The sequence below is a fragment of the Variovorax sp. 01T432 genome, from assembly GCF_056398605.1.
Genome location: NZ_JBFTPS010000005.1, coordinates 1 through 222,822 on the forward strand (window position 1 = coordinate 1; position 222,822 = coordinate 222,822).

The following is a 222,822-nucleotide window of genomic DNA, read 5'->3' on the forward strand; positions in this document are numbered from 1 at the left end:
AACCCCTTCGGGGTCCGGCGCTGCTCGTCTTGAGCGGAGCCTTCGATTATGACACGGTTTTTAAACCCCATCAACTTCGAACCGCTAACTTTTTTGACCTCGCCTGCCACTTCCTCAAGAAGCAACGCCGGGGCCGTTTTCAGCGGAGCTTTCGATTATGCCTGGTTTTTTTAACGCCAGTCAATGATCGCCGACTTTTTCTCGGCCGCAGCCCTACTGGCGCGCCGTACGCGTGTTGACGGGCAGTCCCTGTGGCCAGCTTGCTCTGAATGGGTTGATGTCGAGGCCGCCCCTGCGCGTGTAGCGCGCGTACACAGCAAGCTTGGTGGGTCGGCAGCGGCGCCAGATGTCGATGAATATGCGCTCAACACAGGGCTCATGGAACTCATTGTGGTTGCGAAAGCTCACGATGTAAGCAAGGAGCCCGGCCTGATCGATCGGTGGCCCGCTGTAGCGGATTTGAACGCTCCCCCAGTCAGGTTGCCCGGTCACAAGGCAATTGCTCTTCAGCAGGCGACTCGTCAGCGTCTCTGTGACGGGAACCTGAGCCGCATCGCTGGCGAGAAGCTCGGGAGCCGGCTGGTACTGGGTGCATTCGATATCGAGACGATCCAGATCGAGGCCATCGAGTTCATGGACGAGTTCTCGATCGAACACGTCCGGCCCCAACAGCCTCACCCCCACGCTGCCGGCGCCTTCGCCGCCGCGCCACACGGCCTCGCTCAGATCGGCTCGCAGGCGCTCCCGCACGGCGTCGGCGTCGACGAACACCGTGCTGTTGAAGCTGTTGAGGTAGAGCTTGAAAGACTTGCTCTCAATGATGTTGGGCGTCTCGCAAGGCACGGTGAAATGCGCGATCGCAAGTTGCGGCTTGCCTCTAGCATTGAGCCAGCTGAGTTCGAAGGCCGTCCAGAGATCAGCGCCGAAGAACGGCAGCGCGCGGGCCGCGATGCCCATTGCCTCGCGCTGGGTCGCCCGCGGAATCGGGAACAGCAATCCGGCGTCATAGTGATCCACATAGGCGGCACTACGGCCCAATTGAGACTGCTCTGGCGTGTTATCTAGGCTCATGCACTTCTTTTCTCTGCTGCCTGCAGAAACGGAACAATGTCCTGCAAGAGGATTTCGACGACCCGCGGCGGCAGGTCATGACCCATGCCCGCTACCGCAACGAAACGCGCATCGGGAATGCGGCGCGCGGTATCTTCGCCACAGGCGACAGGCACCAAGGGATCGGCGTCGCCGTGCAGCACGAGCGCAGGAGCGGCGATTCGCGAGAGCAGGGCTTCCCGACCGGCATCGGCGCCGATAGCCAGCATCTGCCGCACAACGCCGGCCGGGCGATAGGCTCGCCGCAGTCCGCGCGCAATTCGATCGGTCAGCGCCCTTTCGTCCTGAGGGTATGCCGGGCTGGAGATCATTCGGACCAGCCCCAGACTGTGCGCGATCAGCGCCGCCTCGGTCCGCCCGGCGGGGCGTCGCATGAGCGCGGCGGCCACGTCGGCACGCGGGCCCGGAAGATTGCGGGCGCCGCTCGAACTCATGATGCTGACCAGACTGCTCATCCGCGCCGGGGCGCTTGCAGCCAGCCGCTGGGCGATCATTCCCCCCATCGACGCGCCGATGACATGCGCACGCCGGATCTTCAGCGCATCAAGCACACCAAGCGCATCATTGGCCATGTCTTGCAGGGTATAGACCGACCGAACGGGCAAGCCGATGCGCTGCCGCATGCCCTGCCAGATCAAGTTGCCAGTGCCGGCTTCATCGAAACCCTGGCTCAAGCCGACATCGCGATTGTCGTGCCGCACCACCCGGAATCCGGCATCGATCAACGACTGCACGAAGTCGGCGGGCCACGCGATCAATTGCATGCCGAGGCCCATGATGAGAAGAACAACGGGAAGGCCTTCGCCGCCGCTGTCTTCGACTTCGATCTGGATGCCGTTGGCCGTGAGTTTCATTGCGTCGCCGCCAGTGAGTTGTCAGATGAATTCGCGCTCGCGCAACCACTTGGTGGCGACCCACTTCTCGCCCACAATGACCGGCGCGCCGCCGTGCAGCGTTCGCGTCGCCGGGTCGGGTCGGTCGTAGCTGAAGAAGACGCCGGTGCCGCGCTTGGGCGCAACTTCGAGCCCGACGTCTGGAAAGGTAGTACCACCGCCCTGCGCCGGCTCCTGCAGGTACATCACGAGCGTCGCCACGCGCTGCCCGCCGCGCCGCAGGATCGTCGGGGTCCCAGGTTCGCCGGGATCGAAGTAGTCATAGTGCGGCCGATACTGGGCGCCAGGCGAATAGCGCAGGATCTGCAAGCCCTCGCCGAACTCGAGCGGCCATCGCAGCAGCGACGCGATGCGTTGCTCCAGCCGGGCGACAACCGGGTTCTCGCCGCGCTCGAAGAACATGCCATCACTGGTTCGATCGACATTGAGCGCCTCGCCGCCAGTCTGCGTCTCGACCGTGAGTGAGCGCGCAAGCCGCAGCCGCGCCGCGGCGATCAAGGCTTCGCATTCCTCGTCCGACACCAGATCACCGAACACTATGACGCGCGGATGCTGCATCGTCTGGAGCACCTGGACGCGGCGATCCCCGGCGTCGATATAGAGCGGAGAGGCAGACAGGTCCGGCCCGGGCATCCTGGTGCGCGGAGGAATGACGGCTGCCGCGCCCGCCGCCTGCGCCTCGACCTCGGCCAACACCGCGTCCGCAACCTCGCCGTTCCAGCCCGCGTCGCGCATCGAGGCGCGCAGGGCCTGCGCTGAATGACCAGCGGCAAGCTGGGCCACGACCCATTCCCGCAACTCCGGGCTGAGCGACTGGCCGTGGCTCATGCTGCCGCCCGCCGAAAAACGAGGCGCTCGGCCCTGGATGCACTTGCATCGAAGCCGTAACCCTCCAGGTCGAACTTCTCCAGCGCCTTGGGCGTCGCCGCCCTGTGCAGCACTGCCCAGCGCGCCATCAGTCCGCGCGCGCGCTTGGCGAAGAAGCTCACGATCTTGTAGCGGCCACCCTTCCATTCCTCGAACACGCACTCGACCACCCGCGCCTTCAGCACTTTCAGGTCGACGGACTTGAAGTACTCCTGGGACGCCAAGTTGATGACCACCGGCGAGCTGTCCGCAGCCAGTCGCCCGTTGAGGTGCTCCGCGATGCGCGATCCCCAGAACGCATAGAGATCCTTGCCATGGCGGTTGGCCAGCTTCGTCCCCATTTCGAGCCGATAGGGCTGAAGGCGGTCGAGCGGCCGCAGCACCCCATAGAGCCCGCTCAGGATGCAGACATGGTCCTGCGCCCAAGCCAGTTGCTCGACGTTCAGCGACTTCGCGTCCAGCCCACCATAGACGTCGCCATCGAAGGCCAGCGCTGCCTGCTTCGCGTTCTTCTCGGTTCCCTTGGAAGCCCAGATCGCATACCGCGCCACGTTGAGCGCGGACAGTTTGTCGGACAAGTGCATGAGTTCGGCGACCTCCTGCGGCGATTTTGCGCGCAGCAGCCGGATGAGTTCGGCTGCCGGGCCCCTTGGCCCTTCGAAATGCGCTTGTGTCGCGGGCAGCGCCTGCGGCGCCGGTGTATCGTAGTCGAGCGATTTGGCGGGGGACAGAAGAAAAAGCATCGCGGAATTATCTGCGGGCCTGGCAAGCCCCTGCGAGGGGATTGGAGTATGCGATCCACAGTCGAATAAAATGCCCCAACTTCCACCCCACAAGCGGCATCCTGCGGGATGCCGCTCGTCTTTGTACCGCCATGAGCGACACCTTGCCCCAACCTGGCCTCGAAAGCCTTTCCAAATCCTTCGAACCCGCTGCCATCGAGGCGCATTGGGGGCCCGAATGGGAGCGGCGCGGCTATTCGGTCGCGGGCTTCCGCGGCGCGCAGCAACCCAAGGAGGGCGCGCCCTCCTTCGCCATCCAGCTGCCACCGCCGAACGTGACCGGTACGCTGCACATGGGCCATGCGTTCAACCAGACGATCATGGACAGCCTCACCCGCTATCACCGCATGAAGGGCGACAACACGTTGTGGCTGCCGGGCACCGACCATGCCGGCATCGCGACACAGATCGTGGTCGAGCGCCAGCTGCAGGAGCAGAAAGTCAGCCGCCACGATCTGGGCCGCAAGAACTTCGTCGCCCGCGTCTGGGAGTGGAAGGAAAAATCGGGCAACACGATCACCAGCCAGATGCGCCGAATGGGCGACACCGTGGACTGGAGCCGCGAGTACTTCACCATGGATGAGAGGCTCTCGAAGGTCGTGACCCGGACTTTCGTGCAGCTCTACGAAGAAGGCCTGATCTACCGCGGCAAACGCCTGGTGAACTGGGACCCGGTGTTCAAGACGGCGGTGAGCGACCTCGAAGTCGAGAGCGAGGAGGAAGACGGCTTTCTCTGGCACATCGCCTATCTCCTGGAAGACGGATCGGGCTCGCTCACGGTGGCGACGACCCGTCCCGAAACCATGCTGGGCGACGTCGCGCTCATGGTCCACCCCGAGGACGAGCGCTACAGGCATCTCATCGGCCACCGGGTGAAGCTGCCGCTGGTCGACCGGCTGATTCCGGTGATTGCCGACGACTACGTCGACAAGGAGTTCGGCACAGGGGTGGTCAAGGTCACGCCTGCGCATGACCACAACGACTATGCCGTCGGCCAGCGCCATGGCCTCCAGATCATCGGCGTGCTGACGCTCGACGCGACGATCAACGACAACGCGCCAGAGAAATACCGCGGGCTCGACCGCTTTGTCGCGCGCAAGGCCGTGGTCGCCGATCTGGAGGCGCTCGGCCTGCTCGTCGACACAAAGAAGCACAAGCTCATGGTGCCGCGCTGCACGCGCACCGGCGCCGTGATCGAGCCCATGCTGACGGACCAGTGGTTCGTTGCGATGACCAAGCCCGATGCCGGCGGCCTGTCGATCGCGCAGAAGGCGATCGATGTCGTGCAATCGGGCGAAGTGAGCTTCGTGCCCGAGAACTGGGTCAACACCTACAACCAGTGGATGAACAACATCCAGGATTGGTGCATCAGCCGCCAGCTGTGGTGGGGCCACCAGATTCCCGCCTGGTACGACGAAGACGGAAAGGTCTACGTGGCGCGCGACGAGGCCGAGGCGCAGGCCAAGGCGCCCGGCAAGACGCTCACGCGTGACGAGGACGTGCTGGACACCTGGTATTCGTCCGCGCTCGTGCCCTTCTCGTCTCTGGGCTGGCCCGAGAAGACGCAGGATCTGGACCTCTACCTGCCTTCGAGCGTCCTGGTCACCGGCTACGACATCATCTTCTTCTGGGTCGCCCGGATGATCATGATGACCAAGCACTTCACCGGCCAGGTTCCCTTCCGGCATGTCTACATCCATGGCCTCGTGCGCGATTCTCACGGCAAGAAGATGAGCAAGTCCGAGGGCAACGTACTCGATCCCGTCGACCTGATCGACGGGATCGCGCTGCCCGAACTGCTGGACAAGCGGACGCAGGGGCTGCGCAAGCCGGAGACCGCGCCGGCCGTGCGCAAGAACACGCAGAAGGAATTTCCCGATGGCATCCCGGCCTTTGGCGCGGATGCCTTGCGCTTCACCTTTGCATCGCTCGCCTCGCTCGGACGCAGCATCAACTTCGACGCCAAACGCTGCGAGGGCTACCGCAATTTCTGCAACAAGCTGTGGAACGCCACGCGCTTCGTGTTGATGAACTGCGAAGGCCAGGATTGCGGCCTGCGGGAGCACACGAAGGAAGAATGCGCCGTCGGCGGCCCCGCCCACGGCTACCTGAAGTTCAGCCAGGCCGACCGCTGGATCACCTCCCAGCTGCAGCGCGTCGAAGCCGAAGTGGCGAAGGGTTTCGAGGAGTACCGCCTCGACAACGTCGCCAACGCGATTTACCAGTTCGCCTGGGACGAATTCTGCGACTGGTACCTCGAGATCGCGAAGGTGCAGATCCAGCAGGGCGAGGACGCGCAGAAGCGCGCCACCCGCCGCACCTTGATCCGCACGCTCGAGACCCTGTTGCGCCTCGCTCATCCGGTCGTTCCGTTCATCACGGAAGCGCTCTGGCAGAAGGTCGCGCCGGTCGCCGGCCGCGGGGGCGAGTCGGTGATGATCGCGGCCTACCCCAAGAGCCAGCCGGAAAAGATCGATGAAGCCGCCGAAGCCCATGTCGCCCGCCTCAAGTCCCTGGTCGACGCTTGTCGCACGCTGCGCGGCGAGATGAACGTCTCGCCGGCGACGCGCCTGCCGCTCTACGCTGTCGCCGACGACGCGGCGGGTAGCGCCTTCCTTCGCGATGCCGCACCGGTGCTGCAGGCGCTGGCCAAGCTCAAGGAAGTCAAGGTCTTCGACGAAGAGGCTGCGTGGGCCGCCGCGGCCGAGACGGCGCCCGTGGCGGTGGTTGGCAATGCCCGCATCTGCCTGCACATGGAAATCGACAAGACCGCAGAAAAAGTCCGCATCGGCAAGGAAATGGCGCGCATCGAGGGAGAAATCGTCAAGGTGAACGGCAAACTCGGCAACGAGGCCTTCGTCGCGAAGGCGCCGCCCGCGGTGATCGATCAGGAGCGCAAGCGGCTTGCCGACTTCAGTGCCACCCTCGACCGACTGCGCGACCAGCTTGTGCGCCTCGGCTGACAGACGGTCGATAGGCACGGCCTTTAGTATTCGAGGGCGGCGTTTCGCACACCGGCGCGCCCCGTTCATCCGATTCATCTTCAAGATCTGACGAAAAGCCCATGTCCATCTCTTCGACGCGCATTCGCAAGGCCGTGTTTCCCGTAGCTGGCTTTGGCACCCGTTTTCTGCCGGCCACGAAGGCTCAGCCCAAGGAAATGCTCCCGGTAGTGGACAAACCACTGATCCAGTACGCCGTCGAGGAGGCCTATGCCGCCGGCATCCGCGACATGATCTTCGTGACCGGCCGCAACAAGCGCGCGATCGAAGATCACTACGACACCGCCTATGAACTGGAAAGCCAGCTCGAGGCCAGCAATAAGACAGAACTCCTCGAGATCGCCCGCTCGGTGATGCCCGACGACATGACCTGCTCTTACGTGCGTCAACCGCGGATGCTGGGCTTGGGCCATGCAGTCCTGTGCGCGGAGCACCTGGTGGGCGAAGAACCCTTCGCCGTCCTGCTGGCGGACGACCTGATGGTGGGTCCGAAGGGTGGCGAACCGGTGCTGGCGCAGATGACACGCGTCTTCGCCAAACTCGGCAGTTCGCTGCTGGCCGTGCAGGAAGTTCCACTGGAACAGGTCAGGCGCTACGGCATCGTCGCGGGCGAGCCCGTCGAGGAGGGCCTGATCAAGGTAAACCGCATGGTCGAGAAGCCGAAGCCCGAAGACGCGCCCTCTCGTCTCGGCGTGGCCGGCCGCTACATCCTCACGCCTGGCGTCTTCGATGAGATCCGCAACCAGCCCAAGGGCGCCGGCGGCGAGATTCAGCTGACCGACGGTATCGCCGCGCTCCTGAAGAAGGAAAGCGTCTACGCCTATGCCTACAAGGGCATTCGATACGACTGCGGCAGCAAGGAAGGCTTCCTGCAGGCCACTGTCGAACTCGCGCTGGCGCACCCGGAAGTCGGCGCCCAGTTCCGCAGCTACCTCAAGAGCCTGGAGCTCTGAGCGGATCTACCAGCGGATCGACGAAGCGCTCGACCTCCTCATCGCTGATCGGGGTCAAAGGCAGATCGAAGGCCTCGCGCAGTCGCGCCACCAGTGACTGCGCCCACAACGCGTTCCATACCAGACCTGCATGGTGATCCGCCAGAAGTGAATTCCGCGGGTCGTCGCCCGCCGTGTTCGTTACGCGGAGCGTCGGCCCGATGGCTACCGTCTTGTAAATCGGCTTGCCGTCGGCGCTGCGCGCGCCCCACAGCGACTTGAACCACGCGTCATCGTCGAAGAAGGCCACGCGCGGATTGCCGGATGCCACTCGACGCAGCGCCGCGTTGAAGCCGTCGAGCGCAATCGCTATGTTCGCTGTATCGGACGCCGACTGGTAGCGGTCGAAATTCTCCGGATCGTCTGCCTCGTTGGCGATGCCCGCGACCAGGATGCGGGTCGACGGATGCGACGCATGGATCATTGCGATCGCCGCGCCGATCTCTCCAGCGCAGTACGCCGTGGCGGCGCGCAGTTCGGGCGCGGCAGGGTCTCGTGCCTGGATATCCAGCAGGCCTCCCCAGTCGTTGAGGCCGATGCGGATCACGACCACTCCGCGATTCCAGCGCTCGGGGTCTTCGTCCATCAGCGCAACGAGCCGGGGCGCCTGGCGAAAACGGCCACCCATGAGGTTCTTGCACGCGGCACCAGAATTCGCGAAGTTGTAGAGGTAGTCCTCTTTCCTCGGCGCCCGGCCGCCGGGCAAGCCCAGCCATTCGCGCGCCCGGGCCACGACGCCGGGCCGGCCCCATCGCACCCAGGGCCCGAGGTCCATTTCCCGTCCCCGCAGGCGCATGAGCACCTCCGTCCACTGGAATGTGCGAGAACGCAGCGCACCGCCACGCTCGGCCGAACCCGCAGGGGACCAGATGTAATCCTGGTAGGACTGGCTGTTCGAATCGCCGAGCACCGCGAGCGCGATCGCGGCGGCAGGTGGTCTTGGGTTGCCGGGGTCCGAAGACATTCCATCGCTCCACATCGTCAACGTGATGACCGCCGCCAACCCGCTCAGGGCGACAGCCACTACTGCAATGCGGAAGCTCCGCCTCATGATGCAAAACCGTATCAGCGGCGCCGAAGAACGTGAATGAAGTCGGTACCGATGGTTTGCTGCTCGACAAGGTCGTTGCCGGTCTGGCGCGCGAAAGCCTGGAAATCCCGCACCGAGCCGGCATCCGTCGACACCACCCTCAGCAATTGGCCGCTCTGCATTTCGTTGAGCGACTTCTTGGCCTTCAGGATGGGCAGCGGACAGTTGAGTCCGCGGGTGTCGAGTTCTTTGTGAATATGCATCGCGTGTCCTTGAAGCTTCTCGATTCTAGGCAGGTCCTTCGGCCCGCCGGGCGTACGTCATCTCGGCCGCGGCCACTCCATGAAACGGGGCTCGTGGCCGCGCGTGCGCAGCCAGTCGGCGAGCGCATAGCCGGTGCCCGCCGGCCAGCACCTGAGCGCCTCGAGGTCGTAGAGCCTGTAGTCGACCAGTTCGGGCGAAAGCTTCACCTCGCCGTCGGCCACCGCGTGGTAGGCAATGATCACCTGGTTCATTCGCTGGAAATCGTAGACGCCGACCAGGTTGAGGGTGCTCGCGTCGAGGTTGGTCTCTTCCTTGATCTCGCGGGCAATGCCTTCCTGCGGCGTCTCGCCGGCTTCCATGAAACCGGTGATCAGCGCGTACATGTTGTGTGTCCACGCGGCATTGCGCGCCAGCAGCACCTGGCCGCGGTATTCGATGATCGCGGCCAGCACGGGCGTCGGGTTGTTCCAGTGGGTCCATCCGCAGGATGGGCAGCGCACGCGCGACTTCAGCCCACCGTCTTCAGGCCGTTCGATATGGGCCAGCGGCGTCGCGCAGACCATGCAGAACTTGGGGTCGGTCATCGGTTCGAGCTCTCGGGGCCTCAGGCGGGGAACACGCCGGTCGACAGATAGCGGTCGCCGCGGTCGCACACCACGAAGACGATCGTCGCGTTCTCGACCGTCTTGGCGATCTCCAGCGCCACCCACAGTGCGCCGGCAGCCGAGATGCCGGCAAAGATGCCCTCCTCGCGCGCCAGCCGCCGGCACAATTCCTCGGCGTTGTCCTGGCTCACGTTGACGATCTGGTCGACATGGCGAGGGTCGTAGATCTTGGGCAGATACTCCTGCGGCCACTTGCGAATACCCGGGATGCGCGCGCCCTCTTCGGGCTGGGCGCCCACAATGCGTACCGACGCGTTCTTTTCCTTGAGGAACTGCGACACCCCGGTGATGGTGCCCGTCGTTCCCATCGCGCTCACGAAGTGCGTGATGCGGCCTCCGGTGTCGGCCCAGATCTCGGGGCCCGTGGTTTCGTAGTGGATGCGCGGGTTATCGGGGTTGGCGAACTGGTCGAGTACGCGGCCCTTGCCCTGCGCCACCATCTGGTCCGCCAGGTCGCGGGCGTACTCCATGCCGCCGCTCTTGGGCGTCAGCACGAGTTCGGCGCCGAAGGCCTTCATCGTCTGGGCCCGCTCGACCGAGAGGTCCTCCGGCATGATCAGCACCATGCGATAGCCCTTGATGGCGGCGGCCATCGCAAGCGCGATCCCGGTGTTGCCGGAGGTGGCTTCGATGAGCGTATCGCCCGGCTTGATCTCGCCGCGCTCCTCGGCGCGCTTGATCATCGAAAGGGCCGGACGGTCCTTGACGGAGCCGGCGGGGTTATTGCCTTCCAGCTTGCCAAGAATCACGTTCCCGCGCGGGGCGTTTGCAGCCGCATCGATGCGCTGCAGTGCGACCAGCGGCGTCTTGCCAATCGCGTCTTCGATCGTCGGATATTTCATGGAAGGCACTGTGCCATAATTTTGGGCTGCCTTCCCTTTGTGCCCGGGTGGTGAAATTGGTAGACGCAGGGGACTCAAAATCCCCCGCCGCAAGGCGTGCCGGTTCGATTCCGGCCCCGGGCACCATGGCGATCGAGCCATGAAAACAGAAGGTTGATCAGCAGCGACAGGATCCGCGAGGCCCGACGCGCCTCCGCTCTCCTTGCTCGCTAGTGCGGCATACCTCCTGTCACTGCGGCCATGCCCGTCGATTGGCCCGTCACCTCCGTACCGCTCGCATGCGCCGCGGCAACGGCGCCCTTGTACACCTCGTCCCGAGACAAGGACGAACTCATCATCGGTGCCCCGGTCGATTGCCCGACGGCCTCGGTGCCTTCCGGACGTGCGGCAGCGACGGCCCCCTTGTACACCTCGTCATCGGAGACCGACGAATTCATCGCGGGCGCGGCAGTCGACTGCCCGACCGCCTCCGTCCCGCTGGCATGCGCTGCGGAAACGGCGCCTTGGTAGACCCCTTCGCTGTATGAGTTCTGTGCGTTCGCGGCTACGGAGCCCAGTGCGGCAAGGGCGAAAAAACTGCCGAAGGCCAGGACTTTGAGAGAAGCTTGCATGAGAGAGACTCCTTTGTAGGGTTCCCCGCGCTGCACCATGCGGCCCGAAAGACCCGCTGTCACTCTAGATAGCCAGAATGAGCCAAAGCTGAGCGAATCCTGAGCATCCGCTGAGGGAGGCCATCCGCGAAACCCCTCCCTCGCCTTGGAAAAAGCCCGCATCGAACTGGCCTTTCAGATGAACCGCTCGATCCGGAATCGCCCTCAAACGACTGCGGGGAAGTCCAGTTCCGTGTCATTCACGCGGTTGATGAGGTTCGTGAAGGTGATCACGCTGATCGCGAGGATCGCCTCCACCACCTGTTGCTCCGTATAACCGGCGCCTCGCACGGCCTCAACCTCGGCTTGCGGCACCGTGCCGTGCGAAGTCACGAGCGTGCGGACGAAGCGCACCAGCGCATCTCGCTTTTCATTGCCAGTCGCGATGCCGCCGCGAATCTGCTTCATCGCCTCCGGCGACAGACCGGTCATCTTGCCGACCAGCGTATGTGCGGCCACGCAGTAATCGCAGCCACCGATTTCGCTGACCGCAAGCTTGATGGCCTCGACATCCGACTTCGCGAGACTGCCCGCCGCCAAGGCACCGTCGGCACCGAGGAGCGCCGCGAGCGCCGACGGGCTGTGCGTACCGACTGTGGCATAGGCATTCGGCACGCGGCCGACGGCCTTCTTGATGGCGGCGAAGAGATCTGCTGCAGGGCCGGTGGCCTTGTTGGGCTCGATCATGGAAAGACGTGACATGGTGAACTCCTGGTTGATGTTGAACAGGCCCTTCTTGCGGGCTGGTATTGACTGTATGCGTGAATTTTGAGTACGTTAATATTGAAAAATATCAAATCTATGCTTATTCGTCTCATACAAGGATCACCGTGGACTTGCTGAGCCGCCTTCTCTCGCTCCTGCCCGTGAGTGGCCGCCTCGACATCCGCTGCCACTTCGGTGCACCGTGGGAGATCGAGCAGGCAGAAGCCGGCGTGCACGAAATCGCGTATCACGTTTTGCTTCGCGGCCAGGCGACGGTCGAAGATGGCCATAGCGCCCCCGAGCAGCTTCAGGCCGGCGACATCGTGCTATTCCCGCGCCGCTCCCCGCATCGACTGCACGACAGCAGCGGACGCACGCCCCTGCCCGCGCAGAAGCGGGCCGGGGCGACGCTGGAGATTGCAGAGAACAGCGGCCAGGACGAGCCGGCGAATCTGTTATGCGGCCACTTCGTCCTTGGTGCCGCGCCCGACCGCCTTCTGCGCGACTTCCTGCCTCACCGCCTGATCGTGCACAGCCAGGTCGCGGGCGATTCCAGCGGCTCGACAAGGCTGGCCAGACTGGTCCAGCTGATGCGCGAAGAAGCGCTGGAGGAGCGCCCCGGTGCAGAAACGCTGGTGAGCCATCTGTCGGCCGCGCTCTTTGCACTGACGCTGCGCTTTGCCAGTGAAGCATCCGAGCCGCCGCGCGGGCTGCTTGCGCTGGCGCGACGGCCGCGCCTGCAACCCGCGGTCCTCGCCATGTTCGACGCGCCGGAGCGGCCCTGGAGCCTGCCGGAGCTCGCGGCCCTGTGCCACATGTCGCGCGCCACCTTCGTGCGTCATTTCGACGAGGCGTTCGGCCGCTCCGCAGCCGAGGTGCTGACCGAAGTCAGGATGACCCTGGCTGGGCGCAAGCTGCTGCAGAGCGACCTGCCCGTGGCCGACATAGGGGAGGCCGTGGGATATCGGTCCGAGGCGGCGTTTCAGCGGGCATTCAAGCGTCACCTCGACCTGACGCCCGCTCGCTGGCGCGCCGCTCATCGGCGTGCATCAACGCCAGGCGCAGTTCCCGGCTGAACTCAGCGCCACAGGTCCTCGAACCCACCCGGCGGCTCCAGCCGCTTGCCGCGAAGGATGAGGCGAAGGGGTCCGGGCATGACGCGCACGCGCTCCGGATGGACCTCGTCGCCGGGGTAGGCCGCCGCCCGCGCGCCCTCGAACTCGAAAGTGTGCGGCCGCACGACAAAGGGTGCGCGCCCCTGTGCCTCGGCAAACACTCCGGAAACGCTGGCATGTCGACCGAGATGCGCCAGGCTCATGATCTGGGGCGGAGCCAGGACGATCTCGCCGCGCCAGTACTTCTCCAACGCATCACGTGGGCGCAGCCAGACACTGTGCACGGCCTCGTGGTTGTCGTGACCGGCGAGCTGCCCGACTGGCGCCTCTGCCACGAAGAAGCGGGTGTCGAAGCGTTTTCCGTCCGACGTCAGCGACCGGGCGGGCGTGATCCAGCGCGACCATGGCCGAAGCGCATGCGTGTCCAGACGCAGCTCGAGCAGCCGCAGCACTTCATTGAACGCAATGCCCTCCGCAGCAAGCGTGAAGGCGCGACGCAGACCTTCTTGCGTCATCCCATGAGCGATCAGCAATCCGCATTCCTCGAAGACCTCGCGCACCGCGGCGACGTGGATCGCCGCCGCGGTCGTCTCGTCGATGCTGTCGTCATTCAGCAAGGCGTGCAAACGGGCGGGCTCCTGGTCGAGATGCACCGGGAAGTCGAGCCGGGAGTCGGCAGGGTCGACCTTGCCGCCCGGGAAGACGTAAGACCCCCCATGCACGTCGGACAGGCCGTGGCGCTGGATCAGGAAGACCTCCAGTCCCGCGGCGCCGTCCCGGCAGATAAGCACCGTGGCGGCCGCCCGGATCGGGGTCGGCGGCGTTCTGTCGATGCTGGCGACTTGCATTCTTCTTCCTTGCCTTGTTCAGACCTGTTCATTGATACCGCCGCGCGCCCGTGGCGCGGCTTCCGGCCGATGTGCTCGATCATCGATCGCTGCAATGATAGGGTTCACCAGCCCGATCACAGGGATGCGATGTTGACCGCACGCCCGATCTGCGGATGAGCAGAAATACGCCCTCCGCCTGGGGCCGACTCCTACAAGAGCTTCGGGCCAACGACATGTACCTTCTCCGGATATTCATGGAGATATCGATGCCAGACGACCTGAGCAAGCGCGGCCCGCAGGATCGGGCTCACATCAACGTCACCGAGGATCACGAGGTGCGCTACTGGACCGAGGCTCTCGGCATAACCGAAGAGGCCCTGCGCATTGCAGTCGCGGCCGCCGGCACTTCGGCCCAGGATGTCCGCGACCACCTCGGCCTCAAATGAACGATGCGAGCGCGATGATCGACGAGAGCGGCTTCGCCCCTTTCCGCTATCGCGGCTGGAGCTTCCTGTGCGGCGCGACCCGAGACGAAGATGGTCTGTTCTGGTCGATCACGATCTGCGAACTCGTGTCGCCCAGCGGCATGCCCTTTCTCCTGGTCAAGCCCACTCAACCGAGGCATGGCGAGGCCAGTGCCCGCGTCCAGGCTCAGGTCCAGGCGATGAAGTGGGTCGACGAGCGCACGGCGGCGCCGCATCTGCTCGTGCGGCAATCGCCACAACCCGCCGACGCTACGACGCCGAGACCCCCGAGAACGATTCCGAAGACGCGATGACGCGGTCGAGATGGCTTTGCAGGGCCCTCTCTACCAGCGCAAGTCTGGCGAAGCTCTGCAAGTCGGCGTCGGTCGGCCCCGTGCCCGTTCCATCAAGAAATTGCCGGAAGGCGTTGACGATCCGCTCTTGCGCCATCTCGCGCACCTGGGTCGACGTGCTTGCCGCAGCCCGCAGGGCCGCCACTTCGGCATTGAATGACACATCCATGAAGACTTCCCGTTTGCTGTTTCGCCCGGGAAGGATTCTTGTGACCTGCACTTCGCGCCGTGTAGGCCTCAAGCCCGATCGAAGGCCAGACTTGCTGCAGCGCGGAACCGACCATTTAGTTCTACATGCCTACACCAAGGCGCGGCGCGGCGATCCCGCATGCGGCGACGCATTTACTTTCGCCTCGTGGCGGATTTAACGGTCCTGTGGGATTGCCATGCGCCCCCACGCGCCCATCTCGGCGACGGGGGCCACACTTCGGGCTCCTCCAATGAACGGGGCAAGCAATGGAAATACCTGATCTGGATACGGTCAAGAAGGCCAGGACCGCCGTTGAACAGGTGATCGCCGGGCGCCACCTCGGGACCTCAGCAGTCCCCTATTTCGCGCCGACCGATCTGGGGGTCCTGCCTCCCTCGGTGCAGGAGGCCGAACAGAGGGTCCAGGAAGATACGGACTTCGGCAATCGCGTGCGCGCAGCCATTCACGAGAGCCTGACGGCGGCGGCGCAGGCGCTGAAAGTGAGCGAGGAACTCATGCGGGACTTCGTGTCCCTCGAACCCCATCAACGCCAGCGTGAACTCATGCGCTGCTCGGCAAACGCACGGGCCGCCAGCGAGGCGGCGGGACACGCAGCAGCCGTGCTCGCGGGAGATGAGGCACCGAAATCCGACTCGATGATGGAGATCAAGCGCCTGGGGTCCGCGATCTTCCAACGCTTCGGAAACCTGCCGAAGTCCTGACGACGCGCGGCGGCGAAGCGCTCAGGCGGGCACCCGCGTCTGCGGCGTCCACCACGCCCCGGTCCAATCGGCTTCGGGTATGACGGCCGGCAGCGATTCGGCGATGTCGAGCACGGTGTCGCGGTATTCGACCTCGAACCACTGCTGGAACATGTCCCATGTGCGATCCTGGGGCCAGTCCTCGGGGTTCTCGCAGTGGCGTTCGAGCATCTGCGAGAAGAAGCGCGGCCAGTGTTCGGGCACGACGCGCACGGTCTCGTGCGTGTTCATGGGATACGGGATGAGGAACGCGATGCTGCTGTGTTCCCGGGCGTACTTCAGGCTCGCATCCTTCTCACCGGGTCGCGTGCGCAGCCAGTCCACGAATGGTTGGCGGGGCAGCACCGCAATGATGCTCCGGCGCAAGGGCTTGAACTTGCCTTGCGCCTCCGACTGCCATGGCATCTGGTCGGCGGACAGTGCGTGGATGGGCGTGTTGGATTGTCCCAGGTCGGACTCCATCCATTCCGGCTTCTGCTCTGGCGCTGGCGATGGCGCAAGGAAGAACGGGGACAGGACTCGGCGCAATGATTCAGGGAGCATGAAGGATGGATCTGCGAAGTGGTTGGGCGGGCAATTCTGGATCGGAAGCGCCGAATTGAATCTGGAGAATTCTTGATGACCGAGGCGGTGTCCGTGGCCTTCAGCCAGGGCCGCCTGTCAGCCGGAGCCGACGGCCGCGCGCCGCCTGAATCCGGACAGGATGTCCGCACGCGGGATGACGACGGCGAGGGCTGCGCGCCGCTCGCGCGCACGTCTGCAATCGCCTAAAACTTCCAACATAGGAGGCACGCCATGGACAAGACCATTCCGGATTCGGCGGGCAACGGTTGGGGTTACGAGTGCTTCGGGCCGGGCGGCTCGGTCATCCTGACCTCCAACCAGGCCGAAGCACTTTTCTGGCATTCGCTCGGCTATGTGGTCCTCCACATTTCACACTGGGCACTTTAGGGAGTCATCGCCATGCTCATCTTGATGAAGACCGTGCCTTCCGCGCAGGACCCTCATATCGTGATGGCATGCATCCGTGCATGCATCTGGGCCGGCATCGAAGGCTGGCCGTTCTGTGTACTGAAGAACTAAGGCCATCGCGCAGTACGCCATCAGTGATATTGCGCTTCGTGGGGAGCCGGGTAGATTCGGCCTCCCATGTCGCCGCCAATCCCTCATGACGTGAAGCGCAGCTCGGAACAATGGCGGCGCCTCGATGAGGAGATCATCGGAGCCTCCCCCGCGCACGCGGCGATGGTGGCGCAACTCAAGCGCATCGCGGCCACCGAAGCGCCCGCGCTGATCGAGGGCGAGACCGGCTCCGGCAAGGAGCTCGCGGCCCGCGTCATCCACTACGGCGGCCTGCGCAGCGCCCGCCCCTTCGTTCCGGTCAATTGCGGCGCCCTTCCCGAAACACTCATCGAGTCCGAGCTCTTCGGCCATGAGCGCGGCGCCTTCACCGATGCCCGCCACGCGCGCACCGGCCTCGTCGCCGAGGCCGACGGCGGCACCCTCTTCCTCGACGAAGTCGACGCCCTGAGCAGCAAGGCGCAAGTGACACTGCTGCGCTTCCTTCAGGACCAGCGCTATCGTCCCCTGGGCACGGCACGCGAACTCAGCACCGACGTGCGCGTGGTGGCGGCATCGAACCGTCCGCTGGCGGCACTGGTCGAAGAAGGCGCATTCCGGGCCGACCTGATGTACCGCCTGAAGATCCTGCACCTGGTGCTTCCCCCGCTGCGCGAGCGCATCGGAGACATCCAGCTGCTCGCCGCGCACTTCATCCGGTGCTTCAGCACCAAGTACGGCCTGCCGGCGAAGACGCTTTCCGCGCAGACCCTCCAGTGGCTTTGCAGCCAGCCATGGCCGGGAAACATCCGCGAACTCGAGAACTGGGTGCACCGCGAATTCCTCATGGGCGGGGGCTACCCGGCGCAACAGCCGCAGCCCCGTGCCACGATGCCCGCCGCAGCCACCGCCGACTGCGACGACAGCGCCCTCATGCGCTTCCAGGTGGCGAAGGCCGAGGCGGTGCGCGTGTTCGAGCAGGACTATCTTCAGCGCGCCCTGCGCCAGGCCGATGGCAACGTGACACGCGCCGCGCAGATGGTCGGCAAGGAGAGGCGCGCCTTCGGCAAGCTGCTGAAGAAGCACGGCATCGAACGCGACGCGGCCCCCTGGGCCACGGATGCCCCGGTGGGTGAATAGCGACCCTCCCGCGGCTGCTTGCGCCGGGTCATCCTTGACCCATCTTCCTCCGGCATCCAACAGGGAAACCCAATGCCGGCACGGACTTGAGGCAGCCTTGCGCGCGCAAGCTCCGTTGGCACCGACCTTGCAAACAATGCAGGCGCAACGTGTTCGACGGGTCGACGCGGGCACTCCGCAGGAGTCCGTATGAAGCAAGCGGGTTCGCAGGCACAGGAGACGGTCTCGCGCCTCATCCTGGACTACCTGGGGGCGCATCCGCTCGCGGCTGACTCGGCCGAAGGCATCGGGCGCTGGTGGCTGGGCGCCTGCGGTGCCGCGGCCACGCCCGAGCAGGTCGAACGCGCGCTCGTCCACCTGGTCGAGGGCGGCCTGATGCGCCGTGTGAGCCTGGCGGACGGGACGGTGCTGTATGCGAGGGAGTCCAACGGGGTTCGTCGTTCCTGACAGGACGATGGGCCGCACCGCGAACCGCAAGAACCGCGCGCTGCGCGCAAGAAGGAGCACGGCATGCCATCGGCATTGACTTTTCCCGGCGTCTACATCGAAGAGGTATCGAGCGGCGTTCGCACGATCACCGGCGTGGCCACATCGATCACCGCCTTCGTCGGCCGTGCGCTGCGAGGGCCGGTCGACAACGATCCGCTCAAGCTCAGTCCCGTGCGCATCCACAGCTTCGCGGAGTACGGCCGCATCTTCGGCGGCCTGTGGACCGCGAGCCCGATGTCCTTCGCCGTCAGCCAGTACTTCCAGAACGGCGGCAGCGACGCGCTGATCGTGCGGGTGGTCGGCGCCAACACGGCCACCGCCTCGATCACCAACGCCGGCCTGACGCTCGCCGCGGCCAACCCCGGCTCATGGGGCGGCCTGGTGGAGGTCACCGTGACGGACGACGACGGATCCGGCGGCACTTTGCCGGCGCCTCTCTTCAACCTCACCGTGCATGACACCGACACCGATGTGCGCGAGGTGTACTTCGGCCTCTCCACCGACCCCGCGCACGCCCGCTACGTGGAGCGGGTGCTGCTGGGCAGCAGCCTCGTGCGCGCCACCGCCGTGCCCGTCCCCCCGGCCCGGCCGGCCCCGGCGGCCGCCACGCTGCTCACCGTCGCGGCCACGGCCGATGGCGATCCGGTCAGCGCCGCGCAGGTCACGGCGGCCGGCCTGGAGACCACGCGCCAGGGCATCTTCGCGCTGGAGCACGCCGACCTGTTCAACATCCTCGTCATCCCGCCCTTCGCGCCGGACGACGACGTCGACGCCGCCGACCTCGGCACCGCGCTCAGCTACTGCCGGCGCCGCCGCGCCATCCTGCTGGTCGATCCGCCCACGGCCGTGGACACCATCGCCGAGGCCGTCACGCATGCCAACGACGTCGGCCGCGACATCAACGCGGCCTTCTTCTTCCCGCGTGTGCGCGCGCCCAATCCCCTGCGCGAGAACCGCCTGGAGGAATTCGCGCCCAGCGGCGCGGTGGCCGGCGTCATGGCGCGCACCGACGCGACGCGCGGCGTGTGGAAGTCGGCCGCGGGCACCGAGGCGACGCTCACGGGCGTGAGCGCATTGACCGTCAAGCTCACGGACCTGGAGAACGGCGACCTCAACCCGATGGGCGTGAACTGCCTGCGCGACTTCCCCGTCTATGGACGCGTCGTATGGGGTTCGCGCACGCTTGCCGGCGCCGACCCGATCGCCTCGGAATGGAAATACCTCGCCGTGCGCCGCATGGCGCTGTTCCTCGAAGAGAGCCTCTACCGCGGCACGCAATGGGTGGTGTTCGAGCCCAACGACGAGCCGCTGTGGGCGCAGATCCGGCTCAACATCGGCGCCTTCATGCAGGGCCTGTTCCGCCAGGGCGCATTCCAGGGCCGTACGCCCAGGGAAGCCTACTTCGTCAAGTGCGACAGCGAGACCACCACACAGGCCGACATCAACCTCGGCATCGTCAACATCTTCGTCGGCTTCGCGCCGCTGAAGCCGGCCGAGTTCGTGGTGATCAAGCTGCAGCAGATCGCCGGCGACATCCCCACCTAACAGGACAGGAGCGACCCCATGGCCCAGTTTTCCGTCAATGCGCAGCGCTTCGACCCCTACAAGAATTTCAAGTTCAGGGTCAAGTGGGACGGTCGCTACGTCGCCGGCATCAGCAAGGTCTCGGCCCTCAAGAGGACCACCGAAGTGATCGAGTTCCGCGAGGGCGGCGACCCTTCCACCGGGCGCAAGTCCCCGGGGCGCACCAAGTACGACGCCATCACGCTGGAGCGCGGCGTCACGCACGACACCGAGTTCGAGAAGTGGGCCAACAAGGTGTGGAACTTCGGCTCCGGCCTGGGCGCCGAGGTATCGCTCAAGGACTTCCGCAAGGACCTCATCATCGAGGTCTACAACGAGGCCGGCCAGTTGGTCATCGCCTACAAGGTGTTCCGCGCCTGGGTCTCGGAATTCCAGGCCCTGCCCGATCTCGATGCCAACGCCAACGCGGTGGCGATCCAGCACCTGAAGCTGGAGAACGAGGGCTGGGAACGCGACCTCGATGTGACGGAGCCGAGCGAGCCCAGCTTCACCGAGCCGGCCTGAGCCCGGACTGGATGAAAGATGCGCGCAACGCCGCCATCGTCGGCCACCGAGCTGCTCGCGCTGTGGGACCGCGCGGCCGCGGCGGCCCCGGCATGGCGCGACGACGCCCTGCTCTCGGCGCTGCATGGCGACGAGCCACCGCGCTCGCTGGGCACGCGCAACGCGGCGCTGCTCGGCTTGCGCTCGCGCCTCTTCGGTCCGTCGCAATCGCTGCGCTGCGACTGCCCCCGTTGCGACGCGACCGCCGAGTTCACGATCGATTGCGATGCGCTCGCGCGCGAGCTGCAGCCCAAGGAGCCCACGGCCGGCATGCATCGACTGGATGCCGATGGCCATCGCGTCGAATTCCGCCTGCCCGACATCGATGACCTGCGTCGAGCCGCCGAGGCCCAAGCCTTCGTTCCCGCGCTCCTGCGCCTGTGCGTCACGCGCTGCGAGACGGACGAGGGCGAGGCTTGCGACCCGGCCGCCCTGCCGGCCAGAATCGCCGACGCCCTCTCGCGGCGCATGGAAGCACTGGAGCCCGGCGCCAGCGTGGTCTTCGAGCTCGCCTGCCCGGCATGCGGCGAGCGCTGGCCCGCCTCGATGGACGTCGGCCAGGTGCTGTGGACCGAACTGCAGGACGGCGCCGAGCGGCTCGTGCTCGATGTCGACGCCCTCGCGCGGAGCTACGGCTGGAGCGAGGACCAGGTGCTCGCGCTGAGCCCGACGCGGCGCGCGGCCTATCTGCAACTCGTAGGCGCGACATGACGAGCGCGGCAATGCCCTTCCTCCAGCGCCTTCGTCCCGGCGCGGGCGAAGCCAGCCGGGTGCGCCCCGCGCTGGCGCCGCGCTACGCCACCACGCCGCAGCAGCTCGGCACCGATGCCGCTGCCGTGGCGCCGGCGGGGCGCGCTCCGGATGCGCCCTCCGGGGAATTCTTCGAAGCGCCGCCACGAGAGAGGCAGGCGCGGGCCCACGAGGAACAACCCTCGGCACCACGGCAACCAAGCTCGGACCCGACCGACGATCGTCCCGTGGCGGCGGCGCAGGTGCAAGCCCTTGCCGATCCGCGCGTCGAGCGCGCGCCGCGCGACATCTCGCGCGACCGTGAGCCGCCCCCCATCGTGCACGGCGCTGCGGCAATGCGGACCTTCGCGGCGCGCAACACCGATGCGCCGAGGCCCGGCGCGATCCACGGCGCCAGTCCACAGCCACCGACCGCCACCTCTCACCGCACACCCTTGCGCGAGAGCGCGGTCGAGCACCGCCTGCCCGCCCCGCGGCAAGCTGCGCGGCAAGTGCAGCAGCAACCGACGGTCATCCAGGTCACCATCGACCGCCTCGACGTCCGCGCGCCCGCCGCCGGCACACCGCAGCGCCCGGCCGCCAAGCCGCGCGGCAACGCCTCCACGCTGCCCCTGGGCGACTACCTTCGCCAGCGCGACCGGCCGCGCAACGGAGGCGCGGCGTGAGTTCTCCCCTGGCCATCGGCGCCGTCAGTGCCGTCCTTCGCAACCTGCTCGACAACGGGCTCATCGAGGCCGGCGCGGTGATGGGCGCCCACGTCAAGGTGAGCGCGGTGGCACCCGACACCATCGACCTGAAGAGCGTCGAAGACCCGCCGCGCCTGAACCTCTTCCTGCACCAGGTCACGCCCAACCTCGGCTGGCGCAACAGCGCGCTCCCCTCACGCGGCGCGATCAGCGGCGTGCGCCTCACCAACGCGCCGCTCGCGATCGACCTGCACTACATCCTCACCGCCTACGGCCGCGCCGACTTCGAGGCCGAGATCCTGCTCGGCTACGCGATGCACCTGCTGCACGAGCGCCCGGTGTTCGACCGCGCGTCGGTGCGCCGCGCCCTCGACCCGAGCCCGCTCGACCTGAGCATGCTGCCGCCCGCGTTCCAGGCGCTCACCGCATCAGACCTCGCCGACCAGGTCGAGCTCATCAAAATCACGCCGGCGGCGATGGGCGGGGACGAGATGTCGAAGCTGTGGGCCGCCATCCAGAGCAACTACCGTCCCTCGGCCGCCTACCAGGTGTCGGTGGTGCTGATCGAGGGCACCCAGCCCGGCCGCACGCCGCTGCCGGTGCTCTCGCGCGGCAAGGTGGACCCGACGACCCACCGCGATCGCGGCGTCGTCGTCAACGCCGACATGCAGCCGCCGCTGCCCACGCTGTTCACGGCGAAGCCCCAGCTGGAGCAGAGCGGCGCCCGCCTGGGCGACACGGTGACCCTCAGCGGCGCGCGCCTGTCCGGCAGCGGGCACCGCGTGCGGCTCGCGCACCGGCTGCTGGCCGCGCCGATCGAGTTCACGCCGCCGCCGCCCAACCTCGCGGGCACCGAGATCGTGATCACCCTGCCCAACGACCTGCCGGCCCAGAGCACCTTCGTCGCCGGCCAATGGGCCCTGAGCCTGCGCTTCACACCCAGCGGCGAAGCCGATGCGCGGGAGACGAACGCCATCCCGCTGGTGCTCGCCCCCGCGCCGGTGATCACCGCCGACGCGCCCCTCGGCCTGCCCGCCGCCACCGCCGCGCGAGGCGGCGGCCCGCCGCCTCGCGTGACCCTGACCCTCGCCGCGCGCCCGCAGGTGCGGCCGGAGCAGGCCGCGCGGCTGCTGCTGGACACCGTCGAAGCCAGCGCGCACAAGCGCACGAATGCCACCGACCCGCTGGTCTTCGACTTTCCCGACAGCCTGCCCGCCGGCGCGCACTGGGTGCGGCTGCGCATCGACGGCACCGACAGCGTGCTGCTCGACCGCAGCGGGCCCGCGCCCGTGTTCGACGCCAGTCAACAGATCACGGTGCCGGCATGAACGCACGCATCGAGGCAACACCGGTCGAGTCATGGTCCGCGCGCAACCAGCGATGGCTGGTCTCGGCCATGGCGAGCCTGCGGACGCGCATCGACGCGACGACCGATGAAGCGCTCATCCGCGACAGCCTGGACGCCGACGCCGAGGCCGGATTCACGCCCGCGCTGCTGCGCTGCGCCCAGCGCTTCGGCCTGACGCCCTTCGAGCGCGAGTTGCTGCTGCTCACCGCCGGCATCGAGCTCGACCAGGGCCTGCGCGCGGCCGTCCAATCGCGCAACGCGGGCACGTCCTCGCGGGCGACTTTCTCGCTGGCCCTGGCCGTTCTCACGCAGCCGCACTGGGACGCGCTGTCGCCGCAATCGCCGCTGCGCTATTGGCAGCTGATCGAGCCCGAGCCCGACACGCCGCTCACGCAGGCCGAGTTGCGCATCGACGAACGCGTCCTGCACTTCATCACCGGCGTTCCCGCCACCGACGCACGCCTGCTCGGCACCGTTCGGTACGTTGCCATTCCTCCGGCCCCGGCACACGACGCCGATGCCGCGCTGGTCGAGCGCATGGCCCAGGCGCTGCGCGGCCACGAGGACGAGCGCGCGCCCATCGCGGTGCTCCACGGCGAGCCGCCCGACGCCGGCGCCCAGCGCGACCTCGCGCTGCGCACCGCCGCGCGCTGGGCCTCGTCCGCGCTGTGGATCCATGCGCGCGACCTGCCGACAGACGCCGCCGAGCAGGTCATGGTGGCACGCCGCATCGACCGCGAAGTCGCGCTGGGCGGCGCGTTGCCGGTGCTCGGGCTCGACGCGGCCGGCGGTGAGGGGCCCGCGCTCGCCCTCGCCGAGCAGTTGCAGAGTCCGCTGCTCTGGCTGGGCGCGCCCGCGGCCGGCCTCGAATCGATGCCGGTGCCGCGCCGCGTGCTGCGTTTCGACGTACCCGCACCGGACGCGGCACGCACCCGTGCCGCCTTGATCACGCGCTGGCAAGACAGCAGCGGCGACAACGATCCGGCGATCGCATCCGCGCTGGAACGCGCGGCCGCGCAGTTCCACCTCGGCCCCGGCGCGCTCGACACCCTCGTGGACAGCCTGCAATCCACGCCGCCGGCCCTGCGTGAAGACAGTGTGTGGAACACGGCGCGCGAAGCGGCGCGCGGCGGGCTGGATGCCCTGGCGCGACGCATCGTCACACCGGCGCGCTTCGACGACGTGGTCCTGCCGCCGGCGCAACTCGCCGCCCTGCGCGACATCGCGGCCCAGCTCCGCCACCGCGAGCGCGTCTTCCGCGACTGGGGCTTCGGCCACCGGCATCCGCGCGGCCAGGGGCTCACGGCGCTCTTCGCGGGGGAATCGGGCACGGGCAAGACCCTGGCGGCCGAGGCCATCGCCAACGAGGTCGCGCTCGACCTCTACCACGTCGACCTCGCCACGCTCGTGAGCAAATACATCGGCGAAACCGAGAAGAACCTGAAGCGGCTCTTCGACGCCGCCGAGACCAGCGGCGCCGTGTTGCTCTTCGACGAGGCGGACGCGCTCTTCGGCAAGCGCAGCGAGGTGAAGGACAGCCACGACCGCTACGCCAACATCGAGGTGGCGTACCTGCTGCAGCGCATCGAGGCGTACCGCGGGCTCGCCATCCTCACCACCAACATGAAGAGCGCGCTCGACCGCGCCTTCCTGCGCCGCCTGCGCTTCGTGGTGGTCTTCCCCTTCCCGGACGCGGCCGCGCGCGAACAGATCTGGCGCCGGCAGTTTCCGCCCGCCGCGCCGCTCGGCGACATCGACTTCAAGGCACTGGCGCGGATGGATCTTCCCGGCGGCCATATCCGGAGCATCGCGCTCCACGGCGCGTTCAAGGCCGCCGCCGGCGGCGGCTGCATCGACCAGGCCTCCCTCATGGGCGCCGCCCGCGCGGAACACGCGAAGCTGGACCGCATCTTCCACGCCGCGCGTGCGGGAGAAGCGGCATGAACATCCGCCGTCCAGCGCCAGCCCCGGCGCCGCGCACGCTCCAGATCCACATCCGGCATCTGGTGATCGACGCCGCCGCGGCCGGCACCGGCAGGCCGTCGTCGACCCGCTTCGCCGCCGCCGTGCAGGCCGCCCTGGGCGACCCGCACAGCCCCGCGCGCCCGACGCCGGCGCATGCGGTCGCCGCTGCGCTGCACGCGCAGCTCGCGCGCAAAGGCCATCTGCCATGAGCGACACCCGCACCCACGCACACGCGCTCGCGCCAGCGGGCACCTACCTCGCCGGCGCCCGCACGCTGCAGCGCGTCTGCAGTTGCAGCGCGCGCGGCGGCGACTGCGAGGCCTGCAAGAAGAAGGATCTCCAGCGCAAGGCGAATGGCGAAGGCGCCGCCCAGCGCCCCACCGAGTCCGCCGCGCCGGACCTCGCGTCGACGCAGCAGGGCGGCACGGCCATGGACGCCGCGCTGCGCAGCGCCCTCGAACCGCTCTACGGCAGGGACTTCGGCAACGTCCGCCTGCATGACGATGCCCGCAGCCACGCCGCGGCCGAACGCGTGGGAGCCAAGGCTTTCACCGTCGGCCAGCATGTGCACTTCGGCGCCGGCGGCTACAGCCCGCACAGCGCCGAAGGCCGGCATCTGCTGGCGCACGAACTCACGCACACTGTCCAGCAAAGCCAGGCGGCGGACCCGCCGCCCGGCGCATCGTTGACGGTATCGCCGGCCGACAGCCCCCTGGAGCACGAGGCCGACCGCACCGCCGACCGAGTCGTCGCCGGCATGCCCGCGCCGCGCATGCCCACACCCTTGGCCCCGGCCGCCAGCCTTCAGCGCGAGCCCGCCAAGGGCGACTCGAAGAAGAAGCCCGCGCCCGCCAAGCTGGGAGACCCGAAGGTGCCGGCCGATGTCGTGCTGCTGATGGACGAGAAGTCCATCTCCGAAGCGCTCACGATCGCCCCCGGGGCCATCGTGCTGAAGGTGTCCAGCGTGGACGAACTCGCCGCCGAACTCGGCCGCGTCCAGGCCCCCTTCAAGACGCTCTTCGTCATGTCGCACTCGCTGGCGAGCGGTGACCTCGGATTCGAGCGGGGCAACACGACCACCTTCGTTCGACCGGAGAAGGTGGCGGAGGCGATCAAGGGCGCCATTCCCGCGAACCTCGCGCCGGCGGCGATCGACTTTCGCGGCTGCTCGCTCGGCGCGACGCCGGGCGCGATGGATGCCATCCGCAGCGCGGTCGGCGCAAAGACCGCCATCGGCAGCAACTGCTTCATGATCAACCAGGCCAACGGGCCCATCCGGCTTCACAGGGGCAAGATGGTGCGCAAGCGCAGCGACCTGGGCAAGGACGACGCGGCGGAATTCGCGCTCGGCATGAAGATGCTGGTCGATTCGTTCAAGGGCGCGAAGAACTGCATCATCGACCCCTCCGAGGACGCCTACTTCCGCGCCGAGGGCAAGCTCGTCGCCTTGTGGGTGAACAGCGAACTCACAGAGCAGTGGCAGGACGGCCGCTCGCGCTGCTACAGCGCCGTCTCGCGGGAGTCGGTCCCGGCCGCCAAGGCGGCCGGCAAGAGCTTCGAGCCGACGGACAGCGGCGACTGCAAGGTCATTCGCGTCGAAGGCGGCCCGCCGCCCAAGTCGGCGCCGGCACCGAAGGGGGGAACCCCGCCATGACCGTCCGTGCCGAAGCCGCGCCGCTGGCCGCGCCCCTGAAGGTCGTCGCCCGCCGCCCGAAGGACCGCAAGAAGGCGGTCAAGCCTCGCGACATCGTCGTCTACTCCGGCGGGCAGAGCGGCACGCTCTATGTCATCAAGGCCGGGGCGGTCACCTACCGGACCCGGGCCGTCTCGGGCCACAGCGACCACGAATGGGAAAAGGGCGTGGGCCCCATCCCCACCGGAAGCTACGCCCTTCACCCGAAGCGGACCGGTCCGACAGTGACGAAGCCGCAGGGCGGCGTCTGCAGCGCGGGGCCGCTGGACACGGGCTACCAGGAAATCACCAGCGACGATCCGCAGAAGTGCGCCAAGCCCAACCACTACTGCACGCTGGACTGTTCGGCCGGCTTCGGCGCCGGCGCCACCTGCTACACGCCCCGGTCCTGCTGGGGCTCGCGCCGGCTGAAGATCGAAGGCTCGGCCACTGTGGCGAAGCCGGGCGGCGGCACGGTGACGCGCAACGGCTTCTACATCCATGGCGGCGACCATTCCGTCGCCATGACCAGCGGCTGCGTCAAGGTGTTCGACGACGCGGTCTTCGACAGCATCCGCGACCTGTCGGACGAGGTGCCGATGTGCGTCGGCACCGCATGCCCGGCCTGGGCCACCTCGGCCGCGGGAGCCTCCGACGTCGCGGCCCTGGTCGACGAGGTGGCCGACACCCTGTCGGACATCTTCTGAAGGCGGCACCCGACCATGAGCCTGAGCACCTCCCCCAAGCTGATCAAGGGCGGCCTCGTCGTGCTCGCGCGCGGCGGCGGCGCCGTGCAGCGCACCATCGTGCTGCAGTACAACCCCGACAGCCTCAGCCGCAGCTTCCAGGTGCAGGGCGTGGGCGGCGACGGCGGCGGCGAACGCGCGCAGCCCTTCCGGCTGAAGGGCCCGGCGATCGAGTCGATCAAGGTCGAGGTCGAGATCGACGCCACCGACCAGCTGGAGTTTCCGGACAACAACGCGAACACCGTCGCCTTCGGCATCGCGCCGCAACTGGCCGTGCTCGAGGCGCTGGTCAACCCCAGCGTCGAGGAACTGCTGTCGGTGGCCGCGCAGAGCGCGAACGGCACGCTGGAGATCCTGCCGGCCGAGGCGCCCCTGGTGCTCTTCATCTGGAGCAAGAGCCTGGTGGTGCCGGTGCGCGTGACCGACCTCTCCGTCACCGAGGAAGCCTTCGACCCCGCGCTCAACCCGCTGCGCGCCAAGGTCTCGCTCGGCCTGCGCGTGATGAGCACCGACGACTTCGGCTTCGCGCACAAGGGCGGCACGCTGTTCCTGAGCCACCTGCGCGCGCGCGAGGCGCTCGCGGCGCGGGCCGGCGGCGCCTCGCTCGCCTCGCTGGGCATCGGCAACCTGCCATGACAAGAGAGCCCGCATGACCACCGATCCCGTCCAGTTGCTGATCGAAGCCGGCGCCATTCCGGCCGACCCCTTCGGGCCGAACAGCCGCTATTCCGGCGTGCCTCTGGGCCTGCTCGCGCGCTCGGCCGACGACCCCGGCGTGCCCTATGTGCTGCGCCGCTTCATCCCGCAGCGCAGGGACATCGCCATCGCCGCCGAGCATGTGGTCACGAGCGGCGAACGGCCCGAGCTGCTCGCCGCGCAGGCGCTCGGCGACCCCGAGCTCTACTGGCGCCTGGCGGATGCGAACGCCGTGACCGACCCCTTCGAGCTCACCGACACGCCCGGCGCGCGGGTGCGCATTCCGCAGCCCGTGGGCCTGTGAACCCGCGAAGACATCCACCATGCCAGGCGCCGTCCAGCTCTCGCTCCTCATCGGCCCGGTGCCCATCCCGGCGCCGCGCGAAGTCGTGGAGGCGCTGGTGCACGTGAAGGTCGAAAGCGGCTCCGGCGAGACGCAGAGCGGCTTCGAACTGAGCTTCGAGCTGCCGATCCGTTCACCGCTGCGTACCTTGTTCCTGCTGACCGGCGGCGGCGGCGTGCCGCTGATGCGCGTGGTGCTGGTGGTCGCGATCAACGGCAGCGCCCAATCGATCATCGACGGCGTCATGACCCACGTCGAGACGCAGCCCGGAGAAGGCGGCGTCGGCAAGCTGGTCGTCAAGGGCAAGGACCTGTCGGCCCTGATGGACATCATCGAGCTGCCCGGCATCCCCTTCCCCGCCATGCCGCCCTCGGCGCGCGTGCTGCTGGTGCTGGCCAAGTACGCCGCCCTCGGCGTGATCCCGATGGTGATTCCCAGCATCCTCGACATCCCGCCGCTGCCGGTGCAGCAGATACCGCAGCAGCGCGGCAGCGACTATGCCTACGTGAAGAAGCTGGCCGGCCAGGCGGGCTATGTGTTCTACCTCGAGCCCGGCCCGGCGCCCGGCACCTCCAAGGCCTACTGGGGCCCCGAGATCCGCGTCGGCGAGCCGCAACCGGCCCTCACCACCGGCATGGACGCGCTGAGCAATGTCGAGCAGCTCTCCTTCAACTTCGACAAGGAACGCAAGACGATGCCCATCGTGTTCTTCCAGGAGCCGATCAGCAAGGCGCCGATCGGCCTGCCGATCCCCGACATCACGCCGATGAATCCGCCGCTCGGCCTGGTGCCGCCGCTGCCGCCGAAGATCGTGAAGCTCGACGACACCTCGCACCTGTCCGCGCCCGAGGCGCTGATGGCGGGGCTCGCCTATGCCAGCCAGAACAGCGACTCGGTGTTCGGCACCGGCCGGCTGGATGTCGCGAAATACGGGCGGCTGCTGAAGTCGCGGCAGCTCGTGGGCGTGCGCGGCGCGGGCCTGCCCTTCGACGGCCTCTACTACGTGAAGAGCGTCACGCACGAGATCGAGCGCGGGAGCTACAAGCAGGGCTTCTCGCTGGCGCGCAACGGCCTCGTCTCCACCTTCCCGACGGTGCCCGTATGAGTTCGCCCCTGTTCGGCAAGTACCGCGGCACGGTCGTCAACAACGTCGACCCGCTGCAGATCGGCCGCCTGCAGGCCATGGTGCCGGACCTCGCCGGCTTCATCCCCGGCACCTGGGCGATGCCCTGCGTGCCGGCCGCGGGCATCAACACCGGCTTCTTCACCGTGCCGATGATCGGCGCCGGCGTGTGGATCGAGTTCGAGCGCGGCGACCCGGACTACCCCATCTGGGTCGGCGGCTACTGGGGCTCCGCGGCCGAGGTGCCGGTGCTGGCGCACGCGGTGCCGCCGGGCGTCACCGGCTTCACGCTGCAGACGCCGCTGAAGAACGGCCTGGTGATCAGCGACGTGCCCGGCCCCACCGGCGGCATCCAGATCCAGACCACCAGCGGCGCCATGATCTCGGTGAGCGACGTGGGCATCGTCATCTCCAACGGCAAGGGCGCCGTGATCAACATGACCGGGCCGACGGTGGACGTCAACCTCGGCGCCCTCACCGTCATCTAGGAGCACGCGCATGCCCGCCCCTGTCCTCCACCTCGGCGCCACGGTGATGTGCGCGCATGCGGGCCAGGCCATGCCGATGACGCCCTTCGCGCGCGTGACGCTGGGCGGCCAGCCGGTCGTCACGCTCACCAGCCCCTACGTTGTCGCCGCCTGCGGCCTCACCAGCAGCGGCGCGCCGCCGTGCGCGACGGCACAGTGGGTGCTCGGGGCCCTGCGCGTGCTCGCCGGCGGCGCGCCGGTGCTGACGATGGCGGGCCAGTCCGTGTGCGTGCCCACCGGCACGCCGCTGATGCCGGTGATGGCCCAGACACGGGTGCTCGCGAGCTGAGCCGGAGGACGCATGCCATGAGCGAACCCGACTTCCCCTACCGCTTCGACGGCCTCGGCCGCAGCGCCACGACCGGGCGCGACGACCACATCCGCGACCTGATCGAGCAGGTGCTCTTCACCGCCCCGGGCGAGCGCGTGATGCGCCCCGACTTCGGCAGCGGCCTGCTCGCCCTGGTGTTCGAACCCAACAGCAGCACGCTGGCCGCGACCACGCAGATGCTGGTGCAGGGCGCGCTGCAGCAGAACCTGTCGCACCTGATCGCCGTGCAGTCGGTGCAGGTCGTCAATGACGATGCGGCCCTGCGGGTGGATGTGCGCTATGTCGTGCTGCTGGACCGCAGCACGCATGCCGAGAGCTTTGCGGTACCCGGGAGCGGCGCATGACCCTCTTTCATTGCTGCGAGACGCGGCGGCTGGAAGTGCTGCAGACGAGCGGATCGGCCAACGCCATCGAGTTCATCGAGGTGCTCGACCGCGCCGCGCCGCCCGGCGTGCCGCGCCAGCAGACCCTCTTCGTGCGCCTGCTGCGGCCCGGCTTCACGCTCACGCCCGACAACCTGCGCATCGATGGCGGGGAACGCATCCGCACCGTCGGCATTGTCTGGTGTGCCGGCGCCGATGCGCTGCCGCCGGTGGCCGAGCCCGGCCTGGCCGACACGGTGGACGACCTGCCGCGCACGCTCGTGGTCCGCACCGATGGCGGCGGCGACTTCTCGCGCTATGTGTTCTCGATCGTCGCGAACTCGGGCAGCAATGACCCGCCCGCCGATTTCGACCCGCTGCTGTCGCGCATCGCGTTCTCCTTCAAGGTCGAATGCCCTTCGGACTTCGACTGCGCGCAGCCGCAGCCCTGCCCCCCGGTCGCCGGCGACACGCCCGAGATCGACTATCTCGCCAAGGACTACCAGGGCTTCCGCCGCCTGATGCTCGACCGCCTGAACCTGCAGGTGCCGGGCTGGACCGAGCGTTCGGCCGCCGACATGGGCGTGGCCCTGGTCGAGCTGCTGGCCTATACCGCCGACAACCTGTCGTACCGGCAGGATGCGATCGCCAACGAGGCCTACCTGTCGACCGCCCGGCAGCGCGTGTCGGTGCGGCGCCACGCGCGGCTGGTCGACTATTTCCTCCACGAAGGCTGCAATGCGCGTGCCTTCGTGCACTTCGAGGTCGCCGGACAGGGCATCGCGCTGGCACGCCGCACGCCGCTGCTCACGCGCGTGCCGCGCGCACCCACGGTGATCGCGCCCGGCGGCGATGCACTGAGCGCCGCGCTGGCCACCGGCGCCCAGGTCTTCGAGACCGGGCACGACGCCCTGCTCGACGAGCGGCTCAACCAGCTCTCCTTCCACACCTGGGGCGATGAGGGCTGCTGCCTGCCGCGCGGCAGCGTGCGCGCCACCCTGCGCGGCCATGCCGAGGCGCTGCGCGTGGGCGACCTCCTCGTGCTGCAGGAAGTGCGCAGCCCCACCACCTTCCAGCCCGAGGATGCGGACCGCACCCACCGCTGGGCCGTGCGCCTGACCGAATGCACGCTCGCCAGCGACCCTTCCGGCCGCCTCTTCGACCCGACACCGGTCGACGCGCCCCTGGACGTGACCGAGATCGCCTGGGACGCCGCCGATGCGCTGCCCTTCCCGCTGTGCCTTTCGGTGACCGCGCGGCCCGGCCTGGAGCTGAGCGTCGCGCTCGGCAACATCGTGCTCGCCGATCACGGGATGACGGTGGCGGGCGAGGACCTGGGCGCGGTGCCTGCCTCCACGCTTCGGCTCGCCAGCGCGGCCCCGAGCGGCTCCTGCGAGAAGCCCGAGCCCATCGTCGTGCCGCCGCGCTTTCGCCCCGCCCTGTCGCAGGCGCCGCTGGCGCACGGGTTCGACATCGCCGACCTGCTCGCCGTGCCGATCAGCGCCGACGAGGCGTGGTGGCCGGCCAGTTCGCTGCTGGCCATCGACCCGCGCGAAGCCACGCCCCGCATCAGCTCGCTGGTCGGCACGATCAACCCGCCCGGCGATTCGTGGACGCCGCGCCGCGACCTTCTTTCCAGCGCGGCGGACGCCACCGATTTCGTGGTGGAAGTCGATGACGACGGGCGCGCGCGCCTGCGCTTCGGCGACGATGCGCAGGGCAAGCGCCCCGACACCGACACCCACTTCATCGCCACCTACCGCGTGGGCAACGGCACCCAGGGCAACGTCGGCGCGGAGGCCATCGCGCACATCGTGAGCGCGGCCGGCGGCGTGTTCGGCCAGGTCGCCAACCCGATGCCCGCCGCGGGCGGCATCGACCCCGAGGACGTCGAGGCGGCCCGGCGCGATGCGCCGCAGGCCTTCCGCACGCAGGAGCGCGCCGTCACGCCGGCGGACTACGCGGCGGTCGCCGAGCGCCGGCCCGAGGTGCAGCGTGCCGCCGCCACCTTCCGCTGGACCGGCAGCTGGCACACCGTGTTCCTCACACCCGACCGCTTCGGCGGCGGCGCCATCGATGCTCTGTTCACCACACGCCTGCGCCGCTTCATGGAGCGCTTCCGCATGGCCGGCTACGACCTCGACGTCAGCGCGCCGCGCTATGTGCCGCTCGATGTCGCCCTGCACATCTGCGTGAGCGCCGGCTACTTCCGCGCCGACGTGGTGCAGGGCGTGCGGGACGTGCTGTCGAGCCGGGTGCTTGCGGACGGCACGCTGGGCTTCTTCCATCCGGACAACTTCACTTTCGGCCAACCGGTGTACCTCAGCCGCGTGATCGCCGCGGCGCAGTCGGTGGAAGGCGTGGACTCAGTGCGCGCGGACAGCTTCGAGCGCATGGGCATCACGAACGCGACCTCGCTCGAGCAGGGCGTGATCGCCATCGGTGCGCTGGAGATCGCGCAACTCGCCAACAACCCCAGCTTCCCCGAGCGCGGGCGGCTGACCATCGATGCGGGAGGCGGCAAATGAGTGCACCCACGCCGGATCTCAAGCCGCACGTGCCGCCGCTGCCGCCGGACAGCGAGGCCTGCGGCTGCTGCGACGGCATCGCCGCGCAGACGCCGCAGGGCCTGGGCAACCGCCCCGGCCTCTCGAGCATCGGCTACCGCATCGGCGACTACGCGCGCTTCCGCGCGAGCCTGCACGCCGCGCTCTCGTCCTCCGCCTTCGCGCCGCTCGCCCGTCTTCGCACGCGCGAGGACGACGACTTCTCCATCGGCCTCATCGACGCCTTCGCCTGCTCGGCCGATGTGCTGTGCTTCTACCAGGAGCGCATCGCCAACGAGTCCTTCCTGCGGACCGCCACCGAGCGCGTCTCGCTGCAGGAGCTGGGCAAGCTGGTCGGCTATCGCTTGCGGCCGGGCGTGGCTGCCGAGACCTGGCTGGCGTTCGCGCTGGACACGCCGCCGGTCCCGCCGGCCCAGCTCGCGCCGGAGCCGGGCAATTTCGTCACCGGCGTGCCGGCCAGCCTCTCCCTCGATGCCGGCCTCAAGGTGCAGAGCGTACCGGGCCCCGGCGAGAAGCCGCAGACCTTCGAGACCGTCGAGCCGCTGGCGGACGCGCGTGCCGCCTGGAACGCGATGCGCTCCTGGATGAGCGAGACCCGCCTGCCCGTGCGCGACGACACCTTCACCTATCTCGCCGGCGTGCGCAACAACCTGAAGGCGGGCGACGCGCTGGTCATCGTCGGCGAGGAGTTCATCCACAACGAGAACAGCAACAACTGGGACTTCCGCGTCATCGACAGCGTGGAGCTGCAGTCCGACGCCGACCGCACGCTGGTGCGCTGGAAGCGCGGACTGGGCTCGATCTCTCCCTTCATGGACCCGGCGGCGCAGAGTCCGCAGGTGCACGTGCTGCGCAAGCGCGCCTCGGCCTTCGGCCACAACGCGCCGATGTGGAAGAGCATGTCCTCCGTCTTCCGCAGCGAATACCCGGGCGGCAAGAATTCGCCCGACGAGTGGCCCGATTTCGTGCTGTCGCGGCAGGCTTCGAGCGGCGTGGTCGACCTGGACGCGGTCTACGCCGAGGTGGGCAACGGCAGCTATGCGATCCTGGCCAAGGGCGGCTTCAACTACCAGAGCGAACCCGCGCCGCCGGACACCTACGTCGAACTCTACAAGGTGGACAACGTGGCCGAGGTTTCGCGCGCCGAGTTCGCGCTCTCGGGCAAGGTCACGCGGCTTCGGCTGGTCGGCGCGAACTACGAAGCGCAGTTTCGCAAGCACGTGCGCGAGACGGCGGTCTTCGCGCAGTCCGAGGCACTGGCGCTCGCGAACTATCCGGTGGACGCCGACGTGAGCGGCAATCTCGTTCCCGTGGCGGCGAGCGCCGACGGCTTGCTGCCGGGGCGTCGGCTGCTGATCCGCGGCCTGCTCGCCGGCGACGGCACGTCGACGGTGGTACAGGCCACGCTGGTCGCGGCGCACCCGGTCGACGCCCTGCGCTGCACGCTGGAGATCGCGCCGCCGCTGGCCGCCGCGCTGCGGCGCGCCAGCGTGGTGGTGCATGCCAACGTGGCGCTCGCCTCGCACGGCGAATCGGTCTCGCAGATCCTGGGCTCGGGCAACGCGAGCATTCCCTTCCAGCGCTTCGAGCTGAAGCAATTGCCGCTGACCTGGCGCGCCGCCGCCAACGAGCTCGGCGCCGCGCCGGAACTCGGCGTGCGCATCGGCGACATCGCATGGACCGAGCGCCCGACGCTCCATGGCGCCGGCCCCAACGAGCGCGCCTACAGCCTGGCCACCGACGAACAGGGCCGCGCCTTTGTGCAGTTCGGCGACGGCGTGCGCGGCGCGCGCCTGCCCAGCCGCTCGAACAATGTGCGCGCCGCCTACCGCAAGGGGCTGGGCGCGGAGGGCAACGTCGCGGCGGACAAGCTCACGCAGCTGATGAGCCGGCCGCTGGGCCTGAAGAGCGTGGCCAATCCGGTCCCCGCCGTCGGCGGCACCGACCCCGAAGCCGTCGATGCCGCGCGGCAGAGCATCCCACTGACCACGCGCACGCTCGGCCGGGCGGTTTCGGTGCTCGACTACGAGGACTTCGCGCGCGCGTTCAGCGGCATCGCGAAGGCGCAGGCGCAGGTGCTCCAGCTGCGCGGCGGACCGAGCGTCGCGATCACCATCGCCGGGCCCGGCGGCGCTTCGCTGAGCCCGGCGAACCCGGTGTGGATCAACCTGCTCGGCGCGCTCAAGGCGAGCGGCGACCCGCACGTCGCGGTGCGGCTGATGGCTTTCCAGGCGAGTTCCTTCCGCCTGGGCATCAAGGTCAGGCGCGACCCCGACTGGGAGATCGGGACCGTGCTCGCCGCCGTGGAGGCGGCCCTGCGCGCGCGCTACGGCTTCGACGCGCGCGCGCTGGGCCAGCCGGTGCAGCAGTCGGAAGTGATCGCCGTGGCGCAGGCCGTGCCCGGCGTGGTGGCCGTCGACATCACGCGCCTCTACGGCGGCACCCGGCCGCAGTCACAGACCGTGCCTTCCGTGCAGGTGCGCCTGCTGGCTTCGCGGATGCGGACCATGAACGGCGTGGCGCTTCCCGCCGAGCTGCTCACGCTCCACGCCGCGCCCTTCGACCAGCTGGAGGAGATGCCATGAGCCTCGGTGCGGACCGCCTCTACACGCTGCTGCCCGCGATCTATCGCATCCGCGACTTCGAGCAGGGCGAGCCGCTGCGCGCCCTGCTGGCGGCCTTCGCGCAGGAGTTCGCGGCGCTGGAAGAGAACCTGGAGCAGCTCTACGACGACCAGTTCATCGAGACCTGCGCCGACTGGGTCTCGCCTTACATCGGGGATCTCATCGGCTATCGCCCGCTGCACGGCGTGGCGCCGAAGATCGCATCGCCACGGCCGGAGGTCGCCAACACCATCGGCTACCGGCGCCGCAAGGGCACGGCGCTGATGCTGGAGCAATTGGCGAGCGACGTCACCGACTGGCCGTCGCACGCGGTCGAGTTCTTCGAGCAATTGGCGGCCACGCAATACATGAAGCACATCCGCCTTTACGCGCCGGCCACGGCGGACCTGCGCGACACGCGCGCCATGTTCGAGGTGGACGGCGCCTTCAACGGTGTCGCGCACACCGCGGAGATGCGGCGGCCGGAGGGCGGCTCCGGGCGCTACAACATTCCGAACATCGGCATCTTCCTGTGGCGGCTGCTGTCGCTGCGCCTGAGCAACATCCCGCTCACGCCCGACCCCGGGGACGCCAGCGGGCGCAAGTACCGCGTGAACCCGCTGGGGGCCGACCTGCAGCTCTTCCGCCACGCCCGGACCGAACAGGACATCAGCCATCTCGCCGAGCCGATCAACGTGCCCGAGCCGCTGTCGGTGCGGCGGGTGGCCCTGGCGGTGCGCGCCGCGCAGGCGAGCACTGTGCCGGCGCCGGACCAGACGCTCGATGACTATGGCGATGGCGAGAGCCTCCTGTTCCTGCGGCCCGGCCATCCGCCCGTGCCCGTGCCGACAGCCCAGGTGCGCGTGTGCGACCTGCGCGACATTCTCGACAGCGGCGGCAACGTGACCGGCTGGAACCATGAAGGCGCCGTGCCCGCGGGCACCATCGGGTTCGACCCCGAGCGCGGGCGCGTGCTGCTGGGCGCGGCCGGCGACGGTCCGCTGCTCGCGACCTTCCACCACGGCTCGGCGCGCGCGATCGGCGGCGGCGAGTACGAGCGCACGCCCGAAGGCGACGCGCTCGCCGACCAGCGCGCGGCCAGCGGCGGCGGCGCGCTGCAGCCGCATCTCGATGCCCTCTCGGCGGGCGGACGGCTGCTGATCGGCGACAGCCTGCGCTATGCCGAAACGCCGGTCTTCAAGATCGACAGCGTGCTCGCCGCCGGTGCGCCGGGCCTCACGGTGGTGGTCGCGGCGCGCAACCCGGCCCGGCCGCTGGTCGCGGCGGCCGGAGAGATCGAGCTCGCCATCGGCGCGCGAGGACGGCTGGTGATCGACGGCCTGGTCTTCAGCGGCGGCGCATTGCGCATGGCCAACGCGGCGGATGACGAGCCGCGCGAGCTGGTACTGCGCGACTGCACGCTGGTGCCCGGGCTCTCGCTGAACCCGGACGGCAGCGCCGCGTCGCCCGGCGCGCCGAGCCTGATCATCGAGAACCCCTTCGCGAAGCTCACGCTGGAGCGCTGCATCACCGGCCCGCTGCACATCGCCGGCGACGCGGAGGTCGTGCTGCGCGACTGCATCGTCGACGCCGGCGCCGCGAACAACGTCGCCTATGCCGCCGATGCCGCGGGGGCACCGGGGGGCGTTCTCACGATCACCGAATGCACCATGGTCGGCAAGCTCCACACCCGGCTGCTGACGCTGGCATCCAACTGCATCTTCACCGCCGGCCTCGGCAGCGCGCCGGGCGAGACCTGGCGCGCGCCCCTCATCGCGGAGCGCAGGCAGCAAGGCTGCGTGCGCTTCTGCTGCCTGCCGCCGGGCGCCATCACGCCCAGACGCTTTCATTGCGTGCCCGACGCCGACCACCCGGGCGTGCTGCCGCACTTCACCTCGCTGCGCTACGGCACGGCCGGCTACGGGCAGCTGCGCCACGTCACGGACGCCGCGATCCGCGAGGGCGCGGACGACGGCGGCGAGATGGGCGTGTTGCATGCGCTTTTCCAGCCGCAGCGCGAGACGAACCTGCGCATACGGCTCGACGAGTACCTGCGCTTCGGTCTGCGCGCGGGCTTCTTCTACGCGAGCTGAACAACCTTCCGGAGACACGCCATGGGTGCCGATCTTTCCAGAGTGCGCTTGAACCCGCTGCTCGACTACGCGGGCGTCGAACTCAAGCAGGGCGGCGTGCTGCTGGACGCCGATGCCAACGAGCTGGTGGCGATCCTCGACCGGCGGCTGCGCGCGCTCGCCAGCGACACGCTGGGCCGCGCGACGGTGTCCTCGACCACGCCGGACGCCTTCAAGATCACGGCCGTGGCCGGCGCGCTGCAGATCGGCCGGGGGCGGATGTATGTCGACGGCATGCTGGCCGAGAACCACGGCGCCGCGTCGGACCAGGATGCGCAGCGCGCCTTCGACGACCTGATGGCGGAGGCCGTGTTCACCCAGCCGATCGCCTACGCCGCGCAGCCTTGCCTGCCCGATGCGCCGGCCCTTCCGACGGCCGGCGTGCATCTGGTCTACCTCGACGTCTGGGACCGCGAACTCACGCGCCTCGAACAGCCCGCGCTGGTCGAAAGCGCGGTGGGCGTGGAGACCAGCTCGCGCCGGCAGACGGTCTGGCAGGTGCGCGTGCTCGCCGATGGCGCGGGCTCGGGCGGCTGCGCATCGCCCGATGGCGACATCCCGGGCTGGAGCACGCTCATCGCGCCCTCCACCGGCGTGCTCACGACCGGCACCTACGACGTCGCCGCCGTGGACGACCCCTGCGAGCTGCCGCCCACCGGCGGCTACCGCGGCCTGGAGAACCAGCTCTACCGCGTCGAGATCCACGACGCCGGCCTGCCCGGCGGCACCGCGAGCTTCAAGTGGTCGCGCGAGAACGCCAGCGTCGGCAGCGACGTGGCGAGCATGGTGTCGGCGACCCAGCTCGAACTGGAGACGCTCGGCCGCGACGACGTGCTGCGCATCAGCACCGGCGACTGGGTGGAGATCACGGACGACGTGCGCGAGCTCTCTCAGGCGCCGGGCGAGATGCGCCGCGTCACCGTCGACGACGCGACCCGGCGCATCAGCTTCGTGCCCGCGCTGCCGGTGGCCATGCTGCCGCCGGCATTCCCGAACAGCGATGTCCCGAAGGCGCGCCACTTGCGCGTGCGGCGCTGGGACCAGAAGGGCCTGGTCTTCCGCACCGGCGCGGGCGGCAAGCCGGTGCAGGTGCAGGACCTCGACGCGAGCGGCTCGACCGGCCTGATCGCGGTGCCCGCCGCGGGCACCACGCTGCTGCTCGAGAACGGCGCGACGGTGCAGTTCGCTTCCACCGGCGCACCGGGCTTTCGCAGTGGCGACCACTGGGAGTTCGCGGCGCGCACGGCGGACGCCTCTGTCGAGCTGCTTGATCGCGCGCCGCCGCGCGGAATTCATCACCACTACGCGCGCCTGGGCTTCTGGGACGTGGCGGCGGGAACGGTCAGCGACTGCCGCCATCCCTGGCCGCCGCAGGCGGGGGGCGGCGACTGCGCATGCACGGCCTGCGTCACGCCCGAATCCCACGCCAGCGGGCAGCTCACGATCCAGGGCGCGGTCGACCGTGTGCGCGACACCGGCGGCACGGTCTGCCTGCATGCGGGCCAGTACACGCTGGCCGAGCCGGTGCGCATCACGGGCGCGCGATCGGTGCGCGTGGCGGGCCAGGGCCCGGCGACGATCATCACCTCGCCCGGCGGCGCCTTCGTGATCGAGCGCAGCGCCGCGATCGCGCTGGAAGAAATGACGCTGGTGTCGCTCGGGCAGCTGTCGGCCGTCAGCGTGCGCAGCGTCATGGGGCTCGCGCTGCGGCAGCTGGTGATCGCGGTGCTCGGCGTCAGCGATGCGCGCGGCGCGGCGATCGCCCTCACCGGCGTGGCCGCGGGCGTGTCGATCACCGACAACCTCATCATCGCGCCCGACGGCATCCGAGCCGGCGAGCCGGCCGACGACAAGGCGCCGGGCTTCCTGGTCACGGCCATGCTGCGGATCGCGGGCAACGTGCTGTGGTGTCCGCGCACGGGCGTGACGATGACGGGCAGCGTCGCCCACCTCTACGATTCGCGCGTGGACGGCAATCAGCTGCTGGGCTGCCGCACGCAAGGCATCGGCATGCTCGGGCTGGCGCTGCCGGCCGCGACCCTGCGCATCACCGGCAACAGCCTGAGCGTGAACGGGCCGGGCATCCGCTGCGGCGTGGACGGCGCGTGGATCGAGGCCAACAAGCTGAGCGCCGCGCGCCAGGGTGACAGGCTGCCGACCGGCGCGGGCGTGAGCCTGACGGTCGGGCTGGACCCGAGCGGCAGCGACCAGTGCCAGTTGCTCGCCAACCAGATCGATGGCTTTCCGGATGCGGGCATCCTGGTGCAGGCACCGGCACTGGACCTGCTGATCGAGCAGAACATCATCGAGAGCTGCGGCAACGGCATCGTGATGATCGACAGCGCGCGCTCCGGCTCGCTCTCGATCGCCAGCAACCATCTGCGCGCGATCGGCAGCGACCAGACGGACGCCGCCATCGGGCCGGTGATGGCCGGCATCAGCGTCACGCGCACCGAGTCCGCGACCATCGCGGGCAACACGGTGCGGCAGGTCGGCGTGAATGCGAAGCAGGGCAAGCAGCTCATCGCGGGGATCTTTGCCACCGCGCTGAAGCGCTCGCGCATCGGCGGCAACGAAGTGACGGAGATCGGCCCGGTGGGCGAGTTCGGCGGCAGCGCGGCCGGCATCATGCTGCGCGCGCCCTATGCGCAGACCGCCATGTCGCACAACCATGTGGAGCGCGACGCCCAGCCGAGCGAACAATCCAGCCCCGACAACTGGCTCGCGGTGGTGATCGACGAACCGAATGCGAAGGAACGGGTCCTGTCGCGCGCGGCGGACTTCACGGCCTTGCGCCTGGACGACTCGCGCACGCTGGTGCTTTCAGGCAGCCGCGCCTGGGTGGACGCAGGCGCCACCGCGGTCGACGCCGCCGGTGCGGTGGTGGTGCGCGGCGCGAGCGCCTCGCTGATCGGCAACACGCTGATCGCGCGCGGCCGCACGCCGGCGGTCGACGTGAGCGCAAGCGGCGACCTGATGTTCTGCGACAACCGCTGCGAACTGCGCGCCAATCAAAACATCGATGCGGTGCGCCTGGCCTCACCCGTGGCGGTGGTCAGCGCCAACCGCGTGCGCGGCGGCAAGCCGTCGATGACCATCTCGCCGCAGAACGCCGCCGTGACGGCCATCGGCAACATCACGACCAGTTCGATCGCCGCGCCGCTCAAGCCGGAGATGATCCCCCTCAACCTCGTCGCCTGAGCACGCGACCCTCCCCAGCTTCGTGGAGCCTTCATCATGCGCCTCATCGTTCTCCAGCCCGCCAGCCTGCAGTCGCTGACCGCGAAGCTCAATGCGCCCCCGGGCGACAGCGCCGCCTCGATCGAGCGCCTGAAGCGGCTCAATCCGCAAGCCGATTTCACGCAGCTCCAATCGGGTGCCGTGCTTTTGCTGCCCGACGCGCCGGGCCTCGACGTGCCCGGCAGCAGCACGCTGGACGGCGGCGCCTTCGCGGACTTCGCCAGCGATCTGGAGGCCGGCTTCAAGGCTTCGGCGGCACGCGTGAAGGCCGGCGCCGATCAGCTGGCCGCTGACAAGGCCGACGTGGGCGCGGCGTTGAAGACGGCGGTGGTCAAGCGGCTGATCGACAGCGACGCCGCATTGAAGGCACAGCTCGACGACGTCAGCGCGCAATTCGCCAAGGATCAGCGCAATGCGCAGGATGCGGGCAAGCAGCTCGATGCGACGCAACAGGCCGCGGCGGCGGAGATGGCCGCGCTGGGCAAGCTGTTCGGCTGAGCGCCCGCTGCCTCAGACCGGCGCCTCGACAGCGCCCCGCCCGCGACGCTCGCGCGTCACCCAGTTGAAAAGCGGCGTCGCCATCAGGGTCGTGAGGATCGCCATCAACACCAGAATCGAGAACAGGCCCGGCATGATCACCCCCGCCTGCAGGCCGATGTTGATGATGATGAGCTCCATCAATCCTCGCGCGTTCATCAGCGCCCCGATCGCGAGCGCGTCGCGTTGCGGCTCGCCCGATGCGCGCGCCGCGGCCCAGCAGGCGATGCCCTTGCCGCAGAACGATGCGGCGAGGATCGCGACCGCGCCGAGCAGGATGCCCGGCTCCATCAGCACCGCCATGCGCGTGTTGAGCCCCGAGTAGGTGAAGAACAGCGGCAGCAGGAAGATGACGACGAAAGGCTGCAGCTGTTCGCGCAGCTTCTGCGTCAATGCGCCGCGCGGCAACGCGGCCCCCAGCAGGAAGCCGCCGAAGACGGCGTGGATGCCGATGGCGTCCATCGCGAACGCGCTCAGGCAGAAGAGCACGAGCACGACGGCCAGCACCGTGGAGCTCAGGGGCGCGTCGGGGCGCACATGCCGGGCCAGCCGCTGGAGCAGGCGCGAGCCGATGAACACCATGAAGAGCGCGTAGGTGATCCCGCCTCCGATCGCGGCATAGGCCCCGCCCCAGGAACCGCCGAAGCTGGCCAGGACGATGGCCAGGATGCACCACGCGGCGGCATCGTCGACCGCGCCCGCCGTCAGTGCGAGCGTGCCCAGCGAGGTACCGGCCAGCCCGCGCTCATGGATGATCCGCGCGAGCATCGGAAAGGCGGTGATGGCAATGGCCGCGCCAAGGAACAGCGAGGCTTCGAGCGGCCGGGCCCGCTCCGCGAAAAGCCCGGGAATCTCGTGCAGCCAGGGCACCAGCGCGAAGGCGAGCACGAAGGGCACGACGATGCCCGCCGCCGACACCGACGCGGCGCTGCGAAAGCGGCTCTTGAAATGATCGGCACGGAACTCGGTGCCGACCAGGAACATGTACATGCCCACGCCGAGCTGGCCGCCCACATAGAGCATGCCCAAGGTCTCCTTGGGGAACAGGGCGCGCTGCATGTCGGGAAACAGAAGCCCGAGGAGCGAAGGGCCGAGCATCACGCCCGCGATCATTTCCCCGACGACCTGTGGCTGGCCGAGCTTCCGGGCCAGCCGGCCCACGAACTGGCAGACGCCGATGATCACGGCGACCTGGAGAAAGAAGTAGACGGAAAGCTGGGTGGTCGGCATGCGTTGGATCCCTGTTTTCTTGTTCGAGATCCGATTCTGCCCTTCAAGCCACGGGCCGCAAACCCGTTGCCACCGTCGGGTGACGCAGCCGCAGGCGCAGCTCGCGCTTGAGCCGCGTGTTGTCCATGCGCCGCGATTCGCCCATGAAGCTGAGCAGCGACAGCGGCAGCTGCGCCTGGGCCTGCTCGCGCGCGACGCGCGGTGGCCGTGGCAGCCCATACAGGTCGGCGGCGAGGTCGATGTAGTCGCCCATCTTGATCTCGCTGTCGTCGTTCACATGAAAGACCCGCTGCGGGCCGCCGCGCCAGAGCGCGATGACGCAGGCCCGCGCGAGGTCGTCGGCATGGATATGGTTGGTGTAGACATCATCTTCCGCGCGCAGCACGGGCGTGCCCTTCACGAGCCGTTCGCGCGGCGTGCCGCCCTCGCGGTCGGGGGCGTAGATGCCCGGGATGCGCAGGATGCGCGTGGCCACGCCCGCGCGGCCGAGCCAGCGGACCGCGCGCTCGGCATCGACGCGGCGGTGCGCGCGCGGCGTGTCGGGGCGCACCGCGCGCGTCTCCTGGATGCGCGCGCCGCCGCAGTCGCCGTAGACGCCGCTGGTCGAGCCGTAGACCATCGCGGAGGGCAGCGCACGAAGCCGCAGCGCGCGCGCCAGGGCGGTGGTGCGCGCGTCGCGCCACCACTGTCCCTCTTCCACGCGCGCGGGGGGCGCCAGGTGCAGCACGCGCGTGGCCAGGCCGGAGAGGCGACGCAGGGTCGCGGGCGCGTCAAGGTCGGCCATGATCGGGGTGAGGCCGGCACGCCGCAGCAGGGGAACGCGCTCAGGCGAGGAAGTCACGGCGATCAGCTGAACCCGGCCCCGCAGGGCGCGCGCCGCCCGCAGGCCGATATCGCCGCATCCGACCAGGAGAATGCGCTCGCGGCGAAAGCGCGCGGGCCGCGCGCCGAGAGGGCTGTTGATTGAGGGCAAAATCCATTTCCCTTTTCTTGAAGCAGAGTCGAAGAATAACCATGACCAGCGCAGCCCCAGACGAGGCGGGTTTTCACATCACGGTAGAGCCGAGCGGACGCCATTTCACCGCCCATGCCGATGAAACCATCCTCGCGGCCGGTATTCGCCAAGGCATCGGCCTGCCTTACGGCTGCAAGGACGGCGCCTGCGGCTCCTGCAAATGCAAGAAGCTCTCGGGCGTCGTGACACTCGGCCTGCACCAGAGCAAGGCGCTCAGCGCCGAGGAAGAACTGGCCGGGTACGTGCTGACCTGCTGCGCGCGGCCCGAGAGCGACGTGGTGCTGGAATCGCGCCAGGTGACCGAGGCCGGCGCCTTCCCCATCCGCAAGATGCCCGCGCGGGTGCTGGCGCTCGGCAGGAAATCGCACGACGTGATCATGTTGCGACTGCAGCTGCCGGCCGGCGAGCCGCTGCAGTTCCACGCGGGGCAATACATCGAATTCATCCTGCGCGACGGCACCCGGCGCAGCTATTCGATGGCGAACGCGCCGCATACGCTGCAGGAGCCCGGCACGGGCATCGAGCTGCACATCCGGCATCTGCCCGGCGGGAAGTTCACCGACCATGTGTTCGGGACGATGAAGGAGAAGGAGATCCTTCGCATCGAGGGGCCGTACGGCAGCTTCTTCCTGCGGGAGGAATCGCACAAGCCGATGGTGCTGCTGGCCTCGGGCACCGGCTTCGCGCCGATCAAGGCGCTGCTGGAGCACATGAAGTTCAAGGGCATCGAGCGGCCCGCCACCCTGTATTGGGGCGGGCGGCGGCCGGAGGATCTCTACATGGACGACTGGGTGCGCGCGCAACTCGCGGAGATGCCCAACCTGCGCTACGTGCCGGTGGTGTCGAACGCGGTGCCGGAGGACGACTGGCGCGGGCGCAACGGCTTCGTGCATCGAGCGGTGATGGAGGACTTCGCGGATCTGTCGGGCTTCCAGGTCTACGCCTGCGGGGCGCCGGTGGTCGTGGACTCCGCGAAGAAGGACTACGTGACGCAGCGCGTGCTGCCCGAGGAGGAGTTCTTCGCCGACGCCTTCACGACGGAGGCGGACAAGGCCTTGCCTTGATCGCCGGCGGGGGATGCCGAAAGGCCCGCGACTCATCAACAACAAGGAACGAGCAAGAACATGAAGACAAGACAATTCATCCTGAGCCTCCTCGGCGCAAGCGCCCTCCTCGCGGCGGCGCAGGCGCAGGCCCAGCAGCGTCCCATCCGCCTCATCGTCCCCTACGCGGCCGGCGGCCCCATCGACACGACGGCACGCATCCTTGCCGAACGCGTCAAGGATTCGCTCGGCCCCGTCATCATCGACAACAAGCCGGGGGCCGGCGGCAACATCGGTGCCGACCTGGTGGCCAAGGCGGCGCCCGACGGACTCACGATCGGCATTGCCGCGACGGCGACGAACGCGGTCAATCCCTGGCTCTACGGCAAGATGCCCTTCAACGCCGCGACGGATTTCGCGCCCATCACGCAGATGGTTCGCGTGCCCAATGTCCTCGTGATGAACGCCGAGGTCGCGCAGCGCCTGAAGATCGACACGGTGGCCGAGCTGATCGCCTACGGCAAGGCTCACCCGGGCAAGCTCAACTACGGCAGCGGCGGCAACGGCAGCGCGGGGCACCTGGCGGGCGAGATGTTCAAGAAGGAAGCGGGCATCTTCGCCGTGCACATCCCTTACAACGGCGGCAATCCGGCGCAGCTGGCGCTGTTGTCGGGCCAGGTCGATTTCAACTTCGACAACCTCGCGACCGCCGCGCCGAACATCCGCTCGGGCAAGCTGAAGGCCATCGCCGTGACCACCGCGCAGCGCAGCCCGGCGCTGCCGGAAGTACCGACAGTGGCCGCCACGCTCAAGGGCTTTTCGATCGACACCTGGTGGGGCCTGGTGGCGCCCGCCGGAACGCCCCCCAACGTCGTGGCCAGGCTCAATCAGGCCTTCGTCGAGGCGCTCAGCGCGCCGGAGACGAAGACCCGCTTCGCCTCGCTGCTGGCCGAGCCCGTCGCCAGCACGCCGGAGCAGTTCGGCGCATTCATGAAGAGCGAACTCGCGAAATACGAGAGGGTCGTCAAGGCGACGGGAGCCCAGGTCGATTAGGAGAACGGCCGCCGGGGCCGGTTGCCTTATTCGCCCAGGTAGGCGGCTCGGACCTTCGGGTCCTTCAGCATCACCTTGGCATCGCCGCTCATGGTGATCAGGCCCGACTCCATCACATAGCCGCGATCGGCCAGCTGCAGGGCGCGGCTGGCGTTCTGCTCGACCAGCAGCACGGTGACGCCTTGGTCGTACACCTGCTTCACCACCTCAAAGATCTTGTCGACCATGATCGGCGACAGCCCCATCGACGGCTCGTCGAGCAGGAGCACCTTGGGGCGCGCCATCAGCGCGCGGCCCATCGCGAGCATCTGCTGCTCGCCGCCCGACATGGTGCCCGCGAGTTGCGTCGCACGCTCTTTCAAGCGCGGGAAGGTCGCGAACACGCGCTCGATGTCCTTCGCGATCTCGGCCTTGTCCTTGCGGATGTAGGCGCCGATCTGCAGGTTCTCCGTGATTGTCATGCGCGTGAACACGCCACGGCCCTCGGGCACCATCACCAGCCCTTCGGCGACGAGATCCCAGGCGCCGCGGCCCTTGATGCTCTTGCCGAGGAACTCGATGTTACCGCCCAGGAAGGGCTGCGTGCCGGTGATGGCCTTCATCGTGGTGGTCTTGCCGGCGCCGTTCGAGCCGATCAGGGACACCAGTTCGCCCTCATGGACTTCGAAGTCGATGCCCTTGACGGCCTGGATGCCGCCGTAGGCGACCTTGAGGCCGGTGACTTTCAAAAGAGTCTGTGCCATCTCAATGCGCTCCCGTGCCGAGGTAGGCCTCGATCACCTTTTCGTTTCTCTGCACGTCCGCGGGGGTTCCCTCGGCGATCTGCTTGCCATAGTCGAGCACGGTGACGCGGTCGCACAGGCCCATCACGAGCTTCACGTCGTGCTCGATCAGCAGGATGGTGCGGTCGTCCTTGCGGATGCGGTCGATCAGCTCGCGCAGCAGGACCTTCTCCGTCGCGTTCATGCCCGCGGCGGGCTCGTCGAGCGCGATGAGCTGCGGATCGGTCGCCAGGGCACGCGCGATTTCGAGGCGGCGCTGGTCGCCGTAGCTCAGGGTTCGGGCCTTGTAGTCGGCGAACTTGCCGATGCCGACGTAGTCCAGCAATTCATGCGCGCGCTTGGTGATCGCCGCCTCTTCCGCCTTGAAGCTGCCGGTGCGCAGGATGGCGCCGAACAAGCCCGAATGCGTGCGGATGTGGCGCCCCACCATCACGTTCTCCAGTGCCGTCATCTCCGAGAAGAGCCGGATGTTCTGGAATGTGCGCGCGATGCCGGCCTTGGCGACCTCGTGCACGGCCGTGGGCTGGTAGGCCTTGCCGGCCAGCTCGAAGGTTCCGCTGTCGGGCGTGTAGAGCCCGGTGATGACGTTGAAGAAGGTTGTCTTGCCGGCGCCGTTGGGTCCGATCAGCCCGTAGACCTGGCCGCGCATGATCTTGAGGCCGACATCGGAGAGGGCCTGCAAGCCACCGAAGCGCTTGGAGATGCCCTGGACGTTGAGGATGGTGTCAGTCATGTTCCGGTCTTCCCGCTCACGGATTGATCGACATCGGACGCGATGCGGCACCCGGCAGCTCGTCGGACGGAACCTCGATGCCCGGCGCCGCGGCGGGCATGCCGGATGCGGGCGCGACACCCTTGCGCGCGAGGGACTTGCCATGCTCCGGCGACGGCCAGAGGCCGCGCGGACGCACCAGCATGATGATGATCATCGCCAGCGCGATGAACAGCTGGCGCAGGATGGAAGCGTCGAGGCGCCCGTCCGTGAGGGACTGCAGCGGCCCGGCGACGTAGCGCAGCACCTCGGGCAGCGCGGAAAGGAGCACCGCGCCGAGGATCACCCCCGGCAGGTGCCCGATGCCGCCCAGCACCACCATGGCAACGATCATCACCGACTCGCTCAGGGCGAAGGACTCGGGCGACACGAAGCCCTGGAAGGCCGCGAACATCGAGCCCGAGACGCCGCCGAAGCTCGCGCCCATGCCGAAGGCCAGCAGCTTCATGTTGCGGGTGTTGATGCCCATGGCCTTGGCGGCGATCTCGTCTTCGCGGATGGCCATCCAGGCCCGGCCGATGCGCGAGATCTGCAGCCGGTGCGAAATGACGATGGTGCACAGCACGAGCGCCAGGAACAGGTAGTAGTACAGCGTCACCGACGAGATCGTGTAGTCGCCGATCTTGAGCGCCTTGCCGAGGTTGAGACCCCAGAAGTGAATGGGGTCGATGGCCGTGATGCCCTTGGGCCCGTTCGTGATGTTGATCGGGTAGTCCAGGTTGTTCAGGAACACGCGGATGATCTCGCCGAAGCCGAGCGTCACGATGGCGAGGTAGTCGCCGCGCAACTTCAGGGTGGGCGCCCCCAGCAGCGCGCCGAACAGGGCGGCCAGCCCCAGCGCGGCCGGGATCACGAGCAGCAGCGAGCTGTGCAGCCCGTTGGGAAACATGGCCTTGAAGGCCGGGAAAGCCTCGCTCAGGTGCGGCGAGCTCAGCAGCGCGTAAAGGTATGCGCCGATGGCGAAGAAGGCCACGTAGCCCAGGTCGAGCAGGCCGGCGTAGCCGACCACGATGTTGAGGCCCAGTGCCAGCAGCACGTAGAGCAGCGCGATGTCGGCGATGCGCACCCACGCGTTGCCCTGGCTTTGCAGCAGCAGGGGCAGCACCAGCAGCGCAACGGCCGCGAGCAGGAAGAAGGCGATGTTCTTGCTGTTCTTCATGGCGTGCTCCTCAGGCGCGGTCCGCGACGCGCTCGCCGAGCAGTCCCGAAGGACGCAGGGTGAGCATGGCGATCAGGACGATGAACGCGAAGATGTCGCTGTAGTTGCTGCCGAGCACGTCGCCCGTCATGGCGCCGATGTAGCCCGAGCCGATGGCTTCGATCAGCCCCAGCAGGATGCCGCCGACCACCGCGCCCGCGAGGTTGCCGATACCGCCGAACACGGCCGCGGTGAAGGCCTTGAGACCGGGGATGAAACCCATCGCATGCTGCGCGATGCCGTAGTTGGAGGCGTACATGACGCCGGCGACCGCCGCCAGCACGGCGCCGATGATGAAGGTGGCGGAAATGACCATGTCGGGCCGGATGCCCATCAGCGCGGCGACGCGCGGGTTCTCGGCGGTGGCGCGCATGGCGCGACCGAGCTTGGTGTAGTTGACCAGCCACATCAGGATGACGAGGCAGAAGGCCGTGACGCTGAGGATCATGACCTGTGTCGGCGAGATCACCGCGCCGCCCACGTGGATGGGCGTGGTCGACAGCAGGTTCGGGTAGGCCTTGTTGGTGGGCTTCCAGATGATCATCGCCAGGGTCTGCAGCAGGATCGACATGCCGATGGCGGTGATGAGCGGGGCCAGCTTGGGGCTGTTGCGCAGCGGCCGGTAGGCCACCTTCTCGATGATGAAGTTGAGCGTGGCCGCGACGATGCAGGCAATGATCAGCGAGATGATCAGGATGAGCCAGCCGGGTGTCCCCGGCATCGACTCCTGCATGAGGCCGATGATGCTCCAGCTGGTCAGCGCGCCGACCATGAGCACCTCTCCGTGCGCGAAATTGATGAGGTTGATGATGCCGTACACCATGGTATAGCCCAAGGCTATCAAGGCGTACATGCTGCCGAGAACCAGACCGTTGATGATCTGCTGCAGCAAGATGTCCATAACGAGAATCCCTTTTTGTATGACGCCCTTGAGAGGCATCTGGCTAACCGGGTGCACTGAATTGGCGCCCCGGCTTCACTTAGCAAAAAACCCGCCAGCATGTGTCGACGGCGGGTTTGTGGGCGGGATTGTAGTCACGCCGGAAGGGCATTCAGAGGGCCGAGACGACGGGGTTTTCCCGCTGGTGTGACGGCGCAATTCGGCGGTTGCGCAAGCCGGTACAGGGAAGACGCAATCGCGTATGGGTCCCTCGACACAGGTAACTCTTCTACTCGGTTGCCTCGTTGTTGCGCTTTCGCAATTCGCGCAGCTTCTCGGCGATGCGGATTTCGAGGCCGCGCTCGACAGGGCGATAGAAAGGCTGTGGCGCCAGTCCTTCGGGCATGTAGTTCTCGCCCGCCGCGAAGCCGCCCTCCTCGTCGTGGGCGTAGCGGTAGCCCTTGCCGTAGTCGAGCTGCTTCATGAGCTGGGTAGGCGCATTGCGCAGATGCATGGGCACCGGGCGCGTGCCGTTGGACTTGATCAGCGCCTTGACCTCGTTGTAGGCCTTGTAGACGGCGTTCGACTTGGGCGCGATGGCCAGGTAGATGACGCATTCGGCGAGGGCGAGTTCGCCCTCGGGGCTGCCCAGGCGCTCGTAGACTTCGGCGGCATCGAGCGCCAGCCGCAGCGCGCGGGGGTCGGCCAGGCCGATGTCTTCGCTGGCCATGCGCACCAGCCGGCGCGCCATGTAGCGCGGGTCGGCGCCTCCATCGAGCATGCGCACGAACCAGTAGAGCGCCGCATCGGGATCGCTGCCGCGCACGGATTTGTGCAGCGCGGAGATGGTGTCGTAGAACTGCTCGCCGCCCTTGTCGTAGCGGCGCATGCGCTCGCCCAGGACGCGCATCAGCCACGCGTCGGTGATGTTGTCCAGCTTCTCGGCGCCGGCCGCGACGGACAGGGTTTCGAGGGTGTTGAGGAGACGCCGCGCGTCGCCGTCGGCATAGGCGACGAGCCGGTCGATGGCGCCCTGTTCGACCGCGGGCACGGCCTTGATCTCCTGCGCCCGGGCCACGATCTGCTTGAGATCGTCTTCGCCCAGCGGCTGCAGCACGTACACGGCCGCCCTCGACAGCAGCGCCGAATTCACCTCGAACGACGGGTTCTCGGTGGTCGCACCGATGAAGGTGAAGAGACCCGACTCGACGTGGGGCAGGAAGGCATCCTGCTGGCTCTTGTTGAAGCGGTGCACCTCATCGACGAAGACGATGGTGCGGCGCTGTTCGAGCCCGTCACGGGCGGCGGTCGCGCGCTCGACCGCTTCGCGGATGTCCTTCACGCCCCCGAGCACCGCGCTGATGCTGAGGAATTGCGCATCGAAGGCATCGGCCATCAGGCGCGCGATGGTGGTCTTGCCGACGCCCGGCGGGCCCCAGAGGATGCATGAATGCGGCTGGCCCGACTCGAAGGCGATGCGCAGGGGCATGCCGGGGCCCAGCAGGTGCTGCTGGCCGATGACCTCGCCCAGGGTCTTGGGGCGCAGGCGTTCGGCGAGGGGTTGGTGGGAGCTTGCCATCGGAGAGCGGTAGTTTCGCCCCGCATCCTAAGTCGCGGGATCGGGACCGCGGTTTCATCGGCCGGCCATCGGCTGGCTCGGCGACTGCACAGGGCTATTGCCGGATGACATCGGCGCCGGCGGGCGGCTTGAAGACGAAGGTGCTGGAGGGAAGGGCCGGATTCACTTCGACCTTGCTGAACTTCAGCACCGAGCGCTGGCCGAAGCTGTCGAGGATCTCCAGGGCGGCGAGTGCGTCGCCCTGAAAGCCGACGAGGACGCTCTGCAACTGGCCATCCTTGCTCTTGGGACTGGCCTTGACCCACTGCAGGCCATCACGCTCAGGGACGGCTTCGAGCGTGAAGTCGGCCTGCAAGGCGCGCAGATCGGGCGCGGCGGCGATCAGCGCCGCCGGCGTGGAGCCCAGCGCCTGCGCCTGCTTGCGCTGCGTGACCTGGTTCAGATCGGCGTCGTAGAGCGAGAGGGTTTCACCATCGGCGACGATGCTCTGGACAAAGGGCTTCTTGTAGTCGAACCTGAATTTGCCGGCGCGCTGGAATTCGAAGGTGCCGGCCGAGACCTTGGGCCGGGAATCCTGGCCATCCTTCGGCGGCGCCGTCACGGTCTGGGTGAATTCGGCACGGCCCGACTTGACCGTCTTGACGAAGGTCTCCAGACTTTCCAGACCGCCGGCCCATGCGCTGCCCATCGCCACCGCCAGGCAGGCACCCATCCACAACTTCTTCATCGACATCCCGGATCCGATCACTCGGTGCGCGCAGGCACCAGAATTTCGCGTTGGCCACTGCCGCTCATGGCGCTCACCAGCCCGGCGTTCTCCATGTCCTCGACCAGTCGAGCGGCGCGGTTGTAGCCGATCTTCAAGTGGCGCTGGACCAGCGAAATGCTGGCCTTGCGGTTCTTGAGCACGACTTCGACCGCCTGGTCGTACATCGGGTCCTTCTCGCCGCCTTCGCCGCCACCCTCGCCCGACAGTTCGCCGTCGCCATCCACGGTGCCACCTTCGAGCACGCCTTCGATGTAGTCCGGCTCCCCTTGTGACTTGAGGTAGGCGACGACACGGTGCACTTCCTCGTCGCTCACGAAGGCGCCATGCACGCGCACGGGCAGGCCGGTGCCGCTGGGCATGTAGAGCATGTCGCCCATGCCGAGCAGCGCCTCCGCGCCCATCTGGTCGAGGATGGTGCGCGAGTCGATCTTGCTCGACACCTGGAACGCGATACGGGTCGGGATGTTGGCCTTGATGAGGCCGGTGATCACGTCGACGCTGGGCCGCTGCGTCGCCAGGATTAGATGGATGCCGGCGGCGCGCGCCTTCTGCGCCAGCCGGGCGATCAGCTCTTCGATCTTCTTGCCGACCACCATCATCAGGTCGGCCAGCTCGTCGATCACGACGACGATGTGCGGCTCGCGCCGCAGCGGCTCGGGGCTGTCGGGCGTGAGGCTGAACGGGTTGTAGATGAACTCCTCGCGCGCCTTCGCCTCGTCGATTTTGACGTTGTAGCCTGCCAGGTTGCGCACGCCCAGCTTGCTCATGAGCTTGTAGCGGCGCTCCATCTCGGCCACGCACCAGTTGAGACCATGGGCCGCCTGGCGCATATCGGTGACGACGGGCGCCAGCAGATGCGGGATGCCTTCGTAGACCGACATTTCGAGCATCTTCGGGTCGATCATCAGCAGGCGCACGTCGCGTGCCTCGGCCTTGTAGAGCAGGCTCAGGATCATTGCGTTGATACCGACCGATTTCCCGGAGCCCGTGGTACCTGCCACCAGCACATGCGGCATCTTCGCGAGGTCGGCCACGACGGGGTTGCCGACGATGTCCTTGCCGAGGCCCATGGTGAGCATCGACTTGCCCTCGTTGTAGATCTGCGAGCCGAGGATCTCGCTGAGCTTGATCGACTGCCGCTTGGCATTCGGCAGCTCGAGGGCCATGTAGTTCTTGCCTGGAATCGTCTCGACCACGCGGATGGACACCAGCGACAGTGAGCGCGCCAGATCCTTGGCGAGGCCGACGATCTGCGAGCCCTTGACGCCCGTGGCCGGCTCGATCTCGTAGCGCGTGATCACCGGACCGGGGGAAGCGAGCACCACCCGCACCTCGACGCCGAAGTCCTTGAGCTTCTTCTCGATCAGGCGCGAGGTCATCTCGAGCGTATCCGGCGAAACTGTTTCCTGGCGCAACTGGGCGGCATCGAGCAGATCGACCTGGGGCAGCTTGCTGTCGGGCAACTCGCGGAACAGCGGCTTCTGGCGCTCCTTGGCCACGCGATCGCTGCGGGGCACCTCGGCGAGGGCGGGCTCGATCTGAACCGGTGGCGACGGCGCGCGACGCTTGGGACGCGGGACCACGCGCAGCTCTTCGTCGGGCGACTCGGTGTCATTGCCCAATCCCACGGAAGTCAGCTCCTCGCGCTCGCGCACGGCCTGCTTGCCCATGGCGATGTCCTGGGCGATCTCGCGTTTTTCACGGCGCGATTCGAACAGCGAATAAAGGCGCGAACCGATGCGCTCGGCAATCTGGCTCCACGAGAAGCGGAACACGAGTGCCGAACCGATGACGCCGCCCGCGATGGCAATCAGCGCGGAGCCGGTGAACCCCATCCACTTCACGCTGGGCGGGCCGACGAGATAGCCGAGCACGCCGCCGCCATGGCCCGGAAGGTGTGACTCCAGCCGATAGAGCCGCGACCACTCCAGCATCGCGCTGGCGCACAGCAGCAGGATCAGGCCGAACCAGAATGCGAGCCGGCTGCGATTGAAACGGCCGCGCGGAGGCTGCTCCACCGGATGCGGATCACCGCCCCTCAGCCAGCCGGCCAGCGAAGACAGCCAGACCCGCAGGCCCGCCGCCAGGCACCACCAGACCGAATAGCCGGCCAGGTAATAGCTGGCGTCGGCCACCCAGGCGCCGATGCGGCCGCCCCAGTTCTTGACTTCGCCCCCGGTGCCCGAGGTCGACCAGGCCGAATCGGAGGGGGTGAAGCTCAGCATGGCGAGCAGCCAGAACAGCAGCACCACGAAGCCCGCGATGAGTGTGATCTCGAGCGCGAAGCGCATCGCACGCAACCGCACCGGCTGCGATTCGGCCGATGAGGACGATTGAAGGGTATTGAGCGAGTAGGTCATGAAATACACGACGGCCAGTCCGCACGAGCGGACCGGTAGCGTACAGAAACTACAACGTAAACGAACGCGGCCGCGTTGTCAGGGCCCGCGATACAAAGGCCATCAAGGCCAGCGCCCTCGGGCGCTGCCGGCCAGACGATCAGGTGAGCGATGAGAGTCGTTCCTTGACGATCATCGAACCGTCCGGCTGGGTCTGGACGAATCCGCGCTCCTCGAGGTCCTTCATGACCCGGCTCACCATTTCACGCGAGGCCCCGACCATCTTGGCCAGATCCTGGCGGGAGATCTTGTCGCGCACCTTGAGATTGCCGGCGCCGTCGTCGACGGCGAACTCGAGCAGCGAGCGCGCCACGCGTCCGTAGACGTCCATCAGCGCGAGCGATTCGATCTTGCGGTCCGCATGGCGCAGGCGCGAAACCAGGCCCCGCATGATGTTGTAGGACATCGAGGAATTCTCGGGCAGGCAGCGCGCAAAGGCCTCGCGGCCGAGCATGAGGACGTCGGTCTGGACCTCCGTGCGCACCGTCGCCGAATGCGGCTCGTCGTCGATCATGCTCATCTCGCCGACATAGTCGCCGGGGTGCAGCGTCGCGAGAATGACCTCCCTGCCGCGGCTGTCCGTGCTCATCACACGTGCCCGTCCGGTCAGGATGATGTAGAGCGCATCGGACTTCTTGCCTTGTTCCACCACGACCTCGGCACGCTTGAAGCGCTTCTTGACGATCGCGTCGGCGATGCTCGCGGACTGCGTGGGCGTCAGCGCGGCGAACAAGGGCACGCGGCGGAGCAATTCAAGATTTGACAGCATCGACATTCATCAATCCCCGAATACCGCGCGACGTCCCGACTCATGGGTTAATACAATCGCGCGCATTGAAAACACCTCACGCCCGGTCTTGAACCGAACGGTGATACTCCATACCTATCACCCTGAAAATGTACACGCTGACGCAGCACCAATCCTAGGTTTTCTACTCATGTCATCCCCACGCCACGCCAAGGTTCTCATTCTGGGCTCCGGCCCGGCCGGCTACACGGCTGCAGTCTATGCGGCTCGTGCCAACCTCGAACCCATGCTGATCACCGGTATCGCCCAAGGCGGCCAACTCATGACCACGACCGATGTCGACAACTGGCCTGCCGATGTGCACGGTGTGCAGGGCCCCGACCTGATGCAGCGCTTTCTCGAGCATGCAGAGCGCTTCAAGACGCAGATCGTCTTCGATCACATCAACAAGGTCGATCTGAGCAAGCGCCCCTTCACGCTGAGCGGCGACACCGACACTTATACCTGCGATGCGCTCGTGATCGCCACCGGCGCTTCCGCCAAGTACCTCGGGCTCGACTCGGAGCAGCACTTCATGGGCCGCGGCGTCTCGGGCTGCGCGACGTGCGACGGGTTCTTCTATCGGGATCAGGAAGTCTGCGTGATCGGCGGCGGAAACACCGCCGTCGAGGAGGCCCTGTACCTTTCCAACATCGCGAGCAAGGTCACGCTGGTGCATCGCCGCGAGAAGTTCCGGGCCGAGCCGATCCTGATCGACAAGCTCCACGAAAAGGCCAGGGAAGGCAAGATCGAACTCAAGGTGCACAGCACGCTCGACGAGGTGCTGGGCGACGATTCGGGCGTGACAGGCATCCGCCTCAAGAACACGCAGACCGGCGCCACGGAGCAACTGGACCTCAAGGGTTGTTTCATCGCGATCGGGCACCACCCGAACACGGACATTTTCAAGGGCCAGGTCGACATGAAGGACGGCTACATCACGACCCGCGCCGGCCTGCAAGGATTTGCCACCATGACCAGCGTGCCGGGCGTCTTTGCGGCAGGCGATGTGCAGGACCACGTCTACCGTCAGGCCATCACCAGCGCGGGCACGGGTTGCATGGCCGCGCTCGACGCACAGCGTTTCCTCGAACAGGAATAGGTTGCTCGCCCCCAGGCTGCGCGCACTGCGTGTCGCTCCGCCTACCCCCTGCCGGGCGGGGTGGCCGGGCGCGGCGGCCCTTTGAGGCGGGCTCGGGCCAAGGGGCTATAATCCAAGACTTTGCCGAATTCAGCGCTTGCCTTACTGGGCATGGTCGGACGGCAAGCCGGGGTACCGCCACCCGTTTCTGGCGAGGTCAAGCTGCAAACCACCTCATGCAATTCCCATTGCGCCGGGTGCCAGCTGTTCAAGAAAGAGTGTCCACATGGCACGCGTATGCGAAGTAACGGGCAAGGGCCCGATGGTCGGGAACAATGTTTCCCATGCCAACAACAAGACAAAGCGCCGGTTCCTGCCGAACCTGCAATACCGTCGTTTCTGGGTCGAGACCGAAAACCGCTGGGTGCGCCTGCGGATTTCCAACGCAGGTTTGCGTCTGATCGACAAGAACGGCATCGACGCCGTGCTCGCAGACCTGCGCGCACGCGGCCAAGCTTAAGGAGCTGAATCATGGCAACGAGCAAAGGCGGACGCGAAAAGATCAAGCTGGAATCCACTGCGGGTACCGGCCATTTCTACACGACCAGCAAGAACAAGAAGACGATGCCTGAAAAGATGTCGATCATGAAGTTCGACCCGAAGGCGCGCAAACATGTCGAGTACAAGGAAATCAAGCTGAAGTAATTCGGCTGTTCCAAACAAAAAAACCCGCTGAGATCCAGCGGGTTTTTTGTTGCCTGGGCGGTCCACCAAGAAGCAGATTACTCCAACAAAAAAGCCGGCTCGCAAGCCGGCTTTTCATTCATGCAGGATGCTTCGTCAAGCGCGCGCAGCGCGCAGGCGGGTCGAGAACTCACGCAACCCAGCAATACCGCTGGCCTCTGCACGATGACACCAGGCAGCCAGATCAGCAGCGAGTTGCTCGCGTGACTGAGAGGTGTTGAGCCACAGCTGGCGAAGCTCTTCGCGCATCGTCACCATCTTGTCGAGCACCGGATGGGCCGCACGCGCCTGCACCAAGTGCGAACGCGCCGCGGCGGGCACCTTGTCGTCATCGCGGTGCAGCCAGCGCTTGGCCGCCTTCAGAACCGAAAGGTCCGCGCCCCTGGCCTTGAGCAATGCCAACTCGCCCTTGGTGGTACGGCGCATTTCACGCGCATAGCCGGCCATCACCTCGTAGCGGTTGGCGATCACAGCCTCGAGCGTCTTCGCATCGGCCACAGGCTGGATGTCCCCCAGCTGCAGCTTCGGCGGGACCTTCTTGACCTTGGCCCAACCAATCTTCTGCATCATGCTGATGTAGATCCAGCCGATGTCGAACTCATACTTCTTGACGGAGAACTTCGCCGACGTCGGGTATGTGTGATGGTTGTTGTGCAATTCCTCGCCACCGATGATCAAGCCCCAAGGCGAGATATTGCGGCTGGCATCCGGCGCCTCGAAATTGCGGTAGCCCCAGTAGTGGCCGATGCCGTTGATGATGCCTGCCGCGGTAATCGGGATCCAGAGCATCTGGATGGCCCACACGGTGAGACCGAGCACGCCGAAAAGCGCCACGTTGATCACGAGCATCACACCCACACCTTGCCAGCTGTAGCGCGTGTAGAGGTTGCGTTCGAGCCAGTCGTCCGGCGTGCCGTGGCCGTAGCGCTCCATCGTTTCCTTGTTTTTCGACTCTGCACGATAGAGCTCGGCGCCGCGCCAGAGCACTTCGTCGATGCCGCGAACCTGCGGGCTGTGCGGGTCTTCTTCGGTTTCGCACTTGGCGTGGTGCTTGCGGTGGATCGCAACCCACTCCTTCGTCACCATGCCCGTGGCCAGCCAGAGCCAGAAGCGGAAGAAATGCGAAGGAATGGGGCCCAGGTCCATGGCCCGGTGCGTCTGCGTACGGTGCAGGAAGATCGTGACGGCAGCGATCGTGATGTGCGTGGTGACGAGCGTGTACAGCACGACTTGCCACCACGTGAGGTCCCACAAGCCGTGTCCGAGCCAGTCGAGGGCCGCGCTCAGAACGGCAGAGTCAGGAAGCAACATTGAGTTCAATACTCCATGGCCACACGAGGGTGCAGCCTTCAGGTAACCAGCGATTTTAAGGGTTCGCCCCCCGAAAGGGGCCTAAATCCTTGATAAATCTCAAGTTTCCAGCCCCTTTGGAGTCTGTTACCTACTTACGGTTCCATACGGCCGCAAAGAAGCCGTCCGTGGCGTGTCGATGGGGCCAAAGTCGCAGGTAGCGCAATCCGGATTCACCCCCAGAACACAGCGTTTCCGCCTTTGCGACCTTCAGACCTTCCAGCAGTTCGCCCGCGTCCGCGGCTTCGAAATCCGGATTGGCGGCGCTGAAAGCCTCGGCGATGGCTTCGTTTTCCTCCGGCAGCATGCTGCAGGTCGCATAGACGAGCCGCCCCCCCGATTTCAAAAGACGCGCGGCGCTTTGCAGGATCGCCGTCTGCTTGGCCGTCAGCTCCTGGATCGACTGGGGCGACTGGCGCCATTTCAGGTCCGGATTGCGCCGCAGGGTGCCCAGCCCCGAACAGGGCGCGTCCACGAGGACGCGATCGATCTTCCCCGCCAGACGCTTGACGCGATCGTCCCGCTCGTGAGCGATTGCAGCCGGATGCACATTGGAGAGCTTGCTGCGCGCGAGGCGCGGCTTGAGCGCATCGAGCCGATGCGCCGAAGTGTCGAAGGCGTAGAGCCGGCCGGTATTTCGCATCGTGGCGCCGATGGCGAGCGTCTTCCCACCCGCGCCGGCACAGAAGTCAACCACCATCTCGCCGCGCTTCGCGTCGAGCAGCAAGGCCAGTAGCTGCGAACCCTCGTCCTGCACTTCGACGGCGCCGCGAGCAAAGGCGTCGAGCTTGGTGAGCGCCGGTTTGCCCTCGATTCGCAAGCCCCATGGGGAAAACGGCGTCACCACGGACTTGATGGCGACCTGCGAGAGTTCCTTCTGCACATCGGGCCGCTTGTCGGTCAGCGCGTTGACCCGCAGGTCGAGCGGAGCCGGCTGCTGGAGGCTTTCCACGAGTGGCCAGAATTCTTCGCCCAATTGGGCCTTCAGCGGTGCCACCAGCCATTCCGGCAGGTTGTGGCGATGACGCTCGAGCAGGTCGTCCTGCCTGACGGCGTCGCAGTTGTCGAGCCAGCGCTTCTCCGTGTCATTCAAGGCGCTCTTCAGGAAGTCGCGCGGGCCATGAAAGCCCAGAATCGCCATGCGGCGCTCCTTCGGCCCGCTGCCCGAGGGCGACAGGTGGTCGAAGAGGAGCTTCTTGCGGAGCACGGTGTAGACGGTTTCTGCCAGGGTTGCGCGTTCGCGCGGCCCGAACTCGCGATGGTCGCGAAAGAAGCGGGAAACGACCTGGTCGGCAGGGTGATCAAATTTCAGGACAAGGCCGACGAGATCGGCGCAGGCATCAAGCAAGGCTTTGGGGTGCATCCCCCATTGTCTCAGTCGGAAGCACTCAGCCGACCGCGCGCGCCCAGATCGCTCCGAAGGCCTGCCGTTCGATTTGATCGAGCGTCGGCGAATGCCCCGCCCACAGCACGAGGGCGGCGCCCGGCAGGCTAAGAGTCTGCTCGATCTGACGGCACAGGTGCCAGCGCTCCTCGTCACCCAGCGCAGGCAGATCGACGAACAAGACATAGGCGCGGCGCCAAGGGAATTCGCGCAGGTTCTTGCGCACCAGCCAGGCCCGCGTGATCGCAGCGTTGCGCGCCAGGTCGGCTCGCAATTCGCCGAGTTCGAAGTCGCTCAGGTCATGCCGAGCGATCTGGCTGAAAAAGGGCGTGGTGGTGAGTTCTTCCCACGCTCGCTGTTCGGCCTCCTCCGCGACTTTCGCCCGTGCGCGCCAAAGCTTGAGCGCCAACTCGTCGTACGGGCCCGCGTCTGGATTCTCGAGCAGGGTCACGGCCGCCCTGGCCGCCCACCAGCGGCTCGCCGTGCTCGACGCGTGAAGCCGCTCCAATACCGGGAGGCGCGCGGCCCGGTCCCTGGACGGCAATACTTGTGCCAAGCCACGCAAGGCGCCCGGGTGGTCGGGCGTGAATTGAAGCGCGCATTCGTAGTGGACGCGCACGTCGGCGTCCGCATCGATGCGGCGCAGGCAATCGGCCCATTCGACCATCTCCTCGGCGTTGTTGCGATCCGTGTTCGCCGCAAGCACCGCGACGCGCTCCCGCAAGCGCACGAGGTACGCATGGTGAGACTTCCAGTCGCCCGCGTGGGTCCGGCACCATTCCTGGTCGAAATGGGCGATCCACTTGGACTTGTCGACCAGCAGTTCGAGCGCCGGTTTCTCGGACCAGGCGGGGATCCGGGCCTTCTCTTCGAGCGCCTCGAGACGGTCACGCAGCACCGGGTGAGTGTCGTCGACATCGCTGACGCAGCGCAGAGCGCCACGCAACGCCTCGCGGGCAAAGTCCGTCGCGACCGGGGCGCAGAGCTGCAGACCCATCGCTGCGAACGGCCCCACCGGTGCCGGCTCATCTGCGGCGCGCGCCCAATGCGCGGACCAGAACCTGTCGGCGTACCAGGCGCTCTTGATGGCGATCTCCGTCAGCGCCGCCGCCGCGACGCGCGTACCGAGCATGCGGCCCGCGATGCGGTCGGCCTCATATTCGTCCTGCCGAGCCAGCGCGAAGGTCTTGGCGGCGAAGCGCGGAAAGTACCAGCGGAAGAAAGCCTGCGACGCAAAGGCCATCACGCCTTCACTGCGTTGAAAGCTCGCGTCGAGTTTGAGCCAGGAAAGCCGGGTGCGATAGATCCATGCGCTGAGCTTGCCATGGTCGCCGCGCAGGTGGCCGTACTCGTGGGCCAGCACCGATAGCAGGCGACGCCGGTCCAGCGCCATCAGGAGCGGCAGACCCACGTTCAGGTAGTTGACGGCGCCGCCGAACAGACCGAAGCGCGGCAGTTGGCGGATGCTCGCATTGAAATCGCCGTCGAGATAGACCCGATGCACCGGCGGCCCGTCGATCTTCTTCCGGATGCGGTCGAGCGCCTCGAAAAGCTGGGGTGCATCCGCGCGTTCCAGCGCCACGCCATCGGGCTCGTCGATGCGCACCCATAGTGCGCGCATCGTGGCCCAGAGCAAGCCAAGAGAGAAGAGCAGGAGCCAGCCGCGCGCGATGCCGAAGCGTCCTTGCGCGATCGCGGCGAGGTCCCAGGCGATGATGCCGGTGGCGAGCACCAGGCAGGCAATCACCCAAAGATAGCCTAACGCCGCGAAGACAGCCACGCCGCGCCGATAGGCAATGCTGTCATCCGCGCTGGCGTGCTCGCTCAGCCTGACAAGATGCACAAAATCCGCTCGATCCATGCAGACCTCTCAGCCCCTTGAAAGAACCGACCGAGATGACCAACGAAGACAGGCTCCCCGCGCTGATCGAGACACCACCGGGCCGTTACCGGCACTACAAGGGCGGCGAGTACGAAGTACTGGGGACCGCGCGCCACAGCGAGACCCTGGAGCCGATGACGCTGTATCGCGCGCTCTACGGCGACCGCGGACTGTGGGTGAGACCGGCCGCCATGTTCGACGAGACGGTGGAAATCGGAGGCCTCCCACGATTGCGCTTCGTCAGGCTGGAATAGAAGACGCGCGATGTCCGCACGGTGGCGCGGCAACGCTGATGACCAGCAGCAGAAGACGAAAAGTTTTCACAACCGGCTTTCCAATGCGGAAAGCTGGATTGTGTCATTTTGTTTCCATCAACCAGTCGGCAATCGCTCGAGGGTAAACCCGATGCTCCTGGGCCAGCACGCGCGCAGACAGCGTCTCGGGTGTGTCATCGGGCATCACGGGCACGACCGCCTGGGCGAGGATCGGACCATGATCCAGCTCGACCGTTACCTCGTGCACCGTCACGCCCGCCACCCGGCAGCCCGCTTCGAGAGCGCGCTGGTGGGTGCGCAGGCCGGGAAAGGCCGGCAACAGCGAAGGATGAATATTGATGAGCCGGTGTTGGTAATGCGCGACGAAAGCCGGCGTGAGGATGCGCATGAAGCCCGCAAGCACAACCAGGGTCGGCGCATGCAGGTCGATCGCATCGGCGAGCGCCGCGTCGAAAGCCTCGCGCGTCTCGAAGTCCTTGTGCGAGACCACCGAGGTCGCAATGCCCTGCTCCCGCGCAAACGCCAATCCCTGGGCATCCGCCTTGTTGCTGATGACCGCCGCGATGCGAGCGCCGAAACGCGCCGCCCAGCGGCCATGCTCGGCGGCACGCACGATGGCCGCCATGTTGGAGCCGCCGCCGGAGATCAGGATGACGATGTTCTTCATGGGAGGCCGGATTATCTGTGCTCGTTTCCCCCGATCGGCTTTGTCACCGCGCGGACACCGCTTGCCCGCACGACCGTGCTAAAACCAGCGGCTCGGAGACACGCCGAGGCATGCCGGATAGGCGGCGATCGATCAACACAGCGAGGCACGCATGGATTTGAGCTTCACCCCTGAAGAACAGAAGTTCCGCGAAGATATTCGCGCCTGGGTCAAAGAAAACCTTCCCGCAGAGATCTCCCACAAGGTGCACAACGCACTGGAACTCACGCGCGACGACCTGCAACGATGGGCCAAGATCCTTGGCAAGAAGGGCTGGCTGGGCTACGGCTGGCCCAAGGAATTCGGCGGCCCCGGCTGGACGGCCATCGAGAAGCACCTGTTCGAGGAAGAGACCGCGCTGGCAGGCTCGCCCCGCATCATTCCCTTCGGCCCCGTCATGGTGGCCCCGGTGATCCAGGCCTTCGGCAACGCCGAACAGCAGAAGCGCTTCCTGCCCGGCATCGCGAGCGGCGAAGTCTGGTGGAGCCAGGGCTACAGCGAGCCGGGCTCCGGCTCGGACCTCGCCTCCGTGAAGACCAAGGCCGAGCGTCAGGGCGACAAGTACATCGTCAACGGCCAGAAGACCTGGACCACACTCGGCCAGTACGGCGACTGGATCTTCTGCCTGGTGCGCACCAGCAACGAGGGCAAGCCGCAGACCGGCATCAGCTTCCTGCTGATCGACATGAAATCCCCTGGCGTCACCGTGCGGCCCATCAAGCTGATGGACGGTGGCCATGAGGTCAACGAAGTCTGGTTCGACAACGTGGAGGTTCCGGCGGAGAACCTGATCGGCGAAGAGAACAAGGGCTGGACCTATGCCAAGCACCTGCTGAGCCACGAGCGCACCAACATCGCCGACGTCAATCGCGCCAAGCGCGAACTCGAGCGACTCAAGCGCCTTGCCAAGAGCGAGGGCGTCTGGGATGACCAGCGATTCCGGGACGAGATCGCCAAGCTCGAGGTCGACGTGGTCGCGCTCGAAATGCTGGTCTTGCGCGTGCTCTCGGCTGCGACCTCCGGCAAGAACTCCCTGGATATCGCCGGCCTGCTGAAGATCAAGGGAAGCGAGATCCAGCAGCGCTATTCCGAGTTGATGATGCTGGCCGGCGGCCCTTACGCCCTCCCGCTGATCCGCGAAGCCATGTCGGCCGGATGGCAAGGCAATTTCCCCGGGGGGCACCCGCAGCTGGCCCCGCTCGCATCCACGTACTTCAACATGCGCAAGACCACCATCTACGGCGGCAGCAACGAAGTGCAACGAAACATCGTCGCGCAGACCGTCCTCGGTTGAGCGCAGTTTGCAAGGATCAGAGAATGGACTTCAATTTCAGCGACGACCAGCAACAGCTTCGCGACGCGGTCGCCAAGTGGGTCGAAAAGGGCTATGGCTTCGAACGCCGCCGTGCCACCGAGGCGGCGGGCGGATTCTCCCGCGAGGCCTGGGACGAGCTGGCCGAACTGGGCCTGGGCGGCCTCTACATCCCCGAGGATGAAGGCGGCCTGGGCATGGGCCCCGTCGAAGGCATGGTCGTGATGGAAGAACTCGGCCGCGGCATCGTGCTGGAGCCGCTCGCGCAGTCCTTCATCGCGGGCGCGGTGCTCGCGGGCCACGCCGACGCGGACACCAAGGACAACTGGCTGCCCCGCATCGCGGGCGGACAGGCGATGATCGTGCTCGCCTGGCAGGAGCGCAAGGCGCGCTACCGGCTCGACGTCTGCGACGCCAGGGCCGTCAAGGCCGACGACGGTTTCAGCCTGAATGGCATCAAGAGCCTCGTGCCCGCGGGCGATGAAGCCGATGCGTTCATCGTGCCGGCCCAGTTGGACGGCAAGATCGCCCTCTTCCTCGTCGAGCGGGCCGCCAGCGGCGTCGCGGCACGCGGCTATGGAACACAGGACGGCAGCCGCGCCGCGGAGGTCGTGTTCGACAAGGCCGCAGCCACGCTCATCACGAAGGACGGACTGCCGGCTCTCGAGCATGCGATCGACATCGGCATCGCCGCCGCCTGCGCCGAGGCGGTGGGCGTGATGGACAAGACGCTCGCCATCACCGTCGAATACATGAACACGCGCAAGCAGTTCGGCGTCGCGATCGCCTCCTTCCAGGCGCTGCGCCATCGCGTCGTCGACATGAAGATGCAGCTCGAACTCGCACGTTCCATGAGCTACTACGCGAGTCTGAAGCTCAACGCGCCAGCCGCCGAACGCCGGCAGGCTCTGGCACGCGCCAAGTACCAGTTGGGCGTGTCGATGCGCTTCGTCAGCCAGCAGGCTGTGCAACTGCACGGCGGCATCGGCGTGACGGACGAATACATCGTGAGCCACTACTTCAGGAAGCTCACGCAACTCGAAATCACTTTCGGCGACACGCTGCACCACCTCGGCGAAGTGTCGGCGCGCATGCAGGACACGGCCGGGGTCTTCGCCTGACACACTGGGCCGCTATCTTTCCCGGATAGCCACTCGCGCCCGCCGGCTTCCAGCTGGCGGGCGTTTTTTTCTGGAATGGAATTTGCCATGCACACTCGTCGTCATCTGATCGCCCTGAGTCTCGCCGTCACCATGCTCGCCGCCTGCACCACCACGCCCGTTTCCACCAAGTGGCCGCCGATCGTCTTCATGCATGGCGACGGCGATTCGGCTGCGCTCTGGCAGACGACGATCTGGCGCTTCGAGTCCAACGGCTGGCCGCGCGATCGGCTCTTTGCGATCGATCAACCCTATCCGGTGGCGCGCGACGACGATGCGGTGCCGCAGCCGGGGCGCAGTTCGACCGCCGAATCGATGGCCTTCCTGAAGAGCGAAGTCGAGCGCGTCCTGAAGACCACCGGCGCCAGCGAGGTCGTCCTGATAGGCAACTCGCGCGGCGGCAACGCGATCCGCAACTACGTGCAGAACGAAGGCGGCGATCGGGTCGTGAGCCATGTGATCCTGGGCGGCAACCCGGCGCACGGGATCTGGGCCGTCAAGGGGTTGCGCGAGGGTAACGAGTTCTCCGGCCTGAGCCCTTTCATTCGGAAACTCAACGCACCGAAAAATGCCAACGGCGACGAGGTCACGCCCGGCGTGAAGTGGCTCACCCTGCGCTCAGACACCAACGACAAGTACGCGCAGCCCGACGGCTTGTGGATTGGCGCCAAGGGCACGCCTACCCACATCGGCTTCGACGGCCCGGCGTTGAAAGGTGCGACCAACGTGGCGCTTCCGAGCGTCGACCATCGCGAGACCTCGTTCTCCCCGGCCGCCTTCGAGACAAGCTGGCGCTTTCTGACCGGCGAGCCGCCGCGCACCCTGCAGCCCGAGGCTGAATCTCCGATCGTGCTGTCCGGCAGGATCACCGGCCTGGGGGTTGATCCGCTCGATGCGGCGAGCGGCCCGTCGCCCAATAACCTGCCGCTGGCTGGCGCGCGCCTGGCCGTCTTCGCGGTCGACGTGGGCACGGGCACCCGCCGCGGCGCCGCGGCCTGGGAGCAGACCATCGGGCAGGATGGCCGCTGGGGGCCTTTCACTGCCCAACCCGGCACCCACTATGAATTCTTGCTGAGCGCGCCGGGATACGCCACCACACACATCTACCGCAGTCCCTTCCCGCGTTCGAGCAGCGTGGTCCAGCTTCGACCGGAGCGCATCGCCGCCGTCGACCGCGACGCCAAGGCGCTCGTGATCCTGACGCGGCCGCGAGGCTACTTCGACGCCCGGCGCGACACGATGCGCTTCGACGGACAGGCCGCGCTACCGGGCGTGCCGCCGCAAGGCGCGGGCGTATCGAGCTCGAAGCTCAAACTGGCGAGCGACACACCCCGCGCGGTGAGCGCGGAGTTCAACGGCGAGCGGCTGATTGGCCAGACATGGCCCGCCGCGCAGGACAATGTCAGCGTGCTCGAACTCACGTACTAGGAGTCCCATGAACACCGCCGCCGAATCCCCGCTGTTGCATTCCCGCGATGCGCGGGGAGCGGTGACACTGACGATGAACCGACCGCAGGCCTTCAATGCGCTCTCGGAGCGAATGATCGAAGCGCTCGCAGGCGAGTTCGCTGCGATCGCCGCGGACGAAAGCGTGCGCTGCGTCGTGCTCGCCGGTGCCGGCAAGGCTTTCTGCGCCGGCCACGACCTGAAGGAGATGCGCGCGCAGCCCTCTCTCGCCTACTACGAGGCGTTGTTCGCCCGATGCGGCGAGATGATGCTGGCGATCCAGCGCCTGCCCGTGCCGGTCATCGCACGCGTGCACGGCATCGCAGCCGCCGCCGGCTGCCAACTGGTCGCGATCTGCGATCTGGCGGTCGCATCGAGCAACGCGCGCTTCGCCGTCAGCGGCGTCAACGTCGGGCTCTTCTGCGCCACACCCAGCGTGACCCTGTCTCGCAACCTCGGCCGCAAGGCGGCTTTCGAGATGCTGGTGACGGGGGATTTCATCGATGCCCGCGAGGCAATGGCGAAGGGACTGATCAACCGCGTGGCCGAACCCGAGGCACTGGACGCCGAAGTCGAGTCCCTGGTCGCCAGCATCGTCGCCAAGCCCAGGGCCGCATTGGCCTTGGGCAAGTCCTTGTTCTATCGACAACTCGAAACCGGCGTGGCCGCGGCGCTGGACGACGCGGCCCGCACGATGGCCTGCAACATGATGGACGAAAGCGCGCTGGAAGGCGTGCAGGCCTTCATCGAGAAGCGCCCGCCCGCCTGGCGCTAGCCGTGCAGTCGCGAGCTTTGCGGCAGATGGGCCATCAGGAACTCCATCTGGTCCGCCAGGATGCGGCGATTGCGCAGGATGAAGTCCTCCCACAGGCTGGGCACATAGGGTGCATAGAGCAGGGGCATGTTCGCCTGCTCGGGTGTGCGGCTGCTCTTGCGGTGGTTGCAGGGCTTGCAGGCCGTGACCACGTTCATCCACGTGTCGATGCCGTTCTGCGCGAACGGAATGATGTGCTCGCGCGTCAGTTCCTCGTCGTGGAAATGCCCCCCGCAGTAGGCGCAGATGTTGCGGTCGCGGGCGAAAAGCTTGCTGTTGGTGAGACCCGGGCGCTGCATGAAGGGGTTGATGCGAGGCACGCCCTTGGTGCCGATGATGCTGTTGACCGCAATCTGGGACTGCTCGCCCGTGACAGCGTTGTGCCCGCCACGAAACAACGCGACCTGTGCGCCCACTTCCCAGCGCACTTCGTCCGCCGCGTAGTGGATCACCGCCTGCTCGAGCGAAATCCACGACTGGGGCAGCCCTTGGGCCGACAGCTTCAAGACCTTCACCACACGCCTCCTCAAACAAGGGAAGAACAACGGAAAGACCAGGTATGCGACGCTTGCCGCGAAAGCTTGCGCGCAACGCACTGAGTCACAATATACCGGCTTTGTGACAAAAAGACCCCCATGTGCCCATTCGGCGGGCGCAAAGCGCTATCAAAAAGATACCAACCCATGCAGGTTTTCCGGGGATTCAGGCATCCGGGCGTGGCTGCGGCCTGCGCCTTGACCATTGGCAATTTCGACGGCGTGCACCGCGGGCACCAGGCCATGCTCGGGCTGCTCGGCACCGAGGCGCGCCTGCGAGGCTTGCCCAGCTGCGTGCTGACCTTCGAGCCCCATCCCCGCGACTACTTCGCGGCCCTCAACAAGCGCCCGGAACTCGCCCCGGCGCGCATCGGCACCCTGCGCGACAAGCTCAGCGAACTCGCAGCGAGCGGCGTTGCCCAGACGATCGTGCTGCCTTTCGACAGGCGGCTCGCATCGCAGACGCCGGAGGAATTCATCCAGCATGTGCTGATCGAAGGCCTGGGCGCGCGCTACGTGCTGGTGGGTGACGACTTCCGCTTCGGCGCCAAGCGCGCAGGCGACTACGCGATGCTGGATGCGGCCGGCGACCGGCACGGCTTCGACGTGGCCCGCATGAACAGCTACGAGGTGCACGGCCTGCGCGTGTCGAGTTCCGCCGTGCGCGAGGCGCTGGCCGAAGGCCGCATGACCGACGCCCAGGTCCTGCTCGGCCGGCCGTATGCGATCTCCGGCCACGTGGTTCATGGCCGAAAGCTCGGCCGTGCATTGGGCGCCTCCGAGCCCGGCCGCGACGACGGCTTCCGCACGCTCAACCTGCGCTTCAAGCACTGGAAGCCCGCCGCGAGCGGCATCTTCGCCGTGCAGGTGCACGGGCTCGCCGACAGGCCCTTGCATGGCGTGGCCAACCTCGGCGTACGGCCCTCGCTCGACGCCAACGACGTCAACGCCGGCCGCGTGCTGCTGGAGACCCATTGCCTCGATTGGCCCGCCAAGCTGGGTGCCGAGGGGGCCTACGGTAAAATCGTCCGCGTGGAACTGCTGCACAAACTGCACGACGAATTGCGCTACACCAGCCTCGAGGCCCTCACAGCGGGCATCGCCAAGGATGGGCGCGACGCGCGTGCGTTCTTTGCTTCCACCCACGCCGAGACGCATCGTCAGACCACGCGCGACCGAATTTAGGGCGGAGCCGCCACTTCCGCCGCGCCCGGCAGCACTTTCGCATTGCGCCGCGCGCCCCATCGATCCCTCGAGCGTTGCAATGCGGCGCAGACTTCTGGAAACCCCATGGCTGACAACAAGACCGACGGCGGCACCGACTATCGCGCCACGCTGAACCTGCCCGACACCCCTTTCCCGATGCGTGGCGACCTGCCCAAGCGCGAACCGGGCTGGGTCAAGGAATGGAACGACGAAGGCCGCTACCACCGCCTGCGCGCTGCGCGGCAAGGCGCGCCCAAGTTCATCCTGCACGACGGGCCTCCCTACGCCAACGGCCAGATCCACATGGGCCACGCGGTGAACAAGATCCTGAAGGACATGATCACCAAGGCTCGCCAGCTCGAAGGCTTCGACGCGCTCTACGTTCCAGGCTGGGACTGCCACGGCCTGCCGATCGAGAACGCGATCGAGAAGAAGTTCGGCCGCAATCTGAGCCGCGACGACATGCAGGCCAAGAGCCGCGCCTTTGCCACCGAGCAGATCGCCCAGCAGATGCAGGACTTCCAGCGCCTGGGCGTGCTGGGCGAGTGGGACCATCCCTACAAGACGATGGATTTCGCCAACGAGGCCGGCGAGCTGCGCGCCTTCAAGCGAGTGATCGAGCGCGGCTTCGTCTATCGCGGGCTCAAGCCCGTCTACTGGTGCTTCGACTGCGGATCCTCTCTGGCGGAGTTCGAGATCGAATACGCGGACAAGAAATCGCAGACCATCGACGTGGCCTTCAAGGCCCACGATCCCGCGAAGCTGGCTACTGCATTCGGGCTTCCATCGCTCGCCAAGGACGCCTTCGCCGTCATCTGGACCACCACCGCGTGGACCATCCCCGCCAACCAGGCCATCAACCTGAACCCCGAACTCGACTACGCGCTGGTCGACACCGAGCGCGGCCTGCTCGTGCTCGCCGCCTCGCTGGTCGAGATGTGCATGACCCGCTATGCCCTCGACGGCAAAGTTCTGGCCACGGTCAAGGGCGAGAAGCTGGCTGGCCTGGAGTTCGAGCACCCGCTGTACCACGCCGATGCAGGCTACCGCCGGCTGTCGCCCGTCTACCTGGCGGACTACGCCACGGCCGACGATGGCACCGGGCTCGTCCATTCCTCGCCGGCCTACGGCGTGGACGACTTCAACTCCTGCGTGGCCCATGGCGTGGCCTACGACGACATCCTGAATCCGGTGCAGGGCAATGGCTCCTACGCGCCGGACTTCCCGCTCTTCGGCGGCCAGAACATCTGGAAGGCCGTGCCGGTCATCATCCAGGCCCTGCGCGATGCGGGCCGCCTCCTGACCACCGAGGCCATCACCCACAGCTATCCGCACTGCTGGCGCCACAAGACGCCGGTGATCTACCGCGCCGCGGCCCAGTGGTTCATCCGCATGGATGAGGGCGAAGGCGTGTTCACCAAGGACAAGGCCTCCAAGACCCTGCGCCAGACCGCGCTCGAGGCCATCGAGCAGACCACCTTCTACCCGGAGAACGGCAAGGCGCGCCTGCACGACATGATCGCCAACCGGCCTGACTGGTGCATCAGCCGCCAGCGCAGCTGGGGCGTGCCGATCCCCTTCTTCCTGCACAGGGACTCGGGCGAGCTGCATCCGCGCACGATGGAAATCCTCGACCAGGCGGCCGACATCGTCCAGGCGGGAGGCATCGAGGCCTGGAGCCGCGTGACCACCGAGGAAATCCTCGGAGAAGCCGACGCGCCCCACTACACGAAGAGCACCGACATCCTCGAAGTCTGGTTCGATTCCGGCTCGACCTTCTTCCACGTGCTGCGCGGCACGCACCCCAGCGTGCACCACGAATCCGGCCCAGAGGCCGACCTCTACCTCGAAGGCCACGACCAGCATCGCGGATGGTTCCATTCCTCGCTGCTGATCGCCTGCGCGCTCGAAGGCCGAGCGCCCTACCGGGGCCTGCTCACGCACGGCTTCACCGTCGACAGCCAGGGCCGCAAGATGAGCAAGTCGCTCGGCAACGGCATCGATCCGCAGGAAGTGAACAAGAAGCTTGGCGCCGAGATCATCCGGCTCTGGGTGGCGGCCAGCGACTATTCGGGCGATATCGCGGGCGACGACAAGATCCTCGCCCGGGTGGTCGACGCCTACCGGCGCATCCGCAACACGCTGCGCTTCCTGCTCGCCAACACCAGCGACTTCGACATCGCCAAGGATGCGGTGCCGCTCGACCAGTTGCTGGAAATCGACCGTTATGCGATCAGCCGCGCGACGCAGTTCCAGGCCGAGATCCTCGCGCACTACAAGGTCTACGAGTTCCATCCCGTGGTCGCCAAGCTGCAGGTGTATTGCTCCGAAGACCTCGGCGCCTTCTACCTCGACGTCCTGAAGGACCGTCTCTACACCACGGCCCCGGGCTCGCCCGCGCGCCGCAGCGCGCAGACGGCGCTCTGGCACATCTCGCAGGCGATGCTGCGCTGGATGGCGCCCTTCCTGAGCTTCACGGCGGAAGAGGCGTGGAAATTCGTCGGCAACGGCGAATCGATCTTCACGCAGACCTACAGCGACCTCGGCACACCCGACGCGGCCCTCCTGGCAAAGTGGACGCGCATCCGAGAGATCCGCGACGCAGTCAACAAGGAGATCGAAACCGTTCGCGCGGACGGCAAGCTCGGCTCCTCGCTGCAGGCCAACGTGGCGCTGACCGCGACAGCCGACGACTACGCGCTACTGGCGACGCTCGGGGACGATCTCAAGTTCGTCCTGATCACCTCCGCGGTCGAGCTCATCGCGGGCGAAGCCCTGTCGGCCGGCGTGGTCACGAGTTCCGCGGTGAAATGCGAGCGCTGCTGGCATTGGCGCGATGACGTGGGTCACGACTCCGCCCACCCGGGCATCTGCGGCCGATGCACATCCAACCTCTACGGCCCCGGAGAAGCAAGGAGCTTTGCCTGATGAGCACCCGTTCCCTCGCTTCGCCCCGTGCCGGCATCTGGCCCTGGCTGGGGCTGTCCGCCGTGATCCTGATCCTCGACCAGTTCACCAAGACGCTGATCCTCGGCTACTACAAGCTCGGCGATGCCACTCTCATCACGAGCTTCTTCAACATCGTGCGGGCCCACAACACGGGCGCGGCCTTCTCCTTCCTGGCCGATGCGGCGGGGTGGCAGCGCTGGTTCTTCACCCTCATCGGCGTTGCCGCCGCGCTGTTCATCGTCTGGATGCTCAAGTCGCATGCGGGGCAGAAGATGTTCTCGTTCGCCATGGCCGCCATCCTCGGCGGCGCGCTCGGCAACGTGATCGACCGGCTGATGCACGGCTACGTGGTCGACTTCCTGGACTTCCATCTCGCGGGTCGTCACTTCCCGGCCTTCAACGTGGCCGACAGCGCCATCACCATTGGGGCGATCTGCCTCGTCCTCGACGAGCTCCGGCGCGTCAGACGAGGCCGCTAGGCGCAGGCCATCTAACGGGCGGCTTCCATCCGGGTGACGGTGAACCTGCCGTCGACCTTCTCCGCCATGAAGCGGACCTTGTCGCCGGGCTGCACCTTGTCGAGCATGGCCTCGTCCGCGACCTGAAACACCATCGTCATGCCCGGCATGTCGAGGTTCGTCAAAGGGCCGTGTTTCAGGGTGATCTTCCTGTTTTCCCTGTCGATCTTCCGGACCTGCCCGTCGACGAGTTCGGCTGCCGTGGGCGAACCGCCCGCGGGCGCAGCCGCGACCGCGCTTGCGCCGGTCTGTGCGTGAGCGAATCCGGCAAGCGCCAGGGCGGCGGTGCAGGCGAAGAAAAGCTTGCGAAGCTGGAGCATGTGCGTTCCTTGTCGATCTGTTCGGACGAAATGGTTCAGTTGTGCGCGGTCTTGCGGCTCGCCTTGAGCACGTTGACCGCGCCCTTCATGCCGGCGTCGTAGTGGCCCGGCTGGAGGCAGGCGAAATCCACCCGGCCCGCCTTGGTGAATTGCCAGACGATCTCGCCCTGGGCGCCGGGAGCCAGCGAGACCTGGTTCGGATCGTCGTGCTCCATCTCCGGGTTCTTCTTCATCACCTCGTAGTGCTCCTTCAGTTCCCTCTCGGTACCGAGCATCAATTCATGCTTGAGCTTGCCGGAGTTGGTGATGACGAAGCGCACGGTCTCGCCCTGCCTCACGTTGATGTTCGCGGGGGTGAAGCGCATTGCGTCGCTCATGTCGACCTTGACCGTGCGACGCGCCTTCGCGGCGACACCCGCCTTGCCGATGGCAGCCGTTTCGTCGTGGTCATGGCCGCCTGGGTGAATGCCCGATGCGGAGGCGCCGGCAGCCAACAGGGTGGTCAACACGGCGATGGTGGCGGTTCGGAGGTTTTTCATGAATGTCCTTTCAATTCAGGCGTCGTTGAAGAAATCAGTGTTCGGAATGGCCTGTCGGCTTGCGCACCTGGACCTCGATGTCTGTCGCGGGCATGTTCTGCGCCGGCATGGCCGAGGCCCCTGCATCGCGCGCGCGCGGCGGCTCGGGCGCCGGGCCTCCGAGCTCGTAGGCCACGGTGCCGGGCGGGTGCTTGAACCAGCCGGGATTCGAGTAGTCGCCAGGCTTCTGGTCCTTGCGCACCTTGACGACACTGAACATGCCGCCCATCTCGACCGAGCCGAAGGGGCCCTCGCCGGTCATCATCCGGGCCGTGTTGTCGGGCAGGGGCATCTCCATCTCGCCCATGTCCGCCATGCCGCGTTCCCCCATCACCATGTAGTCGGGGACCAGGCGCGCGATCTTCTTCACCACGTCGCCGTGATCGACGCCGATCATCGTGGGCACGTCATGGCCCATGGCGTTCATCGTGTGATGACTCTTGTGGCAATGGAAGGCCCAATCGCCCTCTTCATCGGCCACGAACTCGATCTGCCGCATCTGCCCGACCGCGACGTCCGCCGTCACTTCGGGCCAGCGCGCGCTCCTCGGCGTCGGGCCGCCGTCGGTGCCGGTGACGACGAATTCATGTCCGTGCACATGCATCGGATGGTTCGTCATCGTCAGGTTGCCCACGCGAATGCGGACCTTGTCGTGCTGCCGCACGTTGAGCGAGTCGATGCCCGGGAAGACGCGGCTGTTCCATGACCAGAGGTTGAAGTCCAGCATCGTCATGATCCGGGGCGTCGCGCTGCCGGGCTCGATGTCGTAGGCATTGAGCAGGAAGACGAAGTCGCGGTCGACCTCGTCGATCAGCGGGTGCCTGGCCTTCGGGTGCGTGACCCAGAAGCCCATCATTCCCATCGCCATCTGCGTCATCTCGTCCGCGTGCGGGTGGTACATGAAGGTGCCCGGGCGTCGCGCGACGAACTCGTAGACGAAGGTCTTGCCGGGCTGGATCCCCGGCTGGGTCAGCCCTGTCACGCCATCCATGCCGTTGGGCAGGCGCTGTCCGTGCCAGTGGATGCTGGTGTGTTCCGGCAACCTGTTGGTAACGAAGATCCGCACCCGGTCGCCCTCGACCACTTCGATGGTCGGTCCGGGCGACTGCCCGTTGTAGCCCCACAGGTGGGCCTTGAAGCCGGGCGCCATCTCGCGCACGACCGGCTCGGCGACCAGGTGGAATTCCTTCACGCCGGCGTTCATGCGCCAGGGCAGCGTCCAGCCATTGAGCGTGACCACGGGGTTGTACGGCCGCCCGGTGGCTGGCCGCAGCGGCGGCATGGTGTCGGGCCGGGTTTGCAGCACCGGCTCGGGCAAGGCGGCCATCGCCACCTTGGACACCGAGGCGGCGGCGATCGCGCCCGTGATGGCACCCGCGCCGCTCAGGAAGTTGCGTCTGTTTTTCATATGCGTATGGGGGAGTGGGTTCAATGCGCGGCCGGCGATGCGGCCGCGCCGCCCGCGGGAGCCATCGATGGCGTCAGGCCGGTCGGCTTGCCGATGACAGAGGCGGAAAGCGCCGCCTCTGCCAGCCAGAACTGCTGTTGCGCCTCGATGGCGGCGATGACGCTGGCGATCTGGTCGCGCGCGTCCGCCAGCAGTTCGAAGACGCCGATCAGCATCCCGTTGTAGCGAAGCAGGTTTTCGTCCGCCATCGCCTGGCGCAACGGGACGATCTCGTCGCGGTAGTGCCGCGCGATGTCGTAGGCCGTCCGGTAGGCCGAATAGCTTTCCCTCAACTGCGAGGATGCTGCCCGCGCCGTGGCCTCGTAGCGATTGGCCGCCGCGAGCGACTGCGCATTCAGGGCGTCGCGCCGGTTCGCCCCCCAGTCGAAGATCGGAAGCCGGATATCGAGTTCGAAGCCTCGGCGCGTTGCCCGGTCTCCGGCGGCGTTGTCGAAGACCGTGTCGCGGCGCACACCAGCGTCGACATCCAGGAAGGTCGGCAGCAGGTTCAAGCCTTGGGACTTCCCCGCCACATCGAGCTGGGCGCGCGCGAGCTGGACGTCCAGGCGCTGCTCGTTCGCCGTGGCGGAAAGCTCGCGGGCGTCGCGCGGCGCACTCGGCAGATCGGGCAAGCGCTCGGGAAGCTGGAGCCTGGCCGCCTGCGTGTCGTCGAGGCCCAGCACGCGCACCAGTTCCTCGCGCGACGCGGTGGCCGCATGCTGGGCCAACGCGAGTTGCGTCGTGGCGTTCGCGTAGAAGACCTGCTGACGGGCTCGCTGCAGCTTGCTGAAGTTGCCGACGAGCTGCATGCGCCGGGCCAGCTCCGCGCTGGCCTGTGCAGACTCGTTGACCTGGACGGCGTACTGAAGCGACTGTCGCGCCGAGACCGCACGCACCCAGGCCTGGCGCACCTGGGTGACCTGATCGACGACCGTGCCTGTGAGCTGCAGCCGGGCTTGCAAGCCCTGGCTGCGGGAAATCGCCAGGCGCTGCGGCAGCAGGATCAGGTCCACGAGCCCGAACGAAAGCAGGCGGTCGAGTTCCAATTCGTCCCTCAGGCGCATGCGCTCGAAGGTGAAGACCGGATTCGGCAGCCGGCTTGTCTGGTTGGCCGCGGACATATCGGCCCAGCCCTGGGCGACCAGGGCCTGCACGGTCGGACTGTTGGCCAGGGCGAGGCGCACCGCATCGTCCTGCGACAGGGGCTTGGCGAGCAGGTCTTCCGAGAGGGCGGCGCGAGCCTCACGCTGCTCCCAGGTTCGGCTGAGCGCGAGCTCACCCCCGGTGAAACGAGAGGCGGTGGTGTTCGTTTCCCGCAAGGTTTCGTCGATGTCGACCGAGGCGCATCCCGCCAGGACGAGCATCGCCAGCGCGCCCGCCGTCAGGCGCAGCGGGCGGCTCATGGCTTCTCCTTCCGCGGCACCGCGGCGGGTGCGTCCTTGGCGCCTTCGGAAACCTCCCTGGCATAGGCGCGCCAGCCGCCCCGCTGGCGGACAGTCTCGTTGGCCTGCTTCCAGGGAATGGCTTTTTCGTCGGCGAATGGCTTGTAGCCATCCATCGCCGAGCGAAAGGAAAGCGGCGGCGTCGACTCGGCCGAGGGGGCGGCGGACGGTGGCGCGCCTTGCGCAAGCGACGTCAATGCCGCGAGAGCGGGCAGGGCGGCCAGCCAACTGGCCGGCAAAGAAGTGAACATGGAATCCTCACGCTGTTCATGAACGAAGCGCCGTCAACGGGCCCGCAAGGGCCGTGACGACAACGAGCGATGCATGGGCGTCCGCGGGCGCACCGGCAGCAGGCGCTGCCGATGGCGGGACGCGCTCAGGCGCGAGGAGGTTTGTCGGGAACGCTGCGCGCGACGGTGGTCAACGCGTCGGAGGGGTCCGCGAGTTCGGCCTGCGGGAGGCTCTGGTTCACGGCGGCGGGCGCCGCGCTCGTCAGGGCGACGGCATGGCACGCGCTGCAGGCGCTACAAGTCCCGCACTTGTGGGTCGAATCCGCGAGATCATCCGCGGCGCCGTGATCCGAGCCCGGGCTCGCATGATCTCCCGCGCCGTGGTCCATGGCCGCCTGGTCGTGCGACATCGGAGCCGAGGAGGCCTGGGGCTGCGCTTCGAATGCGCAGAACGCCATGGCCGCCGCGGCGTAGCCCTGAAAGGGCACAGCCAGCATGACGAGCCAGAGCAGAACTGCGCGAAAGCGAACCATCCGCGAATTCTAGATGGTGGGCTTCGAGGGTTTGCACTCGGAGCCCCCATGTCATGACGACGTCATACTGCCGCGCTGAAATGTAATCGATTACATCGCCATTTCGCACAGTCCATGAGCATCCAGTCCGTCGCCAGAAAAGCCGGGGTTTCCGTGGCGACGGTCTCGCGCGCCTTCAACTTTCCCGACAAGGTGACGCCCGCGACTCGCGAACACGTGGAACGCGTCGCCCACGCGCTCGGCTACGTGCCGAATTCAAGCGCCCGCACTCTGCGGACCCAGCGCAGCCGCGTCCTGGGGGTGGTGCTGCCCACCCTGCTGAACCCCACCTTTGCCGAGTGCCTGCAGGGCGTCGCGCAAGCGGCGATTGCGGGCGGCTACGCGATCATTCCGGTCACCACCGGCTACCGGATCGATGAGGAGGAGCAGGCGGTCAACCTGCTGCTGGCCGGCAACGTGGACGGCCTGATCCTGGTCGTCTCGAACCCGGCCACCTCGACGGCGCTGCAGCGGCTGCGCGGCGCCGGCATTCCCTATGTGCTGGCCTACAACCGCCATCCCGACCACCCCTGCATCACAGTGGACAGCGAAGGCGCGGTCGCCGACGCCGTGGCGCACCTCGCGCGCCTGGGGCACAGACGCATCGCGATGGTCAGCGGCACGCTCGCCGCCTCGGACCGCGCGCAGCAGCGCTACCGCGGCTTCCTCCATGGCATGGCCGCGGCCGGCCTCGAGCCGCCGGCGCTGGTCGAAGTCCCGTTCATCGAAACGGCGGTCGACGCACTGACGCGCTTCCTCCAGGAAGCATCCTCGCGGCCGACGGCCCTGTTCTGCTCCAACGACCTCCTCGCCATCCGAAGCATCCGCGCCGCGCATCGCAGCGGCCTTCAAGTCCCGCGCGACCTGAGCGTGATCGGCTTCGACGGCATCGCGCTCGGCGAGGACCTGACGCCGGCGCTGAGCACCATCACCCAGCCGAACAGCGACATCGGCCGCCACGGCGTCGAGCTGCTCGTGCAGGCGCTGGCCGGTGGCGGCCCGTTGACGCCCGACGCCAGCATGTTGCTGCCCCACGGGATTCGCGCCGGCGAATCCTGCGCCCCCCTTCTTCGTCCTGACTTCGCCTTTACTCGCCCATCCCCTTCCACGACCAAGGAGCCCTCATGACACTGCATCTTCATCGCATCGCCCGCGCCGGCCTGCTGGCCCTGGGCCTCGCCGCCGCGACGGCGGCCATGGCCCAGACCGCCATCTGCTACAACTGCCCGACCGAATGGGCCGACTGGGGCACGCAGCTGCGCGCCATCAAGGCAAAGACCGGCGTCACGGTGCCGCCGGACAACAAGAACTCCGGCCAGGCCCTGGCGCAGATGGTGGCCGAGAAGGCCAGCCCGGTCGCCGACGTGACCTACCTCGGCGTCACCTTCGCCATCCAGGCCCAGAAGGACGGCGTGGTGGCGGCCTACAAGCCCGCCACATGGAAGGACATCCCCGACGGCCTGAAGGACCCCGCCGGCCAGTGGTTCACCATCCATTCGGGCACCCTCGGCTTCATGGTCAACGTCGACGCGCTCCACGGCAAGCCCGTTCCGAAGTCGTGGGCCGACCTGCTCAAGCCCGAGTACAAGGGCCTGATTGGTTATCTCGACCCGGCTTCGGCCTTCGTCGGCTATGTCGGCGCGGTGGCGGTCAATGAAGCGCGCGGCGGCACGCTCGACAACTTCGGACCCGCGATCGACTACTTCAAGGCGCTGCAGAAGAACGAGCCCATCGTGCCCAAGCAGACCTCGTACGCCCGCGTGCTTTCCGGCGAGATCGCAATCCTGCTCGACTACGATTTCAACGCCTACCGCGCCAGGTACAAGGACGGCGCCAACGTCGCCTTCGTGATTCCGAGCGAAGGCACGGTCGTGGTGCCCTACGTGATGAGCCTCGTCGCGAACGCGCCGCACCCCGCCGAGGGCAAGAAGGTGCTGGACTTCGTTCTCTCCGACGAAGGCCAGGCACTCTGGGCCAAGGCCTACCTGCGGCCGGTGCGTGCCGTGAACATGCCCAAGGAAGTCGAGGCGCAGTTCCTCCCCGCCACCGAATACGCGCGGGCCAAGGCGGTCGACTACGGCCGCATGGCGCAGGCCCAGCGCGCGTTCTCCGACCGCTACCTGAAGGAAGTGCGCTGAAGGCATGAAGCCCTCCGGCTTCCCGAACCAGCGCTGGCTGCTGCTGGGGTGCATGGCCCCGGCGGCCGTGTTCTTCCTGGCCTTCTGGCTGCTGCCGGTCGCGCGCCTCGTCGCGCTGCCGGCAAACCAGGGCTGGCGCACCTACTTCGCGGTGCTCACTAACAGTCGCTATCTGGAGAGCATGGCCGACACGCTCGCGCTGTCGCTGGCGGTGACGCTGGCGACGCTGCTCCTGGGCGGCGCGGTCGGCATTTATCTCGCACGCCGCGACTTCCGGGGCAAGCGCCTGCTGCTGTCGCTGCTGACGCTGCCGCTTTCCTTCCCCGGCGTGATCATCGGCTTCTTCGTGATCCTCCTGGGCGGCCGCCAGGGCCTGGTGGCCGATCTGGCGGCCGCGACGGGCATGGGACGCGTCACCTTCGCCTACGGGCTGCTCGGGCTCTTTCTCGCCTACCTCTACTTCTCCCTGCCGCGAGCGATCGCCACCTACGCGGCCGCCGCCGAGTCGATGAACCTGCAGCTGGAGGAAGCCGCCCGCTCGCTCGGCGCCTCGCGGCTGCGCGTGGCGCGCGACGTCTGGCTGCCGGAACTCGCGCCCACCACGCTCGCCTGCGGCGCCATCCTGTTCGCCACCTCGATGGGCGCCTTCGGCACCGCCTTCACGCTCGCGAGCAAGTTCGAGGTCATTCCGATCACGATCTACAACGAGTTCACCAACTACGCCAACTTCGCCCTCGCGGCGTCGCTGTCGATCGCCCTGGGGCTCGTCACCTGGGCCGTGCTCTTCGCCGCCCGGCATTTCGGCGCGGACCCCACGAAACGATAGGCCGCCAGCCATGCGCACCCCCACGACCACCCGAGCCCCCTTCCTTTTCGTCGTCACCCTGATCGTGAGCATCTTCATGCTGGCGCCGATGGTGCTCTCCGTCATGGCGGGCCTGGTCAACAACTACAGCGTCGGCCTCAGGAGCGGGCTCACGCTGCGCTGGCTCGACGAAGTCTGGGATGTGTACGGGGGCACCGTCGGCTGGTCGCTCGCGCTGGCCCTGGGCTGCGTGCTGTGCACCCTGCTGATCGGCGTGCCCTGCGCCTACGCCCTGGCGCGCAGCCGCACGCGCACTGCCCGCATCTTCGAGGAGCTGATCACCCTGCCGGTCGCGGTGCCGGGCCTGGCCACCGCGCTCGCGTTGATCCTGGCCTACGGGCAACTCACGGCCTTCCGCCAGAGCTTCGCCTTCATCCTGGTGGGGCACATCGTGTTCACCCTGCCCTTCATGGTGCGCACCGTGTCCTCGGCCTTCCAGCGCGACGAGCTGCTCGCGCTGGAGGAAGCCGCGCGCTCGCTGGGCGCGAACTTCAGGCAGCGCTTTCTCGGCGTGCTCGTGCCGGCGGTGTTCCCGGCCATCGTCGCCGGCAGCCTGATGGTCTTCACCCTGTCGGTGGGCGAGTTCAACCTCACCTGGATGCTGCACACGCCGCTGACCCGGACCCTGCCCGTGGGCCTGGCCGACAGCTACGCATCGATGCGGCTGGAGGTCGGCTCGGCCTACACGCTGGTCTTCTTCATCGTCATCCTGCCGGTCCTCTGGGGCCTGCAATACCTCGGCCACCTGATGCAGAAACGCCATGGAACTTGAACGCATTCCCGTCGACATCGTCGACTGCTCCAAGACCTACGCCGACGGCACGCGCGGCCTGCTGCCGACCTCGCTGCACGTCGAGCCCGGCGAGGTGCTCGCGCTGCTGGGTCCCTCGGGCTGCGGCAAGACCACCTTGCTGCGGCTGATCGCCGGCCTGGAATCGCCCGACGAAGGCAGCCGCATCGTCTTCGGCGACCAGGACGTGACGCGGCGCCCGGTGGAACAGCGCGGTGTGGGCATGGTGTTCCAGAGCTATGCCCTCTTCCCGCAGATGACGGTGGCGGCCAACATCGGCTACGGCCTTCGCATCCGGGGCGTGGCGCCTTCCGAGGAGCGGCGCCTCGTCGGCGAACTGGTCGACCTCACCCGGCTCGGCGGCCTGGAGACGAAGCGACCGAGCGAACTCTCCGGCGGCCAGCGCCAGCGCGTGGCCCTGGCGCGCGCGGTGGCGGTGCGCCCGCGCGTGCTGCTGCTCGACGAGCCACTGGCGGCCCTCGACGCCAAGCTCAAGGAATCGTTGCGCGACGAGCTGGCCGAGCTGCTGCGGCGGCTGCACATCACCGCCATCCACGTCACGCACGACCAGCAGGAAGCCATGGCGATTGCCGACCGCCTCGCCGTGATGAGCGCCGGGCGCATCATGCAGATCGGCCGCGGCGAAGACCTCTATCGCGCCCCGCAGCACCCCTTCGTCGCCGAATTCCTCGGCCGCGTGAACCGCCTGGCGCGCGAACCCGAGGCCATCGCCCAGGGAGTGTTGCGCCTGGGCGGCGCCACGATCGCCTGCCCTGAGGCATGGCGAGCCCACGCGACGCTCCTGATACGGCCGGAAGACCTCCAGGTCGGCGTGCCCCAGGCGGGCTGGGGGGATGCCACGGTGACACAGCGCACGTTTCTCGGCGACCGCGTACAACTCAAGCTGCAGGCGGCGGGACAACCGACGCTCGTTGCCGATGTGGGCCGTGATATTGCTTTCCAACCCGGCGACCGCGTCGGCATCCGCTTCGACCCGGACCGCCTGATGACCTCGCAGGAGCTTGCCCCATGACCACCTCTCTCGTCCAACTGACCGACCTGCACATCCGCGAGCCCGGCCGCCTCGCCTACGGGCGCATCGACACCGCGCCCTACCTGCAGCTGGCCGTCCAGTCGATCCTGCGGCTGAAGCAGCAGCCCGACGCGGTCGTCATCACCGGCGACCTGACCGACTTCGGCCGCGCCGCCGAATACGCCCACCTGGCGCAGTTGCTCGCACCCCTGCCGATGCCGATCTTCCTGATGCCCGGCAACCACGACGATCGGGACCAGCTGCGCCGCAGCTTTCCGGGCCATGGCTACCTCGGCGACGGCGGCTTCATCCAGTACTCCGCGCGGGTCGGCGGCCTGCGCCTGCTCACGCTCGACACCGTCGTGCCCGGCCAGAGCCACGGCACGCTGTGCGAAGAGCGCCTCGCCTGGCTGGAGACGCAGCTGGAGCTCTGCCGCGGCGAGCCGGTCGTGGTCGCGATGCACCACCCGCCATTCCAGACCCTGATCGGCCACATGGACGACATCGGCCTGCTGGAAGGCGCCGACGCGCTCGAGGCGCTGATCGCGCGGCACCGCAATGTCGAGCGCGTGATCTGCGGGCACCTGCACCGCGCCATCGACGTGCGCTTCGGCGGCACCATCGCGTCCACCTCGCCGGCACCCGCCCACCAGGTCTGCCTGGACCTGGCGCCCGACGCGCCTTCGGAATGGGTGCTGGAGCCGCCGGGCTTCCGCATCCACGCCTGGACCGGGCGCGGCGACCAGGGCCGGCTGGTGACGCACCTCGCCCCGAGCGGCAGCTTCGAGGGCCCCTACCCCTTTCACGACGACGGCGCGCTGATTGACTGAAGCAGGACGAAGCCCGGAATGCGCGGCGTATAGTCGTTCGCTTCCATGAAGCATCTGTTGAATCTGCTCGCAGCCATCGCGCTGCTGGTATGGGGCACCCATCTCGTTCGCACCGGCGTCCTGCGCGTCTTCGGCGCGAACCTGCGCAAGATCCTGGTGCAGAGCCTGCGCAACCGCTTCACGGCGGCCCTCTCGGGCATCGGCGTCACGGCGCTGGTGCAGTCGAGCACGGCGACATCGCTGATGACCTCCTCCTTCGTCGGCCAGGGCCTGGTCACGCTGCCGGCGGCGCTGGCCGTGATGCGCGGCGCGGACATCGGCACGGCGCTGATGTCGGTGCTGTTCTCAGCCGACCTTTCATGGCTGTCGCCGCTCTTCATCTTCGTCGGCGTGGTGCTGTTCATCACGCGCGAGGCGAGCCCGGCCGCCCGCGTCGGACGGGTGCTGATCGGCCTGGGGCTGATGCTGCTCGCGCTACAGCTCGTGGTCGAGGCCACCGGCCCGCTGTTCGCGGCCCCGGCGGTGCGCGAGCTGCTCGCTTCGATCAGCAGCGACGTGCTGCTCGAGATCACGATCGGTGCCGCCCTGGCCATCGCCGCCTACTCCAGCCTGGCCGTCGTGCTGCTGGTCGCCGCGATGGCGAATTCCAGCGTGATTCCCCTCGACGTCGCGCTCGGCCTGGTGCTCGGCGCCAACCTGGGCAGCGGCCTGCTCGCCGTGCTCACGACCGCGAAGTCGGCCATTCCCGTTCGCCGCGTCACCGTCGGCAACCTCGTCTTCAAGCTGGTCGGCGTCGCGCTCGCGGCACCCTTCGTGGGCCTGTGGGTGCGCGAAGTCCGACCCTATGTCGCGGACGGCACGCACATGGTGGTGCTCTATCACCTCGCCTTCAACGTGATCGTGAGCGTCGGGTTCATCGGGCTGACCACCACAGTCGCCCGCCTCGTCACGCGCCTGCTGCCAGTTCCCGACGAGTCGACGACCACGCTGCGGCCGAAGCACCTCGATCCCTCGGCGCTGTCCACGCCGACGCTGGCCATCTCCAACGCCGCGCGCGAGGCGCTGCACCAGGCCGACGTGGTCGAGACCATGCTCATCGGCATGCTGGATGTCATCCGCAAGAACGACCTGCGCCTGGCCCAGGAACTGCGCAAGCTCGACGACACCGTCGACGAGCTCTACTCAGCCATCAAGTACTACCTGACCAGGATCTCGCGCGAGGCCCTGGGCGAGGAAGAAAGCCGCCGCTGGACCGACATCATCAGCTTCACCATCAACATGGAGCAGATCGGCGACATCATCGAGCGCGTGATCATCGACATCGAGGACAAGAAGATCAAGCCGCAGCGCAACTTCTCGGAGGCCGGCATGGCCGAGATCGTCGAGCTTCACGAGCGCCTGGTGGCGAACCTGCGGCTGAGCATGAGCGTGTTCCTCAACGGCAACGTGCGCGATGCGCAGAAGCTGCTGGAAGAGAAAGCCCGCTTCCGCGATCTGGAGCGGGCCTATGCCACGACCCACCTCGGGCGCCTGTCGGACCAGACAACACTGAGCATCGAAACCAGTTCGCTGCACATCGACCTGATCAGCGACCTCAAGCGCATCAACTCGCACATCTGCTCGATCGCCTATCCGATCCTCGATTCGGCGGGTGCGCTGGCACCCAGCCGGCTGCGGGAGTCGAGGCTCGCGGCGCTCGAAAAGTAGACGCGCTCGCACCCGGGTGCGGGTGTCGCGGGGCTCAGGAATCAGGTCGCCGGTCCCAGCACCCGCCCGCATAGTAGGGCTTGTCGCCGCCGGGAACGAACGGCACCTCCAGCCGCAGGTCATCGTTTCGCCAGTTGTCCTGGCGGCGATAGCCCGCATCCGCGAGCTGCTTTGCCATCTCATCGGCGTGTTGTATCCGGTAGGGGCAGACAGCCACGATGATGCTGTTGAGCGTATACATCGTGCGCTCCGGATGAAGCGCCGTGGTGTTGAGCACGATGCGCCGGGGCTTGACCGGGAGCGACGCCAGGATCTCGCCGAGGTCCGTCGGCAGGTACTGAAGGCAGCCGGAGACGAGGAGCACGTCATGCCCGCTCGCCTCCCTGAAGTCCGTGCAGAAGGTCAATCGGTCCGAGCATCCGCGCTTCTCGGCGATCTCTCTGCCCGCCTTCACGATGCTCGGCACATCGCACACCTTCCAGTGCAGCTCGGGCGGATCGCGCAGCGCGCGCTTGAACGCGTAGTACTTGATACCAACGTGGCCGCCCAGGTCGAAGATCGTACGCATCCCCTCCTTGATCGATTGGCCGATCCAGAAAAGCGCCGGATAGTCCCTGGTGAGGAGCTGCGGTGCATAGAGCTCCTCGGCGCCGGGACTGTCGTAGCCGACGCGCTTGGACGGCGGCACCGCGGCCTCGGCCTCGGCAAAGCTGCCGAAGGATCCCATGAACAAGTTCTCGCTGGTGTTGGACAGGAAGCGCTGACGGTACGACGCTTCGCGCCAGGCCGCTGGCAGAAGAGTTGCGATCATGAAAACTCGCTTGCAAGAATAGGTCGAAGCGTCCGCGCCCAAGCCCCCTCCGGCGCAGGGCATCGGCTGACAGCCTTCACTGACTCGATGGCGATCTGCCGATTCTCACGTGTTTTTTTGCGCGCGGAAAGACTGGATTAGGCCGCCCCCGTCCGGGCCTTCGCTTGATCCACGTCAAACGAACCGCAGGAGGGCCCGCCGGCGCTTGGCCCTCCTCCTCCTGCTCGCGCTGGAGCCTCGGCCTCAGGCGACCTTGACACGTCCCTCGGCTTCCGCAGGGGCGTCTGCCTGCCGACGCGCGTACCTCTGGGCCAGCACGGCGCAAACCATGAGCTGCATTTGATGGAACAGCATCAGCGGCAGCACGATCGCACCGACCGCATGCGAAGCGAACAGCACCTTCGCCATCGGGATGCCGCTCGCCAGGCTCTTCTTCGATCCGCAGAACACGATCGTGATCTCGTCGGCCTTGCTGAACCCCAGGCGGCGGCTGAGCCAGGTGGTGGATGCCAGCGCCAGCGCCAGCAGCACCGCGCAGACCACCAGCAGACCCGCCAGCGCGGAGATCGGCACCTGTTTCCAGAGGCCTTCGATCACGGCGGCACTGAAGGCGGTGTAGACCACCAGGAGAATGGACCCGCGGTCGACCAGCGTCAGCACCGACGCGCGCTTCTTGATCCAGCCCCCGATCCATGGACGCAGCAGATGCCCGGCGACGAATGGCACCATCAGCTGCAGCAGGATGCGGCCGATGGCGTCGAGCGAGCCGCCCGCGCCGCCGTGCTGGACCACGAGCAGATTCACCAGCAGCGGCGTGATGAACACGCCGAGCAGCGTCGACGCGGAGGCGCTGCAGACGGCGGCGGGCATGTTCCCGCGCGCCATCGAGGTGAAGGCGATGGCCGACTGCACCGTGGCCGGCAGCACGCACAGGAACAGCACACCGGTGTAGAGATCCGGCGTCACCAGCGGCGACAGCACCGGCCTCAACACCAGCCCGAGCACCGGAAACAGGACGAAGGTGCTGGCGAACACCAGCAGATGCAGCCGCCAGTGCGTGATGCCGCCGAGGATCGCCTCGCGCGAGAGCTTGGCGCCGTGCAGGAAGAACAGCAGTCCGATCGCGACAGTCGTGAGCTGCTCGAAGAAGCGCGCCGTGCCGCCGTGCGCCGGCCACAGGCTGGCCAGCGTCACGACCGTGACGAGCGAGAGAGTGAAGTTGTCGGGGAGGTAGCGTGAGCGAGCCATGCGAAGGATTGGACGCCTTCCGCATTCAAAAGAGAAATGGATTTATCTGATAGATATATGACGCAAGTGCATTGAATGGATCATCGGCCGGCACAGCCCGCGCCGACAGGGAGCGTCGCTTGTGCGACGGCCCCGCCTCTCGGGCGGTGCTTCAATCGGTGCTTCCCGAGCGCCCCTGCGCACCATCCAGAAGACAAGGACATCGATGTTTGCCGAACCCTCCGCCAAGACCCGCGACCTGGTCGAACGCCTCAAGGCATTCTTCGAACAGCACATCTACCCCAACGAGGCGCGCTACTACCGCGAAATGGATGAGTTCCGCCGCCAGGGCAACGCGTGGCAGGTCTCGCCCCTGATCGAGGAACTCAAGCCCATCGCGCGCAAGGCCGGCCTCTGGAACATGTTCCTGCCGCACGAACACCGCGGCGTGCCCGGCATCTCCAACCTCGACTACGCGCCCCTGTGCGAAGTGATGGGCCGCGTGTCCTGGTCGGGCGAGGTGTTCAACTGCTCGGCGCCGGACACCGGCAACATGGAAACCATCGAGCGCTACGGCACCGAGGCGCAGCAGGACCAATGGCTCGCGCCGCTGCTGGCCGGCGAGATCCGCTCGGGCTTCCTGATGACCGAGCCCGCGGTCGCCTCCTCCGACGCCACCAACATCCAGTGCACCATCCGCCGCGAGGACGACGAATACGTCATCAATGGGCGCAAGTGGTTCTCCTCCGGCGCGGGTAGCCCGCGCTGCAAGATCTTCATCGTGATGGGCAAGACCGACCCCGAGGCGCCGCGCCACGCGCAGCAATCGATGGTGCTGGTGCCGCGCGATTCCGCCGGCGTCACGGTGCTGCGGCACCTGTCGGTGTTCGGCTACGACGACGCGCCGCACGGCCACATGGAAGTGCTGCTCGAGGACGTGCGCGTGCCGGTCTCCAACATCCTGCTGGGCGAAGGCCGGGGCTTCGAGATCGCGCAGGGGCGCCTCGGCCCGGGCCGCATCCACCACTGCATGCGCTCCATCGGCGCCGCCGAGCGTGCGCTCGAGATGATGTGCGACCGGTTGCGCGCCCGCGTCGCGTTCGGCCGCCCGCTGGCCGAGCAGTCCGTCTGGCACGAGCGCATCGCGGAGTCGCGCTGCCTGATCGACCAGGCCCGCCTGCTCACGCTCAACGCCGCCCACAGGATGGATACGGTGGGCAACAAGGAAGCGCGCGCCGAGATCGCGATGATCAAGGTAGTGGCCCCGAACATGTCCTGCAAGGTGGTCGACTGGGCCATCCAGGCGCATGGCGCCGCCGGCGTGAGCCAGGACTTCTGGCTGGCCGAAGCCTATGCGCACCAGCGCACCGTGCGCATCGTCGACGGCCCCGACGAAGTGCACCGCAACGCCATCGCCAAGCTCGAACTGGCCAAGCGCCCCGCCGCGGCGGCCGCGCGCTGAGGCGCCGCGGCGCCTAGAGCGTCAGAATCGTGCAGCCCGTGGTCTTGCGCGCTTCCAGGTCGCGGTGGGCCTGCTGCACGTCCGTGAGCGCATAGCGCTGGTCGATCGGGATCTTCACCGCGCCGCTCGCGACCACCGCGAACAGGTCGTCGGCCATCGCCTGCGCGTTCTCGCGCGACGAGAGATGCGAGAACAGCGTCGGACGCGTGACGTAGGTCGATCCCTTGGCGAGTAGCCCGAGGTTGAAGGCCGCGACCGGCCCCGAGCCGTTGCCGAAGACCGCCAGCAGCCCGAAGGGCCGCAGGCAGCTCAATGAGCCCTCGAAGGTGTCCTTGCCCACCGAGTCGTAGGCCACCTTGACGCCCTTGCCGCCCGTGATCTGCATGACCCGCTCGGCGAAGTTCTCGGTGCTGTAGTTGATGGCATGCGCCGCGCCATGCGCCAGCGCCAGCTGGCACTTGGCGTCGGTGCCCGCCGTGCCGATGAGCTGCAGGCCGAGCGCCTTGGCCCATTGGCAGGCGATCAGCCCCACGCCGCCCGCGGCCGCATGGAACAGGATGAAGTCGCCCGCTTGCAGGCCTTCCGCCGGCAGCGTCTTCTTTAACAGGTACTGGGCCGTCAGCCCCTTGAGCATCATCGCCGCCCCCGTCTCGAAGGAGATCGAATCGGGCAGCTTGCACACCAGCCTGGCCGGCATCACGCGCAGCTCGCAGTAGGCCCCCGGCGGCTGGCTGGCGTAGGCGGCGCGGTCGCCCGCCTTCAGGTGCGTGACGCCCTCGCCCACCGCCTCCACCACGCCCGAGGCCTCCATGCCGAGCTGCAGCGGCATCTTGAACGGGTAGAGACCGCTGCGCTGGTAGGTGTCGATGAAATTGAGCCCCACCGCCTTGTGGCGGATGCGGATCTCTCCGGGTCCCGGCTCGCCGACTTCGACCTCGACGATCTTCAGTTCCTCGGGCCCGCCGTGGCGGTCGATGCGGACGGCTTTGCTCATGCTCATGCTTGTTCTCCTGTGCTGCGATGCGGCTTCGAAAAGCCTGGGACGCCGATGCTGCCACGGAGCGCGCATCTCTGCCCGTTACAGTGCGCATCCATGCAACAGCGTCTCTCGCCCGGCACCGCCCTCCTCTTCACCACGGCTCCCTTGCTGTGGGCCGGCAACGCGGTGGTCGGCCGCGTCGTGCGCGAACTGGTCTCGCCGCTGACGCTGAATTTCATCCGCTGGCTGCTCGCCTTCGTGCTGCTGCTGCCCTTCGCCATCGCCGTGCTGCGGCGCGGCAGCCCGCTGTGGCCGCACTGGCGGCGCTTCGCCCTGCTCGGCCTGCTCGGCATCGGGTGCTACAACGCTCTGCAGTACCTGGCGCTGCAGACCTCGACGCCGCTCAACGTCACCCTGGTCGGCTCCAGCATGCCGCTGTGGATGCTCACCATCGGCACGCTGTGCTTCGGCGCCAAGGTGACGCGACGCGAGATCGCGAGCGCCGCGCTTTCGATGCTGGGCGTGCTGCTGGTGCTCAGCCGTGGCGACTGGCACCAGTTGCTCGCGCTGCGGCTGGTGGCGGGCGACCTCTACATGATGCTCGCCACCATCTCCTGGGCCTTCTACAGCTGGCTGCTCTCGCGCACCACCGAGCCCGTGGCCCTGCGCGGGAACTGGGCGGCGCTGCTGATGGCGCAGCTCGTGTTCGGGCTCGGCTGGTCGGGTGCCTTCGCGGCCGGCGAATGGGCCCTGTCCGGTGCGCACATCGACTGGAGCTGGCCGCTCGCCGCGGCGCTGGCCTTCATCGCCGTCGGGCCGGCCCTGTTCGCCTACCGGTGCTGGGGCATCGGCGTCCAGCGCGCAGGGCCGCAGATGGCGGGCTTCTTCATCAACCTCACGCCCTTGTTCGCGGCGCTGATGTCGGCCGCCTTCCTGCGCGAGCTGCCGCAGTGGTACCACGGGGCGGCCTTCGCGTTGATCGTGGGCGGCATCGTGGTGTCGTCCCGCCGATGAGCGGCCCGCAAGTCGTTCAGTAGGCGCCCGGGTAGGCGCCGCCGTCGGCCAGCACGTTCTGTCCCGTGATGTAGCCCGCGTGCATGCTGCAGAGAAAGGCGCAGATGGCACCGAACTCCGCCGGCGTGCCGAAACGGCGCGCGGGGATGCTCTTCTTGCGGTTCTCCAGCACGGTCTCGACATCCTGCCCCGTCTTCTTCGAGGCGCCGGCCATCGTGCCGCGCAGCCGGTCGGTATCGAAGGCGCCCGGCAGCAGGTTGTTGATGGTCACGCCCCGGGCGGCGATGGGCGTGCGCGCCGCGCCGGCCACGAAGCCGGTGAGCCCGCTGCGCGCGCCGTTGGACAAGCCCAGGATGTCGATCGGCGCCTTCACCGCGCTCGAAGTGATGTTGACGATGCGCCCGTAGCCGCGTGCGGCCATGCCGTCGACCGTGGCCTTGATCAGCTCGATGGGTGTGAGCATGTTGGCATCGATCGCCTTGATCCATGCCTCGCGGTCCCAGTCGCGGAAGTCGCCGGGAGGTGGCCCGCCGGCATTGGTGACCACGATGTCGAAGTCCTTGTGCACCGCGAATGCCGCGGCGCGGCCTTCCGGCGTCGTGATGTCGGCCGCCACGTGCTTGACGAAAGGCGTCGCGCCACCGGCCGTGGCCGCGGCCTTGAGCAAGGACGCGGCCGCCGCCTCGAGCACCTCCGCGCCGCGCGCGACGACGACCACGTTCACGCCCTCGCGCACCAGTGCTTCGGCGCAGCCGAAGCCCAGGCCCTTGCTCGCGCCGCACACCAGCGCCGTCCTGCCTGCAATTCCCAGATCCATGTTGATTCCTTCCGGCCTCAGCGGCCCATTCGAGTGAAGACAAAAATACCGGTGATCACGAGCGCCGAGCCGCCCGCGGTCCACGCGGTGAAAGGTTCGCCGAGGATGACCACGCCCATCAGAATTGTCGAGATGGGGCCGACCATACCCGCTTGCGCCGCCATCGCGGGACCGACGCGCTCGATCGCCATCATCACCACCAGCACCGGCACCGCCGTGCACAGCGTGGCGTTGAGCACCGACAGCCAGACGACCTCGGGCGCCACCTGCGCGAGCGTGCCCAGCGGCCGCAGCAGCAGGAACTGCGCGATGCAGAACAGGCAGGCCACGCTGGTCGCCAGCCCCACGAGCCGCAGCGACCCCAGCCGCTTGACGAACTCCCCGCTCGCGACCAGGTAGCCCGCATAGCTGACCGCACTCAGGAAGACCAGGAAGGTGCCCCAGGCGGCCGCCGCACTCTGGCCCAGCTGCACCTCGTGGCCGAACACCAGCAGCACCCCCGCGTAGCTGATGACCATGCCCACCAGCTGCCCGGGCGTGATGCGCCGCCGATAGACGATCCAGGCGAAGAGCAGCACCAGCGTCGGGTTGAGATAGAGGATCAGCCGCTCCAGGCTGGCCGTGATGTACGCCAGCCCCGCGAAGTCCAGGAAGCTGGCGAGGTAGTAGCCGGAGAACCCCAGCCCGAACACGCCGAACCAGTCGCGCCGCGTCAGTGCTGGCTTGCCGCGCCCGGCCCACCAGGCCATCAGCGCGAACAGCGGCAGCGCGAACAGCATGCGCAGCATGATGAGCGTGACCGCGTCCACGCCGTAGCGGTAGGCGAGCTTGACGATAATGGCCTTGCCGCTGAAGGCGATCGCGCCCAGCGTGGCGAGCGTGAGCCCCGTACCGATGCTCTTGTGAGCGGCCGACCCCGGCAGCGCCGGCTGCGGCGGCATCGACCTCAGAACCCGGCCGCCTGGCCGTCACGGCGCGCGTCGCTCGCCGCCACATAGCCTTCGATCGCCGGATCGCCCGCGCGCCAGATGAACTGGCCGGCGCCGAAGTCCTGGTAGGAGTCGTTGATGACGCTCATCTTGTGGCCGAGGTCGGACAAGCCCTGCAGCGTGTCCGGCTTCATCGCCGCCTCGACGTTGATGTCCAGCCCGCTGTTGAAGCGCCAGCGCGGCGCATCGCAGGCCGCCTGCGGGTTCTGGCCGTAGTCCAGCATGCGAACCAGCGTCTGCATATGGCCCTGCGGCTGCATGTTGCCGCCCATCACGCCGAAGCTCATCACCGGCGCGCCATCCTTCGTGAGGAAGGCGGGGATGATGGTGTGGAAGGGCCGCTTGCGCGGCGCCACCACGTTGGGGCTCTTGTCGTCCAGGCTGAAGCCGTGGCCGCGGTTCTGCAGGCTGATGCCGAACTCCGGCTCCACGCAGCCGGAGCCGAAGCCCATGTAGTTGCTCTGGATGAAGCTCACCATCATTCCGCTCTCGTCGGCCGCCGTGAGATAGATGGTGCCACCCTTGACCGGGTTGCCCGCCTTGAAGTCCTGCGCCTTGTTCACGTCGATGAGTCTGGCACGAGATGCCAGATATCCGGCATCGAGCATTTGCAGCGGGCTCAGCTCCATCGACGATGGGTCGGACACATAACGGTAGGTGTCGGCGAAGGCGAGCTTCATGGCCTCGATCTGCAGATGCTGCGAGGCGACCGAATCGAGCGGCATGGAGGCGATGTCGAAGTGCTCGAGGATGCCCAGCGCGATCAGCGCCGCGATGCCCTGGCCGTTGGGCGGGATCTCGTGCAGCGTGTAGCCGCGGTAGTCCTGCGCGATCGGCTCGACCCACTCGGGCTTCCAGTTGGCGAGATCGCGCACCTTGAGGCTGCCGCCGCTCTCGTTGGAGAACTTCTCGAGCGCCTCGGCGATTTCCCCGCTGTAGAAGGCGTCGCCCTTGGTCGCGGCAATGGCCTTCAGCGCGCGCGCGGCGGCGGGAAAGCGAAACAGTTCGCCGACTTCCGGCGCGCGCCCCCAGGGCAGGAAGCTTTGCGCGAAACCAGGCTGCGACTTCAGCAGCGGCGTGGCCGCGGCCCACTTCTGCTGCACCACCGGTGGCATCAGGTAGCCGCGCTCGGCGATCTCGATGGCCGGGGCCAGCAGGTCTTCGAAGGGCAGCTTGCCGAAGTGCTCCGACAGCGCGACCCAGCTTCCGACCGCACCGGGCACCGTGACCGAGTCCATGCCGCGCTGCGGCGGCGTCGCCGCGCCGGCGCCGTACTTGCGGCGGAAGTATTCCGGCGTCCAGGCCTGCGGCGCACAGCCGGAGGCGTTCAGGCCGTGCAGCTTGTTGCCGTCCCACAGGATGCAGAAGGCGTCGCTGCCCAATCCGTTGCTCACCGGCTCGACCAGGGTCATGACGGCCGCGGTGGCGATGGCCGCGTCGACCGCGTTGCCGCCCTGCTGGAGCATGCGCAGGCCGGCCTGGGCGGCCAGCGGATGCGATGTCGAGACGACGTTGCGCGCGAAAACCGGGATCCGGGTGGAGGTGTAGGGATTGGCGTAATCGAATTTCATGGAGATGGATTCTGACGGTTTGGCCGCGGGCCTGCTTTCAAGCAAAAACGGCGCCCGAAGGCGCCGTCCTGCTTTGCGGCCTCGGCCGTGGGTTCTTCCCCGTCAATCCTCGACGAAGGCTTCTTCCCGTTTCGACTTCACCGAAGGCAGCAGCACGATCACCAGCAGCAGCGCCGCCGCCGCCAGGAGACCGAGCGAGATCGGCCGCGTGACGAACACCCCCCAGTCGCCGCGCGAGAGCAGCAGCGCGCGCCGCAGGTTCTCTTCCATCATCGGCCCCAGGATCAGCCCCAGCAGCAGGGGCGCGGGCTCGCAACCGAGCTTGATGAAGGTGTAGCCCACCACACCGAAGATCGCCACCATCCAGATGTCGAACACGTTGTTGTTCGTCGAATAAACGCCGATCGCGCAGAACAGCACGATGGCGGGGAAGAGCCAGCGGTAGGGAATCGACAGCAGCTTGATCCAGATGCCGATCAGCGGCAGGTTCAGGACGATCAGCATCAGGTTGCCGATCCACATCGAGGCGATGAGGCCCCAGAAAAGCTCCGGGTTGCTGGTCATCACCTGCGGGCCCGGCTGGATGTTGTGGATGGTCATGGCGCCGACCATCAGCGCCATCACGGGGTTGGGCGGAATGCCCAGGGTGAGCAGCGGGATGAAGGAGGTCTGGGCGCCCGCGTTGTTGGCAGCCTCCGGGCCGGCGACGCCGCGGATGTTGCCCTTGCCGAAGGCGACTTCGCCGGGCGCGAGCTTGATCTTCTTCTCCAGCGTGTAGGCCGCGAAGGCCGACAGCAGCGCGCCGCCGCCGGGCAGGATGCCCAGGGCCGAGCCGAGCGCCGTGCCGCGCAGCACCGCCGGCGTCATGCGCTTGAAGTCGTCCTTGGTCGGCCACAGGCCGTGCACCTCGGCCGTGTAGATCTTGCGATCCTCCTCGGGCCGCGACAGGTTGGAGATGATCTCGCCATAGCCGAACACGCCCATCGCGATCACGATGAAGCCGACCCCGTCGGTGAGTTCGGGGATGTCGAAGCTGTAGCGCGCCACGCCCGAGTTCACGTCGGTGCCGATCAGGCCGATCAGCAGGCCCAGCACGATCATGCAGATGGCCTTGATGAGGGAGCCCGAGGCCAGCACCACGGCGCCGATCAGGCCCAGGATCATCAGCGAGAAGTATTCGGCCGGGCCGAACTTGAAGGCCAGTTCGGTCAGCGGCGGAGCGAAGGCCGCCAGGATGAGCGTGCCGACGCAGCCCGCGAAGAAGGAGCCCAGGCCGGCCGCCGCCAGCGCGGGCCCGGCCCTGCCCTGCTTGGCCATCTGGTGCCCGTCGATCACGGTCACGACCGAAGACGACTCGCCGGGCAGGTTGACCAGGATGGCGGTGGTGGAGCCGCCGTACTGCGAGCCGTAGTAGATGCCGGCCAGCATGATGAGGGCCGCCACCGGCGGCAGCGCGTAGGTGGCGGGCAGCAGCATCGCGATGGTGGCGACCGGCCCGATGCCCGGCAACACGCCGATCAGTGTGCCCAGCAGGCAGCCGACGAAGGCGTAGATGAGGTTCTGCAGCGTGAACGCCGCGGTGAACCCGATGGAAAGATTGTTGATGAGGTCCATGGATGTCTTCTGGCGGCGCTCAGCCGGTGATGAAGGTGGGCCAGACCTGGAACTGCAGCTTCAGCGCGACGACGAAGGCGATGTAGCTGCCGACGGCCAGGATGGTGGCGAGGACCAGGCTGGATTTGAGGCTGTACTTTTCGCCCGCGAGGCCGGCGACCAGCACCAGCGCATAGATGGCGGCGATGAGGCCCATGGCGGGGAGGCCCCACGACACGACGCCGCCCAGCAGCAGCCCGAAGAGCAGGTTGGCGCCGATGATGAAGCCGAGCGGCCGCCAGGCGATGCTGCCGACCGGATCGCCGTCCGGCGTCTCGATGGTCAGGGAGGAGAAGATGACGACGGTGCCCAGGACGGCCAGCAGGACGCCCAGCATGAGCGGGAAGTACCCTGGCCCCATGCGGGCACCGCTGCCGACGGTGTAGGTGGTGGCGCCCCAGGCGAAGCCGACGCCGATGAGGGCGAACATCAGGCCGGCAAAGAAGTCTTTCTGACTCTTGATTTTCACGAACAGTCTCCACGAAATGGTTCGGTGGCGATTGTGTAGTCAGCTTCCGGTCAGGTTGATGTGGGTTTCACCTATCGGCGTTTCAGGGTTATCCCTTGGGCGTGGGCATGAAGTCATGGTGTCCCATGGACGCGCGCCCGGCATGCGGTGCGGGCTCAGGGCTGTGCAAGCACCGAGGGCACCTCCAACGGATCAACCTTCGCGCAACAACGAAGCGTCCGGCGGAGGGATCAGTCCCAACGCCCCCCGCCGCGCCCCTGCTCGCACCAGTCCGTACACAGTAGCCCCCTACTCCAAGGGCGGCGTTGCGCTCAGCACTTCCTCGATCGTCGTCAGGCCTTCAGCCACCCGAAGCGCCCCCGCCAGCCGCAGCGGCCGCATGCCGTCCAACACGGCCTGGCGTCGCAACGCCCCCGTGTCGGGCTCCTTCGTCACCTCGGTCTTGAAGGCCTCGCTGATCGTCAGCAACTCGTATAAGCCCATGCGCCCCATGTAGCCCGTCATGCGGCAGTCCACGCAACCCACCGGTTTGTAGGCGCGCACGGAGCCCGTGATCTGCCAGGGCTTGACGAATTCGGCCAGCTTCTCGCGCGTCACCGACTCGTCGGGTTCCTTGCAGTGCGTGCACAGCGTGCGCACCAGCCGCTGCGCCAGCACGCCCAGCATCACGGCGTTGATCAGGTACGAGGGTACGCCCAGCTCCATCATCCGCGTCACCGCGCTCGGCGCGTCGTTGGTGTGCAGCGTGCTGAAGACCAGGTGCCCCGTGAGCGCGGCCTGCACCGCCATCTCGGCCGTCGCGAGGTCGCGGATCTCGCCCACCATGATGATGTCCGGGTCCTGCCGCATCAGCGCGCGCAGGCCCTCGGTGAAGCCGAAATCCAGCTGCGGCTGCACCTGCGTCTGGTTGAAGGACGGCTCGATCATCTCGATCGGGTCCTCGATGGTGCTCACGTTGACCTGTTCGGTCGCCACGCGCTTGAGCGTGGAGTAGAGCGTCGTCGTCTTGCCCGAGCCGGTCGGGCCGGTCACCAGGATGATCCCGTGCGGCCGCGTGACGAGCTGCTCCCAGCGCTGCGCGTCGTGCCGGGCGAAGCCGAGCGCGTCCAGGTCCTTGACCGCCGTGTCCGGATCGAAGATCCGCATCACCATCTTCTCGCCGAAGGCCGTCGGCAGCGTCGAAAGCCGCATCTCGACCTCGTCGCCGCGCATATTGCGCGTCTTGATGCGGCCGTCCAGCGGTCGGCGCTTCTCGACCACGTCCATCCGGCCGAGCAGCTTGATGCGCGACACCATCGCGTTCATCACGCCCATCGGCATCTGGTAGGCCGGATGCAGCACGCCGTCGATTCGGAAGCGGATCACGCCCTGGTCGCGGCGCGGCTCCAGGTGGATGTCGCTGGCGCGCTGGTCGAAGGCGTATTGCCACAGCCAGTCGACCACCTGCACCACGCTCTGGTCATTGGCATCGAGCTGCTTGTTGCTCTTGCCGAGCTCGACGAGTTGCTCGAAGCTGCTGCCGCCGGCACTGCCGCCGGCCTTCTGCACCGCCTTCACCGATTTGGCGAGCGCGAAGAATTCCGCCGTGTAGCGCTGGATGTCGGTCGGATTGGCGATCACGCGGCGCACCGAGCGGCGCGACTGGCGCTCGACCTCGGAGATCCAGTCGGTCAGGAAGGGCTCGGCCGTCGCCACCACCACCTCGCTGGGCGTCACCTGGACAGGCAGCACCTTGTGCCGCTCCGCATAGGCCGCGCTCATGGTGTCGGCCACCTTGCCCACGTCGACCTTGAGCGGATCGATGCGCAGGTACGCCAGCCCGGCGCGACCGGCCAGCCACTGGGTGAGCATTTCGAGGTCGAGCGGCTTGCCGTCGCTCTCGCGCGCCATCGCGACGTTGGCCAGCCGCACCAGCGGCGCCTGCCGGCTTTCGACCTGCGCGCAGCGCGCCAGCGTGCGCTTGGCCTCGACCGGGGAAATCACGCCGTCCTTGGCCAGCCATTCGATCAGATGCTTGAGGACCAGCGGGCCCTCATGCCGGGACGATGCGGGCGGGATGGGAGTGACGACGCTCATGGATCAGGTCTGCGGTTTGAACACCCGCAACCACTTGGGCGCGGGCAGGCCCCAGCGAGTCTGGATGGTTTGTGCGCGCTCGGCAAGCTCGGGGCGCTTCGGGCGGCTCGCGGTGCGCTGGGCCAGCACCACGGTATTGCCTTCGCGGGTGGCCTTGAAAGCCCAGACCGCGTCGCTGCCGAAGGCGGCCATGATCTTCTCGAGGCTGCGCGCATAGCTGGAGGAGCGGCCGAACAGGTTGACCGTCATGCAGCCGTCCTCGGTCAGCAAGGCGCGGCAGTCGGCATAGAAGTCCTCGCTGTCGAGCACGGGCGCGGCCGCCTCGTGGTCGTACAGGTCGACCTGGAGCGCATCGACCGTGCCCAGCCACTTCGGCTGGCGGATCTCCGTCGCCGCATCGGCGATCACCACTTCCAGCCGCGCGTCGTCCGCCGGCAGCTTGAACCAGCCGCGGCATGCCGCCACCACCTGCGGGTTCAACTCGACCGCCGTCGTGCGCATGCGCAGGGTCTTGCGGCAAAACTTGGTGAGGCTGGCCGCGCCCAGGCCGAGCTGCATCGCATGGCGATTCGCGACGCTGCCGGCATCGACGAAAAGCAGCCAGGCCATCATGCGCTGGACGTACTCGAGCTCGATCTCGAAGGGCGCGTCCAGCTTCATCGAGCCCTGGATCCACTCGGTGCCGAGGTGCAGATAACGCACGTCGCCCCAGTCGGAGAAATTGACTTCCGGGAGTTCAGGAGCCGCCGCCTTTCGGGTGGCCATCAGAGCAGCCCGTGCTTCAGGAAGACCGCGCGCCATGCATCGAGCTTGCGCTCGAAGGCCCACGACGCATTGGCCGCGCTGGAGGACGGCAGGCGGTAGACCGGCACCCCCAGGGTCTGGGTGTGCCGCGCGTGCTTGAAGCTTTCCGAGCCGTTGTGCGCGATCGCGGCCAGCCTCGGCAGGGCCAGCCCGGCGATGTCGTTGACCATGGGATGGCGGATGGCCGAGTCGAGGCTGCCTTCGCGCTCGCATTCGGCGTAGACGTCCCACAGGCCGAGGCCGCGGTCGAGCAGCCAGGCGGCGCGCGCGGGATAACTGTCAGTGCCCGCCGGTAGCGGGCTGTCGGGCCAAAGCGCTTGCAAGATCTTCCAGAAGTGGTTCTGCGGGTGCGCATAGTACTGCCCCTCGGCCAGCGAACGGCCGCCGGGGAAGCTGCCGAGGACCAACACCACCGTGGCCGGGGAGACGATCGGCGCCAGCCCCTTGAGCCGGGTCTGTGCGTTCGGCCTCGATGGCGGCACTTCTTTGCTGGGCATGCCCACGGAACTCCCCTTGCTGCATCACCGCGACACAAGCGCGGGCTCTTTCTGGGGAATTGTCGCAGATGCATGCCACCGGAATTTGCCATCCCTAACATCCGCCGGACCCGCAAATCTGAAGTCTTCTCTTATTCAAATTGCCGGTGCCGACTCAATCAAATGCCAACAAGAATGAGGCCCAAAGAATGCAACGGATCTTCAGGCAGATTGCTGAACGGAAGGAGCGCACCCAGGGACATGCGTTCTTTTCGCGAGCCCATGAAATCAGCGAAGACAGTGTCGTGGAGAAACTGAGGATCTGGGCGCCTCTCTTTGTTCATCTGGCAATGACGTTTCGCGACATCAATCGGATGTACTACGTCTACCCGACCCCCAGCTCGGATTTCGAGCGCGCCATCAATGCGCATGCCAAGGTCGATGGCACGCACTGGCAGCTATTGATCGACGACCTGCGCGCCATTGGCGTCGACAAGGATGTCATTGCCGCAGCCCGAGGAGATGGCGGAAAGCATTCGCAGCCAGCAGGCCCTGGCCCGAGCGCTTTTTCCCCAGGATTTCGAGCGCGTGTCCCACCTTGTCGACTACTACCCCTATCTTTCCGGTCTCGCGAGAAAGATAGGGGTGCAGCCAAGGCAATGGCGCCTCTTCCTTTCGGACATTGCGCTTTGGTACAAGGTCAATTTCTCATTCCTCTGCCCGGGCATGTTCCGCCTTCATGGTCCCGGCGCCAGGCCGGCCGCGGTGAAGCCCATCCTGCGCGCACTGCCCACCATGCACGCGTCGGTCTTGCTCATGGAAGGCGCTCTTTACGCACTGTGTCGCCTTCTGTCGCTCGTCGGATTCCGACGTTTTCGCCCATCCGCCTAACCACGAAAAGGAGTCATGAACATGGAGTTAGCCATCGCACCGCATCTGAGGTGTCCCCGCACGCGAGACCGGGCCATCGGGGATGACTATGTGCCGATGTTTCCAGGCTATGTGGCGCGGCCGCGTCCATCGATCGATCGCATCGTCATGGCTCACTTCGGCGTGCAGGCCCAAGCTGCCGGGAAAAAGGCCGACGCCTGGGCCGCATTGCGCAGGATCGTCGGCAGTTTCAGCGCGCCCGACGGCCCTGGCCACCATGAACTGGCCTTCCATGCCGACACGGCCGGCCAGGACACTTTCCTGGCGCTCGCCTACTGGGATGCACCGGATCGCTTCAGTCGGTGGGTCGCGCAGCCCGCGGTCGACGCTTGGTGGCAGTCCGAACAGCGCCTGAATGACGGCCTGGGCTACTTCCGGGAGATCGTGAGCCCGCGGATCGAGCGCTACGAATCGCTGCTGAGCGACTCGGATCGCGGCGAAGGCGCGGGCTGCGTGCTGGGCGGCATCAGCGAAGCGCCGATTCAGGAACACGGCTACTGGGGCTCGTCCCGCGATCGGCTGCCTCTGTCGCAAACCGATGAAATGGTGGCGACCGGTGCACTGGCGTTCGGAGAAGGCCCGAACCCCAAGGGGCGCATTCGCATTGCCGGTCACGAGAACATGGCCTTCATCCGATCGGGCCAGGACTGGGCCGAGACCGACGGCAAGGAGAGGGATCTCTACCTGCGCGAGATGGAGCCGCCGCTGCGCACGGGAATGGAGTTCCTGGCGCGCGAAGGCCGCGCGCTCGGCTGCTACAGCAGCCGCTACATGCGGCATCTGGACGATGCGGGGCAGCCCATCGACAGGACTTTCGGCATGGCCTACTGGCGCTCGCTCTCGGAGCTCAAGCGCTGGGCCTGGTCGCATCCCACGCACAAGGCCATCGTGGGCTCGTTCCCGCCCGTGGCCAAGCAACTGAATTTCGACCTGAAGCTGCGGCTCTACCACGAGGTCGCGGTCCTGAAGGCCGAGGAGCAGAGCTACGAGTACATCAACTGCCATCCCGCCACCGGGCTGGCAGGTGCGTTGGCGCTGCAACACGAGCGCGTGGCGCCTCGCGGCCATCCCCACGCCGAATACCTCGGAAAGGCGTCGATCCCGCTGCCCACGGCGCCTTGAGTCAGCCGGGCACCTTCGCCGTTCGACGCAAAAAAAACCCGCCGCGGCGGGTTTTTCGTCAGTAGCCGAGCGGATGCGCTCAGGGCTTCTTCGCGGCCTTTGCGGCTTCGTTCTCGGCGGTGCCGGGGATCTTCTCGCCGATCTTGCCGCCGACGTTGCGCACGGCGTCGGCCGTCTTGTGACCCGCCTTGGCCACGGCATGGCCCGACTTCTTGGCGACCTTCTTGGTGCCCTTGTAAGCCTTCTTGGCCGTGCGTTCGGTCGCGTCCACGGCCTTCTCGCCGGTGGCCTTGGCCTTTTCCATGGTCGTCGGTTCCGCGGGCGCCGGCGTGGTTTGCGCGACAGCCGACAGGCCGATCGAAGCGAGCGTCAATGCCAGCACGGCAGGAATGGCACGAAGGGACGATTTGTTCATAGTGAAGCTCCTCTTGATGATTTGGAGTGGGCGGAGTGTCGAGGGAGTGACGAATTTGCCACTCCCTTGCAACGAATGTGCAGGCTCCGAGGATGACAGCAAAAAGCCGATCGCCGGGTGCCGACCGCCAAGTCGGGTACTTGGCCTACGCAGTCCCGGGTGGATCGACTGACACGCCGAGCAGGCCGGACAGGCGCGGCAAAGCCGAAATCGCGTTGCGCGTGGTCGCCTTGGCCAGCGCTTCGATGCCGAGGCCGCGCAACTGCGCCATCACGGCCGCGATGCGGGGCAACTCGGCCGGCTCGTTGCGTCCCTGTGGCGCGCCGGCCGCGCGCTGCGCCTGCGTGCGGTAGAGCCAGTGCGGCTGGATGTCGGGCGCGTCGGTCTCCATCACGATGGCCTCCAGCGGAAGGGCTGCGGCCAGCCGGCGCAGCTGCAATGCGCGTTCGAAGGTCAGCGCGCCGCCGAAGCCCAGCTTGAGTCCGAGCTCGATGCAGGCGCGCGCCTGCTGCTCGCTGCCGTTGAACGCATGCGCGATGCCGCGCCAGACCTGCCCCGGCGCAACCTGGCGCAGGTGCTTGAGGACCTGGTCCACGGAACGGCGCACATGGATGATCACCGGCAGCTCGTGCTTGCGCGCAAGTTGCAACTGAGTGTGAAAGAAGCGTGCCTGCTTGTCGGGATCCAGCCCCTCGACGAAGAAGTCGAGCCCGATCTCGCCCACCGCGACCAGGCGGGGATCGTCGCGCCGCGCGGCGAGTTCGGCGTCGAGCGCTGCGAGATGAGCATCCAGCGCCTCGCCGATGCACAAGGGATGGATGCCCAGGGCGTAGGCATCCCCGTAGGCATGCGCCAGTTCGCGCACCGCGGCGAAGTTGGCGACCGCCACTGCCGGAATGACACACAGCGCGACCTGCCGGGCTGCCGCGCGAGCGCGGATCTCCGGCGCCTCGGACCCGAATTCCGGGGCATCGAGATGGCAATGGGTATCGACAAAGCTGACCATCGGCTGATGATGCCCGAAGAGATGCAAGACCGCGGAAAGCGTGCTACCGTGCCTCTTCAGAACGTCTAGACCCGTCGTCTTCTTGCCGGAGGTGCCACGATGCGCAGGCCCGCCTTTTACAGCCGTTCGCCCCGCGCGCCGCAGGATGCGGCCGAGTCGCCGGCGCCCGTGACAGCCCTGGCGCCCGCCCCCGCATCGAGACGATGGCAGCCCGGCCGGTGGAGTCTCGCATTCCTGCTCGCGGCGAGTGTCGGAGTCGGCGGCGCGGGCGTGGCCTTCTGGCCGCGGCACGGGCACACGCTCACGCAGAAGGACATCGATGCGGCGGTGCTGCGCACCCTGCAGACCACCACGCTTCCCTCCGCCGCCGCGAAGGCCGCGGAAATCATCCGACCCTCGGTGGTGCGTGTCGTGGGCTATGGCCACGAAAAGGCCACGCCCGAAGCCAAGACGGAGAAGCGCGGCCGCAATCTCGCCAAGGGCAAGCCGCCGGATGCAGACGAAGTGCCCGGGCAGCAGGTGGAACGCGGCGTCGGCACGGGCGTGGTGATCGTCGACAAGGGGGTCATCCTCACCAACCTGCACGTCGTCGCCGGCGCGGAAAGCATCAAGGTCACCTTCGCCGACGGGCTCGAATCGCCCGCCACCGTCACCGGCGTGCAACCCGAGAACGACCTCGCCGTGCTGCAGGCGTCGAAGCTGCCCGACGACCTGATCCCGGCCACCATGCGTTCGACCGCCGACCTTCGGCCGGGCGACCAGGTGGTGGCCGTGGGCTTCCCCTTCGGCATCGGCCCCTCGGTGTCGGCGGGCGTGGTGTCAGGCCTCGACCGCTCGTTCCGCTCGCCGGAAGGCAAGCAGGAACTGGGCAACCTCATCCAGTTCGACGCCGCTGCCAACCCCGGCAACTCGGGCGGGCCCCTGATCAACATGGACGGCGAGGTGCTGGGCATCGTCACCGCCATCCTCAATCCGACACAGGCGCGGACCTTCATTGGCATCGGTTTTGCAGTGCCGATCGAAAACGCAGCGACCGCCGTCGGCTCGCCACCGTTCTGATTCATCTTCAACGAAAGCATTCAGCATGAGCACAGAGAACGAATCGATCGCCACCGCCGAGCTGATGGAGCAGATCCTCTACCAGGTCAAGCGTGTCGTCGTCGGCCAGGACCGTTTTCTCGAACGCGTGATGGTCGCCGTGCTGGCGGGCGGCCACCTGCTCGTGGAGGGTGTGCCGGGTCTGGCCAAGACCCTGACCATCAAGACGCTCGCCGAGACCGTGCGGGGCCGTTTCAAGCGCATCCAGTTCACGCCCGACCTGGTCCCGGCCGACCTGGTCGGCACGCGCATCTACAACCAGAAGACCGGCGACTTCAGCACCTCCCTCGGCCCGGTGTTCGCCAACCTGCTCCTGGCCGATGAAATCAACCGCGCCCCGGCCAAGGTGCAGAGCGCCTTGCTGGAAGTGATGCAGGAGCGCCAGGTCACGATCGCCGGCGAGACCTACAAGGTGCCGCGCCCCTTCCTCGTGATGGCGACGCAGAACCCGATCGAGACCGAAGGCACCTATCCGCTGCCCGAGGCGCAGGTGGACCGCTTCATGATGAAGGTGCTGGTCGACTACCCGACCGACGAGGAAGAATTCGTGATCGTCGAGCGCGTGATCGGCGCCGCGGTGGAGGTCGCCCCGGTCGCCACGACCGACCAGCTCGCCGACCTGCAGGCCGAGGCCAGGCGCGTGTATGTCGACCCATCGCTGATCCAGTACGCGGTCAGGCTGGTGTCAGCCACGCGCAACCCGGAGAAGCACGGCATGAAGGACATGCGGCGCTACATCACCTTCGGCGCCAGTCCCCGCGCCAGCATCAACCTGACCGAAGGCGCGCGCGCGCTGGCCCTGCTGCGCGGGCGCAGCTACGCGCTGCCCGAAGACATGATCGCGCTGGTGCCCGACGTGCTGCGCCACCGCATCACGATGTCGTACGAAGGCCTCTCCGAAGGCCTCACGCCCGACAGCCTGGTCGAACGGATCATGCGGGCCGTGCCCGCGCCAGCCAAACCGCTCGAGCATGAAAAGCTGGTGGCCTAAGCGCGCGAAGGCGGCGAACGACGAAGCGCTCGCGGCCGCCGAGGCCGCGGCCGGCGGCGCCGAGCGCGTGCTGCGCCGGCTCGAGTGGACGGTCATACGCCGGCTCGACGGTCTTCTGCAAGGCGACTACCGCACGCTGATGCGCGGCACGGGGCTCGACCTCGCCGACCTGCGCGAATACCAGCATCACGACGATGTGCGCCACATCGACTGGAACGTCACGGCGCGCCTGCAGACGCCCTATGTTCGCGTGTTCACCGAAGACCGCGAGATGGCGGCGTGGTTCGTGCTCGACCTGAGCCGCTCGGTCGACTTCGGCTCGGGCCAGAAGGCCAAGCGCGAGATCTCGGCCGGCTTTGTCGGCGTGGTCGCGCGCCTGCTCACCGGCCACGGAAATCGCGTCGGCGCGCTGGTCTACGGCAACGACGTCGAGGCCGTGATACCGCCGCGCACCGGCAGGCGTCACGTGTTGCAACTGCTGCATGTGATGGAGCGCCGCGCGCAGAGCAAGATGTCGGGGCAGCCCACGCAGGTGGGCATGACCCGGCTGGCCGACCTGTTGAAGTCGGCCGCGATGCTGATCCAGCGCCGCTCGACCATCTTCGTCGTTTCCGACTTCCTGAGCGAGCCGGGGTGGGAACGCCCGCTCGCGCAACTGGCGCAGCGCCACGAGGTGGTGGCCGTGCGCATCTTCGATCCGCTGGAACTCCAGCTGCCTGATCTCGGCCTGGTTCCGCTGCGCGATGCCGAGACCGGGGAGCAGCTGTGGGTCGACACGCATGACGCCGGTTTCCGCAAGCGCTTTGCCCGCATTGCGGCGGAGCGCGAGGACATCCTGCGCGCGGCCCTGGCGAAGGTCGGCGTCGACGCGCTCGAACTTTCAACCGAGGATGATCTGGTGGAGGCCATCGTGCGCTTCGCCGACATGCGCAAGCGCCGTGTGCGCATCGGGTCACCCCAAGCAAAGGCGGTGGCAGCATGAACTTCCTCTGGCCTCAATTCCTCTGGCTGCTTCTGGCGCTGCCCCTGCTGGTGCTGCTGTACCTCTGGCTGATTCGCCGCAAGAAGAAGCTGGCGCTGCGCTATGCCAGCCTGTCGATCGTGCGCGACGCGATGAGTGCGGGACAGACGCTGCGCCGCCACATCCCGCCGCTGCTCTTCCTGCTGGCGATCGCCGCGATGCTGGTGGCCGCCGCCAGGCCCATGGCCGTGGTGGTGCTGCCCTCGAACCAGCAGACCATCATCCTCGCAATGGATGTCTCGGGCAGCATGCGCGCGGCCGATGTTCAGCCGAACCGTCTCGTGGCGGCGCAGGAAGCGGCCAAGACCTTCCTGAAGGAACTGCCGCGCTCCGTGAAGGTCGGCGTCGTGGCGTTCGCGGGCAGTGCGAACGTGGCACAACTCCCCACGACCAACCGCGAGGAGTTGGTCGCGGCGATCGACTCCTTCCAGCTCCAGCGCGCGACGGCCACCGGCGACGCGATCGTCGTCTCGCTCGCCACCCTCTTCCCGGACGCCGGCATCGAGATCTCGGACTTCAGCCCGCAGAGCCGGCGGCGCGGCGTGTCGATCGACCAGGCCGGAAAGGGCCCGCAAAAGGACTTCACGCCGGTGGCACCAGGCTCCTACACCTCGGCCGCGATCATCATGCTGACCGACGGCCAGCGCACCACCGGCATCGATCCGCTCGACGCGGCCAAGGCGGCGGCCGACCGCGGCGTGCGGGTCTACACGGTGGGCATCGGCACGGTCGACGGTGAGACGATCGGCTTCGAAGGCTGGTCGATGCGCGTGCGCCTCGACGAGGAAACGCTCAAGGCCATCGCCAACAAGACGCAGGCCGAGTACTTCTATGCCGGCACCGCCACCGATCTGTCCAAGGTCTACAGCTCCCTGAGTTCGCGACTCACCGTCGAGAAGAAGGAAACGGAGATCTCGGCGCTCTTCGCGCTCGGCGCGGCCGTGCTGGCGCTGCTGTCGGCGGGGCTGTCCTTGCTCTGGTTCAACAGGATCCTTTAAACACCCCCAGGCTTCGCGCGCTTCGTGTCGCAACGCCCACCCCCTTGCAGGGGGCAACACCTGCGGCCCGGCGGAGCCGGCTCCGCGGTGTTCACTGGCTCTCCCCCAAAGCCGGGTCTGCGGTGTTCATGGGCTTCCCGCATTCACATAGGAGCAAATGATGTTTGATTTGACAGGGAAGGTTGCGCTCGTCACGGGGGGCAATGGGGGCATCGGGCTCGGGATGGCGCGGGGACTGGCGCAAGCGGGTGCGCGCGTCGTCATCGCGGCGCGCAACGCGGGGAAATCGGCGGCGGCGGTCGAGGCGCTGAAGGCGCTGGGCAGCGACAGCTTCGCGCTGGCAGCCGACGTGACCCATGAAGACGCGGTACAGGCGCTCTTCGATCAGCTCGCCGAACGCTGCGGCCGCCTCGACATCCTGGTCAACAACGCCGGCACCACGGTGCGCAAGCCCGTGGACCAGCTCTCGCTCGCCGAATGGAACCAGGTGATGGACACCAACCTCACCAGCGCCTTCCTTTGCTCGCGTGCCGCCTATCCACACCTCAAGGCGGCCGGCGGCGGCAAGATCATCAACATCGGCTCGATGATGTCGATCTTCGGCGCACCCTATGCGCCAGCCTACGGCGCGAGCAAGGGCGGGATCGTCCAGCTGACTCGCGCGATGGCAACCTCTTGGGCCAAGGACGGCATCCAGGTCAATGCCGTGCTGCCAGGGTGGATCCAGACCGAACTCACCGATGGCGCGCGTGCCCAGGTGCAAGGGCTCGACGAGCGCGTGATCGCGCGCACGGCCGCGGGGCGCTGGGGCCAGCCTGCGGACATGGCGGGCATCGCGGTGTTCCTCGCGAGCGCGGCTTCGGATTTCGTCACGGGAACCGCGATTCCGGTGGATGGCGGGTATTCGATCTCCGGCTGATCCTCAGCCCATCTGCGTCAGGATGTCCCGCACCCGGTCCAGGGAAGGATCGATGTCCCCGGTCTCGATCGCCCCGTAGCCCAGCATCAACCCCTGCCGCGCGGGAGCGAAGTGATAGAAGCCCTCGAGCGGATAGAGCCCGACATCGACGCGCCGGGCGAGCCTCAAGAGCATCTCGACATCGATGCGTTGTCTGCAAACCGCGGCCATGTGGATCCCCGCCGTCGCCGGCACCAGGTCGAACCATGCCGAAAGATCGCCGGCGAAGCGCCGCATGATGCGCTCGCGCCGCTCGGCGTAGACCGCGTGGCTGCGCCGGATGTGCTTGTGCAGCTCCCCATCTCCGATGAACTTCGCCAGCGCCCACTGCGCCGGCGTGGAGGTGTGCCAGTCGCTCAGGTGCTTGGCCACGCACACCGCCTCCAGGATCGCCGCCGGCGCGATCAGGTAACCCAGGCGCAACTCCGGCGACAGCGTCTTCGAGAAAGTACCGACGAAGGCGACCGTGCCCTCCTTGTCCATGCTCTGCAGCGAGTCCGCCGGCCGGCCTTCGTAGCGGAACTCGCTGTCGTAGTCGTCCTCGATGATGATCGCGCCGAGCGCGTGGGCGCGCGCGAGCAGTGCCTCGCGCCGGCCCACGCTCATCGGCATGCCCAGCGGGAACTGGTGCGCAGGCGTCACGTAGACGAGCCGCGTGCCGTCGGGGATCTGGTCCACCCGCATTCCCTCGGCATCGACCGGTATCCCGACCACCCGCGCGCCCTGCGCGCCGAAGAGCAGCCGCGCCGGCGGATAGCCGGGCTCCTCGACGGCCACCGTGCAGCCGGGCTCCACCAGCACGCGGGCCACCAGGTCGAGCGCCTGCTGCGCCCCGTTGGTGACGATGATGTCGTCCACGCCGCAGCGCACCCCCCGCGAGAAGGCCGCATGCCGCGCGATGGCATCGCGCAGCGCGGGCAACCCCTCCACCGGGCCGTACATGCCGCGTGAGCGGGCCCCTTCGCGCAGCGCATGCAGCACGCAGCGGCGCCATTCGGCGTGCGGGAACAGGCCGCGGGCCGGCGCGCCGCCGATGTATTCGTAGCGCGAGTTGCCCGCCGGCGCGGGGTGGCGCAGCGGCGTGTCCATGCTGCGCCAGCGCTCGACCATCGCCGCGCCCGCAATGCGCGGGGTGCGGCTCGGCGCCGCGCGCGGCGCCAGGTCGTCGGCAACGAAGGTGCCGCTGCCGACGCGGCCGACCAGGAGCTTGTCGTAGGTGAGCCTGGCGTAGGCCTCGGCCACCGTCTTGCGCGACAGGCCGAGCTGCCCGGCGAGCAGGCGCGAGGGCGGCAGCTTCTCGCCGGCGGCAAGACGGCCGGCGCGGATCGCTTCCCTCAACTGCCGGTAGAGCTGCCCGGTCAGGTCCTTGTCACCGTCGATGACGACGTGCAACTCCATCGGATTGGCCTCCTGCAAATGCCTGGGATTGGCTGCCCGCGAATGACCTGCCGGTTTTTAACATCGACTCACTTTCAGCCACTCAGGAGCAACACCATGGAACAACGAATCGATTTCTACAAGGCCTCGCCCGAGGCCGTGAAGGCGCTGATCGCCCTGGAGGTCGCCATCGGCAAACTCGGCCTGGAGCCGGTGCTGGTGGATCTCGTCAAGCTGCGCGCATCGCAGATCAACGGCTGCGCATTCTGTGTCGACCTGCATGCCAGCGACCTGCGCAAGAAGGGCGAGAGCGAGCGCCGCGTCCACACTGTGTCGGTGTGGCGCGAAACGCCCTTCTTCACGCCGCGCGAACGCGCCGCCCTCGCCTGGACCGAAGCCGTCACAGACATCGCCGCGAGCCGCGCGCCCGATGCGGACTACGAGGCGCTGCGCGCGGAATTCAGCGAAGCCGAGATGGTCAATCTCACGCTCGCGATCGGCGTCATCAACAGCTGGAACCGGCTCTCGATCGGCTTCCGCAAGACGCTCACGGCCTGAGGAGAAGGCCCATGAACGCCAGGAAGCTCATCCTCGCCGCGATCGCCGTCGGCGCCACGCTGGCGCACCCGTGGGCCTTGGCCCACGAGGTCCACGGCACCGAAGAGAAGGTCACGCCGGTGCAGGTGCGCAAGCTGCCCGAGATCCCAGGCAAGCAGGTCGTCATGGCCATCGTCAGCTACGAACCGGGGCAGGCCTCGGCCGCGCATGTGCATTCCGGTTCGGTCTTCGCCTACGTGCTCGAAGGCGAAATCGTCTCGCAGCTCGAAGGCCAGCCAGCGGTCACCTACAAGGCGGGCGAATCCTGGTACGAGCCGCCGCGCACCGGGCACCTCGTGTCGCGCAACGCGAGTGCGTCGCGGCCCGCCAGATTGCTGGCCTATCTGGTGATGGACGAAGGCGGCAAGACCAAGGAACCCTTGCCCACCAAGTGAAGCAACAAAGGCGCCCCCCATCCGCGTGGTGGCCTTCAACGCCGGCCCGATCAGGGGCGGCATCGGCGCCAGTCCGGAGGAGGCCTTCTCCCACGCCAAACAGGTGAAGAACATGATCGCGCAGTTCGGCATCGCCGCCGGCACGGCCTTGGCCACGCTGTGCATGCAAGGAAGCCACGCTGATGGCCGCGCCCGACTACTTCCTGGTGCTGATGGTCTTCGCCGCTGCCTGCCTGGGGCTCGTGCTGCGCGGACGCCCGTTGCGCGAGCTCTTCAGCCCGCGAGCCGTCCGGCGGTGAGGCGCAGCACGCGGTCGCAGCGCCTGGCCAGGCTCTCGTCGTGCGTCACCATCACGAAGGCCGTGCCGCGCTCCCGCGCCAACCCGAGCATCAGCGCGAACACGCCATCGGCCGTCGCGCGATCGAGATTGCCGGTCGGCTCATCGGCCAGTACGCAATCGGGCTGCGTCACCAGCGCGCGCGCGATGGCCACGCGCTGGCGCTCGCCGCCCGAGAGCTCGGCGGGGCGATGCTGGACGCGCTCGCCGAGGCCCACGGCCGTCAGCATGGCCACGGCCGTTTCGCTCGCCTGCGCCGGCGGCACGCGCCGGATCTTCAACGGCATCGCCACGTTGTCGAGCGCGCTGAACTCCGGCAGCAGGTGGTGGAACTGATAGACGAAGCCCAGGTGCCGGTTGCGCAGCCGCCCCTGCTCTGCGGGATCGACATGCGCGATGTTCTTGCCGTGCAGCTCGACGCTGCCCGAGGTCGGCGCATCGAGCCCGCCCATCAGGTGCAGCAGCGTGCTCTTGCCGGAACCGGAGGCGCCGACGATCGCGAGCGTCTCGCCCGCGTGCACGTCGAGGTCCACGCCATGCAGCACCGTGAGGTCGATGCGGCCTTCGTGGAAGCGCTTGGTCAAGCCCCGGACCTTGAGGACCACGCCCTCGGCGGCGGGGCGCGCGACGGCAGCGGTCCCCTCGGGGGCCGGAACGGTCAGCCCGGGGCCGAGCGTGGAGGCGAGCCGTTCATTCATAGCGCAGCGCCTCCGCGGGGTTGACGCGGCTCGCGCGCCAGCTCGGGTACAGCGTTGCGACGAAGGCGAGGATCAGCGAGATGAGTGTGATCGGCACGATGTCGCCCTGCTGCGGATCGCTGGGCATCTTGCTGATGAGGTAGATGTCCTTCGGCAGGAAGCTCGCGTGGAAGAGATGCTCCAGCGCAGGCACGATCACGTCGATGTTGTAGGCGATGCCCAGGCCGAGGAGCAGCCCGCCGATGGTGCCGATGATGCCCACCATCGCCCCCTGGACGACGAAGATGCCCATGATGCTGCGCGGGCTCGAGCCCAGCGTGCGCAGGATCGCGATGTCGGCGCGCTTGTCGGTCACCGTCATCACGAGCGTCGACACGAGGTTGAAGGCCGCCACCGCGACGATGAGCGTCAGGATGATGAACATCATGCGTTTCTCGACCTGCACGGCCGCGAACCATGTCTTGTTCTGCCGCGTCCAGTCGCGGATCAGGAAGGTGCCCGGCAACGTGGCGGCCAGTTCGTCGGCCACCTCGCGCGCCTGGTGCAGGTCCTTGAGCTTGATACGCAACCCGCTCGGGCCTTCGAGCCGGAACACGCGCTGTGCATCCTGCTCGTGGATCATCGCGAGCGTCGAGTCGTATTCGTAGTGGCCGGAATCGAAGGTGCCGACCACCGTGAACTGCTTGAGCCGCGGCACCACGCCGGCCGGCGTCACCTGCCCGCCGGGGGCGATCAGCGTGACCTGGTCGCCCTCCCGCACGAAGAGCGAGCGCGCGAGTTCGACGCCCAGCACGATGCCGAACTGGCCGGGCACCAGCTTGAGCAGCGCGCCATGCTGCGCGGTGGTGGAGATGTCGGTGACCTGCGGCTCCAGCGCGGGGTCGATACCGCGCACCAGCGCGCCCTTCATGTCGTCACCGCGCGCGATCAGCGCCTGCGCGGCAATGAAGGGGGCGACGCCGATCACCTGCGGGTTCTTGCGCGCTTCGGTCGCGATGGCGTCGATCTCGCCGAGCGCCTGGCCATCGCGCGAGCTGATCTCGATGTGCGAGATGACGCCGAGCATGCGGTCGGTCACTTCCTTCTGGAAGCCGTTCATCACGCTCAGCACGATGATCAGCGCCGCCACCCCCAGCGCGATGCCGAACATCGACACGCCGGAGATGAAGGAGATGAAGCCGTTGCGCCGCGTGGCGCGCCCGGCGCGCGTGTAGCGCCAGCCGAGTTCCAGTTCGTAAGGGAGGGGCATAGAGCCGGAATTGTGGCATCCCGGACAATAGGCCCCATGCCAGCCCTGCCTACTGCCCGCCATTTGCTCATTCCTTTTGCCGGCCGAGGCTCCCCGGCGTGTCTGGCCGCGACGGCCGGACTTCGGCTTCCGAAGCTCGAAGCCCTCCTGTCCCGACTCGCGCTGGTGCATGAAGACACCCAGGAAGACAACACACGCTCGCCACCGCACGAACGGGCGCTGGCCGAAGCGCTGGGCATCGCGGCGGCCGACGGCCGCATTCCCTGGGCGGCGCTCGAGGCTCGGCGGGCCGGCCTGGCTCCGACCGGGCCCGGCGAAAGCTGGGGCCTGGCGACGCTGTGCAACTGGCAGGTCGGCATCGACGACGTGGTGCTGGGCGACCCGGCCGCCATCGAGATCGACGCGGCCGAGTCCGCCGCCCTGCTCGCCGTCGCCCAACCCTTCTTCGAGGAGGACGGCATCGCCCTGCACGCCACCGCGACGCCGGGCCGCTGGCTCGCGCACGGCAAGGTCTTCGACGGCCTGGCGACGGCCTCGATCGACCGCGCGATCGGCTACCCGATCTCGCAATGGTCGCCCCTCTCCGACGACGCCCGGGCCCTTCGCCGGCTGCAGAACGAAATGCAGATGCTGCTCTACACCGAGCGCGTCAACGACGAGCGCACGGCGCGCGGCGTGCCGCCCATCAACTCCTTCTGGCTCAGCGGCACGGGCAGCCTGCCGGCCTCGCTCGCGGCGCCGGACGGCGTGGCCGGGCCCGAGCCCACCGTCGCCGACGCACTGCGCGCACCGGCCCTGCGCGACGATGGGGCCGCCTGGGCCGCGGCCTGGCAGGCGCTTGACGCGGGCCCCGTGGCCGAGCTGCTGGCCGACTGCGCGCGCGGCGCCGATGTGTCGCTCACGCTGTGCGGCGATCGCGGCGTGCGGCGCTTCGGCGTGCGGCAGCGAGGCTTCGCGCGTTGGGCCAAGGCCTTGTTCAAACGACCCGCAGCGGCCACCGCGCTGGAGGCGCTGTGATGAAGATCGTTGCCCGCGACATCCCCCCGCGCAGCGCCTGGGCGCTCGAGCAGGCGGGCGTGCACCCGCTGCTGGCCAGGCTCTACGCGGCGCGCGGCGTGCGAGGCAAGGATGAGCTCGACGACGGCCTGTCGAGATTGCTGCCGCCGGCCACGCTGCGCGGCACGCAGGAGGCGGCCGTGCTGCTGGCCGATGCCATTCGCGCCGACAAGCGCATCTGCATCGTCGCCGACTACGACTGCGACGGCGCAACGGCCTGCGCGGTGGCGGTGCGCGGCCTGCGCCTTCTCGGCGCCAGGCATGTGGAATACCTCGTGCCCGATCGCGTGGTCGACGGCTATGGCCTCACGCCGCCGATCGCCGAGCGTGTCGCCGACAGCGGGGCCGAGCTGCTCATCACCGTCGACAACGGCATCGCGAGCGTCGAAGGCGTGGCCGCCGCCAAGGCGCGCGGGCTGTCGGTGCTGGTGACCGACCATCACCTGCCGGGTCTCGAACTGCCGGCGGCGGACGTGCTGGTGAATCCCAATCAGCCGGGCTGCGCCTTCGAAAGCAAGAGCATCGCGGGTGTCGGCGTGATGTTCTACGTGCTGCTGGCGCTGCGTTCGCAACTGCGCGCACGGGGCCTGTTCGACATGGCCACCCAGCCGAAGCTCGACGTCCTGCTGCCGCTGGTCGCGCTGGGCACCGTGGCCGACGTGGTTCGGCTCGACGCCAACAACCGCCGTCTCGTCGCCCAGGGCCTGCGCCGCATCCGCGCCGGCGCACTGCCCGCCGGCATCACGGCGCTCTTCAAGGCCGCGGGGCGCAACGCGGCGGCCGCCACCACCTTCGACTTCGGCTTCGCGCTCGGCCCGCGCATCAACGCCGCCGGCCGCCTCGCCGACATGACGCTCGGCATCGAGTGCCTGCTGACTGATGACGCCGGGCGCGCCGACGAACTCGCGCGCACGCTGGACGGCATCAACCGTGAACGGCGCGACATCGAAGGCGGCATGCGCGAGCAGGCGCTGCTGCTGGCCGAGTCGCTGCTCGACGCGAGCCAGGCCGCGCCCGCCGCGATCAGCGTGTTCGGCGCGGACTTTCACGAAGGCGTGGTGGGTATCGTCGCGTCGCGCATCAAGGACCGCTTCCACCGCCCGACCTTCGTCTTCGCCGCGAGCGGGGCGGCCGGCAAGGAGAACGAATTGAAGGGGTCCGGGCGCTCGATTCCCGGCTTTCACCTGCGCGACGCGCTCGATCTCGTCGCCAAGCGTCACCCGGGCGTGCTGCTGCGCTTCGGCGGGCATGCGATGGCCGCGGGTTGCACCGTGGCCCGCGAACAATTCCCCACGTTCGAGAAGGCGCTCGCCGAAGTTGCGCAGGAATGGCTGGATGCCGCGACGCTGACGCGCCGGCTCGATACGGATGGCCCGCTCGCGCCCGAATACCTGCGCGTCGACCTGGTCGACACGCTGCATCGGGAGGTCTGGGGCCAGGGCTTCGCGCCGCCGACCTTCAGCGAGGAGGTGGAGGTTCTTTCACAGCGGCTCGTGGGAGAAAAACATCTCGCGCTGAAGCTGCGGCATCAGGGAAAGCCGGTGGACGGCATGTGGTTCGGCCACACCGAGCCTCTGCCGCCCCGGGTGCTCATCGCGTTTCGCCTGGATGCCGACGAATGGCAGGGCGTGCGCCGCGTTCGATTTCTGCTCGAAGGGGCCGAGTCAGGCCCGTGATGCAATGAAAGAGACGGATGCCTTGCGCAATTCAGGCAGGGCAGCCGCGCGGACTCAATGCGCGAGATCTTCCAAAGTCTTGCCCGCGGCGAGCGCGTCCTTCAGCCATCCGGGCCGGGGTCCGCGGCCCGTCCAGGAGTGACCCGCTTCATCGCGATAGAGCACGCTCGATGCGCGCCTCTTCTTTGAACCATTCTTCGTCTTCTTCGGCGGTGCGCCGGCCGATGCCGACGAGATGGCGAACTCCTCGAGTGTCCTGCCGGCGTTCAACGCGTCCCTGAGCCAATGCGGGCGGGGTCCGCGGCCCGACCAGTAATTGCCTTCTCCGTCGCCGTACTTGGCGGCGGCGTTCGAGGCGCCGATCGAAGCGGTCCTCGCCTTCCTTGCCGAGGTGGAGCGAGTTCCAAAGCCCAATTGTTCCGCGCTCAGGCCGTAATGCGTGATCGCTGTCTTGATTCGGGCAACCACGCCCTGAATTTCCTTGTCGCGCAACTTGTCGGCCTGGCGCTGCAATACTTCGATCTGCTTCTGTATCTGGCTGTAGCTTTGCGTCATGAAGTTCCTCGCTTGAATTCGTTGAAGGCTTGTAGCTTAATCCAATTGAGAATCGAGTCAGAGAATGTCCTGACTTGCGCAGTCGTGCCAGAGCGCGATATCAGCGCATTCGCAATGCAGACAAATCGAGTGCGCGCGAAGGCGCAATGCCAATGCTATTTCAGCGAATCGGATCAATGTCCGCCGCGGCCGGCAATTCGAATGGCGGCCGGACTCCGTGGAGAACGCCTATCGCCCGAACTCCCGATTCACGCCGATCAGCACGCCGCGCACTCTGTCGACGCCGGTGYGCGAAGCACTGATATCGATGCTGGTCATGGGCGTCAAGCTGATGCGCGCACCCGCGCGAGAAGTCCATGCCCCGAAAGCCCGGTTGCGCTCCGCAATCAATGACACCGTGTCATTCAGTGCCCACTCGCCGGCAATTCCCTTGCGCGCGCTTCGCGTGCCGTCGGCGACGGCCGGCCAATCAGCACCGAGATTGACGTGGATCTGCAGGCTCTCGGCCGCGTGCCACGTGACGGGCACGACAAACTGCCCACCCATGCCGCCGCCGCGACGCGGCATATTGAATGTCAGGCCCGTCGAGATGGCGGCACTGAGTGGCGCGTCCGCTGCCTGCCCGAGAAAGGTCCACTTGAGTTGAGGTCCCACCGAGTGCGTGTCGAATCCCGCCACGGAGACACCGTCGATATTCAGATCCAGTTCGACGGGACCCACCCGGCATCCAGGACCCACATGCCACACGGTGGTCTTCGTGTCGCGGAACCGACCGGCCCACAATTCGACCTGGCAACGACCCGGATCGAGCATCCCTGCGTCGTCGACGTCGAAATGCCCGGCCGCCTGGGCGGTAGCCGCGCTCAGACAGAGCGGAAGGATCAGGGTGCGACGCATCATCGCGGCGCATTCTAGAAGGCGCAGAAGTCAATTCGACTTGATTTCGCCACTTCATATCTCGAATTGCGGCTGCAACTCGCGAATGCGTTTCATTGCCACGCCCGCCGCCGCAGTCCGTGTCTCGACACCGAGCTTCACGTACACGCGCTCGAGATGTTTCTTGGCGGTCGCCGGGCTGCTGCCGAGGATCTCGCCGATGTCCTTGTTGGTCTTTCCCTTGACCACCCAATAGAGCACCTCGGCTTCGCGCGCGGTGAGCTTCAGGCTCAGGCTCATCGCTTCGATCACGGCGGTGTCCGAGACCTCGCGCATGATGATCAGCCAGTCGTCGCCTTCGTCGTCATGGCCGGTCTGCTGATGCAGCCGCAGGTTGAGGCTGGTGGTGCCCTGCGCGATGGACAGCGCGGGCGGCTCGATCTGGCGCTGACGCGCATCGGGCAGGTGGCGCTGCAGCCATTCGAGGACCTGCGGCGGCGTGGCGGGCGCGCTGGTGCCGCAATAGCGCCGCAACAGCTCGCGCGCCAGGACGGTCTGCCAGATGACCCTGCCCTCGGGCATGCGCACCATGAAGCTCGCATAGCCGAAGGCATCGAGCGCGTTGCGCGCCTGGCCGGCCTGCTGCGCCGCCTGCCGGGCGCGGCGCGCGCCCTGGAGGTGGACGTTCATGCGCGCCAGCACTTCCTTTGGCTTGATCGGCTTGGTGACGTAGTCGACGCCGCCCGCCTCCAGCGCGGCGACCAGGTGCTCGGTTTCGGTGAGCCCGGTCATGAAGACGATGGGGATGTGCGCGGTCGCCACATCGGCCTTGAGCCGGCGCGCCACCTCGAAGCCGTCGATGCCCGGCATCATGGCGTCGAGCAGGATGATGTCGGGCCTGGCCTGGACGGCGCGCTGCAGCGCCTGCTCGCCGCTGGTCGCCACCAGCACGGTATAGCCTGATTCGTCGAGGGCGTCATGCAGCACGGCGAGGTTGTCGGGGACGTCGTCGACGATCAGGACCAGGTCGCTGTTGCTCGCGAGGGCACGCGTTCCATGGCCGGTGATGTCGCTCATCGCGCGCCCTCCGCCGTCATCAGCCGGCTCATCGCCTCGAACTGGAACTGGCGCGCGAGCGCGCGCTGGGCCGCGGTCCACGCCGCGCACTCGGGCTGGGCCGCATCGATGTCGTCGAGCTGGTTCATGATGCCGCGAAAGTAACCCAGGCTCACGGCTTCCTCCAGCGCGTGCAGCCGGTGCGGCGCGGGCATCACCGGCGCGGGCCGGGCGGGCGTGGGGGCCGGCGCCGGTGCGCTGTCGGTCCACTGGAGTGCCAGCCTGCGTTCGAGCCAGTCGAGCAATTCGCTGTGGCGCACCGGCTTGACGAAGAAATCCTCCGGCGTGATGCCGGCGTCGTTCTCCAGGCGCTTGTCGAAGGCATTGGCCGAAACGATGGCGACCACCGCATCCGCGAGCCCGAGCCCGCGCGAGCGGCGGATGGTTTCCCATCCGTCGATGCCCGGCATCGCGAGATCGACGAACATCGCATCGGGCCACCAGCCGGCGGCGATCAGGTCGAGCGCGTCGTGGCCGCTGGCGGCCGTGCGCAGTTCGAAGCCCAGGGGCGCGAGCACGTGGCTGAGCAGCTCGCGGTCGGCCTCTTCGTTGTCGACCACCAGCACACGCCGGCGCGCGCCTTCGTAGCCGCGCCGCACGCGCGCTGCCGGCGCGGGCGCCGAAGACGCGCGCCGCCCGGCGCCAGCGCCCTCGTGCACATGCGGCAGGAACATCCGCACGCGAAAGAGCGAGCCCACGCCCGGCGTGCTTTCCACGGTCATCTCGCCGCCCATCAGGTCGACCAGCATCTTCGCGATGGTCAGGCCCAGGCCCGCGCCGGGCGCGGACGGCCCCGCGACGGCGCCGCGCGCGAAGGGCTCGAAGATGCGGCTCAGGTCCTCGGGCGACATGCCCGGCCCGGTGTCCTCGATCTCGATCGCCGCGAATTCGCGCGCATAGCGCAGGCGCAGCGCGACATGGCCGCCGGCGGTGAACTTGATGGCATTGCCCAGCAGGTTGATGAGAATCTGCCGCACGCGCTTCTCGTCGGCGCGCACCAGCTCGGGCAGCGTGCCGCTGGGCTCGAAGCGAAAGGCCAGGCCCTTCTCCGCCGCCTGCAGCTCGAACATGTCGGCCAGCTCGCTCATCAGTTCGGCGAATCGCATGGGCCTGGCATGGAGGGTGAGCTTGCCGGCCTCGATGTGCGCGATGTCGAGCGTTCCCTCGATCAGCGACAGCAGGTGCTCGCCGCCGCGCTTGATGACCGCGACCGCCTGCTGCCGATGCGGGGGCACGGCCGCGTCTTCGCCCATGAGCTGCGCATAGCCGAGGATGCTGTTGAGCGGCGTGCGCAGCTCGTGGCTGATGGCGCTGATGTAGCGGCTCTTGGCCTGGTTGGCCTGATCGGCCGCGAGCTTGGCGCGCTCGGCAATGGCGCGGGCCTGGTCGGCGGTCAGCGTGGCGGCCTGCAGTGCGCGGTCGGTCTCGCGGTGCAGCTCGATCTCGCGCACCAGCAGGTGGGTCTGGCGGTTCGACTCTTCCTGCGCAACCTTGCGGCTCTGGTGCGCCAGCACCAGCCACCAGGCGACGATGCCGGCGATGAGCAGCAGCGCCATGTAGGCCTTCAGGAAACCCGAGCGCAGCGACGCGGCCTGCAGCAGTTCGGCCTGCTGCGCCTCGCCGAGCACGTTCTCGCCGAGTCCGCGCAGTTCCTGCTGGTACAGCACGCCGAAGACGGCGGCCAGCAGGGGCACCACGATCAGCATCAGCAGCAGGAAATGGCCGAGGCCGGTGTCGAGGTAGGGCCAGACGCGCCGCGGCAGCAGCCAGCGCAGGGCGCCCGACCACTGGGCCGAGAGGCTCGCCCGTGGCTTGCACAGGTCGCCGCAGCGCGCGTCGAGCGTGCAGCACAGCGAGCAGATGGCGCCCTGGTAGGCGGGGCAGTGGGCCATGTCCGGCCCCTCGTATTCGCGCTCGCAGATCACGCAGCGCTGCGTTGTCAGCCTTCGGTAGCCGCCGGCCTCGGATTCGACGCGAGCCCAGCGCACCGCCGCGCGGCCGGCCGCCGGCGCGAAGGACGCGGCGCCGCCCTCGTCCGAGACGCGGGCGATGTAGTACTTGCCGCGCGTGGCCCATGCGATCAGCGGCGCGGTGACGAAGGCGGTGCCCAGCGCGATGAGGGAGGAGAAGGCCTGCGCCAGCGGCCCGAAGAAGCCCAGGTGCGCCGTGATCGACAACACAGATGCCAGTGCCATCGCGCCGACGCCGACGGGGTTGATGTCCCACAGGTGCGCGCGCTTGAACTCGATGCCCGGCGGCGAAAGGCCGAGCGGCTTGTTGATGACCAGGTCGGCCACCACCGCCATCATCCAGGCGATGGCGATGTTGGCGTAGAGCCCGAGCACATCGCCCAGCGCCTCGAACACGTTCATCTCCATCAGCATGAAGGCGATGAGCGCATTGAACACCACCCACACCACCCGGCCCGGGTGGCTGTGGGTGACACGAGAAAAGAAGTTGCTCCATGCGAGCGAGCCCGCGTAGGCGTTGGTGACGTTGATCTTGAGCTGCGAGAGGACGACGAAGAAGGCGACCGACGCGACCGCCCAGCCGTAGTTGGGGAACACGTACTCGTAGGCGGCCAGGTACATCTGGTTCGGGTCGACCGCGCGTTCGGGCGGCACCATGTGGCTGATCGCGAGGTAGGCCAGCAATGCACCGCCCAGCATCTTGAGCACGCCGAGCACGACCCAGCCTGGGCCGCCGGCCAGCACGCCGGCCCACCAGCGCACGCGGTTGGCCGAGCTGCGGACCGGCATGAAGCGCAGGTAGTCGGCCTGCTCCCCCATCTGGGTGATGAGCGCGATGCCGACGGTCAGCGCGGCACCGAAGAGGTGCAGATCGAAGCCCGGGGAGTCGGCCCTCACCCCGTTGTAGTGCGTGATGCCGGCGAACGCACCGGGATCGCGCGAGAGGACAAAGCAGAAGGGCACGACCAGCATCACGAGCCAGATCGGCTGGGTCCACATCTGGAGCCTGCTGATGGCGGACACGCCGTGCGTCACCAGCGGGATCACCACCAGGGCGCACACCAGATAGCCCCAGACCGGCGGGATGCCCAGGACGAGGTCGAGCGCGTAGGCCATCACGGCGGCCTCGAGCGCGAAGAAGATGAAGGTGAAGGACGCGTAGATCAGCGAGGTCAGCGTCGAGCCGATGTAGCCGAACCCGGCGCCGCGCGTGAGCAGGTCCATGTCGACGCCGTAGCGCGCCGCGTAGACGCTGATGGGCAACCCGGCCAGGAAGATGATGAGCCCCGTCATCAGCACGGCCCAGAAGGCGTTCACGAAGCCGTACTGCACCAGCAGGGTCGCGCCGACCGCTTCCAGGATCAGGAAGGAGGCGGCGCCGCCGAAGGCGGTGTTGGCCACGCGCCATTCGGACATGCGGCGAAAGCGCTGCGGCGTGTAGCGCAGCGCATAGTCCTCGAGCGTTTCGCTCGCCACCCAGCTGTTGTAGTCGCGCCGGACCTTGACGATGCGCTGCGGCGCTTCGTCGGTCGGGACGGGATTGACGGGGGTGGGCTCCACACCTTTACGGTGCAGTTTTCGTGCCACTGGCCGCCGGCGGGCAGTGGCGGCACGACTGTTGCAAAGACGCGGGCTTGCCCATAATGGCCCGCTTCCGACGCCAACCACCGCTCCCATGGAACTGACACCGCGCGAAAAAGACAAGCTGCTGATCTTCACGGCGGCCCTGCTGGCCGAACGGCGCCGCGCCCGCGGCCTGAAGCTCAACTACCCCGAGGCCGTGGCGCTGATCTCGGCCGCGGTCATGGAAGGCGCGCGCGACGGCAAGAGCGTCGCCGCCCTGATGAGCGAGGGCCGCAGCGTGCTCACGCGTGCCGACGTGATGGACGGGATCGCCGAGATGATCCCGGATATCCAGGTCGAGGCGACCTTTCCGGACGGCACCAAGCTGGTCACGGTCCATCAGCCGATAGTATGAAGCTCACCCCCAGGCTTCGCGCACTTCGTGTCGCTTCGCCTTCCCCCTCACCGGGGGCAACACCGGCGGCCCGGCAGAGCCGGTTCCGCGGTGTTCCTGGTTCTGAGATTCCCGTTTTCATTGGAGTGTTTTTTATGCGCAACCGTCGTTTTGGCCTTGCCGCGCTGATCGCCGGCGCATTGCCACTGGTCGCCTCGGCCCATACCGGCGTCGACGGGGGCATGCACCATGGCTTTGTCTCCGGCTTCCTGCACCCGCTCACGGGCGCGGACCACCTGGCCGCGATGGTGGCGGTCGGGCTGTGGAGCGCGCTCAGCGCGCGCCGGGCATGGCCCGATCTGCTGTGGGCACCGCTGGGCTTCGCCGTGATGCTGCTGGCCGGCGCACTGGCGGGACTGGCGGGCCTGCAACTGCCCGCCGTGGAACCGATGATCGCAGCCTCGCTGCTGGTGCTGGGCCTGCTGGTGATCACGCAACGGCGCCTGCCCGCAGGGGCAGCCGCCTCGCTGGTCGGCGTATTCGCCGTGTTCCACGGCGCCGCGCACGGCCAGGAACTGGCAAGCGAATCCGGCGCCGCGCTCACGCTGGCCGGCATGCTCTGCGCCACCGCGCTGCTGCATGCGGCCGGCGTCGCCATCGGCTGGTCGCTGCGCCACGCCAACCGCTGGGTGCCGCGCGTCGCGGGCGCGGCGGTGGCGGTGTTCGGCATCGCACTGCTGGGCGGGCTCGCATGATTCCCGGCGAACTCTTCACCGATGAGGGCGAGCACGTCCTCAACCCCGGCCGGCGCGCGATCACGATGGTGGTGCGCAACACCGCCGACCGGCCGATCCAGGTCGGCTCGCACTACCACTTCGCCGAAACCAACGGCGCCCTGGGCTTCGACCGCGAAGCCGCGCGCGGCATGCGGCTGAACATCGCCTCGGGCAGCGCGGTGCGCTTCGAGCCCGGCCAGCAACGCACGGTCGAACTCGTCGACTTCGCCGGCCACCGCATCGTCTACGGCTTTCGCGGCCTCGTTCAAGGAAAACTCTGATGGCAACGATCGCCCGGCGCGCCTACGCCGAAATCTTCGGCCCCACCGTGGGCGACCGCATCCGCCTCGCCGACACCGATCTGGTGATCGAGGTCGAGGACGACTACACGCTGCGCGCCGGCGGCTACGGCGAAGAGGTGAAGTTCGGCGGCGGCAAGACCATCCGCGACGGCATGGCGCAATCGCAGCGCACGCGCGCCGAGGGCGCGGTCGACACCGTGATGACCAACGCGCTGATCCTCGACCACTGGGGCATCGTCAAGGCCGACATCGGCCTCAAGGGCGGGCGCATCGTCGCGATCGGCAAGGCCGGCAACCCGGACGTGCAGCCGGGCGTGGACATCGTCATCGGCCCGGGCACCGAGATCATCAGCTGCGAAGGCAACATCGTCACGGCCGGCGGCATCGACAGCCACATCCACTTCATCTGCCCGCAGCAGATCGAAGAGGCGCTGTCCTCCGGCGTCACCACCATGCTGGGCGGCGGCACCGGCCCGGCCACCGGCACCTTCGCAACCACTGCCACGCCGGGGCCATGGCACATCGAGCGCATGCTGCAGGCGGCCGACGCCTTCCCGATGAACCTCGGCTTTCTCGGCAAAGGCAACGCGAGCCTGCCCGCCGCGCTGCACGAGCAGATCGATGCGGGCGTGATCGGCCTGAAGCTGCACGAGGACTGGGGCACGACGCCCTCGGCGATCAGCAACTGCCTGGACGTGGCCGACGCGACCCACACGCAGGTCGCGATCCACTCCGACACGCTCAACGAATCGGGCTTCGTCGAGAACACGATCGCGGCGGTGAAGGGCCGTTCGATCTGCGCCTTCCATACCGAGGGCGCGGGCGGCGGCCACGCGCCGGACATCCTGCGCGTGGTGGGCGAGGCGAACTTCCTGCCCTCCTCGACCAATCCGACGATGCCCTACACCGTCAACACCCTCGACGAGCACGTCGACATGCTCATGGTGTGCCATCACCTGGACGCCGGCATTCCCGAGGACCTGGCCTTCGCCGAGAGCCGCATCCGCAAGGAGACCATCGCGGCCGAGGACATCCTGCACGACCTGGGCGCCATCAGCATGTTCAGCTCCGACAGCCAGGCCATGGGCCGCGTGGGCGAGATCATCATCCGCTGCTGGCAGACGGCGCACAAGATGAAGGGCCAGCGCGGCAAGCTGCCCGAGGACAACGAGCGCAATGACAACTTCCGCGCCAGGCGCTACGTCGCCAAGTACACGATCAACCCCGCCCTCGCGCACGGCATCGCGCACGAGGTGGGCAGCATCGAGGTCGGCAAGTGGGCCGACCTGGTGGTGTGGAAACCGGCCTTCTTCGGCGTGAAGCCCTTCACCATCATCAAGGGCGGCACCATCGCGATGGCCGCGATGGGCGACCCGAACGCGTCGATCCCCACGCCGCAGCCGGTGCACTACCGGCCGATGTTCGGCGCCTATGGCGGCTCGCTCGCGAAGAGTTCGCTCACCTTCGTCTCACAGGCGGGCATCGCTGCGGACATCGGCAGGCGCTATGGCCTCGCCAAGAACCTCAGTGCGGTGAAGAACGTGCGCGGCGTGCGCAAGGAGCACATGGTGCACAACGCGTACACGCCGAAGATGGAGATCGATGCGCAGACCTACGCGGTGCGCGCGGACGGGCAGCTGCTGACTTGCGACCCGGCGGTGTCGCTGCCGATGACGCAGCGGTACTTCCTGTTCTAGGACCGGTCAGCCCGCGCGCCGCTGAAGATGCTCTCGAATCCACGCGGCAAAGCCTTGCTCGTCGATGGCGCCCGCAGCGACGTCGAACATCGCCAATGCGGCCTCCGCCTGCGTGGCAACCAGGCGCCATCCGTTCAGTGCGGCAAACAAGCCCACGGCAAGGAATGCAACGCGCTCGTTGCCGTCGATGAAGGGATGATTCTTGGCAAGACCGATGCCATGGGCCGCAGCCAGATCGGCGAGATCGGGAGTACCGCAGGCCACGAGATCCAGAGGTCGCGCCAGCGCAGACTGAAGCAAGCCGTCATCACGCAAGCCAGGCGCGCCACCGTGCTCGGCAAGGCTCTCGTCATGCAGCAGAACCAAAGAGCGACGGTCGATCCAGCGCCATTCGCTCATTTGGCAAGTTGGTGGAAGGTGTTCCGAAACTCACGCATGAACTCGCGTCCGAATCTCAACTGCTCTTCCATGTCGGGGTCGTAGGGAGTCAATGTCACGCCGTTTGCAGCTTCGGTCAGGAAAAGCGTGTCGCCCTTCTCGACCTTCAAGCGTGCCAGCACTTCCTTGGGCAGGATGACGCCGACGGAATTGCCGATCTGAGTGAGTTTGAGTGCCGACATTGCCATCCCCAAAGTTATAACGCTTGTTATTATCGACGTTCAGTCGCCGCATCAAGTTCTCATCGTGCCCATGCTCACAGCCAACAAACTCATGCCCCAGGGCGGCGGCCTCGCGCCCGTCCTGCTCAAGCGCGCGGCCACGGTCGAACTCGACTGGGACGTGCGCCAGAAGAGCCGCTTCGACACCACCGACTCGCAGGGCCGCCAGATCGGCGTGTTCCTGCCGCGCGGCACCGCGGTGCGCGGCGGCGACGTTCTCGTGGCCGAGGACGGCTCGCTCATCAAGGTGATCGCGGCGCCCCAGCCGGTGCTGGTCATCACGCATTGCAGCGAGCACGGAACGCCCTTCGACCTGATGCGCGCGGCCTACCACCTGGGCAACCGGCACGTGCCGATCGAACTCAAGCCCGACCACCTGAAGATCGAGCCCGACCATGTGCTGGCGGGCATGCTGCGCTCCATGCATCTGATCGTGCGCGAAGCCGAGGAGGCCTTCGAGCCCGAAGGTGGCGCCTATGGCGCGCAGGGCGGCGGGCACGGCCATTCGCATGGCGCGGCGCCGGTCGGGCCGGTGCTGCATCCGGATGCTTACACGGGCGCGCACGACCCTGAGGCGCACGACCACGATCATGGCCACGACCACTCGCACGGCCATTCGCATTGACGGCACGGATGGATGACGCGCCCGCGGCGCTGCCCGCCGCCAGTCTGCTTCAGCTGATCTGGCTGGCATCGCCGGCCTTGCCCATCGGCGGCTTTTCCTATTCGGAGGGCCTGGAGGCGGGCATCGAATGGGCGGGCCTGGGCACCGAGCGGGCGGCCTCGGACTGGCTCGCCGATCAACTGCACCTGAGCCTTGCGCGCGGCGACCTCGCCGTGGTGGCGCAAGCCGTGCAAGCCTGGCGTGGCAGCGACATGCCGCGCATCCGCGCGCTCAACGACTGGGTGTTCCAGACCCGCGAGTCGGCCGAATTCCTGCTGCAGACCGAGCAGATGGGCCGCTCCTTCGTGGAATGGCTCAAGCTGCACCACACCGATATCGCGACCGTCTTCGAGGCGCTGCCCGCGAGCTATCCGGTCGCCTTCGCCTTCGCGGCGAGCCGCACCGAGGCCCCGGCGCGGGACATCTGCCTGGCCTTTGCCTTCGGCTGGGCCGAGAACATGGTGGGCGCGGCGGTCAAGGCGGCACCCCTCGGCCAGAGTGCCGGCCAGCGCATGCTCGGCCGCCTGGCGGCGGAAATCCCCACGGCGGTCGATCATGCGATCACACTAGGGGACGACGACCGCCAGGCCTTCGCTCCCATGCTCGCAGTGCTGTCGTCAAGGCACGAAACCCAGTACTCGCGTCTCTTCAGAAGCTGAACCACCCCCATCATGTCCTCCGCCCTCCACCACATCGCCAACCGCACCAAGAAGCTGCCGCCCCTGCGCGTGGGCATCGGCGGCCCGGTCGGCTCCGGCAAGACCACGCTGCTGGAGATGCTCTGCAAGGCGATGCGCGACAAGTACGACCTGATCGCCATCACCAACGACATCTACACCAAGGAAGACCAGCGCCTGCTCACGGTCGCCGGCGCGCTGCCGGCCGAGCGCATCATGGGCGTGGAGACCGGTGGCTGCCCGCACACCGCGATTCGCGAGGATGCCTCGATCAATCTCGAGGCCATCGACCGCATGCTGGCCGACTTTCCCGACGCCGACGTGGTGTTCGTGGAGAGCGGCGGCGACAACCTCGCCGCCACCTTCAGCCCCGAACTGAGCGACCTCACGATCTACGTGATCGACGTCGCGGCCGGCGAGAAGATCCCGCGCAAGGGCGGCCCCGGCATCACCAAGAGCGACCTGTTCGTGATCAACAAGACCGACCTCGCACCCTACGTGGGGGCGGACCTGAACGTGATGGAGGCCGACACCAAACGCATGCGCAAGCAGCGCCCCTACGTGATGACCAATCTCAAGACCCACGCCGGTCTGGCCGAGGTCGTGTCCTTCATCGAGGAACGAGGCATGCTCAAGGCCTGAGCCCTGAGCCCTGAGCCCTGAGCCGCAGCTCAGAGTTCGCTCGCGTCCTTCAATTGGCGCTCCTTGTAGACCAGCCTCACGCTGGCCCGGCGCGGATCGCTGGTGCGTTGCGCGTACACGTCGGTATCGCCCTGCACCCAGGCCGCATAGGCGCTGCCGGGGTCGCTCGATGCCAGCTCGGGCCCGAAGTTGCTGCGCCCCCACGCGACGATGCGGGCGAAGGCCGCCGCGCCCAGATCGGGCAGCGCATCGGCCGACGCGACCCATTCCACGCGCCGCAATTGGCCGCCGGCAAAGAAATACACCGGCTCGAAGAGCAGCCCCGCCACCGTCGTGGCCGGCGCCCGCCAGGTGCCGGCGAGCCCGCCGGCCAGGTGCTGGGGACGCTGCACCCTCTCCACACCAGGCAGGGTCAACTGCAGCTCCTCGGCCGTCATCCCGAAGTGCACGCCGGAAGGCAGCGCCTGCGCATGCAGCGCACCAGCGGCCAGCAAGCCAAGGGCGCCGAGCGCGCGGATCATCAATCGGAGGGGGAAGACTGGAAGCATGGGTGCGCGGCAGGATGCCCGGGAAAGCAAAAAGACCGGGTGTGACTGTCGCAAAAGAGGGAAGTTCATCGGGGCTCCGACGGAAACCCGGCCAGGGGTAAAGCCCGAAATACCAAGCAACAAGGCTCGATTATCGTCCTCATCGAGAAATGTTCCACTTGTTGCAAAGACATACGTCGTTGGGCTTATTTCTTGCAGAAGCCCAAAAGTCGATACTGCTTCCACGAATACCAAAGTTCCCATCATGGCCTCCGAAGCAATCTTCCTTCCCGCGACCTGCAGCGTTCAGTTCGCCATCTACCCCGACGGGTACGACGGCGCCCGGATCATCGCCAGGATCGACGAAGAAGCGCTGCACGCCCGGTTCCATGCACCCGAGGGGATCGACGTAGCCCTGGTGCAGGCCTATGCGGCCAACGCCGACTCGATCGATGCGAAGGCGACGGCCCGGTACCGAGAAAATCCGAGCGCCGCCATCTGCCTGCATGCCGAGGACTTCGAGGCAAGCGGCTTCGAGGCCGCCGACTTCTAGGCGCCGCGGGCGTGCCCTCGCGCCAGGGCACCCCCTCTCTCCCCTCTCTCCTCTTTCACATCGCGGCCCACCGCGCGCCGCGCATCAGCCGGCCGCGGGCCTTCGCACCTCACCGCGCAGCGTGCCGCGCCAGCCTTTTCCTGCAGCCTTCGCGCACCATCGCCGCGCCTTGACGCACCAGTTCCACGCGTCGGCTGCCGTCCATACAGTCCATCTTGGACCATTTGGTCAATAGTCGCATCTTAATCTGCGACAAGTCATTGATTTCAAAGACTTTTTTGTGGTGGCACGGCGCATGCTTTTTGCTCCGTATCGCGCCGCGGACTCCGCGGTTTCACATTCCACCGCCTTGACTGGCCAGGTACGCGCATGAACGTCGGCATCTTCATCCCCATCGGCAACAACGGCTGGCTGCTTTCCGAGAACGCGCCGCAGTACAGACCCAGCTTCGAGCTCAACAAGCAGATCACGCTCAAGGCCGAGCACTACGGCCTGGACTTCGTGCTCTCCATGATCAAGCTGCGCGGCTTCGGCGGAAAGACGCAGTTCTGGGACCACAACCTCGAGTCCTTCACGCTGATGGCCGGGCTGGCCGCCGTCACCACGAAGATCAAGCTGTTCGCGACCTCGGCCTCGCTGGTGATGCCACCGGCCATCGTCGCGCGCATGGCATCGACCATCGATTCGATCTCCAACGGACGCTTCGGCCTCAACCTGGTCACGGGCTGGCAGCGGCCGGAGTATTCGCAGATGGGCATGTGGCCCGGCGACGAATTCTTCGGCACGCGCTACCAGTACCTGTCCGAATACATCCAGGTGCTGCGCGACCTCTGGGGCACGGGCAAGTCCGACTTCAAGGGCGATCACTTCCAGATGGACGACTGCCGCCTGAGCCCGCAGCCGCAGGCCGCCATGAAGGTGATCTGCGCCGGCCAGAGCGAGGCCGGCATGGACTTCTCCGCGAAGTACGCCGACTACAACTTCTGCTTCGGCAAGGGCGTGAACACGCCCAAGGCCTTCGCGCCGGCCGCCGAGAAGCTGATCGAAGCCACGAAGAAGACCGGACGCAATGTCACGACTTACGTGCTGATGATGGTGATTGCCGACGAGACCGACGAGGCCGCGCGCGCCAAGTGGGAGCACTACAAGGCCGGCGCGGACCAGGAGGCGATCGCATGGCTGGGCCAGCAGGGCGCGGCCGACACCAGGTCCGGCACCGACACCAACGTGCGCCAGATGGCCGACCCGACTTCGGCAGTCAATATCAACATGGGCACGCTCGTCGGCTCCTACGCCAAGGTCGCGCGCATGCTCGACGAGATGGCCGAGGTGCCCGGCACCGAAGGCGTGCTGTTGACCTTCGACGACTTCGTCAAGGGCGTGGAAGCCTTCGGCGAGCGCATCCAGCCGCTGATGCAGAGCCGCATCGGCGCCGACACGCCCGTGCCCTCGCAAGTGCGGGCCGAAGCGCTTGCCGCATGAACCGCCGATCCAGTGAAGGAATCCTCGCCATGCCCCCCGCTCCCACGCCGGACCTTCCCAGGAACGCCACCCTCAGCTCCACCACGCCCGCGGGCGTGCCGAGCGCGCCGGGGGCTGCGCCGCCGCTGATCCTGCCGGCGAGGCCCGAGCCGCTGGCCCTGCAGGCCGCGCAATCGGCGCTGATCGTGGTCGACATGCAGAACGCCTACGCCTCGCCGGGCGGCTATGTCGACTCGGCCGGCTTCGACATCTCGGGTGCGCAGGGCGTGATCGACAACATCGGCCGGGCCATCCTCGCGACACGCGCGGCCGGCATGCTCGTCGTGTTCCTGCAGAACGGCTGGGACGCCGGCTACGTGGAGGCCGGGGGTCCGGGCTCGCCCAACTGGCACAAGTCGAACGCGCTCAAGACCATGCGCAGGAGGCCCGAGCTCCAGGGCCGCTTCCTCGCCAAGGGCGGCTGGGACTACGAACTCATCGACGCGATGAAGCCGCGGGACGGCGACATCGTGATCCCGAAGACGCGCTACAGCGGCTTCTTCAACAGCACCCTCGACAGCACGCTGCGCGCACGCGGCATTCGCAACCTGGTGTTCACCGGCATCGCGACCAACGTGTGCGTGGAGTCGACGCTGCGCGACGCCTTCCACCTCGAGTACTTCGCCGTGATGCTGGAAGACGCGACGCACGAGCTCGGCGGACCGGCGATCCAGAAGGCAGCGGTCTACAACATCGAGACCTTCTTCGGCTGGGTCTCGACGGTGGAGGACTTCTGCCGCACCGCCGCCGGCGCCTGACCCATCCTTCCCCCATTCATCACTCAAGGACTCCCTCATGCCCAAGCAAGCCATCATTCCACCCGGAACCACAACGCCCATCGCCCCCTTCGTCCCCGGCACCCTGGCCGATGGCGTGGTCTACGTCTCGGGCACCCTGCCCTTCGACGAGGACAACAACGTGGTCCATGTCGGCGATGCCACGGCGCAGACGCGCCACGTGCTCGCCACCATCCAGCGCGTGATCGAGACCGCCGGCGGCACCATGGACGACGTGAGCTTCAACATGATCATGATCAGGGACTGGGCCGACTATGCGAAGGTCAACGCGGTCTATGCCGAGTTCTTCCCGGGCGTGAAGCCGGCGCGCTACTGCATCCAGTGCGGCCTCGTGAAGCCGGACGCGCTGATCGAGATCGCCTCGATCGCGCACGTCGGCAAGAAGGCCTGAGCGTCGCTGCGATGTACCACGAAGTCCATGGTCGGGGCCGGCCCGGCGCGCCCAGTGTGCTGCTGTCCTCCGGCCTGGGCGGCTCGGCCGGCTTCTGGAAGCCGCAGATTCCCGCCCTCGTCGAAGCCGGCTGGCGCGTGGTCGCCTACGACCAGCGCGGCACCGGGCGCAGCCCCGACGCGCTGGCGCCGGACCACAGCATCGCCGACATGGCGCGCGATGTCGTCGAAGTGATGGACGCGACCGACAGCGCGCAATGCCACCTGGTGGGCCATGCGCTCGGCGGCCTCGTGGGCCTTCAGCTCGCGCTCGATGCGCCGGCGCGCGTGGCCAGCCTCGCGCTGATCAACGCGTGGTCCGCACCCAATCCGCATTCGGCGCGCTGCTTCGATGCGCGGCTCGCGTTGCTGGGCGCGTGCGGCCCGCGCGCGTATGTCGAGGCGCAGCCGATCTTCCTGTACCCCGCGGCGTGGGCCGCCGCCAACTCCGCGCTGGTGGCGGCCGAGGTGGAACACGCGCTCGCGCACTTCCCGGGCGAAGCCAACATGCGCGCCCGCATCGCCGCGCTGCGCGCCTTCGATGTCGACGCCCGACTGGCCGGCATCGGCGTGCCCACGCTGGTCGCGGCGGCCATGGACGACGTGCTGGTGCCCTGGACCATGTCGCAGCGCCTGGCCGATGCCCTGCCCCGGGCCACGTTCGAGCGCGTGCCGCACGGCGGCCACGCCCACAGCGCGACCGAGCCCGACGCCTTCAACCACACGCTGCTGGCCTTCCTCGCGACGCAGCCTGCCATCACCTCTTCGAGCATCCGCGCATGACACACACCCTCGACGACGCCGCCCTGGCGACCTTGTTCACCGAAGCCCGCAGCCACAACGGCTGGACATCCGAACCCGTCTCGGACGACATGCTGCGGCAGGTCTACGAACTCGCGCGCATGGGGCCGACCTCCGCCAACTGCTCGCCGGGCCGCTTCGTCTTCGTGCGCACGCCGCAGGCCAAGCAGTTGCTGGCGCCGGCGCTGTCGGCCAGCAATCTCGACAAGACGATGAGCGCGCCGGTGACGGTGATCGCCGCCTGGGACACGGCCTTTCACGAGAAGCTGCCCAAGCTCTTCCCGCACACGGATGCCCGACCCTGGTTCACCGGCAGCCCCGAGGTCGCGCACGACACGGCCTTTCGCAACGGCACACTCCAGGCGGCCTATCTGCTGCTCGCCGCGCGCGCGCTCGGCCTGGACGCGGGGCCGATGTCGGGCTTCGACAAGGCCAAGCTCAACGCCAGCTTCTTCGCGGGCACGACCTGGACCGCCAACTTCCTGATCAACCTCGGCCACGGCGACCCCGCCAAGCGCTTCGGCCGTCTGCCGCGGCTCGATTTCGACGAAGCCTGCACGCTGGCCTGAGGCCGAACGCGTTCGCCACGGAGACCGCCCATGAATCCCTCGCTTTCCCCCTGCCCGGCCACACCCTCGCGCCCGCCCGCGGGGCACGACGCACCGCTGCCGCGCAACGACTACCGCAACGCCATGGCGCGCCTGGGGGCGGCGGTCAACATCGTCACCACCGAGGGGCCGGCCGGCCGCGCGGGCTTCACCGCGTCGGCGGTGTGCAGCGTCACGGACGATCCGCCGACCTTGCTGATCTGCCTCAACCGTGGCGCCTCGGTCTACCCGGCGTTCCAGGCCAACGGCGTCCTGTGCGTGAACGTGCTCGCCGCCGGCCATCGGGAGCTGTCCGGCGTGTTCGGCGGCAAGACGCCGATGGACGAACGCTTTGCCGCCGCCACCTGGCGCGCCGGCGCGACCGGCTCGCCGATGCTGGAAGGCGCGGCCGTGTCCTTCGATTGCCGCGTGATGCGCAGCACCAGCGTCGGGACGCACGACGTGCTGTTCTGCGAAGCTGTTGCCATCGCCATCGGCGAGGCAAGGCACGGGCTCATCTACTTCGACCGGCGCTACCACGACCTCGTGGCGCCCGCGCATTAGGAGGAGACACCCCCGAAGCGCCTGCGGCGCCTCCCCCTCAAGGGGGCGATACCGGCGGCCCGGCAAAGCCGGTTCCGCGGTATCCCTGGCTTTGGGCCACGCCGGCTTCGTGCGTCTTGGGTCGCGGCAATCGGACTACGCGCCCCGCGGCGCAAGGATGCCGTCGAGCACGATGCGCTGTACGTTCTCGACGGTCTGCTCGAAGAAGGCCGGATCGGCCAGCGTGCGGCCCGTGACGGCCTCGACCTGCACACCGAAATCGGCATAATGCTGCGTGGTAGCCCAGAGCGCGAAGACCAGGTGATGCGCGTCGACGGGCGCAAGCTTGCCGGCCGCCACCCAGGCGCGAATGACCTCGGACTTGCGATCGACGAGTTCGCGCAGCTCGCGCCCGAGTTCGTCGCGCAACAGCGGCGCACCCTGGATCATCTCGAGACAGAACAGCCGCGATGCATCGGGCCGGTCGCGCGAGATCACGAGTTTGCGACGGATGTAGTCGGCAATGGCCTCGCGCGGGTCCTGCTCCGCGCTGAAGCCGCGCAGCGGCTCGAGCCAGACGGTCAGCAGGTCGCGCAGCACGCTGACGTAAAGCTCCTCCTTGTTGGCGAAGTAATAGAGCAGGTTGCTCTTGGAGACATCCGCGCGCGCCGCCACCTGGTCGACGCTGGTGCCATGCAATCCGTAGCGCGAGAACAGGCCGAGCGCGGCGGACAGGATCACGGCGCGCTTGTCCTCGATCTGGCGCAGCCGCCGGTTCGCCGATGCCGCGCTGCGCGGCGCGGCAGCCCGCGGGCTCAGCGCGCGTTGCGAGGGCTTGACATTGCGCCGCGCGACCGCGGTCTTGGGTGCGGCCTTGGCCTTGCCTGCGTTCTTGCTTCCCGCGGTGGCGCCCACGCGCGTCGCCGCTCCTCCATGGATCGTCTTTGGCATCTGTGCTGTTCCTGCGTGCTCGCCTGCTTGTGCGTTTGTTCGGCCTCGGAGGCTACAACATTTGTCCATTTGGTCCAACTGGCACAGACGTTGCATGACGGATCGCACGAGGACGTCGTTTTGACGCAGATCAAGGTTCCATGTTGAAGTCCATCCCCCTTATCGATCTCGGCGGACATCTCGATCCGCACCATCCCGAGGCACGGCACACGGCCCGCAGGTTGCACGATGCGCTGAGACTTCGCCTACATCGGTGGTCACAACGTGGCGCCACGAACGCGCGCGGCCGCCTTCGAAGCCTCGCGCCGCTTCCACGAGTCGCCGCTCGAACAGAAGCAATCGCTCGCCATCAACGCCTTCCATCGCGGCTACATGGGCATGGCCACCTCGACCATCGTCACCTCGTCGGTGGCGAAGGTGACGCGGCCGAACATGAGCGAGTCGCTGATGCTGATGCACGAGCTGCCGCCGGACGACCCGGGCCTGCGCGCCAGCCTGCCGCTGCAGGGGCCGAACCAGTGGCCCCAGTGGCTGCCGGAATTCAGGCCCGCGATGACGCAGTACATCGGCGAAGTCGACGCGCTCGGCCGCTACGTGGTGCGCCTCATCGCGATGAGCCTCGGGCTCGAAGCGACGGCGCTCGACCACCACTTCGACCACCCGACCACATTCCTGCGCGCCCTGCATTACCCGCCGCAGGCACCGCTGGAGAACGAGCAGATGGGCTCGGCGCCCCACACCGACTACGGGATCATCACGCTGCTCGCGCAAGACGATTCGGGCGGGCTGCAGGTGCGCCCGCGCGGCGGCGACTGGATCGAGGCACCGCCGATCGCCGACACCTACGTGCTCAACGTCGGCGACATGCTGGCGCGCTGGACCAACGACCGCTTCGTCTCGACCCCGCACCGCGTGATCAACCGCTCCGGCGGCGACCGCTACTCGCTGCCCTACTTCCTCGACCCGGGCATGGACGCACTCATCGAATGCGTGCCCAGCTGCACCGACGACACCCATCCGCCGCTCTATCCGCCGGTGAGATACGGCGACTACCTGATGGAGCGGCTCAACAAGAACTACGACTACCGGCGAGACACGCCCACCGTGGGCGCCGCCGCGCTCTGAGCGCGGGTGACGGCCTCTTTCCCTTTCTCTTCTTGAAGGACCACCTCCCCATGAAAAACCTTTCGCGCCGCGACTGCCTCCACGCCATGGCCGCCGCCGCGGGCATGTCGGCCCTGGCCATGCCCGGGATCTCGCTGGCCGCGCAGAACCTGGTCGTCAACACCTACGGCGGGCGCTGGGAGAAGTTCTGGCGCTCCGACCTGATGCCGATGTTCCAGAAGTCGTCAGGCATCGAGACCACGCTGGACGTCGGGCTTGGCAAGAACTTCGTCGCCAACCTGCGTGCCGCGGGTGTGGACAAGCCGCCCTACAGCATCCTCATGGTGAACGAGAACATCGCGAGCATGGTGCGCGCCGAAGGCTACTTCGAGCCCATTCCCGCGGCCAAGGTGCCGAACCTCGGGAGCGTGTATCCCAACCTGCGCAACCCCGGCGACAACGGCGTGCGCGCCATTGTCTCCACCATCGGCATCGGCTATCGCAAGGATCTGGTGAAGACACCGCCGAAGTCGTGGTCCGACCTGTGGAGCAACCCGGAGTTCAAGGGCAAGATCGGCCTCTATCAGATCGGCAACACTGCGGCGATGCTGTTCCTGCTGATGACGGCCAAGCTCTATGGCGGCTCGCAGGACGCGATCGACCGCGCCTTCGTCGAGATCAAGAAGCTGCTGCCCTTCACGCAGGCCGACTGGAGCGGCACGCTGTCGACCATGCTCACGCGCGGCGACGTCACGGTGGCCGTGATCGACTTTCCCGAAATCGTCGCGCTGCAGAAGAAGGGCGTGCCGGTCGAGATGGTGGTGCCGACCGAAGGCGTGCTGGCCTTCGAGCAGTCCTTCAACGTGCTGAAGAACGCGCCCGCCAAGGACGAGGCCTACAAGTACCTCGACTTCATCCTGCGTCCGGACGCGCAGGAGATGATGGCCAAGGAATTCTTCACCTCGCCGACCAACACCCAGTCCCGGCTGGGTGCCGAACTGGCGAAGGACGTGCCGATCAGCGGCGACCGGATGAAGTCGATCTTCCAGTTCGACTGGACCCGGGTCAATCCGCAGGTCGCGTCGATCACCGACCGCTGGAACCGGGAGATGAAATGATCGGCCGGCGCACCACGCGCGTGTCGCTGGAGGGCATCCGCAAGACCTTCCATGCCGCCGCCGCGCCGGCCATCCAGCACCTGGACCTCAGCACCGAGGAAGGCGAATTCATCTCGCTGCTGGGCCCGAGCGGCTGCGGCAAGACGACGACGCTGCGCTGCGTGGCGGGTTTCGAGTTTCCCGACGAAGGCCGCGTGCGGCTCGACGACGAGGACATCACCGACCTGCCGCCCGAGAAGCGCGACATCGGCATGGTGTTCCAGAACTACGCGCTGTTCCCGCACCTCACGGTCCATCGCAACCTGGCGTTCGGGCTGGAGATGCGCGGCATCGGCAAGACCGAGATCCGGCGCCGCGTGGACGAGGTGCTCGCGATGGTGCAGCTGACCGCGATGTCCGAACGCTACCCGCGCCAGCTCTCCGGCGGGCAGCAGCAGCGCGTGGCGCTGGCGCGCGCGCTGGTCATCGAGCCGCGTCTTCTGCTGCTCGACGAGCCGCTGGCGAACCTCGACGCCGTGCTGCGCGAAGACATGCGCGTCTTCATCCGCGAACTGCAGAAGCGCGTGGGCATCACCACGCTCTATGTGACGCACGACCAGGCCGAGGCGATGGTGATGTCCGACCGCGTGGCCGTGATGCTCGGCGGCAGGCTGTTGCAGTTCGACGTGCCCGAGGCCATCTACATGCGACCGCGCAGCATCGAGGTCGCGCGCTTCATCGGCCGCTCGAACCTGATCGAAGGCCGCGTCGAGGCGATGACGGACGCGCCGGGGCCGTACGCCACCTACCGCGTGGCCACCGCACTGGGCATCGTGCCGGCCTGCCACGACCGCCCGCTGGCGGCGGGCCAGTCCGTGCACGTCACGATCCGCCCCGAAGCCGTGCGCTTCCAGAACGACGGCCCCTACAGCGGCCTGGTGCAGTCCGCCTACTTCCTGGGCAGCACCGTGGAACACACGCTCCAGTGCGGTGCCGCGCAGAGCCTGCTGGTGCAGACCGCCCCGAGCCGGCGCATGGCAGCCGGCGCCCAGGCCGCTTTCGCGTTCGATCCGGGCCATGCCTGGATCATCGCGCCCGACGCATGAGCGCGACGATGACGGCCGCCGCGCCGCGGCTCGCGGCGCCTGGCCGCCGGCGCGCGCCGGGGCATGGCGCGTTCTGGCTGATCGTGCCGGCACTGGTGCTGATCGGCGTGTTCCTGGTGCTGCCGTACTTCAACATCGTCAGCATGAGCCTGCGGCCGCCGGCCGTCGGGGCGCCCTATGGCGCCGGCTTCACGCTCGGCAACTACGCGAGCGCCCTGGGCGACACCTATGTCGTGGGTGTGCTGGCGGACACCTTCCGGCTGGGCCTGACGACGGTGCCGATATGCCTGCTGCTCGGCTACCCGGTCGCCTACCACCTGGCGCGAACGCGTTCGCGCTGGGGCAGCCTGCTCTATGTGCTGGTGCTGTCGCCGCTGCTCGTCGGCGTGGTGGTGCGCAGCTTCGGCTGGCTGATCCTGCTGTCGGGCAATGGCGTGATCAATCGCGCGCTGATCGACATGGGCTGGATCGAGACCGGCCTGCAGCTGATGAACAACCGCATCGGCGTCACCATCGCCCTCGTGCACGTCTTCCTGCCCTTCATGATCCTGCCGCTGGTCGGCGTCATCCAGAGCATCGACCCGACGCTCGAGCAGGCCGCGCGCTCGCTGGGCGCATCGCGCCTGAAGGTGTTCTGGCGGCTGACGCTGCCGATGTCCTGGCCGGGCATCCAGGCGGGCACGATCCTCGTCTTCGTGCTCACGCTGAGCGCCTATGTGACACCGGTGATGCTGGGCGGCGCGCAGGTCAAGACCATGTCGGTGCTGGTGGTGCAGAACCTCATCGACAACTTCCAGTGGCCCGTGGGCGCCGCGCAGGCGCTGCTGCTGTCGGCCTGCGGCATGGCGGCCGTGTGGGCCTACGCCCGGGTGAGCGGCATCTTCATGAAGGGCGTCCAGTGAAACACAAGCGCATTCCCCTGGCCACCCGCGTGGCCGACGGGCTCGGCCTCGCCTACGTGGGCGCCGTCTACGTCTTCCTGCTGCTGCCGATCGCGATCATCGTGCTGATGTCGCTCAACGCGGGCGAGTTCCTGGCCTTTCCCCCGCAAGGCATCTCCCTGCGCTGGTTCGGCGCGCTGTTCGCCAACCAGGCCTTCATGCGCGCCATCGGCACCTCGCTGCAGATCGCATCCATCGCCACCGCGTGCTCCCTGGCGATCGGCGTGGCCGGCGCGCTCTACGTCGTGCGCCATGCCACGCGGCTTCGCGAGAGCCTGCGGATGATGCTGATGCTCCCGCTCATGCTGCCGGAGATTCTCACGGCCATCGCGCTGCTGTTCTTTCTCTATGCCACGGGCGTGGGCACCCGGACGATGTTCGGGCTGGTCGTGGGTCACGTGCTGGTGACGCTGCCCTACGTCTTCACCAATGTCGCCTCGGCGCTCTACAACCAGGACGCCTCGCTAGAACAGGCCGCCCGCAGCCTCGGCGCACCGCCCTGGCGCGCGTTCGTGCGCGTCACGCTGCCGCTCATCAAGTCGGGGATCATCACCGGCGCGCTGTTCGCCTTCGTGATCTCCTTCGACCTGTTCAACATGTCGCTGCTGCTCAAGGGCATCGGAATGACCACGCTGCCGCTGCAGCTCTTCGACTACCTGCGCTGGGACTTCGATCCCACGGCCGCGGCCGTGTCGACGGTCAGCATCGTGCTGACGCTCGGCGCGGTCATCGTGATCGATCGCACGGTGGGCCTGCGCTCCCTGCGCTTCGGTTGAGGCGCCGCCCTGGCGGGCGTGCGCGAATTTCGGCAGCACCTCTGCCTAAAAATGCTTCTTTGAGCAGCACCAGGCGCTGCCTAGTATTCGCTCCAGGCCTTGACTGCGGCTGCTCGCGCAGTGCGCTGGACCGGTAAGCGTCGTTCTCCCCATCACATCGTCAAACGAGGGTATCCATGGAAGTCACACCGAACCTGAACCGCAGACATCTCCTCAAGGCCTCGCTGGCCACCGGCGGGCTCGCCATGGGAGGCCTCCTCTCCGTCGAGGCGCGCGCGGACGCCAAGGCCCCGATCAAGATGCAGCTCGGCTGGATCGCCGGGGGCAACCAGATCGGCGAGGTCGTCGCCAAGCGCCTGGGCTACTACGAGCAGGAAGGCATCGACTTCAGCATCATTCCCGGCGGCCCCAACATCGACGGTGTCGCGGTGGTCGCCGCGGGCCGGCAGGATGTGGGACAGGTGTCCTCCAGCCCGTCCATCATGCTGGCCTCCTCGCAGGATCTTCCCGTGCGCTGTTTCGCGATCGGCGCCCAGCGCCATCCCTACTGCTTCTTCTCGCTCGAGAAGAAGCCCGTGCGCAAGCCGGCGGACTTCGTGGGCAAGAAGGTCGGCATCCAGTCGACGGGGGTCGTGCTGCTGCGGGCGCTGCTGGCCAAGCACAACATTCCCGAGAAGGAAGTCAACATCATCCCGATCGGCGCCGATATGACGCCGCTGCTGACCGGCCAGGTCGATGTCGTCACGGGCTGGCTCACCAACACCTCGGCGCTCAAGGTGCTCGGCAAGGAGCGCGTCGACCTGAGCCTGTGGGATTCCGGCGTGCGGCTCTATGCGCTGCCCTATTACGCCACGACGGAGACGCTCCAGAAGCGGCCCAAGGACCTTGCCGCATTCCTGCGCGCCACCGCCAAGGGCTGGTACTACGCGCAGGCCAACCGCGAGCAGGCGACCGACCTGCTCATCAAGGAATACCCCAACCTCAATCGCGCGGACGAGCGGGAAGCGCTCGACGTGATGTTGAGCTACAGCTTCACCGAGGCCACGAAGACCGGGGGCTGGGGCGCGATGGATCCGGCGGTCTGGCAGGAGCAGATCGACACTTATTCGCAGCTCAAGCAGTTCACCGCGAAGACGCCGAAGCTGGAGGAGGTCATGACGCTCGATGTGCTGAAGGCGACCGCCGCGGCGCGCATGCAGGCATGAGCGCCGTCATGAGCAAGACCGCGCCGGCGATCTCGGCGCGCGACATCGGGGTGCGCTTCTTCACCGAGCGTCGTGACGTCACCGCCCTCCAGAGCCTCAATCTGGATGTGACGCAGGGCGAGTTCCTCACGCTGCTGGGTCCTTCGGGCTGCGGCAAGTCGACCTTCCTGCGCGTGGTGGCCGACCTGCAGCCCGCGAACAAGGGAACGATCAGCGTGCTGTCCGTGGCGCCACGGGCGGCGCGCGGCAATCGCGACATCGGCTTCGTCTTCCAGGACGCGGCGCTGCTGCCCTGGCGGACCGCGCTGCAGAACGTCGAACTGCCGCTCCAGGTCGGCGGCGGGTCGTCCCGCAAGGGGCGGCGCAGCCCGATGGAGCTGCTGGATCTCGTGGGCCTGAAGGATCGCGCCGGTGCCTATCCGCATGAAATGTCGGGCGGGCAGCGCCAGCGGGTTTCCATCGCGCGGGCGCTGGTGTGCGACCCGAAGATCCTGCTCATGGATGAGCCCTTCGGCGCGCTCGACGAGATCACGCGCGACCGCCTGAACGAGGAGATCCGCCGGGTCTGGAAGCAGACCGGCGTCACCATCCTCTTCGTCACCCACAGCATCCACGAGGCGGCATTCCTCGGCCAGCGCGTGCTGATGATGGCGGCCAACCCGGGCCGGGTGCGCGAAATCATCCCGGTCGCTCTTCCCGAGGATCGCACGCTCGCGACGCGCGAGACGCCGGAATTCGTCAGCCTGACAGCGCAGCTGCGGCGCGCTCTCGAGACCTGCTGAGAGGAGCACCCGAATGAACACCGCAACCATGCATGCGCCGGCCGTCACGCCGGAATCCGATCCCGAATACCAGGCTTGGGCCGTGCTGCGGCGCAAGCGAATGTGGCGCGGCCGGATCCTCCCTGCCCTGGGCATCATCGGGCTGGTCCTGGCCTGGTGGGCCATCGTGAAGTTCTTCGGCGTCAAGCCCTTCGTCGCGCCCTCGCCCTGGGTGGTCGTCGACACGCTCTGGGTCAAGCGCGACGTGCTGCTGAGCAACCTGATGCCGACGGCGATCGAGGCCGGCAGCGGCTTCCTGATGGGCAACCTGGCGGCGATCCTGGTCGCGACGGTCTTCGTGCACAGCAAGACGCTGCAGGACATCTTCTTTCCCGTCGTGCTGATGTTCAACGCGATTCCGGTCGTGGCCAAGGCGCCCATCCTGGTGCTCATCATGGGCAACGGCATGGAGCCCAAGATCACCATCGCGGCGCTGGTGTGCTTCTTTCCCACGCTGGTCAACATGGTGCGCGGGCTGGAGTCGGTCAATCCGCAGGCGATGGAACTCATGCGCGTGCTCTCGGCCAGCAAGACCGAGATCTTCTTCCGCCTGCGCCTGTTCAACGCCCTGCCCTTTCTCTTCTCGGCATTGCGGATCTCGGCCTCGATGGCGGTGATCGGCGCGGTGGTCGGCGAGTGGGTGGGCGCCAACGAAGGCGTGGGCGCCATGATCATCCAGGCCACTTTCAACTTCGACTCGGCGCTGCTCTACGCGGCGATCCTGATGAGCGCCAGCCTCTCGGGATTCTTCTTCCTGCTCGTCACCTTGGCGGAGCGTTGGGTCATTCGCTGGCAACCGGAAAGCGCGCATTGAGGCCGATGGGGTCCAGCAATGGCGAATGCAGATAGCAAGGAGATAGTCATGAGTCGAATCGGAGATTGGATCCAGGAGCCCGCCACCGATGTGCGCGTCGCGGCCGAGGCCGACGTGGTGGTGGTCGGCGGCGGGCCCGCCGGCCTGGCGGCCGCCTTCGGCGCCGCGCGCAACGGCGCGCGGGTCGTGCTGCTGGAACGCTACAACCACCTCGGCGGCCTGGCCTCCGGCGGCATGGTGCTGGTACTGGACGACATGTGGGACAGCCACCAGCAAGAGATCTCGGTGCGCGGGTCCTGCATGGAGATGATCGAACGCATGGCGGGGCTGGGGCTCGCGGCCTTTCCCAGGAACGACGAATGGGGCAGCGCGCCGGCCAGCATCGACAAGTGGCTGCGCTGGGGCACCTTCGATTTCCACAGCAAGCAGAAGCCGCACCCGATCTGTTTCGCCGCCGCCTTCGACCCCGATGCGTGGAAGCGCGTGTCGATGGAGAAGGTCAGGGAACTCGGCATCGAGCTGCGCCTGCATTCGTGGTTCTCGCGCACGCTGGTGGAGGACGGCAAGGTCCGCGGCGTGATCTGCGACACCAAGCAGGGCCGCGAGGCGATCCTCGGCGGCGTGGTGATCGACACCACCGGCGACCTCGATGTGGCGGCCTCGGCCGGCGCGCCGCACGTGGGCGGCAGCTACATCACGACCACCGTGTTCCGCCTCGGCAATGTCGACACCGACGAAGCCGAGCGCTTCGAGCGCGAGGAGCCTGCGGCCTTCGAGGAGATCGACCGCGAGATCAAGCGGATGATCGGCGGCAGCTGGGCGCACTGGTGGCTCAAGACGCCGCTGCCCGGCGTCGTGTGGTGCAACTGCCCGCACATGGCGGGCATGGACGGCCTCAAGGTCGAGGACCTGACCCGCGTCGAACTCAACGGCCGCAAGACGATCCACGAGGCCGTGAGCGTGATCCGCGCCAGGCTGCCGGGCTTCCAGAACTGCTTCGTCGTCGACCTCGCGCCGCAGACCGGCGTGCGCCAGACGCGCCTGCTCGAGGGCGAGTACGTGATGACCAAGGACGACGTGATGCAGCGCACGCGCTTCGAGGACAGCGTGGCACGCGGGCGCGACTACTACTACCCCTATCGCTCGCTGGTGCCGCGCAGCGTCGACAACCTGCTGGTGGCCGGCCGGCACTACTCGGCCACCTCGGCCGCGCAGAAGATCTCCCGCGAGATTCCGCCCTGCATGGCGATGGGCGAGGCCGCGGGCGTGGCGGCGGCCCTGGCGCTCGACGCCGGCGTGGCGGTACGCGACGTCGACGTGGCGGCACTGCAGCGGACGCTGCGGGCGCAAGGCGCCGACCCCGGCGACCAGAGCGGGCGCAACGCCGACGTGCCCTCGCTGGCCCGGTCCGCGGCCGTGGCGGAGCTTGCATCGTGAGCGCCGAAGCGAACGCCAACCTGCCGCTGGCCGGCATCCGCGTGATCGACTTCACCCAGGTGATGATGGGGCCGGTATGCACGCAGATGCTTGCGGACCACGGCGCCGATGTCATCAAGATCGAGCGCAAGGGCGCGGGCGACCTGAGCCGCTCGACCTTCGCGCCGGTCGCCGGCCATGACAACCCGATCTTCTGCAGTCTCAACCGCAACAAGCGCAGCGTCGAGATCGACCTGCGCGACGCGGCCCAGATGGACCTGGTCAAGGCACTGATCGCCGATGCCGACGTGGTGGTGAGCAACTTCCGCGCGGGCGTGATGGAGCGGCTCGGCCTGGGCTACGAGGACTGCCGCGCCCTCAATCCGCGCATCGTGTATGCGATCGGCACCGGCTTCGGCGAGACCGGCCCCTATGCGCACAAGGGCGGGCAGGACGTGCTGGCGCAGGCCATGACCGGCGTGATGGCGCGCCGCGCGGACTCGGACATCCCGGTGTCGATCTATCCCACCGCGCTGGCGGACTACACCGCCGGCATGCACCTGGTGCAGGGCATCCTGTTCGCGCTGCTGCAGCGCGAGCGCAGCGGTGAGGGGCAGAAGATTTCCGTCTCTCTCTACAACTCGATGCTGGCCATGCAGATGCAGGAAGCGGCCATGATCATGATGGCCGACTCCGAGGTGAACTGGGCCGCCATGCCGCTGTCGGGCGTTTTCGAGACGACGACCGGCCCGCTGGTGCTGGTCGGCGCCTTCAAGGCCAACCCGCTGCGCGACATCTGCGCCGCGCTCGGCCTGCCCGATCTCTCGCTCGAGGCCCGCTTCGCGACACTGGAACAGCAGTTCGCCCACAAGGCCGAGCTGCACGCGATCCTGCGCGATCGCTTCGCGAGCGACACGCGCGACCACTGGCTGGCCCGGCTGGAGGCCGAGGATCTGCTGTCGGCGCCGGTGCGCGACATGCGCGACGCGCTGGTCGATCCGCAGACGCTGCACAACCAGATGATCCTCGAAGGCGAGGCGCCCGATGGCCGGCCCTTGCGTTTCATCGCGAGTCCGATCCGCATGTCGGGCGCCGCCACCGGCATCCGCCGAGAGCCGCCGAAGCTCGGGCAGCACACGCAGGAGGTCCTCGCCCAGGCGCAGGAACTCCTCACCGGAGCCGACTCGTGAACGTCAGCTACGAAGTCGAGGCGCACGTCGCGCGCGTGACGCTGGATCGGCCGGCGGTGATGAACGCGGTCGATCTCGCCACCGAGGCGGAGCTGCAGCGCATCTGGAAGGACATCGAGCAGCGCGACGACGTGCGCGTGGTGGTGCTCACGGGCTCGGGCGAGCGCGCCTTCTGCGCCGGCGCGGACCTGAAGAACCCGTCCGTCAAGGGCGTCGACTACTGGGCCGCTTCGCGCGAAGGCGGCTTCGGCGGCATCGCCCTGCGCGAAACGCTGGACGTCCCCGTGATCGCCCGAGTCAACGGGCTGGCCCTGGGCGGCGGCTTCGAAATGGTGCTGGGCTGCGACATCGTGGTGGCGTGCACGGAGGCGAGCTTCGGCCTGCCCGAGCCGCTGGTCGGCCGCATGCCGCTCGACGGCGGCATGACGCTGCTGCAGCGGCAGATCCCCTTCCGGCAGGCGATGGGCATCCTGTTCACGGGCCAGCGCGTTTCTGCCGCGCGGGCGCTGGAACTCGGGCTGATCAACGAGGTCGTGGCGCGTCCCGAACTCGACGCCGCCGTGCAACGCTGGGTCGACCAGATCCTGGCATGCGCGCCCTTGTCGGTGCGCGCCATCAAGCAGGTCGTTCGGCGCACCTCGACGCTGTCGCCGGCCGCGGCGCAGGCGGTGCGCCTGCCCGCGGTGATGGCGGCGCTGCAGTCGCAGGACGCGGACGAGGGCGTGCTGGCCTTCCAGCAGAAGCGCAAGCCTCGATGGCTCGGGCGCTGAGCACGCGGGGTTGACGGCATGGCGCATGTGATTACGACGGCATGCATCGACGTGAAGGACGGGGCCTGCGTGCTCTGCTGCCCCGTCGACTGCATCTACGAGGGCGAGAGAACCCTCTACATCCACCCGGACGAATGCATCGACTGCGGCGTCTGCGTGTCGGCCTGCCCGACCCAGGCGATCTATGAAGATGCCCGCCTGCCGGGCGAGCAGCAACACTTTCTCGCGATCAACCGGGAGTTCTTCGAGCCGCAGGTGTCCGGGCTCGGCTCGCCCGGCGGAGCCGCCGACGTCGGCAAGTCACTCTGCGATCATCCGGTGGTCGCTGCCTGGAAGGACCCCGTGAACTCGGCCTGACCGGACTGCGGCGCTTCACTGGAGAAAGCAATGCATGCAAGCGTCCTCAGGTACTTCGTGGAGGTGGCCCGATCCGGATCGGTGCGAAAGGCTTCGGAAACCCTGTTCGTCGCGTCCAGCGCGGTGAACCGGCAGATCCTGAAGCTGGAGGAAGAGCTCGGCCTCGAGGTCTTCGACCGGCTGCCCAGCGGCATGCGGCTCAACACGGCGGGCGAGCGCCTGCTCAAGCACGTGCAGGGGACGCTGCACGATTTCCAGGTCACGCGCGCGGAGCTTCACGCCCTGAAGGGCGAGCGCACCGGCCACATCAAGATCGTGGCCATGGATTCCATGTTCGAGCACTTCATGCCGGATGCGGTCGAGGAATTCGCCCAGCTCTTCCCGGCCGTGACGTACACCCTCACCTCGGTGGCGCCCATGGAGGTGCCGGGCATGGTGCTGTCGGGGCGGGCCGATGCCGGCGTGACCTTCGTGAGCCGGATGCCGGCGGGCGTGCAGGCCACCGCCATGGTCGACCTGCCGCTGGGTGTGATCATGGCGCCCGGGCATCCGCTGACTGCCAAGGCATCGATCAGCCTGGCCGAATGCATGGGCCAGCCCTTCCTGCGCTCGCTGGGCCAGCCGCCGATCAGCAGCTCGATGTGTCCGGAGTTCGGCGAGTTCTGGGATCAGCTCGAGTTCACGGCCACCTGTAACTGGACGCCCATGGCCAAGCGGCTGCTGATGGCGCGCCTGGGCATCGCCTTCTTCTCGAAGGTGGCCTTCATCGACGAACTGGCGCGTGGCGAACTCGTGTGGCGGCCGTTCGAGCTGCCGGCGCTTCAGGAGCTGAAGGTCGGCATCATCGTTCCCGCCCATCGCGAACTGCCCGCGGTAACGGTCAACTTCATCGGCCGCATGGCACGCCGCCTCAAGCAGCTTGAGATTGCCGCCGCCGCTGTCTGAGCCGCGCCACCCGGCGCGATCGTCGGCGGATGTCTGACAGACCTTCTTCGCGGGCTCGGTAGGATCTGTACATGCCCGCGAGGGTCTCGCGAACAGGATGCGACACGCGCGGGCGTTGATCCAAGCTGATGCCATGCGTCGCGCACCGGACCGCCCGGCGCATTCGAGGAAGGGGAAATGCCATGAACACAGTCCAGTCGACCAAGCCGCTGTGGGCGACGATCGGCGGCCTCGTCGTCGCCGTCGGCGCCCTGGGCGGCGTGCTGATCCACCAGCACTTCAGCAACCCGGCGGCGGCGGCTCAACCGCGGCCGCCCACCCTGCCGGCCGTCGAGCCGGTGCGAGCGCCGGCCGACCTGAAGCCCGCGGCGCTCGCGAGCGCGCCGCCACCACCGGACAGGGAGGCCGCGCCGGTCGCTCCTGCCATGCCGCTCGCTCCAGTCTCTCCAGTGGCCTCAGCCGCGCCAGCGACGCCAATGGCGCCCCCGGTGGCCCAGGTGGCGCAGGCCGCCCCGCCGGCGCCCGCGCCGAGGCGCATCTGCGCCATCTGCGGGCACGTCGAATCGGTCCGCACCGTGCAGCACGCCGCCCCGACGACCGGCGTCGGCGCGGTGGCGGGCGGGGTGATCGGCGGTGTCGTCGGCAACCAGTTCGGCCACGGCAGCGGTCGCGCCGCGACGACAATACTGGGCGCGGTCGGCGGCGGCTTCCTGGGCAATCACATCGAGAAACGCACGCGCACGGTGACCGCCTACGAAGTGCGGGTTCGCATGGATGACGGGTCCCTGCGCCATGTCGAGACGCAGACCGCGCCGCCGATCGGCCAGGCGGTCACGCTCGAAGGCAAGGTGCTGCGGCCCATGGAGCGCCGCGGCTGAGCGGGCTCACAAGCCGAGGTCCCAGGGCGGCGTGCCCTTGAAGGCCTCGGCGAGGAAGTCGATCATCAGGCGCACTTTCGCGCTCAGGTGGCGGCGGCTGGGGTACACCGCGAGGATGTCGATGTCGGGCATCCTGAAGCCCGGCAGCAGCTGGACGAGCCGTCCGGCGCGAAGGTCTTCGCCGATCAGGAAGCTGGGCTGCCAGATCAGGCCGACGCCGGCCACCGCCGCCGCCCGCGCGGTGTCGCCGTTATTGGTGCGCATGAGGCTCGGGACCTTGACCACGTGCTCCAGCCCGCGCTCGTCGAGAAGGTGCCAGTCGTCACCCGTGACGGCGAATGTATAGCCGATGCATCGGTGCTCGGCCAGGTCCGCGGGCGATCGGGGGCGGCCATGTTTGCGCAGGTAGGCCGGCGAGGCGCACACGATGTTGCGCGAGACCGCGAGCTTGCGCGCGATGTGCGTGGCCGAGCCCGCGCGCGAGATGCGGATGCCCAGGTCGAAGCCCTCCTCCACGAGGTCGACGACGCGGTCGATCAGGGAAACCTCCAGTTCGACCTCGGGGTACGCCTGCAGGAACTTCGGCCACAGCGGCGCCAGATGCAGGATGCCGAAGCTCACGGGCGCGTTGATGCGCAGCCGCCCGCGTGCCTGCAGGCTGCTCGACCCCGTGAGTGCCTCCGCCTCCGCCACTTCGTCGAGGATGCTGCGCGCGCGCTCGTAGAGGGCCTGGCCGCTGTCGGTGAGCGACAGCTTGCGCGAGTGGCGATTCAGCAGGCGCGTGCCCAGATGCGCCTCCAGCTCGGCGATGTAGCGGGTCACGTTGGCGGGCGAGGTGTCGAGAGCGTCGGCCGCCCGGGCGAAACCCTGCTTGCCGACCACGGCGACGAAGACTTCGAAGGCACGCAAGCGATCCATGATTCATGAAAGCTGAATGAACAGTGCTCATTCTGCCTATTTATCCTAAAGAAGATGAATCCTACAGTTCACTCACGGCGAACAAGCGCCGCGACACATCTCAACGAACCCAGGAGCTCATCATGAACAGACTTATCGGCAAGCGCGCACTCATCACTGGCGGCACCAGCGGCATCGGCCTCGAAACCGCACGCGAGTTCATCGCGGAAGGCGCCCGTGTGGCGGTCACGGGGACCAACCCCGCCACCATCGAGCAGGCGCGCGCCGTGCTCGGCAAGGAAGCGCTGATCCTGCGCGTCGACGCCGGCAGCGTGGCGGACCAGCCGCGCCTGGCCAAGGCGCTGGCCGAATCCTTCGGCCAGGTCGACACCGTGTTCATCAACGCCGGCACGGCGGACTTCCGGCCCATCGAGCAGTGGGATGAAGCCGGCTTCGACCGCTCGATCGCCATCAACCTGAAGGGGCCGCTGTTCCTGGTGCAGGCGCTGCTGCCGATGCTGGCCAATCCCACCTCGATCGTTCTCAACACTTCGATCAACGCCCACATCGGCATGCCGAATTCGAGCGTCTACGCGGCCACCAAGGCGGGCCTGATCTCGCTGGCGCGCACGCTGTCGGGCGAGCTGATCGGCCGTGGCATCCGCGTCAATGCGGTGAGCCCCGGCCCGATCTCCACGCCGCTCTACGGCAAGCTGGGCCTGCCGGCGGCCGAACTCGACAAGATGGCCGGCGCCATCCTGGGCCAGGTCCCCGCGGGCCGCTTCGGCGAGCCTTCGGAGATCGCCAAGGCGATCGTGTTCTTCGCCTCGGACGAATCGAAGTTCACGGTCGGCAGCGAGCTGGTGATCGACGGCGGCATGAGCAACCTGTGATGGGAGCGAACAGCATGACGACGCCCACCGGCACAACGCCGTCCGAGACGGTGTCCTTCATCGTCTATCTGCCGACGCGGCCGCAGGCGCGGGAGCGGATGCGAGAGATGCTGTTCGATGTGGTGCGGACCATGGCCCGGGAGCCGGATTTCATCAACACCTGGGTCCACGAGGACTTGGACGATCCGGACACGATCGTCAACTACGAGACCTGGGCCTGCAGCCGCGAGCACTTCATCGCGCATCACCTGAACAAGCCCTACCGCCTCGCGTACGAGAAGGCCTTGCCCGAGATGCTGTCGGGGGAACGCCGCATCGTGTTCCTCAAGGGGATCGAGGGCTGATCTCGGCCAGTAGTTGACCGGCCGCGACCTGATCGCCGGGCCGCACATGCAGCGCGCTCAGCTTGCCGGCCGAGGGCGCCGCGTGCAAATGCTCCATCTTCATCGCCTCCAGCGTGAGGAGGGGCTGGCCGGCACGCAGTTCGTCGCCGACCTCCGCCATCACGGCGACCACGCGCCCGCTCATCGACGCCCGCAGCTTGCCGTCGCCGGCTGTCTCGCCTTGCCGGGTCGTGGCGGCACGGGTCTTGTCCTCCACGCGCAGGGGAAGGCCGCGGTAGTGCAGCAACAGGGTCGGGCCGTCGCGGTGCCAGGCCGCGCTTTCGAGCACGCGGTCGCAGATGAACCGGACCCTGTCTTCGGCCCACTCCAGCAGAACGACCTCGAAGTACTGCTCGCCGATGCTCACGCCAAAGCGATTCGGGTGCGCGAGCGTGACGCTCGCGTTCACAGCGCGGCCGCCGATTTCCAGGCGCAGGGAAATGGGAAGCCGGTGCGGCAAGCGACGACCCCGCGGTCGGTGCGCGATGTCGCCCTCTGCGCAAAGCACGGCGGCGAGCGCGGCGGCACGGTCGTGCGCCTCGCCATTCCGCACCAGAAGTTCATCGAGGTGATGCCCGACGAAGGCGGTGCTCGCCTCGCCGGCCGCGAACACGGGGTGCGCGAGGCAGCGGCCCAGGAAGGCCTGGTTGGTCGTCACGCCGAGTGCGACGGCATCCTCCAGGCCCGTCATCAGCTTGCGTCGCGCCTCCTCACGGGTACGGCCATGGCCGATGAACCTGGCGATCATCGAATCGTAGAAGGGCGGGATCTGCGCGCCCGGATGCAAGGCCTCTTCGACGCGCAATTGCGGCGGCATCTTCCAGAGCGCCATGATGCCGCCCTGGGGCATGAAGCCCGTGTCGGCATCCTCCGCGCACAGGCGGACTTCGATGGCGTGGCCCTGGAAGCGCACCTGCTCCTGCGTGAGCGGCAGCGGCTCGCCCGCGGCCACCCGCAACTGGAGCTCCACGAGGTCCAGGCCGGTGATCGCTTCGGTGACCGGATGCTCGACCTGCAGCCGCGTGTTCATCTCCATGAAATGGAACCTGCCGCCGCTGTCGAGCAGGAATTCGAGCGTTCCGGCGCCTTCGTAGCGGATGGCCTTGACCGCCGCAACGGCAGTGGCGCCCATGCGTTCGCGCAAGGCCGCATCGACGGCGGGCGACGGCGCCTCCTCGATGAGCTTCTGGTGGCGGCGCTGCACCGAGCAATCCCGCTCGCCCAGATGAACGGCATGGCCCTGGCGGTCGGCGAAGACCTGGATCTCGATGTGGCGGGCGCCCAGGAGGGCGCATTCGAGGATGACGCGGGGATCGCCGAATACCGCCTGCGCTTCAGAGCGTGCGCTGCGCAGCAGCGCGGCGAACTCGCCGGCGGAGGGCACGAGCCGCATGCCTCGGCCGCCGCCGCCCGCGCTCGCCTTGATCATGAGCGGAAAGCCGATGCGCGCGGCTTCCTCGGCCAGCCGCGTTTCGCTCTGGTCGTCACCCTGGTAGCCGGGGATGCAGGGTACGCCTGCCCCTTCCATCAGCGCCTTGGCGCGCGCCTTGTCGCCCATGGCGGCGATCGCCTCGGGTGAAGGGCCGATGAAGACCAGGCCGGCACCCCTGCATGCCTGTGCGAATGGCGCGTTCTCCGCGAGGAAACCGTAGCCCGGGTGCACGGCGTCGGCGCCGCTCAAGCGCGCGGCCTCGAGGATGGCGTCGATCCGCAGATAGGACTGCGCCGGCAGCGGCTCGCCGATGCAGACCGCCTGGTCGGCCTCAAGCACGTGGCGGGCGCCGGCGTCGGCGGTCGAATAGACGGCCACCGTGCGCAAGCCGAGGGCACGCGCGCTGCGGATGACGCGCCGGGCGATCTCGCCGCGATTGGCGATCAGGATCTTCTGGAAGGGCGTGCGAGCCGCGCCATGGCTTGTCATGTTCAAGGACGCGCCACGCAGAACTGCATCGGCTGCGGCCGCCTCGACTCGGCCTCGCGGCACACCGCCAGCACCTGGCCCAGCACGGCGCGCGTGTCGCGCGGATCGATGACACCGTCGTCGAGCAGGCGCGCGCTGGTCGTGAACACGCTCATCTGGCTTTCGAAGTGTTCGACGATGCGCTGTTCCAGCGCGTCGAGCCGGGCCTGGTCGACCTCGCCTTTGCGCTTCATGGCGGCCTCGGTCACCATGACCATGGTCTTCGCGGCCTGCTCCGCGCCCATCACGGCCGTCTTGGCGTTCGGCCAGGAGAAGCAGAAGCGCGGATGAAAGCCCCGGCCGCACATTCCGTAGTTGCCGGCGCCGAAGGAGGCGCCGCAGTGGAGCGCGATCTGCGGCACGGTGGCGTTGGTCACGGCCTGGATCATGCTGGAGCCGTGCTTGATGATGCCGGCCTCCTCGTGCGACTTGCCGACCATGTAGCCGGTCGTGTTGTGGAGGTAGAGCAGCGGCGTCCTCGACTGGCAGCAAGCCTGGATGAAATGGGTGGCCTTGTTGGCGCCGGCGCTGTCGATGGGGCCATTGTTGGTGACGACGCCGACGGGCAGGCCCTCGATCCGGATGTGGCCGACAACGGTGGCGCCACCGTAGCTTTCGCCGAACGCCAGGAATTCCGAATCGTCGGCGATGCGCGCGATGACCTGCCGCATGTCGACCGGGCGCTTGGGGTCCATCGGCATGATGCCCAGCAATTCCTCGGTGTCGTGGCGCGGCGGCTTGAAGCGCGGCGCGGGTTCGCGCGCGTGGCCGTCGCTCCAGCCGATGCCGGCGAGGATTTCGCGGGCAATTCGGATCGCGTCGCGGTCGTCCTCGGCGAGGTAGTCGCCCAGACCGGAAATCGAGGTGTGCATGACGGCGCCGCCCAGCTCTTCCTCGGTCGCGATCTCGCCGGTCGCGGCCTTGAGCAGGGGCGGCCCCGCAAGAAAGGCGCGCGTGCGGCCGCGCACCATCACGATGTAGTCGGAAAGGCCGGTCTGGTAGGCACCGCCGGCGGTGGATGAACCGTGCGTGACGGTCAGCACGGGCAGGCCGGCCGCCGAGAGGCGCGCCAGGTTGCGGAAGATGCTGCCGCCGGTCACGAATTCCTCGACCTTGTAGGTCAGCAGGTTGGCGCCCGCGCTTTCGACGAGCTGCACGTAGGGCAGCCTGTTCTCGAGCGCGAGTTCCTGCAGGCGCAGGATCTTGGGGATGCCCATGGGCTGCAGGGCGCCGGCATCGATGCCGGAATCGGACGCATTGATCATCACCCGCGCACCGGAGACGATGCCGATGCCGCCGATGACGCCCCCGCCCGGCGTGCTCTGCTCCAGATCGGCGTTGTCGAGCCCGAGTCCCGCAAGCGAAGCGATCTCCAGGAAAGGCGTCCCCGGATCGAGCAGCAGCGACAGCCGCTCGCGCGGCAGCAACTGCCCGCGCTGCTCGAAGCGCTCGCGCGACCGGGCGGAATGCGCGGCGCTGCGCTCTTCGTAGCGCCGCACGCGCTCGATCAGCGCCAGCATGCCTTCACGGTTGGCGAGGAAGGGCTCGCCGCTCACGGGAATGGTCGACTCGATGATGGCCAAGACAGGCTCCTTCGCGTCGGAGACTAAGGGCAAGGCGCGGCAGCGTCTTGCGCGAAGTGGCTGTGCGGACAGCGAGTTGGCGCAAGCCTTGGCGGGGACGGGTGGCTAAGCTGCATGGCAGGCAAGTGCATCCACTCGCGCACGAAGGAAACGCATGACAGGCAGCGTAGAGCGCTCGCGGAAAGTCGTCCGCATCGGCTGCGCCTCAGGCTTCTGGGGGGACAGCATGGTGGCCGCACCGCAACTCGTGAGGCTCGGCAGGCTCGACTACCTGGTCTTCGACTACCTGGCCGAGACGACCATGGCGATCCTCGCATCGGCGCGCGCCCGGGACCCCGAACTGGGCTACGCCACGGATTTCGTCGACGTCGCTATGAAATCGGTGCTGGGTGAAGTGAAGAAACAGGGCATCAGGGTGATCAGCAACGCCGGCGGCATCCACCCCCACGGGTGTGCCGACGCGCTGCGAGCGCTCGCCGCCGCCGAGGGGATTTCCCTGCGCATCGCGGTGGTCGAAGGCGACGACGTCGGCGCGCGGATGCCGGCGCTTCGCGCGAGCGGCATCACGGCCATGGACACGGGGGAAGAATTGCCCGAGCGCGTGCTGAGCGCCAATGCGTATCTCGGCGCCGCGCCGATCGCGGCCGCGCTGGCAGCGGGCGCCGAGGTGGTGATCACCGGCCGCTGCGTCGACAGCGCCGTCACGCTGGGGCCCCTGATGCACGAGTTCGGCTGGAGCGCCGGGGATTTCGACCTCCTGGCCTCCGGCAGCCTGGCCGGGCACATCATCGAATGCGGCTGCCAGGCGACCGGCGGTCTGCACACGGACTGGGAAGACATTCCCGACTGGGCGAACATCGGCTACCCGATCGTCGAGTGCCGCGCGGATGGGAGCTTCTTCGTGACCAAGCCCGAAGGCACCGGCGGCAGGGTGATTCGCGCCGGCGTCGCCGAACAGTTGCTCTACGAGATCGGCGACCCGGCGGCCTACTTCCTGCCGGACGTGATCTGCGACTTCCGCGCGGTGGTGATCGAGCAGCGTGGCGAGAACCGCGTGTGGGTCAGTCCCGCCAGGGGCCGGGCGCCCACGGCAAACTACAAGGTCTCGGCCACGCAGCTCGACGGCTATCGCTGCGCGGGCAGCCTGGTGATCGTGGGCATCGATGCCGAAAGGAAGGCACGACGCACGGGCGAAGCGATCATCGAGCGCACCAGCAGGATCCTGCGCGAGAGCGGCCAGCCGCCCTTCAGCTCGACCTTCATCGAAGTGATCGGCGCGGAGTCCTCGTATGGCCCGCACGCGCGCACGCGGCATGCGCGCGAAGTGATGCTGAGGGTGGTGGCAAACCATCCGCAGAAGGCGGCGCTCGCGATGTTTGCGCGCGAGATCGCGCCGGCCGGCACCTCGTGGGCGCCCGGGACAACCGGGCCCGGCGGCGGCCGGCCCGCCGTGTCGGCGTTGATCAGGCCCTTCTCGTTCCTGCAGGACAAGCAGGCGCTCCGCATCGCCTTCGTCCTGGACGGCACGCGCCATGCGGTGCGAATCCCCGCCGGGACGGGAGATGGCGTCGCACCCGAGGTCGAGCCGCCCGCCCCGTGGGTCGACGCCGCCGAAGCGATGGAGGAGGTCCGCCTCATCCAGCTCGCCTGGGGCCGCAGCGGAGACAAGGGCGATATCTCGAACATCGGACTCGTCGCGCGTCGCGCGGAGTGGCTGCCCCTGCTGTGGGACCGCGTAACGGCCGAGCGCGTGCGCGACCAGCTGGGGCACCTCGTCCACGGGAGGATCGAGCGCTTTCATCTGCCGGGCCTCGCCGCGATGAACCTCGTGCTGCACGAAGCGCTCGACGGCGGCGGCCCTTCGTCCATGCGCATGGACCCGTTGGGCAAGGGCATGGCCCAGATGCTGCTGGACATGGCGATCCAGGTGCCGAGGTCGATCGCCTGCGCGCTTCGAGCTGGCGCCTCGCCTGAAGAAGGTCCGTTCAGTCCGACCGACGGTCGTTGAAGACCCACAGCCGCTGGTTCGCGAACACGGCGTCCGGGTAGGGTGCCCTGCCGCGGCTGCCGTTGTAGCGGCCGAGCGTCATGAAAAGGTCGCCCGCCTCCATGTTGAGATAGTGGCGAAGGATCACGCAACCGAAGCGCAGGTTGGTCTGCATGTGGAAGAGCTTGGCCGGGTCGCTGTCTCCGATCACGCGTGTCCAGAAGGGCATCACCTGCATGTAGCCGCGGGCGCCAGCGCTGGAAACGGCGAACTTGCGGAAGTTGCTCTCCACCTGGATCAGGCCGAGCACCAGACTGACGTCGAGCCCGGCGCGGCGTGCCTCGTACCAGGCGGTCTGGAGGAACTCCTTGCGGGTCGGCCAGTCCGTCAGCTTCTTCATGAGCCGCTGGCTCATCTCGCCAAGCCAGCGCAGGTAGGCCAGGCGAGCCTCGGTATTGCTGAATTCCGGAACCGGCGGGGCCTTGTTGTGGATTGCCGAGCTGAGCGCGGTGCGCACCGAGTCGATCAAGGGCTCCTCGATCTGCGCGCCGGCATGGGCCGATCGCGGCAACGCCAGCGACATCGCGCTGGCGGCAGCGCCACCCAGACACTGACGCCGCGAGAGGCTCATGCAGCCAGCTTGCCTCTGATGAATTCCGCGATGCCGGCCGAAGGCACCTTGGTTGCCGCGGTATCGCGCCGATGCTGGTATTCGAGTTGGCCTTCCTTGAGGCCGCGGTCCGATATCACCACCCGGTGCGGCACGCCGATCAGCTCCCAGTCGGCGAACATCGCGCCGGGGCGCTCGCCACGGTCGTCCAGCAGAACGTCGACGCCGGCCGCCAGCAACTGCTCGTAGAGCGCCTCGGCGGCGGTCCTGACGTCGGCGCTGCGATCCATGCCGATCGGGCAGACAACCACCGTGAACGGGGCGATGGCGTCCGGCCAGATGATGCCGCGTTCGTCGTGGTTCTGTTCGATGGCTGCCGCGGGCAAGCGCGTGATGCCGATGCCGTAGCAGCCCATTTCGAGGAACTGCGGCTTGCCGGCTTCGTCGAGGAAGGTGGCGTTCATCGGCTTGCTGTACTTGCTGCCGAGCACGAACACGTGGCCGACCTCGATGCCGCGCTCGATGGCCAGCAGCCCCTTGCCGTCGGGCGACGGATCGCCCGCCACCACGTTGCGGATGTCCGCGACCAGTCCGGGCTCGGGCAGATCCCGGCCCCAGTTGACGCCGGTGATGTGGAAGTCGACTTCGTTGGCGCCGCAGATCCAGTCGCCCATCATGGCGACCTCGCGGTCGGCGACGATCTTTACCGGCTGCTTCAGGTTCAGCGGGCCGAGGTAGCCGGGCTTGCAGCCGAAATGGTCTTCGATTTCGGCCGCGGTCGCGAAGCGAAAGCCCTTGTCGAGGCCCGGAACCTTGCTGACCTTGATCTCGTTCATGTCATGGTCGCCGCGCAGCAGCAGCAGCCAGACCACGGCGCCCTTGATGTTGCCGGCGTCGTCGGTCACGTCCGTGGCGAGGACCAGGGACTTCACGGTGGTCGCGAGCGGCACGCCCAGCAGGATGGCCACGTCCTCGCAGGTGCTCTTGCCCGGCGTGGGCGTCCTTGTCATGGGCTGGGTTGCCGCGGGGCGCGGACCGGCCGGCGCCAGCGCCTCGGCCTTCTCCATGTTGGCCGCGTAGTCGCTGTCGGGGCAGTAGACGATGGCGTCCTCTCCGGTCGCCGCGATAACCTGGAATTCCTGGCTCACGTCGCCGCCGATCGCGCCGCTGTCGGCGGCCACCGCACGGTAGCGCAGGCCGAATCGATCGAAGATCTTGCGGTAGGCATCCGCCATGATCTGGTAGCTCAGCTTCGCGCCCTCGAGGTCGCGGTCGAAGCTGTAGGCGTCCTTCATGATGAACTCGCGTCCGCGCATCAGCCCGAAGCGCGGACGGCGCTCGTCGCGGAACTTGGTCTGGATCTGATAGAGGTTCTTCGGCAGCTGCTTGTAGCTGCGGATCTCCTGCCGAGCGATGTCGGTGACGACCTCTTCGCTGGTGGGCTGCACGACGAAGGCACGGTCATGCCGGTCCTTGATGCGCAGCAGCTCGGGCCCGTAGCCCTGGAAGCGGCCGCTCTCCTCCCAGAGTTCGGCCGGCTGCACCACCGGCATCGCGAGTTCGACCGCGCCCGCGCGGTTCATCTCCTCGCGCACGATCGCCTCGACCTTGCGGATCACGCGCAGGCCCATGGGCATGTAGGTGTAGATGCCGGTGCCGAGCTTCTTGATCATGCCGGCGCGCATCATCAGACGGTGGCTTGCGACCTCCGCGTCAGCCGGCGCTTCCTTGAGGGTGGAGATAAAGAATCGGGAAGCTTTCATCGGTCGCGCAAAGGCCTTGAGATTGACGGAGTGGAGGGCAGGTCTTGGAAGGACCCGGAACTGGTCGCTTGCCGTGTGCAACCCGGCATGCATAATCGACTCAGTTCAAAAAAATTGGGGTTTGATTATGCTCGACCGGGACGGCTTCAGGCCCAACGTCGGCATCATCCTGCTCAACCAGAGAAACCAGGTTTTCTGGGGCAAACGTATTCGCACCCATTCCTGGCAGTTTCCGCAAGGCGGCATCGATCGCGGCGAAAGTCCCGAGCAGGCGATGTTCCGGGAACTGCATGAAGAAGTAGGACTCCACCCGGAGCATGTGCGCATCGTGGCCCGTACCCGCGACTGGTTGCGCTACGAGGTGCCGGATCGGTTCATCCGCCGTGACGCACGGGGCCACTACAAGGGCCAGAAGCAGATCTGGTACTTGCTGCAGTTGATTGGGCACGATTGGGACCTGAATCTTCGCGCCACCGATCACCCGGAGTTCGATGCCTGGCGCTGGCACGACTACTGGGTTCCGCTGGATGTGGTGGTGGAGTTCAAGCGCGGCGTCTATGAGATGGCGCTGACCGAACTCGCCCGCTACCTGCCCCGGCAAGACTTCCGCAACCGATTCCTGCGCAGCAACGTGCGCGCCCGCGAGTTCGAGCGCCACCCCTCCGGCGCAGGCCACGACCCGAATTTCGAGCTGCCGCCCGGCGCCAGCTTCGACCCCAACCCGAATGCCAACCTTGCAAACGAAGCTCCCCCGACGATCGACCCGTTTCATCTTCCGCGCTAGCAGAATTGCGGCGCTCGCCTGCGCGCTCGGCGCCTGCGGCATCGCGTTCGCGCAACTGCTCGGGGAGAACCAGGACTGGAAGGAGAGCGAGGCGCCACCGCCGCCCGCTTTCGATCAGAAGCGCCTGCTCCCGATCGAGATGCCGCCGTACATGAGTCTCAAGTTCGGCGTCGATCCAGCCACCATCACGATCACGGGCGACGGCGTGGTGCGCTATGTGGTGGTTGCCAGCAACCGCGAAGGTGGCGCGGTCAATGCCTACTATGAGGGTGTTCGCTGCGCGACGGAAGAGTTCAAGACCTACGCGCGCTTCAGCGGAACGGCCTGGGAAGCGGTGCGTGACGCCGACTGGAAGCGCATCAACGACCGGAATTCGCGCTACACCAAGGAGCTCGCGGCCCAGGGGCTGTGCCGGGGCCATGCGCCACGCCGGTCCGTGAGCGAGATCGTCCAGCAGATGAAGAATCCCATCCGCGAAGTGCAATAGGGACTTCAGCGGCCGTCGGGCATCAACACCATGTTGTCCCGATGGACCATCTCAGGTTCGGCAACATAGCCCAAGAGGCGCTCGAACTCTGCCGAAGGCTTGCGGCACAGCATGCGGGCCTCGACACTGGAATAGTTGGCCAGGCCGCGCGCCAGTTCGACGCCGTGTTCATCGCGCACCGCGATCACGTCGCCGCGCGAGAACTCGCCCTCAACGCCCGTCATGCCGATCGGCAGCAGGCTCTTGCCCTCGCTGCGCACCTTGGCGGCGGCGCCGGCATCCACCCACACCGCTCCGCGCAGCTGAAGATGATCAGCCATCCAGCGTTTGCGGGCCTGGTGTTTGGCGGTCTGCGCCAGCAAAAGGGTGCCGATCGACTCGCCGCGCGACAGGCGCAGCAGAGCGTCCGGCTCGCGGCCCCACGCGATCACTGTCGAGGCGCCGGAGCCCGCCGCACGCTTGGCCGCGAGGATCTTGGTGATCATGCCGCCCCGGCCGATGCTGGAGCCCGCGCCACCGGCCATGGCCTCCAGGGCCGGGTCTCCGGCCGCGGCCTCATGGACGAACGTGGCGTCAGGATCCTTGCGCGGGTCGGCGGTGTAGAGGCCCTTCTGATCGGTGAGGATGACCAGCGCATCGGCCTCCACCAGGTTGGCGACCAGCGCCCCCAGGGTGTCGTTGTCGCCGAACTTGATCTCGTCGTTGACCACCGTGTCGTTCTCGTTGATCACCGGCACGACGCCGAGCGCCAGCAGGGTGACGAGGGTCGAACGCGCGTTCAGGTAACGCTCCCGATCGGCCAGGTCGGCATGCGTCAGCAGTACCTGTGCGCTGCCCGTGCCGTTTTCGCGCAACTTGGTTTCGTAGATCTGGGCAAGGCCCATCTGCCCGACGGCAGCCGCCGCCTGCAATTCGTGAATCTCATGCGGACGGGTCCGCCAGCCGAGCCGCTTCATGCCTTCGGCGATGGCACCGCTGGACACCATCACGACTTCCCTGCCCTCGCGCACCAGTGTCGCGAGTTGGCGGCACCATTCGCCGATCGCGTTCTCGTCCAGGCCGCGCCCCTCGTTGGTGACGAGGCTGGAGCCCACCTTGACGACGATGCGGCGCGCGTCGCGCAACGCGGCAGAACCAGCGGTACTTGAGTTCATTTCACGGATTCAGGCAAAACGCGGATCGATCTCCGTGGGCGGCTGCTCGGCCACCTGCTGCGCCTTGACGTGCTGGTAGACCGCCTGCACCAGATGCTCGCACCCCTCGCGGGTCAGCGCCGAGATCTCGAAGACGGGGCCCTTGAATCGCAGGCGCTTGACGAAATCCTTGACGCGGGCCGCGCGTTCATCGGCGGGCACCATGTCGAGCTTGTTCAGCACGAGCCAGCGCGGCTTTTCGTACAAGGCCGTGTCGTATTTCTTGAGCTCACCAGCGATCGCCTTGGCCTGCGCGACCGGATCGACACTCTCGTCGAAGGGGGCCAGGTCGACGACGTGAAGCAGCAGACGCGTCCGCTGGAGGTGGCGCAGGAACAGATGGCCCAATCCGGCACCTTCCGATGCTCCCTCGATCAGGCCCGGGAGGTCTGCCACGACGAAACTCTGCTCGGGCCCGACCCGCACAACGCCAAGATTGGGGTGCAGGGTAGTGAAGGGGTAGTCGGCGATGCGTGGCCGCGCATTGGAGATCGCGCTGATCAGCGTGGACTTTCCCGCGTTCGGCATGCCCAGCAGACCCACGTCGGCCAGCACCTTCAGCTCGAGCTTGAGACTCTTGTGTTCTCCGGGCCAACCTGGCGTCTTCTGCCGCGGTGCGCGGTTGATGGCACTCTTGAAGCGCATGTTGCCGAAGCCGCCGTCACCGCCCTTGGCGATCGTGATCACCTCGCCCGGCGTCAGCAGTTCGTACAGGACTTCGCCGGTCTCGGCGTCCGTGATGATCGTGCCGACCGGCATCTTGAGCGTGACATCATCGCCGGCCGCGCCGAACATGTCCGAGCCCATTCCGTGCTGCCCACGCTTGGCGTCGTGGCGGCGCGAGAAGCGGAAGTCCACCAGCGTGTTGAGGTTGGGGTCGGCAACCGCGAATACATGCCCGCCGCGCCCCCCATCCCCGCCGTTCGGGCCGCCGAACTCCTTGTACTTCTCGTGACGGAACGACACACAGCCGTCTCCACCGTCCCCGGCGGAGACGTCAATGAAGGCTTCGTCGACGAACTTCATGAGGTGTCCAGTTTACAAATGAAAGAGCCCCGGCAAAGCGGGGCTCCGAGCAAATCGACGTGAGTGGCTTACGCCGGGGTCACGCTGATCGTGTGCTTGTTGAGAGCGCCCTTGGTTCCGAACGACACGTGGCCGTCGACCAGAGCAAACAGCGTGTGGTCCTTGCCCACGCCGACATTGACGCCGGGGTGGAACTGAGTACCGCGCTGGCGCACGATGATCGAGCCTGCGGTGATCAGTTCACCGCCGAAAGCCTTCACACCGAGCATCTTGGGCTTTGAATCGCGCCCGTTTCGCGTAGAGCCGCCGCCTTTTTTCTGTGCCATGGAATCAGCTCCTTAGCCGGCAATCGCGCCGATTTGCAGTTCGGTGAACTGCTGGCGATGGCCTTGACGTTTCTGATAGTGCTTGCGACGGCGCATCTTGAAGATGTGCACCTTGTCGTGCTTGCCATGCGACAGCACTGTGGCTGTCACCGATGCGCCGGACACCAGGGGCGTACCGACCTTGATTGCGCTGCCGTCGCCGACGGCGAGCACTTGGTCGATCACGATTTCCTGGCCTACGTCCGCAGCAATCTGTTCTACTTTAATTTTCTCGCCGGAAGCAACGCGATACTGCTTGCCACCGGTTTTTATGACCGCGTACATGTTGACCTCTTGGAATAAGATGGCTCTACGGCGAATTCCGCAGAGCCTTAGATTCTAGCACGCACAGTCCGGCCGAGCCATCACCGCGCGGCCCAGCCCGGATCAGGCCTCCAGCGCTCTCTATAATCTGCGTCTCCCGGCGCTTGCGCCGCCGTCGTCCCTTACGCAGCGCACAAGCGCCCTCGCCTTGTCAGTTTCCGCCGCCGACACCTCCCCCGCTGCCGCCGTTCTCGGCCTCATCGCCGATGACATGGCCGAGGTCGATCTCGTCATCGCCCGGCGTCTTGATACTGGCGTGCCTTTGGTACGGCAAGTATCGCGGTACATCATTTCAGCCGGCGGGAAGAGGTTGCGCCCCGCCCTGCTGCTGCTCATGGCAGGTGCGCTGGGTTACCGCGGCGAGCAACGATTCAATCTCGCCGCCGTGGTCGAGTTCATTCACACGGCGACCTTGCTCCACGACGACGTCGTCGACGAATCCACGCTTCGGCGCGGTCGCCCTACCGCCAACGAATCATTCGGCAATCCGGCCAGCGTGCTTGTTGGCGACTTTCTTTACTCTCGCGCGTTCCAGATGATGCTGGACGCCAACGATGTGCGGGTCATGCAAATACTCGCGGAAGCGACCAACGTGATTGCGGAGGGCGAAGTTCTGCAGTTGATGAACATGCATGACGCCTCGCTGGACGAGGAAGCTTACCTTCGCGTGATCCGGTCCAAGACCGCCAAGCTGTTTGAAGCCAGCACACGTCTCGCAGCCGTGCTGGCCGGCGTGACACCGGAGGTCGAAGAAGCTTGCGCCGCATACGGGCAAGCATTGGGAACGGCGTTCCAGGTCGTGGACGACGTGCTCGACTACGCCGGCGATGCAAATGAAACCGGCAAGAACGTCGGGGACGACCTTCGCGAAGGCAAGACCACGCTCCCCTTGATTCTTGCCATGCAACGGGGCAAGCCGGAGCAGCGCGACCTCATCCGCGCGGCCATCGAGGCCGGCGATACCACTCAACTGCCGCAGATCGTTGCCATCGTCCTGGAAACTGGCGCACTGGAACTGACGCGCGCAGCTGCGGCCGCCGAGGCCCAACGCGCCATGGACGCCCTTCGTGGCTTTCCCGCGAATCCGCACACCGCCGGTTTGCTACAATTGGCGGCTCAGTTGCTTGAGCGACGCGCCTAGACACCTCACGATAGTGGGCTCCAAGGGTCGGTACTTTTTTTGCAACAAATCGGGGTGTAGCTTAGCCTGGTAGAGCGCTACGTTCGGGACGTAGAGGCCGGAGGTTCGAATCCTCTCACCCCGACCAGCCTTTTGGGGCTGTAATTGCCAAAAGCTGCGCGGTTCTGTTGCTGCGCCGCGATTTACAGCCCTTGGGCGATCAGCGATGATCGTGAAGCATTTTTTCACGTCTCTTACATTCGTTGAATGGCCGCTGCCGAACCTCTCATCAAAGAAAGCTCGCCGATCGCGCTTCCGGGGCTGGCGCGCGCATTGGTCTCGGCTGGAAAGCTTCCAGCAAAAGTTGCCGAAGACATCTATCAGAAGTCATTGAATGGGCGGAACAGCTTCATTGCCGAGTTGACGGGCACCGGTGCGGTCTCCGCTGCCGATCTGGCGCATACATTGTCCAGCGCGTTCGGCGCTCCTTTGCTCGACCTCGACGCGATCGATCCACAGAGGCTCCCGAAGGACTTGCTCGATCAGAAGCTCTGCCAAGCCTACCGGGTCGTTGTCCTGAGCAAACGCAACAACCGTCTCATCGTTGCAACAGCCGATCCCTCGGATCAGCAAGCGGCGGAAAAAATAAAGTTCGCGTCCCAAATGGGCGTGGATTGGGTGATTGCCGAGTACGACAAGCTCTCGCGCATGGTCGAAGCGGCGGCTGTGAGCGCATCCGAAACTCTAGACAGTATCGTCGGCGGGGAGTTCGAGTTTGACGAGATCTCCGCCGAGAGCTCGACCGAAGCCAATGACCCGGCAGTTGCGGAGGTCGAGGATGCACCGGTCGTCCGCTTCTTGCACAAGATGCTGCTGGACGCCTTCAGCATGCGGGCTTCCGATATTCATTTCGAACCTTACGAGCACCAGTACCGCGTACGCTTCCGGGTCGACGGCGAGTTGCGTGAGATCGCGAGCCCGCCGACGGTGATCAAGGACAAGTTGGCGTCGCGCATCAAGGTCATTTCGCGACTGGATATTTCCGAGAAGCGCATTCCCCAGGACGGGCGGATGAAGCTCAAGATCGGTCCCGACCGGGTGATCGATTTCCGTGTGAGCACGTTGCCCACGCTGTTCGGTGAAAAGATCGTCATCCGTATTCTTGATCCGAGCAGCGCGCGCCTTGGCATCGATGCGTTGGGTTATGACGCGGACGAGAAGGCGCGTCTCCTCCATGCGATCGGGCGGCCCTACGGGATGGTGCTGGTCACGGGGCCGACAGGGTCCGGGAAGACTGTGTCCCTCTACACCTGCCTGAACCTGCTCAACAAGGCGGGGGTCAATATCGCGACGGCCGAAGACCCATCCGAAATCAACCTGCCAGGCGTGAACCAGGTCAACGTCAATGAAAAGGCGGGGCTCACCTTCGCGACGGCGCTGCGCGCATTCCTGCGGCAGGACCCGGACATCATCATGGTCGGCGAAATTCGCGACCTTGAAACCGCCGATATCTCGATCAAGGCGGCTCAAACCGGCCACCTGGTCCTCTCGACACTGCACACCAACGACGCGCCAACAACGCTCACGCGGATGCGCAACATGGGTATCGCGCCTTTCAACATCGCGTCCAGCGTCATCCTGATCACCGCGCAGCGGCTTGCGCGCCGCTTGTGCACGGTTTGTCGAACACCTGCCACCGACCTGCCGAAGCAGGCCCTGCTGGACGCGGGCTTCCGGCCAGCGGATCTGGACGGCTCCTGGGTTCCCTATCGGCCGGTCGGTTGCTCGGCCTGCAACAACGGCTACAAGGGGCGCGTGGGCATCTATCAGGTGATGCCGATCACTGAAGAAATCCAAAAGATCATTCTGCGTGATGGCAGTGCGCTCGAGATCGCACGACAGTCCGAGGCAGAAGGCGTACGCTCACTGCGTCAGTCGGGACTGAAGAAGGTCATGCAGGGACTGACGTCACTTGAAGAAGTGCTTGCGGTTACCAACGAATAGCATTGAGAGGCGGAGATCCAATGGCAACGGCAGCGTCGACCCGAACGTTCAAGGAATACGTCTTCGAGTGGGAGGGCAAGGATCGCAACGGCAAACTCGTGCGTGGCGAGGTTCGGGCCGCCGGAGAGAACCAGGTGCAGGCTGCGCTTCGGCGTCAGGGCGTGCTCGCGACAAAGATCAAGAAGCGGCGCATGCGCTCCGGCAAGGCGATCAAGCCGAAGGACATCGCCATCTTCACGCGCCAACTGGCAACCATGATGAAGGCTGGCGTGCCTTTGCTGCAGGCATTCGATATCGTGGGTCGCGGCAACGCCAATCCGAGCGTCGCGAAACTGCTGAACGATATTCGCAGCGACGTGGAAACAGGGACCTCCCTCTCCGCCGCCTTTCGCAAGTTTCCGAAGTACTTCGACAACCTCTATTGCAACCTGGTCGAAGCCGGCGAAGCAGCGGGTATTCTGGAAGATCTGCTTGACCGTCTTGCCACCTACATGGAAAAGACCGAGGCGATCAAGTCGAAAATCAAGTCCGCGCTGATGTACCCGACCTCGGTGGTGGTGGTTGCATTTGTGGTGGTGGCGATCATCATGATTTTCGTGATCCCCGCGTTCAAGCAGGTGTTCTCGTCCTTCGGCGCCGACTTGCCAGCTCCGACGCTGATCGTCATGGCCATGAGTGAATTCTTCGTCAGCTATTGGTGGCTGATCTTCGGGGTGCTGGGTGGCGGCATCTACTTCTTTCTCCAAGCGTGGAAGCGCAATGAAAAAGTTCAGCGCGTGATGGATCGTCTCCTTCTGCGCCTGCCGATTTTCGGTGCCCTCATCGACAAGTCTTGCGTTGCCCGCTGGACCCGCACGCTCGCCACCATGTTCGCGGCAGGTGTCCCGCTCGTCGAGGCGCTCGATTCGGTCGGCGGCGCGGCCGGCAACTCGGTATATGCCGACGCAACGGTCAAGATCCAGCAGGAAGTGTCTACCGGCACCAGTTTGACTTCGGCCATGACGAACGCCAATCTGTTCCCCTCGATGGTCTTGCAGATGACGGCGATCGGCGAAGAGTCGGGCTCGATCGACCACATGCTCGGGAAGGCCGCGGACTTCTACGAATCCGAAGTCGATGACATGGTCGCGGGCCTTTCGAGCCTGATGGAGCCCATCATCATCGTTTTCCTGGGCGTGATCATCGGCGGCATCGTTGTGTCGATGTACTTGCCCATCTTCAAGCTCGGCCAGGTCGTCTGATGCTGGTTTCGCAGGGGATCGACGCCGCGCTGGCCGGCGTCTTCGGGCTCCTGATCGGCAGCTTCCTCAACGTCGTGATCTATCGGCTTCCGAAGATGCTCGAGCAGCAATGGGCAACCGAGTGCGCCAGCCTCCAGGGGACGGACGTTGCGAAGGCGGAGCCATTCAATCTGATGGTGCCGCATTCGCGGTGCCAGCAATGCGGACACGCGATCCGTTGGTATGAGAACGTGCCTGTGTTGAGCTATCTGTTCCTCCGCGGCAAATGCTCGGCATGCAAGACTTCGATCAGCCTGCGCTATCCATTGGTCGAACTCGTGACCGGCGCGCTCTTCGCGTGGTGCGTATGGCGCACGCCTGGAGAGTTGGGAAGCCTGGCTTGGTGCGGTTTCGCCGCTGCGCTGCTTGCACTTGCCCTGATTGACTGGGACACCACGCTGCTTCCCGACGACATCACGCTTCCGCTGTTATGGGCCGGCCTGCTGGCCTCCATCGCAGGCTTCAGCGGCGTCCCGCTCGTCAGCGCCGTCGTAGGTGCGGCGGCCGGCTATACGTCGCTTTGGGCTGTGTACTGGCTGTTCAAACTCAGCACCGGCAAAGAGGGCATGGGCTACGGCGATTTCAAGCTGTTTGCCGTCTTCGGTGCATGGTTCGGATGGCAGGCCCTGGTGCCGATCATCCTGATGGCGTCGGTCATCGGCGTCGTCGTCGGTCTCATCCTCAAGTTCGGCAACGGCCTGCGGGAAGGCGGCTATGTGCCCTTCGGGCCGTTCCTGGCGGCTGCCGGTTTCACCGCCATGCTCGTCGGCCCGGGCGCGATCCTTCGCGCGATCGGCCTCTGAAGATCGGCGCCATGCGCATCGGCCTGACCGGCGGGATCGGCAGCGGAAAGAGCACGGTCGGATCCTTGCTGGTCAGACGCGGCGCTGTCCTGATCGATACCGACGCCATTGCACGGTCCATCTCCGAGCCGCACGGCGCCGCGATGCCTGCGATCGAAGCGGAGTTCGGCCGCACCTTCATCGCGGCGGACGGCGGCCTGGATCGCGCACGAATGCGGGCTCTCGTGTTCGGCGACATGTCAGCCAAGAAGCGGCTGGAAGCCATTCTGCACCCACTGATCGGCGCGGAGTGCGAGCGCCAGGCTGCGGTCGCGACCGGACCGCTGATCGTGTTCGACGTCCCGCTGCTGGTGGAGTCCAAGCGCTGGCGCGCCGTCGTCGACCGCGTGCTCGTGGTCGATGCAAGCGAAGACATTCAGATGCAGCGCGTCGTGGCTCGCTCAGGCTGGAGCCCTGAAGCGGTTCGTGCGGTCATCGCCCAGCAGGCCGACCGTGCGCTTCGCCGACGGGCAGCCGATGCCGTGATCTTCAACGAAACGATGCCCTTGGAGGCGCTTGCCGCCGAAGTCGGTGATCTCTGGGCACGGTGGGTCGGTTCGGGCACGCGATAATTCGCCTCAACGCGGTTCTGCCGGTGAGACGACCACGAAGCCGCGTGCTTCGGGCGCTGGTGTCGCTGCCCATTCATGGCCGAGGGAGCATCATGGCTGTCCTGTCCCCACAAAGACCTCTTGAACTATCATCACTGATGACTGGAAGCCGCCACGCGTGATCCTCTACGAATATCCCTTCAACGAGCGCATTCGGACGTATCTTCGGCTGGAGCACCTGTTTCGCCGCCTCGGCGAATTGGTGCCGGCCGAATCGGCGCTTTCGCATCACTACGCGCTGGTCACGATCTTCGAGATCATGGACGTAGCCGCGCGAGCCGACCTCAAGGCCGACGTGTTGCGGGATCTCGACAAGCACAAGAACGTCTTCAACGGCTATCGGGGCAATCCGGCGATTTCCGAAGCGGTCCTGGATCAGGTCGTAGGCCAACTCGAGCGCAACTTCACCACGCTCAATACGGTTCCCGGAAAGGCGGGCCAAGCGCTGACCGAAAACGAATGGCTGATGAGTATCCGCAGCCGAGCGGGCATTCCTGGTGGGACCTGCGAATTCGACCTGCCGGCTTACTATGCGTGGCAGAACCGCCGGGCGTCCGACCGGCGCACCGACCTGGAGCGCTGGTCGTCCACGCTCGCTCCACTGGCGGAGTCGATCTACTTGTTGTTGAAACTGCTTCGCGACGCCGACGTACCCTACAAGGTCATGGCCGCGGGCGGGCAGTTTCAGCAGAATCTGCCTCAAGGCAGGAGCTTCCAGTTGCTGCGCCTGCGCATCGACCCGAAACTCGGCCTCATTCCCGAAATCAGCGGCAACCGACTCATGGTGTCGGTGCGGCTGATGCGGCACGAGGCAGACGATCGCCTGCACCAGAGCACGGACGACACCCCGTTTGAACTGACCCTTTGCGCATGAGCACAACCAACACATCTGGCGAGCGAATCGTTCGATGCCCGGCATGTGGCCAGGACAGCGTCTATGGCCCGAGCAATCCGTATCGCCCCTTTTGCAGCGCCCGCTGCAAGGGAATCGACTTCGGGGCATGGGCAAGCGAAGAATTCAGGATGCCTGCCGAGGCCCCGCTCGACGAAGATCCATTCGGCGACCCCAAGCGCCAATAAGAGGCATAGAGGAACGCCGGCGAACGCGCTCCGGATGAAATCAGGGCGCGTGCGCCCGCAGCCCCCGCTCCTCCGCGAGCCACCCGAGGACCGGTAGCGCGCCAGGCAGCACGGGTGTCACCTCGAGCGGCAGCTGCTGCCAACGCATCGCTTGGCCTTCGCGCATCTCGAACTGGCCGCTCCAATGCCGGACTTTGCACCAATGCAGGCGCACCAACGCGTGCGGGTAGTCATGCTCGGTCGTCTTCCAGACTTCCGCACCGGCAATCTCGATGCCGAGTTCCTCGTGCAACTCGCGCCGCAGCGCCTGTTCGATCGTCTCGCCGAGCTCGATCTTGCCGCCCGGAAATTCCCAATAGCCCGCATAGGCCTTGCCCTCAGGACGCGTCGCGAGTAGCAGTGCGTCATCGTCGCGAATCAGGATCCCAACCGCGACTTCCGTGTGCTTGCGCTCATCCGTCGTGCCACGGACCGTGGTCTTGGACATATCGTTCATCAGGCGCGTCCGGCGTAGTCCCGCGCGAACTGGTAGGCCACGCGACCGCTGCGAGAGCCCCGCTCCAGCGCCCACACGAGCGCCTCCGCACGCGCCGCCTCGATCGCGCTTGCATCGACACCGAAGGACGAGAGCCACTGCGCGACGATCGTCAGGTACTCGTTCTGACTAAAAGGATAAAAGCTGACCCACAGGCCAAAGCGCTCGGACAGCGAAATCTTTTCCTCGATGACCTCCCCGGGATGAACCTCGCCATCCTCGGTGTGGGTGTAGCTCAGGTTGTCCTTCATGTATTCGGGCAGCAGATGGCGCCGATTGCTGGTCGCATAGATCAGCACATTGGGTGTCGCCGCTGCGATCGAGCCGTCGAGGATCGACTTCAGCGCCTTGTAGCCTGGCTCTCCCTCGTCGAAACTGAGGTCGTCGCTGAACACAATGAACTTCTCAGGCCGCTGCGAGACGACCTCGACGATGTCAGGCAAGTCGGTCAGCTCGGCCTTGTCGACCTCGATCAAACGCAGGCCCTGAGGCGCATAAGCCTGCAAGCAGGCTCGGATGAGCGATGACTTTCCGGTGCCGCGCGCGCCGGTCAGCAAGACGTTGTTGGCCGGCTTGCCCTCGACGAACTGGCGCGTGTTGCGCTCGATCTTTTCCTTTTGAAGGTCAATCTCCTTCAAGGCATCGAGTGGCATTGCCGCCACGTGGCGCACGGGCTCCAGCGTGCCATGGCCCGAGCTCCGGCGACGATAGCGCCAGGCGATCGAGGCGTTCCAGTCGGCGGGCGCAGCAAGCGGCTGAGGAAGGATCGACTCGATTCGGTTGATCAGTTGTTCGGCGCGCTCGATCAGCCGTTCGAACTTCTCATTCATCGAGGCGACCGCCCGGCCGCCCGATGGGCGATGAGTCCCCCCGGTGGGGGCAAGGAACAAGATGAGCTCGGGGACGGCATCATGATCTGTAGTCGGCGTTGATGGAGACGTAGTCGTGGCTAAGGTCGCAAGTCCAGACCGTATCGCTCGCAACGCCACGGCCAAGCGCGATGCGCACGGTGATCTCGCTTTGCTTCATCACTCGCTGTCCGTCTTCCTCTCGATAACTCGGGTTGCGACCGCCCTTGACTGCCACGTGCACCTCATCGAGGTAAAGATCGATGCCGGTCTGATCCAAGTCCACGATGCCAGCGTATCCGACCGCCGCCAGGATGCGCCCCAGGTTGGGATCGCTCGCGTAGAACGCCGTCTTGACCAGCGGTGAATGTGCAACCGCATACGCCACCTGGCGACACTCGGCGGCATCGCGGCCACCCTCGACGCGGATGGTGATGAACTTTGTTGCGCCTTCACCGTCGCGCACGATGGCTTGGGCAAGTTGGCGCGCGACGTTCTGCATCACCTCCAGCAAGGCCCGCCCGTCGGCGGATTCGAGGGAGGTGATGACATCGTGCGCGGCCTTCTGCGTGGCAATCACGACAAAGGAATCGTTGGTCGAGGTGTCGCCGTCGATGGTGACGCGGTTGAACGAAGCATCCGCGAGCGCCTTGGCGAGCGGCTGGATCAGAGAGGGGTCGATCCTGGCGTCGGTCGCCATGAATCCGAGCATGGTGGCCATGTTCGGCCGAATCATGCCTGCGCCCTTGCTGATGCCGGTGACGGTGACCGTCGCGCCACCGATCGAAAGCTGCTGGCTGAAGGCCTTGGGGACGGTATCCGTTGTCATGATGCCCTCGGCCGCCCGCGCCCAGTTGCCGTCCGCGGCATCCGCCAGGGCGGCCGGCAAACCTGCCTCGATCCGATCGATCGGCAACGACTCCATGATCACGCCGGTGGAAAAGGGCAGGATCTGCTCAGGCGCGACGTTCAGCTTGCGCGCCAACGCGATGCACGTTGCCCGGGTGCGCGCCAAGCCGTCTTCACCGGTGCCGGCATTCGCATTGCCAGTGTTGATCAGCATCGCCCGGATGCCGAAGTTCCTGGAAAGGTGGTCGCGGCACACCTGCACCGGCGCAGCGCAAAAGCGGTTCTGTGTGAACACGCCACCCACAGCGGCGCCTTCGTCGATCAACACCACCGTCAAGTCCTTGCGGTTGGCCTTGCGCACGCCTGCTTCGGCCACGCCGATGCGAACGCCAGGCACCGCATGAAGCGCGGCGGGGTCGGGAGCGGAGAGATTCACGGGCATGAAGATGTTCGTCCTGTGCGTTTCAGCTGAGCTTGCCGTGGCAATGCTTGAACTTCTTGCCGCTGCCGCAAGGGCAGGCATCGTTGCGGCCGACGCGCGCGAACGCAGCGGCGCCCGCGCTCAGACCTGCGCCAGCCTGTCGACGCAAGCTCTCCTCGTCAACCCGGACCTCGACTTCGCCCGTTTCGGTGGGCGCGGTATAGGTGATGTTGGCAAGGTTTTCGCCACGGCTCTCCATGGCCTCCGCTGCCTCCTCGAGTTGCTCGCCGGATTGCACGCGCACCGTCATCAGCTGACGCGTGACTTCGTTCTTGACCGAGTCCAGCAGTTGACCGAAGAGCTCGAAAGCCTCGCGCTTGTATTCCTGCTTCGGCTGCTTCTGCGCATAGCCTCGCAAATGGATGCCCTGGCGCAGATAGTCCAGCGACGCAAGATGCTCACGCCAGTGCGTGTCGATGCTTTGCAGCAGCACCATCCGCTCGAACTGAGTGAAATTTTCCTGGCCGATCAGCGCAACCTTGGCGTTGAATGCCTCATTGGCAGCGGCGACAATCTTCTCGACGATATCCTCGTCGCCCACTGCCGCGGCGGCCTCCACGTCCTTCCGCAGCGGCACATCGATACCCCACTCCTCGCTCAACGATTTCTCGAGGCCGGCAAGATTCCACTGTTCCTCGACCGACTCGGGCGGCACGAACTGACGAACGAGGTCCGTGAAACAGCCCTCCCGCAGCGCCTCGATCTGAGCCGTCAGGTCGCTGGCATCGAGGATGTCATTGCGCTGCTGGTAGATCACCTTGCGCTGGTCATTCGAGACGTCGTCGTACTCGAGCAATTGCTTGCGAACGTCGAAGTTGCGTGCCTCGACCTTGCGCTGTGCGCTCTCGATGCTGCGCGTGACGATGCCGGCCTCGATGGCCTCGCCGTCCGGCATCTTGAGGCGGTCCATGATCGCCTTCACGCGGTCGCCGGCAAAAATGCGCATCAAGGGATCGTCGAGGCTCAGATAGAAGCGCGAAGACCCCGGGTCGCCTTGGCGGCCAGAGCGTCCGCGCAGCTGATTGTCGATGCGGCGCGACTCGTGGCGTTCGGTCGCGATGATGCGCAAGCCGCCGAGCGATTTCACGAATTCGTGGTCCTTGTCCCACTCGCTCTTCAGACGCGCGATCTCGGCCGCTTTGGCCTCACTGTCCATCGCCTCGTCGGCCTCGACAGCTTCGATCGCCTTCTCGACATTGCCGCCCAACACGATGTCGGTGCCGCGGCCCGCCATGTTGGTTGCGATCGTGATCATCTTGGTGCGCCCCGCCTGCGCCACGATCTCGGCTTCGCGGGCGTGCTGCTTCGCGTTGAGGACCTGGTGCGGCAAGCCCGCCTTGGCGAGCAGGCCGTCGATGATTTCGGAGTTCTCGATCGACGAGGTTCCGACCAGCACCGGCTGGCCGCGTTCATAGCACTCGCGGATATCCTGGATGGCCGCCTCATACTTTTCGCGCGTGGTCTTGTAGACACGGTCCAGTTGGTCTTCGCGCCTGCTCGGACGATTCGGCGGAATGATCATGGTCTCCAGACCATAGATCTCCTGAAATTCGTAGGCCTCCGTGTCGGCCGTGCCAGTCATGCCCGCAAGCTTGGCGTAAAGGCGGAAGTAGTTTTGGAAGGTGATAGACGCCAGCGTCTGGTTCTCAGCCTGGATCTCGACGCCTTCTTTCGCTTCGACAGCCTGGTGAAGCCCATCGCTCCAGCGGCGGCCCGTCATCAAGCGACCGGTGAATTCATCGACGATCACCACTTCGCCCTGCTGCACCACGTAGTGCTGATCGCGGTGGTACAGATGCCGTGCGCGCAATGCCGCATTCAGGTGATGCATCAAAGTGATGTTGGCCGGGTCGTAGAGCGATGCGCCTTCCGGCAGCAGCTTGAACTCCGACAGGATCTGCTCAGCCTTTTCATGCCCTTCTTCCGTCATGAAGACTTGATGCGTCTTTTCGTCGACCGTGAAATCCCCCGGCTTCGTGACGCCCTCTCCGGTGCGCGGGTCCGCCTCGCCCTCCTGCTTCGTGAGGAGCGGAACGACCTTGTTGATCGCGAGGTACAGCTCCGTGTGGTCCTCCGCCTGACCACTGATGATCAGCGGCGTACGAGCCTCATCGATAAGAATCGAATCCACCTCGTCGACAATCGCATAGTTGAGCCCGCGCTGTACACGATCCCGCGTCTCGTACACCATGTTGTCGCGCAGGTAGTCGAAGCCGTACTCGTTGTTGGTGCCGTACGTGATGTCGCTGCCGTAAGCCTGCTGCTTTTCCTCGCGCGGCATCTGCGGCAGGTTGATGCCGACCGTCAGCCCGAGGAAGTTGTAGAGGCGCCCCATCCATTTCGCATCGCGACTGGCAAGGTAGTCATTGACCGTGACCACATGCACACCCTTGCCGGACAAGGCATTCAGGTAGACCGGGAGCGTGGCAGTCAGGGTCTTGCCCTCGCCGGTGCGCATCTCGGAGATTTTGCCGTTGTGAAGCGCCATGCCGCCGAGCAACTGCACATCGAAGTGCCGCATTTTCATGACTCGCTTGGAAGCCTCGCGCACCGTGGCGAACGCCTCCGGCAGCAAGTCGTCCAACGATTCGCCGCGCCCGATACGCTCCTTGAACTCCTGTGTCTTGGCGCGCAGCGCATCGTCATCGAGCTTCTCGAAAGACGACTCCAGCGCATTGATGCGATCAACCGTCTTGCGATACTGCTTCAGAAGCCGGTCATTGCGACTGCCGAAAATTTGGGTCAGGAAGTTGGTGGCCATGAATGGAGGTTCGACGGGCGCCCGACGCTTCAGGCGTTGCGAACGAATTCCCTAAGATATGGTGAAGAGCAGTTGGGTGCCAGTTGGCTGCATTCCCCGCAAAAACAAGCGGGGGCAGCAAGAGGCCCTGCCCGGCGAGAACGCCGGCAAACCAGGCATTTTAGCCATCTTGCGTTACGCTCATCGGTCATGACCCGCAGCTCCACCCCCTTCACGCTTCAGCAGGCCGCCGACGGCTCCCCGACCCTCGCTGGCCTGCTCGCTCGTGCGCGTGATGCGAATGAAAGATTGCAGGCAATCGAGGGATTGATCCCGCTGGAAATGCGCGCGGCCGTGAAGGCTGGGCCAGCCGAAGGCGATGTTTGGTGCCTGCTCGTACTGGGTAGCGCCGCCGCCGCCAAGCTTCGCCAGTTGGTCCCGACGTTGATCGCGCGGCTCAATGCCAAGGGCTGGAAGGTCGCGACGATCCGAATCAAGGTCCAGGCGCGACGCTGAACTTGCGAGGTTCAACGATCCGTCGCGTGGGGCCATACCCTGACCATCAATGCGGCAACAGCTGATGCGGTGCTCAGACCGGTTACCGCAATCCAGCCCCATTGTGCGAGCAGCAGCGCGCCGAGCGCGGACCCCGCGGCCATCCCGACGAACATGCAGGTGAACAACACTGCGTTGAGTCGACTGCGAGCGCCGGGATCGATGCTGTAGACGATGGTCTGGTGCGCAATGAGGGTCGCCTGCATGCCGAGGTCGAAGCCGATGGCGCTCGCAACGAGCAGCCACAACTGAGCATGCGGCAGCATGAAAGGAGTCAGGAACATTGACGCGAAGGACACCACGACCAGCCCGGCGCCGAGCCGGGTAACCACCTCCGGCCCGCGACGGTCGGCCATGCGACCTGCGATGGGTGCGGCAAGTGCGCCTGCGGCGCCCGCCAGCCCGAAGGCACCCGCGGCCGCAGCGCCAAGATGAAACGGTTGGCCGTGCAGCATCACGGCCAGCGTCGACCAGAAGGCGCTGAAGCCCACCGACAGCAATCCTTGCGACCAACCCGCACGACGCAACCCGCCGTGACGCTTCCAGAGCTGGCCCAGCGACCCAAGCAGCGCGCCATAACTCACATGCGTGGTCGCCTTGAAGCGCGGCAACCCACGCCAGGCCGCAGCGGCAATCACCGCGATGCTGGCAGACGCAGCCACGAACATTGCGCGCCAGCCGTAATGTTCGGCAACGAAGCCGCTGACGACACGGGACAGGAGGATGCCCAGCAGCAACCCCGTCATGACCGTGCCGACGACCTTGCCGCGACTGGTGTCGGGCGCCAGGGTGGCGGCGGCGGGCACGATGTCCTGCGCCATCGTGGCGGAGAGACCGATGACTAGGCTGGCGGCGAGAAGCGTGCCGACGGAAGGGGCAGCACCTGCGAGCAGCAGCGCAGCGCATAGCACTGCCGCCTTGACGAGAATGATGCGGCGCCGATCATATCGGTCGCCCAATGGCGCCAGGAAGAGGATGCCGAGGGCATAGCCAAGCTGCGTCAGGGTCGGAACGAAGCCGGTGGCGCGGGTGGACGCGCCGATATCGGCGGACAGGACGCCGAGCATGGGCTGGCTGTAGTAGAGCGAGGCTACGGCCAAGCCGGCACCGGTGGCGAGGAGAAGCACCAGTGAGGTTGGCAAGGCAGGCGCCGATGCGACGTCGGTTTGTATTCCGGCCGTCGCATGCGCAGGTTGAATGGAAGACATGGCGTTAACCCTTATTACCCAAAAGCAGAGATGGGAGTGTGAGCCCCTGCGTGGATCGGCGGTAGTAGCGCGAGCCGCAGAACATCTATGCGCTACCCGCATAAAACGAGCCCATATCCATCATGGTCACAAGCTCTCCACCACCCCCCGCAGCCGGCGCATCGTCCGACCGCATCGAGTTGATGCAGACATTCGTGCACATCGTCGAGGCCGGCAATCTTTCTGCCGCTGCGGAACGGATGGGAACGAGCCAGCCCACTGTGAGCCGTCGCCTGCAGGCACTTGAGCGCTCGCTCGGTCTGCGGCTTCTGCGCCGGTCTACCCACGAAATGAAGCTCACCGAGGACGGCGAGCGTTGCTTCGAGCGCGCCAAGGAATTGCTCACGAGCTGGGATGCCTTCGAGGCTGACTTGCGCGGTGCTGGCGACGAACCCGAGGGCACGCTGCGTGTGGTTGCACCGCACGCATTCGGCCAGCAGCTGCTCGTCGGGCCGCTGGCCACCTACTTGCGGCGCCACCCTCGTGTGAATGTCGAATGGCTTCTGCACGATCGAAGGCCTGACTTCATCGCCGAGGGTGTCGATTGCGCCATCCAGGTCGGCGAGGTGAGCGACCCGGCGGTCGTGGCCCAGAAACTCTCCGAAGTACCGCGCATCGTAGTGGCTGCGCCCTCGGTGCTGGCTGGCCAGACGACGCCTTCGCACGCATCGGATCTCGCCGCCCTGCCCTGGCTGGCGTTGCGCACCTACTATCGCACCGAGATCCTGCTGACGCATTCACCGAGCGGCGAAACCTGCCGTGTGCCGATACGGCCGCGGATGAGCACTGACAGCCTCTATGCCTTGCGCAGCGCCAGCGTCATGGGCCTCGGCGTTTGCATAGGGTCGAGCTGGCTCTTGGGTGACGATCTGGCACGGGGGCGGCTGGTCCAACTCGTGCCGCAATGGCAGGCTGCACCACTGCCGGTTTACCTGAGCTACCCGCATGCACGCTTCTATCCGGCCAAACTGCGCCGCTTCATCGACGTGATCCGGACAGCCTTGCCTGCAGCGCTCGGCGATGCATAGCCGGATACGCTGGCGCGACAGTTGGAGGACTCGAGATTATGTGATGGTGCCGCTTGTCGGAATCGAACTGACGACCTACCGCTTACAAGGCGGTTGCTCTACCAACTGAGCTAAAGCGGCGGGGTGTGTGGATTTTAGCGGTGAGGCCGAGACCTGTTGCGCAACCAACGAAATGCTGTCTACTTGATGCGTTTGAGCGAGGGGCGTGTTCCGCCGCTCGTTGGGGGCTTCGGAGGATCCTCGGGATCCGTGGGCGGTCCGTCGGCCTCCATGGCTTCTTCTCCGTCTTCGCCGGTCACCAGGTGAACAACCTTGCTCGCGTCGCCCTCGGCCCCCCTGGACGCATCACGCAGTGGCGTGCGCGGTTGCACCCCTGCAGGCGTGACGACCGAAGCGCCGGCGCTGCCATCGGCTGGCACCGGTGCGGGAAAGGCCATTCCCTGACCATTCTCGCGCGCATAGATCGCAATCACGCGGCCCACCGGCACGCTGATCTCGCGGGCCGTGCCTGCGAAGCGGGCCTTGAACTCGATGAAGTCGTTACCTAGCTTGAGCGAACTCGTCGCATCGAAACTGATGTTCAACACGATCTCGCCATTCTTCACGTACTCGCGCGGCACCTGGACGGTGTCGTCGACCTGCACCGCCACGTACGGCGTGAAGCCGTTGTCGGTGCACCACTCATAGAGCGCCCGAATCAGGTACGGGCGGGTGGAAGAGGACTCGAGCGCGTTGATCATGACCGGCAGTGTCGCAATTTACTTGCGCATGACCTTCTCGGACGGCGTCAGCGCTTCGATGTAGGCAGGGCGCGAGAAGATGCGCTCAGCATACTTCAGGAGCGGCGCCGCATTCTTGCTGAGGTCGATCCCGTAGTAATCGAGGCGCCAGAGCAGCGGTGCGATCGCGACATCGAGCATCGAGAAGTTGTCGCCCAGCATGTATTTGTTCTTGAGGAACACCGGTGCCAGTTGCGTCAGCCGGTCACGAATGTGCGCGCGCGCCTTCTCGAGCGCCTTCTCGTTACCCTTGGCGCTACGGTTTTCCAGCGTGGAAACATGCACGAACAACTCCTTCTCGAAATTGAGCAGGAACAGGCGCACGCGGGCGCGATCGACAGGATCCCCCGGCATCAGTTGCGGGTGCGGGAAGCGTTCGTCGATGTACTCGTTGATGATGTTCGACTCGTACAGGATCAGGTCGCGTTCGACCAGGATCGGAACCTGGCCGTAGGGATTCATCACACTGATGTCTTCGGGCTTGTTGTAGAGATCAACATCGCGGATCTCAAAGTCCATGCCTTTCTCAAACAGCACAAAGCGGCAACGATGGGAAAAAGGGCAGGTCGTTCCTGAATACAAGACCATCATGGCGTAAGGCTCCTAAAAATCAAAAAGAGTGGGTCGCCTTGGCAACCCACTCTGCGGGACCAGGCGCGCGAAGCACCCGATCGGCATCGAATTACTTGACGTCTTTCCAGTACGAGGCATTCAGGCGCCATACGAAGACCACCGCCATCACCAGGAACAACAGCACCCAGACACCGACGCGCACGCGCGTATTCTGTGCGGGTTCGGCCATCCACTGCAGGTAGCTCACAAGGTCGCCAACGGCCTGGTCGTACTGCAATGGCGTCATCTTGCCGGGCGTGACCTGCTCCCACCCCTTGAACACTTCGGTCTCATGGCCGTGGGCTTCGACCTTGTCGAAGACCGGGCGGCGATCACCCTGCAATTCCCACATCACATGGGGCATGGCAACACTCGGAAACACAAGGTTGTTCCAGCCAGTCGCCTTCGTCTCGTCGCGATAGAAGGTGCGCAGATAGGTGTAGAGGTAGTCTGCGCCGGTGCCGCCATGACCAGCGCGCGAACGTGCAACCAAGGTCAGATCCGGAGGATTGGTGCCGAACCACTCCTTGGCTTGCCGCGGATCAATGTTGGCCTTCATGGTTTCACCGACCTTGTCAGTCGTGAACAGAAGGTTGTCCTTGATCTGCTGTTCGGAGATACCGAGGTCCTGCAGACGGTTGTACCGCATGAACGCAGCCGAATGACAGTTCAGGCAGTAATTGACGAACAGCTTGGCGCCGTTCTGCAGGGCAGCCAGGTCGTTCGTCTTGTTGGGCGCCTTGTCCCAGGCGAGGCCGCCTTCTTCGGCGTGCGCACCAGCCACGATGCCGAGCGCTGCAATCAAGGTGAGGATCAGTTTCTTCATTCTTGTTTTCTCCCGGTCAGTGCGCGGCAAAGGTGACGCGCTCGGGGACCGGCTTGAATTCGCCGAGGCGGCTCCACCACGGCATCAGGAGGAAGAAACCGAAGTAGAACAGCGAACCCACCTGCGACACCCGCTCTCCAATGGGCGACGGCGGCTGCACGCCCAAATAGGCGAGCACCACGAAGTTGATCACAAAGACACCGTAGAGGTACTTGTGCCAGCTTGGGCGATAGCGGATCGACTTGACCGGGCTGTTGTCGAGCCAGGGCAGGAAGAACAGGATGATGACGGCACCGCCCATCACAAGGACGCCCCAGAACTTGGCATCGATCGACAGCATCATTGCAGCCACGACAACAGCCGCCACGACAATCACGCCCTTGATGAGAGCCGCGACACGCGCCTTCCAGACACCGAAGACTGCGGCACCCACCACGCAGGCGATGAGCGCATACATCATCTCGCTCGTGATCGCACGCAGCATCGAATAGAACGGCGTGAAGTACCAGACCGGCGCGATGTGATTCGGTGTCTTCAGCGAATCAGCAGGGATGAAATTGTTGTACTCGAGGAAGTAGCCACCTGCTTCCGGCGCGAAGAAGATCACAGCCGAGAAGATCGTCAGGAACACAACCACGCCGAAGATGTCGTGCACCGTGTAATACGGATGCGACGGGATGCCGTCCAGCGGATGACCATCGGGCCCGCGATTGGCCTTGATCTCGATGCCGTCAGGGTTGTTCGAACCCACTTCGTGCAGTGCGATCAGATGGGCGACCACCAAGCCCAGCAGCACCAGCGGCACTGCGATGACGTGGAAGCTGAAGAAGCGGTTGAGCGTTGCGTCGCTGACCACGTAGTCGCCTCGGATCAGAAGGGCGAGGTCGGGGCCGATGAACGGGATCGCGGAGAACAGGTTCACGATCACCTGCGCGCCCCAGTAACTCATCTGCCCCCAGGGCAGCAGATAGCCCATGAAGGCCTCTGCCATCAGGCACAGGAAGATTGCGCAGCCGAAGATCCAGATCAGCTCACGCGGCTTGCGGTAGCTGCCATAGATGAGCCCCCGGAACATGTGCAGGTACACCACGATGAAGAACGCCGAAGCGCCCGTCGAGTGCATGTAGCGAATCAGCCAACCCCATGGCACGTCGCGCATGATGTACTCGACCGACGCGAAGGCCTGCGCTGCATCTGGCTTGTAGTGCATCACCAGGAAGATGCCCGTCACGATCTGGATCACGAGGACCAGCATCGCCAGCGATCCGAAGATGTACCAGAAGTTGAAGTTCTTCGGCGCGTAGTACTTGCCCCACTGATCGTTCCAGAGTTTGGTCAGCGGAAAGCGGTTGTCGACCCAGTTGAGCAGCTTCTCGCCAGCGGGTGCGTTGGGGGAAATTTCCTTGAATTCAGCCATGTCGTTGTTCCTCTCAGGCCTTCTTCTTGTCGTCGCCGATCAAGAGGCGCGTGTCGGAGAGGTACATGTGCGGGGGCACAGGGAGATTGTCCGGTGCGGGCTTGTTCTTGAACACCCGGCCGGCCAGGTCGAATGTCGACCCATGGCACGGGCAGAGGAAACCGCCCTCCCAGCTGTCAGGCAGCGATGGCTGCGGGCCGGGCTGGAACTTGTCGCCCGGCGAGCAACCGAGATGCGTGCAGATGCCGACGACGACCAGCACTTCAGGCTTGATCGAGCGGCCTTCGTTGCGCGCGTATTCGGGGGTGAACTCGTCAGGATTGCGCTTCGACTGCGGATCAGCCAACAGGCTGTCCAGCTTGGGAAGTTCAGCAATCTGCGCGGGCGAGCGCTTGAGGATCCACACCGGCTTGCCGCGCCATTCGACGGTCATCTTCTCGCCGACTTGGAGGGCACCGATATCGACCTCGACCGGCGCGCCGGCTGCCTTGGCTTTTTCGGAGGGCTGAAAGGTGCTCACGAACGGAATGGCTGTTGCCACGCCGCCTACTGCGCCTGCACATCCTGATGCGATCAACCATGTCCGCTTGCTGGCGTCGATCCGGGGGCGGCCGGCGGTGCTGTCACTCATGGGGGTCCTCAATGTTCTTCGCTAGGGGCTTGGGTCAACCCGCGATTGTAGCGGAGCGTCACAAGCGAATTCAACGCGCCACAGCCGCGCACGCATGCGGCGCGCGACGATACGGCCTCTATACTGCCGCCGTCCGCACAACCAACACAGAAGAGGTGACAGACATGAGCGTTCTCAAGGAGTTCCGCGAGTTTGCCGTCAAGGGCAATGTGATTGATCTTGCAGTCGGCGTGATCATCGGTGCCGCCTTCGGCAAGATCGTCGATTCGCTGGTCGGGGACGTGATCATGCCGGTCGTCGGGCTGGTGTTCGGAAAGCTCGACTTCTCCAACCTCTATCTGGTGCTTGGCAAGGTACCGCCCGGCGTGGCCGACAACCTGGCCGATCTCAAGAAGGCCGGCGTCGCCGTGCTGGCGTATGGCAACTTCATCACCGTCGCGGTCAACTTCGTGATCCTTGCCTTCATCATCTTCATGATGGTCAAGCAGATCAACAAGCTTCGGAAGAAGGAACAGGCAGCACCGGCTGTTGCCGCGCCCCCAGAGGACATCGCCTTGCTGCGCGAGATCCGCGACAGCCTCAAGCGCCCCTGACAGCACCCACGAGCAGCGAACGGGCCATTCGCACCGCTTCCACCAGGCTGGATGCATCGGCCCGTCCCGTTCCCGCGATGTCGAATGCGGTCCCGTGATCAGGGCTGGTGCGAACCAGCGGCAAGCCCAGGGTCACGTTCACGCCTCTCTCGACGCCGAGGTACTTGACCGGAATCAGGCCCTGGTCGTGGTACATCGCGATCACCACGTCGAATTCACCGCGATCGGGTAGCTTGGCGCGCGCCCGCATGAACACCGTGTCTGGCGCGTGAGGCCCGTCGGCGTCGATGCCTTCCGCACGAGCGGCCTCGATGGCCGGCGCGATGATGTCGCGCTCCTCGGAACCGAACAATCCGCCCTCGCCGGCGTGCGGATTGAGACCCGCCACGCCGATCCTGGGAGAACGCCCCAGCACAGAGGAGAGCGCTCGATGCGCAATGCGCAGCGTCTGCAGCACGCTTTCGGTCGTCACCGCCTCGATCGCATCGCGAAGCGACATGTGGATGCTCACAAGCACGGTCCTCAGCTCATCGTTGGCGAGCATCATGCGCACCGGCACTTCGGCGAGAGGCCGGCCGAGATAAGCCGCAGCTTCGGCCTGCAAGAGCTCGGTATGGCCCGGATAGGGAAAGCCGGCCGCCGCCAGCGCCTCCTTGTGCAAGGGTGCCGTGACGATGGCCGCGATCTCGCCCCGCAGCGCCGCGCGCGCGGCCCACACGACACAATCGCCAGCCACGCGCCCCGCCGATGCGCTGATCTCGCCGGGGACGATGACGGCTTCAGGCGCATCGATCACCTGCAGCACTGGAATGCAACCCGGGGGAACAGCTGCGACCTGGGCCGGCTTCTCGATCACCGCGACGGGAAGCGCTGGCCGACCGGATGCGGCAAGGGCTTGCGCCGCTCGACGAATGATGCCCACGTCGCCTGCCACGAAGCACCCGCGCAGGATTGCTGGCGCGTCTCGAAAGGCCTTGACGATGATTTCGGGCCCGATGCCCGCCGGATCGCCCAGCGTGATCGCCACAGGCGTGACAGGGAAAGTTTCGCCGCTCACGCCGGATTGTCGATGTCGATGAACTCGTGAGCCACGCCGAGTTGCGAGGCCACGTGCGCGGCGACTGCGGGCGCGCCGTAACGCTCGGTCGCGTGATGGCCACAGGCCAGAAAGGCGACACCGAGTTCGCGTGCGTAATGAACCTGGGGTTCCGAGATTTCCCCGGTGATGAAGGCGTCGGCACCGGCGGCGATCGCCGCCTCGAAGTAGCCCTGCGCACCGCCCGTACACCAAGCCACGTTTCGGATGGGCCGGCGAGCGGCATCCACGAGCGTCACCGAGCGTCCCAGCACCTTCTCCACGTGGGCAGCCAAAGCCTTGCCGTCGTCGAAGCTCTCGCCGTCATCGCGCGCGCCCAGGAAGCCGAGTTCCTGATCGCCGAAACGGCCAGTCGCGCCGGCATGCGCGACCAAGCCCAGGCGAAGGCCCAGCTGCGCGTTATTGCCGAGTTCGGGATGCGCGTCGAGCGGCAAGTGATAGGCAAAGAGGTTGACGTCGTCGCCGAGAAGCAGGCTGAGCCGCTTTTTCATCCATCCTATCACGCGGCCGTCCTGGCCACGCCAGAACAGACCGTGGTGGACGAAGATCGCATCGGCCTCTGCATGGATGGCGGCCTCGATCAGCGCACAGCTCGCCGTCACACCCGAGACGATCTTGCGCACCGTGGTCCGCCCTTCGACCTGCAGTCCATTGGGCGCATAGTCCTTGAAGCGCTGGGGCGCGAGCAGCAAGTCGAACGCACTCAGAAGTTCGTGAGGGGTGGTGCTCATCGCGCCATTGTGACGCCGACTCGCGCAGCCCGCAGCGCTTGGCCGCGCGACGCGAGGGGCCACAGGGCATGGACACGCCAGGCACGCGCGCCCACGAGCGGCAACCGTTGCGACGATGGCCGCCGCGGGAAAACCCTGCCTGTCAGCAGATCTCCGCCGCCCGTACCCGGCCAGCAACATGCCCTTGGCGACCCAAGGGGACCATTGAGGGACAATTGCATTCATTGGCAATCGCTTCGACGGCGTCGCCCCATCTCTCTCGACCGATCCTCATGAAACGTACCTGGCTGCTGTTCACCCAAGCCGTGACCATCCTGCTCGCCGGCTATTTCGTCGTTGCCACGCTCAAGCCCGAGTGGATCGGCATGCGCGGGGCCCCACTCGGCGGCGTGGTCTCCGTCATCGAAGCGCCGGCATCGAGCCAAGCCATCGCGCCAGGCAGCTTGAGCGCAGCGGCCAAGAAGGCATCGCCGGCCGTCGTCAGCATCAACACCAGCAAGGCGGCGCAGCTCAGTCCGCGCAACGAGGACCCATGGTTCCGCTTCTTCTTCGGCGACCAGGGCGCAGCTCAGCCACAGATCGGGCTGGGCAGCGGCGTGATCGTGAGCGCCGACGGCTACATCCTCACCAACAACCATGTGGTCGAGGGCGCCGACGAAATCGATGTCACACTGAACGACAGCCGACATGCGCGCGGCAAGGTCATCGGCACCGATCCGGACACCGATCTCGCCGTCCTCAAGATCGAACTCGACAAGCTGCCGGTCATTGTTCTCGGCAACTCCGACGCGCTCCAGGTCGGCGATCAGGTTCTTGCCATTGGAAATCCCTTCGGCGTCGGCCAGACCGTGACGAGCGGCATCGTTTCGGCGCTTGGCCGCAATCAGCTCGGCATCAACACCTTCGAGAACTTCATTCAGACAGACGCGGCCATCAACCCCGGCAATTCGGGCGGCGCCCTGATCGACGTGAGCGGCAACCTCGAGGGCATCAATACTGCCATCTATTCCCGCTCGGGCGGCAGCCTGGGCATCGGCTTCGCTATTCCCGTATCGACCGCCAAGCAAGTGCTTCAGGACATCGTGAAGGAAGGCAAGGTCACGCGGGGCTGGATCGGCGTCGAGCCGAACGATCTCTCGCCCGAACTGGCGGAAACCTTCGGGGTGAAGGCGCGCTCGGGCGTGATCATCACGGGCGTCCTGCAGAACGGACCGGCAGCGAAGGCGGGCGTTCGCCCCGGCGACGTGATCACCGCTGTCGGCGACAAGGCCGTCGGGAATGTGCAGGAGTTGCTGACCGCCGTGGCGGGACTCAAGCCCGGCATCGCATCCCGGTTTGCGCTTCAACGTGGCAGCGACAAGATGGAACTCGACGTGACGCCGGGCCTGCGACCCAAGACCCCGGCCCGCCAAGCGCCCGCCGCAACCGAATAGGTCCAGAAGGGCCCTGCCCCCTCGGATTGCAGCGCCCGGGACTAGGCCGAATCCGCGCTTTCGCTTTCCTCGGGCGCCCTGCTGTGCTTGACGAAGTAGCGGGCCCCGATGATCCCGATCTCATAGAGCAGGCACATGGGAACCGCCAGCGCGAGCTGGGACACCACGTCGGGCGGCGTGAGAACCGCAGCGACGACGAACGCCACCACCACAAAATAGCCGCGGAAACTGCGCAGCTTCTCGATGGTGACCATCTCGAAGCGCACCAGCAGCATCACGACGATCGGCACCTGGAAGGCCACGCCAAACGCCAGATAGAGCGACAGGATGGCTTCCACGTACGAAGCGATGTCCGGCGTGGCCGCCACGGACGATGGCGTGAAGCGCTGGATGAAACCGAACATCTTGTCCAGCACGAAGAACTGAACGAAGGCGATCCCCGAATACGCCAGGAAGCTGCCGAAGATGATCAGCGGCAGGGCGAACTTCTTCTCGTGGCTGTAGAGACCGGGTGCGATGAACATCCAGGCCTGGTACATCAGCCAAGGCAGGGTCAGCAGCACGGAAGCCATCCCCAGCGCCTTCAGCGGAACGAAGAAGGGGGAGAACACGCCCACTGCGATCAGCTTGGCGTCGTGCGGCATGTGGTTGCGGATCGGCACGGCAATCAGGTCGATCAATCCGCTCGGACCAGGCCAGATTGCCAGCAATACGCCGGCAATGACCAGCCCGTAGACGCAATAGATCAGTCGGTCCCGCAGCTCCATGAGGTGCTGGACAAAGGGCTGCTCGGTGCCGGCCAGTTCGTCGTCTTTGTTCTTTTCGGGGGAATCGGCCATGTGGGGGCGCTGCGGGCGGACGGTCGGGGCGCGCTTCGCGCGGACGGATCGACGTTGCGGCTAGTTGATTTTTTGAGGACGGTAGCGCGCCACGCGCGCAGCACCCGAGAGCGCACGCGTGCGAACGCCGTTTCGGGCCTTGTACCACTGTGGCGTGGCGCCCTGCTTCAGGCGCCAGTTCTTGCGGGGATGCTTGTATTCGGGGAAGGACGGTGTTGGTTCTGAAAGCTCGGACAGCGTCTGACCGCTCTCGGAGAACTGCTTCTCGAAGTCACTCGCGCCCGACTGGATGCTCTGCTCGACGTCACGGGCAGCTTCCTGCACCGAGTCCTTCATCTTTCGGAACTCGTCGAGATCCATCGAGCGATTGACCTCTGCCTTGACGTCGTTGACGTAGCGCTGCGCCTTGCCGAGCAGCATGCCGACCGTGCGCGCGACGCGGGGCAGCTTCTCGGGCCCGATCACGATCAGCGCCACTGCCCCGATCAGCGCCAGTTTCGATATGCCGAGGTCGATCACGGATGCGGCTTAGGACTTTTGACGCGCTTCGACGTCGATGGTCGACTTGTCGGCCGAAGGATTGCCAGTCACTTGAGCGTTGGGCCCGACCGGCGTGTCGGGTGCCGAGCCGTCCTTCATGCCGTCCTTGAAGCCCTTGACGGCACCGCCGAGATCGGAACCCATGTTGCGGAGCTTCTTGGTGCCGAAGATCATCACGACGACGAGCAGCACGATGAGCCAGTGCCAGATGGAAAGTGAACCCATGGATTACTCCTGAAGAATGTTTGCAATTTTAGTCGGCGCGGGAAGCCATTCCCGCACCACTGAATATCAACCCCTGAGCCAGGGCCTGGGGCCACCCATGACGTGGACATGGAGATGGTGAACCTCCTGCCCGCCCTCGGCGCCGGTGTTGACGACGATCCGGAAACCGCCTTCCGGATACGGCCGGCAACCCTGCTCGACCGCCAGTTTCGGCGCCAAGGTCATGATCCTGCCAAGGAGAGCCGCGTCGTCGGGCGTGACTTGCGCCATCGACGGGATGTGGTGCTTCGGCACAATCATGAAATGGACTGGCGCCCATGGCGCAATGTCGTGAAAGACCAGGAGTTCGTCGTCTTCATAGACCTTGCGCGAGGGAATCTTGCCCTCGATGATCTTGCAGAAAATACAGTTCGGATCAGACGACATTGGCCGGCTCCATGGGGCGGCCCGCATTCATGCGCACCATCCCCTTGACGATGCGATAAAGGAACCAGATAGAAATCAAGGCCCAGGCAATCCAGCCGGGCAACAAGAACAGCAGCCAAAGCCAGGAGGTGAGCAGGTAGAGGACGCCCGCCCACAGCACCGTGCGGATGCGCCAGCTGAAGTGGGAGGCCTGCCACGAACCGGCCGCATCTTCGCGCTTGACCAGATCGATCACCAGCGCAATCACCAGCAGTCCTATGGACGCCTGCGCGCCAGGCAGCACGGCCCCGATCGCCACGGCCAGGTGCAGGATGTAGCTGACCCAGCCCCAGGTCTTGAGCGAGTCATCCGGTTCGACGGTCACGATGTCATTGGCCATGGTGTCCTCTCAGTCGTTGGACGCTTCGCGATCCTGCGCCTTGCGCAGAGCTTTTTCCTCGATGCCGCTGGTGCCCGCGCGGCGCTCGAGTTCCGCCACTACGTCGCGTGGGGAGAAGCCGTAGTGGGCGAGCGCCACCATGCTGTGGAACCAGAGGTCGGCCACTTCGTTCACTATCTTGGTCCGGTCGCCTCCGTGGTCGGCATCCTTGGCGGCCATCACGACCTCAGTGGCTTCCTCTCCAATCTTCTTGAGAAATGCGTCAGGGCCGCGGTGCAGCAGCCGGGCGACGTAGCTCGTGTCGGGATCACCCCCATGGGCGGGCAGACGGCTTTCGATGACCGCGGCCAAGCGGGCCAGCGCGTCTTCGGCGTTGCGTTCAGGTGCGTCCGTGCTCATCTTGGTGACGATGTATAGATCGATTCGGGGTCCTTCAAGACCGGCTCGGTCACGGTCCACTGGCCGTTCTCGTATTTGCTGAAGAAGCAACTGTGGCGCCCGGTATGGCAGGCGATGCCCGGCTCGTGGCCGAGCTGGGTGACCTTGAGCAGAACCACGTCGTTGTCGCAATCGATCCTGATTTCGTGGACGGTCTGCACGTGCCCGGATTCCTCGCCCTTGAACCACAGCTTCGCCCGCGATCGGCTGAAATACACGGCACGGCCGAGTTCGGCTGTTTTCGCGAGCGCTTCGCGGTTCATCCAGGCGAACATGAGGACGTCGTTGCTGCCCTGCTCCTGCGCGATCACCGGCACGAGGCCGCTCGCGTCCCATTTCACTTCGTCAAGCCAATTCATCGCAGCATTGTCGTGGATTAACTTGACGGAGCCGCGGACTTGGACAATCAAAGGCGAACGGGGATGCCGCGGGCCGCCATGCGGGCCTTGGCCTCGCCGACAGTGAACTCACCATAGTGAAAGATACTGGCCGCCAGTACGGCGTCGGCGCCTCCGTTCTGGATGCCGTCGGCCAGATGATCGAGGTCGCCGACACCGCCCGAGGCGATCACCGGCACGCTCACCGCCTCGCTCACAGCGCGCGTGAGTTCGAGGTCGAAGCCGCTCTTGGTGCCGTCCCGATCCATGCTCGTCAGCAGGATTTCGCCGGCGCCGCGGCGCACCATCTCGCTGGCCCATCGGACGACATCCATCCCGGTGTTCTTGCGGCCGCCATGGCTGTAGACATCCCACCCTGGCCCGCGCTTGGCGGCTTCTTCGGCGTTGCGCCGCTTGGCGTCGATCGCAACCACGATGCACTGGGCACCGTACTTCTGCGATGCATCCTCGATCACCTGCGGGTTGGCGATGGCGGCCGAGTTGAAGCTGGTCTTGTCGGCACCCGCGTTGAGCAGCCGGCGAACGTCCGCCACCGTGCGCACGCCGCCTCCGACGGTAAGCGGGATGAACACCTGCGACGCCACTGCCTCGATGATGGGCAGGATCAGGTCGCGCCCGTCGCTCGTGGCGGTGATGTCAAGAAAGGTCAACTCGTCGGCGCCCTGCGCGTTGTAGCGCGCTGCGATCTCGACCGGGTCGCCGGCATCGCGCAGTTCAAGAAAGTTGACACCCTTCACGACGCGGCCGCCGGTGACGTCAAGGCAGGGAATGATGCGTTTGGCGAGCATGGGATTCGGGATTCGTTCAGGCGAAGAAGTCAGAGGACCGTGAGTTGCTGCCAGGCTTGCCACTTGGCGCCGGAGCTCAGCAGAACGGCTTCGTCGATGCGTGCGGCCTCCACGCACAGCATGTGCCGCCAATCGTCGTCGGGCATGTCCGCCAGCCTGGCGCTCAGCACGGGCCCCGGGTTCCACACCACGGTTTCCGTGCAGCTCGCGCTTTGCGCAATCTCCAGCGTGCTGGAGGACTGTACAAGCCTCAGCGGTCGGACCGGCGCGACATACACGCTGTCGAATTCCGTCCCGAAGGTCAAGGCGGGTGCCAGTTCGACGTGGCGGTCGTCGCGCACCGCATCCCAGCGGTTCGCGCCCTGCAGCCCTTCGAGCCGCGCGGTAGTGACCTCTTCCACGCGCAGGTAACTGTGCAGCGCGGCCGCAAACGACCAGGGCCCGGTGCCGAGATTCTCGACCGTCAGCGCAACCCGCAGTGCATGGCGCGAAAGCGTCACCGCCAGACGGAGTCGAAATGCATGCGGCCAGATTGCGCGGGTGGCATCGCTGTCCCGCAGGGAGAGCACGAGCGTGTCGTCCTTGGCCTCTGCGTCCTGCCGCTCCTGCTCCCATGGCAGGTTGCGCGCAAACCCGTGCTTGGGCAAAGCGCCGCGCTGGTTGAACTGCGGCCAACAGAGCGGCACGCCGCCGCGGATGGCGCTGTGGCCATCGAAGACGGCATCCGGGCTGAGGTAAAGCCGCTCGACACCATCCGCAGTGATCCACGACAGCACCTGCGCGCCGTGCAGCGCCACGGTACAGCTGTCGCCCCCAGGCAGGGCAAGGTGCAGCGCAGGCTGACCACGGAAGGTGAGGGCTTTGACGGACATGACGTGATTCTAGGTTTCACCAGCCAAGCTTCCATGCAGAGCCCTTTGATCAGCTGACGAGCGGTCAGACGGGGGCTTCGCCACCGACGGCGACAACCCCACGCCTGCGCCCTGGCAACAGGACGATGATCAGCGCGAAGAGGTTCTCTGCCGACGCGGCGCAGCGTCAGGAAGCGTCGGCGAGTTCGTCCGCGCGAGCCTGCGCTGCGGCGAAATCAAGATCGCCCGAGTAGATCGCCCGCCCGCAGATGACGCCCTCGATACCGTCGGATTCGACAGCGCAAAGCTTGTCGATATCCGCCATGTTCGAAAGCCCGCCGGAGGCGATCACCGGAATGGTGAGGGCCTGCGCCAGCTTCACCGTGGCCTCGATATTGATGCCCGACAGCATTCCGTCACGACCGATGTCGGTGTAGATGATCGACTCGACCCCGTAATCCTCGAACTTCTTGCCCAGGTCGGCAACCTCGTGGCCGGTCAGCTTGCTCCAGCCGTCGGTGGCGACCTTGCCATCCTTGGCATCGAGGCCCACGATGATGTGGCCGCCGAAGGCACTGCAGGCGTCCTTCAGGAAGCCAGGGTTCTTGACCGCAGCGGTGCCGATGATCACGTAGCGCAAGCCGTCGTCGATGTAGCGCTCGATGGTGTCGAGGTCGCGAATGCCGCCGCCCAATTGCACCGGAATCTCGTCGCCCACCTCCTTCAGGATGGCCTTGATCGCGGCATGATTCTGTGGCTTGCCGGCAAAAGCGCCATTCAGATCCACCAGGTGCAACCTGCGCGCGCCGGCCTCTAGCCACTTGCGCGCCATGGCGGCCGGGTCTTCGCTGAAGATGGTGGACTGGTCCATGTCGCCTTGCTTGAGGCGAACGCAGTGGCCGTCCTTGAGATCGATCGCAGGAATGAGGAGCATGGTGCGGGATTGCGTGAAACGAGCGATGAAGCGTGTTCGACGCGCTTCAGGGATTCCAGTGGAGGAAATTTCGATAGAGCTGCAACCCGTGCTCCGCGCTCTTCTCGGGGTGGAACTGGGTTGCAAAAATATTATCGCGTGCGACGGCTGCGGTAAAGCGCGCACCATACTCCGTCTCGCCGACGCTGTGCCGGCTATCGTCCGGCTTCGCGTAGAAGCTGTGTACGAAATAGAAATAGCTCTGGTCGGGCACCCCCAGCCAAACGGGGTGAGACCGCATCTGCTGGACCTGGTTCCAACCCATCTGCGGCACCTTGTAGCGACTGCCATCAGGCTGCATGCGCCCGGCCAGGTCGAACTTGGTGACGTTGCCGGGAATCAGCCCCAGGCCATCGGTCGGACCCTCGTCGCTGCGCGACAGAAGCATCTGCATGCCGACGCACACGCCGAAAAGCGGCTTGCTGGCGGCAGCCTCGAGCACCGATTCCAGGAGCCCTGAATCGCGCAGTTCGCGCATGCAGTCAGGCATCGCGCCCTGCCCCGGCAAGACCACCCGGGCGGCGCGGCGCACGACGTCCGGATCGGAAGTCACGAGAACTTCCACGCCGACCTGGTCGGCGGCATGCTGGACAGCCTGCGACACCGAACGCAGGTTGCCCATGCCGTAGTCGACGACGGCGACAGTGTTCTTGGTCAGAGCGAGCCCTTCGTCGAAGGAATGACGCCGGCCGAGCGCGGATCGAGCTCCAGCGCCGCGCGCAGTGCGCGCGCGAACGCCTTGAACACTGTCTCGCACTGATGATGCGCATTGACGCCCTTGAGGTTGTCGATGTGCAGCGTCACGAAGGCATGGTTCGCGAAGCCCTGGAAGAATTCGTAGGTGAGCTGGCTGTCGAAGGTCCCGATCATGCCGCTGGTGAAAGGCACGTCCATCACCAGCCCGGGCCGGCCGGAGAAGTCGATCACGACCCGGCTCAGCGCCTCGTCCAGCGGCACGTAGGCATGGCCATAGCGGCGGATGCCCTTCTTGTCGCCCACGGCCTTGGCGACCGCCTGGCCGAGGGTGATGCCGACGTCCTCCACCGTGTGGTGACCGTCGATGTGCAGGTCGCCCTTGCAGTCGATATCGAGGTCGATCAGGCCGTGACGCGCGATCTGGTCGAGCATGTGATCGAAAAAGCCGATGCCGGTCGACAGCTTTGCGCGGCCGGTGCCGTCGAGGTTCAGCTGCACCGTGATCTTCGTTTCGGCCGTATTGCGGGTAACGCTTGCGGTGCGCGCGCCGTCGGTCATGCCGACAGCGACAACAGGCTCTGGTGCCGAGGGGGTGTTCATAGTGATGCTTCGAGGGCTGCGAGCATCTGCGCATTCTCGTCGGGAGTTCCGACGGTCAGGCGCAGGCAGTTCGCGAGCAAGGGATGCATTTTAGAAACGTTCTTGACCAGGACACCCCGGGCTTTCATGCCCTCGAAGCTCTTTGTGGCATCGGGCACACGGACCAGGATCATGTTGGCGTCGCTCCCCCAGCTCTTCACCGCGGACAGTCGGGCGAGGCCCTCGAAGACACGGGCACGCTGCTCGCGGATGTCCGCCGCCTGCTGCGCGAACACCTCGGCGTGCTCCAGCGCGAAGAGTGCGCACTCGCAATTGAGCACGCTGATGTTGTAGGGCGGCCGCACCTTGTCAATCTCCGCGATCAGCGCCGCCGGGCCCATCAGGAAGCCCAGCCGGACACCAGCGATGCCGAACTTGCTGAGCGTTCGCATCAGCAACACGTGACCATGGCGCGCGACGCGATCGATGTAGCTCTTGCCTGCGAAGGGCTGGTACGCCTCGTCGATGACGACCAGGCCGCGCTGCGCGCCTTGCGCCTCGACGATTCTCTCGATCGCCGCGTCGTTCCACAAGTTGGCGGTCGGATTGTTGGGATAGGCCAGATAGACGATGGCCGGCTTCTCGCGCGCGATGGCCTGGACCATCGCCGCCTCGTCGAGCTCGAAATCGGCGGTGAGCGGCACGCCGACGAATCGCAGGCCTTGGAGCTGGGCGCTGATCGCGTACATCACGAATCCGGGCACCGGCGCCAGCACAGTTGCACCGGGCAGGTCGCAAGCCATCGCCAGCAGCGAAATCAGCTCGTCCGATCCATTTCCGAGCATCAGCGCGAAGCCTTCCGGCATGGCCGCGTGGCTGGCCAGGGCACGCCGCAAGTCGGCGCTGCGCTCGCCCGGATAACGGTTCAACGCAAGCGCGCCCAGCCGCTGGCCCAGCGCAGTTTGCAGCGCGGGCGGCAGGCCATAAGGGTTTTCCATGGCATCGAGCTTGAGCAGGCCGCGTGCGTCCTGCACTGCATAGGCATGCATGGATTGCACATCGGCACGGATGCGGCCGAGCGCATGTGAGGTGGTGGTGGAGATCATTCGATTCAAGGGCTGCAACGGTAACTGTTGCGCAGGGCAGCGGAGAGGACGAGCTGGACCGGCATGTCCGCCTCGTAGTTGTCGCGGTTGCGGGTCAATTCGGTCTGGTAGAGCGAGCGAGCCATCGCCGGCTCCAGCCTGCGGCCGTTGACGCAGAACGACGGCTTCTGGCCCGAACGCTGTGCGGCATCGTTGGCCTCGCGCAGGCCCTCGACCACCCCGACCAGGTAGTAGTTCGCGTAGAGCTTGCCTTCCTTTTCGTTGGCTTCCAGCGTCCGCAACTCACGGATGCTCATGGCCTGCGCGCCCACGGCACAGGCCAGCAGGCTCAGACCCACGACAGACGCCCCAACTGTCTTACGGATTCGCATCAGGAAATCATCCACCTGGCCGCGGTCAACGCAAGCGCATGCGCGCCGCCTCGGCGTGTGCCGGCAGCCCTTCGCCTTCCGCCAGCGTCACCGCGATGCGGCCCAGCCCTTGCGCGCCCTCTTCGCTCACCTCGATCAGGCTCGATCGCTTCTGGAAATCGTAGACGCCCAACGGCGAGCTGAAGCGCGCGGTGCCACTGGTCGGCAGCACGTGGTTGGGGCCGGCACAGTAGTCGCCCAGGCTTTCGCTGGTGTAGGCCCCGAGGAAGATCGCGCCGGCGTGCTTGAGCAGTGGCTCCCACCGATGGGGCTCGCGGCTGCTGACCTCCAGGTGCTCCGGCGCGATCCGGTTGCTGATGTCGCACGCTTCCTCCATGCTCCGGGTATGGATGAGCGCGCCACGACCGTTGAGCGAGGCGGCGATGATTCCAGCCCGAGGCATCGACGGCAGCAAACGGTCGATTTCGCCCTGCACGCGGTCGATGTAGGCGCCATCAGGGCACAGAAGGATGCTTTGCGCCAGTTCGTCGTGTTCAGCCTGGCTGAACAGATCCATCGCCACCCAATCCGGCGGTGTGCTCCCGTCCGCCAGGACCAGGATCTCGCTCGGACCCGCGATCATGTCGATGCCCACCGTGCCGAAAACGCGGCGCTTGGCGGCCGCCACGTAGGCATTGCCGGGGCCTGTGATCTTGTCGACGGCTGGAATGGTGGCCGTTCCGTACGCCAACGCGGCGACGGCCTGCGCGCCGCCGATGGTGAAGGCGCGCGAGACGCCCGCAACATGCGCCGCGGCCAGCACCAGGGCGTTCTTTTCGCCGCCCGGCGTCGGCACGACCATGATGATTTCGCCGACGCCCGCCACATGGGCCGGAATGGCGTTCATGAGCACGCTCGACGGATAGGCGGCCTTGCCGCCTGGCACGTAGATGCCGACGCGGTCGAGCGGCGTGACTTTCTGGCCGAGCAGCGTGCCGTCGGCGTCGCGGTAGCTCCAGCTTTCGCCGCTCGCCTTCTTCTGGGCCTCGTGGTAGCTGCGCACTCGGCGCGCAGCGGCTTCGAGGGCATCGCGCTGGGCCGCGGGCAAGGCCTCGAAGGCCGCGCGCAATTCGTCGGACCTGAGTTCAAGCGCTTCCATGCGCTCGACGTCCAGCCGATCGAACCGCCGCGTGTAGTCGAGCACAGCGACATCGCCACGGCGCTGAACGTCGGCCAGGATGTCGGCAACGACCTGTTCGATGGCCGCATCCGCTTCCGCGGACCAATGCAGGCGCGCCTTGAATTCGGCCTCGAACGTGGCGGAAACAGTCGAAAGTCTGGCAGGAGAAGCTTGGAGTGTCATCGCGCTGCACCCGGTCACTGGGAAGGAATGGCCGACGCGAAGGCATCGACGATGCGGCGGATCGGTTCCTGCTTGAGTTTGAGCGCCGCCTGATTGACCACCAGCCGCGCGCTGATGTCCATGATGCGTTCGACTTCGACCAGATGGTTGGCCTTGAGCGTGTTGCCCGTGGAGACCAGATCGACGATCGCGTCGGCCAGGCCGGTGAGCGGCGCCAGCTCCATGCTGCCGTAAAGCTTGATCAAGTCGACGTGTACGCCCTTGCTCGCGAAGAACTCGCGGGCAAGCCCGACATACTTCGTCGCGACCTTGAGGCGCGAGCCCTGCTTGACTGCCGAGGCGTAGTCGTAATCGGCACGCACCGCCACGCTCAGGCGGCATGCGGCAATGCGCAGGTCCAGCGGCTGGTAGAGGCCCTGGTTGCCATGTTCGAGCAGCACGTCGAGCCCTGTCACACCCAGGTCGGCACCGCCATACTGGACGTAGGTCGGCACGTCCGAAGCACGCACCAGGACCACCCGCACGTCGGGCCGCGTGGTCGCGAGGATCAGCTTGCGCGATTTTTCGGGGTCTTCGGTCACCTCGATGCCGGCTGCGGCCAGAAGCGGCAGTGTTTCCTCGAAGATTCGACCCTTGGAGAGGGCGAGCGTTATCACGGCAACATCTCCGCCGGTCCGGCCACACGCTCGATGTCCGCGCCAATCCCGCGCAATTTGGCCTCCATGCGGTCGTAGCCGCGATCGAGGTGATAGATGCGGTCCACCAGGGTTTCGCCATCAGCCACCAGGCCGGCGATGACCAGGCTGGCCGACGCGCGCAAGTCGGTCGCCATCACAGTGGCGCCGGACAGCTGCTGCACGCCTTCGATCACCGCCACCTTGCCGTCGGTCTGGATCTTGGCGCCCAGCCGCAGCATTTCGTCGACGTGCATGAAGCGATTCTCGAAAATCGTCTCGGTCACGGTCGAGGTGCCTTCGGCGATCACGTTCAGCGCCATGAACTGAGCCTGCATGTCGGTAGGAAACCCGGGGTATTCGGTGGTGCGGAAGCTCTGCGCCTTCAGCCGGCCTCCGCTCTGGACACGGATGCCGCCGTCCACCGCGTACACATCGGCACCGGCCTCGCGCAGCTTTTCGATCACGGCATCCAGATGGTCGGCTCGCCCATGCTTCAGCACGACGTCGCCACCGGTGGCCGCGACCGCACAAAGGAATGTGCCCGCCTCGATCCGGTCGGCCACCACCTGGTGCGTGCAGCCGCCGAGCTCATCCACGCCCTGGATGCGGATGCGGCTGGTGCCGTGGCCTTCGATCTTCGCCCCCATGGCGATCAGCATTTCGGCCAAGTCCGAGATCTCCGGCTCCTGGGCGGCGTTCTCGAGCACGGTCTCGCCTTCCGCGAGCGTGGCTGCCATCAGGAAATTTTCAGTGCCGGTCACCGTGACCATGTCGGTCGTGATGCGTGCGCCCCGGAGGCGCTTGCGCCCGCCTCCGAGGCCGGCCACCATGTAGCCGTGCTCGACCACGATCTCCGCGCCCATGGCCTGCATGCCCTTGATGTGCTGGTCGACCGGCCGCGAGCCGATGGCGCAACCGCCCGGCAGCGAGACCTTCGCCCTGCCGAAGCGCGCCAAGAGCGGACCGAGCGCCAGGACGGAGGCGCGCATGGTCTTGACCAGCTCGTACGGAGCCTCGGGCACCTCGAGCGGCCGCGCATCGATGCGTACCGTGCCGTTGTCGTCGCGCTCCGCGCGCACCCCCATGTTGTGGACCAGCTTGAGCATGGTCTCGACATCCTTGAGCCGCGGCACGTTGTGGAGCGTCACGGGGCGATCGGTCAGGAGCGCCGCGCAAAGCTCGGGCAGCGCGGCGTTCTTCGCGCCGGAAATGAGCACCTCGCCGCGGAGCGTGCGCCCGCCGCGAATCAGAAGTTTGTCCATGAGAAATCCAGCGGAGGTCTAGCGGGAAGACGGGGAGGTCTGCTTTGCCCATTCGAGGGGCGTGTACGTTTTCATCGAGAGTGCGTGCACCTCGTCCGTGTGCATTTTCGCACCGAGCGTGGCGTAGACGCGCTGATGTCGCTGGATAGCGCGCTTCCCCTCGAACTCGGCGGAAACGATGGTGGCATACCAATGGCGGCCATCGCCCTCGAGCGCAATATGTTCGCAGGCAAGGCCCGCCTGGATGATGGTTTGGAGTTCTTCAGCGGTCATCTTGTTGGTCACCCCCAGGCTTGCCCGCTTCGTGTGGCCGCCCCCCCCGTTCAGGGGGGCGCCGTCTGCGGCCCGGCAAAGGCGGTTCCGCGCCGGCTTCCGATTTCAGGGGCGCGCCGCGCACGGCGGCCACACGAAGGGGGCAGGCCTGGGGGTATTTCATGTCATCCGCGGATTTTGTAGCCGATGCGAAGCATATGGACGGCAATTGCGCTGACGGCCAGCCAGGCGCTACCCACGATGGCGAAGCTCAGCCACGGAGACGCATCGCTGATGCCGAAGAAGCCGTAGCGAAAACCGTCGATCATGTAGAAAAACGGGTTCAAGTGGCTCACCGTCTGCCAGACGGGCGGCAGCGAACCGACGGAATAGAACACGCCGGATAGGAAGGTCATCGGCATGATCAGAAAGTTCTGGAACACGGCCATCTGGTCGAACTTCTCGGCCCAGAGCCCGGCGATCAACCCCAGTGTGCCCAGGATAGCCGCGCCCAGGAACGCGAATACCAGGATCCACAGCGGTGCGACGAAGCCGGGTGTCGCGAACAGCGCCGTCACCACGAACACGCCCAAGCCCACGACCAGGCCTCGCACAATCGATGAGCCGACATACGCGAAGAACCAGCCCCAATGGGACAGCGGTGTCAGCAGCACGAAGACCAGGTTGCCCATGATCTTGCTCTGGATGATCGAGGAAGAACTGTTCGCGAAGGCGTTTTGCAGCACGCTCATCATCACGAGGCCCGGCACGAGGAATGCCGTGTAGCTCACCGTACCGTAGACCTTCACGTGGTCCTCGAGCACGTGCCCGAACACCATCAGGTAAAGCAGCGCTGTCAGCACAGGCGCGCCGACCGTCTGGAAGCCGACTTTCCAGAAGCGAAGAACTTCTTTGTAGAGCAGGGCACGCCAGCCCAGCGCGCTGATCATCATCGGGCCACCTCCAGTGGTGTCTGTTCGCCCGCCATCAGGTCGATGAACACGTCTTCCAGGTCCGCCTTGCGCATCTCGACGTCCTCGACGTCCAGCCCCGCCTCCCGGATCGCCGCAAGCAGCCGCTCGACCTCGAGGGCGTTCTGAGCTGGCACCTGCACGATGCGCCCGGTCACGCGCGCATGCTGCGCAATCGCCCAGGGCAGCATGCCGTCGGTCTTGAAACGCAGCACGTTGCTGGCGGCGGACCGCAGCAGCTCGCTGGTGCGGTCCAGCGCGATGACGCGCCCTTGCTTGAGCATGGCGATGCGATGGCACAGCGCCTCGGCTTCTTCAAGGTAGTGCGTGGTCAACAGCACGGTGCTGCCCTGCTTGTTGAGCTTGGCGACGAACTGCCACAGGGTCTGGCGCAACTCCACGTCCACCCCCGCGGTGGGCTCGTCCAGCACGATGACGGGTGGCTTGTGCACCAGCGCCTGCGCGACCAGCACCCGCCGCTTCATGCCACCCGAGAGCTGGCGCATATTGGCACCGGCCTTGTCGGACAGGCCGAGACTGTGCAGCAGCTCATCGATCCAGTCGTCGTTGTTCTTGATGCCGAAATAGCCCGACTGGATTCGCAGCGACTCCCGGACGTTGAAGAACGGGTCGAAAACGAGTTCCTGCGGCACCACGCCGAGTTGACGCCGCGCCTTGGCATAGTCTCGCTGCACGTCGAAGCCATGAACGGTGATGGCACCGGCCGTCGGACGCACAAGGCCCGCAAGCATGCTGATGAGAGTGGTCTTGCCGGCACCGTTGGGCCCGAGAAGGCCGAAGAACTCCCCCTCCTCGATCTGGAAGCTCACTTGGTCGACAGCCAGCAGACCTGGCTTTGCCTGGGCGCGCTGCTGTCGCGAGGGAGGGTAGGTCTTGGAGACCGATTGGAAGGAGATGGCGGACATGGGAGCCCGCGATTCTAGGGGGCGTTACTTTTTCTAGGGCGCAGTGGGCAAAAGGCCCGCCACGCCGTACAGCGAAGCAAGCTCGCGCAAGCGCGGCGACAAGCCCTTGACCGCGAAGCCGCGACCGAGTGCGCTGGACTCGCGCCGGCACTCCAGCAATACCGCCAAAGCGGACGAATCGAAATGAACCAACTCGCTCGCGTCGACGACTGTAGACGATCCCGGCTGCCCGGCAAGTCCTTGCCGGAGCATGTCCACGCAGGCGGGCGCTTCGTCGTGCGTCAGTTTGGGCGGGAGCACCAGCATTGGACTTCAGGTCTTTCCGTTGCTGCTGTTGCTATTGCCATTGCCGTTGCTATTGTTCTTGTTGCGCTCCGCCAGCGCCGAGATCAGGCCGTCGATGCCCTTGCTGTTGATCTGTTGCGCGAATTGGGAACGGTAGGTATCGACCAACCAGACGCCGAGAACGTTCAGGTTGTAGATCTTCCAGCCGCCAGCCTCGCCAGGCGTCTTTTCAAGCCGATAGTCGAGTTGCACCGGGTCGCCGCGGCCACCACGGACCTCCGTGCGCACCAGCACTTCCTTGTCGTCCGTCGAGCCGCGGAACGGGCGTACCGTCACGCTCTGGTCACTGACCTGGTCCAGCGCGCCGGCGTAAGTACGTACCAATAGAGTCTTGAACTCCTCCTCCAGGCGCTTTTGCTGCTCCGGCGTAGCCTGGCGCCAGGCCGGCCCGACGGCGGAAGAGGTCATCCGCTCGAAGTTCACGTTCGGCATGATCTTCGAGTCGACCAGCGCCATGATCTTCTTGACGTCACCTGCCTTGATCGATTTGTCGGCTTTGATGGTGTCGAGCACGTCGGAGGAGAGGCGCCTCACGAGCGCGTCGGGCGCTTCATCCGCCGCATTGGCGGGCCTCATGAAGACGGTGGCCGCGCCCAACAAGAGCAGGCTGGCCATGGCGAACCGCCCCAGGGAGCGGCGTTGAAGAAGAAGCTGTTTCATCGGATAGGTCTCTTGTTTCAAATCCAGGTTTGGACGGCGACCTTGACAGTCTGGCACCACGCTACGGGTGCTGTGTTTCAGAACCTGTGGGCGCCTGCAACCGAATGCAATAGCCTGGCGTCAATCACCATCGTTGGGCAAATTGCCGTCGTACACCTCGTTGCGGCGGCGTTGCAGAAACGCATCGCGGGTAAACGAATACTTGTCGAGCGCAGCGTCGTCAAGCAATTGACCCACACGCAGGAGATTGGCCCGGACGTCAACAGCGCGCAGCGCGTAGAGCGAATTTCGGACCGGAACGTCGTCGATGTACCCGACGAGATCGCCCTTCCAATCCACCGGCAGAGCCGCGGTATCCCGCAGCGTGGAAGGGCCCAGGATCGGAAGCACGACATATGGGCCGCTAGGCATGCCCCAACGGCCCAATGTCTGACCGAAATCTTCATGATGTCGGTCGATACCGGCTTCGGTGGCGATGTCCAGCAGTCCGCCCAGCCCGAAGAACGTGTTGACGTTCACCCGCATGAAGGTCTCGGCGCTGTACTGCAACTTGAGCTGGGCCACGCTGTTGATGAAGCTCCAGACATCGGAAAGGTTGCCAAAAAAGTTGCTGACACCCGCGCGCACCGGCGACGGCAAAATCTGGCGATAAGCCGTCGCCGCCGGCCGCAGAACCGCGTCATCTACCGCTTCATTGAAACGCCAGACTTGGCGATTCAACGGCTCAAGCGGATCGGCCCGGTTCGCGTTGGGGCCCGTCGCGCAGCCGACGAGCAAGGCAGCCGCGACGCAAAGGCCTCCATGGAATGCACCGGAAGCCGCTCTCCGAATCGAGATCGGCAAGGCGGAATAAGGTCGTGGATTCATTTCTTGTTGGAACTGGCTGGCGGCGAATTGCTGCTACTGCCCTCGGCCGCCTTGCTGTAGATAAACTGGCTGATGAGATTTTCCAGCACAACAGCCGATTGCGTCTCGGTGACCGTGTCGCCGGGCTGGAGGGTCTTTTCTTCAGCGCCCGCCTCGATACCGATGTATTGCTCGCCGAGCAAGCCGCTGGTCAGGATCTTGAGGGAACTGTCCTTGGGAAAGCTGTATCGGCTTTGCAGCGCAAGCGTGACCTTGGCTTGAAAGCTTTTGTCGTCGAAGGCGATCGATTCGACGCGGCCTACGACCACGCCCGCGCTTTTGACCGCTGTTTGCGGCTTGAGGCCGCCGATGTTGTCAAAGCGCGCTGTCACGGCATAGGTCTTCTGGAAATTCAGGCTCAAGAGGTTGGCAGACTGAAGCGCCAGAAAAAGCAGCGCCGCTGCGCCGATCAGCACGAACAAGCCGACCCAGATGTCGTTTTTGGAACGTTGCATGTATTGCTCTCTCGTCAGTAGTTCGCCATCAGGCAGGCCTGACCCCGGGGCATGAAACCGGGGTCACAGTCAAATTCGGCGTTCGATGGCATGAGTTTCTTAGTAGTTCGCCATCAGGCAGGCCTGACCCCGGGGCATGAAACCGGGGCCACAGTCAAATTCGCCCTGCATCTGGCCCCAGAAAGCGCCGGCGTCGACCCGCAGCATCAGCACGCCGACCACATAGCCGCCCATCACGCCGACCGCGCTGAACACGGCGGCCAGTAGCGGCATGGTGATGACGCCGCCCCAAAAACGAGGCGCGAGGATCCGCTGGACCGGGTCGACCGCCATCATCTCCATGGCACTCAATTGTTCTCCGGCCCGCATGAGGCCGATCTCCGCAGTCAGCGATGTGCCCGCTCGCCCCGCAAAAAGCAGTGCCGCCACGACCGGACCAAGCTCCCGAACGAGACTCAGCGCTACCAGCAGCCCAAGCGCCTCGGAGGAGCCGTAGCGTTGCAGCGTGTAGTAGCCCTGCAGTCCGAGCACGAAACCCACAAAGAGCCCCGAGACTGTGATGATCGCCAATGAATAGTTGCCGAGGAAGTGGATCTGGTCGCGCACCAGGCCGAAGCGCCGCAGGCATTGCGCGCCCCGGCCCGCCAATCGGACGAAGAGCCGCGCTCCGCTCCCGAGGTCGGCCAGCTTGCGACGCACGGCGAAGCCCACGTCCGAAGGCCGGTACCAGCTCATGCCCGCCCTCCCTGGACATTGCCGAAATCATCCTCGACCCCGACGGCGGGGTAGTGGAAATGGACTGGCCCGTCGGGCAATGCGTTGACGAACTGATGAACCAGCGGGTCCTCGCTCAAGCGCACCTCGTCGGGTTTGCCTTGCGCGGCGATGCGGCCGTTGGCCAGGATGATGACATGGTCGGCGATGCGGAAGGTCTCTTCGAGATCGTGCGACACCACGATGCTGGTCAGGCCCAGCGTATCGTTGAGCTGCCTGATCAGGCGCGCAGCCGTCCCGAGCGAAATCGGATCGAGTCCCGCGAAAGGCTCGTCGTACATCACGAGATCCGGGTCGAGCGCGATGGCGCGCGCCAAAGCCACGCGACGTGCCATGCCGCCCGACACTTCGCTCGGCATCAGATTGCGCGCACCGCGCAAGCCGACGGCGTCAAGCTTCATGAGCACGATGTCGCGGATCAGGGCTTCGGGCAGACGCGTATGCTCGCGCAGCGGAAAGGCCACGTTGTCGAACACGCTCATGTCAGTGAAGAGGGCACCAAACTGGAACAGCATGCCCATGCGGCGCCGCACCGCATAGAGCGCATCGGCCTTCAGCTTGCCTACATCCTCTCCATCGACCAGAACCTCGCCGCTCTGCGCGCGCAACTGCCCGCCGATCAGACGAAGCACGGTGGTCTTGCCGCCACCCGAGGCGCCCATGAGCGCAGTCACCTTGCCGCGCGGCACGGCGAAAGTGACGCCATCCAGGATGGGGCGCTCACCGTAGCCAAAACGGAGTTCACGGAATTCGACGAGAGAAGAGCTGGATGGGTTCACTTAAAGAAAGAGCCGGGGCGCCTTTGCAGACATCCCGGCTCGCGGTTTTCCCTATGATAATGGAGGCGCCGTTGCGGCGCTGCCACAGGTTCAACGCGGAAGGTCGCTGAAGCCCATCAGGTATTCATCGACGGCGCGTGCGGCCTGGCGCCCTTCGCGAATCGCCCACACGACCAGCGATTGTCCGCGGCGGATGTCGCCGGCGGCAAACACCTTGGGAACGTTGGTCGCGTAGCCGCCAATGAAATCGACGGTGGCCTTCGCGTTGCCGCGCGCATCCTTTTCGACACCAAAGGCATCGAGCACGGCACTGACCGGACTCACAAATCCCATCGCCAGCAGCACCAGGTCGGCCTTCAGGACCTCTTCCGAGCCCGGAATCTCGACCATCTTGCCCTCCTTCCACTCGACGCGCACGGTCTTGAGGCCGGTGAGTTTGCCCCTCTCTCCGATGAATTCCTTGGTCGAAATGGCGAATTCGCGTTCGCAGCCTTCTTCGTGGCTTGAACTGGTGCGCAGCTTGTACGGCCAATATGGCCAGGTGAGCGGCCGGTTTTCTTCCTCCGGCGGCTGGGGCATCAACTCGAACTGGGTCACGCTCGCCGCGCCGTGGCGGTTGCTGGTGCCCACGCAGTCCGAGCCGGTATCCCCGCCACCGATGACGATGACGTGCTTGCCATCCGCGCGGATCTGTCCCTTGACCTTGTCGCCGGCATTGATCTTGTTCTGCTGCGGCAGGAACTCCATCGCGAAATGAATGCCGTCCAGATCACGCCCCGGAACGGGCAGATCGCGCGACTGTTCCGCGCCACCGGTCAGGAGCACCGCGTCGAATTCCTTGTCGAGTTGCTCGGGAGTGACCGTTTCCTTGGCCCAGTTCGTGACCTTGGAGCCCTTGCCCAATGGGTCCTTCGAGGCACCGACGATCACGCCCGTGCGGAAGCTCACGCCCTCGGCCTTCATCTGCTCCACGCGGCGATCGATGTGCAACTTCTCCATCTTGAAGTCAGGAATGCCATAGCGCAGCAGGCCGCCAATACGATCGTTCTTCTCGAACAGTGTGACGTCGTGCCCGACCCGCGCGAGTTGCTGAGCCGCCGCCATGCCGGCGGGGCCGGAGCCGACGACCGCGACCTTCTTGCCCGTCTTGTGCTTGGCTGGTCGCGCCGCCACCCACCCCTCACCCCACGCACGATCGATGATCGAGTGCTCGATCGACTTGATGCCGACGGGGTCGTCGTTCACGTTGAGGACGCAGGCGGCCTCGCAGGGGGCGGGGCAGATACGCCCGGTGAACTCGGGGAAGTTGTTGGTCGAATCCAGGACGGCGAAGGCGCTCTGCCAGTCGTCTCGATAGACTAGATCATTGAAGTCCGGAATGATGTTGTTGACCGGGCATCCGCTGTTGCAGAACGGCGTGCCGCAGTCCATGCAGCGCGCGCCCTGAATCTTGGCCTGTTCGGCATCGAGTCCGACGACGAATTCCTTGTAGTGCTTGACGCGCTCCTCGATGGGCCTGTAGCCCTCCTCGATACGCTCATGTTCCATGAAGCCGGTGATCTTGCCCATCGTGCTGTCCTGTCGTTCTCTGTTCTTGTGCTGATCAGACCGCAACCGGCTTGACCGGCTTGCTCATGGCGTGCGGCTCCAGGCCCACGTGCGCATTGTTGCCGCTGCTCGTGAGCTCGACCTGGCGGTCGTGAATCTCGGCCAGTGCGCGCTTGTATTCGTTTGGAAAGACCTTCACGAATCGCGTGCGGGCCACTGCCCAGGTGTCGAGCAGTTCGCGCGCGCGCTTGCTGCCGGTCCAGCGATGGTGCTCCTCGAGCAGCTTCTTGAGCTGTGCCTCGTCCGTCTCGCCGTCATGCCAGATTTTGCGGTGCACGCTCGCGATCTGCTCCGCGGACGTCAGCACCCTGTCGAGCGACACCATCGACAGGTTGCACCGCGAGGCGAACTCGCCGTCCTCGTCATAGACGAAAGCCACGCCGCCGCTCATACCGGCCGCGAAGTTACGCCCGGTCTTGCCGAGCACGGCAACGGTCCCTCCGGTCATGTACTCGCACCCGTGATCGCCAGTGCCTTCGACGACCGCCGTGGCACCCGAGAGCCTCACCGCGAAACGCTCGCCGGCGACCCCGCAAAGGTAAGCCTCGCCGGTGGTTGCACCGTACAGCGCGGTGTTGCCGACGATCGTGTTGCGCACCGCTTCGCCCCGGAAGTCGAGACTGGGGCGCACAACGACCCGGCCGCCAGAAAGACCCTTGCCCGTGTAGTCGTTGGCATCGCCGATCAAGTAGAGCGTGATGCCGCGCGCCAGGAACGCACCGAAGGACTGCCCACCCGTCCCTTCGAGCTGGATACGGATCGAATCGTCGGGAAGGCCTTGCGGATGCACCTTGGTCAGCGCACCCGAGAGCATCGCGCCGACCGAGCGGTTCACGTTGCGCGCCACCTCGATGAACTGGACCTTCTCGCCCTTCTCGATCGCTGGGCGCGACTTTTCGATCAGCTTGTTGTCGAGGCTCTTTTCGAGGCCGTGGTCCTGGTTCTCGACGTGGTAGCGCGGCACGTCGGCAGGCACGTTCGGCTGCGCGAACAGGCGGCTGAAGTCGAGGCCGCGCGCCTTCCAATGCTCGATGCCTTGCCGGGTGTCCAGCAAGTCGGCGCGCCCGATGAGGTCGTTGAACTTGCGGATGCCCAGCTGCGCCATGATCTGGCGCACTTCCTCGGCAACGAAGAAGAAGAAGTTCACGACGTGCTCTGGCTTGCCCGAGAACTTCTTGCGCAGCACCGGGTCCTGCGTCGCCACGCCCACCGGGCAGGTGTTGAGGTGGCACTTGCGCATCATGATGCATCCTTCGACCACCAGTGGCGCCGTCGCGAAGCCGAACTCGTCGGCGCCGAGCAGCGCGCCGATGGCCACGTCGCGGCCCGTCTTCATCTGACCGTCGGCCTGAACGCGGATGCGGCCGCGCAGGCGGTTGAGCACCAGCGTCTGCTGCGTTTCGGCCAAGCCGATCTCCCAAGGACTGCCGGCATGCTTGATCGACGACCAGGGCGAGGCGCCCGTGCCTCCGTCATGGCCCGCGATCACGACATGATCGCTCTTGCACTTGGCCACGCCGGCGGCGATGGTGCCGACGCCGACCTCGCTCACGAGCTTGACGCTCACGCTGGCGTGCGGCGCGACGTTCTTCAGGTCGTGGATCAACTGCGCCAAGTCCTCGATGGAATAGATGTCGTGATGCGGCGGCGGCGAAATCAGCCCCACGCCGGGCACCGAGTAACGCAGCTGGCCGATGTAGTTGGAAACCTTGCCACCGGGGAGTTGACCGCCCTCGCCCGGCTTGGCCCCTTGCGCCATCTTGATCTGCAACTGGTCCGCAGACGAGAGGTATTCGGCCGTGACGCCGAAGCGACCTGACGCGACCTGCTTGATCTTCGAGCGCAGCGAGTCGCCGTCCTTCAGCGGAAGATCGACCTCGACATTGGCCTCGCCGATCACGCTCTTGAGCGTGTCGCCCAGCTTGATCGGGATGCCCTTGAGCTCGTTGCGATAGCGCGCGGGATCCTCGCCGCCCTCGCCGGTATTGCTCTTGCCGCCGATGCGGTTCATCGCCACGGCCAGCGTCGAGTGGGCTTCGGTACTGATCGAGCCCAGGGACATCGCACCGGTCGCGAAACGCTTGACGATCTCGGCCGCTGATTCGACCTCGTCCACAGGGATTGCCCTCGCCGGATCGATCTTGAACTCGAACAGGCCGCGCAGCGTGAGATGGCGCCGGTTCTGGTCGTTGATGAGCTGCGCGTATTCCTTGTAGGTGCTGAAGTTGTTGGCGCGCGTGCTGTGCTGGAGCTTGGCGATCGCATCGGGCGTCCACATGTGCTCTTCGCCGCGCGTGCGCCAGGCGTACTCGCCGCCGGCGTCGAGCATGTTGGCGAGCACCGGGTCGTCGCCGAAGGCGGCCTTGTGCATGCGGATCGCTTCCTGCGCAATCGCGAACACGCCGATGCCTTCGACACGGCTGGCGGTGCCCGTGAAATACTTGTCGACCGTCTCGCTGTTGAGGCCGATGGCCTCGAACAACTGGGCGCCGCAGTAGCTCATGTAGGTGCTGACACCCATCTTCGACATGATCTTGGACAGCCCCTTGCCGACCGCCTTGACGTAGTTGTAGATAGCCTTCTCTGCACTGAGTTCGCCCGGCAGGTCCTCGTGCATCGCGGCGAGCGTTTCCATCGCGAGGTATGGGTGCACGGCTTCCGCGCCGTAGCCGGCGAGCACGCCGAAATGGTGGACTTCGCGCGCTGAACCCGTTTCGACCACGAGACCCGCAGTCGTGCGCAGGCCTTCGCGCACCAGATACTGATGAACCGCCGACAACGCCAATGGCGCGGGGATGGCGACTTGCGTCGGGCTCACGGCTCGATCACTCACGATGAGGATGTTGTGGCCGCCCTTAATCGCGTCGACCGCCTCGGCGCACAGCGATGCCAGCTTGGCTTCGACCCCCTCCTCGCCCCACGCGAGCGGATAGGTGATATCGAGCGCGTAGCTCTTGAATTTGCCTTGCGTGTACTTGCCGATGTCGCGCAACTTCGCCATGTCTGCGAAATCGAGGATCGGCTGGCTCACTTCCAGCCGCATCGGCGGGTTGACCTGGTTGATATCGAGCAGATTCGGCTTCGGGCCGATGAAGGACACGAGCGACATCACGATCGCTTCGCGGATCGGGTCGATGGGCGGGTTCGTCACCTGGGCGAACAACTGCTTGAAGTAGTTGTAGAGCGGCTTGTTCTTGTTGGACAGGACGGCCAACGGGCTGTCATTGCCCATCGAGCCGATGCCCTCCTCGCCGGCTTGCGCCATCGGGCTCATCAGGAACTTGATGTCTTCCTGGGTGTAGCCGAAGGCCTGCTGGCGATCGAGGAGGGCAACCTGGCTCACCGGCGCCTGCATCGGCTGCGCCTCGACGCTGTCGAGCTTGATGCGCAGGTTCTCGATCCACTGTTTGTAGGGCTTGCTGTTGGCAAGCGTGGCCTTGACTTCCTCGTCGTCGATCATGCGGCCTTGTTCCAGGTCGATCAGGAACATCTTGCCGGGCTGCAGGCGCCACTTGCGAACGATCTTCTGCTCAGGCACCGGCAGCACGCCGGATTCGGAGGCCATGATCACCAGGTCATCGTCCGTTACGCAATAACGCGAAGGACGCAAGCCGTTGCGATCGAGCGTGGCGCCAATCTGGCGGCCGTCTGTGAAGACGATCGAGGCGGGGCCATCCCACGGCTCCAGCATTGCCGCGTGGTACTCGTAGAAGGCGCGGCGACGCGGATCCATGGTCGCGTGCTGCTCCCAGGGCTCCGGAATCATCATCATCACGGCCTGGCTGATCGGGTAGCCCGCCATGGTCAGCAGCTCCAGGCAGTTGTCGAAGGTCGCGGTGTCGGACTGACCGGGGAAACTGATCGGATAGAGCTTCTGCAGGTCGGCGCCCAGCACCGGCGAAGACATCACGCCTTCGCGGGCCTTCATCCAGTTGTAGTTGCCCTTGACCGTGTTGATTTCGCCGTTGTGGGCGACATAGCGATACGGATGCGCCAGCGGCCATTCGGGGAAGGTATTGGTGGAGAAGCGCTGGTGGACGAGACCCAGGGCCGAGACGCAGCGCTTGTCCTGCAGATCGAGGTAATAGGTTCCGACCTGATCGGCGAGCAGCAGGCCCTTGTAGACCACGGTACGGCTCGACATGCTGGGAACGTAATATTCCTTGCTGTGCTTGAGCTTCAGGCGCTGGATGTTGGCGCTGGCGGTCTTTCGAATGACGTACAGCTTGCGCTCCAGAGCATCTTGCACGATCACATCGTTGCCGCGGCCGATGAAGACCTGACGCAGCAGAGGCTCCTTCTTGCGCACGGTCGGCGACATCGGCATTTCCCGATTGACCGGGACGTCGCGCCAGCCCAGCAGCACCTGACCTTCCGCCTTGATGGCACGCTCCATCTCCTGCTCGCAGGCCTCGCGGGATGCATGCTCCTTGGGCAGAAAGATCATGCCGACGCCGTATTCGCCTGGCGGGGGTAGCGTGACGCCTTGCCTTGCCATCTCCTCGCGGTAGAGCAAGTCAGGCAACTGGATCAGGATGCCGGCACCATCGCCCATGAGCTTGTCAGCGCCCACTGCGCCACGATGGTCCAGATTCTCGAGAATCTTGAGACCCTGCAGAACGATGGCATGGCTTTTCTCGCCCTTGATGTGGGCCACGAAGCCGACGCCGCAAGCGTCGTGCTCATCAGCACCAGAATACAGACCGTGTTGTTGGAGATGCTCGATCTCGGCAGCCGTCGTCATGGGCGTGCTCCTTCAGTTTTCGCAGGGAAAAGGAGCATATTGCTTTGCACAAATAATGCCAAATACTTTAATTGGGGTCAGATTACCATTAAATCATGAATGATCTGGCCGATAGCTTTATGGGGACAGATCAAAAACGATAGCACTCAGACCCTGCTGGTATTGCCTTTGCACGCTATTGTGAGGAATCGCGAGTGCGAGGAGGTCGCCCTGGACGCGCCTTGAGCAAACGTCGCGCTGTCGTTTTCTGTAACGACTCGAGGAATGTGAGATCTCCTGCAGCCCATCCATGCAGGGTTGCCTCGGTCAACACGCCCTCATCCGCTGCCGAAACGCCGGCGCGCACCAAATCGGCATATGCGGCTTCGCGAGCGAATGGCGTGTTGCCGAGCGTCCAATAGATCGGATGCGGCGTCAGCCACTTGTCATGCCGCAGTCCGGCATAGTGGGCATGGCTCGACCAGGGATAGTCTTGCGGCTCGGTCACCATTGCGGCACGGACGGGATTCAGGTCCATGTACACCATGCAGGTGAGCAAGAAGCGATCGGCCTGGATCAGACTCGACTTGTACCGTCCTTCCCACAAGGTCCCGGAGCGCCCGTGCCGATCATTGAAGTAGCGCACATAGCGCCGCCCGACGGCTTGCATCCACAGGGCCAGCCCATCGCTGGTCGACGGCGTTGCGAGCAAATGGAAATGGTTGTCCATCAGAACGTAGGCGTGCAGCGCGACGCCGAAGCGGGCGGCGTTCTCGCCGAGCAGGCCAAGCAGCATCTCGCGGTCCGCACGGTCGACAAAGACCTCTTGGCGGTTGTTTCCGCGCTGGATCACGTGGTGCGGATGGCCGGCCAGTGTGAGGCGAGGCAGGCGTGCCATGGCGAGACGAATGCGGTTCAGGGCAGGCGGAAACGCGTCGCCAGGAGCGACTCCAACCCGAACTGACTCAATAATTCGCCAAGCCGGACTGCCGCACTGGCTTTGCGCTGTCCCGTATGGCGCGCGATGATTAGCTCGTTCTTCATGCTGTGCTCCCAGCCCACCAGCTCCGTCACCGTGACCTGGTAGCCGTTCGCCTCGAGATAAAGGCAGCGCAGCACGTTGGTGAGCTGACTGCCGATTTCGCGGGTATGCAGAGGATGTCGCCAGAGCTCGGCCAGCGGCGTGCGCGACAGTGCCAGCGCCTTGGTCTGGCGAAGGCACGCGGCAATCTCCGCCTGACAGCAGGGCACCAGCACCATGAATCGCGCCTGTTTGGCGAGGCCGAAGGCGATCGCGTCATCGGTCGCGGTATCGCAGGCATGCAGGGCCGTCACCACGTCGATCCGGTCCGGCAGCCCAGCCGCGCTCGCCGACTCGGCGACGCTCAGGTTGAGAAAGGACATCCGGTCGAAACTCAGCTGCCGTGCAAGCACTCGCGACTTCTCGACCAGCTCGGCACGTGTTTCGACCCCGTAGACAGCCCCCCCAGCGCGCTGCTTGAAGAACAGGTCGTAAATGATGAAACCCAGATACGACTTGCCCGCGCCATGATCGGCCAGCGTGGCTCCGGCGCCGCTTTCCGGCAGTTCGAGCAACAGCTTCTCGATGAACTGGAACAGGTGATAGACCTGCTTGAGCTTGCGGCGTGAATCCTGGTTGAGCCGCCCCTCGCGCGTGAGGATGTGCAGTTCCTTGAGCAGTTCGATCGACTGCCCCGGGCGCAATTCGGCCAGCACATCGGCTTGCGCCTTCGCTGTCTTTGAAGCCTTGACAACCGTGCTCATCGCCCCGCTCCTCCAGGACCCACGTCGAGCGCCGCCCACCCTTCAGTGCCAAGCGCCTCCAAGGTCTGGATGTTGCGTTCGAAGATGGCCTCGGCTTCCGGAAAGGCGTCGACTGCACGGCTCACGCTTTCCTCGCGCAAGAGGTGCAGCGTGGGGTACGGAGCTCGATTGGTAGCGTTCGTGATGTCGTCGGCCTCTGCTCCAGCGAACTGAAAGAGCGGATGAAAGCTCGCGAGCTGGAACTGACCCTCAAAACCCTCGCGCGCCAGCCGGCGTTCGGCGCGAACGGCGAAGTCGTTGAATTCCAGGAAGTCAGCCAAGGTATTCGGTGCAATCAAGAGAGTCGTATCCCGCTCGGAGGGCGCGCAAGCTGCGAGGTCTTTCGCTTCTGATAGCAGCGCGTCGATGAGGCCGGCCTCGCCGCGCGCCGGGAAGACGGCATAGTGGATCTGTCGCTTCGCATGCACCGACTTCGCGAACGGGCAAAGGTTCAGCCCGATCACTGCCCGTTCGAGCCAGCGCCGGGTATCGGCCTCGGCCTGTGTCGCCGAAATTGTGACAGCGTCGTTCATGCGGTGCCGGCGCGGGGACTTGCGGGCGAAATCCGGGAGACCAGGGCGAAACCCGCGATCGAACAGAGTACTGTGACAACCCAGGTCAGTTGCCAACCACCCACGCGGTGGGCTACCCAGGCGACGACCGGCGGCGCGATGAACTGGCCAAGAGACGATGCCTGCTGCATCAGGCCGACCGTCGTCGATACCGTGGCCGGCCCCGGCGCGAGGCGGACCGCCAGAAAGAAGAGCGTCGCCGGCACGAGGCCACCCCCAAGCGAGAACATGCACACGGCGAGGTACCGCAGCGCTGGGGGCAAGCCGACAACCGCTCCAGGAGGCCCGATCTGGGCAAATGCGGCCACACTCCCGAGCGCCATCGCTCCAAAGCCGCAGCGCAACAGGAGCCCGGGCGGCACACCACGCTGCAACAGCCGGCCACCGGCCACATTGCCCACGATATTCATCGCCGCGGCCAATGCCGTGAGTACCGCACTCCACCCGCCCGGAACGCCCGCCGCGGCATAGATCGAGGGCAGGAAGCCGATCACGGCCATCCATTGCGAGGAATAGACAGCGAACGCGAGGGCCACTGTCCATGGTCCGCTCGCGCCGAGGGTGTCACGCAGACGCACGTACCAGGGCTGGGAAGCTGTCGCGGCCACTCTCCGGCGAAGCCTGTCGTCGGGCACGGCAAGCGCAACCCACACGCCCGCGGCAGCGGACACCAAGGCCAGCGCCCACCACCAGCCGGGCCAGCCCAGCCAGGCGATCAACGCGGGTCCGGTCAGAAGCGCCAGCGCCACGCCGAGCGGCATGTAGGCGCCCCACAGGCCAAGCGCCATCCTCTCCGTCCCGGGTGTGGACATCGCCCGGATCAACCCCGGTCCCGGCATCACGACCAAAAGGAAGCCGACGCCCTCGAGTGCACGCAGAACCAGCAGCAAGGGCACGGCTTGCGCACCTATATCGATCAGGGCCCCGACCAGGCCTCCAAGCACACTCGCCAGTGTGACGACGATCAGCCCGGCCAGCATGCTGCGGCGCAATCCGACCGTATCTGCCCCGAGGCCGACGAGCAGACCCAGCGTCATGCCGGCGACCTGCACCAGCGAGAGCAGGAATCCGGCCTCCACCAGACCGATGCCCAGAGACGCCTGCAAAGCCGGCACTGCCGGTGGCAGCTTGCCCAGATGCAAAGCCGCTGCGACGCCGGCCCCGACAACGGCAAGCGCCGCGGAGGGCACCCGCCCATGAACTCGCCGTGCGTCGTTCATTCGATCCATCGCCTGCCCGTGAGGCGCTCGTGTTCCCTGATCGCAAAACGATCAGTCATGCCAGCAATGTAATCCGCCACCGCGCGGTGCCGGCCGGCGCGCTGTGCGAACGAGGTCGGCATTTCAGCCGCACCGTCGAGGTAAGCCGAGAAGAGTTCGCGCACCACCTCCTTCGCCTGGTTCGCGGTCTGCATGACACGAGGATGCCGATAGAGGTCGCGAAAGAGAAAACGCTTGAGCTCGGATGATTCCACGCGCATGGCTTCGCTGAAGAGCACCAGCGGCGGCGCTCGACGCGCCTCGTCGGCATCGACAGGCGCGGCCGCTTCGAGCGCGGCACGCGTCGCATCGATCACATCGTAGACCTGCGCGCTCAGCATTCTGCGGATCGTCTCGTAGAGCACGCGGCGGCCCTGGAGCTGAGGATATTCGGCGAGCGCTTCCCGGCGGTAACGATCGAACAGCGGGACCTCGCTCAGTCGCTCGATGCTGATGAGGCCCGAGCGCACGCCGTCGTCGATGTCATGCGCGTTGTATGCGATCTCATCGGCGAGGTTGCAGAGCTGCGCTTCGAGGCCCGGCTGCGTGCGGTCGCAAAATCGGCGAGCGACGCCGCCGGGCTCCGCCGCCTCGATGCGCCGCGCATTCGCCTGCGAGCAGTGCTTGAGAATGCCCTCGCGGGTCTCGAAACTGAGGTTGAGGCCGTCGTACTGCGGGTAGCGGTGCTCGAGCTCATCCACGACACGCAGGCTTTGCAGGTTGTGCTCGAAGCCCCCATGGTCCTTCATGCACGCGTCCAGTGCATCCTGTCCCGCGTGACCGAAGGGCGTATGCCCGAGGTCGTGCGCCAGCGCGATGGCTTCGACAAGGTCTTCATTGAGCCGGAGTGCCCGGCCGATCGAGCGGCCCAGCTGGGCGACTTCGAGCGAATGGGTCAGCCGGGTGCGAAACAGATCCCCCTCGTGGTTCAGAAACACCTGGGTCTTGTAGACCAGCCGTCTGAACGCGGTGGAATGGACGATTCGGTCGCGATCGCGCTGAAAAGCATCCCGGGTCGGCGCGGGAGGCTCGGGATGCCGCCGGCCGCGCGACAGCGATGGATCGCTGGCATAAGGCGCGCAAGTCATCGATCGACGAGCGGCTCAGGCCGCACTGCATTGAGCAAGCACATCACGCACCATGGCGCCGGGCGCGGTGCGCATGACGGCGGAGCCAGGCTTGTCGATCACCACGAAACGGATCTCGCCAGCCTCTGACTTCTTGTCGACGCGCATCAGCTCGAGGTATCGCTCTGCCCCGAGCGCCGGGCCGACAACCGGCAGCCCGGCCCGTTCGACCAGGGCCGTGAGCCGCCGCACGAAGGCGGCGTCAACCCCGCCGAGCCGTTGCGACAGATGCGCGGCCATGACCATCCCGCAACCAACCGCTTCGCCGTGCAGCCACGTGCCATAGCCCAGGCCCGACTCGATGGCATGCCCGAAGGTATGGCCAAAGTTGAGAATGGCGCGAAGGCCGGTTTCGCGTTCGTCCTGACCGACGACGGCGGCCTTGATCTCGCAACTGCGCTTGACCGCATGCGCCAGGGCCGCGGGCTCCTTCGCTACCAAGGCCTCGATGTTCGCCTCGATCCAGTCGAGGAAGTCCATGTCGTAGATCGGGCCGTACTTGATGATCTCGGCCAGCCCCGCGCTGAGTTCACGCGGCGGCAAGGTCGCCAACATCGCAAGATCGCAGAGGACGAGATGCGGTTGATAGAACGCGCCGATCATGTTCTTGCCGAGCGGATGATTGATCGCGGTCTTGCCGCCCACCGACGAGTCAACCTGCGCCAGCAGCGTGGTCGGCACCTGCACGAAGGGGACGCCGCGCATATAGCTCGCGGCGGCGAAGCCGGTCATGTCGCCGACGACGCCTCCACCCAGCGCGAACAACACGGTCTTGCGGTCGCAGCCGTGCCTGAGCAAGGCGTCGAAGACAAGGTTCAACGTCTGCCAATCCTTGTGCGCCTCTCCGTCGGGCAATTCGAGCACGTATACGGCGCGAAACCGCCCGGCCAGAGCCTCGCGCAATGCGGCCGCATAGAGAGGTCCAACCGTGGTGTTGGTAACAATCAAGGCCGAAGCAGCCGCTGGCACGGCCAGCAGGTTTTCAGGCGCGCTCAACAAGCCGACGCCGATGAGGATCGGATAGCTGCGCTCGCCGAGCTGGATTTCGACGCGTTCGGGAGGGACTGACAATCGCATGTGCCCGAGTTTAGGTGCACAAGGGGGCAGGCTGGCTCAGGCTGGCGGATCGATCTGGGCTTCGGGCGCGCTGATGCCGGCGAGTTCGAGTTGCATCACGATGATGTTGACCAGCATGGCAACCGTCGGCCGACCGGTCTCGACGACATCATGGGCAGTCTCGCGATAGAGCGCGTCACGTGCGTCATATAGCTCGCGCAACCGGCCCAGGGGATCGGCGACCTGAAGCAAGGGCCGCTTGACATCATGTCGGAGGCGCCGAAACAGATCCTCCGGCGAGGATCGCAGATAGATCACATGAAAATGAGCACGCAACCGGGTCCGGTTGGTCTCGCGCAGCACCGACCCGCCGCCCGTCGCAACCACCCCGCGGGGATTCGATGCCAGGTCGGCGATCACCGACTCTTCGATGTCCCGAAAGCTCGTCTCGCCTTCGCGTTCGAAATAGTCGCGGATCGAGCAGCCGATTCGCTCCTCGATCACGTGATCGCTGTCCACGAACGGAAACTGCAGGCGCTGCGCAAGGCGCCGGCCTACAGCGGATTTGCCGGCGCCGGGCAAGCCGACGAGTGCGACCGCCACGTCGTGATGCGAACGCCGCGCGTCAGCGCGCAGCGTTTCGGTCGGTAATCATCTTCGGGGTGATAAAGACGAGCATTTCAGTCTTGTTGGCAACGCGATTGCGCGTCCGGAACAGCGCCCCGAGATAGGGCACTTCACCGAGCACCGGTATGCGCGATTCATCGTTGGTTTCGGTGAGTTCGAAGATACCACCAATGACCACCGTGCCGCCGTTCTCGACCAGAACTTCTGTCTGGACATGCTTGGTGTTGATCGCGAACCCCGCCGTCGTTGCCTGACCAACGGTGTCCTTGTTGACGTCGAGCGTCAGGATGATGTTGCCTTCAGGCGTGATCTGCGGCGTGACCTCGAGCTTCAGATTGGCCTTGCGGAATGCAATCGAGGTTGCGCCGCTGGAAGTGGCCACCTGATAGGGCAATTCCGTGCCCTGCTCGATCAGGGCCTTGGTCTGGTCCGCAGTGACGACGCGCGGGCTCGACACCACCTTGCCCTTGCCGTCGGCTTCGAGCGCCGAAATCTCAAGATTGAGCATCCGCGACAAGCTCGCATTGAAGAGCGAAAGCGCGAAAGTCCCCGGCGCATTGCCGTTGCCGCTGACCCCGGTCGACGGCAGGTTCACGAAGTTGCCCAGCGTGAATTGCGGGAATGTCACGGTCGGACTGGTGCTGGTCGACGTGGTCGTTGCCACGCCACCTGTGAGCGTCGTGGTGCTCACTGTCCCGCCGCCCGTCACCGACGGAAAGGTTCCGATGCTGGAGCGGCTGTTGATGGAACCACCGCCCAGCTTGACGCCCAGCGATTTGCCGAAGGTGTCGGACGCTTCGACGATGCGTGCCTCGATCAGCACCTGCCGCACCGGGATGTCGAGCTTCTGGATGAGTTCGGCCACCTGGGTCAGACGCGAAGGAATGTCCGAGACGAAGAGCTGGTTGGTGCGCGATTCCGCGATCACGCTGCCCCGCGGGCTCAGGATGCGGGTCGTCGTGCCCGAACCGCCACCGCTGGAGGCACCGGTGCCGGTCAGGCCCTGCGCAATGGCAATGGCCTTCGTGTAGTTCAGCTGGAAGGACTGGGTGCGCAGAGGCTCCAGATTCTGGATGGCTGCCTGCGCCTCGAACTCAAGCTTTTCCTTGGCGTTGATCTCGTCCTTCGGCGCAATCCACAGCACGCTGCCGTTCTTGCGCATGCCGAGGTTCTTCGCCTGCATGATGATGTCGAGCGCCTGATCCCAGGGCACATCCTTCAGACGCAGCGTCAAGGCGCCAGTCACCGAGTCGGAGGTCACGATGTTGAAGTTCGTGAAATCGGCGATCACCTGCAGCAGCGAGCGAATCTCGATGTTCTGGAAGTTCAGGGACAGCTTCTCGCCGTTGTACCCGACGCCCTGGGTGAGCTTGGTCGGGTCGATCTTGCGAGGACGCACCTCGACGACGAACTGGTTTTCGCTCTGGTAGGCGCTGTGCTCCCAGTCGCCCTTGGGCTCGATGGTCATGCGCACACGATCGCCGACCTGCTGCGTCGTTACCAACTGGACGGGAGTGCCGAAATCAGAGACGTCGAGGCGACGACGCAAGCCTTCGGGCAAGGTCGACTTGGTGAACTCCACAACAAGGTTCTTCCCTTGCTGGCGGATATCGACGCCGACCTGGTTGTTGGCCAGGTCGACGATCACGCGGCCGGTCCCGTCGGATCCCAGGCGGAAATCGACATCCCGCAACGGCAGGGTGTCGCGGTTGCGATTCTCTGCAAACGCGGAGGGCGTGGAGGCCACCAACGCGGCGCCAGGGACAGGCTCTAACGACACCAGAAGGGACTTGCCCTGGATTTCCGTCTTGTACGACGTCGCCTGCTTGAGATTCAGAACCAGGCGCGTGCGATCACCCGCTTGTACGACATTCACCGATCGAAGATTGCCCTGGTTGACCTCGATCGCAGAACGTCCGATGGCATTCGTCACGCCCGGGAAGTCGAGTGCGATACGCGCTGGCGTCTGAATCGCGAAGCCAGTCGGCGCCGCGGTGAGGGGCTGCGTCAGGTCGACACGAATGACCTCCGCGCCGGACTGCATCGAACTCGTGACCGACTCGATTGCGTTCTGCGCATGAACAATGGCGGCCGCAGTGAGCGCACACAGGGCTACCCCGGTAGAGCGCAGCCACTGCGCGAGCATTGATTTGTATTGATTCATTTCGTCGGCCTCTCTTGCAACTGCAGCGTCGCCACGCGTTCGATCCACTCACCGGCGGCGTCCTGCACGATTTCACGCAAGGCGAGTTCGGTTTCACTGATACGGGTAATGCGCCCGTAGTTGAGTCCCAGGTAGTTGCCCACCCGTACCTGATAGAGCAACTTGTCCACACTGATCAGCGCCACCGGCTGTCCGTTTCGATTCATGCTGCCAACCATCGCCATCGAATCGAGCGGGAAGGCCTCGAGGGCCTCCTTGCGACGGGAAAGTTCGGGCGCGATGAGCCCGGAGGTACTTGGCTGGCTGGAGTCACGACGCAAGGCCTGCGTCAGCTTCTGAACATTGAACGGCTCGAACGCCGCGCCCTCGGTGTATGCCTGAGGGACAAACTTCTTCGGCGCGCTGATCGGCGGCACCGTCGGCCTGACCTGGGCCTTCTGATCGGCCATCCACTTTTGCAGGTCCTCCTGCTCAGAGCCCATGCAACCGCTCAGACCGACCACAGCGAAGCTGAGCCAGAGAAATCTGGGCATTGTCATTTCTTGTTCGCCTTCGCCGCAGCGGCCCGCTTCTGCATTGCTTGCTCCTCCTCGTCCAGATAGCGGAAGGTGCGCGCAGTGGCATCCATGACCAGCCCTCCATCCTTCTGCGGCGTGATGGAGATATTGTTCAAGGTCACGATCCGGGAAAGATTCGCCACATCCGCGGCGAATGCACCCATGTCGTGATAGCGCCCCGTCACGCGTACCGCGATCGGCAGTTCGGCGTAGTAGTCCTTGACATTGATCTGGCCCGGCCGGAACAGCTCGAACTGGAGGCTGCGGCCCAGCCCGGCCTGATTGATGTCGGAAAGCAGCGCATCCATTTCCGCCTTGCTCGGCAGTTGCTTTTCCAGCAGCGTCACATACTGCTGCACCTGCTCGCGCTGCTTCTTGAGCAGTTCGAGGTTGGCGGCTTGCGCCACCTTCTTCTGGTAGTCGGCCCTGAGCGTCACTTCCGTGGCACGCTCTGCATCGAGTTGGTCGTTCGAATTGGTGAGCCACGCGAACCACAACCCCGCCAGAACGACTGCCGTGACGACGACGCACAAGGCGTAGCGCGGCACAGGTGGCCAGACTGATGGATCGTTGGGATTGAGGCCTCGGAATTGATCGCCGAAACTCCGCATGGCCGCAGCGAAATCAATACTCGGGGAAGCGCGTTTTGTTGCCATGATGAACGCCTAGCCCTTGGTTGCGGTCGGCGCCGGCACGGTCGTGCCGGGAGCGGCCTTCTGCACGTCCGTTGGCCGCCTGAGACCAATACGCATCGTGAAGTTCGCAACACGTCGCTGATCGCGGGCGCTCAGGCTGACGGAACCCGAAGTGATTTCCACCAGCTCGGGTTTGATCAACCAGGGGCTGTTGTTGCCAAGATTTCGAAGCAATTCCGACACGCGCTCGTTGGACTGCGCCATGCCCTGCAGCGTGACCGTCTGGTTGTCTTGCTTCATGCTCGTCAGGTAGACGCCGTCGGGGAGTTGCCGGACGAGTTCGTTGAGCAGGTGCACGGGCAGATTGCGATCGCCCTGCAGATCCTCGACCGCTTGCTGCCGCGCCCGCAACGCCGCGATTTCGGACTGCAGGGTCGAGATTTCCTTGATCTCGGATTCCAGCTTGGCGATCTCCGTCTTCAACATGCCATTCTTCGCTTGCTGACTGGAAATCTGAGCCTCGAACCAGAGAAAGGCAGCGCCGGCGATGACGCCACCCATGACAGCGGCGATGCCCAGCGTTGCATAGAAAGTCTCACGCCGACGCTTGCGCGCGGCTTCCCTGTGCGGGAGCAGGTTGATCAGGATCACTGCAGAAACCTCCGCATCGCCAATCCGCACGATGTCAGGTAGGACGGCGCTTCACGCCGGACCTTCTTCTCTCGAATTCCGCTGCCGATTTCCATGCCGTCGAAGGGATTCACGAGGGAACAGGCAAACGACGTTTGCCGCGTGACTGCACTCGTCAGGCCGGGCAGAGCGGCCGACCCACCCGCCAGCAACACATAGTCGACGCGATTGTGCGGCGTGCTGGTGAAGAAGAACTGCAGCGCTCTCGCAATTTCCTGGGCAATGCTGGCAACGAAAGGCTTCAGCACGCCAGACCCGTAGTCGTCAGGCAGATCACCACTTCGCTTCTTCGTCTCGGCCTCCTCCGCCGAAAATCCGTACTGGCGAACGATCAATTGGGTGAGTTGGGCTCCTCCAAATGCTTGATCGCGGTCGTAGAGCACCTCCTGATTGCGCAGGACCTGCATGCTTGTCGTGAACGCGCCCACTTCGAACAGCGCAACCACCGCGTCGCGACCTTGTCCGGGCAACTGCTCGATCAGCCGGGCCGTGGCGAGCCGCGATGCATAGGATTCGACATCGAGGATCACCGCCTTAAGGCCCGCGGCCTCCGCCAAGCCTTGGCGATCCTGTACCTTCTCCTTGCGCGACGCGGCAATGAGAACCTCGACATCGCCTGCTGAATTGGCTGCCTGGCCGATCACGCAGAAGTCGAGGCTGACTTCGTCCAACGAAAAGGGAATGTACTGATTTGCCTCGGACTCGACTTGGATTTCGAGTTCCTGCTCGCTCATGCCGCCCGGCAGAATGATCTTCTTGGTGATGACGGCAGACGGCGGCAAGGCCAACGCCGCGTTCTTCGTGCGCGTTCCGCTCTTGCGAACGACCCGTCGAACGGCCTCCGCGACTTCGTCGAACTTCTCGACGTTGCCGTCGGTGATCCATCCACGCTCGAGAGGCTCGATCGCACAGCGCTCGAGCACCAACCTGCCGCTCGCGTCACGGCCCAGCTCGACCAGCTTGACGCTGGACGAACTGACGTCCAACCCGAGCAACGGCGCGGGCTGACGGCGAAACAACGATCCCAGAGCAGTCAAGTTCGATCCCATCCGTTTGTAACGATTGGAAAAATATGCATGTGGTTGCATGCTAGCAGCAAGGCGCAAGCCAAACCAAGCGGCTCATCCCCAGCCAAGGGCCAATCGTTGTCAAAAGTCGACGTAAGAGTTCCGATATGCAACTTGCGTCACAAATTAGAGTACTTGGGGCTTAAGTGCTACGACAGGCCGGCACTACGCAACCTCGTTTTTATAATGTACGTTGACTCCTAGAGCCTCAATGCCCGAAACCTCTCGCCCCAACGGGCAAACCAAATCGCCCCCTCCCTCCAAGCGCCCTGCTTGGCTGACATGGCTGATACGTATCGTCCTCTGGGCGCTGGGAATTGCGGCGGCCGGGGCATTGGCCCTCGTCTGCATCATCGCCGTTGCCTTGGCCGTCGCCTATCCGAACTTGCCGGATATTTCCGAATTGGCTGATTACCGACCCAAATTGCCGCTGCGCGTTTTTTCCGCAGAGGGCATCCTGATCGGTGAGTTTGGCGAGGAGCGCCGCAATCTCACACCGATCGCGACCATCCCCAAGGTCATGAAGGATGCTGTTCTGGCCGCCGAAGACGCCCGCTTCTACGAGCATGGCGGAGTCGACTACAAGGGGATGCTGCGCGCCGGATTGGCCAACATGAACCGGGTCAAGAGTCAGGGCGCATCGACCATCACGATGCAGGTGGCGCGAAACGTCTACCTGAGTTCCGAAAAGACCCTCACGCGCAAGATCTACGAGGTTCTCCTGACCTTCAAACTGGAGCACTTGCTCAGCAAGGACCAGATCTTCGAGATCTATCTGAACCAGATCTACCTCGGCAACCGAGCCTATGGATTCGCTGCGGCGTCAGAAGCCTATTTCGGCAAGCCGCTCGCGGACATCACGATTGCGCAGGCCGCGATGCTGGCGGGTCTGCCGAAGGCACCGGGCGCCAACAACCCCGTCAACAATCCTGCGCGCGCCCGGGGCCGACAGCTCTACGTGATCGACCGCATGCAGGAGGCCGGGTTCATCACGGCGGAGCAAGCCTCGGAAGCGAAGAAGGAAGAGCTTCATCTGCGAGACGCTGCCGATCCGACGCGCCTGCATGCCGAATACGTGGCGGAAACGGTGCGCCAGCTGATGTACGCGCAGTACGGCGACAGCACCTACACGCGCGGCCTCAAGGTCTACACCACGCTTGTCGCGGCCGACCAGGCAGCGGCGTACAAGGCCTTGCGCAAGGGCATCATGGACTTCGAGCGCCGGCAGATCTATCGCGGCCCCGAGAAGTTTGTCGATCTGCCCGCCAACCCCAAGGATCTCGACGAAGCGGTGGACGATGCGCTTGCCGACCACCCGGACAACGGTGATGTGATGGCAGCGGTCGTGCTCAAGGCCAATGCGAAGGAAGTCACCGCCATTCGCGGTAACGGCGAGACCTTGCAGATCGTTGGCGAAGGCCTTCGGCCAGCGCAGTCCGGGCTGTCCGACAAGGCGCCGCCCAACATCAAGATCCGGCCCGGTGCCGTGATCCGGGTCGCGAGGACGCCGAAGGGCGGCCTGGAAATCACCCAGTTGCCCGAAGTCGAAGGCGCGTTCGTGGCGCTCGACCCGCGCGACGGCGCCGTCAAGGCCATGGTCGGCGGCTTCGATTTCGACAAGAACAAGTTCAATCACGTGACGCAGGCCTGGCGCCAGCCCGGCTCGAGCTTCAAACCGTTCATCTATTCGGCGGCATTGGAAAAGGGCTTCACGCCCGCCACCGTCATCAACGATGCGCCGCTCTTCTTCGACGCGGCCACGACAGGCGGACAGCCATGGGAGCCGAAGAACTATGACGGTGGCTTCGAAGGGCCGATGTCGATGCGGCGCGCCCTGGCCAAGTCCAAGAATCTGGTGTCGATCCGTATCCTGCAATCCATCGGCACCCGCTATGCGCAGGACTGGATCACCAATTTCGGCTTCGATCGCGAGAGGCACCCGGCATACCTGCCGATGGCACTGGGTGCCGGCTCCGTCACGCCGATGCAGATGGCGACGGCCTATTCGGTGTTTGCCAATGGCGGCTATCGTGTCACGCCCTACTTGGTCACGCGCGTGACCGATCACAAGGACAAGGTCCTCGTCGAGCCGCAGCCGCCCCTCCTGAATGAAACCGCGCGCGCAATCCCTCAGCGCAACGCCTACATCATGGACAGTCTGTTGCAGGAAGTGGCGCGCACTGGCACAGCCGCCAAGGCTCAGGCGATGCTGAAGCGGCCGGACATCTACGGCAAGACCGGTACGACGAATGACTCGTTGGATGCATGGTTCGCCGGCTTCCAGCCGACG

227 protein-coding genes, 3 tRNA genes and 1 pseudogene (1 of these 231 only partly in view) are annotated in these 222,822 nt (G+C 66.2%); 110 read left to right on the forward strand and 121 right to left on the reverse strand.

The genetic code is table 11. The features are described 5' to 3' along the window. Positions 1–213 precede the first annotated feature (213 nt). From queF to yaaA, 4 genes are read right to left on the reverse strand one after another with little or no spacing between them, the layout of a single operon-like run. On the reverse strand, positions 214–1,071 hold the full coding sequence (gene queF / locus AC1DNF_RS04975; RefSeq protein WP_478147446.1) for an NADPH-dependent 7-cyano-7-deazaguanine reductase QueF: 858 nt from the start codon (positions 1,069–1,071) through the stop codon (positions 214–216). Beyond that, on the reverse strand, positions 1,068–1,964 hold the full coding sequence (locus AC1DNF_RS04980; protein ID WP_478147447.1) for an alpha/beta fold hydrolase: 897 nt from the start codon (positions 1,962–1,964) through the stop codon (positions 1,068–1,070). Before AC1DNF_RS04980 ends, queF begins: the two co-directional genes overlap by 4 nt. A 21-nt stretch (positions 1,965–1,985) precedes the next feature. Continuing rightward, positions 1,986–2,831: a 2OG-Fe(II) oxygenase gene (locus AC1DNF_RS04985; protein ID WP_478147448.1), complete on the reverse strand. Its 846-nt coding sequence runs from the start codon at positions 2,829–2,831 to the stop codon at positions 1,986–1,988. Then, the gene (yaaA, locus tag AC1DNF_RS04990) at positions 2,828–3,613 is read right to left on the reverse strand and encodes a peroxide stress protein YaaA (RefSeq protein WP_478147449.1); all 786 of its coding nucleotides are present in this window, start codon (positions 3,611–3,613) and stop codon (positions 2,828–2,830) included. The genes AC1DNF_RS04985 and yaaA overlap by 4 nt, the downstream gene beginning before the upstream one ends. A gap of 131 nt (positions 3,614–3,744) precedes the next feature. Between yaaA and AC1DNF_RS04995 the strand changes: the two genes are divergently transcribed. Both AC1DNF_RS04995 and galU read left to right on the forward strand, forming a co-directional pair. Beyond that, complete coding sequence (locus AC1DNF_RS04995; protein WP_478147778.1) at positions 3,745–6,615, forward strand: valine--tRNA ligase; 2,871 nt, start codon at positions 3,745–3,747, stop codon at positions 6,613–6,615. 101 nt (positions 6,616–6,716) lie between these two features. Continuing rightward, the gene (gene galU, locus AC1DNF_RS05000; RefSeq protein ID WP_478147450.1) at positions 6,717–7,607 is read left to right on the forward strand and encodes a UTP--glucose-1-phosphate uridylyltransferase GalU; all 891 of its coding nucleotides are present in this window, start codon (positions 6,717–6,719) and stop codon (positions 7,605–7,607) included. On the opposite strand, the gene AC1DNF_RS05005 is transcribed toward galU, so the two are convergent. The 4 genes from AC1DNF_RS05005 to cysM all read right to left on the reverse strand — a co-directional run bounded on the left by AC1DNF_RS05005 (position 7,588) and on the right by cysM (position 10,447). After that, complete coding sequence (locus tag AC1DNF_RS05005) at positions 7,588–8,610, reverse strand: SGNH/GDSL hydrolase family protein (RefSeq protein WP_478147451.1); 1,023 nt, start codon at positions 8,608–8,610, stop codon at positions 7,588–7,590. The two genes, galU and AC1DNF_RS05005, sit on opposite strands and share 20 nt — an antisense overlap. A gap of 101 nt (positions 8,611–8,711) precedes the next feature. Beyond that, the gene (locus AC1DNF_RS05010) at positions 8,712–8,939 is read right to left on the reverse strand and encodes a sulfurtransferase TusA family protein (RefSeq protein ID WP_478147452.1); all 228 of its coding nucleotides are present in this window, start codon (positions 8,937–8,939) and stop codon (positions 8,712–8,714) included. A 57-nt stretch (positions 8,940–8,996) separates the two neighbouring features. Continuing rightward, positions 8,997–9,524: an NUDIX domain-containing protein gene (locus AC1DNF_RS05015; RefSeq protein WP_478147453.1), complete on the reverse strand. Its 528-nt coding sequence runs from the start codon at positions 9,522–9,524 to the stop codon at positions 8,997–8,999. 20 nt (positions 9,525–9,544) lie between these two features. Continuing rightward, complete coding sequence (cysM, locus tag AC1DNF_RS05020; protein WP_478147454.1) at positions 9,545–10,447, reverse strand: cysteine synthase CysM; 903 nt, start codon at positions 10,445–10,447, stop codon at positions 9,545–9,547. A gap of 41 nt (positions 10,448–10,488) precedes the next feature. Here cysM and AC1DNF_RS05025 point away from each other — a divergent pair. Continuing rightward, a tRNA-Leu gene (locus tag AC1DNF_RS05025) sits at positions 10,489–10,573 on the forward strand. Between the two features lie 83 nt (positions 10,574–10,656). On the opposite strand, the gene AC1DNF_RS05030 is transcribed toward AC1DNF_RS05025, so the two are convergent. Together AC1DNF_RS05030 and AC1DNF_RS05035 are read right to left on the reverse strand one after the other, a co-directional pair. Continuing rightward, complete coding sequence (locus tag AC1DNF_RS05030; protein ID WP_478147455.1) at positions 10,657–11,058, reverse strand: hypothetical protein; 402 nt, start codon at positions 11,056–11,058, stop codon at positions 10,657–10,659. 204 nt (positions 11,059–11,262) lie between these two features. Next, the gene (locus tag AC1DNF_RS05035; RefSeq protein WP_478147456.1) at positions 11,263–11,799 is read right to left on the reverse strand and encodes a carboxymuconolactone decarboxylase family protein; all 537 of its coding nucleotides are present in this window, start codon (positions 11,797–11,799) and stop codon (positions 11,263–11,265) included. Positions 11,800–11,927: 128 nt separating this feature from the next. Between AC1DNF_RS05035 and AC1DNF_RS05040 the strand changes: the two genes are divergently transcribed. Then, complete coding sequence (locus AC1DNF_RS05040) at positions 11,928–12,878, forward strand: cupin domain-containing protein (protein ID WP_478147457.1); 951 nt, start codon at positions 11,928–11,930, stop codon at positions 12,876–12,878. A 2-nt stretch (positions 12,879–12,880) separates the two neighbouring features. Here the strand turns inward: AC1DNF_RS05040 and AC1DNF_RS05045 are convergent, their stop codons facing one another. Further along, positions 12,881–13,765, reverse strand: a complete 885-nt coding sequence (locus AC1DNF_RS05045) for an NUDIX hydrolase (RefSeq protein WP_478147458.1) — start codon at positions 13,763–13,765, stop codon at positions 12,881–12,883. Positions 13,766–14,013: 248 nt separating this feature from the next. Here AC1DNF_RS05045 and AC1DNF_RS05050 point away from each other — a divergent pair, with 248 nt between their 5' ends. Together AC1DNF_RS05050 and AC1DNF_RS05055 are read left to right on the forward strand one after the other, a co-directional pair. After that, on the forward strand, positions 14,014–14,193 hold the full coding sequence (locus AC1DNF_RS05050) for a DUF3606 domain-containing protein (RefSeq protein ID WP_478147459.1): 180 nt from the start codon (positions 14,014–14,016) through the stop codon (positions 14,191–14,193). After that, positions 14,190–14,525: a hypothetical protein gene (locus AC1DNF_RS05055; protein WP_478147460.1), complete on the forward strand. Its 336-nt coding sequence runs from the start codon at positions 14,190–14,192 to the stop codon at positions 14,523–14,525. The genes AC1DNF_RS05050 and AC1DNF_RS05055 overlap by 4 nt, the downstream gene beginning before the upstream one ends. Here AC1DNF_RS05055 and AC1DNF_RS05060 read toward each other — a convergent pair. Continuing rightward, complete coding sequence (locus tag AC1DNF_RS05060; protein ID WP_478147461.1) at positions 14,482–14,784, reverse strand: hypothetical protein; 303 nt, start codon at positions 14,782–14,784, stop codon at positions 14,482–14,484. The genes AC1DNF_RS05055 and AC1DNF_RS05060 overlap by 44 nt on opposite strands. 236 nt (positions 14,785–15,020) lie before the next feature. Here AC1DNF_RS05060 and AC1DNF_RS05065 point away from each other — a divergent pair, with 236 nt between their 5' ends. Then, a complete protein-coding gene (locus AC1DNF_RS05065) occupies positions 15,021–15,476 on the forward strand; it encodes a hypothetical protein (protein WP_478147462.1) in 456 nt (151 codons plus the stop codon). Between the two features lie 21 nt (positions 15,477–15,497). On the opposite strand, the gene AC1DNF_RS05070 is transcribed toward AC1DNF_RS05065, so the two are convergent. Beyond that, positions 15,498–15,977: a hypothetical protein gene (locus AC1DNF_RS05070; protein WP_478147463.1), complete on the reverse strand. Its 480-nt coding sequence runs from the start codon at positions 15,975–15,977 to the stop codon at positions 15,498–15,500. 156 nt (positions 15,978–16,133) lie between these two features. On the opposite strand from AC1DNF_RS05070, the gene AC1DNF_RS05075 reads away from it, so the two are divergent. From AC1DNF_RS05075 to AC1DNF_RS05190, 24 genes are all read left to right on the forward strand, one after another. After that, complete coding sequence (locus AC1DNF_RS05075) at positions 16,134–16,286, forward strand: hypothetical protein (RefSeq protein WP_478147464.1); 153 nt, start codon at positions 16,134–16,136, stop codon at positions 16,284–16,286. 24 nt (positions 16,287–16,310) lie between these two features. Next, complete coding sequence (locus AC1DNF_RS05080) at positions 16,311–16,466, forward strand: hypothetical protein (RefSeq protein ID WP_478147465.1); 156 nt, start codon at positions 16,311–16,313, stop codon at positions 16,464–16,466. 222 nt (positions 16,467–16,688) lie between these two features. Next, on the forward strand, positions 16,689–17,714 hold the full coding sequence (locus tag AC1DNF_RS05085; protein ID WP_478147466.1) for a sigma-54 interaction domain-containing protein: 1,026 nt from the start codon (positions 16,689–16,691) through the stop codon (positions 17,712–17,714). 189 nt (positions 17,715–17,903) lie between these two features. Beyond that, the gene (locus tag AC1DNF_RS05090) at positions 17,904–18,161 is read left to right on the forward strand and encodes a hypothetical protein (RefSeq protein ID WP_478147467.1); all 258 of its coding nucleotides are present in this window, start codon (positions 17,904–17,906) and stop codon (positions 18,159–18,161) included. 63 nt (positions 18,162–18,224) lie between these two features. Next, positions 18,225–19,748, forward strand: a complete 1,524-nt coding sequence (locus AC1DNF_RS05095; protein ID WP_478147468.1) for a phage tail sheath family protein — start codon at positions 18,225–18,227, stop codon at positions 19,746–19,748. An 18-nt stretch (positions 19,749–19,766) separates the two neighbouring features. Continuing rightward, complete coding sequence (locus AC1DNF_RS05100) at positions 19,767–20,291, forward strand: phage tail protein (RefSeq protein ID WP_478147469.1); 525 nt, start codon at positions 19,767–19,769, stop codon at positions 20,289–20,291. Between the two features lie 18 nt (positions 20,292–20,309). Then, complete coding sequence (locus tag AC1DNF_RS05105) at positions 20,310–21,041, forward strand: hypothetical protein (protein ID WP_478147470.1); 732 nt, start codon at positions 20,310–20,312, stop codon at positions 21,039–21,041. An 11-nt stretch (positions 21,042–21,052) separates the two neighbouring features. Continuing rightward, positions 21,053–21,745, forward strand: a complete 693-nt coding sequence (locus AC1DNF_RS05110) for a hypothetical protein (protein WP_478147471.1) — start codon at positions 21,053–21,055, stop codon at positions 21,743–21,745. Next, positions 21,742–23,094, forward strand: coding sequence for a Pvc16 family protein (locus tag AC1DNF_RS05115; RefSeq protein WP_478147472.1), 1,353 nt, complete (start codon positions 21,742–21,744; stop codon positions 23,092–23,094). The genes AC1DNF_RS05110 and AC1DNF_RS05115 overlap by 4 nt, the downstream gene beginning before the upstream one ends. Then, entirely contained in the window at positions 23,091–25,058 is a 1,968-nt protein-coding gene (locus AC1DNF_RS05120; RefSeq protein WP_478147473.1) for an ATP-binding protein, read from the forward strand. The genes AC1DNF_RS05115 and AC1DNF_RS05120 overlap by 4 nt, the downstream gene beginning before the upstream one ends. Beyond that, positions 25,055–25,288: a hypothetical protein gene (locus tag AC1DNF_RS05125; RefSeq protein ID WP_478147474.1), complete on the forward strand. Its 234-nt coding sequence runs from the start codon at positions 25,055–25,057 to the stop codon at positions 25,286–25,288. The genes AC1DNF_RS05120 and AC1DNF_RS05125 overlap by 4 nt, the downstream gene beginning before the upstream one ends. Then, on the forward strand, positions 25,285–26,733 hold the full coding sequence (locus AC1DNF_RS05130; RefSeq protein ID WP_478147475.1) for an eCIS core domain-containing protein: 1,449 nt from the start codon (positions 25,285–25,287) through the stop codon (positions 26,731–26,733). Before AC1DNF_RS05125 ends, AC1DNF_RS05130 begins: the two co-directional genes overlap by 4 nt. Next, positions 26,730–27,458 (forward strand): hypothetical protein, encoded by a 729-nt coding sequence (locus AC1DNF_RS05135; protein ID WP_478147476.1) that lies wholly within the window; start codon positions 26,730–26,732, stop codon positions 27,456–27,458. The genes AC1DNF_RS05130 and AC1DNF_RS05135 overlap by 4 nt, the downstream gene beginning before the upstream one ends. 15 nt (positions 27,459–27,473) lie before the next feature. After that, the gene (locus AC1DNF_RS05140) at positions 27,474–28,133 is read left to right on the forward strand and encodes a CIS tube protein (protein WP_478147477.1); all 660 of its coding nucleotides are present in this window, start codon (positions 27,474–27,476) and stop codon (positions 28,131–28,133) included. Between the two features lie 13 nt (positions 28,134–28,146). Beyond that, positions 28,147–28,497: a Base plate wedge protein 53 gene (locus AC1DNF_RS05145; RefSeq protein ID WP_478147478.1), complete on the forward strand. Its 351-nt coding sequence runs from the start codon at positions 28,147–28,149 to the stop codon at positions 28,495–28,497. Between the two features lie 19 nt (positions 28,498–28,516). Further along, positions 28,517–29,641 (forward strand): hypothetical protein, encoded by a 1,125-nt coding sequence (locus tag AC1DNF_RS05150; RefSeq protein ID WP_478147479.1) that lies wholly within the window; start codon positions 28,517–28,519, stop codon positions 29,639–29,641. Further along, the gene (locus AC1DNF_RS05155) at positions 29,638–30,147 is read left to right on the forward strand and encodes a phage baseplate assembly protein V (RefSeq protein ID WP_478147480.1); all 510 of its coding nucleotides are present in this window, start codon (positions 29,638–29,640) and stop codon (positions 30,145–30,147) included. Before AC1DNF_RS05150 ends, AC1DNF_RS05155 begins: the two co-directional genes overlap by 4 nt. Before the next feature lie 10 nt (positions 30,148–30,157). Beyond that, positions 30,158–30,475, forward strand: coding sequence for a hypothetical protein (locus AC1DNF_RS05160; RefSeq protein ID WP_478147481.1), 318 nt, complete (start codon positions 30,158–30,160; stop codon positions 30,473–30,475). 17 nt (positions 30,476–30,492) lie between these two features. Then, complete coding sequence (locus tag AC1DNF_RS05165; RefSeq protein WP_478147482.1) at positions 30,493–30,861, forward strand: GPW/gp25 family protein; 369 nt, start codon at positions 30,493–30,495, stop codon at positions 30,859–30,861. After that, positions 30,858–33,407 carry a putative baseplate assembly protein gene (locus AC1DNF_RS05170; protein WP_478147483.1) on the forward strand — a complete coding sequence of 850 codons (2,550 nt, stop codon included), beginning with the start codon at positions 30,858–30,860 and terminating at the stop codon, positions 33,405–33,407. The genes AC1DNF_RS05165 and AC1DNF_RS05170 overlap by 4 nt, the downstream gene beginning before the upstream one ends. After that, positions 33,404–36,031 (forward strand): putative baseplate assembly protein, encoded by a 2,628-nt coding sequence (locus AC1DNF_RS05175; protein WP_478147484.1) that lies wholly within the window; start codon positions 33,404–33,406, stop codon positions 36,029–36,031. Before AC1DNF_RS05170 ends, AC1DNF_RS05175 begins: the two co-directional genes overlap by 4 nt. Continuing rightward, positions 36,028–38,142, forward strand: coding sequence for a hypothetical protein (locus tag AC1DNF_RS05180; protein WP_478147485.1), 2,115 nt, complete (start codon positions 36,028–36,030; stop codon positions 38,140–38,142). Before AC1DNF_RS05175 ends, AC1DNF_RS05180 begins: the two co-directional genes overlap by 4 nt. A gap of 21 nt (positions 38,143–38,163) precedes the next feature. Further along, positions 38,164–41,382, forward strand: a complete 3,219-nt coding sequence (locus tag AC1DNF_RS05185) for a DUF6519 domain-containing protein (RefSeq protein WP_478147486.1) — start codon at positions 38,164–38,166, stop codon at positions 41,380–41,382. A gap of 36 nt (positions 41,383–41,418) precedes the next feature. After that, a complete protein-coding gene (locus AC1DNF_RS05190; protein WP_478147487.1) occupies positions 41,419–41,919 on the forward strand; it encodes a hypothetical protein in 501 nt (166 codons plus the stop codon). A 12-nt stretch (positions 41,920–41,931) separates the two neighbouring features. On the opposite strand, the gene AC1DNF_RS05195 is transcribed toward AC1DNF_RS05190, so the two are convergent. Next, on the reverse strand, positions 41,932–43,188 hold the full coding sequence (locus AC1DNF_RS05195) for a cation:proton antiporter (protein ID WP_478147488.1): 1,257 nt from the start codon (positions 43,186–43,188) through the stop codon (positions 41,932–41,934). Between the two features lie 43 nt (positions 43,189–43,231). Next, complete coding sequence (locus AC1DNF_RS05200) at positions 43,232–44,161, reverse strand: NAD-dependent epimerase/dehydratase family protein (RefSeq protein WP_478147489.1); 930 nt, start codon at positions 44,159–44,161, stop codon at positions 43,232–43,234. 41 nt (positions 44,162–44,202) lie between these two features. Between AC1DNF_RS05200 and AC1DNF_RS05205 the strand changes: the two genes are divergently transcribed. After that, positions 44,203–45,267 (forward strand): CDP-6-deoxy-delta-3,4-glucoseen reductase, encoded by a 1,065-nt coding sequence (locus AC1DNF_RS05205; protein WP_478147490.1) that lies wholly within the window; start codon positions 44,203–44,205, stop codon positions 45,265–45,267. 60 nt (positions 45,268–45,327) lie between these two features. After that, a complete protein-coding gene (locus AC1DNF_RS05210) occupies positions 45,328–46,299 on the forward strand; it encodes a Bug family tripartite tricarboxylate transporter substrate binding protein (RefSeq protein WP_478147491.1) in 972 nt (323 codons plus the stop codon). 26 nt (positions 46,300–46,325) lie between these two features. Here the strand turns inward: AC1DNF_RS05210 and AC1DNF_RS05215 are convergent, their stop codons facing one another. The 8 genes from AC1DNF_RS05215 to AC1DNF_RS05250 form a co-directional block, all read right to left on the reverse strand. Continuing rightward, positions 46,326–47,042, reverse strand: a complete 717-nt coding sequence (locus AC1DNF_RS05215) for an ABC transporter ATP-binding protein (RefSeq protein ID WP_478147492.1) — start codon at positions 47,040–47,042, stop codon at positions 46,326–46,328. A gap of 1 nt (position 47,043) precedes the next feature. Further along, positions 47,044–47,814, reverse strand: a complete 771-nt coding sequence (locus AC1DNF_RS05220; RefSeq protein ID WP_478147493.1) for an ABC transporter ATP-binding protein — start codon at positions 47,812–47,814, stop codon at positions 47,044–47,046. Positions 47,815–47,830: 16 nt separating this feature from the next. Beyond that, complete coding sequence (locus AC1DNF_RS05225; protein ID WP_478147494.1) at positions 47,831–49,012, reverse strand: branched-chain amino acid ABC transporter permease; 1,182 nt, start codon at positions 49,010–49,012, stop codon at positions 47,831–47,833. 10 nt (positions 49,013–49,022) lie between these two features. Next, positions 49,023–49,952 (reverse strand): branched-chain amino acid ABC transporter permease, encoded by a 930-nt coding sequence (locus AC1DNF_RS05230; RefSeq protein WP_478147495.1) that lies wholly within the window; start codon positions 49,950–49,952, stop codon positions 49,023–49,025. A 268-nt stretch (positions 49,953–50,220) separates the two neighbouring features. After that, positions 50,221–51,510, reverse strand: coding sequence for a replication-associated recombination protein A (locus AC1DNF_RS05235; RefSeq protein WP_478147496.1), 1,290 nt, complete (start codon positions 51,508–51,510; stop codon positions 50,221–50,223). Positions 51,511–51,604: 94 nt separating this feature from the next. After that, entirely contained in the window at positions 51,605–52,237 is a 633-nt protein-coding gene (gene lolA / locus AC1DNF_RS05240) for an outer membrane lipoprotein periplasmic chaperone LolA (RefSeq protein ID WP_478147497.1), read from the reverse strand. Positions 52,238–52,254: 17 nt separating this feature from the next. Continuing rightward, a complete protein-coding gene (locus tag AC1DNF_RS05245) occupies positions 52,255–54,639 on the reverse strand; it encodes a DNA translocase FtsK (protein ID WP_478147779.1) in 2,385 nt (794 codons plus the stop codon). 139 nt (positions 54,640–54,778) lie between these two features. Then, the gene (locus tag AC1DNF_RS05250) at positions 54,779–55,453 is read right to left on the reverse strand and encodes a Crp/Fnr family transcriptional regulator (protein WP_478147498.1); all 675 of its coding nucleotides are present in this window, start codon (positions 55,451–55,453) and stop codon (positions 54,779–54,781) included. A 163-nt stretch (positions 55,454–55,616) separates the two neighbouring features. Between AC1DNF_RS05250 and trxB the strand changes: the two genes are divergently transcribed. The 3 genes from trxB to rpmG all read left to right on the forward strand — a co-directional run bounded on the left by trxB (position 55,617) and on the right by rpmG (position 57,251). Then, positions 55,617–56,567, forward strand: coding sequence for a thioredoxin-disulfide reductase (gene trxB, locus AC1DNF_RS05255; RefSeq protein WP_478147499.1), 951 nt, complete (start codon positions 55,617–55,619; stop codon positions 56,565–56,567). A gap of 265 nt (positions 56,568–56,832) precedes the next feature. Next, positions 56,833–57,066: a 50S ribosomal protein L28 gene (gene rpmB / locus AC1DNF_RS05260; RefSeq protein ID WP_478147500.1), complete on the forward strand. Its 234-nt coding sequence runs from the start codon at positions 56,833–56,835 to the stop codon at positions 57,064–57,066. Between the two features lie 11 nt (positions 57,067–57,077). Continuing rightward, positions 57,078–57,251 carry a 50S ribosomal protein L33 gene (gene rpmG / locus AC1DNF_RS05265; RefSeq protein ID WP_007830291.1) on the forward strand — a complete coding sequence of 58 codons (174 nt, stop codon included), beginning with the start codon at positions 57,078–57,080 and terminating at the stop codon, positions 57,249–57,251. A 135-nt stretch (positions 57,252–57,386) separates the two neighbouring features. Here rpmG and AC1DNF_RS05270 read toward each other — a convergent pair whose 3' ends face one another. The 3 genes from AC1DNF_RS05270 to AC1DNF_RS05280 form a co-directional block, all read right to left on the reverse strand. After that, entirely contained in the window at positions 57,387–58,601 is a 1,215-nt protein-coding gene (locus AC1DNF_RS05270) for a DesA family fatty acid desaturase (RefSeq protein ID WP_478147501.1), read from the reverse strand. Positions 58,602–58,731: 130 nt separating this feature from the next. Beyond that, positions 58,732–60,003: an RsmB/NOP family class I SAM-dependent RNA methyltransferase gene (locus AC1DNF_RS05275; protein WP_478147780.1), complete on the reverse strand. Its 1,272-nt coding sequence runs from the start codon at positions 60,001–60,003 to the stop codon at positions 58,732–58,734. A gap of 25 nt (positions 60,004–60,028) precedes the next feature. Further along, complete coding sequence (locus AC1DNF_RS05280; RefSeq protein WP_478147502.1) at positions 60,029–61,885, reverse strand: M48 family metallopeptidase; 1,857 nt, start codon at positions 61,883–61,885, stop codon at positions 60,029–60,031. A 35-nt stretch (positions 61,886–61,920) separates the two neighbouring features. On the opposite strand from AC1DNF_RS05280, the gene AC1DNF_RS05285 reads away from it, so the two are divergent. After that, positions 61,921–62,160: a DUF1653 domain-containing protein gene (locus tag AC1DNF_RS05285; protein ID WP_478147781.1), complete on the forward strand. Its 240-nt coding sequence runs from the start codon at positions 61,921–61,923 to the stop codon at positions 62,158–62,160. Positions 62,161–62,263: 103 nt separating this feature from the next. Here the strand turns inward: AC1DNF_RS05285 and purN are convergent, their stop codons facing one another. Continuing rightward, positions 62,264–62,848, reverse strand: coding sequence for a phosphoribosylglycinamide formyltransferase (gene purN / locus AC1DNF_RS05290; RefSeq protein WP_478147503.1), 585 nt, complete (start codon positions 62,846–62,848; stop codon positions 62,264–62,266). Positions 62,849–62,999: 151 nt separating this feature from the next. Here purN and AC1DNF_RS05295 point away from each other — a divergent pair, with 151 nt between their 5' ends. The 4 genes from AC1DNF_RS05295 (at position 63,000) to AC1DNF_RS05310 (ending at position 67,580) form a co-directional block, all read left to right on the forward strand. After that, a complete protein-coding gene (locus tag AC1DNF_RS05295; protein WP_478147504.1) occupies positions 63,000–64,181 on the forward strand; it encodes an acyl-CoA dehydrogenase family protein in 1,182 nt (393 codons plus the stop codon). 23 nt (positions 64,182–64,204) lie between these two features. Then, complete coding sequence (locus AC1DNF_RS05300; RefSeq protein WP_478147505.1) at positions 64,205–65,320, forward strand: acyl-CoA dehydrogenase family protein; 1,116 nt, start codon at positions 64,205–64,207, stop codon at positions 65,318–65,320. Positions 65,321–65,407: 87 nt separating this feature from the next. Next, positions 65,408–66,787, forward strand: coding sequence for an alpha/beta fold hydrolase (locus AC1DNF_RS05305; RefSeq protein WP_478147506.1), 1,380 nt, complete (start codon positions 65,408–65,410; stop codon positions 66,785–66,787). Positions 66,788–66,794: 7 nt separating this feature from the next. Beyond that, positions 66,795–67,580 carry an enoyl-CoA hydratase gene (locus AC1DNF_RS05310; RefSeq protein ID WP_478147507.1) on the forward strand — a complete coding sequence of 262 codons (786 nt, stop codon included), beginning with the start codon at positions 66,795–66,797 and terminating at the stop codon, positions 67,578–67,580. On the opposite strand, the gene AC1DNF_RS05315 is transcribed toward AC1DNF_RS05310, so the two are convergent. Further along, complete coding sequence (locus AC1DNF_RS05315) at positions 67,577–68,134, reverse strand: HNH endonuclease (protein WP_478147508.1); 558 nt, start codon at positions 68,132–68,134, stop codon at positions 67,577–67,579. The genes AC1DNF_RS05310 and AC1DNF_RS05315 overlap by 4 nt on opposite strands. Before the next feature lie 168 nt (positions 68,135–68,302). Between AC1DNF_RS05315 and AC1DNF_RS05320 the strand changes: the two genes are divergently transcribed. From AC1DNF_RS05320 to lspA, 3 genes are all read left to right on the forward strand, one after another. Next, complete coding sequence (locus tag AC1DNF_RS05320; protein ID WP_478147509.1) at positions 68,303–69,340, forward strand: bifunctional riboflavin kinase/FAD synthetase; 1,038 nt, start codon at positions 68,303–68,305, stop codon at positions 69,338–69,340. Between the two features lie 105 nt (positions 69,341–69,445). Beyond that, positions 69,446–72,289 (forward strand): isoleucine--tRNA ligase, encoded by a 2,844-nt coding sequence (gene ileS, locus AC1DNF_RS05325; protein ID WP_478147510.1) that lies wholly within the window; start codon positions 69,446–69,448, stop codon positions 72,287–72,289. Beyond that, positions 72,289–72,789, forward strand: coding sequence for a signal peptidase II (lspA, locus tag AC1DNF_RS05330; protein WP_478147511.1), 501 nt, complete (start codon positions 72,289–72,291; stop codon positions 72,787–72,789). Before ileS ends, lspA begins: the two co-directional genes overlap by 1 nt. A gap of 11 nt (positions 72,790–72,800) precedes the next feature. Here lspA and AC1DNF_RS05335 read toward each other — a convergent pair whose 3' ends face one another. From AC1DNF_RS05335 to AC1DNF_RS05360, 6 genes are all read right to left on the reverse strand, one after another. Further along, entirely contained in the window at positions 72,801–73,148 is a 348-nt protein-coding gene (locus AC1DNF_RS05335; RefSeq protein WP_478147512.1) for a copper-binding protein, read from the reverse strand. A 35-nt stretch (positions 73,149–73,183) separates the two neighbouring features. Then, a complete protein-coding gene (locus tag AC1DNF_RS05340; RefSeq protein ID WP_478147513.1) occupies positions 73,184–73,687 on the reverse strand; it encodes a cupredoxin domain-containing protein in 504 nt (167 codons plus the stop codon). A gap of 34 nt (positions 73,688–73,721) precedes the next feature. After that, positions 73,722–75,134 carry a multicopper oxidase family protein gene (locus tag AC1DNF_RS05345; protein WP_478147514.1) on the reverse strand — a complete coding sequence of 471 codons (1,413 nt, stop codon included), beginning with the start codon at positions 75,132–75,134 and terminating at the stop codon, positions 73,722–73,724. Between the two features lie 20 nt (positions 75,135–75,154). Next, entirely contained in the window at positions 75,155–76,576 is a 1,422-nt protein-coding gene (locus AC1DNF_RS05350; protein ID WP_478147515.1) for a TolC family protein, read from the reverse strand. After that, a complete protein-coding gene (locus AC1DNF_RS05355; RefSeq protein WP_478147516.1) occupies positions 76,573–76,866 on the reverse strand; it encodes a hypothetical protein in 294 nt (97 codons plus the stop codon). The genes AC1DNF_RS05350 and AC1DNF_RS05355 overlap by 4 nt, the downstream gene beginning before the upstream one ends. 125 nt (positions 76,867–76,991) lie before the next feature. After that, a complete protein-coding gene (locus tag AC1DNF_RS05360; protein WP_478147517.1) occupies positions 76,992–77,378 on the reverse strand; it encodes a hypothetical protein in 387 nt (128 codons plus the stop codon). A 114-nt stretch (positions 77,379–77,492) separates the two neighbouring features. Between AC1DNF_RS05360 and AC1DNF_RS05365 the strand changes: the two genes are divergently transcribed. The 7 genes from AC1DNF_RS05365 to AC1DNF_RS05395 are packed head-to-tail and all read left to right on the forward strand — an operon-like array spanning position 77,493 to position 84,780. After that, positions 77,493–78,545: a LacI family DNA-binding transcriptional regulator gene (locus tag AC1DNF_RS05365; protein WP_478147518.1), complete on the forward strand. Its 1,053-nt coding sequence runs from the start codon at positions 77,493–77,495 to the stop codon at positions 78,543–78,545. After that, complete coding sequence (locus AC1DNF_RS05370) at positions 78,542–79,555, forward strand: ABC transporter substrate-binding protein (RefSeq protein ID WP_478147519.1); 1,014 nt, start codon at positions 78,542–78,544, stop codon at positions 79,553–79,555. The genes AC1DNF_RS05365 and AC1DNF_RS05370 overlap by 4 nt, the downstream gene beginning before the upstream one ends. A 4-nt stretch (positions 79,556–79,559) precedes the next feature. Continuing rightward, on the forward strand, positions 79,560–80,381 hold the full coding sequence (locus tag AC1DNF_RS05375) for an ABC transporter permease (RefSeq protein ID WP_478147520.1): 822 nt from the start codon (positions 79,560–79,562) through the stop codon (positions 80,379–80,381). 10 nt (positions 80,382–80,391) lie between these two features. Next, positions 80,392–81,192, forward strand: a complete 801-nt coding sequence (locus AC1DNF_RS05380) for an ABC transporter permease (RefSeq protein WP_478147521.1) — start codon at positions 80,392–80,394, stop codon at positions 81,190–81,192. Further along, positions 81,182–82,243 (forward strand): ABC transporter ATP-binding protein, encoded by a 1,062-nt coding sequence (locus AC1DNF_RS05385; RefSeq protein ID WP_478147522.1) that lies wholly within the window; start codon positions 81,182–81,184, stop codon positions 82,241–82,243. Before AC1DNF_RS05380 ends, AC1DNF_RS05385 begins: the two co-directional genes overlap by 11 nt. Then, on the forward strand, positions 82,240–83,073 hold the full coding sequence (locus AC1DNF_RS05390; protein WP_478147523.1) for a phosphodiesterase: 834 nt from the start codon (positions 82,240–82,242) through the stop codon (positions 83,071–83,073). The genes AC1DNF_RS05385 and AC1DNF_RS05390 overlap by 4 nt, the downstream gene beginning before the upstream one ends. Positions 83,074–83,118: 45 nt before the next feature. Continuing rightward, positions 83,119–84,780: a Na/Pi cotransporter family protein gene (locus tag AC1DNF_RS05395; protein ID WP_478147524.1), complete on the forward strand. Its 1,662-nt coding sequence runs from the start codon at positions 83,119–83,121 to the stop codon at positions 84,778–84,780. 34 nt (positions 84,781–84,814) lie between these two features. Here the strand turns inward: AC1DNF_RS05395 and AC1DNF_RS05400 are convergent, their stop codons facing one another. Both AC1DNF_RS05400 and AC1DNF_RS05405 read right to left on the reverse strand, forming a co-directional pair. Then, positions 84,815–85,633: a TIGR04325 family methyltransferase gene (locus AC1DNF_RS05400; protein WP_478147525.1), complete on the reverse strand. Its 819-nt coding sequence runs from the start codon at positions 85,631–85,633 to the stop codon at positions 84,815–84,817. Positions 85,634–85,834: 201 nt separating this feature from the next. Then, positions 85,835–86,839: a bile acid:sodium symporter family protein gene (locus tag AC1DNF_RS05405; RefSeq protein WP_478147526.1), complete on the reverse strand. Its 1,005-nt coding sequence runs from the start codon at positions 86,837–86,839 to the stop codon at positions 85,835–85,837. A gap of 205 nt (positions 86,840–87,044) precedes the next feature. Between AC1DNF_RS05405 and AC1DNF_RS05410 the strand changes: the two genes are divergently transcribed. Continuing rightward, entirely contained in the window at positions 87,045–88,280 is a 1,236-nt protein-coding gene (locus AC1DNF_RS05410) for an acyl-CoA dehydrogenase family protein (protein ID WP_478147527.1), read from the forward strand. Positions 88,281–88,293: 13 nt separating this feature from the next. On the opposite strand, the gene AC1DNF_RS05415 is transcribed toward AC1DNF_RS05410, so the two are convergent. Beyond that, positions 88,294–89,274 carry a quinone oxidoreductase family protein gene (locus AC1DNF_RS05415; protein ID WP_478147782.1) on the reverse strand — a complete coding sequence of 327 codons (981 nt, stop codon included), beginning with the start codon at positions 89,272–89,274 and terminating at the stop codon, positions 88,294–88,296. A 99-nt stretch (positions 89,275–89,373) separates the two neighbouring features. On the opposite strand from AC1DNF_RS05415, the gene AC1DNF_RS05420 reads away from it, so the two are divergent. After that, a complete protein-coding gene (locus AC1DNF_RS05420) occupies positions 89,374–90,273 on the forward strand; it encodes a DMT family transporter (RefSeq protein WP_478147528.1) in 900 nt (299 codons plus the stop codon). A 16-nt stretch (positions 90,274–90,289) separates the two neighbouring features. Here the strand turns inward: AC1DNF_RS05420 and AC1DNF_RS05425 are convergent, their stop codons facing one another. The 9 genes from AC1DNF_RS05425 to AC1DNF_RS05465 form a co-directional block, all read right to left on the reverse strand. Then, entirely contained in the window at positions 90,290–91,090 is an 801-nt protein-coding gene (locus tag AC1DNF_RS05425; RefSeq protein ID WP_478147529.1) for an SDR family oxidoreductase, read from the reverse strand. A gap of 17 nt (positions 91,091–91,107) precedes the next feature. Further along, positions 91,108–92,031: a DMT family transporter gene (locus tag AC1DNF_RS05430; RefSeq protein ID WP_478147530.1), complete on the reverse strand. Its 924-nt coding sequence runs from the start codon at positions 92,029–92,031 to the stop codon at positions 91,108–91,110. A 5-nt stretch (positions 92,032–92,036) separates the two neighbouring features. Continuing rightward, positions 92,037–93,650 carry a gamma-glutamyltransferase family protein gene (locus AC1DNF_RS05435; RefSeq protein WP_478147531.1) on the reverse strand — a complete coding sequence of 538 codons (1,614 nt, stop codon included), beginning with the start codon at positions 93,648–93,650 and terminating at the stop codon, positions 92,037–92,039. 102 nt (positions 93,651–93,752) lie between these two features. Next, positions 93,753–95,264: a tripartite tricarboxylate transporter permease gene (locus tag AC1DNF_RS05440; RefSeq protein ID WP_478147532.1), complete on the reverse strand. Its 1,512-nt coding sequence runs from the start codon at positions 95,262–95,264 to the stop codon at positions 93,753–93,755. Positions 95,265–95,283: 19 nt separating this feature from the next. Next, a complete protein-coding gene (locus tag AC1DNF_RS05445) occupies positions 95,284–95,772 on the reverse strand; it encodes a tripartite tricarboxylate transporter TctB family protein (RefSeq protein ID WP_478147533.1) in 489 nt (162 codons plus the stop codon). A gap of 288 nt (positions 95,773–96,060) precedes the next feature. Beyond that, positions 96,061–97,848: a type IV pilus assembly ATPase TfpB gene (gene tfpB / locus AC1DNF_RS05450; protein ID WP_478147534.1), complete on the reverse strand. Its 1,788-nt coding sequence runs from the start codon at positions 97,846–97,848 to the stop codon at positions 96,061–96,063. 3 nt (positions 97,849–97,851) lie between these two features. After that, on the reverse strand, positions 97,852–98,613 hold the full coding sequence (locus AC1DNF_RS05455) for a spermine/spermidine synthase domain-containing protein (RefSeq protein ID WP_478147535.1): 762 nt from the start codon (positions 98,611–98,613) through the stop codon (positions 97,852–97,854). Continuing rightward, positions 98,613–99,149, reverse strand: coding sequence for a DNA-deoxyinosine glycosylase (locus AC1DNF_RS05460; RefSeq protein ID WP_478147536.1), 537 nt, complete (start codon positions 99,147–99,149; stop codon positions 98,613–98,615). Before AC1DNF_RS05460 ends, AC1DNF_RS05455 begins: the two co-directional genes overlap by 1 nt. Positions 99,150–99,307: 158 nt before the next feature. Beyond that, complete coding sequence (locus tag AC1DNF_RS05465; RefSeq protein WP_478147537.1) at positions 99,308–99,580, reverse strand: hypothetical protein; 273 nt, start codon at positions 99,578–99,580, stop codon at positions 99,308–99,310. A 46-nt stretch (positions 99,581–99,626) separates the two neighbouring features. Between AC1DNF_RS05465 and AC1DNF_RS05470 the strand changes: the two genes are divergently transcribed. Both AC1DNF_RS05470 and AC1DNF_RS05475 read left to right on the forward strand, forming a co-directional pair. After that, positions 99,627–100,019: a hypothetical protein gene (locus tag AC1DNF_RS05470; protein WP_478147538.1), complete on the forward strand. Its 393-nt coding sequence runs from the start codon at positions 99,627–99,629 to the stop codon at positions 100,017–100,019. A gap of 21 nt (positions 100,020–100,040) precedes the next feature. After that, positions 100,041–101,180, forward strand: coding sequence for a phenylacetaldoxime dehydratase family protein (locus AC1DNF_RS05475; protein WP_478147539.1), 1,140 nt, complete (start codon positions 100,041–100,043; stop codon positions 101,178–101,180). Positions 101,181–101,259: 79 nt separating this feature from the next. Here the strand turns inward: AC1DNF_RS05475 and AC1DNF_RS05480 are convergent, their stop codons facing one another. Both AC1DNF_RS05480 and AC1DNF_RS05485 read right to left on the reverse strand, forming a co-directional pair. Further along, a complete protein-coding gene (locus AC1DNF_RS05480) occupies positions 101,260–101,595 on the reverse strand; it encodes a hypothetical protein (RefSeq protein WP_478147540.1) in 336 nt (111 codons plus the stop codon). A 145-nt stretch (positions 101,596–101,740) separates the two neighbouring features. Next, positions 101,741–102,601: a TatD family hydrolase gene (locus AC1DNF_RS05485; protein WP_478147541.1), complete on the reverse strand. Its 861-nt coding sequence runs from the start codon at positions 102,599–102,601 to the stop codon at positions 101,741–101,743. Between the two features lie 99 nt (positions 102,602–102,700). Here AC1DNF_RS05485 and AC1DNF_RS05490 point away from each other — a divergent pair, with 99 nt between their 5' ends. From AC1DNF_RS05490 to AC1DNF_RS05510, 5 genes are all read left to right on the forward strand, one after another. After that, positions 102,701–103,660, forward strand: a complete 960-nt coding sequence (locus tag AC1DNF_RS05490) for a S1C family serine protease (RefSeq protein ID WP_478147542.1) — start codon at positions 102,701–102,703, stop codon at positions 103,658–103,660. Positions 103,661–103,685: 25 nt separating this feature from the next. Beyond that, on the forward strand, positions 103,686–104,690 hold the full coding sequence (locus AC1DNF_RS05495) for an AAA family ATPase (protein WP_478147543.1): 1,005 nt from the start codon (positions 103,686–103,688) through the stop codon (positions 104,688–104,690). After that, entirely contained in the window at positions 104,671–105,672 is a 1,002-nt protein-coding gene (locus AC1DNF_RS05500; protein WP_478147544.1) for a DUF58 domain-containing protein, read from the forward strand. Before AC1DNF_RS05495 ends, AC1DNF_RS05500 begins: the two co-directional genes overlap by 20 nt. Next, on the forward strand, positions 105,669–106,709 hold the full coding sequence (locus AC1DNF_RS05505; protein ID WP_478147545.1) for a VWA domain-containing protein: 1,041 nt from the start codon (positions 105,669–105,671) through the stop codon (positions 106,707–106,709). The genes AC1DNF_RS05500 and AC1DNF_RS05505 overlap by 4 nt, the downstream gene beginning before the upstream one ends. Before the next feature lie 160 nt (positions 106,710–106,869). Continuing rightward, the gene (locus tag AC1DNF_RS05510; RefSeq protein WP_478147546.1) at positions 106,870–107,628 is read left to right on the forward strand and encodes an SDR family NAD(P)-dependent oxidoreductase; all 759 of its coding nucleotides are present in this window, start codon (positions 106,870–106,872) and stop codon (positions 107,626–107,628) included. A 3-nt stretch (positions 107,629–107,631) separates the two neighbouring features. On the opposite strand, the gene pdxR is transcribed toward AC1DNF_RS05510, so the two are convergent. Beyond that, entirely contained in the window at positions 107,632–109,065 is a 1,434-nt protein-coding gene (gene pdxR, locus AC1DNF_RS05515) for a MocR-like pyridoxine biosynthesis transcription factor PdxR (protein ID WP_478147547.1), read from the reverse strand. Positions 109,066–109,161: 96 nt separating this feature from the next. On the opposite strand from pdxR, the gene AC1DNF_RS05520 reads away from it, so the two are divergent. Beyond that, positions 109,162–109,602, forward strand: coding sequence for a carboxymuconolactone decarboxylase family protein (locus tag AC1DNF_RS05520; protein WP_478147548.1), 441 nt, complete (start codon positions 109,162–109,164; stop codon positions 109,600–109,602). 11 nt (positions 109,603–109,613) lie between these two features. Then, complete coding sequence (locus tag AC1DNF_RS05525; protein ID WP_478147549.1) at positions 109,614–110,036, forward strand: cupin domain-containing protein; 423 nt, start codon at positions 109,614–109,616, stop codon at positions 110,034–110,036. Between the two features lie 273 nt (positions 110,037–110,309). On the opposite strand, the gene lolD is transcribed toward AC1DNF_RS05525, so the two are convergent. Continuing rightward, positions 110,310–111,071: a lipoprotein-releasing ABC transporter ATP-binding protein LolD gene (gene lolD / locus AC1DNF_RS05530; protein WP_478147550.1), complete on the reverse strand. Its 762-nt coding sequence runs from the start codon at positions 111,069–111,071 to the stop codon at positions 110,310–110,312. Next, positions 111,064–112,320, reverse strand: a complete 1,257-nt coding sequence (locus AC1DNF_RS05535) for a lipoprotein-releasing ABC transporter permease subunit (protein ID WP_478147551.1) — start codon at positions 112,318–112,320, stop codon at positions 111,064–111,066. The genes lolD and AC1DNF_RS05535 overlap by 8 nt, the downstream gene beginning before the upstream one ends. Before the next feature lie 36 nt (positions 112,321–112,356). Between AC1DNF_RS05535 and AC1DNF_RS05540 the strand changes: the two genes are divergently transcribed. Together AC1DNF_RS05540 and recJ are read left to right on the forward strand one after the other, a co-directional pair. After that, a complete protein-coding gene (locus AC1DNF_RS05540) occupies positions 112,357–113,337 on the forward strand; it encodes a hypothetical protein (protein ID WP_478147552.1) in 981 nt (326 codons plus the stop codon). Beyond that, positions 113,337–115,052: a single-stranded-DNA-specific exonuclease RecJ gene (gene recJ / locus AC1DNF_RS05545; protein WP_478147553.1), complete on the forward strand. Its 1,716-nt coding sequence runs from the start codon at positions 113,337–113,339 to the stop codon at positions 115,050–115,052. Before AC1DNF_RS05540 ends, recJ begins: the two co-directional genes overlap by 1 nt. 54 nt (positions 115,053–115,106) lie before the next feature. Here recJ and AC1DNF_RS05550 read toward each other — a convergent pair whose 3' ends face one another. The 4 genes from AC1DNF_RS05550 to AC1DNF_RS05565 form a co-directional block, all read right to left on the reverse strand. Next, complete coding sequence (locus tag AC1DNF_RS05550) at positions 115,107–115,607, reverse strand: H-NS family nucleoid-associated regulatory protein (RefSeq protein WP_478147554.1); 501 nt, start codon at positions 115,605–115,607, stop codon at positions 115,107–115,109. A gap of 228 nt (positions 115,608–115,835) precedes the next feature. Continuing rightward, entirely contained in the window at positions 115,836–116,507 is a 672-nt protein-coding gene (locus AC1DNF_RS05555; RefSeq protein ID WP_478147555.1) for a hypothetical protein, read from the reverse strand. 51 nt (positions 116,508–116,558) lie between these two features. Next, entirely contained in the window at positions 116,559–117,560 is a 1,002-nt protein-coding gene (locus AC1DNF_RS05560) for a response regulator (protein WP_478147556.1), read from the reverse strand. Next, a complete protein-coding gene (locus AC1DNF_RS05565; RefSeq protein WP_478147783.1) occupies positions 117,557–121,144 on the reverse strand; it encodes a hybrid sensor histidine kinase/response regulator in 3,588 nt (1,195 codons plus the stop codon). Before AC1DNF_RS05565 ends, AC1DNF_RS05560 begins: the two co-directional genes overlap by 4 nt. Before the next feature lie 100 nt (positions 121,145–121,244). Between AC1DNF_RS05565 and AC1DNF_RS05570 the strand changes: the two genes are divergently transcribed. The 4 genes from AC1DNF_RS05570 to ureC all read left to right on the forward strand — a co-directional run bounded on the left by AC1DNF_RS05570 (position 121,245) and on the right by ureC (position 124,301). Then, positions 121,245–121,547 carry an urease subunit gamma gene (locus AC1DNF_RS05570; RefSeq protein ID WP_478147557.1) on the forward strand — a complete coding sequence of 101 codons (303 nt, stop codon included), beginning with the start codon at positions 121,245–121,247 and terminating at the stop codon, positions 121,545–121,547. 134 nt (positions 121,548–121,681) lie between these two features. Next, entirely contained in the window at positions 121,682–122,281 is a 600-nt protein-coding gene (locus tag AC1DNF_RS05575) for a HupE/UreJ family protein (protein ID WP_478147558.1), read from the forward strand. After that, positions 122,278–122,583 carry an urease subunit beta gene (locus tag AC1DNF_RS05580; protein WP_478147559.1) on the forward strand — a complete coding sequence of 102 codons (306 nt, stop codon included), beginning with the start codon at positions 122,278–122,280 and terminating at the stop codon, positions 122,581–122,583. The genes AC1DNF_RS05575 and AC1DNF_RS05580 overlap by 4 nt, the downstream gene beginning before the upstream one ends. After that, complete coding sequence (gene ureC, locus AC1DNF_RS05585; RefSeq protein ID WP_478147560.1) at positions 122,583–124,301, forward strand: urease subunit alpha; 1,719 nt, start codon at positions 122,583–122,585, stop codon at positions 124,299–124,301. The genes AC1DNF_RS05580 and ureC overlap by 1 nt, the downstream gene beginning before the upstream one ends. Before the next feature lie 6 nt (positions 124,302–124,307). On the opposite strand, the gene AC1DNF_RS05590 is transcribed toward ureC, so the two are convergent. Both AC1DNF_RS05590 and AC1DNF_RS05595 read right to left on the reverse strand, forming a co-directional pair. Further along, positions 124,308–124,700, reverse strand: a complete 393-nt coding sequence (locus AC1DNF_RS05590; RefSeq protein WP_478147561.1) for a type II toxin-antitoxin system death-on-curing family toxin — start codon at positions 124,698–124,700, stop codon at positions 124,308–124,310. Beyond that, positions 124,697–124,921, reverse strand: coding sequence for an AbrB/MazE/SpoVT family DNA-binding domain-containing protein (locus tag AC1DNF_RS05595; RefSeq protein WP_478147562.1), 225 nt, complete (start codon positions 124,919–124,921; stop codon positions 124,697–124,699). The genes AC1DNF_RS05590 and AC1DNF_RS05595 overlap by 4 nt, the downstream gene beginning before the upstream one ends. Positions 124,922–124,991: 70 nt before the next feature. On the opposite strand from AC1DNF_RS05595, the gene ureE reads away from it, so the two are divergent. The 3 genes from ureE to ureG are packed head-to-tail and all read left to right on the forward strand — an operon-like array spanning position 124,992 to position 126,943. Beyond that, a complete protein-coding gene (gene ureE, locus AC1DNF_RS05600; protein ID WP_478147563.1) occupies positions 124,992–125,585 on the forward strand; it encodes an urease accessory protein UreE in 594 nt (197 codons plus the stop codon). 8 nt (positions 125,586–125,593) lie between these two features. Then, a complete protein-coding gene (locus AC1DNF_RS05605) occupies positions 125,594–126,283 on the forward strand; it encodes an urease accessory protein UreF (RefSeq protein WP_478147564.1) in 690 nt (229 codons plus the stop codon). Between the two features lie 12 nt (positions 126,284–126,295). Continuing rightward, positions 126,296–126,943 carry an urease accessory protein UreG gene (gene ureG / locus AC1DNF_RS05610; RefSeq protein ID WP_478147565.1) on the forward strand — a complete coding sequence of 216 codons (648 nt, stop codon included), beginning with the start codon at positions 126,296–126,298 and terminating at the stop codon, positions 126,941–126,943. Positions 126,944–126,972: 29 nt separating this feature from the next. On the opposite strand, the gene AC1DNF_RS05615 is transcribed toward ureG, so the two are convergent. Beyond that, a complete protein-coding gene (locus AC1DNF_RS05615) occupies positions 126,973–127,491 on the reverse strand; it encodes a hypothetical protein (protein ID WP_478147566.1) in 519 nt (172 codons plus the stop codon). Positions 127,492–127,735: 244 nt separating this feature from the next. On the opposite strand from AC1DNF_RS05615, the gene AC1DNF_RS05620 reads away from it, so the two are divergent. The 7 genes from AC1DNF_RS05620 to rutF all read left to right on the forward strand — a co-directional run bounded on the left by AC1DNF_RS05620 (position 127,736) and on the right by rutF (position 132,722). Continuing rightward, complete coding sequence (locus AC1DNF_RS05620) at positions 127,736–128,023, forward strand: hypothetical protein (RefSeq protein WP_478147567.1); 288 nt, start codon at positions 127,736–127,738, stop codon at positions 128,021–128,023. A gap of 369 nt (positions 128,024–128,392) precedes the next feature. Then, positions 128,393–129,505, forward strand: a complete 1,113-nt coding sequence (gene rutA, locus AC1DNF_RS05625) for a pyrimidine utilization protein A (protein WP_478147568.1) — start codon at positions 128,393–128,395, stop codon at positions 129,503–129,505. A gap of 29 nt (positions 129,506–129,534) precedes the next feature. After that, positions 129,535–130,302 carry a pyrimidine utilization protein B gene (gene rutB, locus AC1DNF_RS05630; RefSeq protein WP_478147569.1) on the forward strand — a complete coding sequence of 256 codons (768 nt, stop codon included), beginning with the start codon at positions 129,535–129,537 and terminating at the stop codon, positions 130,300–130,302. 37 nt (positions 130,303–130,339) lie between these two features. After that, positions 130,340–130,732 (forward strand): pyrimidine utilization protein C, encoded by a 393-nt coding sequence (gene rutC, locus AC1DNF_RS05635; RefSeq protein WP_478147570.1) that lies wholly within the window; start codon positions 130,340–130,342, stop codon positions 130,730–130,732. Between the two features lie 11 nt (positions 130,733–130,743). Further along, positions 130,744–131,553: a pyrimidine utilization protein D gene (rutD, locus tag AC1DNF_RS05640; protein ID WP_478147571.1), complete on the forward strand. Its 810-nt coding sequence runs from the start codon at positions 130,744–130,746 to the stop codon at positions 131,551–131,553. Then, positions 131,550–132,140, forward strand: coding sequence for a malonic semialdehyde reductase (locus AC1DNF_RS05645; protein WP_478147572.1), 591 nt, complete (start codon positions 131,550–131,552; stop codon positions 132,138–132,140). Before rutD ends, AC1DNF_RS05645 begins: the two co-directional genes overlap by 4 nt. 30 nt (positions 132,141–132,170) lie before the next feature. Continuing rightward, positions 132,171–132,722, forward strand: coding sequence for an NADH-dependent FMN reductase RutF (rutF, locus tag AC1DNF_RS05650; protein ID WP_478147573.1), 552 nt, complete (start codon positions 132,171–132,173; stop codon positions 132,720–132,722). A gap of 135 nt (positions 132,723–132,857) precedes the next feature. On the opposite strand, the gene rutR is transcribed toward rutF, so the two are convergent. Continuing rightward, a complete protein-coding gene (gene rutR / locus AC1DNF_RS05655) occupies positions 132,858–133,652 on the reverse strand; it encodes an HTH-type transcriptional regulator RutR (RefSeq protein WP_478147574.1) in 795 nt (264 codons plus the stop codon). 264 nt (positions 133,653–133,916) lie between these two features. On the opposite strand from rutR, the gene AC1DNF_RS05660 reads away from it, so the two are divergent. The 14 genes from AC1DNF_RS05660 (at position 133,917) to AC1DNF_RS05725 (ending at position 147,072) form a co-directional block, all read left to right on the forward strand. Continuing rightward, on the forward strand, positions 133,917–134,777 hold the full coding sequence (locus AC1DNF_RS05660; protein ID WP_478147575.1) for an isopenicillin N synthase family dioxygenase: 861 nt from the start codon (positions 133,917–133,919) through the stop codon (positions 134,775–134,777). 50 nt (positions 134,778–134,827) lie between these two features. Beyond that, the gene (locus AC1DNF_RS05665) at positions 134,828–135,874 is read left to right on the forward strand and encodes an ABC transporter substrate-binding protein (RefSeq protein WP_478147576.1); all 1,047 of its coding nucleotides are present in this window, start codon (positions 134,828–134,830) and stop codon (positions 135,872–135,874) included. Continuing rightward, positions 135,871–136,959, forward strand: coding sequence for an ABC transporter ATP-binding protein (locus AC1DNF_RS05670; RefSeq protein ID WP_478147577.1), 1,089 nt, complete (start codon positions 135,871–135,873; stop codon positions 136,957–136,959). Before AC1DNF_RS05665 ends, AC1DNF_RS05670 begins: the two co-directional genes overlap by 4 nt. Then, positions 136,956–137,861, forward strand: coding sequence for an ABC transporter permease (locus AC1DNF_RS05675; protein WP_478147578.1), 906 nt, complete (start codon positions 136,956–136,958; stop codon positions 137,859–137,861). The genes AC1DNF_RS05670 and AC1DNF_RS05675 overlap by 4 nt, the downstream gene beginning before the upstream one ends. Continuing rightward, positions 137,858–138,676, forward strand: coding sequence for an ABC transporter permease (locus AC1DNF_RS05680; protein WP_478147579.1), 819 nt, complete (start codon positions 137,858–137,860; stop codon positions 138,674–138,676). Before AC1DNF_RS05675 ends, AC1DNF_RS05680 begins: the two co-directional genes overlap by 4 nt. A 176-nt stretch (positions 138,677–138,852) precedes the next feature. After that, positions 138,853–139,881, forward strand: a complete 1,029-nt coding sequence (locus AC1DNF_RS05685; protein WP_478147580.1) for an ABC transporter substrate-binding protein — start codon at positions 138,853–138,855, stop codon at positions 139,879–139,881. 8 nt (positions 139,882–139,889) lie between these two features. Continuing rightward, positions 139,890–140,663 carry an ABC transporter ATP-binding protein gene (locus tag AC1DNF_RS05690; protein ID WP_478147581.1) on the forward strand — a complete coding sequence of 258 codons (774 nt, stop codon included), beginning with the start codon at positions 139,890–139,892 and terminating at the stop codon, positions 140,661–140,663. A gap of 13 nt (positions 140,664–140,676) precedes the next feature. After that, on the forward strand, positions 140,677–141,516 hold the full coding sequence (locus tag AC1DNF_RS05695; protein WP_478147582.1) for an ABC transporter permease: 840 nt from the start codon (positions 140,677–140,679) through the stop codon (positions 141,514–141,516). A 48-nt stretch (positions 141,517–141,564) separates the two neighbouring features. Continuing rightward, the gene (locus AC1DNF_RS05700; RefSeq protein ID WP_478147583.1) at positions 141,565–142,953 is read left to right on the forward strand and encodes an FAD-dependent oxidoreductase; all 1,389 of its coding nucleotides are present in this window, start codon (positions 141,565–141,567) and stop codon (positions 142,951–142,953) included. Then, positions 142,950–144,122, forward strand: a complete 1,173-nt coding sequence (locus AC1DNF_RS05705) for a CaiB/BaiF CoA transferase family protein (RefSeq protein ID WP_478147584.1) — start codon at positions 142,950–142,952, stop codon at positions 144,120–144,122. Before AC1DNF_RS05700 ends, AC1DNF_RS05705 begins: the two co-directional genes overlap by 4 nt. After that, the gene (locus AC1DNF_RS05710; RefSeq protein WP_478147585.1) at positions 144,119–144,892 is read left to right on the forward strand and encodes an enoyl-CoA hydratase-related protein; all 774 of its coding nucleotides are present in this window, start codon (positions 144,119–144,121) and stop codon (positions 144,890–144,892) included. The genes AC1DNF_RS05705 and AC1DNF_RS05710 overlap by 4 nt, the downstream gene beginning before the upstream one ends. An 18-nt stretch (positions 144,893–144,910) precedes the next feature. Next, a complete protein-coding gene (fdxA, locus tag AC1DNF_RS05715) occupies positions 144,911–145,249 on the forward strand; it encodes a ferredoxin (protein WP_478147586.1) in 339 nt (112 codons plus the stop codon). Positions 145,250–145,279: 30 nt separating this feature from the next. After that, positions 145,280–146,194, forward strand: a complete 915-nt coding sequence (locus AC1DNF_RS05720) for a LysR family transcriptional regulator (RefSeq protein WP_478147587.1) — start codon at positions 145,280–145,282, stop codon at positions 146,192–146,194. A gap of 182 nt (positions 146,195–146,376) precedes the next feature. After that, entirely contained in the window at positions 146,377–147,072 is a 696-nt protein-coding gene (locus tag AC1DNF_RS05725) for an outer membrane lipoprotein (RefSeq protein WP_478147588.1), read from the forward strand. 6 nt (positions 147,073–147,078) lie between these two features. Here AC1DNF_RS05725 and AC1DNF_RS05730 read toward each other — a convergent pair whose 3' ends face one another. After that, positions 147,079–147,990, reverse strand: coding sequence for a LysR family transcriptional regulator (locus tag AC1DNF_RS05730; protein ID WP_478147589.1), 912 nt, complete (start codon positions 147,988–147,990; stop codon positions 147,079–147,081). Between the two features lie 122 nt (positions 147,991–148,112). Between AC1DNF_RS05730 and AC1DNF_RS05735 the strand changes: the two genes are divergently transcribed. Both AC1DNF_RS05735 and AC1DNF_RS05740 read left to right on the forward strand, forming a co-directional pair. Continuing rightward, the gene (locus AC1DNF_RS05735) at positions 148,113–148,862 is read left to right on the forward strand and encodes an SDR family oxidoreductase (RefSeq protein WP_478147590.1); all 750 of its coding nucleotides are present in this window, start codon (positions 148,113–148,115) and stop codon (positions 148,860–148,862) included. A 14-nt stretch (positions 148,863–148,876) separates the two neighbouring features. After that, complete coding sequence (locus AC1DNF_RS05740) at positions 148,877–149,206, forward strand: putative quinol monooxygenase (protein WP_478147591.1); 330 nt, start codon at positions 148,877–148,879, stop codon at positions 149,204–149,206. Here the strand turns inward: AC1DNF_RS05740 and AC1DNF_RS05745 are convergent. Both AC1DNF_RS05745 and AC1DNF_RS05750 read right to left on the reverse strand, forming a co-directional pair. Further along, positions 149,187–151,166, reverse strand: a complete 1,980-nt coding sequence (locus AC1DNF_RS05745; protein WP_478147784.1) for an acetyl/propionyl/methylcrotonyl-CoA carboxylase subunit alpha — start codon at positions 151,164–151,166, stop codon at positions 149,187–149,189. The two genes, AC1DNF_RS05740 and AC1DNF_RS05745, sit on opposite strands and share 20 nt — an antisense overlap. 2 nt (positions 151,167–151,168) lie before the next feature. After that, the gene (locus AC1DNF_RS05750) at positions 151,169–152,788 is read right to left on the reverse strand and encodes an acyl-CoA carboxylase subunit beta (protein WP_478147592.1); all 1,620 of its coding nucleotides are present in this window, start codon (positions 152,786–152,788) and stop codon (positions 151,169–151,171) included. Between the two features lie 154 nt (positions 152,789–152,942). Here AC1DNF_RS05750 and AC1DNF_RS05755 point away from each other — a divergent pair, with 154 nt between their 5' ends. Continuing rightward, complete coding sequence (locus AC1DNF_RS05755) at positions 152,943–154,796, forward strand: acyclic terpene utilization AtuA family protein (protein ID WP_478147593.1); 1,854 nt, start codon at positions 152,943–152,945, stop codon at positions 154,794–154,796. Here AC1DNF_RS05755 and AC1DNF_RS05760 read toward each other — a convergent pair. Further along, positions 154,774–155,406 (reverse strand): lytic transglycosylase domain-containing protein, encoded by a 633-nt coding sequence (locus tag AC1DNF_RS05760; protein ID WP_478147594.1) that lies wholly within the window; start codon positions 155,404–155,406, stop codon positions 154,774–154,776. The two genes, AC1DNF_RS05755 and AC1DNF_RS05760, sit on opposite strands and share 23 nt — an antisense overlap. After that, positions 155,403–157,148, reverse strand: a complete 1,746-nt coding sequence (locus AC1DNF_RS05765; protein WP_478147595.1) for a proline--tRNA ligase — start codon at positions 157,146–157,148, stop codon at positions 155,403–155,405. The genes AC1DNF_RS05760 and AC1DNF_RS05765 overlap by 4 nt, the downstream gene beginning before the upstream one ends. 127 nt (positions 157,149–157,275) lie before the next feature. Here AC1DNF_RS05765 and AC1DNF_RS05770 point away from each other — a divergent pair, with 127 nt between their 5' ends. Together AC1DNF_RS05770 and AC1DNF_RS05775 are read left to right on the forward strand one after the other, a co-directional pair. Next, positions 157,276–157,932, forward strand: coding sequence for an RNA pyrophosphohydrolase (locus tag AC1DNF_RS05770; protein WP_478147785.1), 657 nt, complete (start codon positions 157,276–157,278; stop codon positions 157,930–157,932). Further along, complete coding sequence (locus AC1DNF_RS05775) at positions 157,874–158,419, forward strand: CNP1-like family protein (RefSeq protein WP_478147596.1); 546 nt, start codon at positions 157,874–157,876, stop codon at positions 158,417–158,419. The genes AC1DNF_RS05770 and AC1DNF_RS05775 overlap by 59 nt, the downstream gene beginning before the upstream one ends. 5 nt (positions 158,420–158,424) lie before the next feature. On the opposite strand, the gene proB is transcribed toward AC1DNF_RS05775, so the two are convergent. The 4 genes from proB to rplU all read right to left on the reverse strand — a co-directional run bounded on the left by proB (position 158,425) and on the right by rplU (position 161,288). Next, positions 158,425–159,573, reverse strand: coding sequence for a glutamate 5-kinase (gene proB, locus AC1DNF_RS05780; protein WP_478147597.1), 1,149 nt, complete (start codon positions 159,571–159,573; stop codon positions 158,425–158,427). A gap of 9 nt (positions 159,574–159,582) precedes the next feature. Further along, on the reverse strand, positions 159,583–160,638 hold the full coding sequence (gene cgtA, locus AC1DNF_RS05785) for an Obg family GTPase CgtA (RefSeq protein ID WP_478147598.1): 1,056 nt from the start codon (positions 160,636–160,638) through the stop codon (positions 159,583–159,585). A 68-nt stretch (positions 160,639–160,706) separates the two neighbouring features. Further along, complete coding sequence (gene rpmA / locus AC1DNF_RS05790) at positions 160,707–160,964, reverse strand: 50S ribosomal protein L27 (RefSeq protein ID WP_478147599.1); 258 nt, start codon at positions 160,962–160,964, stop codon at positions 160,707–160,709. 12 nt (positions 160,965–160,976) lie between these two features. Next, positions 160,977–161,288: a 50S ribosomal protein L21 gene (rplU, locus tag AC1DNF_RS05795; RefSeq protein WP_478147600.1), complete on the reverse strand. Its 312-nt coding sequence runs from the start codon at positions 161,286–161,288 to the stop codon at positions 160,977–160,979. Between the two features lie 187 nt (positions 161,289–161,475). Between rplU and AC1DNF_RS05800 the strand changes: the two genes are divergently transcribed. From AC1DNF_RS05800 to AC1DNF_RS05835, 8 genes are all read left to right on the forward strand, one after another. Further along, positions 161,476–162,468, forward strand: a complete 993-nt coding sequence (locus tag AC1DNF_RS05800; protein WP_478147601.1) for a polyprenyl synthetase family protein — start codon at positions 161,476–161,478, stop codon at positions 162,466–162,468. A 50-nt stretch (positions 162,469–162,518) separates the two neighbouring features. After that, a tRNA-Pro gene (locus AC1DNF_RS05805) sits at positions 162,519–162,595 on the forward strand. Between the two features lie 119 nt (positions 162,596–162,714). Then, on the forward strand, positions 162,715–164,451 hold the full coding sequence (gene pilB / locus AC1DNF_RS05810) for a type IV-A pilus assembly ATPase PilB (RefSeq protein WP_478147602.1): 1,737 nt from the start codon (positions 162,715–162,717) through the stop codon (positions 164,449–164,451). A 20-nt stretch (positions 164,452–164,471) separates the two neighbouring features. Next, positions 164,472–165,692, forward strand: coding sequence for a type II secretion system F family protein (locus AC1DNF_RS05815; RefSeq protein ID WP_478147603.1), 1,221 nt, complete (start codon positions 164,472–164,474; stop codon positions 165,690–165,692). Next, complete coding sequence (locus tag AC1DNF_RS05820; protein ID WP_478147604.1) at positions 165,692–166,534, forward strand: prepilin peptidase; 843 nt, start codon at positions 165,692–165,694, stop codon at positions 166,532–166,534. The genes AC1DNF_RS05815 and AC1DNF_RS05820 overlap by 1 nt, the downstream gene beginning before the upstream one ends. Before the next feature lie 11 nt (positions 166,535–166,545). Beyond that, positions 166,546–167,145, forward strand: coding sequence for a dephospho-CoA kinase (gene coaE / locus AC1DNF_RS05825; RefSeq protein ID WP_478147605.1), 600 nt, complete (start codon positions 166,546–166,548; stop codon positions 167,143–167,145). 157 nt (positions 167,146–167,302) lie between these two features. Continuing rightward, the gene (gene zapD, locus AC1DNF_RS05830; RefSeq protein WP_478147606.1) at positions 167,303–168,058 is read left to right on the forward strand and encodes a cell division protein ZapD; all 756 of its coding nucleotides are present in this window, start codon (positions 167,303–167,305) and stop codon (positions 168,056–168,058) included. Continuing rightward, positions 168,055–168,264: a DNA gyrase inhibitor YacG gene (locus tag AC1DNF_RS05835; RefSeq protein ID WP_478147607.1), complete on the forward strand. Its 210-nt coding sequence runs from the start codon at positions 168,055–168,057 to the stop codon at positions 168,262–168,264. Before zapD ends, AC1DNF_RS05835 begins: the two co-directional genes overlap by 4 nt. 40 nt (positions 168,265–168,304) lie before the next feature. On the opposite strand, the gene mutT is transcribed toward AC1DNF_RS05835, so the two are convergent. The 4 genes from mutT to secA form a co-directional block, all read right to left on the reverse strand. Beyond that, positions 168,305–168,751 carry an 8-oxo-dGTP diphosphatase MutT gene (gene mutT / locus AC1DNF_RS05840; RefSeq protein WP_478147608.1) on the reverse strand — a complete coding sequence of 149 codons (447 nt, stop codon included), beginning with the start codon at positions 168,749–168,751 and terminating at the stop codon, positions 168,305–168,307. 8 nt (positions 168,752–168,759) lie between these two features. Beyond that, complete coding sequence (locus AC1DNF_RS05845) at positions 168,760–169,629, reverse strand: ATP-binding protein (protein WP_478147609.1); 870 nt, start codon at positions 169,627–169,629, stop codon at positions 168,760–168,762. Positions 169,630–169,708: 79 nt separating this feature from the next. After that, positions 169,709–170,938 carry a bifunctional glutamate N-acetyltransferase/amino-acid acetyltransferase ArgJ gene (gene argJ, locus AC1DNF_RS05850; RefSeq protein WP_478147610.1) on the reverse strand — a complete coding sequence of 410 codons (1,230 nt, stop codon included), beginning with the start codon at positions 170,936–170,938 and terminating at the stop codon, positions 169,709–169,711. 22 nt (positions 170,939–170,960) lie between these two features. Further along, entirely contained in the window at positions 170,961–173,738 is a 2,778-nt protein-coding gene (gene secA, locus AC1DNF_RS05855; protein WP_478147611.1) for a preprotein translocase subunit SecA, read from the reverse strand. A gap of 189 nt (positions 173,739–173,927) precedes the next feature. Between secA and AC1DNF_RS05860 the strand changes: the two genes are divergently transcribed. Continuing rightward, positions 173,928–174,233 carry a hypothetical protein gene (locus tag AC1DNF_RS05860; protein WP_478147612.1) on the forward strand — a complete coding sequence of 102 codons (306 nt, stop codon included), beginning with the start codon at positions 173,928–173,930 and terminating at the stop codon, positions 174,231–174,233. 11 nt (positions 174,234–174,244) lie between these two features. Here AC1DNF_RS05860 and AC1DNF_RS05865 read toward each other — a convergent pair whose 3' ends face one another. Next, a complete protein-coding gene (locus AC1DNF_RS05865; protein ID WP_478147786.1) occupies positions 174,245–175,480 on the reverse strand; it encodes an MFS transporter in 1,236 nt (411 codons plus the stop codon). A gap of 122 nt (positions 175,481–175,602) precedes the next feature. Here AC1DNF_RS05865 and AC1DNF_RS05870 point away from each other — a divergent pair, with 122 nt between their 5' ends. Next, positions 175,603–176,547, forward strand: coding sequence for a LysR family transcriptional regulator (locus tag AC1DNF_RS05870; RefSeq protein ID WP_478147613.1), 945 nt, complete (start codon positions 175,603–175,605; stop codon positions 176,545–176,547). 44 nt (positions 176,548–176,591) lie between these two features. Here AC1DNF_RS05870 and AC1DNF_RS05875 read toward each other — a convergent pair. The 6 genes from AC1DNF_RS05875 to petA all read right to left on the reverse strand — a co-directional run bounded on the left by AC1DNF_RS05875 (position 176,592) and on the right by petA (position 180,812). Then, positions 176,592–176,667 (reverse strand) — tRNA-Thr (locus tag AC1DNF_RS05875). 59 nt (positions 176,668–176,726) lie between these two features. Then, entirely contained in the window at positions 176,727–177,287 is a 561-nt protein-coding gene (locus tag AC1DNF_RS05880) for a ClpXP protease specificity-enhancing factor (protein ID WP_478147614.1), read from the reverse strand. An 18-nt stretch (positions 177,288–177,305) separates the two neighbouring features. After that, positions 177,306–177,917: a glutathione S-transferase N-terminal domain-containing protein gene (locus tag AC1DNF_RS05885; protein WP_086920943.1), complete on the reverse strand. Its 612-nt coding sequence runs from the start codon at positions 177,915–177,917 to the stop codon at positions 177,306–177,308. A gap of 91 nt (positions 177,918–178,008) precedes the next feature. After that, positions 178,009–178,764, reverse strand: a complete 756-nt coding sequence (locus AC1DNF_RS05890) for a cytochrome c1 (protein ID WP_478147615.1) — start codon at positions 178,762–178,764, stop codon at positions 178,009–178,011. A gap of 16 nt (positions 178,765–178,780) precedes the next feature. Beyond that, complete coding sequence (locus AC1DNF_RS05895) at positions 178,781–180,181, reverse strand: cytochrome b (protein WP_478147616.1); 1,401 nt, start codon at positions 180,179–180,181, stop codon at positions 178,781–178,783. Between the two features lie 13 nt (positions 180,182–180,194). Beyond that, positions 180,195–180,812, reverse strand: a complete 618-nt coding sequence (gene petA / locus AC1DNF_RS05900) for a ubiquinol-cytochrome c reductase iron-sulfur subunit (protein WP_478147617.1) — start codon at positions 180,810–180,812, stop codon at positions 180,195–180,197. Between the two features lie 164 nt (positions 180,813–180,976). Between petA and mscL the strand changes: the two genes are divergently transcribed. Continuing rightward, the gene (gene mscL / locus AC1DNF_RS05905; protein ID WP_478147618.1) at positions 180,977–181,405 is read left to right on the forward strand and encodes a large conductance mechanosensitive channel protein MscL; all 429 of its coding nucleotides are present in this window, start codon (positions 180,977–180,979) and stop codon (positions 181,403–181,405) included. On the opposite strand, the gene pdxA is transcribed toward mscL, so the two are convergent. Both pdxA and AC1DNF_RS05915 read right to left on the reverse strand, forming a co-directional pair. Further along, positions 181,392–182,462 (reverse strand): 4-hydroxythreonine-4-phosphate dehydrogenase PdxA, encoded by a 1,071-nt coding sequence (pdxA, locus tag AC1DNF_RS05910; protein ID WP_478147619.1) that lies wholly within the window; start codon positions 182,460–182,462, stop codon positions 181,392–181,394. The genes mscL and pdxA overlap by 14 nt on opposite strands. Next, positions 182,459–183,232 carry a Nif3-like dinuclear metal center hexameric protein gene (locus AC1DNF_RS05915; RefSeq protein ID WP_478147620.1) on the reverse strand — a complete coding sequence of 258 codons (774 nt, stop codon included), beginning with the start codon at positions 183,230–183,232 and terminating at the stop codon, positions 182,459–182,461. The genes pdxA and AC1DNF_RS05915 overlap by 4 nt, the downstream gene beginning before the upstream one ends. 272 nt (positions 183,233–183,504) lie before the next feature. On the opposite strand from AC1DNF_RS05915, the gene AC1DNF_RS05920 reads away from it, so the two are divergent. Beyond that, a complete protein-coding gene (locus AC1DNF_RS05920) occupies positions 183,505–184,665 on the forward strand; it encodes a S1C family serine protease (protein ID WP_478147621.1) in 1,161 nt (386 codons plus the stop codon). A gap of 41 nt (positions 184,666–184,706) precedes the next feature. Here the strand turns inward: AC1DNF_RS05920 and tatC are convergent, their stop codons facing one another. From tatC to AC1DNF_RS06120, 40 genes and pseudogenes are all read right to left on the reverse strand, one after another. Further along, complete coding sequence (gene tatC / locus AC1DNF_RS05925; RefSeq protein ID WP_478147622.1) at positions 184,707–185,504, reverse strand: twin-arginine translocase subunit TatC; 798 nt, start codon at positions 185,502–185,504, stop codon at positions 184,707–184,709. Between the two features lie 60 nt (positions 185,505–185,564). Continuing rightward, on the reverse strand, positions 185,565–186,023 hold the full coding sequence (gene tatB, locus AC1DNF_RS05930) for a Sec-independent protein translocase protein TatB (RefSeq protein WP_478147623.1): 459 nt from the start codon (positions 186,021–186,023) through the stop codon (positions 185,565–185,567). Positions 186,024–186,032: 9 nt separating this feature from the next. Then, positions 186,033–186,269 carry a Sec-independent protein translocase subunit TatA gene (tatA, locus tag AC1DNF_RS05935; protein WP_478147624.1) on the reverse strand — a complete coding sequence of 79 codons (237 nt, stop codon included), beginning with the start codon at positions 186,267–186,269 and terminating at the stop codon, positions 186,033–186,035. A 66-nt stretch (positions 186,270–186,335) separates the two neighbouring features. Then, complete coding sequence (locus tag AC1DNF_RS05940; RefSeq protein WP_478147625.1) at positions 186,336–186,695, reverse strand: histidine triad nucleotide-binding protein; 360 nt, start codon at positions 186,693–186,695, stop codon at positions 186,336–186,338. Beyond that, positions 186,685–187,074, reverse strand: coding sequence for a DUF4870 family protein (locus tag AC1DNF_RS05945; RefSeq protein ID WP_478147626.1), 390 nt, complete (start codon positions 187,072–187,074; stop codon positions 186,685–186,687). Before AC1DNF_RS05945 ends, AC1DNF_RS05940 begins: the two co-directional genes overlap by 11 nt. A 9-nt stretch (positions 187,075–187,083) precedes the next feature. Continuing rightward, positions 187,084–187,473 carry a phosphoribosyl-ATP diphosphatase gene (locus AC1DNF_RS05950; RefSeq protein ID WP_478147627.1) on the reverse strand — a complete coding sequence of 130 codons (390 nt, stop codon included), beginning with the start codon at positions 187,471–187,473 and terminating at the stop codon, positions 187,084–187,086. Continuing rightward, the gene (hisI, locus tag AC1DNF_RS05955) at positions 187,470–187,871 is read right to left on the reverse strand and encodes a phosphoribosyl-AMP cyclohydrolase (RefSeq protein ID WP_478147628.1); all 402 of its coding nucleotides are present in this window, start codon (positions 187,869–187,871) and stop codon (positions 187,470–187,472) included. The genes AC1DNF_RS05950 and hisI overlap by 4 nt, the downstream gene beginning before the upstream one ends. Positions 187,872–187,918: 47 nt before the next feature. Continuing rightward, positions 187,919–188,698 carry an imidazole glycerol phosphate synthase subunit HisF gene (gene hisF, locus AC1DNF_RS05960; protein ID WP_478147629.1) on the reverse strand — a complete coding sequence of 260 codons (780 nt, stop codon included), beginning with the start codon at positions 188,696–188,698 and terminating at the stop codon, positions 187,919–187,921. A gap of 29 nt (positions 188,699–188,727) precedes the next feature. Further along, positions 188,728–189,570, reverse strand: a complete 843-nt coding sequence (locus tag AC1DNF_RS05965) for a D-hexose-6-phosphate mutarotase (RefSeq protein WP_478147630.1) — start codon at positions 189,568–189,570, stop codon at positions 188,728–188,730. 166 nt (positions 189,571–189,736) lie between these two features. Beyond that, entirely contained in the window at positions 189,737–190,483 is a 747-nt protein-coding gene (gene hisA, locus AC1DNF_RS05970) for a 1-(5-phosphoribosyl)-5-[(5-phosphoribosylamino)methylideneamino]imidazole-4-carboxamide isomerase (protein ID WP_478147631.1), read from the reverse strand. 46 nt (positions 190,484–190,529) lie between these two features. Then, entirely contained in the window at positions 190,530–191,180 is a 651-nt protein-coding gene (hisH, locus tag AC1DNF_RS05975; RefSeq protein WP_478147787.1) for an imidazole glycerol phosphate synthase subunit HisH, read from the reverse strand. Next, a complete protein-coding gene (hisB, locus tag AC1DNF_RS05980) occupies positions 191,177–191,818 on the reverse strand; it encodes an imidazoleglycerol-phosphate dehydratase HisB (protein ID WP_478147632.1) in 642 nt (213 codons plus the stop codon). Before hisB ends, hisH begins: the two co-directional genes overlap by 4 nt. Next, a complete protein-coding gene (hisC, locus tag AC1DNF_RS05985) occupies positions 191,815–192,903 on the reverse strand; it encodes a histidinol-phosphate transaminase (protein ID WP_478147633.1) in 1,089 nt (362 codons plus the stop codon). The genes hisB and hisC overlap by 4 nt, the downstream gene beginning before the upstream one ends. A 5-nt stretch (positions 192,904–192,908) precedes the next feature. Next, positions 192,909–193,274, reverse strand: coding sequence for a hypothetical protein (locus AC1DNF_RS05990; RefSeq protein WP_478147634.1), 366 nt, complete (start codon positions 193,272–193,274; stop codon positions 192,909–192,911). Positions 193,275–193,299: 25 nt separating this feature from the next. After that, the gene (hisD, locus tag AC1DNF_RS05995) at positions 193,300–194,616 is read right to left on the reverse strand and encodes a histidinol dehydrogenase (protein WP_478147635.1); all 1,317 of its coding nucleotides are present in this window, start codon (positions 194,614–194,616) and stop codon (positions 193,300–193,302) included. 14 nt (positions 194,617–194,630) lie between these two features. Beyond that, the gene (gene hisG / locus AC1DNF_RS06000) at positions 194,631–195,272 is read right to left on the reverse strand and encodes an ATP phosphoribosyltransferase (RefSeq protein WP_478147636.1); all 642 of its coding nucleotides are present in this window, start codon (positions 195,270–195,272) and stop codon (positions 194,631–194,633) included. Continuing rightward, positions 195,269–196,555 carry a UDP-N-acetylglucosamine 1-carboxyvinyltransferase gene (murA, locus tag AC1DNF_RS06005; RefSeq protein WP_478147637.1) on the reverse strand — a complete coding sequence of 429 codons (1,287 nt, stop codon included), beginning with the start codon at positions 196,553–196,555 and terminating at the stop codon, positions 195,269–195,271. Before murA ends, hisG begins: the two co-directional genes overlap by 4 nt. An 18-nt stretch (positions 196,556–196,573) precedes the next feature. Beyond that, the gene (locus AC1DNF_RS06010; protein ID WP_478147788.1) at positions 196,574–196,828 is read right to left on the reverse strand and encodes a BolA family protein; all 255 of its coding nucleotides are present in this window, start codon (positions 196,826–196,828) and stop codon (positions 196,574–196,576) included. A gap of 164 nt (positions 196,829–196,992) precedes the next feature. Beyond that, positions 196,993–197,757, reverse strand: a complete 765-nt coding sequence (locus tag AC1DNF_RS06015) for an ABC transporter permease (protein WP_478147789.1) — start codon at positions 197,755–197,757, stop codon at positions 196,993–196,995. Next, positions 197,757–198,704: an ABC transporter ATP-binding protein gene (locus tag AC1DNF_RS06020; protein WP_478147638.1), complete on the reverse strand. Its 948-nt coding sequence runs from the start codon at positions 198,702–198,704 to the stop codon at positions 197,757–197,759. The genes AC1DNF_RS06015 and AC1DNF_RS06020 overlap by 1 nt, the downstream gene beginning before the upstream one ends. A 33-nt stretch (positions 198,705–198,737) precedes the next feature. Continuing rightward, complete coding sequence (locus AC1DNF_RS06025; RefSeq protein WP_478147639.1) at positions 198,738–199,010, reverse strand: STAS domain-containing protein; 273 nt, start codon at positions 199,008–199,010, stop codon at positions 198,738–198,740. Between the two features lie 6 nt (positions 199,011–199,016). After that, on the reverse strand, positions 199,017–199,709 hold the full coding sequence (locus AC1DNF_RS06030) for an MlaC/ttg2D family ABC transporter substrate-binding protein (protein ID WP_478147790.1): 693 nt from the start codon (positions 199,707–199,709) through the stop codon (positions 199,017–199,019). 120 nt (positions 199,710–199,829) lie between these two features. Further along, positions 199,830–200,576, reverse strand: coding sequence for an MlaA family lipoprotein (locus AC1DNF_RS06035; RefSeq protein ID WP_478147640.1), 747 nt, complete (start codon positions 200,574–200,576; stop codon positions 199,830–199,832). After that, positions 200,573–201,070, reverse strand: coding sequence for an outer membrane lipid asymmetry maintenance protein MlaD (gene mlaD / locus AC1DNF_RS06040; RefSeq protein ID WP_478147641.1), 498 nt, complete (start codon positions 201,068–201,070; stop codon positions 200,573–200,575). Before mlaD ends, AC1DNF_RS06035 begins: the two co-directional genes overlap by 4 nt. A gap of 153 nt (positions 201,071–201,223) precedes the next feature. Then, positions 201,224–201,805 (reverse strand): annotated as a pseudogene (locus AC1DNF_RS06045) (ABC transporter permease); the annotation flags it as partial. Further along, on the reverse strand, positions 201,802–202,623 hold the full coding sequence (locus AC1DNF_RS06050; RefSeq protein WP_478147642.1) for an ABC transporter ATP-binding protein: 822 nt from the start codon (positions 202,621–202,623) through the stop codon (positions 201,802–201,804). The pseudogene AC1DNF_RS06045 and the gene AC1DNF_RS06050, both read right to left, overlap by 4 nt. Before the next feature lie 90 nt (positions 202,624–202,713). Continuing rightward, positions 202,714–204,192, reverse strand: coding sequence for a glutamate synthase subunit beta (locus AC1DNF_RS06055; protein WP_478147643.1), 1,479 nt, complete (start codon positions 204,190–204,192; stop codon positions 202,714–202,716). A gap of 34 nt (positions 204,193–204,226) precedes the next feature. Beyond that, complete coding sequence (locus AC1DNF_RS06060; protein ID WP_478147644.1) at positions 204,227–208,975, reverse strand: glutamate synthase-related protein; 4,749 nt, start codon at positions 208,973–208,975, stop codon at positions 204,227–204,229. Positions 208,976–209,150: 175 nt separating this feature from the next. After that, positions 209,151–209,852, reverse strand: coding sequence for a transposase (locus AC1DNF_RS06065; protein WP_478147645.1), 702 nt, complete (start codon positions 209,850–209,852; stop codon positions 209,151–209,153). A gap of 17 nt (positions 209,853–209,869) precedes the next feature. After that, positions 209,870–210,739, reverse strand: a complete 870-nt coding sequence (locus AC1DNF_RS06070) for a class I SAM-dependent methyltransferase (protein WP_478147646.1) — start codon at positions 210,737–210,739, stop codon at positions 209,870–209,872. Beyond that, complete coding sequence (locus AC1DNF_RS06075) at positions 210,736–211,311, reverse strand: DUF1415 domain-containing protein (RefSeq protein WP_478147647.1); 576 nt, start codon at positions 211,309–211,311, stop codon at positions 210,736–210,738. The genes AC1DNF_RS06070 and AC1DNF_RS06075 overlap by 4 nt, the downstream gene beginning before the upstream one ends. Next, on the reverse strand, positions 211,308–212,570 hold the full coding sequence (locus tag AC1DNF_RS06080) for an MFS transporter (protein WP_478147648.1): 1,263 nt from the start codon (positions 212,568–212,570) through the stop codon (positions 211,308–211,310). The genes AC1DNF_RS06075 and AC1DNF_RS06080 overlap by 4 nt, the downstream gene beginning before the upstream one ends. Beyond that, the gene (locus AC1DNF_RS06085) at positions 212,567–213,697 is read right to left on the reverse strand and encodes a deoxyguanosinetriphosphate triphosphohydrolase (protein ID WP_478147649.1); all 1,131 of its coding nucleotides are present in this window, start codon (positions 213,695–213,697) and stop codon (positions 212,567–212,569) included. Before AC1DNF_RS06085 ends, AC1DNF_RS06080 begins: the two co-directional genes overlap by 4 nt. A 15-nt stretch (positions 213,698–213,712) precedes the next feature. After that, complete coding sequence (aroB, locus tag AC1DNF_RS06090; RefSeq protein WP_478147650.1) at positions 213,713–214,813, reverse strand: 3-dehydroquinate synthase; 1,101 nt, start codon at positions 214,811–214,813, stop codon at positions 213,713–213,715. Between the two features lie 36 nt (positions 214,814–214,849). After that, a complete protein-coding gene (locus AC1DNF_RS06095; protein ID WP_478147651.1) occupies positions 214,850–215,395 on the reverse strand; it encodes a shikimate kinase in 546 nt (181 codons plus the stop codon). A 22-nt stretch (positions 215,396–215,417) separates the two neighbouring features. Further along, positions 215,418–217,583 carry a type IV pilus secretin PilQ gene (locus AC1DNF_RS06100; protein WP_478147652.1) on the reverse strand — a complete coding sequence of 722 codons (2,166 nt, stop codon included), beginning with the start codon at positions 217,581–217,583 and terminating at the stop codon, positions 215,418–215,420. Then, positions 217,580–218,122, reverse strand: a complete 543-nt coding sequence (locus AC1DNF_RS06105; RefSeq protein ID WP_478147653.1) for a pilus assembly protein PilP — start codon at positions 218,120–218,122, stop codon at positions 217,580–217,582. The genes AC1DNF_RS06100 and AC1DNF_RS06105 overlap by 4 nt, the downstream gene beginning before the upstream one ends. Continuing rightward, positions 218,119–218,796, reverse strand: coding sequence for a type IV pilus inner membrane component PilO (locus AC1DNF_RS06110; protein ID WP_478147654.1), 678 nt, complete (start codon positions 218,794–218,796; stop codon positions 218,119–218,121). The genes AC1DNF_RS06105 and AC1DNF_RS06110 overlap by 4 nt, the downstream gene beginning before the upstream one ends. Before the next feature lie 9 nt (positions 218,797–218,805). Beyond that, positions 218,806–219,426, reverse strand: coding sequence for a PilN domain-containing protein (locus tag AC1DNF_RS06115; protein WP_478147655.1), 621 nt, complete (start codon positions 219,424–219,426; stop codon positions 218,806–218,808). Continuing rightward, positions 219,423–220,502 carry a pilus assembly protein PilM gene (locus AC1DNF_RS06120; RefSeq protein WP_478147656.1) on the reverse strand — a complete coding sequence of 360 codons (1,080 nt, stop codon included), beginning with the start codon at positions 220,500–220,502 and terminating at the stop codon, positions 219,423–219,425. Before AC1DNF_RS06120 ends, AC1DNF_RS06115 begins: the two co-directional genes overlap by 4 nt. A 241-nt stretch (positions 220,503–220,743) precedes the next feature. Here AC1DNF_RS06120 and AC1DNF_RS06125 point away from each other — a divergent pair, with 241 nt between their 5' ends. Then, on the forward strand, positions 220,744–222,822 hold the 5' portion of the coding sequence (locus AC1DNF_RS06125; protein WP_478147657.1) for a penicillin-binding protein 1A. 327 nt of this gene lie beyond the right edge of the window; 2,079 of the gene's 2,406 nt are visible here — the first part of the coding sequence; the start codon lies at positions 220,744–220,746; its stop codon lies off the right edge, out of view.

Coding starts and splice junctions, on each gene's coding strand:
- queF (WP_478147446.1), bottom strand. CDS start 1,071: ATGAGCCTAGATAACACGCCAGAGCAGTCTCAATTGGGCCGTAGTGCC.
- AC1DNF_RS04980 (WP_478147447.1), bottom strand. CDS start 1,964: ATGAAACTCACGGCCAACGGCATCCAGATCGAAGTCGAAGACAGCGGC.
- AC1DNF_RS04985 (WP_478147448.1), bottom strand. CDS start 2,831: ATGAGCCACGGCCAGTCGCTCAGCCCGGAGTTGCGGGAATGGGTCGTG.
- yaaA (WP_478147449.1), bottom strand. CDS start 3,613: ATGCTTTTTCTTCTGTCCCCCGCCAAATCGCTCGACTACGATACACCG.
- AC1DNF_RS04995 (WP_478147778.1), top strand. CDS start 3,745: ATGAGCGACACCTTGCCCCAACCTGGCCTCGAAAGCCTTTCCAAATCC.
- galU (WP_478147450.1), top strand. CDS start 6,717: ATGTCCATCTCTTCGACGCGCATTCGCAAGGCCGTGTTTCCCGTAGCT.
- AC1DNF_RS05005 (WP_478147451.1), bottom strand. CDS start 8,610: ATGTCTTCGGACCCCGGCAACCCAAGACCACCTGCCGCCGCGATCGCG.
- AC1DNF_RS05010 (WP_478147452.1), bottom strand. CDS start 8,939: ATGCATATTCACAAAGAACTCGACACCCGCGGACTCAACTGTCCGCTG.
- AC1DNF_RS05015 (WP_478147453.1), bottom strand. CDS start 9,524: ATGACCGACCCCAAGTTCTGCATGGTCTGCGCGACGCCGCTGGCCCAT.
- cysM (WP_478147454.1), bottom strand. CDS start 10,447: ATGAAATATCCGACGATCGAAGACGCGATTGGCAAGACGCCGCTGGTC.
- AC1DNF_RS05030 (WP_478147455.1), bottom strand. CDS start 11,058: ATGCAAGCTTCTCTCAAAGTCCTGGCCTTCGGCAGTTTTTTCGCCCTT.
- AC1DNF_RS05035 (WP_478147456.1), bottom strand. CDS start 11,799: ATGTCACGTCTTTCCATGATCGAGCCCAACAAGGCCACCGGCCCTGCA.
- AC1DNF_RS05045 (WP_478147458.1), bottom strand. CDS start 13,765: ATGCAAGTCGCCAGCATCGACAGAACGCCGCCGACCCCGATCCGGGCG.
- AC1DNF_RS05050 (WP_478147459.1), top strand. CDS start 14,014: ATGCCAGACGACCTGAGCAAGCGCGGCCCGCAGGATCGGGCTCACATC.
- AC1DNF_RS05055 (WP_478147460.1), top strand. CDS start 14,190: ATGAACGATGCGAGCGCGATGATCGACGAGAGCGGCTTCGCCCCTTTC.
- AC1DNF_RS05065 (WP_478147462.1), top strand. CDS start 15,021: ATGGAAATACCTGATCTGGATACGGTCAAGAAGGCCAGGACCGCCGTT.
- AC1DNF_RS05070 (WP_478147463.1), bottom strand. CDS start 15,977: ATGGAGTCCGACCTGGGACAATCCAACACGCCCATCCACGCACTGTCC.
- AC1DNF_RS05075 (WP_478147464.1), top strand. CDS start 16,134: ATGACCGAGGCGGTGTCCGTGGCCTTCAGCCAGGGCCGCCTGTCAGCC.
- AC1DNF_RS05080 (WP_478147465.1), top strand. CDS start 16,311: ATGGACAAGACCATTCCGGATTCGGCGGGCAACGGTTGGGGTTACGAG.
- AC1DNF_RS05090 (WP_478147467.1), top strand. CDS start 17,904: ATGAAGCAAGCGGGTTCGCAGGCACAGGAGACGGTCTCGCGCCTCATC.
- AC1DNF_RS05095 (WP_478147468.1), top strand. CDS start 18,225: ATGCCATCGGCATTGACTTTTCCCGGCGTCTACATCGAAGAGGTATCG.
- AC1DNF_RS05100 (WP_478147469.1), top strand. CDS start 19,767: ATGGCCCAGTTTTCCGTCAATGCGCAGCGCTTCGACCCCTACAAGAAT.
- AC1DNF_RS05105 (WP_478147470.1), top strand. CDS start 20,310: ATGCGCGCAACGCCGCCATCGTCGGCCACCGAGCTGCTCGCGCTGTGG.
- AC1DNF_RS05110 (WP_478147471.1), top strand. CDS start 21,053: ATGCCCTTCCTCCAGCGCCTTCGTCCCGGCGCGGGCGAAGCCAGCCGG.
- AC1DNF_RS05120 (WP_478147473.1), top strand. CDS start 23,091: ATGAACGCACGCATCGAGGCAACACCGGTCGAGTCATGGTCCGCGCGC.
- AC1DNF_RS05125 (WP_478147474.1), top strand. CDS start 25,055: ATGAACATCCGCCGTCCAGCGCCAGCCCCGGCGCCGCGCACGCTCCAG.
- AC1DNF_RS05130 (WP_478147475.1), top strand. CDS start 25,285: ATGAGCGACACCCGCACCCACGCACACGCGCTCGCGCCAGCGGGCACC.
- AC1DNF_RS05135 (WP_478147476.1), top strand. CDS start 26,730: ATGACCGTCCGTGCCGAAGCCGCGCCGCTGGCCGCGCCCCTGAAGGTC.
- AC1DNF_RS05140 (WP_478147477.1), top strand. CDS start 27,474: ATGAGCCTGAGCACCTCCCCCAAGCTGATCAAGGGCGGCCTCGTCGTG.
- AC1DNF_RS05145 (WP_478147478.1), top strand. CDS start 28,147: ATGACCACCGATCCCGTCCAGTTGCTGATCGAAGCCGGCGCCATTCCG.
- AC1DNF_RS05150 (WP_478147479.1), top strand. CDS start 28,517: ATGCCAGGCGCCGTCCAGCTCTCGCTCCTCATCGGCCCGGTGCCCATC.
- AC1DNF_RS05155 (WP_478147480.1), top strand. CDS start 29,638: ATGAGTTCGCCCCTGTTCGGCAAGTACCGCGGCACGGTCGTCAACAAC.
- AC1DNF_RS05160 (WP_478147481.1), top strand. CDS start 30,158: ATGCCCGCCCCTGTCCTCCACCTCGGCGCCACGGTGATGTGCGCGCAT.
- AC1DNF_RS05165 (WP_478147482.1), top strand. CDS start 30,493: ATGAGCGAACCCGACTTCCCCTACCGCTTCGACGGCCTCGGCCGCAGC.
- AC1DNF_RS05170 (WP_478147483.1), top strand. CDS start 30,858: ATGACCCTCTTTCATTGCTGCGAGACGCGGCGGCTGGAAGTGCTGCAG.
- AC1DNF_RS05175 (WP_478147484.1), top strand. CDS start 33,404: ATGAGTGCACCCACGCCGGATCTCAAGCCGCACGTGCCGCCGCTGCCG.
- AC1DNF_RS05180 (WP_478147485.1), top strand. CDS start 36,028: ATGAGCCTCGGTGCGGACCGCCTCTACACGCTGCTGCCCGCGATCTAT.
- AC1DNF_RS05185 (WP_478147486.1), top strand. CDS start 38,164: ATGGGTGCCGATCTTTCCAGAGTGCGCTTGAACCCGCTGCTCGACTAC.
- AC1DNF_RS05190 (WP_478147487.1), top strand. CDS start 41,419: ATGCGCCTCATCGTTCTCCAGCCCGCCAGCCTGCAGTCGCTGACCGCG.
- AC1DNF_RS05195 (WP_478147488.1), bottom strand. CDS start 43,188: ATGCCGACCACCCAGCTTTCCGTCTACTTCTTTCTCCAGGTCGCCGTG.
- AC1DNF_RS05205 (WP_478147490.1), top strand. CDS start 44,203: ATGACCAGCGCAGCCCCAGACGAGGCGGGTTTTCACATCACGGTAGAG.
- AC1DNF_RS05210 (WP_478147491.1), top strand. CDS start 45,328: ATGAAGACAAGACAATTCATCCTGAGCCTCCTCGGCGCAAGCGCCCTC.
- AC1DNF_RS05215 (WP_478147492.1), bottom strand. CDS start 47,042: ATGGCACAGACTCTTTTGAAAGTCACCGGCCTCAAGGTCGCCTACGGC.
- AC1DNF_RS05220 (WP_478147493.1), bottom strand. CDS start 47,814: ATGACTGACACCATCCTCAACGTCCAGGGCATCTCCAAGCGCTTCGGT.
- AC1DNF_RS05225 (WP_478147494.1), bottom strand. CDS start 49,012: ATGAAGAACAGCAAGAACATCGCCTTCTTCCTGCTCGCGGCCGTTGCG.
- AC1DNF_RS05230 (WP_478147495.1), bottom strand. CDS start 49,952: ATGGACATCTTGCTGCAGCAGATCATCAACGGTCTGGTTCTCGGCAGC.
- AC1DNF_RS05235 (WP_478147496.1), bottom strand. CDS start 51,510: ATGGCAAGCTCCCACCAACCCCTCGCCGAACGCCTGCGCCCCAAGACC.
- lolA (WP_478147497.1), bottom strand. CDS start 52,237: ATGAAGAAGTTGTGGATGGGTGCCTGCCTGGCGGTGGCGATGGGCAGC.
- AC1DNF_RS05245 (WP_478147779.1), bottom strand. CDS start 54,639: ATGACCTACTCGCTCAATACCCTTCAATCGTCCTCATCGGCCGAATCG.
- AC1DNF_RS05250 (WP_478147498.1), bottom strand. CDS start 55,453: ATGTCGATGCTGTCAAATCTTGAATTGCTCCGCCGCGTGCCCTTGTTC.
- trxB (WP_478147499.1), top strand. CDS start 55,617: ATGTCATCCCCACGCCACGCCAAGGTTCTCATTCTGGGCTCCGGCCCG.
- rpmB (WP_478147500.1), top strand. CDS start 56,833: ATGGCACGCGTATGCGAAGTAACGGGCAAGGGCCCGATGGTCGGGAAC.
- rpmG (WP_007830291.1), top strand. CDS start 57,078: ATGGCAACGAGCAAAGGCGGACGCGAAAAGATCAAGCTGGAATCCACT.
- AC1DNF_RS05270 (WP_478147501.1), bottom strand. CDS start 58,601: ATGTTGCTTCCTGACTCTGCCGTTCTGAGCGCGGCCCTCGACTGGCTC.
- AC1DNF_RS05275 (WP_478147780.1), bottom strand. CDS start 60,003: ATGCACCCCAAAGCCTTGCTTGATGCCTGCGCCGATCTCGTCGGCCTT.
- AC1DNF_RS05280 (WP_478147502.1), bottom strand. CDS start 61,885: ATGGATCGAGCGGATTTTGTGCATCTTGTCAGGCTGAGCGAGCACGCC.
- AC1DNF_RS05285 (WP_478147781.1), top strand. CDS start 61,921: ATGACCAACGAAGACAGGCTCCCCGCGCTGATCGAGACACCACCGGGC.
- purN (WP_478147503.1), bottom strand. CDS start 62,848: ATGAAGAACATCGTCATCCTGATCTCCGGCGGCGGCTCCAACATGGCG.
- AC1DNF_RS05295 (WP_478147504.1), top strand. CDS start 63,000: ATGGATTTGAGCTTCACCCCTGAAGAACAGAAGTTCCGCGAAGATATT.
- AC1DNF_RS05300 (WP_478147505.1), top strand. CDS start 64,205: ATGGACTTCAATTTCAGCGACGACCAGCAACAGCTTCGCGACGCGGTC.
- AC1DNF_RS05305 (WP_478147506.1), top strand. CDS start 65,408: ATGCACACTCGTCGTCATCTGATCGCCCTGAGTCTCGCCGTCACCATG.
- AC1DNF_RS05310 (WP_478147507.1), top strand. CDS start 66,795: ATGAACACCGCCGCCGAATCCCCGCTGTTGCATTCCCGCGATGCGCGG.
- AC1DNF_RS05320 (WP_478147509.1), top strand. CDS start 68,303: ATGCAGGTTTTCCGGGGATTCAGGCATCCGGGCGTGGCTGCGGCCTGC.
- ileS (WP_478147510.1), top strand. CDS start 69,446: ATGGCTGACAACAAGACCGACGGCGGCACCGACTATCGCGCCACGCTG.
- lspA (WP_478147511.1), top strand. CDS start 72,289: ATGAGCACCCGTTCCCTCGCTTCGCCCCGTGCCGGCATCTGGCCCTGG.
- AC1DNF_RS05335 (WP_478147512.1), bottom strand. CDS start 73,148: ATGCTCCAGCTTCGCAAGCTTTTCTTCGCCTGCACCGCCGCCCTGGCG.
- AC1DNF_RS05340 (WP_478147513.1), bottom strand. CDS start 73,687: ATGAAAAACCTCCGAACCGCCACCATCGCCGTGTTGACCACCCTGTTG.
- AC1DNF_RS05345 (WP_478147514.1), bottom strand. CDS start 75,134: ATGAAAAACAGACGCAACTTCCTGAGCGGCGCGGGTGCCATCACGGGC.
- AC1DNF_RS05350 (WP_478147515.1), bottom strand. CDS start 76,576: ATGAGCCGCCCGCTGCGCCTGACGGCGGGCGCGCTGGCGATGCTCGTC.
- AC1DNF_RS05355 (WP_478147516.1), bottom strand. CDS start 76,866: ATGTTCACTTCTTTGCCGGCCAGTTGGCTGGCCGCCCTGCCCGCTCTC.
- AC1DNF_RS05360 (WP_478147517.1), bottom strand. CDS start 77,378: ATGGTTCGCTTTCGCGCAGTTCTGCTCTGGCTCGTCATGCTGGCTGTG.
- AC1DNF_RS05365 (WP_478147518.1), top strand. CDS start 77,493: ATGAGCATCCAGTCCGTCGCCAGAAAAGCCGGGGTTTCCGTGGCGACG.
- AC1DNF_RS05370 (WP_478147519.1), top strand. CDS start 78,542: ATGACACTGCATCTTCATCGCATCGCCCGCGCCGGCCTGCTGGCCCTG.
- AC1DNF_RS05375 (WP_478147520.1), top strand. CDS start 79,560: ATGAAGCCCTCCGGCTTCCCGAACCAGCGCTGGCTGCTGCTGGGGTGC.
- AC1DNF_RS05380 (WP_478147521.1), top strand. CDS start 80,392: ATGCGCACCCCCACGACCACCCGAGCCCCCTTCCTTTTCGTCGTCACC.
- AC1DNF_RS05385 (WP_478147522.1), top strand. CDS start 81,182: ATGGAACTTGAACGCATTCCCGTCGACATCGTCGACTGCTCCAAGACC.
- AC1DNF_RS05390 (WP_478147523.1), top strand. CDS start 82,240: ATGACCACCTCTCTCGTCCAACTGACCGACCTGCACATCCGCGAGCCC.
- AC1DNF_RS05395 (WP_478147524.1), top strand. CDS start 83,119: ATGAAGCATCTGTTGAATCTGCTCGCAGCCATCGCGCTGCTGGTATGG.
- AC1DNF_RS05405 (WP_478147526.1), bottom strand. CDS start 86,839: ATGGCTCGCTCACGCTACCTCCCCGACAACTTCACTCTCTCGCTCGTC.
- AC1DNF_RS05410 (WP_478147527.1), top strand. CDS start 87,045: ATGTTTGCCGAACCCTCCGCCAAGACCCGCGACCTGGTCGAACGCCTC.
- AC1DNF_RS05415 (WP_478147782.1), bottom strand. CDS start 89,274: ATGAGCAAAGCCGTCCGCATCGACCGCCACGGCGGGCCCGAGGAACTG.
- AC1DNF_RS05420 (WP_478147528.1), top strand. CDS start 89,374: ATGCAACAGCGTCTCTCGCCCGGCACCGCCCTCCTCTTCACCACGGCT.
- AC1DNF_RS05425 (WP_478147529.1), bottom strand. CDS start 91,090: ATGGATCTGGGAATTGCAGGCAGGACGGCGCTGGTGTGCGGCGCGAGC.
- AC1DNF_RS05430 (WP_478147530.1), bottom strand. CDS start 92,031: ATGCCGCCGCAGCCGGCGCTGCCGGGGTCGGCCGCTCACAAGAGCATC.
- AC1DNF_RS05435 (WP_478147531.1), bottom strand. CDS start 93,650: ATGAAATTCGATTACGCCAATCCCTACACCTCCACCCGGATCCCGGTT.
- AC1DNF_RS05440 (WP_478147532.1), bottom strand. CDS start 95,264: ATGGACCTCATCAACAATCTTTCCATCGGGTTCACCGCGGCGTTCACG.
- tfpB (WP_478147534.1), bottom strand. CDS start 97,848: ATGAGCGTCGTCACTCCCATCCCGCCCGCATCGTCCCGGCATGAGGGC.
- AC1DNF_RS05455 (WP_478147535.1), bottom strand. CDS start 98,613: ATGGCCACCCGAAAGGCGGCGGCTCCTGAACTCCCGGAAGTCAATTTC.
- AC1DNF_RS05460 (WP_478147536.1), bottom strand. CDS start 99,149: ATGCCCAGCAAAGAAGTGCCGCCATCGAGGCCGAACGCACAGACCCGG.
- AC1DNF_RS05470 (WP_478147538.1), top strand. CDS start 99,627: ATGTCATTGCCGCAGCCCGAGGAGATGGCGGAAAGCATTCGCAGCCAG.
- AC1DNF_RS05475 (WP_478147539.1), top strand. CDS start 100,041: ATGGAGTTAGCCATCGCACCGCATCTGAGGTGTCCCCGCACGCGAGAC.
- AC1DNF_RS05480 (WP_478147540.1), bottom strand. CDS start 101,595: ATGAACAAATCGTCCCTTCGTGCCATTCCTGCCGTGCTGGCATTGACG.
- AC1DNF_RS05485 (WP_478147541.1), bottom strand. CDS start 102,601: ATGGTCAGCTTTGTCGATACCCATTGCCATCTCGATGCCCCGGAATTC.
- AC1DNF_RS05490 (WP_478147542.1), top strand. CDS start 102,701: ATGCGCAGGCCCGCCTTTTACAGCCGTTCGCCCCGCGCGCCGCAGGAT.
- AC1DNF_RS05495 (WP_478147543.1), top strand. CDS start 103,686: ATGAGCACAGAGAACGAATCGATCGCCACCGCCGAGCTGATGGAGCAG.
- AC1DNF_RS05500 (WP_478147544.1), top strand. CDS start 104,671: ATGAAAAGCTGGTGGCCTAAGCGCGCGAAGGCGGCGAACGACGAAGCG.
- AC1DNF_RS05505 (WP_478147545.1), top strand. CDS start 105,669: ATGAACTTCCTCTGGCCTCAATTCCTCTGGCTGCTTCTGGCGCTGCCC.
- AC1DNF_RS05510 (WP_478147546.1), top strand. CDS start 106,870: ATGTTTGATTTGACAGGGAAGGTTGCGCTCGTCACGGGGGGCAATGGG.
- pdxR (WP_478147547.1), bottom strand. CDS start 109,065: ATGGAGTTGCACGTCGTCATCGACGGTGACAAGGACCTGACCGGGCAG.
- AC1DNF_RS05520 (WP_478147548.1), top strand. CDS start 109,162: ATGGAACAACGAATCGATTTCTACAAGGCCTCGCCCGAGGCCGTGAAG.
- AC1DNF_RS05525 (WP_478147549.1), top strand. CDS start 109,614: ATGAACGCCAGGAAGCTCATCCTCGCCGCGATCGCCGTCGGCGCCACG.
- lolD (WP_478147550.1), bottom strand. CDS start 111,071: ATGAATGAACGGCTCGCCTCCACGCTCGGCCCCGGGCTGACCGTTCCG.
- AC1DNF_RS05535 (WP_478147551.1), bottom strand. CDS start 112,320: ATGCCCCTCCCTTACGAACTGGAACTCGGCTGGCGCTACACGCGCGCC.
- AC1DNF_RS05540 (WP_478147552.1), top strand. CDS start 112,357: ATGCCAGCCCTGCCTACTGCCCGCCATTTGCTCATTCCTTTTGCCGGC.
- recJ (WP_478147553.1), top strand. CDS start 113,337: ATGAAGATCGTTGCCCGCGACATCCCCCCGCGCAGCGCCTGGGCGCTC.
- AC1DNF_RS05550 (WP_478147554.1), bottom strand. CDS start 115,607: ATGACGCAAAGCTACAGCCAGATACAGAAGCAGATCGAAGTATTGCAG.
- AC1DNF_RS05560 (WP_478147556.1), bottom strand. CDS start 117,560: ATGAGCGACATCACCGGCCATGGAACGCGTGCCCTCGCGAGCAACAGC.
- AC1DNF_RS05570 (WP_478147557.1), top strand. CDS start 121,245: ATGGAACTGACACCGCGCGAAAAAGACAAGCTGCTGATCTTCACGGCG.
- AC1DNF_RS05575 (WP_478147558.1), top strand. CDS start 121,682: ATGCGCAACCGTCGTTTTGGCCTTGCCGCGCTGATCGCCGGCGCATTG.
- AC1DNF_RS05580 (WP_478147559.1), top strand. CDS start 122,278: ATGATTCCCGGCGAACTCTTCACCGATGAGGGCGAGCACGTCCTCAAC.
- ureC (WP_478147560.1), top strand. CDS start 122,583: ATGGCAACGATCGCCCGGCGCGCCTACGCCGAAATCTTCGGCCCCACC.
- AC1DNF_RS05590 (WP_478147561.1), bottom strand. CDS start 124,700: ATGAGCGAATGGCGCTGGATCGACCGTCGCTCTTTGGTTCTGCTGCAT.
- AC1DNF_RS05595 (WP_478147562.1), bottom strand. CDS start 124,921: ATGTCGGCACTCAAACTCACTCAGATCGGCAATTCCGTCGGCGTCATC.
- ureE (WP_478147563.1), top strand. CDS start 124,992: ATGCTCACAGCCAACAAACTCATGCCCCAGGGCGGCGGCCTCGCGCCC.
- AC1DNF_RS05605 (WP_478147564.1), top strand. CDS start 125,594: ATGGATGACGCGCCCGCGGCGCTGCCCGCCGCCAGTCTGCTTCAGCTG.
- ureG (WP_478147565.1), top strand. CDS start 126,296: ATGTCCTCCGCCCTCCACCACATCGCCAACCGCACCAAGAAGCTGCCG.
- AC1DNF_RS05615 (WP_478147566.1), bottom strand. CDS start 127,491: ATGCTTCCAGTCTTCCCCCTCCGATTGATGATCCGCGCGCTCGGCGCC.
- AC1DNF_RS05620 (WP_478147567.1), top strand. CDS start 127,736: ATGGCCTCCGAAGCAATCTTCCTTCCCGCGACCTGCAGCGTTCAGTTC.
- rutA (WP_478147568.1), top strand. CDS start 128,393: ATGAACGTCGGCATCTTCATCCCCATCGGCAACAACGGCTGGCTGCTT.
- rutB (WP_478147569.1), top strand. CDS start 129,535: ATGCCCCCCGCTCCCACGCCGGACCTTCCCAGGAACGCCACCCTCAGC.
- rutC (WP_478147570.1), top strand. CDS start 130,340: ATGCCCAAGCAAGCCATCATTCCACCCGGAACCACAACGCCCATCGCC.
- rutD (WP_478147571.1), top strand. CDS start 130,744: ATGTACCACGAAGTCCATGGTCGGGGCCGGCCCGGCGCGCCCAGTGTG.
- AC1DNF_RS05645 (WP_478147572.1), top strand. CDS start 131,550: ATGACACACACCCTCGACGACGCCGCCCTGGCGACCTTGTTCACCGAA.
- rutF (WP_478147573.1), top strand. CDS start 132,171: ATGAATCCCTCGCTTTCCCCCTGCCCGGCCACACCCTCGCGCCCGCCC.
- rutR (WP_478147574.1), bottom strand. CDS start 133,652: ATGCCAAAGACGATCCATGGAGGAGCGGCGACGCGCGTGGGCGCCACC.
- AC1DNF_RS05665 (WP_478147576.1), top strand. CDS start 134,828: ATGAAAAACCTTTCGCGCCGCGACTGCCTCCACGCCATGGCCGCCGCC.
- AC1DNF_RS05670 (WP_478147577.1), top strand. CDS start 135,871: ATGATCGGCCGGCGCACCACGCGCGTGTCGCTGGAGGGCATCCGCAAG.
- AC1DNF_RS05675 (WP_478147578.1), top strand. CDS start 136,956: ATGAGCGCGACGATGACGGCCGCCGCGCCGCGGCTCGCGGCGCCTGGC.
- AC1DNF_RS05685 (WP_478147580.1), top strand. CDS start 138,853: ATGGAAGTCACACCGAACCTGAACCGCAGACATCTCCTCAAGGCCTCG.
- AC1DNF_RS05690 (WP_478147581.1), top strand. CDS start 139,890: ATGAGCAAGACCGCGCCGGCGATCTCGGCGCGCGACATCGGGGTGCGC.
- AC1DNF_RS05695 (WP_478147582.1), top strand. CDS start 140,677: ATGAACACCGCAACCATGCATGCGCCGGCCGTCACGCCGGAATCCGAT.
- AC1DNF_RS05700 (WP_478147583.1), top strand. CDS start 141,565: ATGAGTCGAATCGGAGATTGGATCCAGGAGCCCGCCACCGATGTGCGC.
- fdxA (WP_478147586.1), top strand. CDS start 144,911: ATGGCGCATGTGATTACGACGGCATGCATCGACGTGAAGGACGGGGCC.
- AC1DNF_RS05720 (WP_478147587.1), top strand. CDS start 145,280: ATGCATGCAAGCGTCCTCAGGTACTTCGTGGAGGTGGCCCGATCCGGA.
- AC1DNF_RS05725 (WP_478147588.1), top strand. CDS start 146,377: ATGAACACAGTCCAGTCGACCAAGCCGCTGTGGGCGACGATCGGCGGC.
- AC1DNF_RS05730 (WP_478147589.1), bottom strand. CDS start 147,990: ATGGATCGCTTGCGTGCCTTCGAAGTCTTCGTCGCCGTGGTCGGCAAG.
- AC1DNF_RS05735 (WP_478147590.1), top strand. CDS start 148,113: ATGAACAGACTTATCGGCAAGCGCGCACTCATCACTGGCGGCACCAGC.
- AC1DNF_RS05740 (WP_478147591.1), top strand. CDS start 148,877: ATGACGACGCCCACCGGCACAACGCCGTCCGAGACGGTGTCCTTCATC.
- AC1DNF_RS05745 (WP_478147784.1), bottom strand. CDS start 151,166: ATGACAAGCCATGGCGCGGCTCGCACGCCCTTCCAGAAGATCCTGATC.
- AC1DNF_RS05755 (WP_478147593.1), top strand. CDS start 152,943: ATGACAGGCAGCGTAGAGCGCTCGCGGAAAGTCGTCCGCATCGGCTGC.
- AC1DNF_RS05760 (WP_478147594.1), bottom strand. CDS start 155,406: ATGAGCCTCTCGCGGCGTCAGTGTCTGGGTGGCGCTGCCGCCAGCGCG.
- AC1DNF_RS05765 (WP_478147595.1), bottom strand. CDS start 157,148: ATGAAAGCTTCCCGATTCTTTATCTCCACCCTCAAGGAAGCGCCGGCT.
- AC1DNF_RS05770 (WP_478147785.1), top strand. CDS start 157,276: ATGCTCGACCGGGACGGCTTCAGGCCCAACGTCGGCATCATCCTGCTC.
- AC1DNF_RS05775 (WP_478147596.1), top strand. CDS start 157,874: ATGCCAACCTTGCAAACGAAGCTCCCCCGACGATCGACCCGTTTCATC.
- proB (WP_478147597.1), bottom strand. CDS start 159,573: ATGAACTCAAGTACCGCTGGTTCTGCCGCGTTGCGCGACGCGCGCCGC.
- cgtA (WP_478147598.1), bottom strand. CDS start 160,638: ATGAAGTTCGTCGACGAAGCCTTCATTGACGTCTCCGCCGGGGACGGT.
- rpmA (WP_478147599.1), bottom strand. CDS start 160,964: ATGGCACAGAAAAAAGGCGGCGGCTCTACGCGAAACGGGCGCGATTCA.
- rplU (WP_478147600.1), bottom strand. CDS start 161,288: ATGTACGCGGTCATAAAAACCGGTGGCAAGCAGTATCGCGTTGCTTCC.
- pilB (WP_478147602.1), top strand. CDS start 162,715: ATGGCCGCTGCCGAACCTCTCATCAAAGAAAGCTCGCCGATCGCGCTT.
- AC1DNF_RS05815 (WP_478147603.1), top strand. CDS start 164,472: ATGGCAACGGCAGCGTCGACCCGAACGTTCAAGGAATACGTCTTCGAG.
- AC1DNF_RS05820 (WP_478147604.1), top strand. CDS start 165,692: ATGCTGGTTTCGCAGGGGATCGACGCCGCGCTGGCCGGCGTCTTCGGG.
- coaE (WP_478147605.1), top strand. CDS start 166,546: ATGCGCATCGGCCTGACCGGCGGGATCGGCAGCGGAAAGAGCACGGTC.
- AC1DNF_RS05835 (WP_478147607.1), top strand. CDS start 168,055: ATGAGCACAACCAACACATCTGGCGAGCGAATCGTTCGATGCCCGGCA.
- mutT (WP_478147608.1), bottom strand. CDS start 168,751: ATGTCCAAGACCACGGTCCGTGGCACGACGGATGAGCGCAAGCACACG.
- AC1DNF_RS05845 (WP_478147609.1), bottom strand. CDS start 169,629: ATGAATGAGAAGTTCGAACGGCTGATCGAGCGCGCCGAACAACTGATC.
- argJ (WP_478147610.1), bottom strand. CDS start 170,938: ATGCCCGTGAATCTCTCCGCTCCCGACCCCGCCGCGCTTCATGCGGTG.
- secA (WP_478147611.1), bottom strand. CDS start 173,738: ATGGCCACCAACTTCCTGACCCAAATTTTCGGCAGTCGCAATGACCGG.
- AC1DNF_RS05860 (WP_478147612.1), top strand. CDS start 173,928: ATGACCCGCAGCTCCACCCCCTTCACGCTTCAGCAGGCCGCCGACGGC.
- AC1DNF_RS05865 (WP_478147786.1), bottom strand. CDS start 175,480: ATGTCTTCCATTCAACCTGCGCATGCGACGGCCGGAATACAAACCGAC.
- AC1DNF_RS05870 (WP_478147613.1), top strand. CDS start 175,603: ATGGTCACAAGCTCTCCACCACCCCCCGCAGCCGGCGCATCGTCCGAC.
- AC1DNF_RS05880 (WP_478147614.1), bottom strand. CDS start 177,287: ATGATCAACGCGCTCGAGTCCTCTTCCACCCGCCCGTACCTGATTCGG.
- AC1DNF_RS05885 (WP_086920943.1), bottom strand. CDS start 177,917: ATGATGGTCTTGTATTCAGGAACGACCTGCCCTTTTTCCCATCGTTGC.
- AC1DNF_RS05890 (WP_478147615.1), bottom strand. CDS start 178,764: ATGAAGAAACTGATCCTCACCTTGATTGCAGCGCTCGGCATCGTGGCT.
- AC1DNF_RS05895 (WP_478147616.1), bottom strand. CDS start 180,181: ATGGCTGAATTCAAGGAAATTTCCCCCAACGCACCCGCTGGCGAGAAG.
- petA (WP_478147617.1), bottom strand. CDS start 180,812: ATGAGTGACAGCACCGCCGGCCGCCCCCGGATCGACGCCAGCAAGCGG.
- mscL (WP_478147618.1), top strand. CDS start 180,977: ATGAGCGTTCTCAAGGAGTTCCGCGAGTTTGCCGTCAAGGGCAATGTG.
- AC1DNF_RS05915 (WP_478147620.1), bottom strand. CDS start 183,232: ATGAGCACCACCCCTCACGAACTTCTGAGTGCGTTCGACTTGCTGCTC.
- AC1DNF_RS05920 (WP_478147621.1), top strand. CDS start 183,505: ATGAAACGTACCTGGCTGCTGTTCACCCAAGCCGTGACCATCCTGCTC.
- tatC (WP_478147622.1), bottom strand. CDS start 185,504: ATGGCCGATTCCCCCGAAAAGAACAAAGACGACGAACTGGCCGGCACC.
- tatA (WP_478147624.1), bottom strand. CDS start 186,269: ATGGGTTCACTTTCCATCTGGCACTGGCTCATCGTGCTGCTCGTCGTC.
- AC1DNF_RS05940 (WP_478147625.1), bottom strand. CDS start 186,695: ATGTCGTCTGATCCGAACTGTATTTTCTGCAAGATCATCGAGGGCAAG.
- AC1DNF_RS05945 (WP_478147626.1), bottom strand. CDS start 187,074: ATGGCCAATGACATCGTGACCGTCGAACCGGATGACTCGCTCAAGACC.
- AC1DNF_RS05950 (WP_478147627.1), bottom strand. CDS start 187,473: ATGAGCACGGACGCACCTGAACGCAACGCCGAAGACGCGCTGGCCCGC.
- hisI (WP_478147628.1), bottom strand. CDS start 187,871: ATGAATTGGCTTGACGAAGTGAAATGGGACGCGAGCGGCCTCGTGCCG.
- hisF (WP_478147629.1), bottom strand. CDS start 188,698: ATGCTCGCCAAACGCATCATTCCCTGCCTTGACGTCACCGGCGGCCGC.
- AC1DNF_RS05965 (WP_478147630.1), bottom strand. CDS start 189,570: ATGTCCGTCAAAGCCCTCACCTTCCGTGGTCAGCCTGCGCTGCACCTT.
- hisA (WP_478147631.1), bottom strand. CDS start 190,483: ATGCTCCTCATTCCTGCGATCGATCTCAAGGACGGCCACTGCGTTCGC.
- hisB (WP_478147632.1), bottom strand. CDS start 191,818: ATGAACACCCCCTCGGCACCAGAGCCTGTTGTCGCTGTCGGCATGACC.
- hisC (WP_478147633.1), bottom strand. CDS start 192,903: ATGATCTCCACCACCACCTCACATGCGCTCGGCCGCATCCGTGCCGAT.
- AC1DNF_RS05990 (WP_478147634.1), bottom strand. CDS start 193,274: ATGCGAATCCGTAAGACAGTTGGGGCGTCTGTCGTGGGTCTGAGCCTG.
- hisD (WP_478147635.1), bottom strand. CDS start 194,616: ATGACACTCCAAGCTTCTCCTGCCAGACTTTCGACTGTTTCCGCCACG.
- murA (WP_478147637.1), bottom strand. CDS start 196,555: ATGGACAAACTTCTGATTCGCGGCGGGCGCACGCTCCGCGGCGAGGTG.
- AC1DNF_RS06010 (WP_478147788.1), bottom strand. CDS start 196,828: ATGACCGCTGAAGAACTCCAAACCATCATCCAGGCGGGCCTTGCCTGC.
- AC1DNF_RS06015 (WP_478147789.1), bottom strand. CDS start 197,757: ATGATCAGCGCGCTGGGCTGGCGTGCCCTGCTCTACAAAGAAGTTCTT.
- AC1DNF_RS06020 (WP_478147638.1), bottom strand. CDS start 198,704: ATGTCCGCCATCTCCTTCCAATCGGTCTCCAAGACCTACCCTCCCTCG.
- AC1DNF_RS06025 (WP_478147639.1), bottom strand. CDS start 199,010: ATGCTGGTGCTCCCGCCCAAACTGACGCACGACGAAGCGCCCGCCTGC.
- AC1DNF_RS06030 (WP_478147790.1), bottom strand. CDS start 199,709: ATGAAACAGCTTCTTCTTCAACGCCGCTCCCTGGGGCGGTTCGCCATG.
- AC1DNF_RS06035 (WP_478147640.1), bottom strand. CDS start 200,576: ATGAATCCACGACCTTATTCCGCCTTGCCGATCTCGATTCGGAGAGCG.
- mlaD (WP_478147641.1), bottom strand. CDS start 201,070: ATGCAACGTTCCAAAAACGACATCTGGGTCGGCTTGTTCGTGCTGATC.
- AC1DNF_RS06055 (WP_478147643.1), bottom strand. CDS start 204,192: ATGGGCAAGATCACCGGCTTCATGGAACATGAGCGTATCGAGGAGGGC.
- AC1DNF_RS06060 (WP_478147644.1), bottom strand. CDS start 208,975: ATGACGACGGCTGCCGAGATCGAGCATCTCCAACAACACGGTCTGTAT.
- AC1DNF_RS06065 (WP_478147645.1), bottom strand. CDS start 209,852: ATGGCACGCCTGCCTCGCCTCACACTGGCCGGCCATCCGCACCACGTG.
- AC1DNF_RS06070 (WP_478147646.1), bottom strand. CDS start 210,739: ATGAGCACGGTTGTCAAGGCTTCAAAGACAGCGAAGGCGCAAGCCGAT.
- AC1DNF_RS06075 (WP_478147647.1), bottom strand. CDS start 211,311: ATGAACGACGCTGTCACAATTTCGGCGACACAGGCCGAGGCCGATACC.
- AC1DNF_RS06080 (WP_478147648.1), bottom strand. CDS start 212,570: ATGAACGACGCACGGCGAGTTCATGGGCGGGTGCCCTCCGCGGCGCTT.
- AC1DNF_RS06085 (WP_478147649.1), bottom strand. CDS start 213,697: ATGACTTGCGCGCCTTATGCCAGCGATCCATCGCTGTCGCGCGGCCGG.
- aroB (WP_478147650.1), bottom strand. CDS start 214,813: ATGCGATTGTCAGTCCCTCCCGAACGCGTCGAAATCCAGCTCGGCGAG.
- AC1DNF_RS06100 (WP_478147652.1), bottom strand. CDS start 217,583: ATGAATCAATACAAATCAATGCTCGCGCAGTGGCTGCGCTCTACCGGG.
- AC1DNF_RS06105 (WP_478147653.1), bottom strand. CDS start 218,122: ATGACAATGCCCAGATTTCTCTGGCTCAGCTTCGCTGTGGTCGGTCTG.
- AC1DNF_RS06110 (WP_478147654.1), bottom strand. CDS start 218,796: ATGGCAACAAAACGCGCTTCCCCGAGTATTGATTTCGCTGCGGCCATG.